This is a genomic window from Streptomyces varsoviensis, assembly GCF_000718635.1.
Classification (GTDB): Bacteria; Actinomycetota; Actinomycetes; order Streptomycetales; family Streptomycetaceae; genus Streptomyces; species Streptomyces varsoviensis.
The window spans coordinates 1-194,628 of sequence record NZ_JOBF01000010.1; the positions used below are offsets into that span (position 1 = coordinate 1).

The window sequence follows — 194,628 nt, forward strand, 5'->3', positions numbered from 1 at the left end:
ACGACAAACGCGACTACATCTACAACGGCACCCTCACCTGCACCGCAATCGTCATCTGGCTCCGCGACACCATCCAAGAGCCATCAGAAGCGCCCTAGCCGCCCTTGACGGCCTGCACGAACGCCGACCATGCGGCGGCGGAGAACACGAGGGCGGGCCCATGGGGACGCTTGGAGTCGCGTATGGGAACGTCGGCGTAGCCGTCCGCGATCTCAAGGCACTCGCCCTGGTTCGAGTCGCTGTAGCTCGACTTGCGCCACACGTCGGCGGGGAACTGCTGAGCAGGCGTCATACGTGCACGTCCTTCATGATCTTGTCGATCAGGGCTGCCGATTCATCCGGGGGCAGAGCCCCTGCTTTGAGCAGATCATAGGCATTCTGTGCCTCTGCCACAGGAACTGTGTCAGCAACGACGTACCCGGTAGGGAACGCGTCGACGTGCACCACGTCGGCACCATCGGGGAAGGAAAGGATGCCGAACGGGTTGCTTCGACCGTGGACGTTCTCCGGGAGGACCTGCACGACGTTACGAGGGGTCTCGGCAATGGCCCTGAGCCGCTGGAGTTGGCCGCGCATGACAGCAGCGTCGCCCACAGCCTTGCGGCGTAGCACATACTCACTCAGCACGAGCCACAACCGGGGCGGGTCCTCCTTGGCGAGCACGCGTTGCCGCTCCATGCGGATCGTGACGGCGTCATCGAGACTGTCCGGCCGTCCTCCTCTCAGGACCGCCCTCGCGTATTCCTCCGTCTGTACCAGCCCCGGCACGAGCAGCGGGTGGAACAGCCGGATGTACGTCGCCTTCTCCTCCAGCTCGACGTACTTACGGAACCAGGTCGGGTACGCGAACTTCAGCGCGAGCGGCCACAGGCGGAGGAAGCGCCCGTTGGCGTGCGGGAACACGCGGTCGCAGGTCTCCGCGAACTCCCTCGGGGGCACCCGCTGCCCCTTCTCCACCTTGGCCACGAGGTCGTACCCGCAACTCGCCTCCTTCCCGAAGGCCGCACGCGGCATACCGAGCGCTTCGCGCTCCAGCTTGACCTCGTGTCCGAAGTGCGCGAGCGCCGACGAGGCGGGGTCGGTGAGGTCGGCACCGTCAGTTTCAGCGGTCATACGTGCGAACTCCCGTGTTTCTCCGGACAGTTGGTGGTGTCCAGCCGTCACTACTGGTGAGGCTACTCACGCACACGGAACGCTGCTCTCAGGTTCGGCGAAAGCGCCGCGAAAGGGGTACGGCGGCCGAGCCGTCGGCGGAACAGCAACCGAAGGAGAGTGCGTTGACCACCCTGGATGAGCGTGGCGCCATCGGCGTGACATCGCTCGCGCTGGAGATCACCGGCCAGTGCCAGAACACCTGCCCCATGCACTGCTACGCCCGCTCCGGGCCGGCCAAGGGCCACGGAACCATGACCGACGAGGACTGGTTCACGCTCCTGGACCAAGCCGCCGGCCTCGGCGTCACCATGGTGCAGTACATCGGTGGGGAACCAACCCGTCACCCCCGCCTCCCCCAGCTCATCGGTCATGCCGTGTCGCTGGGCATCCGAGTAGAGGTGTTCTCCAACTTGGTCCACATCCGCCCGTCGATGTGGCGCGCGTTCACGCGGCACGGCGTCACCCTTGCCACCTCGTACTACAGCGATGACGCGGCCGTACACGAGAAGGTCACCGGCGGGCGCGGCTCCTACGGCCGTACCAAAGCGAACATCGCCGAAGCTGTCCAGCGAGGCATCCCGCTGCGCGTCGGCATCATCCACGTGCTCGACGGGCCCGACGGACAGAACACCGACGGCGCCCGTGCCGAACTGCGGCGGCTCGGCGTCACCGGAGAGATCGGGGTGGATCGGGTACGCGCCATCGGCAACGGCGGTACCACCCGCCTGGACGCCGGCGCCCCGGCGGAACTGTGCGGGCGCTGCGGCACGGACCGTGCCGCCGTCGGTCCCGACGGCATCGTCACCCCGTGCGTCATGGCCCGCTGGATGGCTGCCGGCGACGTCCGGCGGCAGCCCCTCGCCGAGATCTTGAGCGGGCCGGAGTGGGCGGGCCGCATGGCCGCGATTCCGCGCGCCGCGGGGAGTTGCGCGCCGGGCGCCTGTACCCCCAGGGAGGATTCCTGCCAGCCTTCACCGGGGGTGGACCCGTGTGTGCCCAAGGACTCGCCCTGCGATCCCGGCAAGCCCGCGTGCCTGCCCAAGTTCCCGCACCACCCGGAGGCATGAGACATGACGTCGCCCGACTGGCGGCCCCACGCCGAAAGCCTGGCCGCCGAGGTCGCCCACCCGCAGTCCCGTTGGCGTCCAGCGATCGCGTCGACGCCGCGCCATGTGTTCGTGCCCCGCTGGTGGGGGGACGGCGCGGACGGCAGAACGCTGGGGGTAGGGGCCGGCGATCCCGAGCGGTGGATGCGCGTCGCCTACAGCAACACCTCGCTCGTCACGCGGATCGGCTCCCGGCACGCCGACCACGCCGAACCGGGCGAGAAGGCGGACGGCGTGCCCACGTCCTCGTCCACGCTCCCCTGGCTGGTGATGCGGATGTACCAGCACGCGAAGCTCGCCGACGACTCCCGCACCCTCGTGACCACCGGCTCCGGCTATGGCACCGCGCTGGCCTGCCACCGGCTCACGGACGCGCTGGTCACCAGCATCGACGTGGACCCGTACCTGGTCGCCGCGGCGACCGAACGGCTCGACAGCATCGGGCTGCGCCCTACGGTCCGGGTCTGCGACATCACCGGCCCGCTCCCGGGCACGTACGACCGCGTCGTCTCGACCGTCTCCCTGCCCTCGGTCCCCGCGCCGTTGCTGGCCGCGCTGAACCCCGGCGGCCGCCTGGTCACCACCCTCGCCGACACCGGCCTGATCCTCACCGCCGACAAGCGGGCGGACGGTGGCGCGGTCGGGCAGGTCGAGTGCGAGGGCGCGGGGTTCATGACCGCCCATCATGGCGATGGCTACCCGCCGGGCCCCTTCGAAGAGATGGGCGCCTTCAAGGAGAAATTCGAGGAGAAGAGCGACAGCGAGGAATCCGTCAGCCCTTACCCCGTCGTCGACGTCCGGCAAGCGTGGGAACTCTGGTCGACCTTCTCGCTGGAAGTACCCGGCGTAGAACACCGCTTCCAGCGGGGCGACAGCCGCAGAACGGCGTGGATGGCCCACCCGGACGGCTCCTGGGCGAAGGCCACGGCTCTGCGAGATGAGCCCGCGCACGTCGTCCAGGGCGGTCCTCGCCGCCTATGGGATGAACTCGACCGCATCCGCCGCCAGTGGCTCGTGGACGGGAGGCTCCACGCATACGGGGCGCGGGCGAGCATCACCCCCGACGGTGTGCTCACCCTCTCCCGCGGCGGATGGTCCGTGACCGTCGGCTGACCTGAGCGGGGCGTCGTCGCCCTGGCGGCCCAAACCAGTCCCGGCCGTTCGGAGCGGGCGTGGTGTCGCCGATCCATTGACGGATGCGCATCCATGGACATGCCAAGCATGTGCGTTCACGATATGAGCCCCGGCCTGGAGGTGGTTCCGTGGACAGACGGCGGCTGCTCGGTTCCGGTGCGGCGTTGGGGGCTGCGCTGGCGTTCGGTGGGGCGGGGGTGGCGGGGCGGGCTGTGGCGGCGGGTGGGGCGTACGAGGACGTGTGCGGGGTGCTGCGGCGGGTCGCCGATCACTGGGTGGGAGCGCACGGGGAGCCCGGGGACAACGGGTGGGCGCGGGCCACGTTCTTCAGCGGGCTGATGGCGCTGTACCGGCTGACCGGGGAGGAGCGCTCTCTCCGCTACGCGCGCGGGTGGGCCGAGCAGCACGCGTACGGGCTCAAGGGCGGCGTCGCCACGCGGCACGCCGACAACCAGTGCGCGGGGCAGGCGTACCTCGACCTGTACGCGGTGGACCGGGACCCGGATCAGATCGAGGCCATCGGGGAGTCGGTGCGCCGTATGGCCGCCGGCGGGGAGCGGCCGGGCGGGGACGGTGACTGGTGGTGGGATGACGCGTTGCACATGGCCATGCCGCCCTTCGCGCGCCTCGGGCTGCTGCGCGACGACGCCCCGTACTGGGACAAACTCCACCGGCTCTACACGCACACCGCGCGCGCCGAGGGCGGCCCCGGGCTGCTGGATCCGGTGACCGGGCTGTGGTTCCGCGACAAGCGGTTCCTGCCCGGCGGGATCGTCTCGCCCGCGGGCCGGCCCGTCCTGTGGTCGCGCGGCAACGGGTGGGTGGCGGGCGGGCTCGTCAAGACGCTCAAGGCGCTGCCGCGCACGGCCGCGCACGTACCCGAGTACCGGGCGGCCCTGGTGCGGCTGCTGCGCGCCGCCCGCGCGGTGCAGCGCGGCGACGGGTTCTGGAACGTCAGCCTCGCCGACCCCGCCCACTTCCCCGGCCCGGAGACCAGCGGTACGGCGTTCCTCGCCTACGGCACGGCGTACGCGCTGCGGGCCGGGCTCGTGCCCGCCCGCGACTTCGGGCCGGTCGCCGCCCGCGCCTGGCGCGGCCTCGTCACCACCGCCGTCCACCAGGACGGGTTCCTCGGTTACGTACAGGGCACCGGCGACCGTCCCGAGTCCGGGCAGCCCGTCGGCCCCGGCAGCACCGCGGACTTCGGCGTCGGGGCGTTCCTGCTGGCCGGTACGGAACTGGCGCTGCTCGCCCGCGGCGCGGAAGCCCGCGTCACACCCTGATGACCGTCTTGCCCCGCGCCCGGCCGCTTCTGCTCGCGGCCAGCGCGGCCGGGGCCTCCTCCAGCGTCGTCTCGTGCCCTATGAGCACGGTGAGGCGGCCCTCGTCGAGTTCGGTGGCGAGGGTGGAGAGAAGGGCGGAGGACGGGGAGTTCTGGGCGTTGAGGGCCCGTACGCCGTGGAGTTCCAGGGCCGCGGCGTCGGCCGCGCCGATGGTGGAGGCGACGGTGCCGCCGGACCGTACGATCCGGGCCAGATCGGTGAGCGCGGACGCGTCGTGCACCAGGTCGATGACGATGTCGACACCCTCGGGGTGCGCGGAGAGCACCTGCTCGGCGATGCGGCCGTGGCTGTGGTCGATGGTCTCGGCGGCCCCGAGGTCGCACATCAGGACGGCGGCGCCCGGCCGGGCCGTGACGATCACCTCGGCGCCGCGCCCGGCCGCGAACTGCGTCGCGAACGTTCCCACGCCGCCCGTCGCGCCGACGATCAGCACCCGGTCCCCCTCCCGTACGCCCGCCTCCTCGACCAGGTTCCAGGCCGTCATCCCGGCGGTCGGCAGCGCGGCGGCCGTCATCAGGGTGGCGCGCGAGGGCGCGGGGGCCACGGCCTCCTCCGCGGTCGCCGCGAAGTCCGCGTACGAGCCGCCGCCCGCACCGAGCCGCATGAACTGGCCGAACACCCGGTCGCCCAGCGCGTACCGGTCGGCCCCGGGGCCGACGGCCACCACCTCGCCCGCCCCGTCCACGCCGAGCACCAGCGGGAAGGCGTGCGGCATGGCGTCCCGCAGCATGCCGTCCGCGATCTTCCAGTCGAGGGGGTTCAGGGCCGCCACGGCGACCCGCACCAGCACCTCGCCGGGGCCGGGCTCGGGCTGCGGCAGATCCATGACCTGCGGCTCCGCGCCGAATTCCGTGACCGCGACTGCCCGCATGGTGATCTCCGATTCGTCTCCGCCCAGCCATCTGGTCCCGTTGCGTCCAACCCTCTCCCCGCCGCGCCGCCACCGCCACCGCTGGGCCGGAACGGGTGGCTTTGCTCACTCTTGATCGATCGCGCAGTCGCGCAATACGCCAAGCAGGTGATAATGGGGCAGGCCCACGCATCCCCTGCTGAGAGCGAGACCCCGCTGTGTTGCGCAACGGACTGGAGCCCTGGCACCTGATCGTTTTGGTCGTGGTGGCCCTCCTGGTGTTCGGATCGAAGAAGCTGCCCGATATCGCCCGCGGCCTCGGAAAGTCCGCGCGCATCCTGAAGTCCGAGGCGCGCGCCATGCGCTCCGAGGACTCCCAGAAGCCGTCCGAGCCGGCCGCCGCCGCGACCGTCACCCCCGGCCCGCCCGCCGCGGAGACCGCGCAGGGGCACCCCAACACCGACCATGTGCGGACCGCCGCGGAACAGCAGCAGCAGCACCGCCAGTCCGCCTGAACTGGCAGTTCGGCTGAACTGGCAGTCCGGCTGAGCCGGCAGTCCGGCTGAACTGGCAGTTCGCCTGAGCCGGCAGTCCGGCTGAACTGGGGCGGCGGTCGTCGCAGCGCCGTCGCTCTCCGGTCTCGCTTCACCGGTCTTTGGTCTTCGCGTGAGCGCCTGATCGCGCATCGCGTCTCGCGCATCGCGCATCGCGCATCGCGGCATCGAATCGCCGGGTGGGCCCACCAGCCCGCCCGGCGATTCGTCGTCCCGGGCGGGCTCAGGCGGTCCGGACCGGACCGGCCCGTACGTTCGTCGCTCAGCGCGCCGCCGGGTCGGCGGCTCCCGAATGAGCCCCTGACCGCGCCGCCCCTGACTGCGCGCCTGACCCCGCCCCCGCGTGATCCTGCGACTGGGCCTGTGAACGGTTCGCCGGAGTCCCCAGCGCCGGGGGACTCGTCGCCCCCTTCGCTCCGCTCTCCCCGCTCTCCCCGCTCTCCCCTGACGCCGGGAAGCGCGTCGCGGGGCCGTCCGCCCCGCCCCGGTGGTCGGCCGCGTCCTTCGACCTCTCCGGGTCCGGCACGGCCGGATCGTACGAGGGCGGTACGGGCGGCGGTACGGGGACCGTCGGCCCCGTGGTGCCGGCGGGGGCGATCGGCGCCGGAACCCGGTCGGAGTTGGACGGCCGGACCACGCCCACCGCCACGGTGACCGTGACGGCCACGACCGCGAGCGCCCCCGCCACCGAGAGCGCCGCCCGGCGGCGCCGGATGCGGCGGCCGCCCGCTACGGCCGCGTCCGTGACGCTGGGCAGCGGCGGCTCCGGCCGCGCCCCGAGGACATCGCGGAAGGCCGCGTGCAGGGCGTCGTCCTCGTGCTCCTCCATGTGCGGATGCGGGGGCGTGTGCCCGCCCCGGCCCTCCTCCACGTACGCGTCCCGGCGGCCGTCCATGCGGGTGTTCCTGCGCTCGTCCCTGCGCTCGTCCCTGGGCCCGTCCATTCCCCGCGTCACCTCCCCACCGATTCGCTGGTCAGGCCCTCGACGATCGTGCGCAGCCGGGCCAGCCCGCGCGCGCTCTGGCTCTTGACCGTTCCCGGCGTCACCCGCAGCGCCTGCGCCGTCTGCTCCACGGTCCAGTCCTCCCAGAACCGCAGGACCAGCACGGCATGGTAGCGGGGCGGCAGTTCCATCAGGGCCTCTTGCATCATCAGTCGCAACTCCGGTGCGGCCGGCGCGGCCGACGGCTGGTCGGGCGGCTCGCTCACCGGCTCCTCGCGCCAGCCGCCTTTGCGCTGCTGGTCGATGAAGGTGCGGGTGAGGATGGTACGGGCGTACGCGTCCACATTGCCGTCCTTGCGGACGCGGCCCCACGCCGCGTAGAGCTTCATCAGCGCGGCCTGGGTCAGGTCCTGGGCCTGGTGCCAGTCGCCGCACAGCAGGTAGGCGCTGCGCCGGAGCCGCGCCTGCCGCGCCTCGGCGAACTCCCGGAACTCCCGCTCCCGGACCGCTTCCCTCACGCTTTCCTCACGCTCGCCGACCCTCCGCCGCTCCGCTCGCGCGGTGCTCTCTCCCCTCTTACGTACGGGAGGCGGGGAGGGGAGGTTGCACGGGGCGGCGGGGGATTTTCTTCCGCCGCACCGTGCAACCTCCCCGTGCTCGGGTCCGTACTCCTCTCACGCGAGGCCCCAGGTCCGCGCCATCCGTCATTTGTCGTTTGGCATTTGTCGTTTGTCATTTGTGATTTGTCATTCGAGACAGAGGAAATCCCTTGTCGAAGCACCGCAAGTTCACGCCGAAGCAGCGCCGGCTCTTCGGCCTCGCCGCCGGTACCGTCCTCGTCGCCGCGGGCACCGCCGGCGTCGCCAGCGCCGCGACCCCCGCCCACCACGCCGAGGCCGTCGCGCCGGCGCATGAGGCGAGCGCCGCCACCGCCCTCGGCAACCGGGCCGAGGCCGCCACGCCCACGCAGCACGCGGACGCCGCGACCGCCCTCGACCGCCAGGCGGACGCCGCCGAGCCGATCCACTTGGCGGTCCCCGCGGACTCCGGCAACCCGGCCGAGGCGGCCACCGCCCTCGGTAGCCAGGCCCACTCGGCCACGCCGGAGCGGTACGCGGAGGCCGCGACCGCGCTCGGCGGCGGGGGCGGCTCCGCCGCGCACGGCAGCGTCGAGCACTTCGCCCACAGCACGCCCTGGGCCCGCTAGGTCTGGCCGAGGCGGGCTGTTTTCGCCCCCTCCCACCGCCCCGGGGACCGGTACTCGTCCGGCCCCGGGGGCAGGTTTGTCATCGGGGCGGCCGGGAAACCCGTAGCCACCGTGAGCACGAAACGGAATGTCGAGATCCAGCGGCCGGAGAAGGTGCTCTTCCCCGACGACGGCATCACCAAGGCCGACCTCGCCGACCACTACCGGGCGGTCGCCCCGCTGATGGTGCCGCAGCTCCGCGGGCGGCCGATCATGATGGAACGGCACCCCGACGGCATCGGCGGCAAACCCCTGATGCAGAAGAACGCGCCGGACTACTTCCCCGACTGGGTACGGCGCGCGACGCTGCCCAAGGAGGGCGGCAAGGTCACCCACGTCGTATGCGACAACCAGGCCACCCTCCTCTACCTCGCCGACCAGGCGTGCATCACCCCGCACCGGTGGCTCTCCCACGCGGACCGGCCCGACCACCCCGACGTACTCGTCTTCGACCTCGACCCGCCCGGCGAAGGCGACTTCGAGACGGTGCGCTGGGCGGCGCGGCGCGTATGCGAACTCCTCGACGCCGTACGGCTGCCGACGCGGCTGATGACGACGGGGTCGCGCGGGCTCCATGTGCTCACCCCGCTCGATGGGCAGTCGGACTTCGACGCCGTGCGGGCGTTCGCCCGCGATGTGGCCGAGGAACTGGAGCGGCGGCACCCGGAGCGGCTGACGACGGCGGCCCGCAAGGCGGACCGGGGCGGCCGGCTGTACCTGGACACGCAGCGCAACGCGTACGCGCAGACCGCCGTGTCCCCGTATGCAGTACGGGCCCGGCCCGGCGCGCCCGTCGCCGTGCCCATCGCCCACGCCGAACTCGACGACCCCGAACTGCGCCCCGACGGCTGGACGTTGCGGACCGTCGGCGAACGCCTGGAGTCCGATCCATGGTCCGGCAAGCCCTTCAGAGGCCGCTCTCTCCGCGCGGCGGCGGCGCGGCTCGGGAGGGTCTGAAGGCGCAACACGCCGGGTGACGGCTAGCCTTACGTATCCGTCCTCCTCGGGGACTTTTCCCCGCACTACGGACATAAATCGCACCCGAGACACGTGAAGGACTGCTCCATATGGGCATTCGGAGTCTGCTGCGGAATGCGTTCGGTCGGTCCAAGGCCGCCCGGAACAGCGGGTCGCCCACCAATTCGGCTGACGCCACTTCGGCTGACGCCGGGTCGGCTGGCGCCAAGTCGGCTGACACCGGGTCGGCTGGCGCCGGGGGGACGGCTACCGCCGGGGTGGGTGCCACCGGCTCGGCTGGCGCCGGGGCGGGTGCCGCTGGGACGGCTGCCACCGGGGCGGATGCCGCTGGCGCGGCTGGCTCGGCTGGCACCGCTGGCGCGGGCACCTTGGCTGACGCCGACTCGGCTGGCGCCGGGGTGAGTGCCGCTGGCGCGGGTGGCCCGGCTGACGCCATCTCGACTGGCGCGGGTGCGGCTGGCTCGGCTGGCGCCGGGGCGAGTGCCGCTGGCGCGGCTGGCGCCGCTGGTGCTGGTGCCTTGGCTGACGCCGACTCGGCTGGCGCCAACTCGGCTGACGCCGGAGGGTCGGTTGGCACCCGGGTGGGTGCCGCTGGCGCGGGTGCCTCGGCTGGCGCCAACTCGGCTGGTGCCGGGGTGGGTGCCGCCGGTTCGGCTGACGCCGGGACGGTTGCCGCTGGCGCGGGCGGTTCGGCTGACGCCAACTCGGCTGGCGCCGGGGCGGGTGCCGCTGGCACGGCTGGCTCGGCTGGCGCCGCTGGCGCGGGCACCTTGGCTGACGCCGACTCGGCTGACGCCGGGGCGAGTGCCGCTAGCCCGGCTGGCGCCGGGGTGGGCACCACTGGCGCCGCCGGTGCCGGGGTGGGTGCCGCTGGCGCGGGCGCCTTTACTGACGGGGGGTCAGTTAGTGGCGGTGAGCCGTTGGCTGGCCTCGTGGGGTCGGCGGCCGCTGGGGACAGTTCGCGTCTGTCCACGGTGGCGGACTATCTGACCGAAGGCGACGCCGGGCGTTCCACTCCGGCGGGCGACGGGCCCCGCTCGTCCGACGCCGGGGGTGCCGTGGAGGCCCCTGATGCGGGCGGCCCGGGCTCGGCCCTCGCCGGAGCGACGCTGAACACCGTCGCAGACGCTGCCGGAGCCAGCGCGGCTGTCGCCGGGGGCTCGCTCACCGCCGTCGCGGAGACGGCCGACACCGAGAGGAAGCCGGCCGCCGTCACCGACGTGGCCGACGCCGAAAGGGCGCCAGCCGTCGTCGCGGACGCGACTACCGCTCCGGCGGAGGCGGCTGATGGCGGACTGGTCAGCGCCTCGGGGGCGTTGACCGCCGTCACGGACGCGGGCGGAGCCGACTCGGCTGCCGTCGATGGCCCGCTCACCCCTTCCTCGGAGGCCGTTACCGACGCGGGGACGCTCGCCGCCGTCGCGGCGACAGCCGACACCGAGGAGGCCCTGGACGCGACAGCGGGTTCGGCTGTTGTTGAAAGCACCGTTTCGGCGGTGGACGAGACCTGCGCCGCCGAAGGCGGGCTGGCCGTGGAGGCCGACGCGGCCATCGCCGCGGGTGAGGCGAGCGCCGAAGGCGGGCTGGCCGTGGAGGCCGATGCGGCCGTCGCCGCGGGTGAGGCGAGCTCCGGGCGGGGGCCCGCCGTGGCGGGGGACGTGGCCGCGGAGGCTGGTGCTGGGGGCGGGCGGGGGCCCGCTGTGGTGGAGGACGGGGTGGATGTGGGGGAGGGGGCGCTGAGTGCGGGGGCGGACGCGGCGACGGGGGTGGTGTTGACGGACGCCGGCGGGCCCACCGTGCCGGGGCCTTCGCATGAGCCGAACCCCGGCGGTGGCAAGAGGGCGGCGTTTCCGACGCAGACGACCGGGGAGCGGGTGCCCGATCCCGGGCCGCTGACGCCGATTCCGGACCCGGCTCCGGGGCCGGACGTGCCCAAGCCCGACCCGGAGCCGCAGCCCGTACCCGGGCCGACGCCGATGCCCAAGCCGGAACCGCAGCCCGCGCCCTCGCCCGTACCGGACCCGGAGCCGCGGCCGCTGCCCGACCCGGCCCCCGCGCCGAAGCCCCAGCCGTCGCCCGCCGCGGACCACCCCCTCGCCCCCCTCCGCGAGGCCGCCGGCGCCGTGCTGGAGAAGCACGGGCTCACCGGGCAGCGGGCCACCGTCTATCTGGTGCTCGACCGGTCCGGGTCGATGCGCAACTACTACAAGGACGGCACCGTTCAGCACCTCGCCGAGCAGGCCCTGGGGCTGTCGGCCAACCTCGACGACGCCGCCGTCGTACCCGTCGTCTTCTTCTCCACCGACGTGGACGGCACCGCCGAGATCGGGTTCGACGACTACGCCGGCCGCGTCGCGGAACTCCACTCCGGCCTCGGCCACATGGGCCGTACGAACTACCACTGGGCGATCAACGCCGTCGTGGAGCACTACGAGAAGTCCGCCTCGGCCGGCCCCGCTCTCGTGATCTTCCAGACGGACGGGGCCCCCACCAGCAAGGCCGCCGCCGAGAAGGCCCTGTGCGACGCCGCCCGGCTGCCGATCTTCTGGCAGTTCGTCGGGTTCGGGAACCCCGAGGCCAAGGGGTTCGACTTCCTCCGGAAGCTCGACGACCTGTCCGTACCGGAGAAGCGCGCGGTCGACAACGCCGGGTTCTTCCACGCCGGAGCCGACCCCCGCGCCCTCTCCGACACGGACCTCTACCGCGAACTCCTCATCGAGTTCCCGGAGTGGCTGGCCGAAGCCCGCGCCGCCGGGATTCTCGACCGGTAGCGGAAGACGTGTGCCTCACGGTCTCGGGGGCGCCGGGCGGAACCTTCCCCTCGGGGCATTGGTCTCGCCCAGCCGGACCGTCACCGTGAGGCCGCCCCCGGGGTTGGCCGTGGCCTCCGCCACGCCCCCATGAGCGCGCGCGATGGACCGTACGATCGACAGCCCCAGCCCGGTACCGTCCGCCGAGCCGAGCCGGTCCCGGCCGTCGCCCCGCCGGAATGGCTCGAAAAGCTCCTCGACCTCCCCGGGCTCGATGAACGGCCCGGTGTTCCGCACGGTCAGCAGCCGCGGCCCGACCCGCACGTCCACCGTGCCCCCCTCATGGTTGTGGATCACCGCGTTGCGCAGCAGATTCCCGGTGAGCTGGCCCAGCAGCAGCCTGTTCCCCCACACCTGCGCGTCCGTGGCGCGCACCGTCACCTTCACCTTCGACCGTTCCGCGCGGCCGCGCACCGCGGCGGTCTCCTCCGCCACCACGTCCGCGAGGTTGAGCCGTTCCCGGCTCTCCAGCCCGCGCTCGCTGCGCGCGAGCACCAGCAGCCCGTCGATGAGGCGTTCGCTGCGCCGGTTGGTCGCCAGCAGCGTCTCCTTCGTCTCGGCCAGCTCCTCGGCCGACGGACGGCCGCCCTCCAGCCCCACCTGGATCGCCGCGCGCTGAGTGGCGAGCGGGGTGCGCAGTTCGTGCGAGGCGTTGGCGATGAACCGGCGCTGGCTGTCGAACGCCTCCTGCAACCGCCCGAGCAGCGCGTCGATCGTGTCGGCCAGCTCCTTCAGCTCGTCGTCCGGGCCGCCCTGCCCGATGCGCTCGTGCAGGTTCCGGCCGGAGATCCGCCGGGCCTTGGCCGTCATGACGTGTACGGGCCGCAGCACCCGGCCCGCCGTCCACCAGCCGACGCCGACCGCGAGCAGCGCGGTGACCAGCAGCGCCACCACCGACCAGAAGACGAGCTGCTGGGACGCGGCCTGACTGACGCCGTCCGAGACCTGGGCGATCTCCCGCATCCAGTACACCTTGGCGTACGGCCCCTCGGTCGGCGCCGTCCCCGACGTCCCGGGGGTGAACGTGGGCGCGGGGAGGGGTATACGGCGCACGGGTACGTACACCTCGACCGGGTGGCCGGAACGCGCCTGTGCCGCGGAGCGGATATGGCCCGCCCGCTCCTGGGTGCCGGCGCTGGAGAGCACGTTGACGAAGACCAGCAGCGCGGTGCCCAGTACGAGGAAGACCCCGCCGAAGACGATGGCGACGCGGGTACGGACCGTACGGCCGTGCGCCCGGCGGCGCCTCAGCCGCCCCCTCCGCGGCCCATGGCCCCGCCGGCCCGCGCGCCTCTCCCGGCCGGAGCCGGCGGCATCGGCAGGGGCGGCGGAGTCAGTCTCGCCCTCGCCCGCGCCAACCTCGCCGGCGCCAACCCCACCAGAGCCGCCCTCGTCGGAGCGCTCCCCCCTCACAGCGCGTACCCGACGCCCTGCTCCGTACGGATCAGCGCCGGTTCGCCGAGTTTGCCGCGCAGTTTGCTCATCGCCACCCGGACCGCGCCCGTGAACGGGTCGGCGTTCGCGTCCCAGGCGCGTTCCAGCAGTTCCTCGGCGCTGACCATCGCGCCGTCGGCCTCCAGCAGGATCTGGAGGACCGCGAACTCCTTCGGGGAGAGGTCGAGGGCCACCCCGTCCCGGGTGGCCGTGCGCCGCACGGTGTCCAGGACCAGGCCGGAACGTTCCAGCACCGGCGGCGTGGGCCGGGCGCTGCGCCGCCGCAGCGCCCGTACCCGGGAGATCAGCTCGGGGAACTCGAACGGCTTGGGGAGGTAGTCGTCGGCGCCCAGGTCGAGGCCGGAGACCCGGTCCTCCATGGAGCCGGCGGCGGTCAGCATCAGGATGCGGGTGCGGGAGCCGGCGGCGACGAGCCGGCGGGTGACCTCGTCGCCGTGCACGCGCGGCAGGTCGCGGTCGAGGACGACCACGTCGTAGTCGTGCAGGCCGAGGTAGGCCAGCGCGGCGTCCCCGCTGTAGACGGTGTCCACGGCGAAGCCGGCCCGGCGCAGGCCGGTGGCGACCAGCTCGGCCAGTACTTCCTCGTCCTCGGCGACCAGTACCCGCATGATGGCGTTCATCTCCCTCTGCACCCTTCGCCCCCTTCCAGGATGCGGGTGTACAGCAGGAGATGTTTCGCGAACGTCTCCCTCGGGCCGTCCGGCGGAAAAATCCGGGGCGGGTGGCCCATCGCCCTCCGATACGATATTGACAACCCGCGGTGGACCCGCGGGCCAAATTGTCACACCCGGTACCGACTTGGGAGCAGCCTGCAATGGCTCGACACCTCATCACCAGCGCCCTTCCGTATATCAACGGGATCAAGCACCTGGGCAACATGGTGGGGTCCATGCTCCCGGCGGACGTGTACTCCCGGTACCTCCGCCAGCGCGGCCACGACGTCCTCTACATCTGCGCCACCGACGAGCACGGCACCCCCGCCGAGCTGGCCGCCAAGGACGCCGGGCTGCCGGTGGCGGACTACTGCGCGCAGCAGCACGACGCGCAGCGGGCGATCTACGACGGGTTCGGGCTCGCCTTCGACTACTTCGGCCGCAGCTCCTCGCCGCAGAACATCGAGATCACCCAGCGTTTCGCGCGCCGGCTGCACGAGAACGGCTTCATCGAGCAGCGGGCGATCCGCCAGGTCTTCTCGCTGGCCGACGACCGCTTCCTGCCGGACCGCTACATCGTCGGCACGTGTCCGCACTGCGGTTACGACAAGGCCCGCGGCGACCAGTGCGAGAACTGCACGCGGGTGCTGGACCCCACGGACCTCATCGAGCCGCGCTCCGCGATCAGCGGCAGCGCCGAGCTGGAGGTCCGCGAGACCAAGCACCTCTTCCTCCTCCAGTCGAAGTTGGCGGCGGAGGTCGAGGCGTGGATCGACCTGGTCGCCGAGGAGTGGCCGACGCTCTCCTCCTCGATCGCCCGCAAGTGGCTGACCGAGGGGCTGCACGACCGCGCGATCACCCGGGACCTGGACTGGGGCGTGCCGGTGCCGGCCGACGTCTGGCCGGAGCTGGCGGCCGAGGGCAAGGTCTTCTACGTCTGGTTCGACGCGCCCATCGAGTACATCGGGGCGACGAAGGAGTGGGCGGAGGCGGCCCCCGACGAGGCTCGCGACTGGAAGTCGTGGTGGTACGAGGCCGACGACGTCCGCTACACGCAGTTCATGGGCAAGGACAACGTCCCGTTCCACACGGTGATGTTCCCGGCCACCCAGATCGGCACCCGCGAGCCGTGGAAGCGCGTCGACTACGTCAAGGGCTTCAACTGGTTGAACTACTACGGCGGCAAGTTCTCCACCTCGCAGCGGCGCGGCATCTTCACCGGCGACGCCCTGGAGATCCTGCCCGCCGACTACTGGCGCTACTTCATGATGGCGAACGCCCCCGAGTCGGACGACACGTCCTTCTCCTGGGAGCTGTTCTCCTCCGTGGTCAACAAGGACCTCGCCGACACCCTCGGCAACTTCGTCAACCGCGTGCTGTCCTTCTCCCGCAAGCGCTTCGGCGACGCGGTGCCGGCGGGCAGCGCGCCGGGCGAGGCCGAGGAGAAGCTGGGCGAGCAGATCGCCGAGCTGCTCGCCGAGTACGAGGGCCATCTGGAGGCGCTCCAGTTCCGCAAGGCGGCCGCCGCGCTGCGGGCGCTGTGGAGCGCGGGCAACTCCTACCTGGAGGAGAAGGCCCCCTGGCTGGAGATCAAGACCGACCAGGACGGCGCCGCGCTGACGCTGCGTACGGCGATGAACCTCATCCACCTGTACGCGGTGGTCTCCGAGCCCTTCATCCCGTCCTCGGCGAAGGCGATGCGCGCCGCGTTCGCGCTGCCGGACGACACGGCGACCTGGGTCACGGCCGAGGAGGCGCGGGCGCTGGCATGGGTGCCCGCGGGCACGGGCTTCACGGTGCCGCCGGTGCTCTTCGCCAAGATCACGGACGAGGACCTGGACGCGTACCGCACCCGGTTCGGGGGCGAGGAGGCCGCCGAGGCGGCGCCCGCCGCCGAATAGCGCCGCACACCTGCCGAAGACCACCCGCGCGGGGCCGACAACGGCCCGGCGCGGGTGGTCTTTTTCTCGCCGTTCGCCGCCGCCGGGGGTGTTCCGCGCGTCACCGGCGGGACTAGGGTCGCCCCGAGCTCGGTCTTGTGACACGACGAGACGCCCCGAGTGCCCTGCCTTACCGCCCTCATGTGAACGTCCGGGCACCGGATCGACACCTGTTGGACACGCCATCAGTGATCCGTTGATCGTTCGGCAATCTTTTGTTGAGCACTACCGAGCACTCTGGGACTGTCGCTACACGGGGGAAGACAAGGAACAGAACACCAGTGCTCGATAAACGCGTCACGGTGGTCGTCCACGCCGCGGACCCGCTCAGCCGGGCCGGGGTCATCAGCCACCTGCAACACCAGCCCACCGTCGAACTCCTGGAGCGCCCCGGCCCGACCGCCGGGGAGGAGCCACGCGGCACCGTCGCCGTCGCGCTCGTCGACCGTGTGGACGAGGCGGCCGGCGCCGAGCTGAGACGCCTCGTCAGAGGCGGCGAGCAGCGAGTGGTGCTGATCGCCAGTGAACTGCGCGAGCCGGAGTTGATGACCGTCGTGGAGTACGGCGTGCGCGCCATCCTCTGGCGCCACCAGGCCACGCCGCAGAAGCTGCTGCGCGCCGTGCACAGCGCGGCGCGCGGCGAGGGGGAGCTGCCGCCCGACCTGATCAACAGGCTGTTGACCCAGGTCGGACGGTTGCGGCGGTCCGCCATGGACTCCACGTCGTCCTCGTTCGTACCGACGCTGGGCATGGCGCCCCGCGAGGTCGACGTGTTGCGGCTGGTCGCGGAGGGGATGGACACCCGGCAGATATCGGACAAGCTCGCCTACTCCGAACGGACCGTGAAGAACGTCCTCCACGCCCTGATGACACGGCTGCAACTGCACAACCGCGCGCACGCCGTCGCGTACGCGCTGCGGGAGGGATACATCTGATGGGACCGAGGCGTCATTCGGGGGACAGCACGTGATTCACGAGGTCGACGAGGCGCTGCGGCGCGTACTGCGCGGCGGCGCGCTGCCGGACTCCACCGGCGAGGTCGTGTTCGAGGCGCCCACCCGCGACTGGGCGGCGCGGCGCAACGCGCCCACCCTCAACGCGTATCTGTACGACATCCGCGAGGAGGTCGCCCGGCGCGAGCGCGGCGCGATCAACGTCCGGGACGCGTCCGGCATGGTGGTGCGCAGACGCCAGCCGCCCCGCTGGTTCCGGCTGTCGTACCTGCTCACCGCGTGGACGACCCGGCCGCAGGACGAGCACCGGCTGCTGTCGGCGGCGCTCGGCTGCCTGCTCCCGCACGAGATCCTGCCGGCCGCCGCGCTGCCCGAGGCGCTCACCGCCCTGGAACTCTCCCTGCCGATGACGGTGGGCGTGCCGCCCGCCGAGTCCCGCTCCATCGCCGACATCTGGTCGGCCCTGGGCGGCGAGCTGAAGCCCTCCCTCGACGTGGTGGTCACGGTGCCGTTCCCCGTCTCGCCCTCGTACGAGGTGGCGCCGCCGGTCACGGAGGCGGTCACCAAGGTCAAGGGCGTCGACGGCGTGCCCGGGGACGCGCAGCCGCGCGTGCTGCGCTCCGTGCCGGGCGCCGGCCCCGGGGCCGGCGGCGCGCCGCGCGGCGGACCCCGCGGGCACCGGCTGCTGCGGTCGGTGGCCCGATGAGCGCCGGCATGGACCGTACGGACGGCCCCCAGGGACAGGGCACGGCCGGGGAGGCGGTGCTGCGGCGGCTCGGGCTGCTGCGCGAGCGCGTCGCCGCCCTCGTGGAGCACCGCAGCGCCGACGACCCCACCGCCGACGATCCGCTGCGCGGGCTGTACGTGTCGCAGGAAGCGGCCCAGCGGCTCGCGGCGGCCCCCGGGCCGCGGCCGGGCGGGCCCGGCGACCTGACGGAGGAGGCCGCGGGCGGCTGGGACGCGCACCCCAGTCAAGGGCCGGCAGGGCCGGACGGGCCGAGCGCATCGGACGGGCCGGATCGGCTGGTCCGGCTGGCCCGGCGGTTCGAGCTCTCGCCGCTCGACGCGCACATCCTGCTGGCCGCGCTCGCCCCCGACGCCGACCGCGGTTTCGAGCCGCTGTACGGCTACCTCAACGACGATGTCGGCCGGCGCCGCGCCACGGTCGCGCTCGCCCTGGATCTCGCGGGCACCGGCCCGTACGACGCCGCGGCCCGCGCCCGCTTCCACTCGGCCGCGCCGCTCGTCGCGGGCGGGCTGCTCACCATCGAGGACGAGGACCGGCCGCTGCCGGGCCGGGCGCTGCGGGTGCCGGAGCGGGTGGTGGCGCATCTGCTGGGCGACGACGCGCTCGACGGGGAGCTGAGCGCGGCGGGCGTCCGGCTCGCGGAGGCGGCCGGTGCCGGGCTCAGCGGGCCCGGAACCGACGGGCCGGAGTCCGGCTCGTTCACGGCGCGGCTCGCCGCGCTCGCCTCGGCCGGGCCGCTCGCCGTGCACTTGCGGGAGCGGCGGCCCGGTACCGCGGCGGAGCCCGCCGCCGAGGCGCTCGCCGCCGCCGGGCTGCCCGTACTGCGCTACGACCCGGAGCGCGCGGGGCAGGACGCCGCGCGGGTCGCGCCGCTGCTGGTGCGGGAGGCGCGGCTGCGCGGGGCGGCCCTCGTGGTGGGGCCGGTGCCGGAGCGGCCGGGCCCGCTGATCGAGGCGCTGGCCGTGCCGGACGCGACGGTGGTCTGCTTCGGCTCGGAGCCGTACGACCCGGGGTGGGCCCCGGACGCGGCGCTGGTCGGGATGGACGCGCCGCAGGACGTCGTGGATCTGGCGGGCGTGTGGTCGGCGGAGCTGGGCGCCATCGGCGACCCGGGGTTCGCGCTGGCCGAGACGGTGGCCGCGTACCGGCTGAGCGCCGCGCAGATCCGCCGGGCCGCCCGTACCGCCGCCGCGCTCGCCGCCTTCGACGGCGGACCGCTCACCGCCGCCCATGTGCAGCACAGCGCGCGCCAGCAGTCCGCGCCGCTGCTGGACCGGCACGCGCGGCGGGTGCGGCCGGCGGTCGGGTTCGAGGACCTGGTGCTGCCCGAGGAGCCGCTGGGGATGCTGCGCGAGCTGACGCAGCGCGCCCGCCACCGCGACCAGGTGCTGGGCCAGTGGCGGCTGCGTACGGGCGGCGGGCGGGGGCGCGGCGTGATCGCGCTGTTCGCGGGCGAGTCGGGCACCGGCAAGACGCTGTCGGCGGAGGTCGTGGCCGGGGAGCTGGGCCTGGACCTGTATGTCGTCGACCTGTCGGCGATCGTCGACAAGTACGTGGGCGAGACGGAGAAGAACCTGGAGCGGATCTTCGTGGAGGCGGACCGTACGGACGCGGTGCTGCTCTTCGACGAGGCCGACGCGGTGTTCGGCAAGCGCTCGGAGGTCAAGAGCTCCCACGACCGGTACGCCAACCTGGAGAGCGCCTATCTCCTCCAGCGGCTGGAGTCCTTCGACGGGGTGGCGGTGCTGACCACCAACCTGCGGGCCAACATCGACGACGCGTTCACCCGCCGGCTGGACCTGGTGGTGGACTTCCCGTTCCCGGACGAGACGCAGCGCGTCGCGCTGTGGGAGGGCTGCCTGGCCTCGACGCCGTGCGAGCCGGAACTGGGGCTGGAGCTGTGCGCCAAGGAGTTCGAGCTGTCCGGCGGCGCGATCCGCAGCGCGGCCGTGACGGCCGGGTACCGGGCGGCGGGCCGGGGCGAACGGGTCTCGGCGGCGGACGTGTGGGCGGGGGCCGAGCGGGAGTACCGCAAGATGGGCCGCCTGGTGCCGGGCCCGGCGCTGGTGTGGTCGTGACCTGAGCGGCCGTCCTGGGAGGAAGCGCCCGGCGGGGGGAGAACCGACCTCCCCGCCGGGCGCTCCCGTACGCGGCCGGGGACCGCCGCTCATGTACGCGGCCGTGGACCGCCGCTCATCCGGGCCGCTACTTCTCGGCGATCATCCAGTCCATGTTCTCGGGTGCGTGGTCGGCGCACCCCTGGGTGGTCGCGCCCTTGTCGTTCGCCATGTCGAAGACGCACGTGCCGTCGTCGAGGCTGATGATGCGCTTGCGGCCCTCGCCGCCGGGCGCGTCCACGATCCGCCACTTCTGGTTGACGCGCAGGTTGCCGGACTTCAGGTCCTCCGGCTTGGCGTGCCAGATCTGGAGCAGGTTGGTGTGGAAGCCGTCCGGGTTGACCAGCTTGTCCAGGATGGCGCCCGGGGCGCTGGCGGACTCCAGGGCGTAGGTGTTGTCGTCCTTGTAGTGGTGCAGGATCCACAACTGGTTCTTGCCGAACCGGTCGCCCGTCCACTTCGGGTTCTGGCCGACGGGGTTGCCGTCCTCCTGCTTGCCCTCGTTGTTCTGGAGGTACCAGCCGGTGCCGCCGGCCTTGGACTTGATGGTGTAGAGCTTCGGGCCGCTGGGCTTCTTCTTCTCGCCGCCGCCTCCGCCGCTGCCGCCGCCGTCCTTCTTCTTGTCGCCGTCGTCGTCGTGCTTCTCCGGCGTGGGCGTCGAGGTCGGCTGCTGCGTCGGCGGCGGGCTCGGGGCCTTCGACATCTCGCCCTGGGGCAGCTTGGTCAGCTCCCCCGACTTCTCACGGGCCTGCGTGGAGACGCCGGGTTTGTGCTGGAACCAGAGCACCAGGAACATCATGAGCAGCGCGAGCAGCAGGCCCAGGATCGCCATCAGCCAGCGCGGCAGGATGGACGGCTGGACGTACGTACCGCGCAGCTCGGTGGGTTGTGCGACGCCGGCCCGCAGCACGGACAGCGTGAATGGGTGCTTGCGGGTGCCGCCGATCCAACTGATCGATCCGGCCTTGATGCGCAGCAGCGCGAACCCGGCGCGTCCGGGGGCGACTTGCACGGCGCCCGGGTCGGGGTCGACGGAGAGCGTGTCGCCGTTGTCGCGGGTGGAGAAGGACGTGGTCAGCGGCTGGTTGCCGAGGTTGTCGACGGCGACCTGCGCGGTGGCGCGCCACCGGCCGCGTACCACGAGGGGGATCAGCTCGGTGTTCATCTCGGCGAAGGCGCCGACCGTGATCTGCCCCTCGGCGACGTCGGCGGCCTGCGGATTCTCGCGCGGCAGCACGCGCACGCCGAAGGGGACGGGCCCGGCCTTGGAGTCGGAGGTGCGCGGCGGGGCGAAGTCCACCTGAGCGGTGCCCTCCGCGCCCGGATACAGCCGCAGCACATCCGGTTCGATCCGCCCCCAGCCGGCCGCGTCGCCCACCAGCGACAGCCGGTACTCCTCGACGGTGTCCCCCGTATTGCGCACACGCAGGCGCACACCGGCGCTGGCCCCGGGGTCGACGGAGGTCGCGGCCGGTTCCAGTGAAGTCCACATGCTCACCGTCGACAGTCAACGCGACGGGTCCCTCGCGCGACGCGTACGCACGGGCAGTACCGGGGGCAGCGTTCTATGCCCGATCAGTCCCCGGCGGCCCCGGGGGCCGCAGGGGCGGCCGGCTGGACCCGTCACGGCCCGGCCCGCGCGCCCGCTGGGCGGCGATGTCATCTGGGCACGCTAGACGGCGCCGCCGATTTCGGCTGGTACGCGAGGGCAGAGATGGGGGCAGCGGCGCTGCCTTCATGATCGATAACCGGCGGCCTGACTCATCCTGTTACGCCGCCGAGTTCTCGCCCTCCGTGGCCGCGAGGAGGGCGGCGACGTGGGCGGCTTCGTGGGCGCTGTGGTCCTGGAGGTCGGCGAGGGCGCACCGGAGGGTGGCGAGGGCCTGGCGGCGGTGGCCGGTGCGCAGGAGGGCGCGGCCGTGGGCGGCGCGGGCGAGGCCGCTGCAGAAGGCGTCGCCCAGGCCGGATTCCATGGCGAGGGCCTTCTCGGCGCGGCCGAGGGCGGCTTCGGGGCGGCCGGCGGCGAGTTCGGCGTGGGCGAGGCGGGCCCAGCAGATGGCCTCCCAGCGGAGGTCGCGGGCGGCGTGGTGGCGGCGGCGGGACTCGTGCAGGTACTGGAAGGCGTCGGCGGGGCGGCCGTCGGCCAGGGCGGCGGAGCCCACGTGGTAGAGGACGTGGGCGAGGGTGTCGGGGTGGCCCAGTTCGCGGGCCCGGGTGACCGCTTCGCGGATGGCGGCGGCCGCTTCCGCGGAGCGGCCCATGGCGCTGTAGGCGCGGGCCTGGAGGGCGCGGACGAGGGCGGCGTCGCTGGGGGCGCCCATGGCCTCGAAGAGTTCGCGGGCCTGTTCGAAGGGCGGGATGCTCTCGGCCGGGCGGCCGCGCGAGGTGAGGATGGCGCCCAGGTCCTGCGCGGCCTCGGCGCGGGTCAGCGGGTCCCCGGCGGCCTCCGCGAGCCGCCGGCTCTCGCGCAGCGCGCTCTGCGCGCGGTCGTAGGTCTGGAGGCCGTAGTGCGGCGCGCCGAGCAGCCGCAGGACGCGGGCGGTGCTGCGGTCGTCGCCGTGCCGGCGGGCGGCCTCCAGCGCCTCGCGTACGAGCGGTTCGAGGCCGTGCCGGCGGGCGGTGCCCTGCACCAGGTCGGCCCAGGCGACCAGCAGGTCCACGGCCGGGCGCAGCGCGGCGCGGCGGCCCGCGACGGCCTGTCGTACGGCGCCGTGGAGCTGCGGATGCGCGTTCCACAGCCATTCGCGGGCCGCCTCGGCGTCGGGCAGGTCGCGGCCCTTCGCCGTCGTGCGGTGCAGGTGGTCGGGGACGATGCTGTGCGGGCGGATGCGCCGCATCGCGGTGACGACCGTCGCCAGTACGTGGTCCAACTGGCGCAGCAGCGCCGCCGACCGCTCCTCGGGGTCGTCGGTGCTCTCGCTCTGCCGCCGCGCGAACAGCCTCAGCAGGTCGTGGTAGCCGTACCGGTTGCCGTAACGCACCTCGGCCAGGCCCGCGTCGACCAGCCCCTCCAGCATCCGCTCCGCCTCGCCGGCGTCGACGCCCAGCAGCTCCGCCACCGACGCCGCGCTGAAGGCGGGCACGTCGGCGAGGGAGGCGAGGCGGAAGGCGCGGGCCAAGTCGTCGGGGAGCGCCGCGTACCCGAGCCGGAAGGCGCACTCCACGCCGAGGTCGTCGACGCGCAGTTCGTCCAGGCGGTGCCGTTCGTCGCGGAGCCGGGCCGCGAGGTCCGCCACGGCCCAGCTCGGCCGGGCCGCCAGCCGCGCGGCGGCGATCCGTACGGCCAGCGGCAACCGGCCGCAGGCGGCGACGAGTTCCCGGGAGGCCACGGGTTCGACGGCGACGCGGTCGGGCCCGGCGATGGCGGCGAGCAGGGCGAGCGCGTCCCGCTCGGGCAGCAGTTCCACGTCCACCAGCCGCGCGCCGGACAGCGTGATCGTCCGCGAGCGGCTGGTGACGAGCACCGCGCAGCCCAGGGCGCCGGGCAGCAGCGGGCGCACCTGCCTGGTGTCGCGGGCGTTGTCGAGGAGTACGAGCATCCGCCGGCCCGCGAGCAGCGAGCGGTACAGCGCGGCCTGCTGGTCCAGCCCCCGCGGCAGCTCGGCGTCGGCGACGCCCAGCGCGCGCAGGAAGTGCGCCAGCGCCGCCGAACTGCTCATGGCGTCCGGGTCGCCGCCGCGCAGGTCCACGTACAACTGGCCGTCGGGGAAGGCCGCGCGCACCGCGTGCGCGGCGTGCACGGCGAGCGCCGTCTTGCCGACGCCGGCCAGCCCGGTGAGCGTGGCGACCGGCACGGCCCGCCCGTCGGTGGCCAGCAGCGTGTCGCACAGCGCCTCGACGACGCTCTCCCGTCCGACGAAGTCCGCTATGTCGTATGGGAGTTGGGCCGGGAGGGGGAGGTGGGCGGCGGGCGGCGGCTCCGCGCCGGGGGCCGGGGCCGGCGCGGGTTCGGGCGGTGCCGGTGGTGTGGCCGCCGGCTGCGATGGTGTGGCCGTCGGCTGCGGCGAAGTCGTCGGCTGCGGTGGTGCGGCCATCGGCTGCGGTGGTGTGCCCGCCGGCTGCTGCGGTGATGTGGCCGTCGGCTGCGGTGCTGTAGCCGCCGGCTGCGGTGAGGACGCCGGCTGCGGCGAAGTCGTCGGCTGCGCCGGAATCCTCGCCTCCGGCAGGGCCTCCGGCCGTATCCCCGGGTGCGACGGCACGGGCGACGGCAATGGCGACCGCAGGGGCGACGGCAGCGCGCCCGGCCCCGTCCCCGGCGGCACGCCCGGCACGGTCCCCGACAGCGCCCCCGGCGGCTCCGGCAGCGGTTCCGGCGACAGCGGCTCGGGCGACAGCGGCTCGGGCGACAGCGGCTGGGGCGACAGCGGCTCCGGCGTCGGCGGCAGCGACGGCTCCCCCGCCAGCACGGTGGTGTGCAGGGCCGCCAGCTCCGGGCCCGGCTCGACCCCGAGCCCCCCGGCGAGGATGCGGCGCGTCTCCGCGTACACCGCCAGCGCCTCCGCCTGCCGCCCGCCGCGGTGCAGCGCCTGCATCAAGAGCCCCTGGGCGCGCTCGCGCAGCGGGTGCTCCGCCGCGAACGCCCGCAGCTCCGCGACCGTGTCCGCGTGCCGCCCCAGCCGCAGGGCGAAGTCGAAGAGGTCCTCACGCGCGGTGACGCGCAGTTCGCCCAGGCGGTCGCGCTCCCGCTCCGCGTACGGGCCGGGCAGCCCGGCCAGCGCCGTGCCGTCCCACAGGGCGAGGGCCTGCCTCAGCTCCCGGTGGCCGGCGGCCGGGTCGCCGGCGGCGCGGGCGCGCGCGGCGGCGGCGAGCCGCCGCTCGAACTCGGCGGCGTCCAGCAGCCCGTCCGGTATCCGCAGCGCGTAGCCGTCCGGCGTCGACACCAGCAGCCGGCTGGGCTGGTGGGCCCGGCGGGCCGGCTCCAGCAGGGACCGCAGCCGCGAGATGTACGTCCGCAGGGTGCCGACCGCGCGCGGCGGCGGCTCCTCGCCCCACAGCGCCGCCATCAGGTCGACGAGCGAGGCGGAGCGTCCGTCGCGCAGCAGCAGGACGGCGAGGGCCGCGCGCTGCTGCGGCGGGCCGAGCTTCAGCGGGCGTCCGGCGAGCTCCGCCCGGACCGGTCCGAGCAGCTTGAACCGGGGCGCCGTACCCGGCCCGCCCTCGTCGCTGTGCACAGCCCGCCCGTACTCCTCGTCCTCGTCTCGGCGACGCGTATCCCGTTGCCCTTTTGTACTTACGTTCGCCCTCAGACGCTACTCCAGCCCTCTTCCAGCACGCCCGTCGGCCGTCCGAAGCGGCGTCGGCCGAGCGACATGTACGCCTTTGACCCGATGCCGCCGCGGGCTCCGGGCGGGGGTCCGGTACAGCGGGTGTCCGTTCGGGCACCCACCCCTGCCCCCGACGACGTCCGTTCGCTCCTTCGGGCCGTGGGGGCGTTACGCCATGGTCGATACCGGACGATCGTCACCACTGGTCAGTACGGGGCGAGTCAGGCCAGGTCATGGGGAGCGCGCGCGAGAGATATCACCGTCAACGGGTGAGATATCACCGTTCTACGCCGCCCCACCGCTGCCCCGTGCCACCAACTTCACCGTCGCAAGGAGTTCAGCCCCCATGCCCTCTTACCTGTCCCCCGGCGTGTACGTCGAGGAAGTCGCCAGCGGATCGCGCCCCATCGAGGGCGTCGGCACCTCCGTCGCGGCTTTCGTCGGTCTGGCGCCGGTCGGTCCGGTCAATGAGCCGACGCTGGTGACGAACTGGTCGCAGTACGTGGCCTCCTTCGGCGAGTTCGCCGACGGGTACTACCTCGCGCACGCCGTCTACGGGTTCTTCAACAACGGCGGCACCGCCGCGTACGTCATCCGGGTCGGCGGCACGGACCAGGCCGCGGGGGCGGACGGCGGCGCCCGGGGCGGGACGGCGACGGCGACGGTGTCCAACGGTCTCGTCAAGGAGCTGGTCGCCGGGGAGCCCGCGGCGCTCGGCTCGTTCAAGGTCTCCGCGATCGCCGGCGGCTCGCTCAGCGTCGAGGTGCAGGACGTCGAGGGCGAGGGCGCCGCCGACCGGTTCAAGCTGGTCGTCAAGGACGGCGACAAGGCCGTCGAGAGCTTCGAGGTCAGCGCGAAGAAGAGCGCGCGGAACTACGTCGTCACGCAGGTCAAGCAGCGCTCCAAGCTGATCGTCATGGAGGAGGCGGCCCCGGCCGCCCAGCTCGCGAAGCCCGACGCGCAGACCGTCGCCCTCGCCCCGGCCGTACCGGCCCCCGCGCCCGCCGCGCCGGACACCGGCGCCGAGCTGGAGCAGCTCGCCCCCAGCCGGTTCATCGGCGACTCCGCCGACCGCACGGGCTTCGGCGGCCTGGAGGCGCTCGACGAGATCAACATGGTCGCCGTGCCCGACCTGATGGCCGCCTACCAGCAGGGCCTCATCGACCTGGAGCACGTCAAGGCCGTACAGCTCGGGCTGGTCGCGCACTGCGAGCTGATGGGCGACCGGATGGCGATCCTCGACCCGCCGCCGTCGCTCGGCGCCCGGCAGATCCGCCAGTGGCGCCAGGAGGTCGCGGGCTACGACTCCCGGTACGCCGCCCTCTACTACCCCTGGATCAAGGTCTTCGACCCGGCCACCGGCCAGACCAAGACCGTGCCGCCGTCCGGCCACATGTCCGGCGTGTGGGCCCGCAACGACTCCGAGCGCGGCGTGCACAAGGCCCCGGCCAACGAGATCGTGCGCGGCGCCGTCGACCTGGAGCTCCAGATCACCCGCGGCGAGCAGGACCTGCTCAACCCCATCGGCGTCAACTGCATCCGGGCCTTCCCCGGCCGCGGCATCCGGGTCTGGGGCGCGCGCACCCTGGCCTCCGACCCGGCCTGGCGCTACCTGAACGTCCGCCGGTACTTCAACTACCTCGAAGAGTCGATCCTCATCGGCACCCAGTGGGTCGTCTTCGAGCCCAACGACCAGGCGCTGTGGGCGCGCATCCGCCGCAACATCTCGGCCTTCCTGGTCAACGAGTGGCGGGCGGGCGCGCTGTTCGGGACACGGCCCGAGGACGCGTTCTACGTCAAGTGCGACGAGGAGACCAACCCGCCGGAGTCGGTGGACGTCGGCCGGGTCGTCTGCGAGATCGGCATCGCGCCGGTGAAGCCCGCCGAGTTCGTGGTGTTCCGGCTGGCGCAGTTCTCCGGCGGCGGTGGCGAGCTGGAGGAGTAGCAGCCCCGAACCACCAGGGCCACGGCGCGGCCTCCGCCGCCGGAGGCCGCGCCCGTCGCCCGTACCGCCGCGGAGCTGCCAGTACCGCTTCGCACCAGCTCGCGTCGTCGTCCCGTACCGCTCAGGACCAGCAGAACAGAAGGAAGAGTGAACTCCCTTGTCGCTTCAGCCCGGTGACGCCCTCACCACACATAATTTCGGCCTCCAGATCGACGGCGTGATGGTCGAGTACCTCCAGGAGGTCAGCGGCCTGACGATGGAGCAGGACGTCATCGAGTACCAGCAGGTCTCGTCGGACGGCAAGCCCGTCGTCAAGAAGATGCCCGGCACCAAGAAGGCCGGCGAGGCCACGGTGACCCGCGGCATGACCCAGTCGTCGTCGTTCAGCGAGTGGATCAACCAGTCCATCGCCGGTGACATGGGCTCCGCCCGCAAGAACGCCACCATCATGATGATGGACTTCCAGAACAACCCGGTGAAGCGCTACAACATGCGCAACGCCTGGTGCAGCAAGGTGGAGACCAACAGCGTCAAGGCCGGCGACGCCGCCGCGCTGACCGAGCAGGTCACCATCGTCTTCGAAGAGCTGGTCATCGAGTAATGCGGCGCGAAGGCCCGGCGGCACCGGCGGGCGTGGCGGGGCCGTCCCCCGCCGCGCCCGGCGCGGCCGCGCAACAGGTCCGGGAACCCCTGCGCACGGAGTTCGAGTTCGAGCTGCCGCGCGGCTTCGTCGACGAGTCCGGCACCGTGCACCGCAACGGCGCGATGCGGCTCGCGACCGCCCGCGACGAACTGATCCCCCTGCGCGACGTGCGCGTCCGGGAGAACCCGGCCTACCTGTCGGTGGTCCTGCTCGGCCGGGTCATCACCCGGCTGGGCACCCTGCCGATCGTGCACGACGGGACGGTGGAGAACATGTTCGCCTCCGACCTCGCCTTCCTCCAGGACTTCTACCGGCAGATCAACGCGGAGGGCCACACCCGCGCCGCGGTCGCCTGCCCGCACTGCTCGGAGTCCTTCGAGGTCGAGCTGGCCGGGAGCCGCCTGGGGGAATCGTGACGTACGCGACCGACCTGATCCACGAGGAAGTCGCGTACCTCGCCTACCACTTCCACTGGGGCCTTGAGGACATCCTCGACCTCGAACACGCCGACCGGCGCGCCTACGCGACGCGGATCGCGGAACTGGTGGAACGCGCCGAAGGGAGGCAGTGACGGGGCATGGGGTTGTTCAGGAGGAAGTCCCGCGGGGCGGGGGCCGATTCTTCGGCGGCGGCTGGTTCGTTGCCGGGGGTGGCGGCTGGTTCGTCGGGGGCGGCGGCTGATTCGTCGGGGACGACGGCTGGTTCGCTGTCGGCCGCCGCTGGATCGTCATCGGCCGCCGCTGGATCGTCATCGGCCGCCGCTGGATCGTCATCGGCCGCCGCTGGGTCGTCGGCTGCTGACGCGCCATCGGGCGGCGCGCCGGCTGTCCGGCCCGCGCCCGCCGAGGCTCTGGACGGCGGTTGGGCCGCCGTGCCGCCCGTACAGCGGGTGCTCGGCGCGGTACGCCCGGTCGTCGAAACGGCGTTCACCGGCTCGCTCGCCGCGCACCGCGACCCGTCCTTCGGCGGGGAGCTGGGGCACGACGTACGGGCCTCCGCGCCCAGCGGCATAGTCGGCGGGGTGCTCTCGCCGACGCGGGCCGCCGCGCCGGCCGGGCCGGCCGCCGCGTCGACGGCTTCGGCCGCGTCGGCCTCGTCCTCCGCGTCGGCGTCGTCCTCCGCTCCGAGCGGGAGCGCGCCGAGCGGGAACGTGCTGCCGGCTCTGCCGGTGCTGCCGGTGGCCTCGCGCGGCCGTACGGACGTCTCGGCCGCGCCCGAACCGCCGGAGCCGCGCTCCCTGCGCACGGCCCCCGTCCAGCGGGCGGCCACCCGTAGCCTCACCAAGGCGGCGCCCACCGCCACGCCGCGCCGCCTCCCGGCGGCCCGGCCCACGAACGTCCCCGCCTCGGGCCACACCCCCGGGGCGGGGACCACGGCCGCCGACGCGCAACGCACCGCGCCGGCGGCCGAAGCCCCTGTCGCTGTACGGCCGTCCACCCCCGTATCGGCCGTGCAGCGACAGGCGGCGAACGCGGACGCGCCCGCCGCCCGGCCCGCCGGCTCCGGCGCCGACGCGGCAGCACCCGGCGGCCCGGCCGTACAACGGCGGGCAACGACTGGCGGCGGTGGCCAGGCCGGAGACGCGGCAGGTCAGGGGCGCGCCACTGCGAGCGGCCAAGGCCGGCGGGGCTCGGGCGCCGACGCGGCGGGGCCTGGCGGCCCGGCCGTACAACGCAGCGCGGCTACGAGCGGTGGGCAGGCCGGAGACGCCGCGAGTCAGGGGCGCGCCGCTGCGGGCGCCCGGGGCCAGTTGGGCTCGGGCACCGACGCGGTGAGGCCCGGCGGCCCGGCCGTACAACGCAGGGCGGCTGCGAACGGTGGACAGACCGGAGTCGCCCCAGGTCAGGGTGGCGCTGCTGGGCAGCGACGCTCCACTACGGGCGGTGGCCAGGGCCAGTTGGGCTCTGGCACCGACGCGGCGGGACCCGGCGGCCCGGCCGTACAACGCAGGGCGACCACGGGTCGGAGCCACGATCAGTCGGCTTCGGCTGACGCCTCGAAGGGACCGGACCGTCCGGCCGCGCAGCGGCGAGCGGCTACGAGTGGTGGCCTGGGGCCATCGAGCCCGGCCGCCAACACGGCGGGCCCCGCCGTACAACGACAGGCGAACCCCGGCGGCGGCCCGGCCGCAGACGCGGCAGAGCAGCGACGTACCGCTACGGGCGGTGCCCAGGGCCAGTCCGCCTCGGCCGCCAATACGGCGGGGCCCGGCGGCCCGGCCGTACAACGCCGCGCAACGACAGGGGGCGACGCCGCCCCCGCACGCCCCACCGGGACCCCCGAGGGGCCCGCCGTGCAGCGCCGCCCGACAGCGGGTGGCGCAGCCCCCATCCACACCAGCGAGACTCCGCCGACCGCCACGGGCCAGGGCCAGTTGGGCCCGGCCGCCGACTCGGCGAGGCCCGGCGGCCCGGCCGTACAACGCCGCGCGACGACCGGCGGCGACGCCGCGCCCGCACGCCCCACGGGTACCCCCGAGGGGCCCGCCGTGCAGCGGCGACCGACGGCGGGCGGCGCAGCACCCATCCACACCAGCGAGACTCCCCCGACCGCCACGGACCGGGGCCAAGGCCAGTTGGGCCCGGCCACCGACTCGGCCAGGTCCGGCGGCCCGGCCGTACAGGGGCGCGCAACGACAGGGGGCGACGCCGCCCCCGCACGCCCCGCAGGAGCACCCGAGCCACCCGCCGTGCAGCGGCGACCGACGGCGGGCGGCAGCGCGCCCCTTCACACCAGCGACGCTCCGCCAACCGCCACGGGCCAGGGCCAGTCCGCCTCGGCCGCCAACACGGCGGGGCCCGGCGGCCCGGCCGTACAACGCCGCGCGAGGACCAGCGGGGACGCCGCGTCCGTACGCCCCGCGGGAGCCCCCGAGGGGCCCTCCATACAGTGGCGGCCCACGGTCGGCGGCTCAGCGCCCAGGCCGGGTGCCGCAGCCGTACAGCGCCGCGCGACGACCAGCGAGGACGCCGCGCACGTACGCCCCACCGGGGCCCCCGAGGGGCCCGCCGTCCAGCAACGGCCCACGGTCGCCGGGCAGGCCACCTCGGCCCCCGGCGCCGCAGGCCAGGGCGGCCCGGCCGTACAACGCCGCGCGACGACAGGGGGCGACGCCGCCCCCGCACACCCCACCGGCGCCCCCGTGGGGCCCGCCATACAGCGGCGGACCACAGCCGGCGACGCGAGCAGCAACGCCACCAGCGACGCCCCGTCAACCGCCACGGGCGGAAGCCAGGGCCAGTTGGGCGCTGCCGCCAACACAGCAGGCCCGGCCGTACAACGCCGCGCGGCGACAGAGGGCGACGCCGCCCCCGCACGCCCCGCCGGGGCCCCGGTGGGGCCCGCTATTCAGCGGCGACCGACCATCGGCGGCGCAGCGCCCATTCACACCACCAGCCAGAGCGCGAGCACCAACGCCACGAGCGACGCCCCGTCAGCCGCTGCGGGCGGGGGGCCGGGCCAGTTGGGCTCGGCTCCCAACACGGCGGCGCCGGGCGGCCCGGCCGTGCAACGACGGGCCGCTACGGGTGACGAGGCGTCAACGAACCGCCCCGGGTCTGCGGGCGCCGACAGCGCCCCCGTCGGTGCGCCCGTCGGCGCGGAGCGCGACACCGTCCAGCGGAGGCCGACGGCGGGCGGTGCCGCGCCGATCCGCACCGCTCAGGACGCTGCGGACACCGCCATCGGCGACGTTCCGTCGCCAGAGGCTGCGGCCCCGGCCGTCCAGCGCCGGACGGCGACCGGCGGCGACGCCGCGCCCGTACGAGCCGCCGGGCGCCAGCCCGGCATCGCCTCGGCGGACGCCGCCGTACTGCGACGGGCCACCACCAGCGGCCACGGCCCCAGCGGCGGCAACGTCGAGGGCTCCGCCCCAACCGTCGCCGTTCCCGCCCGGCCCGCCGTCCAGCGGCGGGCCACCACCGGGGGGCCCGGCAACCGGCTGGAGTCGGCGCATGCCGGGGGCCCGGCGGGGGACGCGGGGGGCGCCCCCGCTCCCTCCTCCGGTGGCGGGCCCGGGCTGGCAGAGGCGGCCGCGCCGCTCGTGCAGCGCCGGGCCGACCCCACCGCCACCGGCCGCGCCAAGGACCTCGGACTGGCGCAGGCCGTCGCGCCGCTCGTGCGGCGGCGCAGTGCGCCCACCGTGAGCGAGGCGGGCGGCGGAGCCGAGCGGGCGGCGCCGGTGGTGCCGTTGCGGCGGCCGGCCGCGCCTGTCGCTGTGCCCGCGCCCGTACAGCGGCGCACGGTCGAGGTGCCGGTGGCCGCGCCGGACCCGGCTCCGGCGCCCGCGCCGCCGCCGCAGCGGCAGCAAGCGCCCGTTCAGCCACCGCCCCCGCCCGCCCGGGCGTCCGCCCCGCCGCCACCGCCTCCGCCCGAGAAGCCGCGGCGACCCACCTCGGAATCGGCGTCAGCGGCAACGGCAACGGCAACGTCAGCGGCCGCCCCCTCCGACGCCGAGCCCATCGCCGCCACCCCGGCCCAGCTCGACGACCTGGCGCGGCGGCTCGTCGCGCCGATCTCGCGGCTGCTCCGCGCCGAGCTGCGGGCAGACCGCGAGCGCGTCGGGCGGCTGCGCGACCGCGGGCGCTGAGCATGCCCCCAGCCACCCCCAACCCCGCCCCGCCCCCGTACCACTAGCGAGAGATCCAGCCCATGCCGAACACCGAGGACCCCGGTTCCACCGTCTTCTTCAAGCTGACCATCGACGGCCAGGACCTCGGGCTGTTCAACGGCTGCGAGGGGCTCGCCTCCGAAGTGGAGGTGGAGCAGCGGCAGGAGGGCGGAAACAACGGCTTCGTGTGGCAGTTGCCGTCGCGCGTGACGTTCTCCACGATCCGGCTCACGCGGCCGCTGACCGCCGAGACGGCGCGGGTCGCCGCCTGGATCTCGTCGATCGCCACCGGCATCAGCCGGCCGACGGCGCAGATCGCGGCGCTCCGCGCGAACGGTTCGATCGTCGCGCAGTGGGGGCTGGTGGAGGTGCTGCCGGTGCGCTGGCAGGGGCCGAGCCTCAACCCGGAGAGCCCGAGCGTGGCGACGGAGACGCTGGAGATCGCCCATCACGGTTTCACCGACGCGGGAGGTGCCTGATGGCCGCGCCGACCGGCGGCAAGGCGGGAGCGAGCCTGGTACGGGCGTCGCTCGCGATCCATCAGCCGCCCACCGACCTGGGCGGGTCGATGGGCGGGAAGATCGGGGAAGTGGAGTTCCAGTTCAACCCGACGCAGCTCCAGATGGGGCGCGAGGCGGAGTGGCAGACGCGGCAGGCGGTGGCGTACATGCGCGGCGCGCCGCCGAAGTTCACCGGCACCCGGCCGGCGACGCTCCAGCTCGAAGTGTTCCTGGACGCGTCCGGCACCCCGAAGTCCGGCAAGGTGCAGAAGCAGGTCGAACTGCTGCTGTCCTGCTGCGAGGTGACGTCGCAGAGCGCGCAGTCGAAGCGGCCGTCGCCGCCGTGGGTGCGGTTCTCGTGGGGCTCGTTCAACACGGTGCAGTTCATCGCCTACGTGACGTCCGTGAACGCGAACTACACGCTGTTCAACCCGACCGGCGAGCCGATCCGCGCGACGTGCACGGTGTCGCTCACCGAGGTGGCGATGTCCACCAAGGGGCAGAACCCGACGTCCGGCGCGCTCTCCGCGCGCCGCATCACCCGCACCGTGGCGGGCGACTCGCTGGCCTCGCTGGCCTGGCGGGAGTACGGGGACGCGACGCGCTGGCGGGTGATCGCGGAGGCGAACGACATCGACGACCCGATGCGGCTGCGGCCCGGCACCGAACTGCTGCTGCCGGCCGCCGACGAGGTACGGGCGCCGGACCTGGCCGAGGAGGACCGATGACCGAGAAGACCTTCACCACCGTCCTCCACGCGGAGATCGGCGGGGCGGTGCTGACCGACAAGCTGGCCGCCCATCTCATCGAGGGCTGGGTGGACGCGAGCGTGAACGTGCCGTCCGCGTTCCAGTTGACGTTCGACGACTCGGGCAGCGACATCCTGAAGAAGTTCCCGCAGATCAAGGTGGGGGCCAAGGCGAAGCTGTGCCCGTTCACGGACGGCAAGCGGGGCGACCCGATGCTGACCGGCGAGGTCACCGCGCTGGAGGCGGACGTCGACGCGGGCGGCAAGACGCTGGTGGTGCGCGGCTACGACCTCGGCCACCGGCTGCTGCGCAACCGGCGCGTCGAGGGGTACCCGAACATGACGGCCGGGGACATCGTCAAGCGCCTCGCCACCAAGAGCGGCCTGGACACCGGCAAGATCGACTCGACGCCGACGGTGTACGAGCTGGCGACCCAGCCCAACATCACCGACTGGGACTTCCTCTCCCGGCTCGCCGCGGAGAACGATGTCCACCTCTACTTCGACCAGCACGGCAAGCTCCAGTTCAGCGACCTGCCGTCGGCCGCCGGCGCGCCGTCCGACACCACGCCGGCCGCGCAGTCCCCGTACGTGCTGGAGTTCGGCCACAACACCACCCAGGCCCGGGTGTCGGTGACCGCCGCCGGGCAGGTCAAGCGCGCCGCCGCGCGCGGCTGGGACATGCGCACCAAACGTTCGCTGTACGCCGACTCCCCGGCCACGAAGAGCGAGGACATCCTCGCGGACATCACGCCGGGCAAGGTGTCGTCGCCGTTCGGGTCGTCCGAACTGACCGAGACGCAGACCCCGTACACCACCTCGGGGCAGGTCAAGCATGCCGCGAAGGCGCTCGCCGACGACGTGGCGAACTCCTTCGCGGAGCTGGAGGTGGCGATCACCGGCAACCCCGAGATGCGGCCGGGTCACCCGGTGGCGCTCAAGGGCGCGGGCTTCCCCTTCGAGGGGAAGTACACGGCGACCGGCGTCCGTCATGTCTTCGAGTCGGGGCGGCCGTTCACCACCTGGCTGCATGTCTCGGCGCGGCAGTTCCGCTCCCTGTACGGGCTGGCCTCCGGCGGCGCGGACGACGCGCCGAGCATGCCGGGCGTGGTCGTGGCGCAGGTCAGCAACGCCAAGGACCCGCTGAAGCTGAACCGGGTGAAGCTGACGTTCCCGTGGCTGTCGGACACGTACGAGAGCGACTGGTGCCGGGTGGCGCAGTTCGGCGGCGTCAAGGGCGGCGGGCTGCTGATGCCGGAGGTCGAGGACGAGGTGCTGGTCGCCTTCGACCGGGGCTCGCTGGAGCACCCGTACGTCATCGCGGGCCTCTACAACGGGAAGGACAAGCCGACCCCCGACCCCGACAACATCGACCCGGTCGACGGGCTCAGCGGCAAAGTCAACTGGCGCAGTCTGACCTCCCGCAGCGGGCACACGCTGGAACTGGTGGACGCCAAGTCCAAGATGAAGAGCGGCATCCGGCTCCAGACCGGCAACGGCAGGTTCACCGTGCACCTCGACGAGGTGAGGACGAGCGTGACCATCAAGTCCGACGGCAGCGTGCACATCAGGGGCACCCGCGACGTCGACATCACGGCCGGCGGCAATCTGTCGCTGAAGGCCGGCGGGGCGATCACCATGGCCGCGGGGGCGGCGATCGACATCAAGGCGGGCATGAAGTTCGGGGTCACCGCGGGCGCCGAGGCGGACATCAACGCGGCCGCCGCCGTGAACGTCGAGGCGGGCGCCGCGGTGGAGATCCAGGCGGGGGCCACGGCCGGCATGAAGGCCGCCGGGCCGGTGACGCTCACCTCCCCGTCGATCGTGGGCATGCAGACGCCGGTGGTGCTCGTCAACGACATCCCGCTGCCGATCTGACCGTGCGACCCACGCGATCCGGAGGAAGAAGAACCGAGTCCATGTCCGAGTCCGAGCACCGATCCGAGACCGGGCGCCGGTCCGAGTCCGAGCACCGATCCGAGACCGGGCGCCGGTCCGGGACCGAGTGCCGGCCCGGGGCCCAGCGCCGGTCCGGGACCGAGTGCCTTTGCGAGCCTGAGGGGGCCACGGCAGATGAGTGAGCAGTTCGTCGGCGCGGGCTGGGCGTTCCCGATGCGCACGGATGTCTCCGGCGGTATCGCGCTCGTCCGCCGCGAGCGCGAGATCGAGGAGTCCATGCGGCTCGTACTGGCCACCGCGCCGGGCGAGCGGCCGATGCGGCCGGAGTTCGGGTGCGCGGTGCACGACCTGGTCTTCGCGCCGGTCAACGAGGCGACGGCCGGGCGCATCCGGTACGAGGTACGGCTGTCCCTGGACCGCTGGGAGCCGCGCATCGAGGTGCTGGACGTGACGGTGAGCCCGGCGCCGGACGACCCGTCCGTGCTGTACATCGACGTGCAGTACGCGGTGCGCGGCACCAACAACCCGCGCTCCCTCGTCTTCCCCTTCTATGTGATCCCGTCCACCGAAAGCGACGTCTGATGGCCCTGCCCGCCCCCCACCTCGACGACCGGCGCTTCCAGCAGTTCGTCGACGACGCCAAGCGCTACATCCAGCAGCGCTGCCCCGAGTGGACCGACCACAACGTCTCGGACCCCGGCGTCACCCTCATCGAGGCCGTCGCGCACATGGCGGACCAGCTCGTCTACCGCCTCAACCGGGTGCCGGAGAAGAACCATCTCGCCTTCCTCGACCTGCTGGGCGTCAGCCTCTTCCCGCCCGCCGCGGCCCGCGCCGACGTCACGTTCTGGCTCTCCGCGCCGCAGGAGGAGCCCGTCGTGCTGCCCGCCGGCACGGAGGTCGCGACCAGCCGCACCGAGTCCGAGGAGGCGGTCGCCTTCGCGACGGAGAACGATCTGACGATCGTGCCGTGCGAGCTGGAGTCCGTGCTGCGGCAGGTCGCCGGGTCCTCGCCGGAGGACCGTGGCCAGGACATCTTCGGCGGCGACGACGTGCCGGTCTTCGCCGAGTCGCCGCAACCCGGCGACATGCTGCTGTTCGGGCTGTCGGCGGCCGTGCCGCGGTGCGTCGCGGTGCTCAGCCTCGACAGCCGGGTGGACGGCGTCGGCGTCGACCCCCGGCAGCCGCCGCTGGTCTGGGAGGCGTGGACGGCCGACGGCTGGATCGAGTGCGAGGTCGACGAGGACACCACCGGCGGCCTCAACCGGCCCGGCGAGGTCGTGCTGCACATCCCCTCCGGCCATCTGCTCTCGCGCGTCGGCCGCCGGGAGGCCGGCTGGCTGCGCTGCCGGGTCACCGAGGCCGCGCCGGGCCAGCCGTTCTACAGCGCCTCGCCGACCGTACGGGCCGCGTCCGCGTTCACCATCGGCGGCACGACGGTGGCCGCCCACGCCGAGGTCGTACGGGACGAGCCGCTGGGCGAGTCCTCGGGCGTGCCGGGCCAGCGCATCCGGCTCGCCAACGCGCCCGTCGTCGGGGACCACCCGCCGCTGCTGCTGGAGGTCTCGGACGGCGAGGGCTGGCAGAGCTGGGAGGTCGTCGGCGACTTCGCCCGCTCCGGCCCCGAGGACCGCCATCTGACCCTGGACGCGGCCACCGGGGAGATCGCCTTCGGCCCGTCCGTACGCCAGGCGGACGGCGAGGTGCACCAGTTCGGCGCCGTGCCCGCCAAGGGCGCGATGATCCGCGCCACCCGCTACCGCACCGGCGGCGGGCGCGGCGGCAACGTGGCGCGCGGCGCGATACAGGTGCTGCGCAGCTCCATCCCGTACATCGCGCGCGTCGTGAACCGGGAGGCCGCGCGCGGCGGCGTGGACGGCGAGACGGTCGAGGAGGCGAAGGTACGGGCCCCCATCGCGCTGCGCGCCCAGGAACGGGCCGTCACCGCGCGGGACTACGAGGAGCTGGCGCGCCGCGCCGCGCCCGAGACCGCCCGTATCGCCTGCCTCGCGGCGGACCAGCACGAACACGGCGACAACGCGGTACGGGTCCTCGTCGTCCCGCAGGCCGTCTCCGACCGCGGCGGCCGGCTCCGCTTCGAGCAGTTGGTGCCCGGCGACGAACTCCTCGGCCGCGTCACCGAGTTCCTCGACGAGCGCCGCCCGCTGGGCACCCGGCTCTCCGTCGGCCCGCCCTTCTACCAGGGCGTCACGGTCGTCGCCACGCTGCACTCCTTCCGGGCCGCGCAGGCCGAGCGGGTACGGGCCGAGGCGCTGGACGCGCTCTACGCCTACCTCGACCCGCTGACCGGCGGCGCGCACGGCGAGGGCTGGCCGTTCGGCCGGCCGCTGCGCTCCGGCGAGATCTTCGCGGCGCTCCAGCGGGTGCCGGGCGTGGAGCTGGTGGACGAGGTGCTGCTGCACCCCGCCGACCCGCTGACCGGGCGGCGCGGCGACGCCACGGACCGCATCGAGCTGGCGCCGTCGGCGCTGCTCTTCCCCTTCGACCACCGCGTCCGCGTGATCGAGGCCAGGTGACCGGCGTGACGACACCGACCGAGACGGCGGTACCGCCCGCCTACCGGGGCACCGTCGACGGGCTCGGCACCCCCCACCCGCTCGGCGGCCAGCTCCCCGGCATCTACGCCGAGGACGACTTCGCGCTGCGCTTCGTCGAGGGCCTGGACGTGGTGCTGGCGCCGATCTTCAACGTGCTGGACTGCCTGGAGGCGTACTTCATGCCGGCCCTCGCGCCGGACGACTTCATCGACTGGCTGACCACCTGGGTGGGCGCGGAGCTGGACGGCACGGAGCCGGTGGAGCTGCGCCGGCACGCCGTGGCGACGGCCGTCTCCCTGCACCGGGTGCGCGGCACCCACCAGGGGCTCTCCGACGCCGTGCGGCTGGCCTTCGGCGTACGGCCCGAGATCACCGAGAGCGGCGGCGCCACCTGGTCGGCGCGGCCGCTCGGCGCCTTCCCCGGCGACCCGCGGCCGTATCTGCGGGTCACGCTGTACGTCCCGGACCCGGCGGCGGTCGACGCCCACCGGCTGCGCGCCATCGTCTCCGCGGCCCGCCCCGCGCATCTGCCGTTCACGGCCGAGGTAGCCTCCGCCGCCGACGCTCCCCCGAAGGGACCCGCCCATGTCTGACGCCCCCGCCGCCATCTGCCCGGACTGCGGTACCCCGGCGCGCCAGGAGGGCCAGTCCTTCTGCGACTCCTGCGGCGGCTTCCTGCGCTGGGACTCCTCCCCGGCCACGTCGCCCGCCGACGGCCCGGCAGCGAAGAGCACCACACCCGAGGTCGACACCACCCCGCCCCCGAGGACGGCCCCGGTGCCGAAGGACGGCGGCACCATCCAGGGCGGCCACCTCGCCCCGCCGGACGCCCCGGCCAGGGGTACGGGCCCGGGCCCGGCCACCGCGCGACCGTCGGGGGGGTCGGATGCTACGGGCGCGGGGGCGGGCGCCGGCTCCGGCGCGGGCTCCAGCTCCGGTTCCGGCACGGGGCCGGGGGCCGGCTCGGGCTCGGGCTCGGGCCATGGTCCGCACGGCTCGTACGGTTCCGGCTCGGGCGCGGGTCCGGGGGTCGGCTCGGGCTCGGGCCATGATCCGCACGGCTCGTACGGCTCCGGCTCCGGTGCCGGCGCGGGCTCGGGGGCCGGCTCGGGCGCGGGCTCGGGCCATGACTCGTACGGCTCGTACGGTTCCGGCTCCGGTGCCGGCGCGGGCTCGGGCCAGGGCCCGCACGGCCCGCACGGCTCCGGCCCGGACCAGAGCCCGCACGGCCCGTACAGCTCGGGCTCGGGCCACGGTCCGCACGGCTCGTACGGCTCGCGCGACTCCGGCCCCGCTCCGGCGGCCGAGCCGCGCCCTGGGGCTGCCTCCGGGGCCGCCCCCGGAGCCGCCTCCGGTCCGTATTCGGAGCAGGCGTCCGGACCGGCCGGACGGCCCGACGCCCCGGGCGCAGCGGCCCCAGGCGGAGCCGATGGCGCGGCGGCGCGGCCCGGCTTCGAGGACCCTGACACCGAGTCCACGGTGCCGCTGCCCCCGGCGGCCGGCGACCGGCGCCCGCGGCGGGGCCCGGACGACGACTGGCCGGGCGCGCAGCAGGCGGCGGAGCCCGCACAACCGCACCAGGCGGACCAGCCGACCCAGCCGACCCAGCCGAACCGACCGGACCAGCACTCCCAGCCCACGCAGTCCACGCAGCCCGCCGAGCCCGCCCAGCAGACCCCCACCGCGCCGCCCGCGCAGCCCGGTGCCGACTGGGAGCCGCACCGGCCCGCCGAGCCCCCGAACCGGTCCGACACGGCGATCCGCGCGCTGCTCGTGCCCGTACCGGACGCCACCCCGCCCGCGGCCCCGCCGGAGGCGCCCGGCACGGTGCTGCCCGGCCGCCCCGAGACGCAGCGGCCCCGGGTGCGTACGCCGGGGGTGCCCGCGGCCGACTTCGGGGACCCCTGCCGGTACTGCGGCACGGTGAACCCGCCGCGGCGGCACTTCTGCCGGCAGTGCGCCAGCCCGCTCTCCGACGACCGGGACGCGATCGCCGAGGGCCCGTACGCCGGTCAGCGCCCGCGGCTGCACCGTGAGCACGGCCGCTGGGTGACCCGCGTCCTCCTCGCGCTGCTGCTGGTCGGCGTCGTCCTCGGCGGCGTGTTCGGCGGGCCGCCGGCCGCCCGAGCCGTGCAGGACCACTTCGCCAAGCGGGTGCCCGTGCACCCGGCGTCGTGGTCGGACAAGCACCACGCGCCCAAGCACGAGCCGGACCTGGTCGGCGACGGCTACTCCAACACCTGGTGGGGCACGGGGTACGCGGGCGACTCGGCGGGCCAGTGGATCGAGGCGAAGTTCCAGCAGCCCACGGACCTGCTGGCGATGCTGGTCACGCCGGGCACCTCGGCCCGTACGGCGCAGTCCGCCGACGAGGCCCGCCCGATGGACTTCGATCTGATCGTCACGGACTCGGCGGGCAAGGCGCACACCTCGCACCACACGCTCAACGACGGCGGGGTGCAGAAGATCGACGTGCGGGTGCGCGACGCGGTGACCGCGCGGTTCGTGATCCGCTCGGCGTACGGCACGGCGAAGGACAAGCAGGTGGCCATCGCCGAGCTGGAGTTCTTCCGCCGCTCGTCCAGCTCGAACTGAGCACGGCGGAGGGCCCCCGAACCGCGCGGTTCGGGGGCCCTCTGTGCGTACGAGGTACGGGGGTGCGGACTACTTCAGCGGCGGCTTGCGCAGCGACAGGTGCAGCTCCTTCAGCCGCGCCTCGTCGACCTCGCTGGGCGCGCCCATCAGCAGGTCCTGCGCGTTGCCGTTGAGCGGGAACGCGATGGTCTCGCGGATGTTGGGCTCGTCGGCCAGCAGCATGACGATGCGGTCGACGCCCGGCGCGATGCCGCCGTGCGGCGGGGCGCCGAACTTGAAGGCGCGGAGCATGCCGCCGAACTCGGCCTCGACGGTCTCCTTGTCGTACCCGGCGATGGCGAACGCCTTGTACATGACCTCGGGCTCGTGGTTGCGGATCGCGCCGGAGGACAGCTCGACGCCGTTGCAGACGATGTCGTACTGCCAGGCGAGGATGTCGAGCGGGTCCTTGGTCTCCAGCGCCTCCAGGCCGCCCTGGGGCATGGAGAACGGGTTGTGCGAGAACTCGATCTTCCCGGTGTCCTCGTCCTTCTCGAACATCGGGAAGTCGACGATCCAGCAGAACCGGAACTCGTCCTCGACGAAGTGGCCGGTGCGCTTGGCCGCCTCGACGCGGACCGCGCCCATGATCTTGGAGACCTCGTCGAACTCGCCGGCGCCGAAGAAGACCGCGTGGCCGGGCTTCAGGTCCAGCGCCTCGACCAGCGACTTCACGTCGTCCTCGGTGAGGAACTTGGCGATCGGGCCGGTCAGCGTGTTCTCGTCGCCGACGCGGACCCAGGCGAGGCCCTTCGCGCCCTGCTGGACGGCGAAGTCACCCATCTGGTCGAAGAACTTCCGCGGCTGCTCCGCGGTGTCCGGCACGGCCAGCGCCCGTACGTGCTTGTCGGCGAAGGCCTTGAAGCCGGAGCCCGCGAAGACGGCCGAGACATCGACCAGCTCCAGCTCGGCGCGGAGGTCGGGCTTGTCGGAGCCGTACTTCAGCATCGACTCGCGGAACGGGATGCGCGGGAACGGCGAGGTGACCGTGCGACCGCCGCCGAACTCGGTGAACAGCTCGGTCATGAGCTGCTCGATCGGCCCGAAGACGTCCTCCTGCTCGACGAAGCTCATCTCGACGTCGAGCTGGTAGAACTCGCCCGGCGAGCGGTCCGCGCGGGCGTCCTCGTCGCGGAAGCAGGGCGCGATCTGGAAGTAGCGGTCGAAGCCCGCGATCATCAGGAGCTGCTTGAACTGCTGCGGGGCCTGCGGCAGCGCGTAGAACTTGCCCGCGTGCAGCCGGGAGGGGACCAGGAAGTCGCGGGCGCCCTCGGGGGACGTCGCCGACAGGATCGGGGTCGCCATCTCGTTGAAGCCCAGCGCGGTCATCTTGTGCCGGATGGCGGAGATCACGGCGGTGCGCAGCATGAGGTTGCGGTGCATGCGCTCGCGGCGCAGGTCGAGGAAGCGGTATTCGAGCCGCTTCTCCTCGTTGACCCCGTCCTCGGCGTTGATGGTGAAGGGGATCTGCTCGGCGGCGCCCAGCACCTCGACGGCGGTGACCTCGACCTCGACCTCGCCGGTCGGCAGATCGGGGTTGACGTTGTCCGCGCCGCGGGCGCTGACCCTGCCGTCGATCCGGACGACGGACTCCTTGGTCAGCGAGGCGAGCGCCTCGTTGGCGGGGGTGCCGGGGCGGGCGACGAGCTGCACGAGCCCGTAGTGGTCGCGCAGATCGATGAAGAGGATGCCGCCCAGATCACGACGATTGTGCAGCCAGCCGCTCAGCCGGACGTCGGTGTCGACGTCAGCCGCACGGAGCTCGCCGCAGGTGTGGGACCGGTACCGATGCATCGTTCATCCAAGTCGTCTGATCGGGGGCGGATGGCCGGCCGGCGGCCGGGGCGGGGCCTGCGCTCGTCCACCACAGGCCAGTGTGCAAGCCTACCGTTACGCCCCTCGCTGGTATCCCTGGCTCAAGTCCACATAAAGTGGGGCAATGCGCACCGAGGATGTTCTGGCCGCCGTCGCGACCGGCCTGTGGCGCTGGAACAACGTCACCGGCCTCGTGACCTTCGACGCCGAGGCGGCCCGGCTGATGGGGCTGCCCGCCGCGCCGGTGGAGGTGGCCGAATCCACCGCGCGCGCCCGCTTCCACCCCGTCGACTGGGTCGAGATCCAGGGCATCGTCAGCCTCGCCGTCGCCGAGGGCACCCTCGCCGAGGCCCGGCTGCGCGTCGTCGACCCCGAGGGCCGGGTGCTGCGCACCGTACGCAGCCGCACCAAGCCGATTCCGCTCGACGGCCAGGACGGCTCCACCGAGGCGTACGAACTGGTCGGCATCCTGGAGGAGGTCCCCGAGCCGCAGCCCGGCACCTCCGCCGCCCGCACCCCCGTCACCGGCGACTGGCGGCGCAACCGCGAGGCGTTCCTGCTCGACGCGGGCCGGGCGCTCGCCGAGGCCCGGTCCACGTCCGAGGTGCTGCGGGTGGCGGCCGGGCTGTCCATGCCGGGGTTCGAGCCGGCGGGGCTCGCCGTCTTCGGGATCGACGGCGACCGGATATCGGTCATCGGCCACCACGGCCAGCGGCAGGGCGAGGAAGAGCCCTTCATGGACATGCCGCTGTCCACGGACTACCCGGCCGCCGAGGTCATCCGCACCGGCCGGGCCATCTACCTGCCCGACCCCGAGGAGTACCGCCGCCGCTTCCCCACCACCTGGCCGCTGGCCGAGGGGTTCGGCCGCCGCTCCTGGGCCTTCCTGCCGCTGATCAACGCGGGCCGCACCATCGGCGCCTGGATGGCCGGCTTCTCCATACCGGTCACCTTCAGCCCCGACGAACGCTCCGTGCTGACCACGGTCGCCCGGATGCTCGCCCAGGCCCTCTCGCGCGCCAGCGTCCACGAGTCGGAGCGGGAGCTGACCGACGGGCTCCAGCGCTCGATGATGCCGACCGTGCAGCCGGACATCCCCGGCATGGCGGTGGCCGCCCGCTATGTGCCGACCGGCGGCGGGCTGGAGGTCGGCGGCGACTGGTACGACATGATCACGCTGCCGTCCGGGAAGATCGCCCTGGTCATCGGGGATGTGCAGGGCCACGACGTACGGGCCGCCGGGCTGATGGGCCAGTTGCGGATCGCCCTGCGCGCCTACGCCTCCGAGGGCCACCACCCCGACGCGGTCCTCTCCCGCGCCTCCCGCTTCCTGGCCGGCATCAACGACCTGAGCGGCCCGGACGCGGCCACCGACCCGCGCTTCGCCACCTGCCTCTACATCGAGGTCGACCCCGGCACCGGCATCCTCGACATCGCCCGCGCCGGCCACCCCGACCCCGCGATCCGGCTGGTCGACGGCACCATGCTGGTACGGGCCACCGCCGGCGGCCTGCCGCTGGGCATCGACCCGGACACCGACTACCCCACCACCCGCATCGTCCTCGAACCCGGCGAGACGATGATGGTCTGCACCGACGGCCTCATCGAGACCGGCGGCCACGACCTGGAGACCGGCTGGAACCGGCTCCGCTCCATCATCGAGGGCCACGACCTGTGGGAGAACGAGGGCGTCGGCGGCCTGGAGACGCTCGCCGACGCGCTCGTACAGGCCGTGCACGGACCCCCCTCGCACCACACCACCGGGCCGCTCGTGGACCGGCGCGAGGACGACATCGCCGTGCTGCTGCTGTGCCGCGACGGCGGGGAGTGCGGCCCCGGCCCGTACGACCAGGCGCCCCCGCCCGCCCGCCGCGCCGTCCTGACCGTCGCCCAGGCCGAGCCCGAGCGCATCGCGGCGGCCCGCAAGCAGCTCCGCGACCTCATGCACGACTGGGCCGACGAGGACCAGGTCGACTCCGCGGTCCTGATGGTCTCCGAGATGGTCACCAACGTCCTGGTGCACACCGACGGCGACGCGCTCCTCGTCGCCGAGATCACCGGGGAGCAGCACCGGCGCCGCATCCACGTCGAGGTCTCGGACGCCAGCGACGACATGCCGCACCTGCGCCAGCCGGGCGAGATGGCGTCCTCGGGGCGCGGCCTGGTCCTCATGGAGCTGCTGGCCGAGACGTGGGGCGTGGACCCGCGCGGCGAGGGCAAGTCGATCTGGTTCGAGCTCTACGAGGACGCGCCGGCCCCCGGCCCGTCCGAGCTGCCGCCGGCGCCCCCGGTCGAGCCCGCCGCGTAACGCTCCCGCAGCTCGGCGACGACCCCGAAGGCGGCGGCCGTCAGCGGCACGGCCAGCAGCATCCCGACGATCCCGGCGACGCTCGCGCCCGCCGTGATCGCCACCATCACCACGGCGGGGTGCATCTGCACCGTGCGGCTCTGGATCACCGGCTGGAGCACATGCCCCTCCAGCACCTGCACCACGAGCACCACGCCGAGCGCCCACAGGGCGATGACGAACCCCCGGTCCGCCAGGGCCACCAGGACGGCCACCGCGCCGGAGATGAACGCGCCCAGATACGGGATGTACGCGCCGACGAACACCAGCGCCCCCAGCCCCACCGCGCCCGGCACCCGCAGGACGAGCAGCCCCACGGTGATGCAGACCGCGTCGATCAGGGCGATGACGGTCGTCCCCCGCATGAACCCCTCGATCGCCCGGAAGGCGCGCCGCGCTACGGCCTCCAGATGCGGGCCGCCCGCCCCCGGCGCCAGGGACCGCAGAGCGGCCGCGGCCCGGTCCGAGTCACGCAGGAAGAAGAAGGTCAGCAGCAGCGCGAGCACCGCCGCGGCGGCGGCCTGGCCCACCACGCTGATCCCCTCCAGCAGCCCGGAGGCCGCGGTGCCGCCGAACTTGCCCAGCCAGTTCCTGGCATTGGACGCCATGTCGTCGAGGGAGGTCCCGGCGGCCCCGAAGTGGTCGGACAGGGACCGCGCCGCGTCCTTCAGCGAGGCCACGATCTCGTCGCCGGTGTCGATGAGCGCGCTGACCACGATGTACCCGGCGCCGCCCACGACGGCGACGAGCGCGGCGCAGGTCAGCCCCGCGGCCAGCGACCGCCGCACCCTCATGGCCACGAGCCGCCGGTAGAGCGGCCCGAGCAGCCCGGCCCCGAGCAGCGCCAGCAGCACCGGCGTCACGGCGGCCTTCAACCGCACGCACAACCACACCCCGACCGCCCCCACGGCGGCGAGCAGCAACACCACCACACACCAGGCGGCCACCCGCCGCACCACGTCGGGCACCAGGGCCCGCCCGGCTTCCATGTCGCTCTCCACCAGGTCACAGGACCATGGGGGCGGGGACAGGGCACGCCGAGCGGCGCAGGAGGGTGACGGGAAGTCAACTCTTATCCCTAATCCACCCGTACAGGTGATCGCACACCGAAAGCCGGAATCAGACGGCCATACGGTCGTACGTTCCGCTCATGGTCAACTCCCCTCACGAGGCGTCGCACCGGATCTTCCAGGACCGGCCCGAACTCGTGACCCCGATCTTCCGCGTCCTCGGCGTGCCGCTGGCCGCGAAAGTCTCCGTCGACGTCCTCACCGGCGACGTCACCGAGATCCGCCCGCTGGAGCGGCGCGTCGACAGCGTGCTGCGCGTCGAACCGTCCGACGGCGGTGCGTTCCTGCTCGCCATCGAGGCCCAGGGCCGCCGCGACCCGGACAAGGCCGCGAGCTGGACGTACTACCTGGCGTACCTCGCCGCGAAGTACGGCATCCCGGCCCTGCTCCTGGTCATCTGCCAGGACCGCGCCACCGCCCGCTGGGCGACCGGCCCCTTCCGAACGGGGGTGGAGGGCTGGACCGCCCTCACCACCCACCCCCTGGTCATCGGCCCCGACAGCCTCCCCGTCATCACCAGCCCCACCGAAGCCGCCCGCAACCTCGACCTGGCCACCTTCTCCGCCCTCACCCACGCCAAAGACCCGGACCCCACAGCCATACTGGAAGCCCTGGCAAGCGCCCTGGGAACGGCCGACTCGGCGGCTGTCGCGTACTACTCGGAAATGCTCGAAATCGGCCTGGGAGACACCCCGGCGAGAGACACATGGAGGACCCTCATGCCCCTTCCCGCCAATTTCCCCGGCACCTACTTCCCCGGCCGCGGCACCCTCATCGAGGAGACCTACCTGAGGGGCGAGGCCGCCGGAACAACGAAGACCAAGGCCCAGTCGATTCTTGAACTACTGGCGGGCCGTGGCGTCCCCGTACCCGAATCCGTCCGCGAACGAATCACCGGCTGCACCGACCTCGACACCCTCAACCGCTGGTTCAACCGCGCGATCACCGCCACCAGCACCGACGAACTGTTCACCGAAGCAGAAGCCGAAGCCGCCGCCGAATAGCCGTCCGAGGACGTAGCAACGGACCGCGCCTCCGGGGAGGCGCGGTCCGTTGTTGCGTGGTGCGAGCCCGCGGCAGGCGGAGGGTCAGTGCTCGTCTGCCGGCACGGTCCCCAGGCGGCCCGCCTGGAAGTCGTCAAAAGCCTGCGCCAGTTCGGCGTGGGTGTTCATGACGAAGGGGCCGTAGTGCATCATCGGCTCGCGGATGGGGCGGCCGCCCAGGAGGACGACTTCGAAGTTGGGGCTGCGGGATTCCTGCGACTCGTCGGCCTTGATGGTGAGCGCGTCGCCGTTGCCGAAGACCACCGCCTGGCCCATGCGGAACGGCCGGCCCTCGGCGCCCGCGGTGCCGCGGCCGGCGAGGCCGTACGCGAGGGCGTTGAAGTCGGAGCGCCAGGGGAGCGTCAGCTCGGCGCCGGGGTTGATGGACACGTGCATCATCGTGATCGGCGTGTGGGTGATGCCCGGCCCGGCGTGTCCGTCGATATCGCCCGCGATCAGGCGCAGCAGCGCCCCGCCGTCCGCCGACGTGAGCAGCTTGACCTGGCCGCCGCCGATGTCCTGGTAGCGCGGTGCCATCATCTTGTCGCTCTTGGGCAGGTTGACCCACAGTTGGAGGCCGTGGAAGAGCCCGCCGCTCATGACGAGCGACTCCGGCGGCGTCTCGATGTGCAGCAGCCCGGACCCGGCGGTCATCCACTGCGTGTCGCCGTCGTTGATCGTGCCGCCGCCACCGTGCGAGTCGCGGTGGATGAAGGTGCCGTCCATGATGTACGTGACGGTCTCGAAGCCCCGGTGCGGGTGCCACGGCGTGCCCTTGGGCTCCCCGGGCGCGTACTCCACCTCGCCCATCTGGTCCATCATGATGAACGGGTCGAGGTACTTGTAGTTGATCCCCGCGAAGGCCCGGCGCACCGGGAAGCCTTCGCCTTCGAAGCCGCTGGGCGCGGTGGCCACGTGCAGCACCGGGCGCTGCTCGGCGGCCGCCGGCGCGGCCACGCGCGGCAGGGTCAACGGGTTCTCCACGGTCACTGCTGGCATGTCGGGCCTCCTCGGCGCTTGCCCCCAATTTAGTTGAACAGTGAACATCCCGCAAGGAGGCCGATATTCCCCCACCCGGGACCAGGCCGCCGGAGTACGCGAAAGGGCCCGCCGCTCCCCGCGGCGGGCCCTTGCAAAGAGGAGTAAGGGAAGGACTTATCCGTACATGCGGCGCATCGCGAAGTCGACCATCTGCTCCACCGACTTCGCGTCGAACACCATCCGGTGATCACCCTCCATGTCGAGCACGAAGCCGTACCCCGTCGGCAGCAGGTCGATCACCTCGGCGCCGGTGATCACGAAGTACTTGGACTCCTTCCCGGCGTACCGCCGCAGCTCCTTGAGCGAGGTGAACATCGGGATCACCGGCTGCTGCGTGTTGTGCAGCGCGAGGAAGCCCGGATTGTCACCGCGCGGACAGTAGACCTTGGACGTCGAGAAGATGCCCTGGAAGTCCTCGGCCGACATCGAACCCGTCGTGAAGGCGCGCACCGCGTCCGCGAGGGACGGCGGCGACGGCTCGGGGTAGAGCGGCTGCCCGCCGTAGCCGCCGGGCTGCGCGTGCTGCTGCGGCGGCGGGGGCGGCGCGGCGTACCCCTGTCCCGCGCCCGCGTTCTGGTCGTAGCCGTACATGCCTACGAGCGTACCGAGCGTGCTGGGTCACAGTTGGCCCTTTGGGGGTTGCCTGTTATTACCCACGGGTAGCATCATGGGTGGTTACCGATTGGTACGTACAAGAGATCCAGAGAGATCGATCCACAGAGATCGCCGTCTCCCGAGCCTTACGGAGCCGTCGCCATGGGGCATTACAAGTCGAATCTCCGCGACATCGAGTTCAACCTCTTCGAGGTCCTCGGCCGCGACAAGCTGTACGGCACCGGCCCGTTCGCGGAGACGGACGTCGACACCGCCAAGAGCATCCTCTCCGAGATCGCCCGTCTCGCCGAGAACGAGCTGGCCGAGTCCTTCACCGACGCCGACCGCAACCCGCCCGTCTTCGACCCGGAGACCAGCACGGCGCCGGTCCCCGAGAGCTTCAAGAAGAGCTACCAGGCGTACATGGACGCCGAGTGGTGGCGGCTCGGCATCCCGGAGGAGCTCGGCGGCACCACCTCGCCCCGCTCCCTGCTGTGGGCCTTCGCCGAGACCGTCCTCGGCGCCAACCCCGCCATCTGGATGTACGCGTGCGGCCCCGCCTTCGCCGGCGTCCTCCACGAGGAGGGCACCGAGGAGCAGCACGCCATCGCCCAGCACATGGTCGACCGCCAGTGGGGCGCCACCATGGTGCTCACCGAGCCCGACGCGGGCTCCGACGTCGGCGCGGGCCGTACGAAGGCCGTCCAGCAGGACGACGGCTCCTGGCACATCGAGGGCGTCAAGCGCTTCATCACCTCGGGCGAGCACGACATGTCCGAGAACATCGTCCACTTCGTCCTCGCCCGCCCCGAGGGCCACGGCCCCGGCACCAAGGGCCTCTCCCTCTTCATCGTGCCCAAGTACGACTTCGACTGGGAGAGCGGCGAACTCGGCGAGCGCAACGGCGTCTACGCGACCAACGTCGAGCACAAGATGGGCCTGAAGGCCTCCAACACCTGCGAGATGACGTTCGGCGCCGTCGACGGGAAGCCCGCCAAGGGCTGGCTGCTCGGCGAGAAGCATGACGGCATCCGCCAGATGTTCAAGATCATCGAGTTCGCGCGGATGATGGTCGGCACGAAGGCCATCGCCACCCTCTCCACCGGCTACCTCAACGCCCTGGAGTACGCCAAGGAGCGCGTCCAGGGCCCCGACCTCGCCGCCTTCACCGACAAGACCGCGCCGCGCGTCACCATCACCCACCACCCCGACGTACGCCGCTCGCTCATGACGCAGAAGGCGTACGCGGAGGGCATGCGCGCCCTGGTGCTCTACACCGCGTCCGTGCAGGACGACATCATCCTCCGGGAGGCCGCCGGCGAGGAGGCCGAGGCCAAGGCCGCGCACCGCCTCAACGACCTGCTGCTGCCCATCGTCAAGGGCTACGGCTCCGAGAAGTCGTACGAACAGCTCGCGCAGTCCCTCCAGACCTTCGGCGGCTCCGGGTACCTCCAGGAGTACCCGATCGAGCAGTACATCCGGGACGCCAAGATCGACACGCTCTACGAGGGCACCACCGCCATCCAGGGCCAGGACTTCTTCTTCCGGAAGATCGTCCGCGACCAGGGCCAGGCGCTGACCGCCCTCTCCGAGGAGATCAAGAAGTTCCTCGCCGAGGCCGCCGGCGGCGAGGACCTGGCGCCCGCCCGCGACCAGCTCGCCAAGGCCGCCGTCGACCTGGAGGCGATCGTCGGCGCGATGCTGACCGACCTCGCCGCCACCGAGCAGGACGTCAAGTCCATCTACAAGGTCGGCCTCAACACCACCCGGCTGCTGCTCGCCTCCGGCGACGTCGTCATCGGCTACCTGCTGCTCAAGGGCGCGGCCGTGGCCGCCGACAAGCTCGCGGCCGCCAACGCCAAGTCCTCCAAGGACGCAGCCTTCTACGCGGGCAAGATCGCGGCGGCGAAGTTCTTCGCGCACAACGTCCTGCCGCACGTCGCCGTCGCCCGCGCCGAGGCCGAGTCCGTGGACCAGTCGCTGATGGAGCTGGACGAGAACGCCTTCTGAGCTGCCCCCGCGGCCTCCGGAGAGGCGTGACGCGAGCCGAGGCGGCTCACGCTGGTCACGTTCTGAACACGTTCCGAGCGCCCCGTGAGCCACCTCGGCCGCCAGGGTGGAGGCCGCGGACAGCACAGCCCTCACGGGCCGCGCCGAGGCCTCGCGCCAAGGCTCTGTGGCACGGCTCCCACGGGCCGCGCGGCGGGCCGGTGGACGGCGCTCCGGTCCGAAAACCGACGGCAGAGCCCGCGGACGGGGCCCGATTCCCGCACAGTGGGGACCGGACCCCGTCCGTTCTCCAGTTCTGATCCTTATCCTGAGGCCATGAGCTCTGCGCACCGCTTCGACCGCGGCCACACCGACGACATGATGTCCTTCCTCGCCGCGAGCCCGTCGCCGTACCACGCGGTGGCGAACGCGGCCGCGCGACTGGAGAAGGCCGGATTCCGCCAGGTCTCGGAGACCGAGTCGTGGACCGCGCCCGCGGGCGCCGACGGCACGGACGAGACGGCCGGCGGCAGGTACGTGCTCCGCGGCGGCGCGATCATCGCCTGGTACGTACCGCGCGGCGCGACCCCGGCCACCCCGTACCGCATCATCGGCGCCCACACCGACTCCCCCAACCTGCGCGTCAAACCCCTCCCCGACACCGGCGCGCACGGCTGGCGCCAGGTCGCCGTGGAGGTCTACGGCGGCGCGCTGCTCAACACCTGGCTCGACCGCGACCTCGGCCTCTCCGGCCGGATCACGCTGCGCGACGGCACCTCCCGGCTCGTCGCCGTGGACCGCCCGCTGCTGCGCGTACCGCAGCTCGCCGTCCACCTCGACCGGTCCGTGCACACCGAGGGCCTCAAGCTCGACAAGCAGCGCCACATGACGCCCATCTGGGGCCTCGGCGACGTCCACGAGGGCGACCTGATCTCCTTCGTCGCCGACGAGGCGGGCGTGCCGGCCGCCGACATCACCGGCTGGGACCTGATGACCCACAGCGTCGAGCCCCCCGCCTACCTCGGCCGCGACCGCGAGTTCGTCGCCGGGCCCCGGATGGACAACCTGCTGTCCGTGCACGCCGGAACGGCCGCCCTCGCGGCGGTGGCCGGCGCCGCCGAGGCCGGCGGCGACCTCCCGTACATCCCGGTGCTCGCCGCCTTCGACCACGAGGAGAACGGCAGCCAGGCCGACACCGGCGCCGACGGCCCGCTCCTCGGCAACGTCCTGGAACGCTCCGTGTTCGCCCGCGGCGGCGGCTACGAGGACAAGGCCCGCTCCTTCGCCGGCACCGTCTGCCTCTCCTCCGACACCGGCCACGCCGTGCACCCCAACTACGCCGAGCGCCACGAGCCGGGCCACCACCCGCTGCCCAACGCCGGCCCCATCCTCAAGGTCAACGTCAACCAGCGCTACGCCACGGACGGCGGCGGCCGGGCCCTCTTCGCCGCCGCCTGCGAGCGCGCCGGCGTCCCCTGGCAGAGCTTCGTCTCCAACAACTCCATGCCCTGCGGCACCACCATCGGCCCGATCACCGCCGCCCGGCACGGCATCACCACCGTCGACATCGGCGCCGCGATCCTCTCCATGCACTCCGCCCGCGAGCTGTGCGGCGCGGACGACCCACACCTGCTCGCCGCCGCGCTGAGCGCCTTCCTGGAGGGCTGATTTGGAGTTCTCACTACTGGGCCCGGTCGCCGTCTCCACCCAGTCCGGAGAGCTGCCGCTGGGCCCGGCCAAACGCCGCAGCGTGCTCGCCATGCTGCTGCTGCGCCCCAACACCACCGTCTCCGTCGAGCAGTTGACCAGTTCCGTATGGGAGGACGAACCGCCCGAGCACGCCCGTACGGTCATCCAGGGCCACGTCTCCAAGCTCCGCGCCGCCCTCGCCGACGGCGGCGCGGACGCCTACGGCGTCGAGCTGACCACCCGCGGCTCCGCGTATCTGCTGCGGCTGCCCGAGGAACTGATCGACACCTACCGGTTCAGCGAACTGGTCAACCTGGCGCGCCCCGAGGAGGCGCCGCACGACGCCGTGCCGCTGCTGCGCGAGGCGCTGGCCCTGTGGCGGGGGCCCGCGCTCTCCGGCACCGTCTCCAGCCCGCCGCTGGCCGCCGCCGCGCACGCCCTGGAGGAGCGCCGGCTGACCGGCGTGGAGGCCCTGGCCGCCGCCCACGGCGCGCTGGGCGACCACAGCCGCGCCGCCGCCACGCTGCACTCGGCAGCCGTCACCCACCCGCTGCGCGAGGGACTGATCGCCGCCCTCATGCAGGCCCTCTACCGGGCGGGCCGCCAGTCCGACGCCATCGACTGGTACCACCGCACCCGGCGGCTCCTCTCCGACGACCTCGGCGTCGACCCCGGGGAGCAGCTCCGCACGTCGTACGAGCAGATCCTCCGGGCGGGCGGCCCGTCGGCCCCGGCTCCGGCCCCCGCCCATGCCGGCACCGGCGCGGGTGCGAGGGTGCAGCAGCAGCGGTCGCGGGCCGCCGACCCGCGGCTCGCGGGCGGTACGGGACGTATGGGCGGCGTGGGAGCTGCGGGGCGTACGGGCGCTGCGGACCGTACGGGCGCTGCGGGGCGTACGCCGCAGGCCGCACCGCCCGGCGCGGCGGCCCGCGATCCCAGGCAGGCGGGCGGTACGGGCGCGGGCTGGGGACGGTCCGGGCCCGCGGCGGCCTCTGGTGGGGCCTCTGGCGGAGCCGCTGATACAGCTTCCGGTACCGCCTCCGGCGCGGCTGAGCAGCAGGGTTACGGGCCGGAGCAGGGTTACGGGCCGGAGCAGGGCTATCCGCCGGCCTCCGCCCCCGGCCCCGGCCCCGCCCCCGAACAGGGGCAGGGGCAGGGACAGGGTTACGCCTCCGGCTACGGTGCCGCGACGGCGGCCGGCGGGGGCTCCGGCGGGCCCGCGGCGCCGAGGCTGCTGCCGCGCCCGCCGGCCGGCTTCCTCGGCCGCGGGGACGAGCTGGCGGAGATCACGCGGCTGGCGCTGCCCGGCGCGGCCACGGGGACCCCGCTGCCGCCGGACGCGGACAGCACCGTGGTGCTTATCACCGGCCCCGCCGGAGTCGGCAAGACGGCCTGCGCGGTGCGCTGGGGCCACACCCATGACGCGCACTTCCCGGACGGGCTGCTGTTCGCGGATCTGCGGGGGTTCGGGGAGAGCGACGAGGCGGCGCCGATAGAGGTGCTGAGCGAGTTCCTGCTCGCGCTGGGCACGCCGCCGGAGCGCATCCCCAGCTCGCCGCAGGCGGCGGCCGCGCTCTACCGGTCGCTGGCCGCGAACCGCAGGCTGCTCGTGATCCTCGACAACGCCAGCGGCTCCGCGCAGGTGCGCCCGCTGCTCCCGGCGGGCCCCGGCTGCACCACCCTGGTCACCAGCCGCAGCAGGCTGGACGGGCTGGTCGCCACCGACTCCGCCCGGCCCGTACGGCTGCATCCGCTCGCCCCCGAGGACGGCGTGGCGCTGCTCGGCGCGCTGCTCGGCCCGGAGCGGGTCGCCGAGGACCCGGACGCGGCGCATGAGCTGGCGGCCCTGTGCGACGGGCTGCCGCTGGCGCTGCGCGCGGCGGCGGCGCAGCTCACGGCCCGCCCCCGATGGCGTCTGGCGCGCCTCGCCACGGCGCTGCGCGACGAACGCCGGCGGCTGGCGCTGCTGTCCGCCGAGGACACGGGCGTGGCGGCGGCGCTGCGTACGTCCGTGGCCCGGCTCTCGGCGGACGACGCCCGGCTGCTGCGGTCGCTCGGTACGAGCTTCACGCGGGTCGTGGACGCGTCGGCGGTGGCAGCGCTCGACGGGGCCGACCCGGAGGTCACGCGGGACGGGCTGGACCGCCTCGCGGAGATGCATCTGATCGACGAGGAGGCCACCAACCGCTATGTGATGAGCGATCTGGTGAAGCTCTTCGCGCAGCGCAAGGAGAAGAAGGAAGAGGATCGGGACGCAGCGGAACGGGACGCCAATAAAGACCTCTGACCTGCGGTTTCAAGAGATCTAAAGGCCCCGTTAGCGGAGCATTAGCGCAGCGGCAGCGGTACGGAAGCGCCCCCGGCCAGGATTGGTGTCACACCGAGAGAACGACACCGACCGCCCCGGGGGGAACCCGCCATGAACGCCACCGCTCGCCGCACCCGCAGCCTCCGCGTCGCCGCCGCCGTACTGACCGCCGCGGCCGCACTGACCCTCTCCGCCTGCTCCGGTTCGGACGCCTCGGGCGCGAAGACGACGGGGAAGGCGGACACGTCGGCGAGCGCCGCGGACACCCCCGTGGAAGGCTCCCTCCCCGGCTCCGGCTCGAACGAGCAGGGCGGCGCGGACGCGAAGGGCGGCTCCGGCGCCGAGGCCAAGGGCGGTTCGGGGTCGGGTTCCGCGGGCTCCGGCGCCAAGGCCGGGGGCGGCTCCGGGGAGCAGACGAGCGACAAGTCGGCGCCGCTGAGCGGCAACAAGTCGGGCGGCAGCGGCGGCGGCTCGGCCACCAAGCGCTGCCACACCTCCGAGCTGCGGGGCGCGTTCGCGACGGGCGAGGACGCGGCCCCGGACGAGAACGCCACCGGCTCGACGACCACCAGCATCGTGCTGACCAACAAGGGCAGCCGCACCTGCACGATCGGCGGCTTCCCGGGCGTGGACCTCACCTCCGAGAACGGCGGCGAGCGCTGGTCGCTGGCGCGCTCCTCGGCCAAGTTCAGCTCGATCACCCTCAACCCCGGTGACAGCACCGACTTCAAGCTCAACCTCCTCATGACCAAGGAGGACGAGGGCTTCTACCAGCCGGCCCACGTCGAGGTCACCCCGCCCAACGAGACCACCTCCCTGAACCTCAACTGGCCCTGGGGCACCCTCGTCAAGCAGGACGGCGCCACCCACCCGGGCACCTTCGTCAACCCGATCGGCTGACCCCCCGCCGCCGCACCGCCGACTGATTAGCCGTTCCGAGCCCGGGTACCCGAAGGCGTACCAGAGCCCGGAACGGCCAATTCAGTTCAGCTCAGTTCGGAGGCGTTTATCCATGGGCATGGGATGGTGCATCGGCCTGGTCGCGATCGGCGCGATCCTCACATTCGCCGTCGACTGGCACATGCAAGGCGTGAACGTGCACCTCGTCGGCCTGATCCTGATGGCTGTCGGCATCATCGGCATCTGCGCGTACGTCAGTATCTTCAAGCGCCGCCGCATGCAGCCACCGCCCCCCGCGGCCCCCGTAGTAGAAGAAGACCACCGCTTCATCCGCTGACCCGCCCCTCCCCACGGGGCCGGGCTACCGCCAACTCCATGTGGGCGGGTGGAACTTCTGAAGCGCAAGGTCAGATCCCGGGCCGTGGCGCCACCTCGTAAAGGTTCCTCCCTCCCGCCATGTGAGCGTCCCAGAGGCCCCGGATCACTGGGGTCAGGGCAGGGTCGGGCGGGATCTCCCGGAAGGGGCCCAGCAGCGTCCGCGCCCCGGCGAGCTGGAAGTACTCGTACATCTCTTGATCTCTCGCCCTGCCCCGTGTCGTCGAGGCGCGGCCCCTCCAGTACGGCCCCTTCGGCCCGTTGGACGACGGACGAGGGGGTTTCCGGTGGTTCAGGTGTCCAGGCCCGCCAGTACCAGGGCGAGTCTGGACGTGCCGTCGGCGGTGATGCGGAGGGGGACACCCCAGTCCTGCTGGTGGACGTGGCAGGCGGGGTACTCGTTGGCGGGGTCGTCGTCGCAGGAGGCGGCCATCGCGGAGACGTGCAGGACGCCTTCGGTCGCGTCCTCGGCGAGCAGCACCTCGCGGCGCAGGTCCGTGCCCGCCCCCGAGCCCTCCGCGAGGAGTTCCGGCGGGGTGGAGCTGATGAGGAGGCGGGACGAGGGGCCGTAGCGCGTGTCGAGCTTCTGGCCCGCCGGGGCCTGGAAGACGACGTCCACGGTGAGCTTGCCCGCGCTCACGTCGGTCGCCGCGCGCTGCGTGCGGTGGGCGACGGACTCCACCCGTACCGCCTCCTCCGGCAGCCGCAGCCGCGTCAGCCGGTGCCGCGCGGACTCGACCACGACGATGTCACCGGAGCCGTCCTCCGCGAGGACCGCGTCCGAGGGCTCCCGCAGGTCGGTGGCGAGCGTGCTGACCTCGCCCGTCGCCGGGTCGTAGCGGCGCAGCGCGTGGTTGTACGTGTCCGACACGGCGACCGAGCCGTCGGGCAGGGCGGTCACGCCGAGCGGGTGCTGGAGCAGGGCCTGGGCGGCGGGACCGTCGCGGTGGCCGAAGTCGAAGAGGCCGGTGCCCACGGCCGTACGGACGACGAAGTCGGCGGGGTGTTCGTCGGGGCCGCCCCTGCCAACCTGGTCGGCGCCGCCTCCGGGGCCGGAGCTCTCCCCCGCAGAGCCCGCCCCTTCGCCCCCCGTCCGCTCGATCCACCGCACCGCGCTCGTCTCGGAGTCCGCGACCCACAGCCGCTCCCCGTCGGCGGATGCCGCGAGCCCGGACGGCTGCGCGAACCACGCCTCGGCGGCGGGCCCGTCCACCAGCCCCTCGTTGGTGGTGCCGGCCTCGGCGCGTACGGTCGCGGTGGCCGGGTCGTACGACCAGAGCTGGTGCACGCCCGCCATGGCGATCCACACGCGGTCCGCGAACCAGGCCACGTCCCACGGCGACGAGAGGTCCACCTCGCGGGCGGCGCCGCTCGTCGGGGAGCCCTGCCACCACTGCCGCCCGGTGCCGGCGACCGTCGTGACCTGGCCGGTTTCCGGGTCGTACGCGCGCAGGGCGTGGTTGACGGTGTCGGCGACGATCACCCGGCCGTCCGGGAGCAGCGCCAGTCCCTGGGGCTCGCTGAACCGGGCCGTCCCGGGGCCGCCGTCGACGAGGCCGCGCTCGCCCGTGCCGACGCGCCGTACGACGGTCTCGCCGTCCGGGGCCAGCTCCACGAGCGCGTGCCGCGTGGAGTCGGAGACCAGGAGGTTCCCGCCGGGCAGGGCGAGCGCCTTGCCGGGGAAGCGGAGGTCGGTGGCGACGGGCTCGGGCGGTACGTACGGGCCGTCGCCGCGCCGCAGCGTCCCGCGCTCCTCGTGCGTGGCCTCCAGCTCCTCGACCAGCTTCTCGATGGCGTGGGCGTGGCCCTCGCCGGCGTGCTGGGCGACGACGTAGCCCTCGGGGTCGATGACGACGAGCGTGGGCCAGGCCCGTACGGCGTACTGCTTCCAGGTCGCCAGCTCCGGGTCGTCGAGCACCGGGTGGTGCACCCCGTACCGCTCCACGGCGTCGACGACGGCCTGGTGCTCCGCCTCGTGCACGAACTTCGGGGAGTGCACGCCGACGATCACGACGGTGTCGCGGTGCTTCTCCTCCAGCTCCCGCAGCTCGTCGAGGACGTGCAGGCAATTCACGCAGCAAAATGTCCAAAAATCCAATAGGACAATGCGTCCCCGCAGGTCAGCGAGGGTGAGCGGGGTGCCGCCGGTGTTGAGCCAGCCGCCCTTGCCGGTGAGTTCGGGGGCGCGGACGCGTGCGTGTGAAGCCATGTTCCCATCCAACATCACCGGCCCCCGCGCGCATTCCTGCGGCCGCCGGGGGAACGTGTCCGCCATGAAATACCAGGTGCGTGAACGCATGCTCGCCATCGGCGACGACTACTGGATCACCGACGAGCACGGCGAGAAGGCCTTCCTCGTGGACGGCAAGGCGCTGCGGCTGCGCGAGACCTTCGAGCTGAAGGCGGCGCACGGCCCGGTGCTGGCCGTGATCCACAAGAAGATGTTCGCCTTCCGCGACACCATGGAGATCGACCGCGACGGCCGGACGCTCGCCACCGTCAAGAAGAAGCGTTTCTCGCCCCTGCGCGACCACTACCGCGTCGAGCTCTCCGACGGCACCGAGCTGGATGTCTCGGGCGACGTCCTCGACAAGGAGTACGGCATCGAGTACGACGGCGAACTCCTCGCCCACATCTCCCGGAAGTGGTTCCGCCTCCGCGAGACCTACGCCGTGAACGTCGTACGCGAAGACGCCGACCCCGCCCTCCTCATCGCCGTAGCCGTCTGCGTGGACCGCCTGGCCGAACACGAACACGAGCACGACGAGCATGGGGCCCATGGGGCGCACGAGGAGCACGGGCACAGGCACTGACGCGGGCGCGGGGGCTCCCGGCGGCCGGCGCTGACGCACACCCGGAGGGGGCGGCGGCCGCCCGGTGCCGGAGGGCGCCCGGTGCCCCTGACCCTTCGCCTTCGGCCTCTGGGGCAACGCTTTCTGCCCCGGACTCTGCCCCAGTACACCTGCCCGCCGCACCGCGACCGCGATGGAGTGGCTGTTTCATTCCGACGCGGCTGTTGTCGGCGAGGAGGGCCAACTCATGTGGCGGCGGCAGGTTGATTCGAGCGTACACGGCGGGCACAGCGGGCCCGGCCGCAGGACCGACCAGAGCGCCCGGCCCGGCAGAACTCCGTCTCCCACCGGGGGGCTGAACGCGGCCTACGTGCAGGCTCTGCAGGGTTCGGCCGGCAATACGGCCGTCGGCCACATGCTCGCCGCGGGTTCCGCCCAGGGCTCGTTCCCCGTGCAGCGCATGTATCACGGGGGCCATGGCGGCCAAGGCTCCGGCGGATACGCGCCGGCACCGGCCCCGCAGCAGATGACCCCCGCGCAGGTCACGGGGCAGATCTCCGCCCTGGTCAACGCCCCTCCGATGCTGAATTACGGCGCCCTGCGCCAGGGCAGGGCCCACGAACAGTTCTGGATGCGCTTCCCGCGCGACATGGCGGGGCAGGAGGCTGAGCAGACCCTGTCGGAGACCAGCACCCTGCTGTTCGACAGCATGAAAGGGGCCCAGGAACGGGCCCGCGCAGCCGAGCCGGACCAGGCCGCGGAGGACAGCGACAACCGCGAGGTCCAGGGCATGCTGATCAACGACCGGCTGGTGTTCGCCACCAACTTCAACTCGTCGATCGACACTCTCGTGGATGAGGGCGAACAGGAATTCGGTGAAGGCCCCACCCTGCAGGAACTGCTGACGATCCAGCAGAGCGACGCGGGGCGCACGCAGAACCTGCGCCCCCATGAGGCGGAGAACCTGCGGGACAAGCTGGAGAGTTACCGCAGGAAGAACAGAGCGATCGCCATGAAACAGCGCGGCGCCGGCGAGCAGGGCCGGGGGTACGACGCCACCGCGATGGCCCTGCGCAGGAAGCTCAAGGCACCGGTCATCGTCGCGAACGTCGAGGACGGCGACCTGCGCGAGATGCTCACGTCGAAGGATTTCGCGGGGCGGGTCATCCTGCTGCGCTTCGGGGCGCTGGATCCCAGAAAGAACAAGCAGACCGGAAGGAAGACGCGCGAGAAGTCGGTGCACGCGGAGCAGAAGCTTCTGCTCGCTCTCGGCTACGCCGGCATCAGCCCGCACCAGGATGTCTCCGGCCCCCTGGCCATCATGGGCAAATACCGTCCGTGCATGGGGTGCGCCGCCGCGCTGAAGTACTACCAGGAGCGCATGGGATTCCGCGGGCTCAGTTTCGACGAGAACTATGGGCATTATTTCCAGACCTCGGTGAACAACCTGGCCGAGCACCACCGGCACATCATGGACGCGCATTATCTGGAATACATCCGGCAGATGGTCCGGGAAGACGTCACGAGCACCCCGGCGCTGCGGCACGAAGCGGCGCCCGCAGGGTCCGAGTTCCGGCGTGGCGGCCCCACCATCAGGGTCCCCGGGCGGTATGCGTCACGGCAGGCCGATGTGACGCCGCCCGCCAGCGACGCCGAGTTCGAGGGAGACGAGTACGTCCGGAATCCGCGCCGGAAGATGGGGCAGGCGTACGAGCTGGAGACGGCCCATCTGGGAATCGGCCGAGGGTCGCAGTCCCACCCCGTAGGGCGCCGCCTGGATGAGCTGACCGAAAACCAGGCAGCGGAACTGCACGAGCTCTGGAACGGGTCGGCGGCGCATCCCCCCACCAACGAGAGCCGTCAGCGCGCCCTGGAACTCGCCTACCACTACAGCAGGAAGCGACGGATCACCCTGTCGATTCTGGGCGCTGCCATCGGCCTGCACGAGAAGCGGCTCGGCACATACCTCACCAAGTACGCCAATGAGGGGCACTGGGAGCACATGCCGTCACGCTCCAACAAACTGCCGAGCCAGCCGAGGGAGAGGGACAGGCACAGGGGCGACCCCTCGAAACAGTTCACCAAGGGAGGCCAACTGGACGACAGGGGCAGGCGAGCCATCGACGAGACCCTTGCCGGCCTCCGCGGCGACCCGTGGGTCGCGGAGTGGGAACGGTTCCGCGGGTATGAGGAGAGCGGCAGGCTCGACCGTGCTTCCCACACGCTCAACCCCACGAAGGCACCGTCCGAGCTCCTCCTGACACTCGCCCGTCTCCGTCGCGACGGTTACGACGTGCCGCAGATGTCCCGCTACCTCTACACGGGTGATAACGGGGACAATCTGCGGAAGGCCATCTCGCGGAAGGGCAAGTCGCTGCTCGAACAGAGCGAGTCGGCCGGTGACACCGCCATGGGGGGCATGGCTCCGGCGGCTTCCTCTGCCGGATCGTCCCGGCGGCGCGCTGCACCGCCGTCCGGTCGGCAGTCCACCACCCACAGCAGGCGGCGCCAGTCGGTCTCCTCCCGCCCGGAGCGTGGCGAGAGCAGCGCGATGGGGGCGGGGCGGCAGCCCAGGCACCCCGAGTTCGAAGGGTTCGAGCTCCGGATCGATCCGAACGGGCAGCCTTACTACATCGAGGAGGAGACCGGCGGGATCTACGTCTACCTCGACGGACGCATGGTCCGGGTCCGCCAGGCCAGCCCGGTCGACACCGAGATGAGCGGCGGCTACCGCTGACGGCCGGCCCTGGCGGCACCGGCCGACGGGCCCGCCGCCGTGACCGCCCTCGTGTCGTCCGGTGTGTCCTGCCGCGCGCTGGACGACATGCCGGCCGCGGGCGGCCGGGGCGACCGGGGCCGGAAGTCGGCCCCGGCCGCTCAGCGGCCCAGGACTCGGTCCTTGAGGGCCGGGAACTCCTCGCGGGTCTTCGCGACGCGGGCCATGTCCAGGTCGACGGTCAGGACCTCTTCGGCCGCGCCCGCCTCGGCGAGCACCTCGCCCCAGGGGTCGACGACGACGCTGTAACCGGCCTGTTCGACGCCGGCGTGGGTGCCGGCGGTGCCGCAGGCGAGGACGTAGGTCTGGTTCTCGACGGCGCGGGCGCGGGCGAGGAGGGACCAGTGGGCGCGGCGGCGGGCGGGCCAGCCGGCGGGGATGACGAGGGTCTGGGCGCCGGCGTCGACCAGGGCCCGGAAGAGTTCCGGGAAGCGCAGGTCGTAGCAGGTGGCGACGCCGACCTTGGTCTCGGGGAGGGTGAGGGTGACGAGTTCGTCGCCCGCGCTCATCAGCACGGCCTCGCCCTTGTCGAAGCCGAAGCGGTGGATCTTGCGGTACGTACGGGCGAGTTCGCCGTCCGGGGAGAAGATCAGGGAGGTGTTGTAGAGCGGCCCGTCGGGGTCCCGCTCGACGATGGACCCGGCGTGCAGCCAGACCCCGGCGTCCAGCGCCGCCGCCGACATGGCCTCGAACGTCGGCCCCTCCAGCGGCTCGGCCTCCGTACCGAACGACTCGAAGGCGAAGGCGCCCACCGGCCACAGTTCGGGGAGCACCACCAGGTCGCTGCCGCGCTGCTCCCGTACGAGCGAACCGGCGCGCACCCGGCGGGATTCAACCGATTCATCCGGGTCTACCTCGATCTGGATGAGAGAGGCGCGCACACTACCACCGCCTAATAATTCGAGCCGTCGATCCGGGCCTACGATCAGAGACGAAAGCACTGCCGGGGTGCTCCCGCGCAGCGTAACTTAACTGCACAACAGCACCCAGACCGCGTACGAACCGCCCGAGGGGTTCCGTGACCGTCCACCCAAGCCTTCAGACCTCCATCGACGCCTGGACCCATTCCATCGAAGCGATATCGGAGTTGGTGACGCCGCTCGTCGAGAGCGACTGGAACCGGGCCACCGAGTGCCCCGGCTGGTCCGTGCGCGACATCGTGTCGCACATCATCGGCATCGAGTGCGAGATGCTCGGCGACCCGCGCCCCATCCACACCCTGCCGCGCGATCTCTACCACGTCACCGACGAGTTCTCCCGCTATATCGAGGTCCAGGTCGACGTGCGGCGCTGCCACACCTCACCGGAGATGACCGCCGAGCTGGAGTACACCCTCATCCGGCGTGCGCGGCAGTTGCGCAACGAGACCCGCGACCCGCAGACCCCCATCCGGTGGCCGCTCGGCAGCTCCACCGAGCAGACCCTCGAACGGGCCCTGAAGGTCCGCGCCTTCGACGTCTGGGTGCACGAACAGGACCTCCGCCGCGCCCTCGGCGCACCGGGCAACCTCGACTCCGCGGGCGCCCAGCTCACCCGCGATTTCCTGCTCCGCGCCCTCCCCAAGGTCGTCGCGAACGACGCGGGCGCCCCGCCCGGCTCCGCCGTCGTCTTCGATGTGCACGGCCCGCTGGAGTTCATGCGGACCGTCCGGGTCGACGCCGAGGGCAAGGGCACCATCGACGGCAGCGTCTCCCTCGGGCCCACCGTCACGCTGGTCCTCGACTGGGAGACCTATCTGCGGCTGGCCTGCGGCCGGGTCCGGCCCGACGCGGTCCGCGACCAGCTCAAGATCGAGGGCGACCGGCCGCTCGCGGAGGCCATCCTGCGGGAGTTCGCCGTCACGCCATAGCCGTCACCCCCGTAGGCGAGTCCTGCCTCTGTTCGGTGCGCCGGTACGCGCGCGGGCGCGCCGGTACGGACACCAGTACGCCGGTACGCGCGCGGGTGCACCTGGGCGCGACAGTACGGGCGCGAGTACGGCCGTACGCCCCTACGCCCGTATGCCCTACGCCCCCACCCCCCTACGCCGGTACGTGCACCGTCTCCACCCTCGACGCCAGTACCCGCTCCCGCTCGCGGCGGTGTGCCCGGGCCCGTAGCCGGAGGATCTGGGAGAGGCCGAGGGCTTCCAGGACGAAGACGGACGCGAACGCCGTCCGGTAGCTGTTGCCGGTGGCGTCCAGCAGCACGCCCACCGCGAGCAGCGTCGTCATCGTCGCGATGAAGCCGCCCATGTTCACGATGCCGGAGGCCGTCCCCTGCCGCTCCGGCGGATTGGCGGGGCGGGCGAAGTCGAAGCCGATCATCGAGGCAGGGCCGCACGCGCCGAGCACGACGCACAACACGACGAGCAGCCACATCGGGGCGCGGTCGGCGCCGGGCCAGAAGATCGTCAGGGCCCAGAGGGTGGCGGTGGCCGCGATCGTGCCGAAGGCGATCGGCAGCCGGGCGCCGTGGTGGCGGCCGATGACCTGCCCGTAGACGAGGCCGATGGCCATGTTGGAGAGCACGACCAGCGTCAGCAGCTCGCCCGCCGTGCCGCGCGCGAGCCCCTGCGACTCGACCAGGAACGGCATCCCCCACAGCAGCAGGAAGACCATCGCCGGGAACTGCGTCGTGAAGTGCACCCACATCCCGATCCGGGTGCCCGGCTCCCGCCAGGCCAGCGCGATCTGGCGGCGTACGAAGCCCTTGCCGACGTGGGGGTGGGGCGCGGGCTCGTACCCCTCGGGGTGGTCCTTGAGGAAGATCAGCAGCAGAGCGAGGACGGCTACGCCCGCCAGCGCGCTGCCCGCGAACGTACGCTCCCAGCCGGCGCTGTGCAGCAGCCGGGCCAGCAGCATCGTGGAGACGAGGTTGCCGGCCATCCCGAAGAGCGCGGCGACCTGCGCGATCATCGGGCCGCGGCGGGCCGGGAACCAGCGGGAGCCGAGCCGCAGCACGCTGATGAAGGTCATCGCGTCGCCGGAGCCGAGCAGGGCGCGGGAGGCCAGCGCCATCGCGTACGAGTGCGAGAACGCGAACCCGAACTGCCCGACCGTGAAGAGCACCACGCCCATGGCGAGGACCTTCTTGGTGCCGAGCCGGTCGACCATCAGCCCCACGGGTATCTGCATGCCCGCGTAGACCAGGAGTTGCAGGATCGAGAAGGTGGAGAGGGCGGACGCGTTGATGTGGAACCGCTCGGCGGCGTCGATGCCCGCGACGCCCAGGCTCGTACGGAAGATGATCGCCACGAAGTAGACGCCGACGCCCAGCCCCCAGACGCCCAGTGCCCGCCGGCCTCCCGGCGGGTCACCGGGCAGCCCTATGGAACCGCCGCCGGCGCCGGTACTCGCGCTCGCGCCGCTCATCGCACGTCCCCCTGCGCCAGGTTCCGCACCCAGCTCACGTGCCGGTGCACGGCCTCGGTGGCCGCCGCCTCGTCCCCGGCGCGCAGCGCGTCGAGGATCTCCGTGTGCTCGGTGATGTTCTTCGCGACCCGGTCCGGGTGGGCGTGCATCAGGGCGACGCCCATCCGCAACTGCCGGTCCCGCAACTGGTCGTAGAGGCGCGAGAGGATCTGGTTGCCCGCGCTGCGCACGATCTCGGCGTGGAAGGCCCGGTCGCTGACGGAGAGCGCCGCCAGGTCCCCGGCCTCGGTCTGCTCCCGCATGTCGGCCAGCAGCTCCGCGAGCCGTTCGATGAGTCCGGCGGGCGCGGGCACGGCCTTGGCCACCGCGAACTTCTCGACGAGCAGCCGCGTCTCCACCACGTCCGAGATCTCCTGCGCCGATACGGCCAGGACCAGCGCGCCCTTCTTCGGGTAGAGCTTGAGCAGCCCCTCGACCTCCAGACGCAGCAGCGCTTCGCGTACGGGCGTCCGCGACACCCCGACGGCCTCGGCGAGGTCGCCCTCGGTGAGCAGCGTGCCGCCCTCGTAACGGCGGTCGAGTACGGCCTCCTTCACATGCGCGTAGACGCGCTCGGCGGCGGGGGGCGGCTTGGGGGCCGAGGAGGAAGGCGTGGGAGGCGCGGTGGCTGTGGGGGGCGTGAGGGCTGTGGGGGACGCGGGGGTGTGAGCTGGCGCGGGGGCCGGGGCGGGTGACATGCGCACAGCATAGATACATCAGGTATGCGTAAAGGAGACCCTGTCCACTATCCGGACGGAGGGTCGGCGCGCCCCCGCCCGCCCCCGCCCGCCCTCTTCGCGCCCTCCGCACCCCCGGGCGTCTCGCTCCTCCCGCGCCGCCTCCGAAACGATTCATCACGGAAAATGCGAGGCGCCCATATCACTATCCCGCCTCGAATTGAGCCGGTCGGCATTCACTCAATGGGCGACGTTTACCTTCCGAATTACCCGGAAAACCTGGCCACGGCGGCCGACCGGAAGGCCGGAAGGCCGGAAGGTCGCCTTCACCCGCCCGCGCAGGCAGGTGAATCATCCTTCGATGAGCGAATCGAATCGAAATCGAATCAGAGAGCATTATGTCAGATACTCATTACGGCCCACCAAAAGCACTTCTTTCCGCGGACTCGGGTTCGTACGGCATGGCGGGCGAAGCGTGGCTGCGGGTTCCCGTGTACGTCGGCGGGCTCCGCAGGTTCCCCCAGGACGACGCGGCCTTCAAGGACGCCTACGGGAAGATCACGGACGCCGCGGAGCACAAGAAGATCATGGCGGCGGTCAAGGACGCGAGGAAATTCCTCGAAGGCTACGGCGACCCCGCCGCGCTGACGAAGAAAATCGCTCAGGACGGCGAATACCTCCAGAAGAAGAGCCCGCCCGGCGAGTTCTACGCCCAGGCGCTGTGGGCGGCCTACCGGGCGCAGTCCACCGCGGGCATGTTCGTCGCCGGGGCCAAGACCCTGCGGGAGACGCTCGCCAAGCAGCCCGAGGAGATCAAGAAGAACGCCGCCCTCGTCCGGGACGTGTTCACGGGTTCCGGCGGTCTCGCGTCGATGAGCGCCGAGCGGAAGGACGACTTCACCAAGCTGGCGCTCACGGCCGAGCAGATGGTCATGACCTTCGAAGTGGCCCAGAAGCCGCTCGCGGACTCCATGGGGACGGACTCCAAGACGTACGCGAGCGCGAAGGCGGCGCGCAAGGAGTGCGAGAACCAGGCCGCGGCCTTCGACGGCGCGGCGGAGGCCGCGTGGACGGAATGGCTCGGCTACCGCGGCGCCCAGCCCGCCCAGCCCCTCGACGTATGCGTCGTGAACTGCGGAGTCCCCGTGGGGGCCGCCAAGCTCGACGGGCAGGCCCCCACGGACAAGGCGGTGGTCGCGCGCACGACGTACACGTCGTTGCAGGACGCCCTGGGCAAGGCGGACGACGAAGTGGGCTACAAGGCGTGCCTGGCGGCGGACCTGGCCGGCTTCGAGCGGCAGGCGAAGTCCCTGCCCGGGTCGCTGGCCGGGCTGCGCCAGCGCGCCGCCGACATGTCCGACGCCTGGAACAAGGTGTCGACCGCCCTCCACAGCGCCGCCGCGCTCGCGGACGACGTCCTGGGCGACCCCGCGCGGCTGGACGACGCGCTCGACCTCGCGGCGGGCGCCAAGGAGTGGGACAAATTCGCGGCCGCCGCCAAGGAATTCACCGAATACGCCCTCGTCGCCCCTACCTTCGCGCCGTGGGGGCTTCCCCTCAGCAGCAAGTAGGCCAACCGCCTCTCTCTACCCCTTCCCCGGTCCCACCCACCCCTCGAACGGAGACATCACATGGCCACCCCGACGCTGCTGCCCCCGAGCAAAGAACTCCTCCTCAAGGCCACCGACAAGCAGGACTCCAAGCAACCGGATTTCACCTATGCCATGTTCGGGGAGGAGTGGCTGCACATCCAGATGTTCGTCACCTCGATCCTGAAGATGAAGATCGCGACGACGGGCGACTTCACCAAGAACTACGGCAAGATCGAGGCTGCCGACGAGAAGGCCATCAAGGACTTCATCGGGTCCGTGACCGCGATTCAGAAGCTGTCGACGCGGTTCGGCGACCCGGTGACCATCCTGGACAAGATCAAAACGGACGGTAATTACCTCACGAGCGCCACCGCGCCCAGCGAGGTGTACGGGCAGAACATCTGGATGGCCTACCAGGTCCACAACACGGCCAGGAAGTTCGAGTTCTTCTGCGGCAACCTCCAGAAGGACATGGACGACGGCCAGAGCGCGATCAAGAAGAACGCGGAGAACGTACGCGACCTGCTGGTCGGCCCGCAGAACGGCCTCAAGAACCTCATCGACAAGCTGGTGGCGGACCTCAAGGCCATCATGCAGAACCTCGCGTCGTTCTCCGGGGACTTCCGTGCCGAGAACGACAAGCTCAAGCTCTTCGTCGCCAAGGAGGGGAAGATCTACAGCCACGCGGTCACCGCCCGGGACGAGTGCAAGAAGGAGGCCCAGGAGTTCCAGGACGAGGCCGACGCCACCTACGCCAAGTGGAAGAAGTTCACCATCGCGGCGTGCAGCTCCATCGCGGGCGGGCTCATCGGCGTGCTCACCGCGATCGGGCTGGGCATCTACGCCGCAATCCTCCGGAAGAAATACAACGCGCTTCTCAACAAGGTCAAGCAGATGAAGGACGAGCAGTTCAAGAAGGTCGCGCTCGTCACCGACCTCGACGGACTGCGCACCCAGGTGACACCGCTCACCAAGTACACCGAAAACTTCCAGACGCACCTCGACCTCATCCTCGGGAAGTGGCAGAACACGAGCAATTCGATCGCCCAGATCGCCAACCTGGACGACAACGCACTCGGCAACAAGAACGAGATCGCTCAGAAGCTCGGCCTTCAGCAGGCGCTGGATGAGTGGAAAGAGGTGGCCAAGGCCACGGAGTGGTTCACGGGCAACTCCCTGGTCTCGCCCTCCCGTACGGAATTCGGCGAGCCCCTTCCGGCCTAGGGGGAAGGCCGCGCGTCCCCGCCCCACCGAGGCCGACCCGATCGGCCTCGGTGGCCCCCGCCCCGCCCCTCCGCTTCACTCCGCCTCGCCTCGCCCCCTAAGGACACGAGATGCCACCGGAGACCACCACCCCGTACGCCTGGAACCTCGACACGGCGAAAAAAGCGATTACGGACGTCGGCGCGTACAGGTTCCAGTACAAGGAGATCAAAGACACTCTGCTGGGAATCCACGCCCATTCCGACGTCAAACGCATCATCCATTGCAAGAACGCGAATGGTTCGGACTTCGATCACCACCCCAGTTTCGGCTTCCAAGGCCAGTTGTCGGCGTTGAACAACCTGCTCAGCCAGGTGATCGACCTGGACTCGTCCAACGTCGAAAGCATCCAGACGGTCATCAAGACCGCGGTGGACGCCGTACCCCCTGTCACCGCCCGCTACCAAACCGCCGCGGAAGCGCTCGCGGCCACGGTCGAGAAGGTCAAGAAGGGGACGCTCGACCAACAGACCCGCGATCAGCTCACCAGTCAGTTCCACGCCCTTCACTACCTCCTCATGCCGCCGGAGGAGTGGACCCAGGCGAAACAGGATTTCGCCGGAAGGATCGGCAAGAACCAGGAGTTCGCGGACCGCATCGCCAAACTCAATCAGGACTTCAAGAGCGAGGGGGAGAGGGTCGCGAGGGAACACGAACTGCTCGCCCAGAAGCCGGAGGCCGCCTGCGGACGCAATGAGCTGCTCAGCTACGCCTCCGAAGTCCGCATGGCGATCAAACAGGTCCTCCAGCAGCAGTCGCTCAGTACCTCCAACATCGTCGGCCACGCGACGGACGGCGCCAATGCCCTGGCCAAGCTCATCGGCTCGCTGAACAGCTTCGCGAACGACTACAAGACGGCGGCCGAGGAACTGGACAAAGCGAGCTTGGCGGAGGTGGGGAGCCTCGTTCAGCGGATTGATTTCGACTCGTCCCGGGATATCTGGAACGAGTACGCGGAGACGGTCAAGAAGCTCCCCAGTCAGTAGTCACCTGGCAACGGTCCGGCCCGCCGCCTCCTCCTCGCGGGGACGGCCGGCAGCCGCCTCTTCGCGCCCCGCCGGGGGCCGGCCCTCCGTCCAGACGAGGACCATTTCGAGCCTCCCGATGCGCCAGCCCTGATCCGTCCGTACGGCCTCCCCCTCGACGTAAGTGCCAATGGTGAACCGCGGGTTCGCGTCGGGCCCGCGGGCGGCGAGGACTTCGGGGAGGTGGATGTGGTCGGCGACGAGGTTGGCCCGGAAGGCGGCCCGGTCCCCGCCGGGTTCGATCACCTCGACCACGTGATCGCTGGTCCGGTGCAGGGTCCGTACGAACGGGGCGACGCCTTCCGCGCTCGCCTCGGCCAGCCCGGCCGCGCCGGTGTGGGAGCCGATCGGGAATTCCAGCCGTACGTCATCGGTGAAGATCGACCGCACCCACGCGTCGGTGAACCGCCGCTCGTCGATGTCGGCGAAGTAGCGGGTGATGAGGGCGCTGACCTCGGAGCGGTCGAGGAGGTCGAGGAGGTCGCGCAACGCGCCGGTCGCGTCCGGGTTCAGGGTGTTTCTGTCCGTGTCCGTGTCCGTGTCCGTGTCCGTGTCCGAGTTCGTGTCCGTGTCCGAGTTCGTGTCCGAGTTCGTGTCCGAGTTCGTGTCCATGAGGAAAGGGTCGAACTTAAACAATGGTTCATGTCAAGTGAGTACGTTCGTGAGAGGGGCACTCGGCGCGAACGGCAAGGCCCTGGCCCCCTACCTCTTTCGGGGCGGCCCGGGAAACGCTGGTGGTGACGCACCTTGGAGGAAGCCGCTTCATGACCACTGACCGGATGACCGAACCGACTACCGCCGACCCGATGACCGCCCCGACGACCGACCCGACGACGGCCCCGTCCGCCGACCCGACAGCCGTCTCGTCCGCCGAGCCGGCCGCCGGCTCGGCCGATGCCCCCGCCGCGGCCGGCTCGACCGATGCCCCCGCCGCCGACGGCTGGTACGTGGACGACCGCTGCACGAACTGCGATGTCGTACGGCAGGTCGCCCCCGGCCTGTTCGTCGAGGCCGACGGCCGCTCCCAGCTCCACCACCAGCCCCGCGACGAGAGAGAGTTGGCGCAACTGCACGCCGCCGCCTACGCGTGCCACACCCGCTCCGTCCGCCACCCGTCGCTGCGGCTGGACCCGGCGCTGGACCCGTACCCGATGGAACTGGACGACGACCTCTACTTCTGCGGCCACAACTCCACGCAGACGGCCGCCGCCAACGCCTACCTGCTGCGCCGCCCCTCCGGCTCGGTGCTGATGATCGACACGCCGCGCTGGAACGCGTCGCTGGCCGACCGTTACGCGCGGCTGGGCCCCGTGACCGACGTGCTCCTCACCCACCGCGACCACGTCGCCCACGGCCGCCGCTACGCCGACCACTACGGCGCGCGGCTGTGGATCCACGAGGACGACCTCGACGCCGCCCCGGACGCCGACCACATCCTCCGCGGCCTGGACCCGACCGAGGTCGCCGAGGGCGTCATCGCCCACCCGCTCCCCGGTCACACCGAGGGCAGCGTCCTCTACATCGCCGACGAGCGGTACTGCTTCAGCGGCGACAGCCTGTACTGGTCCCGCACCACGGGCGACATCGAGGTCGCCGAGAACATCACCTGGTACTCCATCGAGGTCCTGGCCGCCTCCCTCGCCCGTACGGTCGACCGCCTCCGCTTCGAATGGGTCCTCCCCGGCCACGGCGACCGCCGCCGCCTCCCCGCCGACGAGATGTCCCGCCGCATGCACGCCTTGGCGGCCCGCGCCCAGTCCCTCCGCCCCCGCCCCGTCGACTTCACGGCCCACCGCTGGTGACGCACGCCTGACGGCGGGGGGCAGCCCACGGCGGGCCGGGGTCGTATACGGGCGGTCGTTCGTGTGCGGGGCGTTGGACCGCGTACGGGCGGTTGTTCGTGTACGGGCCTTGGGCCGCGTACGGGGGGTTGTTCGTGTACGGGCGTTGGGCCGCGTACGGGCAACAGGTCGCGTACGGGGGACGGGCCGCGTATGGACGACGGCCGCGTACGAGCGGGGGTTCAGTCCGCGGGCGCGTCGATGAGCAGGCGGATGCCGTCGACCAGCGCCTGCGCCTGCCCGTCGGGCCAGTCCGCGATCCGGCCCGCGAGGTGCCGGGCCAGCGCGTCGCGGAGCCCGGTGACCGCGGCGTGTCCCTCGGGCGTCAGGACGAGCAGGGTGGCCCGGCGGTCGCGGGGGTCGGGGCTGCGTTCGAGCAGGCCCGCGGCTTCGAGCCGGTCGGCGTAGCGGCTCGCGCCGGAGCGGTCGATGCCGACCTCGTCGGCGAGCCGGGCCGCCGATTGCGGCCCGAGCCGGGCCAGCCCGCTGAGCACCGGGTAGGTCTGGCGGTCGAGGCCCGGCGGCGCCGATTCGAGGGCCGCGTTGTAGAGCGCGCTCCGGTTGCGCCGTAGCAGCAGTTCCCCCAGCACTTGCGCGAGGTCCCGCGACAGATCCGTATTCGCCATCCACCAATAATACGTGCGGATCGCACGGAGTGAGCGTAGGGTTGATGCGTGCGAATCACACGCATCAACCCTGGGGGGCCCATGGGACTCATGCTCGACGGAGAGCGAACGATCGGCACATGGAGGTGGCGCCGTGGGGCGCTGGTCGGGCCGGTGCTCGTGCTGGCCACGCTCGTCTCCAGCATCATCAGTTCCTTCGGCGCTCCGCTGATCCCCACCGTGGCCCGCGACTTGCATACGTCGCTGAGCACGGCGCAGTGGTCGCTGACCGTGGCGCTGCTGGTCGGCGCGGCCAGCTCCCCCGTCCTGGGCCGGCTCGGCGACGGCCCGCGACGGCGAACGACCTTGCTCGGCGGCCTGGCCGTGGTCACGGCGGGCGGTGTCATAGCCGCACTGGCAGGCGATTTGGGGCTGCTGCTCCTCGGCCGCGCGCTCCAAGGCGTCGGGCTCGGACTGGCACCGCTGGCGATGGCCACCGCCCGGGACGTACTGCCTCAGGCCAAGGTCGCGCCGATGATCGCCCTGTTGTCGGTGTCGGCGGGGGCCGGCCTCGGCGCCGGCTATCCGATCAGCGGGCTGCTCGCCGACGCGTGGGGGCTGGCGGGTGCGTACTGGTTCGGCGCGTTCGTCTCCGGCCTCGCGCTGGTCTGCGTCGCCGCCGTCGTACCGTCGAGCGGCGCGGCGCGCGGCGACGGCACGGCGCGCGGCGACAGCACGGCGCGCGGCGACAGCACGGCGCGCGGCGACAGCACGGCGCGCGGCGACAGCACGGCGCGCGGCGACAGCACGGCGCGCGGCGACGGCGCGGCGCGTGGTGCCCCCGCCCAACTCGACGGCCCCACGCCGTCCGACGGCCCCACGCCGTCCGACCGCCCCGCCCGGCTCGATCGCCTCGGTGCCGTACTGCTCGCATTGGCGCTGGTCACCACCCTGGTGGCCGTGGCGGAGGGGACGCAGTGGGGCTGGGGTTCGCTGACGATCATCGGCCTGCTGGCCGCCGGAGCGGCGCTCTTCACGGTCTGGGCCGTACAGCAACTGCGCGCCGATCACCCGCTGGTTCAACTGCGTCTGCTGCGCCACCCCTCCGTACTGTCCGCCGACGCCTGCGCCTTGGTGCTCGGCATCGCGATGTACATCGTGCTGTCCGGGGTGACGGAGTTCGTGCAGTCCCCGCGCGCGGGCGGGTTCGGGTTCTCCGCGTCGGCCGTCGTGGCCGGGCTCGTCCTCATACCCCTGTCCTTCTTCATGCTGAGCGCTTCCCGCGCCCTGCCGGCCTTGGTGACCCGCCTGGGAATCCGGGCGGTACTGACGCTGGGCTGCCTCGTATCCGCGCTGGGCTGCGCGTTCTTCGCCGTCTTCCATGACGCCCTGTGGCAGGCCTTCGTCATGACGGGCGTCCTGGGCGTGGGCCTGGGCACCACCTTCGCCGCGATTCCGGGTCTGATCGTGCAGGCGATCCCCGCCCGGGAGACAGGCAGCGCCCTGGGCTTCTACCAGGTGGTCCGCTTCACCGGCTTCTCCCTGGGCAGCGCGCTCGCCGCCACCGTCCTGGCCGCTCATGACGACGGCAACGGGCGGCCGACGGCGGGCGGTTACACCATGGTGCTGTGGATCTCCGTCGGCTTCTGCCTGTTCGCCGCCGCCCTCGCATGGGTCCTGCCCGCAAGGGCGGCAAGGGCCGCGAGGTCCGCAAGGCTCACGAGGTCCGCAAGGCCCGCGAGGCTCACGAGGTCCGCCAGGGCCGCAAGGTCCGCCAGGGCCGCAAGGTCCGCCAGGGCCGGGCGGGACGAACGACCCACGCCCGCGGAACAGACGCCCGCCGAGGAGACCCGGCCGCCGCGGGAACGGGCCGACAGCGACGACCTCTCGTCGTAGGCGGGGGGGAAGGGCAGGGGGCGGCGCCCGTCGGCACAGGGCTCAACGGGTGGTATAGGCACCTCCGTTGACATGGAGGGTCTGGCCGGTGATGTGGCGGGCGTTCGCGCCGGCGAGGAAGTACGCGGTCTCGGCGATGTCGGCCACCGTGCCGGGGCGCTTGTTGTGGGTCTCCTCGATGAGCGCGGTACGGCGTTCGGCGGCGAGCCCGCCGTGGAAGAAGTTGGTGTCTTCGATGTATCCGGGTGAGATGACATTGCAGGTGACGCCGTGGGGGCCCAGCTCGGCGGAGAGGGCGGCGTTCCAGGCCGCGAGCGCGGCCTTCGCCGCTCCGTAGGAACCGCCGCGGCGTTCGGCGCCGATCGAGCCGATGCTGATGACGGCGCTGCCGGGGGCGAGCCGGTCGCGGAGCGCGGTGGTGGTCAGTACGGCGCCGAGCAGGTTCTGGTTCAGGTTGGTCTGCCACTCGGCGTGGACGGCTTCGAGCGGTGACACCCCCTCCGGCTGCGCGCCGGGCAGCCCGCCGGCGGCGTTCACCAGCACGTCCAGGCTGCCGGGCTTGCCGTGGCTACCGGAGTTGCCGTCGCTGCCGAGGCCGTCGAGGCGGGCGGCGAGGGCGGCGACCGCGCCGGGGTCGGTGGCGTCGCAGACGATGCCGTGGACGCCGAGTTCCTTGGCGGTGCTCTCGACGGTGTCGGCGTGGCGTCCGGTGATGAAGACCTGGGCTTGTTCGGCCGCGAAGCGGGCCGCGGTGGCGCGGCCGATGCCGCTGGTGGCGCCGGTTACGAGGACGGTGCAGGTCACGGGTTTCTCCAGCTCGACGGGTATGTTTAGCTCTAATCGTTTGGTATGTTCAGAGCTAAACATGAGGCTGAGCGGTAGGGCAAGGTGAGCTGGACCATGCCGGATGAAACGCCGGACGGAACGCCGGAGGAAACGAAAGACTCCGGCGGCGGAACGAAAGACCCCAGTGTCGGAGCGACGGACTCCGACAGCGGAGCGACAGACCCCGGTCGCGCATGGCCGCCCTACCCGGCCGCGGAGATCGCGGCGGCCTGGCGCCGGGAGCAGCCGGGGGCGCCGACGCAGTCGATCGAGATCGTGACCCCGATCTGGTGGCTGGGCAAACTCTTCACGGACGACCGCGCCCGGGCGCTGCGGGCCGCCGGCATCGACGCGGCCACCTTGGACCTGCTGTCCGTCCTGCGCCGCGGCGGCCCCCCGTACACGCTGACCACGCGCGAGATCGCCAACCGGACACTCGTCACCGCGGGGGCCGTCTCGCAACGCGTCGCCCGCGCCGAGAGCCAGGGGTTCGTCGAGCGGACCGCGGAGCGGCGGTCGCCCGGGCAGACGGGGCGTACCGCGGTGCGGGTGACGCTGACGGCCGCCGGCTACGAGCTCATCGAGCAGTCCGTCGCCGAGGTCCTGAACCGGGAGGCGCGGCTCGTCGACGGCCTGTCGGCCGCCGAGCGGGAAACCCTGGCCGGGCTGCTGGACAAGCTGCTGCGGCAGGTCGGCGAGCGGACGGCCAACGGCGCGGACGACCCGAGGGACTGACCTGCCCAACCGCCCGTCACGGCCCGAGGGACTGACCTGCCCAACCGCCCCTCACGGCCCGCTGGTTCACCGTCGGCCCAACCGCCCGTCACGTCACGGCCCGCCAGTTCAGCGCCGGGGCACCCGCCCGCCACGGCTCGCCGATTCAGCGCCGAAGCCGGGGAAGCCGGGGCCCCACGGCAGCGGGGCCCCCACCGCAGCGGCGTCTCCACGCCGACGTCCCCACGTCGGCGGCGTCTCCACGGCAGCGGAGTCCCCACGCCGGCGGCTGCACGGCAGTGGCTACACGGCAGCGGCTACTGGAGGGTTCCGACACCTGCGCTGCGTACGAGCGCGCGGCCCTGCGGAGTGGCTACGTGGAGGGTGCGGCCGGCGTCGCGGACCGTGATGAGCAGGCCCGCGCCGCGGAGCACCGCGACGTGCTGGCTCACGGCCGGGTTCGACACGCCCAGCCGCCTGGCCGTCTCGCCGGTGCCGCACCCCGTGCAGGCGGCTACGAGCACGGCCGCGCGTACGGGGCCCAGCAGCGCGCTCAGGGCGGCGTCGCGGGCGGTACGGGCGTCGTCGGCGCCGGAGGGGCGGGCCGCGTCGTGCCGTACGGGGTAGACGAGGACCGGCGGCAGGCCGGCGTCGGCGAGGCTCACCGGGGCCGGCCAGCAGAAGAACGACGGTTGCAGCACCAGCCCTCGGCCCTCCAGCCGGAGCGTCTGCCGCACCGGGTAGGCGACCTCCAACACCGGTGGCCGCCAGCGCATCTGCGGCCCCAGCCCGGCGAGCAGCCCGTCCACGCCGCCGTCGAGCAGGGCGCGCAGCCGGTCCACCCGGTCCGCCTCCACGTGCGCGCGGACCCGCGGCCAGTACGGGGCGACCGCCTCCGCCTGGTACGCGCGTATGGCCGCGCCGAGGGCCCGTAACGCCTCCGCGTCGCCGCGCGCCAGCGCCCCCATCCAGCCGGGCGTTTCCCGCTCGGCCGCGAGTCGCCGCAATTCCGCCGCCAGCCGGGTGCGGGGCGTACTCAATACGGCGTCCACCGCGGCATCGAACCCCTTGCCGCTGTCCTCGCCCGTCGCCTCTACGGCAGCAGCAGCCGCCGGAGAAGTCGCCGAAGTGACCGTCGGAGTCAGGAAATCCGGGGAATAGCCCCGGGGCGGCAGCAATGAGGCCAGCCGCCTGCTCTCGCGCGAAAGGCGGGCCCGTACCGCGCCGCGCCAGTCGCCGAAAGCCCTTGCCCCGTCCCGCCGTTGCAGCGTCTGCACGCTATTGGCGATCTCCCACATACGGTCCGGGCCCGCCGCCACCCGAACCCGCGCCAGATCATCCGGACCGAACACGACTCGCAACACAACGCCCCCCGCGCGATGCCGACGAATTACCGTCCTGTGTCTGTCTGCCTGCCTGCCTGGCTGCCTGCCTGCCTGGCTGGCTGGCTGGCTGGCTGCTACCGCATCGCTGCATCGCCGCCCGCCCGCAAGCTGGCGGTTTAAGCCGTGCCTTACCTCCGTTGTCCCACCGGCACCACGACGCTCACCCTTACACGGTCACAACAGACGACTCTCAGATAGAGAGACCTTCAGGAGGCACGTTTTGTTGCTCCGCAAGCGCACGAAATTCGCACTCGCCGTCTCCTCCGCCCTTCTGCTCGGCGGAGCGATGGCCTCGCCGGCCATGGCCGTCTCCGCGCCGCCCAAGGCCGACGACGTGGTGCAGACATTCGGCAACATGTTCACGGGTTCCTGCCTCGACGACAGCGAATACGGACTGCGCGGCTACCAATGCAACGGGGGCGTCTACCAGGACTGGAGCGTCCACGTGTGGAACGACGGCACCCGCCAGCTCAGGAACGTCGCCACCAACCGCTGCCTCTACGACGACGGGTACACCCTCGCGACCCGCGGTTGCGACTCGTCGCCGCAGCAGAGCTGGTGGATCACCCATCACCGCGCCGATTCGATTTCCTTCCAGAGCCAGGCCACCGGTGAGTGCCTGGACGACAGCGAATACGGGCTCCGCACGATCGGCTGCGTCGGCGGCAGCAACGACCACCAACTCTGGCGCTGACGGTCGCCTGCGGCGAGCGGCGAGCTGGAAACGGCGAGCGGCGAGCTGGGAACTGCAACCGAGCCGGGCGCTCGCATGAGCACCGCGGGTCGATGAGCCTCGCGAGTCGGTGAGCACCGCGGGTCGATGAGCCCCGCGAGTCGGTGGACGGCGCATAGGCTGGCCGGATGATCGCCGACTTCTGGTTCGATCCGTCCTGTCCCTACACCTGGGTCACCTCGCGCTGGGCGCTGGAGGTGGAGCGCGTACGACCGGTGGAGTTCCGGTGGCGCGTACTGAGCCTCTGGGCGCTGAACGAGGAGCGCGAGGACGACCCCGAGAACGACCCCGAGGGCTATCTCCGCTACCCGGTCCGCGTCTGCGCCGCCGTCGCCGACCGGCACGGCCCCGCGGCCCTCGGCCGCTTCTACACCGAGTACGGCACCCGGGCCCATGAGCGAGCGGAGAGGGGCGCCTTCGCCGACGCGCTCACCGCCGCCGGGCTCCCGCCGGAGCTGGCGGGGGCCGCGGAGTCCGATGCGTACGACGACGCCGTCCGCGCCTCGACCGCCGAGGGCGTCGCGCGGGTCGGCCCGCACATCGGCACCCCGGTCCTCGCCGCCGGCGACGTGGCGTTCTTCGGCCCCGTCCTTTCCCGCACCCCGCGAGGAGAGGCCGCCGGCCGCCTCTGGGACGGCACCCTCCTCGTCGCCGGCACCCCGGGCTTCCACGAACTGAAGGGCCCACCCCCCGCCGAACCGAACCCCGGCCGGCACGGCGATCGCTGAGAAGATTGCTGAGAACAACGCCCCCCGGGGCGCCCTAGCCTTCTCCGCCCGGCTTCCAGTCGGTCGTCGTACGGACACAGTCGGAGCCGGCGGAAATGCGCAGGGGGCTACGGGCGCCGGACCACAGGGCCATGAAGGAGTCGCCCGTGTCCGGGTGGGCGAGGCGGAGTTCCAGTAGGTCGGGGTCCGTCCGGTCGGAGGTGACCGACCAGCCGTCCGCCGTCAGGTGTTCACGCAGCCGGGCCACAGCGGCCTCGGCGTCGGCCCGCATGACGGGCTTCGCCGTGGCCCATCCGGTGTGGAAGCTGTTGACGCCTTCCTGCGGCTCGTCGAAGTGGGAGTAATACTCCAGTCCGCTGTAGTAGCAGGAGCCCTCGTGGACGTCGCTCCAGCCGAGTCCGTCCAGCTCCGGCCGTGCCAGCAGGTCGTACGAGCTCCGGACGGAGTCCTGAAGCCGCGCGACCACCGCGTGCGGGTCCGCCTCGCGGTAGGGCTCGCCCTTCCACAGGCGGTGCAGCCCGAGGACAGCGGCGGCGACCAGCGCGAGCCCGACGGCCGAGAGGAGGACGCGACGGATGAACCGTCGGCGGCTCTCAGGTGTCCAGGGAGTCGGCGTCGGTGAGGTCCCCGGCGGCGAGGCGGTGTCGGTCATGGGCCCGACCCTAGGAAGGCGGCCGGGCCGGCGCATGAGCCCGGATACTCATGTGCGCAGCTCAGAGCGGTGTTCGGGGCTGTGTACGGAGCTGGGTACGGGCGTGGGTGCACCCCGGCCCGTACGGGGCTGTGTACGGGCGCGGGTGCACCCCGACCCATTGCGTGCAGATCGCACGCATACGTGTTACGGTGCACGACATGCGTGCGACATGCACGCAAACGCACAGGGGGCCACGCAAAGGAATCCGTCATGCAGCGCACCGACATCGCCACCGCACTCGCCGACCTGATCTTCAACCCGGAACTCGATCTCCACGAGGCCGCCGACCGGCACTTCGCCCCCGACTACCGGCAGCGCACCGACGGGAAGTGGGACGACCGCGACGGTTTCCTCGCGCATATCGCCCACCTGCGCGGCGTGGTGGCCGAAGGCACCGTCGACGTCCACGACGAGCTGTACGACGGCGACCGCTACGCGGACCGGCACACCGTCCATATCACCAAGACGGACGGCGCTACCGTGCGCACGGAGGTCTACCTCTTCGGCGAATTCGCGCCCGACGGCCGCTTCCGCCGCATCGAAGAGGTCACGCTCATGCTCGAAGGCGCCGAGGCCGACCGGAATCTGGGCAGCGCCCGCTGAACGGGACTGCCGGTATCGATCCCGCCTGCGACCGGTAACCACTACGACGCAGGCGGGATTCTTACGACGGCCCGGGGCAGGGGCATGGGCGGGGGCAGCGGCTACAGGACGCGGACCTGCGGCGGAGTGCCGCCGGAGGATACGGAGATCGTGCCGCCCTGTACTTGGAGGCCGGCGCCGCTGACCAGCATGTCGCCGGATTCCTTGGTCATCGAGACGGAGTACTTGCCGTTGAGGACCAGCACGCCGTTCTCGAATCGCACGCCCTGCTTGAACTCGTTCGCCCCGGTGAATTCAATGGCGTCCGGCCGGTGCTGAACAGCGTTCCGCGCTCGCGGTTCATTTTCCCCCGGTGGCTGAGGTTCATTCCGCCCAGGACGGTGAGCAGGCCCTTTACCCGGGCGTCGCCCGTACGCAGATCATTCACGCTGGCCAGGCCCGCGGCGATGGTGCCCCAATTGTCGTCGGCGGCCTTACGGACGTCGACACCGTCCTGCGGGAATTCGATCCAGCCCTTTCCGCCGTCGCGGTCCCCCACCCATTTCGTATTGAGGCCGTTGACGTCCGCCTTGTCGGCGGTGAGGGTGCCGAGGTCCTGGCCGCCGTCCTTGTGGACCGTCGCCCCCGGCTGCGAGAACTCGATCCAGCCCTGACTGGCGTCGCGCCGCCCCGCCCAGGTGGTGTTCACGCCCTCCACGTCGGCCCGGGCCGCCGTGATGACGGCCGGTGTGTTGGTCGGGCCGTGGTACACGTTCAGGCCCCGGTCCGGGAAAGTGATCCAGCCGGCGTCGTCCGTACGGCCCTGAACCAGCCTCGTGATGACCGAATCCACGTCGGCCTTCTGCGCCCGCATCCTGCCCAGCGCGGGGTGGTTCTTCTCCTGGATGTCCACGCCCTCCGGAGTGAAGAAGACACGGCCTTTGTTGTCCCCCAGCCCCTCGGCCCACGGAGTGCGCGTACCGCTCTCGAACTCGGGAATGGTCGCGTGCACGGTGGTCGTGAGGAAATACCCCGCTGATCCGCGACCCCGGGGGCCTTGGCCACCAGCGTGTACGTCGTCCCGCGCTTGGGCGCGAAGGGAGGACGCCAGGCGAATTCCTTGTGGAACGACGGGAGGCCCTGATTCGGCGACTCGCTGTAGACCTCGGCCCCCCGCTGGTCGAGAATCGCGTAGTCGAGACCGGTGGGCCCGTCCCACAGCAGCGCCAGCGTCTCGTTCGCCTCCCCGTTCACCAAGGACTTTTCCGCCCGGAAGTTCCGCGGGACTCGCGGCGTCTGCGTCGTCAGCCCGAGGGCGGTCGTGAACGCCTGTGTCCTCAGCGGTGTCGGCCCGTCGCCCCCGCCCGCCACCTCGTGGATTTCCAGAACGACCAGCCCCGCGTCCTCGGACACCGCGATGTCCCCCAGCGTCAGGATCAGACCTTGCTGCGGATACAGCGTCGTCGTCGCCCCGTTCGGATTCTGGCCCCTGTCGATCTGCGCCCGGAAGACCTGCTTATCACTGTCCCACTTGAATTCCAGGTCATCGTCACGCGGACTCAACCGCGTCCTGTTGATGCTCGGGTTGACCGCCCCGGGATTGCTGGTCAGCTCAGTCGCACCGGGGACTATCGGCAGTTCCACATCTATGTGGTCCCATGTCACCGGAGCTTGGTGGTTGTTGGAAACCAAGATGTAGACCGTCCCCACCGACGGTTCACCGGGGAGCGATGCCTGAAGCGTCGTCGGATCAGTGATGATCTCGTAGTGCAGCAAGGACGGCATAGCACGGACGCCCCACCTCGGTGTCTCACAGGGACGCGAGCGATACGGAACACCAATCGCCAGGCCAGCCAGCCAGCCAGCCAGCCAGCCAGCCAGCCAGCCAGCCGACTGTACGCGCCACCCCCGCGCCCAAGAGTTCCGTTGGCCTGAACCGGCTCTCCCTCTGGCCGGAACCCTCGCGCGCCGACGCCGGCAGCGGCCCCGTACACCCACAGGGCGCACATAGGCCCGCGCGTATGTATCCGGGCGGCTGTACCCTGCATGCGGATTTTTCCAAGAAGTAAGTGCGCGGCGGCCGTTGGCCGCCGCTCCGAGTGGAGACGGGCAACATGCAGCTGTTATTCGACGCCTCGTGGTTCGCGCCGAGGGATCGCGCGGCGGCCATCTCGGACTTCATGACGAGCTCGATGGGGACGCCTCATCGGGTCCATGTACTCGCCGAGCAGCCCGCGTCCGTACGGGCCAGGTTGTCCGGTATGGAGCTGGACCAGGGGGTTCTCCTCACGAGCACGACCGGTGGCGGCCTCGCGCACAGGCGCGCGAGTGAGTACCGGAGAGGAAACGGTACGGAGCGAATTCTCTTCCTGCTGTTCGATGGTGAGCAGCCTGGCCATTACGAGCACGACGGCGTGAGCCGGCCGTTGCGTCGGGGCGATCTCTACGTCACGGACCCGAACGCCGTATTCACCATTCGCCCGTCGCTCACCTGCAACGCCAGTATCGTCCAGGTCGACCGCTCCGTTCTGGAGACGAATACGGAGACCATCCGCCTCGCCGACCACCGGCTGGCGAGCAGTCCCCTGTACGGCCTGGTCCGCGACCATCTGGTGTCCCTGGCCCGCAACGCGCCGCTGCTGACCAGCCCCGGTGACCGTGCGTCGGCCGCCGAGGCCACCGTCGCGCTGCTGAAGGGGCTGGTGGCCAGCGCGGCGCGGGACGACGGTGCCGCCTCCCGTACGGCCGTTCAGGACCACCTGCTGGACCGGATCAGGCGCTTTCTCCGTATGCACGCCGTCGATCAGGATCTGGGCCCGGGCGATATCGCCGCGGCGCACGCGATCTCGGTGCGCAAGCTGTTCCAGCTCTGGCAGTCCGAGCCGCTCTCCCTCAGCGAGACGATCATGCAACTGCGTCTGGAAGCCGCTCAGCGGCTGCTGATCGCGCAGCCGCACCTCACCATCGCCGCCGTCGCCCGGGCCAGCGGGTTCGTCGACGCTTCGCACTTCTCCCGCCGCTTCCGCCGTGCTCTCGGCTGCTCTCCGACCGACTGGCGCGTTCAGCATCACGGTCGCTCCCGGAGTTGAGTCCGGACGCCATAGCCGTACGGGTGGCGTAGCCGCCCCCGCTCCATCGTGCGCTCCGGGGCCAGGGGCCTGCGCCCTCAGCACACCCGGCCCGCCGCGCCCTTTGCCAAGCTGATCACTGAGCGGTCATTTCGCCGCGGCCTCCGCCTCGCGTGGTTCCCGGACGGCTTTGTCGTCCTTCTCGCAGGTATCGGCTGCATCGGCGTGCCGGCTGCGAGCAAGCGTGTCCGCGTTCTGACGTTTTGGCGTTTTGTCGTTTTGGCAACTTTGGCATGCCTACATCAAGGAGAGTGATCGGAATGGCGAGGATCGCCGCCAAGCTCGGAGCCGTCTTCTACGTGATCTGGGGCATCGTCCACATCAACGCGGCCTACGGCCTGCTGAAACTCGGGCAGTCGCTCGATCCGGGCATGGTCCAGGCCCGCGTGTTCCAGGACGCCTGGAACATCCTGATGAGCGCCCTCGCCGTGATCGTCATCGGCGCCCTGATGAACTGGCGGAACTCCACGACCGGTTACTGGATCAACCTCATCCTGGTGACCCTGCTGGACATCGCCTTCGTACTCTTCGTCATCGTGCCCGGCTACGCGCCGCTGTGGCCGGGCCTGGCGGGACCGATCGCGTGGGTGATCGCCGCGTTCTTCAGCACGCTGGCCTTCACCGCCCGCCACCGGACCGCCCTGCCGGCGGCCCCCGAGAACGTCGCGAAGAAGGAGAAAGAGGAGAAGGAGAGGGAGAAGGAGATGCAGCGATAGGCGACGAGAGCGACACCGCCGTGCCCCGGCACCTGCCCGGTGCCGGGGCCGCTCCGCAGTGCGGGGGGAGGCGACTACTTGGCGAGGAAGGCGAGGAGGGCCGCGTTGACTTCGTCGGCGTGGGTCCACAGCAGCCCGTGCGGGGCGCCCTCGATCTCGACGTAGTCGGCGTGCGCCAGGGCCTGGTGGAAGGGGCGGCCGGTGGCGTCGATGGGCAGAATCCGGTCGCCCGTACCGTGCAGGATGAGCGCCGGCACCTCGACCTTGGCCACGTCGTCGCGGAAATCGGTCGTCCAGGTCGGGACACACGCGCTGGAGGCGTGCGGCGAGGCCCCCGCCGCGGTGTTCCAGCTCGCGCGGACGGCCTCTTCGCTGATGCGGGTGCCGAGGTTCTCGTCGAGGTTGTAGAAGTCCCGGAAGAAGTCCGTGAAGTAGGCGTACCGGTCCTTGGCGACGGCTTCCAGAATGCCTTCGAAGACGCTCCCGTCGACTCCGGTGGGGTTGTCCCCGGTCTTGAGGAGGAAGGGCTCCAACGAGGCCAGGAAGACCGCCTTGGCCACCCGTCCCGCGCCGTACGCGGCGAGATAGCGGCCGACTTCGCCGGTTCCCATGGAGAAGCCGACCAGCACGGCGTCGGTCAGGTCCAGGGTCTCCATCAGGGTGTTGAGGTCGGCGGCGAAGGTGTCGTAGTCGTAACCGGCCGTGGGTCGGCCGGACTTGCCGAACCCGCGGCGGTCATAGGTCACGACGCGGTAGCCCGCCAGGAGGAGTGCCTTCGTCTGCTTCTCCCAGGAATCGCCGTCGAGCGGGTATCCGTGGATCAGCACCACGGGCTGCCCCGCTCCGTGGTCCTCGTAGTAGATGTCGATGTCCGTGGTGTTCTCACGGCCGACGGTGACGTACGGCATGCCAGTCTCCTCGGGGATGCGGTGATCACTCACCGACAGCCTGGCAAACCCCGCCGCGACCCGGATGTGCTCACCGTGCACACCCCTCGTCCCACAGCGCACGGCAGCCGAACGGCGGCGGAACGGCGGCGCCGAGGAGGTCAGGGCCGCGCTCGGACCGGACGGGACGCATCGAGGCGTGCGCGGCGCCGTCGCCGAAGGGCGCACGGGCGACGTTCCGTTCCGCGACGGGCAGGACGGCGGGGCCGCCGCCGTATGCCGTCTACCGACTGCCGCCGCGTCCACACCTGCGGCCGGCCCGCCCCGGCAGGCGGTCGCCTCGCGACCGATGGCCCTGCGGGCAGAGGTCGGCACGGCGCGTGGAGCCGGATCGTGGGACAGGTCGAGCACGGGGTTCGACCACACGTGTTCACGGCGGTGGCGCCGTTCCGCACCGAGCTGTACGTCCCCCTCGTCCACGGAGCGGTACGGAATCGCGACCGCTCAGGCGTGGGGCCGGCTGTCGTCCGCGCCGTGTTCCACTGGACTCATGAGCCTGTCCGTGGATGTTTTCGTCGTCGGTGAGGACGGCCAGGTGCACGTACTGGACGTTCCGGAAGGTAGTTCGGACCTCGCTGGCTTCGAGCGCTGGCGCACTGTGGTGTGGGGGTCCGACGCCGTTCGCTCACTGGGGGCGCGCTTCTTCCCGGCCCTGGCCGGCGATGACTTGAAGGTGTTTCCGCACCAGGTGACGGAATTTCTGGCCGAGTGTGCCTTGCTCCGCAGCCACATCGAAGTCGTGGCCCCGCGTACCGATCCGGCGAAGTCACACGCCGAGTACGTCCGGCAGATCTCGGAACGCTTGAGGACCATCGAGGACGCGGCCGACCGTGCGCGAGGCTCCGCCGGCGGAGTACTGATCTGGTAGCGCGTGCCGATGTCAGCCGGGCTCATTCGGACGGTGCTCATGAGCCCCCTCGGGACGTGGCCGGTGAGCGGAGTGCGGTCGACGCGCACCCTCAAGGCCATCCGGAGCATGCGTTCGGGCCTTCGCCCGTACCGGGCCCGCGGCGTACGGGCAGCGGCCGAGCTCGACGAGCGCGCTCGCCTCTTCCTGGTCGCCCAGCCGAACTGAGGACCGCACAACTGCGGGCCCGGCCGACCGCGCGCCACGCCGAGGCGGGCGGTGCCGCCCTTCGTACGTCCGGGGGCGAGCCGCCACGGCCCCGCCGCGTAGGCCCGCTGCCCGAGGCCGGGGGCGGCCGGCTCCTTCCGAAGGGCCTCGTTTCCGCCGCTCCGGCGGCGTCGGCAGGCGGTTGCCTCTCGGCCGACCTCCTGTGGTTTTTTAGGCCGCGTCCTCTTGGACTATGGCCTCCCGAAAGGCCGCCCAGGCGGCAGGAGTTACGTGGAGGGTGGGGCCGGAGGGGGTTTTGGAGTCGCGGATGGCTACCGTTCCGGGGACGTTGATGGCTATCTCCACGCACTCGTCGCTAGCGGTGCTGTAGCTGGACTTCACGAAGTCGAATACGGGCACCTGTCGCGCCTCCAGGTGCGGTCAATCCGAGCAGAATCCGCCTTCGGCGACGGCTTGGCGGAAGGATGCCCACGCGGCAGGCGCGAAGCGCAGGACCGGGCCGGCCGCGTCCTTGGAGTCGCGAACCGCCACGGTGTGGGGCAGGTTGGTGGCCACCTCGACGCACTCGCCGTTCACCGTGCTGTAACTGGACTTCACGAACTCGAAGAGTGGCATGGTCACATTTCCTTGCAGATGCTGCCGATAAGGGTAAGGGAGTCGTGCGGCGACAGGCTGAGCCGCGTCGCGCTGTCGAAATACGTTCTGCAGGCGGCGCTTTCGTCCGCGTTTTCAACCCACACGGTAGCCGTCATGGTGTCCACGTGGACCACGTCCACCGCCTCGTCCTCGGCAAACGAAACGATGTTGAAAGCTCCAGCCATGCAGGGGTGGCCGCCGGCCCGGAACGGCAGCACCTGGAGTCGTACGTTCGGAAGCTGAGCTACCTCCAGCACTCGCTCCAGTTGCTCGCGCATCACTTCGCGCCCACCGACAACTTGACGCAACGCGGCTTCCCAAATCACCACGTACACCTCTAGTGGCTTTTCGCCAACGAGTCGTGCCTGCCGCTTCATGCGGACTTCAACAATGCGCTCGATTTCGTCCGGGTCCTCCGACGGGCCGGACGCCACAGCCAACGCGCGGATATATGAAGCTGTTTGGAACAGCCCAGGCACCAACGCCTGTTGCCACGAGCGCACCCGCGTCGCGACGTCTTCGATGGCGATGTACTCAGCCATTGCGCCCACCCGTGGCCAATGCTGCCACCAGCCCTTGGCTTTGCGACGTTCACGGTCGAGTTTGGCCAACCGCAGGAGGCCGTCAACAGCCTTCGGGTCTTCCAGCCCGTACAGCGTCGCGAGGGCCCGAACGTCGGGGTCCCGGAACGGCACCCAACCCCGTTCCATCTTTGCGATCTTCGCGGCAGTGGCGCTCAGCGCCTCCGCCGCTTGCGGCTGAGTGAGCCCGGCTGAGTCTCGCAGCCGTAGCAGTTCGGCCCCCAACCTTCGTGCCAGCACCGTCGATACACGGTTGCCGAGCGCCGCCTGGCCCCTCGTCATCTCGCCCCACCTCCCTGATCCCGCTCAGTTTGCAGCCGATCACAGAGCGGCACAAGCAAAATTCGGAGACAGATATCTCCAAGACCGCTTGCACGGATCGCTATTGCGTCGCTACCGTCAGTGCCCAACCGCTCGCACAGCGGCGCAGCCACCGGCGGAAGTGCACCGGCCTGCCCTGCGCAGGCGCGGCATTGACACTGCCGAGGCCAAGCGCCAGACGTGCGAGCCCCTGCGACCGCACTGGAGGTGCGTGTCCATGGCTGGGAAGGCCACAGCGGCGGACGGTCACTACGACGTCGTCGACTACACCCCGTACCCGTACAACATCCCCGTAGCCCGACGGCGCGTAGCGCGCCTGGCCTGCGATTGGGGGCATCAGGAGGTGGCCGGGGACGCGGCGTTGCTGGCGAGTGAGCTGATCACGAACGCGCTGCTGCACGGGTGTCTGCGGGATCGGCTGTTCCGGGTGGAGGTGTTCCTGGCCGGGGCGGTGCTCCGGGTGGCGGTGACCGACCCCAAGGGGGAGCGCCGGCCGCGGCCGCGCGTGGCCGATCCGTACTACGACCAGTTCGGGCGAGGGCTGCTCATCGTGCGCGCGCTCGCGCATCGGTGGGGCGTGGAGGGCCGTACGGTCGGCAAGACCGTCTGGGCCGAGCTGAGCACCGGCGGGGACGCCGGCCTGGCACCGTAGCAGCCCGCGGCAGGCGAAGTGGCGCGGCGGCCGCCCCGCCGCTACCTGGCGGAATGCGGCCGTCCGCGCCCGCGCCACCGGCCCAGGGTGATTGATTTGTCCGATTTGTCGGGTACTACTACTAGTCGACAGCCTCGTCGCGTCGCCGAACAGACGCACGAGGACGCCCTGGCAACGGTCGGCAAGGAGAGCGGTATCCGTGATTCAGGTATCCGTCGAGCACGTGGACATCGCTCCGGGCAACGCCGTCGAGTGGACGCTGCTCTCCGCGGAGGCGTCCGGGCCAGCCCCCGAGACCGCGCCGTACCAGGACGGGCACACCAGCTACAACCAGGCGAAACACTTCACCGTGGCGCAGAGCGCCCGCGAGGCCGACGATCCGATCCGCGCCTACGTCGCCGGTTCGTTCGAACTGCGCGGGCCAGTCGACCGGGGCGCGCTGGGGGCCGCGTTCCTGCACCTCGTACGCCGCCATGAAGTGCTGCGCTGCACGTTCCAGCAGCTCGTCGGCGACGTGCGCTGCGAGCCCGGCGCGCCGGAGAGCATGGAGCTCAAGGAAGAGGACCTGGGGTTCATCGATTCCCCGGACGGGGTCCGGGAGTACCTGCACCGGACGTTCCAGCGGATCGACCCGCTGGTCTGGCCGCTGATCGTCATGGGCGCCATCCTCCGAGACGATGGCGCGACGGTCTGGTTCGCCTGCGATCACCTGGTGACCGACGGGCTGTCCACGCCCATCGCCGTACGCGACCTCGCCACCGCCTACGAGGCGTACGCGGCCGGGCACACCCCCGACCTCCCCGAGACCGGCAGCTATCTGGCGTTCAGCCGCGCGCAGCGCGAACGCAACGAAAGCCTGACGACGGCCGACGACCCCCGGCTGGCCCGGTGGCGGCGGTTCATGGCGGAGGGCGGCGCCTTCTTCCCGCCGTTCCCCCTGGACATCGGCGTGGAGCAGGGCCGACTGCACCCCTCGGCCAACGAGACCGAGCGGCTGCTGGACTCCGACGAGACCCGGGACCTGGAGGCCGTCTGCCACGACGCGGGCGGGAAGCTGTTCATGGGGCTCCTGGGCGCCGTCGGAGTGGCACTCAGGAAGGAGGGCGGGCCGGACGTCTACCGCTGCATCATGCCGGTCAGCGAACGTCAGCGAGGGCCGTACGAACACACCATGGGCTGGCTCATCAACACCATGCCCCTGGCCTTCTCCGTCGCCGACGGACAGGACCTCCGCGCCGTCCTCGCCAACGTGACCGAAGCCTTCGCCGAGCTCCAGCTCCACCTCGACGTGCCATTCGTCAAGGCCTGGCAACTGCTGGCCCCGACGGAATTCGCGGCGATCCGCTCCTGGCCGTATGCCGTCAATTTCTTCTCCTACCTCGACTTCCGCCGCGCGCCCGGCGCGGAGCACCACGTGCGGCGCAACGCCCGCAAGCACGTATGGGCGTCGCGCCACAACGGGCTGTGCTTCTGGCTGCACCGCTGCGACACCGGTCTGTACATCAACACCCTCTACGCCGACACGCCCCCGGCCCGCGCCGTCAAGACCGCGCTCACGGCGACGCTCGGGCGCACGGTGAAGAACCTGGCCCGGACCGGCGCGTTCTGACGGCTGAGGAGCCCCGCACCATGCTGCAACTCCCCATCACGGAACTGGACGTACGCCCCGGCCGCGTCCTGACCTGGCGCCTCGGCGACGCGCCGGAGCGCCGTACGCCCGGCGTCGTGTCCTACAACCAGGAGGACCAGCTCGCCACGGTCCGGGCGCTGCGCGAGGCGGCGGACCCGGCGGTCGCCCCCGAATCGCTCGCCTGCCAGCCCGTGATCACCTTCGAGATCCGGCGGCCGCCCGACCCGCGGGCGCTGGAGGCGGCGCTGCTGCACTTCGTCCGGCGGCACGACGCGCTGCGCAGTTCCTTCCGGCCCGGCACGGCGGGGGCGGCGGGCGGGGCGACCTGCGAAGTGACGGACGCGCGGGACGCCGTGCTGGACTACCGCGACCTCGGCCGCCCCGACTCCCCCGCGGCGCTGCGCACGGTACTGGACGCCCTGTTCAAGGAGATCGACGTCCTCGCCGGGCGGCTCTTCGTCCTGGCCGCCGTCGTCCGGGAGGGGTCCGCCACCGTCTATCTGGCCTTCGACCACAGCGTGTACGACGGCCTGTCCGCCGCGGTCGCCGTGCACGACGTGGCCACCGCCTACGCGGCCTACGCGCGCGGCGCGGAGCCCGACCTCCCTCCCGCGGAGAGCCACGTCTCCTTCAGCCGCGACCAGCGGCGGCGCATGGCCACGCTGCACGCCGGGGACGGCCGCCTGGAGTACTGGAAGCAGTGCATGACGCCCGACGGCGGCCTCTGCCCGCCGTTCCCGCTCGACCTCGGCCTGGCGCCGGGCGAGGTCCGCCCCGCGGTCATCCGCACCGACCGGCTGCTGACGGAGACCGGCACGCGGGCGCTGTACGAACGCAGCCGCGCGGTCGGCGGCGGCATCTTCGCGGCGTTCCTCGCGGCGCTCGGCATCTGGGTGCGCGACGCGGGCGGCCCGGACACGTTCTCCGGCTTCATGCCGGTCGGCGCGCGCGGCCGGGGGCCCTACGAGCACGCCATGGGCTGGTTCGCCAACCCCGTGCCCGTACGATTCTCCGTCGCCGCCGACCGCGACCGGGCGGCGATCATCGCCGGCATCCGGGCCGCGTACACCACCGCGGCCCAGCACGCGCACGTGCCCTTCATGCTGGCCCGGCGACTCCTGACCGCCGCCCACGCGCCGCATGAGGGCACGGCTTCGCCGCACGGGAGCGCGACCGTGCCGCGTGAGGGCGCGACCGTGCCGCATGGAGGCGCGACCGTGCCGTCCATTCCCTGCGCCTTCTCCTACATCGACTACACCCGCTCGCCCGGCGCCGCGCAGCACGCGGCCTGGCGGGCGAGGCACCACCTCCGGCTCTCGCACTGCAACGGCCTCTGCTTCTGGCTGCATCGCACAGCGACCGGCCTCTACGTGTACCTCGCCTACCCCGACACCCCGGAGGCCGCGAGCGTCATGTCCGGCCTGCGGCCCGCGCTCGTACGCACGCTGCGCGACATGGCGGCATCGCCCGCCGGGCTGTGACGGAGCGCGACCTACGGGCTGTGACGGAGCGCGCCGCCGGTCTGTGACAGGCCGTCAGGTCCGCGGGAGCGGGCGGGCGTAGACCTTGCCGACCTCCTCGAAGAGCGCGGTCGTCCCGAAGCTGTCCACGCGCAGCGAGATGGGCGTCCAGGCGACGCCCGTCATGTCGATCCGCTCGGTGCGGCCGGTCCGCAGGTCGCGCCGGAAGATGTCCGTGGCCTGGTTGGTGTCGCCGGGCGTCAGGTTGTCGGCGGTCGAGGCGAAGTACACCGAGCGGCCGTCGGCCGTCATGGCCCCGTTGTGGGAGTCGCCGGTGGTCACGGTGTTCGGCAGGGGGCGCGCGGCCTTCTCGGTCCTGCCCCGCCACAGGTCGCGGACGTACAGCTCGGTGTGCGAGTCGGTGGTGTCCGGACCGTTGGGCTCGGGGGCGCTGAAGAGCGCGTACCGGCCGCCGGGGCTCAGCCTCGCGTCGAGGGACGCTGGGCGCGGCGCGCCGGCGGGGTCGATGCTCGCGCCCTGGATACGGCCGGTGTGCCGGTTCCACACGTAGAAGCGCTGCGGTGTGGATGGCCGGGAAGGAGCTGCGGCGGCGGCCGGGTCGCGGGGGAGCAGGTTGGTGGCCCGCGAGAGGAAGCCGACGGTGGAGCCGTCCGCGCTGATCACGGGGTTGTCGGAGCGCCGGTCGGCCGGGGAGCCGTCCGGGGCCTTCGTGATGAGCCGCGTGGTCTTCTTCCGCAGGTCGAGGACGTGGATGCCGGTGCCCTGGCGCGTGGCGTAGGCGATGTAGCGGCCGTTCCCGCTGATGGCCGGGGCATCGGGTTCGTCGGTGCCATGGGTGAGCTGTTCGGCGTGGCCGGTGCGGCGGTCCCGGAGGAAGAGCTGCCAGGTGGCGCTGTCCGAACCGCCCGGCCAGCCGGGCGGCACGACGGCGGTGAACGCCACGTACCGGCCGTCGGCGCTGATGGACGCCTCGCTCGCGCCTCCCGGCAGTACGTCGTCGCCCGCGCTGACCCGCTCGATGCCCCCGGTGCGCAGGTCCCGTACGAACGCGTCGTAGTCCCCGTCCGTGTCACCGGGCACCAGGTTGGACGCCTGCGAGACGAACAGGACGTACCTGCCGTCCGCGCTCATCCCGGACGCCTGCGACCAGCCGTTGGGCTGCGCGCCGCCCATGCCGAGGTCCACCTGTACGAGGCCGGGGCCGGCCGATCGCGCGGCCTGGGCCGATCCCGGCGCCTGGGCCGATCGCGCCGCCTGGGCCGGTAACGCCGCCTGGGCCGGTAACGCCGCGCCCGAGACCAGTGCGGCGGCCGCGAGCCCGCAGGTGCCGCGCACCGCCCACCGGCCGATCCCCCCACCCCTCGTACGTCTCTCCCATCTCTCTCGCCTCGCCCCTCTCACCCATCTCATTCGTCGCGTCTCTCTCATGTGTTCCGCCCCCTCCTGTCGGCCCCGCCAGCCCCTGCCGACGCGGCAGGGAGAGCAAACCGGCAGGCGGTCCAGCGGTCAACGAGCCCGACGGGGCACGGGCGGAAACCTGCCAAGGTCCACAACGGGTCCACAACGGGTCCACAACGAGATCCACGACAAGGTGCACGAGCAAGGTCCGCGGCAAGGCCCCCGAAGGGAGGTGGCGGCGGCGTCCGCTCAGATCTGCATCTCGCCGCCGTCGACGTACAGATTGGCGCCCAGGAAGAAGCTGCTCCGCTCGGAGGCGAGGAACGCCACGGCGTCGGCGACCTCCTCCGCACTGCCGAGGCGGCCCAGCGGGACGCCCGCGGCGAACTGCGCCTTGACCGCTGCCGCGTCCTCCCCGTCCACCAGGCTGTCGACCCCCGGGGTGTCGATGGAGCCCGGGGAGACGGCGTTGACCCGGATGTTCCGAGCCTTCAGCTCGTTGGCCCAGGTCCGGGCGTACGACCGGATCGCCGCCTTCGAGGCCGCGTACGTGCCGAACGCCGCGACGCCGTCGCCGGCGCGCACCGAGGAGGTCAGGATCACCGACGCGCCGTCGTTGAGCAGCGGCAGCGCCTTCTGGACGGTGAACAGCGTGCCCCGCACGTTGGCGCCGAAGATCGCGTCGAAATGCTCCTCGGTGGTCTGCTCCAGCGTCGCGAACGACCCCGTGCCCGCGTTGGCGAACAGGACGTCCAGGCCGCGCCCTCGGGCGGCGACCGTCTCGTACAGGCGGTCCAGGTCGGCCGGGTTCGCGATGTCGCCGACCACCGCGGTGGCCCGCGCCGGGCCGATGGCCTCGACGGCCGCGTCCAGCACCGCCGCGCGCCGGCCGGTGATGAACACGTGCGCCCCCTCGTCCGCCAGCCGGTGGGCGGCGGCCAGGCCGATGCCCGTGCTGCCGCCGGTGACGACGGCGGTCTTGCCTTCGAGCGAACCCGCGAGCGTGCCTGCGCGTGTGTCGGCGCGTGTGTCCGCGAGCTGTCCCATGTCGAAATGACCTCCACGACTTTTTACGTACCGATCGGTACCGAATTTGAACGTAACACATCTGAACCGATCGGTACGGAAGAGGTAGAGTCGAGGGCATGGACAGGACGGCGGAGACGCGGGCAGCCGCTGAGACGCGAAGAGCGGAAACGCGGGCGGCCGAGACGCGGCGGAAGGGGCCGGTCGGCCGGCCCAGGGGCTTCGACGCCGACGAGGCGCTCGAACGCGCCATGCGGGTCTTCTGGGAACAGGGCTACGAGGGCGCCAGCCTCACCGACCTGACCAGCGCCATGAACATCACGCGCACCAGCATGTACGCGGCCTTCGGCAACAAGGAGGAGCTGTTCCGCAAGGCCCTGGAGCGCTACACCGAGGGCCCCGCCTCGTACGGGGTCCGGGCCTTGCGGGAGCCGACCGCCCGGCAGGTGGCCACGGCGTTCCTGCACGGCGCCGTACGGGCCACCACCCGCCCCGACTGCCCCGCCGGCTGCCTCGGCGTGCAGGGCTCCCTCGCCGCGGGTGCCACGGGCGGCCACGCCCGCGACACGCTCGCCGCGTGGCGCGACGAGCACACCGCCCACTTCCGCGACCGCCTCCAGCAGGCCGTCGACGAGGGCGACCTGCCCGCCGACGCCGATCCCGGCGCGCTCGCCCGCTACCTCATGACCGTCGCCAACGGCATCGCCGTCCAGGCCGCGGGCGGCGTGCCGCGCGAAGAGCTCCAGCGGGTGGCCGACCTGGCCCTGCGCGCCTGGCCGCCGGTCGGCTGACGGGCAGCGGACCGGCCGGCCCGCCGGCCCCCGTTACGGCTCCAGGGGCCCGCTACGCCTCCCGGGCTCCCGTTACGACTCCCGGACTCCCGCTACGCCGCCGCCTCGTCGCCGTCCAGCAGCGGCGTGATGAACACGAACCGCAGGTCCGTGCGTTGTATCGGCAGCAGCACGTGGCTGATCACCCGGATCTCCCGGCCGCCGTGGTACGGCAGGCGCAGCCGGAAGACATGCCCGTCCCGGTGCTCCACCACCTCGCTGTCCCGCGCCCAGATGCGGCGGCACTCCGCGTCGGCGTCCAGCACCTCCCGGACCAGGGCGCGCAGCTCGGCGTTGTCCGGGTTGCTGTTGGCGGCGACGCGCAGCATGGCCAGGTACGTACGGGCGCAGCTCTCCTCCCAGTCCAGCATCTGCTCCCGCGCCTCCGGGGAGAGCAGGGCCCAGCGGATGAGGTTGGCGCCGGGCCGTACGGACCAGGGGAACCACTCGGCCATCAGGCCGTTGACCGCGACCACGTTCCAGGCGATGTCCGAGAGGTACGCGGGGTAGGTGACCTGCTGGTCCAGGAGCGCCTTGACGCCCTCGGGCAGGTGGCGCGGGTCCCGGGGCGACTCCTCCGGCGGGCGACGGCCGCAGACGCCGAGGAAGAGGGTGAGGGTCTCCGCCTCGCTCAGGCGGAGCGCGCGGGCGACCCGCAGCAGGAAGGCCTCCGAGAAGTCCTGGCGGCGGCCGGCCTCCAGCGCGCGGTACCAGCCCTCGCTGACGCCGGTCAGCCGGGCGACGTGGGCCTGCGAGAGGCGGCGGCCGGGCCGGGGCTGCACGCCGCGCAGCTCGCGAACCTGCCGGGCGTCCACCCGGGCGCGCCAGGCGCGGAGGAGGCGGCTGATGGATTCGCCGTCCGCTGCCTCGGTCAAAGGTCCTCCAGATCCGACACTGCAAGTGTCGGTCAATCGTAGGTAAATTCCCCAGCACGGGCGATACCACCACCCCTCCCCCGGTGGGTCCCCCAGGCCGCTCACGCCTGACAAGGGTCCCGGACGCGGTGCTCTCTCCTCGCTGGAGGGGGGTGAGGAGTGGGCCGTCCGGGCCCTCTCTTCCCGGCCCCGGGCTCGGGGTCCGCGGGGAGGTTCGACTTCGGACAGTCGCGGGGGTCTGTCCGAACACCCGCGGGGGCCGGTCGCGCACGACGCGCGACCGGCCCCCGCGGCATGTATCCGGGGCGTCACCGGCCCGCCGGGACGTCCCGGTCGGGCCACGCGGCACTACACCTCGCCCTAGCCCCAGGTGATCAGCCGCTTCGGGTGCTCCAGGACCGCCGCCACGTCGGCGAGGACCTTCGAGCCCAGCTCGCCGTCGACCAGCCGGTGGTCGAAGGAGAGCGCCAGGGTGGTGACCTGGCGGGGCTTGACCTTGCCCTTGTGCACCCAGGGCTGGAGCTTGACCGTGCCGAACGCCAGGATCGCGGACTCGCCCGGGTTGAGGATGGGCGTGCCGGTGTCGACGCCGAAGACGCCGACGTTGGTGATCGTGACCGTGCCGCCGGCCATGTCCGCCGGGCTGGTCTTCCCCTCGCGGGCCGTGGCGACCAGGTCGCCGAGGGCGGCGGACAGCTCCGGGAGGGTCTTGGCCCCCGCGTCCTTGATGTTCGGGACGATCAGGCCGCGCGGCGTGGCGGCGGCGATGCCCAGGTTCACGTACTCCTTGCGCACGATCTCCTGGTTCGCCTCGTCCCAGGCCGCGTTGACCTCCGGGTGGCGCCGGATCGCGACGAGGAACGCCTTGGCGACGAGGAGCAGGGGGTTCACGCGGAGCCCGGCCATGTCCGGGTCCGACTTGAGCTCCTGTACGAGCTTCATCGTGCGGGTCACGTCCACGGTGACGAACTCCGTGACGTGCGGCGCGGTGAAGGCGCTCGCGACCATCGCCTGGGCGGTGGCCTTCCGTACGCCCTTGATGGGGACGCGGACCTCGCGCGCGGCGGTGTCCACCGGGCGGGGGCCTGTCTCCGGGGCGATCTCAGGGGCGGCCTGGGGCTCCACCGGCGCGGGCGCGGCGGCGGCGTGCACGTCCTCGCGGGTGACGGTGCCGTCCGGGCCGGTCGCGGTGACCGAGGCCAGGTCGATGCCGAGGTCCTTGGCGAGCTTGCGGACCGGCGGCTTGGCCAGCGCCTTCGCCGTGCCCGCGGCAGGAGCGGCGGGGGCCTCCGGGGCGGGCGCCGCGCCGTGCCCGTTCAGCTCCGGCTGGGCCGGGGCCGAAGGGGCCGAATGAGCCGAGGAAGCAGAAGCCCCCGGCTGGGGCTTGCGGGCCCGGCGCTTGGTGGAGGACGGCGCGGCGCCGTAGCCGACGAGCATGGCCTGCCGCCCCTCGCCCGCGGCCTCGCCCTCCGCCGCGGCGGGCCGGTCCTTCGGCGGGTAGTACGTCTGCTGGTCCGGCACCGTCGGCGCCGGCTCCGCCGGGCCCGCCCCCGGCCGGGTGTCCACCACGATGATGGGGGTGCCCACGTCCACCGTGGCGCCCTCGTCGAAGCGCAGCTCGTGCACGGCTCCGTCAAAGGGGATGGGCAGTTCGACGGCGGCCTTGGCGGTCTCCACCTCGCAGACCACCTGCCCGTCGGAGACGGTGTCCCCGGCGGCCACGTACCACTTGAGGATCTCGGCCTCGGTGAGCCCTTCGCCCACGTCCGGCATCTTGAACTCGCGAAAACGCTGGTCGTTCGCTGTGCTCGCAGTCATCGTTCCGTGCTCCCCTCAAGCCCTTCAGTACGCCAACGCGCGGTCGACGGCGTCCAGTACCCGGTCCAGTCCCGGAAGGTACTCGTCCTCCAGCCGCGACGGCGGGTACGGCGCGTGGTACCCGCCGACGCGCAGGACGGGGGCCTCCAGGTGGTAGAAGCACCGCTCGGTGATCCGCGCGGCGATCTCGGAGCCGGTGCCCAGGAAGACGGGCGCCTCGTGGACGACGACCAGCCGGCCGGTCTTCTCGACCGACGCCTGGATGGCGTCGAAGTCGATGGGCGACATGGACCGCAGGTCGAGGACCTCGATCGACTTGCCCTCCTCCTCGGCGGCCGCGGCGGCCTCCAGGCAGGTCTTGACCATCGGGCCGTAGGCGGCCAGCGTCAGATCGGTGCCGGCGCGGGCCGTACGGGCGGCGTGCAGCGCGGCCGGTACGGCGGAGCGGTCCAGCTCCGACTTGTCGTGGTAGCGCCGCTTGGGCTCGAAGAAGATGACCGGGTCATCGCTCTGTATGGCCTGCTGGAGCATCCAGTAGGCGTCGGAGGCGTTCGACGGCGATACGCACTTGAGGCCCGCGACGTGCGCGAAGAGCGCCTCGGGGGACTCGCTGTGGTGCTCGACGGCGCCGATCGCGCCGCCGTAGGGGATGCGGACGACGACCGGCAGCTTGATCTTGCCGAGCGCGCGGGCGTGCATCTTGGCGAGCTGGGTGACGATCTGGTCGTACGCGGGGAAGACGAACCCGTCGAACTGGATCTCCACGACGGGGCGGTAGCCGCGCAGCGCGAGGCCGATCGCGGTGCCGACGATGCCGGACTCGGCGAGCGGGGTGTCGATGACCCGATCCTCGCCGAAGTCCTTGTAGAGGCCGTCGGTGACGCGGAAGACGCCGCCGAGCTTGCCGACGTCCTCTCCCATGATCAGGACCTTGGGGTCGTTCTCCAGCGCGGTGCGCAGCGAGGCGTTGATCGCCTTGGAGATCGAGAGCTTCTCGGCGGCCATGTCAGTTGCCCTCCTCGGCGAACGACGCCTGGTAGGCGGCGAACTGGGCGCGCTCCTCGTCGACGAGGCCGTGCCCGTCGGCGTAGATGTGCTCGAAGATCGCCATGTTGTCGGGGTTGGGCATGTTCCGTACGGCGTCGCGCACCCGCTTGGCGAGGGCGTCGCTCTCGGTCTCCAGCGCGGTGAAGAACGCGTCGTCCGCGGCGCCGGTCTTCTCCAGGTAGGTGCGCAGCCGCTGGATCGGGTCCTTGGCCTCCCACAGCTCGCGCTCCTCGTCCCGCCGGTACTTGGTCGGGTCGTCGGAGGTGGTGTGGGCGCCCATGCGGTACGTGAACGCCTCGACGAGCATCGGGCCCTGCCCCGTACGGGCGCGCTCCAGGGCGGCCTTGGTGACGGCGAGACAGGCGAGGACGTCGTTGCCGTCGACGCGCACGCCGGGGAAGCCGAAGCCCTGCGCGCGCTGGTAGAGCGGCACGCGGGTCTGCTTCTCGGTGGGCTCGGAGATCGCCCACTGGTTGTTCTGGCAGAAGAACACGACGGGGGCGTTGTAGACGGCGGCGAAGGTGAAGGACTCCGCCACGTCGCCCTGGCTGGACGCGCCGTCGCCGAAGTAGGCGATGACGGCCGAGTCGGCGCCGTCCTTGGCCACGCCCATCGCGTAGCCGGTGGCGTGCAGGGTCTGCGAGCCGATGACGATGGTGTAGAGGTGGAAGTTGTTCTCGTTCGGGTCCCAGCCGCCGTGGTTGACCCCGCGGAACATGCCGAGCAGGTTGGTCGGGTCGACCCCGCGGCACCAGGCGACGCCGTGCTCCCGGTAGGTCGGGAAGACGTAGTCGTCGGGGTTGGTCGCCCGGCCGGAGCCGATCTGGGCGGCCTCCTGGCCGAGCAGCGAGGCCCACAGGCCCAGTTCGCCCTGGCGCTGGAGCGTGGTGGCCTCCGCGTCGAAGCGCCGGGTGAGCACCATGTCGCGGTACAGACCCCGCAGCTCTTCGGGGGTGAGGTCGATGGAGTAGTCCGGGTGCTCGACCCGTTCGCCTTCCGGCGTGAGCAGTTGCACCAGTTCGGGCCCGTCGGCCCGCGCCGCCGCCGTCTTCGCGGTCTTCGCGGCCGTGGCGCTCTTCGCGGCCGTCGCGGTCTTCGTGCTGTCGGCGGACTTCTTCGCGCTGGTGCGCTTGCTGCTGCGGCGCGGTGTGCGCGCCGTGCTTTCCGCGGTCACGTGTGCTCCTCCGTCTGTCCGGCCCCCGGGGTCGCCGGCGGCCAGAGGGGGTCCCTCCCACCGTGAGGCGGGAGAGGCTCGCTCGGTGTCCGACGGCACACAGGGTGGGTGTGCCGAGGCCGGAACCGGGCGTGACAGGCGCCCCGGCGAATGGCCTGCAACAGGCACGTTACCCAGTGCGTCACAACTCTGCGAAACCCCATCTGACCTGCGATTTTGCTTGGATTTCCAAGTAAATCGGGAAAGCGGGGAAACGCCACTGGTCACAGCCTTGCAGGCGGCCGGAACGACGGCACGTTATCCCGAGTAACAAGAGCAGGGGAAGACTTCGTGTGTGAGACTGACTTCGTGCGCGAACCTAGAAAAATCACTGTATTTCTACTCGATGACCATGAAGTCGTCCGGCGCGGAGTCCACGAGATGCTCTCCGTCGAGGAGGACATCGAGGTGGTCGGCGAGGCCGGCACGGCGGCCGACGCGCTGGTGCGCATTCCGGCCACCCGGCCCGATGTCGCGGTGCTCGACGTGCGGCTGCCGGACGGCAGCGGCGTCGAGGTGTGCCGCGAGATCCGCTCGCAGAACGAGGACATCAAATGCCTGATGCTGACCTCCTTCGCCGACGACGAGGCCCTTTTCGACGCGATCATGGCAGGCGCCTCCGGCTATGTTCTCAAGGCGATCCGCGGCAATGAACTGCTGTCCGCCGTGCGAGACGTCGCGGCCGGGAAATCCCTGCTCGACCCCGTCGCCACCGCCCGCGTCCTGGAGCGGCTGCGGGACGGCAACGCCCCCAAGGGCGACGACCGCCTCGCGGGCCTGACCGAGCAGGAGCGCAAGATCCTCGACCTGATCGGCGAGGGCATGACCAACCGGGCCATCGGCGAGCGGCTGCACCTCGCCGAGAAGACCATCAAGAACTACGTCTCCAGCCTGCTCTCGAAGCTCGGCATGGAGCGGCGCTCGCAGGCCGCCGCGTACGTGGCCCGGCTCCAGGCCGAGAAGCGCTGAGGAGCGGTGAGCAGCGGTGAGCAACGCCGCGAAGGTTGAGCGGACCGAGAAGGCCGAGAAGGCTGGGAGACGTTGAACAACGCTGAACGACGCTCGGAATTACTGATCTGCGGCGCGCCCCGCGGCACGCGCCCCAAACCGCCCCACTACGCCGCAATCGGGACCAACGTCCCTGACCAAAAGGGCGGGTGTCCCTACTTGGCCCGTACCAAGGCGGGCAGAGTAGTGCCTATGCCCACCCACGAATATCGAGCGATCGACCTCCTCGGCCGCACCCCCTACGGCCGGGTCTCGGTGAGCATGCGCGCCCTGCCGTTCGTCACCGTCGCCCGCCACATCGTGGTGGGCGGACACGTCATGCTGCGGCTGCACGGCGGCTTCGGGTACGCGCAGGCGTGCGACGGCAGCGTCGTCGCGTACGGCGCGGACAACATCGGCGACGGCGACGCCCAGGTCTGGACCGTGCAATTCGTGGGCACCGCCAAGAGGTTCACCCCCGGCACCCGCGAGCTGGAGCTCTTCGGAGCGGCCCCGCGCACCGCCGACGGGGCGCCCTTCGACCCCACATACCTGTGCGTCGAACCGCAGTTCATCACCGTTCACCACCTCGGAGACGTCCCAGCGCGACGACCCGTGCACTCAGCGTGATCTAACATCTGGCAGGTGCCACGCTCACTTGTCGCCCCCGCCGGGGCCCTTCCCCATGCCCCCGCCCGGCCCTCCGGCCACGCTCCCGCCTCCGGCCACGTTCCCGCCCCGAGCCGCGGAAGCGATTCCGCACCGGGAAAGAGCAGTTCCGCTCGCGGAACGAGCGGAAAGAACGGTTCAGCTCCCCGCAGAAGCGATTCCGCTGGCGGAAGAGGCGAATCCGCGCGGGGCCGGGGCGCCCCCGACGGGCCCGACAGCACCACCCTGCGCGCCCTGCTGCGCCGCTACGAGCGCGTGGGCGAGGCCCTGACCTGCGAGCCCCTGACGCAGGGCCTGCTGAACCGCGGCTACCACCTGGCCACCACGCACGGCCGGTACTTCCTCAAGCACCACCTCGGGGCCGACAGCGCCGACCGCTCGGACGGCACCGAGCGCGCCGATGGCACCGACGGTGCCGACGGCTCCGTTGACCGCGCCGCCATCGCGCGCCAGCACCACGCCACGCTACGGCTGCGCGCGCTCGGCCTGCCGGTCGCCCCGCCCGTCGCCGACCGCGACGGCCGCACCGTCGCCGTCGTCGGCGGCCGCTGCTACGCGCTGCACCCCTGGGTCGAGGGCCGGCACCGCGACGGGTCCGACCTCTCGGAGCCGCAGTCGGGCCGCCTGGGCGCGCTGCTCGGCCGGGTGCACACCTGCCTCGAAGAGGTCATGCCGGGGCCGCAGAGGGGCGCTGAGGGGCCGTCACGCCCCGATTCCGCCGGTAGCGCCCCACCGGCCCCGTGGGACCCGCCCGCGAAGGCCCCCCAAGCCGTCCAAGCCGCCCAGGCCGCCCAGGAGACCGCCGCCCGGGCCGAGGACACCTTCGCCCTCATCGAGGAGCTGCTGGCGCTCGTACGCAGCCATCCGCGCGATGTCTTCGGGGAGCTGGCCGAACACCGGCTCGTCGAGCGGCGCCGCCTCCTGGCGCGCCACGCCCACCGGCGCCCCGCGCCGTCCGCCACGCCCGCCCGGGGCTGGGTGCACGGCGACTTCCACCCCCTCAACCTCCTTTACCGGGGCGGCGAACCGGCCGCGATCGTCGACTGGGACCGGCTCGGCGTCCAGCCCCGCGCCGAGGAGGCGGTGCGCGCCGCGGCCATCTTCTTCGTACGCCCCGGGGGCACCCTGGATCTCGTGAAGGTACGCGCGTACGCGCGCGCGTACCGGGCCGCGACCGGCGCGGACAGCGCCGAACTCGCCGCCGCGGCACACCGGGTGTGGTGGGAGCGGCTCAACGACTTCTGGATGCTGCGCTGGCACTACCAGCTCGACGACCGCCGCGCCGACCCGGGCTTCCCCGCGTCGTCGGCCCTGTCGGTGTGGTGGACCCGCGAATACGCGGCCGTACGCGGGGCGTTCTGCGACTGAGCGGCGGCGCGGGGCGGCTACCGCGAGGCCGCGCGATGAGGCGGGCGCGAAAGAGCCGGGGGCCGCGCCGCTCAGCGCTGCCCCCGGCTCCTCGTACGGACCGGCATGAAATAGACCGGAATGGAACGGAATGGAACGGGATGGACCGGCATGGACGGCCCGGAACGGACCGGCCCGTGGCGTCAGTCGTCGTCGCTTCCTGAGCCGTCCCCGCCGCTGCCGCCGGTCTTGCCGGGGTCCGGGTTGCCGCCGCCCGGGGGCGGTGACTGGTGGCCGCCGGTCGGGCCGCCCGTCGGCTTGTCGCCGCCGCCGGAGGTGGGCGGGGGCGTCGTGGGGTTGCCCGTGGAGTGCGTCGGGGTGTTCTTCGGCGGCGGCGTGGTCGCCTGGTGCGTGGGCCGGTTCGTGGAGTGGTACGTCGGGTACCCGCCGCTGCCCTCGCTCCGGCCGTCCGACTCGCCGCCGGTGGGGTCGGTGTCCCCGTACGTCTGCGACTCCTCGTCCGAGGGCGTCTCGGAGGGCTTGTCGCTCGGCGACTGCGTGACGGTCGGGGACGGGGTCTGCTTCGGCTTCTTGCCCTCGCCGCCGTCGACGCTTTGGATCGCGATGACCACGCCGACCGTGATGGCGATCACCGCGAGGGCCGCCACCAGCCAGATCTTGCTCCGGTTGCCCTTGGGCGGCGGCCCGGAGCGCCCGTCGAAGCCGCCGTCGTCACCGCCGCCGCCCCCCATGCCGGGCGGCAGGATGCGCTGCTGGGAGGTGTCGCCGTGCCGGGGGTGCGCCATGGCCGTGGTGGCCGCGATGCCCATGGCGGGCGTACCGGAGGCCATGTGGGCGACCGGGCCGGTGTCCCAGGTGCCGGTGTGGCCGCCGGTCTCGTTCAGCATCTGGAGCGCGTACTGGACCAGCCCGCGCATCTCCTCGGCGCTCTGGAACCGGTCGTCCGGGTCCTTGGCGAGGGAGCGCATGACGAGCCCGTCGAGCTCCGGCGGCACGTCCCCGGAGACCTGCGACGGCGGCACCGGGGTGTCCTGCACATGCTGGTAGACCACCGACAGCGGCGTCTCGCCGGTGAAGGGCGGGCGCAGCGCGAGGAGTTCGTAGAGCAGGCAGCCGGTGGCGTAGAGGTCGGAGCGGGCGTCGACGGTCTTGCCGAGCGCCTGCTCCGGGGAGAGGTACTGCGGCGTGCCCATGACCATGCCGGTCTGGGTCATGGTGGACGCCGCGCCGTGCAGGGCGCGGGCGATGCCGAAGTCCATGACCTTGACCGCGCCGCTGTTGGTGATGATCACGTTGGCGGGCTTGATGTCGCGGTGCACGATGCCGTGCTGGTGGCTGTAGGCCAGGGCCTCCAGCACGCCGGAGACGATGATCAGCGCCTGCTCGGGCGGCGGGGCCTCCGCGTTGAGCAGCAGTTCGCGGATGGTGCGGCCCTCGACCAGCTCCATCACGATGTACGGCACCACGTTGGGGCCGCCGGCGCCGTAGCCGCCGGGGGTGGTGACCGTGTCCTCGCCGGAGTCGTAGACGGCGACGACGGCGTGGTGGTTCAGTCCCGCGACGGACTGGGCCTCGCGGGTGAAGCGGGCCTTGGAGACGGGGTCCTCGGCGAGGTCGGCGCGGAGCAGCTTGACCGCGACCGTACGGCCGAGGCGCACGTCCTCCGCGGCGAACACCTCCGCCATGCCGCCGCGGCCGAGGCGGCCGGTCAGCCGGTAGCGGCCGTCGCCTACGAGCCCGCCGTTGCCCCACATCTCCGGCGAATCAGGCATGCCCGCCCCGGTGGCGTCCGGGTCGGACGGCTCCTGGGCGTTCTGCGTCTGTGCCATCAGTCCTCGCCGTCAGTATCTGCCCGCTCGCGTGGGGGGCGGTACGGTCTTTCGTTAAGGCACGCTACAGGCTTCGCGCCACCCGCCGATCCCTGATGGACGGGTCATCCAACCTGTCGCGGCCCCGGCGAGGCAAATCCCGTGGCGGCTTCCCGCACATCCGGTCACGGAACGGGCACGTGGCTTGACGTGTCGGTGGCCTGGGGCAGACTTGGCCGCGATACAGAGGTCCAGTAGATCAGGCACGTGCGCCGAGGGGGAAGTCGACAATGAGCCAGGACGGCGCACGGGGCCGCTATACCGGCCGGGCGATCGCCGGCGGCCGCTACGAGCTGCGCGATCTGCTCGGCGAGGGCGGCATGGCCTCCGTGCACCTGGCGCACGACACGGTGCTGGACCGGGACGTGGCGATCAAGACCCTCCACACCGAGCTGGGGCGCGAGGCGTCCTTCCGCGAACGGTTCCGCCGCGAGGCCCAGTCGGTGGCCAAGCTCACGCACACCAACATCGTCTCGGTCTTCGACACGGGCGAGGACGAGTTGGACGGATCGACCATGCCGTACATCGTCATGGAGTACGTCGAGGGCCGGCCGCTACGCTCCGTGCTCGACGCCGACGTCCGGCAGTACGGCGCGATGCCCACCGAAAAGGCGCTCAAGATCACAGCGGATGTGCTCGCCGCGCTGGAGGTCAGCCACGAAGTCGGCCTCGTGCACCGGGACATCAAGCCCGGCAATGTGATGATCAGCAAGCGCGGCGTCGTCAAGGTCATGGACTTCGGCATCGCGCGGGCCATGCAGTCCGGCGTCACCTCCATGACCCAGACCGGCATGGTCGTCGGCACCCCGCAGTACCTCTCCCCCGAGCAGGCGCTGGGGCGCGGCGTCGACGCCCGCTCCGACCTCTACTCGGTCGGCATCATGCTCTTCGAGCTGCTGACCGGCCGGCTCCCCTTCGACGCGGAATCGCCGCTGGCCATCGCGTACGCGCACGTACAGGAGGAGGCGTCGGCGCCGTCCGCCGTCAACCGGTCCGTCCCCCCGGCGGTGGACGCACTGGTCGCGCGCGCCCTGCGGAAGAACCCGAACGAACGTTTCCCCAGCGCGGAGGCGATGCGCGACGAATGCGACCGGGTGGCCGGCGCGGCGCGGACCGGCGGCGCCCCGCTGATCGTCTCGGGCGGCCCGCCGGGGCGCAGCGGGGCGGGCGTGGGCTCGGCGGTGTTCCCGCCGGTCGACGGCGCGCCCCCGCCGCCCCAGGACGTGCGCACGCCGTACCAGTCCCCGCAGCCGCAGTCTCCTCACCCGCACTCTCAGTTCCCTCAGCCCCAGCCCCACCCGCATCCGCAGTTCGGGGGCGGGTACGGGCCCACGCCGCCGCATCTGCAGCAGCCGCTCGCGCCGCAGCACCAGCCGCATCCCCAGCAGGGGTACGGCTACCCCGGGCCGTCCACCCCGCCCCCGTACCCGATCGACCCGCGGCCGCCCGTGCCCGCGCCGGCCCCGGCGAGCGGCGGGCGGCGCGGCGGCGGCAAGGGGCTCATCGTCGCGGTGGCCGTGGTCGCGGCGCTGGCCGTGGGCGGCGTGTTCATCGCGATGGCGGTGAACAAGAACGACGGCGGCAAGAGCGACCAGGCCGAGAGCAGCGACACCAACAGCGGCGGAGGCGGGGGCGGCAACGGCGGCCGGCAGCAGAGCGGCGGCGGCACCGGTACGGACAACTCCGGAGCGTCCGCGAACGGGCAGGGCCAGGGTCAGGGGCAAGGCCAGGGACAAGGTCAGGGGCAGGGGGCGGACGGCGGGGGAGGGCCCGGCGCGGCCTCCGACGCGGGGCCGGACGGGGCCGACACGGTCAAGCAGGGCGACCAGACCAAGACCATCAGCAAAGAGAAGTGCACGAACGCGTACGACTACTTCAACGACAAGACGAAGAAGGCCGCGCCCGACCTGAAGTTCGTCTACATCAACTCGGCGAAGGACTGCCTCACCGCCGCGGGCTGGCGCTACCGCGTCGAGTACACGGACGAGAGCACCTGGGGCAAGGGCACGGTGATGAGCCAGACCCCCGCCAACGGCGACCCGTTCGACCCGAAGTCGCCCAGCGACCTGTTCGTCCTCACGGTCTCCACGGGCAAGCGCCCCAGCGGCAACTGAGCCCGGTGCCGGGACCGGGGCCGGGACCGGGACCGGGACCGGGGCCTCGCGAGGGCGAAGGCGGCCCGCAGCGGGGCGGGCGACGGCGCGCGAGCGGTGGAAGCGGCGCGAACGCGGCTGCGCCCGCGTGTGGCGTCCGGTGGGCCGGACAGCACAGGCGGGCGCAGGATCGATGATTCGCCGCTGTCGAGCTTGTTCTGGGCTGAGCTGAGCTGAGCTGGGCTGATTAAAGGTACGGGCCGGAGCGGGCGCCGCCGCCGTGCTGGATGCCCGTCTCCTCCTCCTCGCCGAGGCTCACGCCGGGCGGCAGCGCGCGGCGCATCTGCTCCAACTGGGCGCGCGCCGCCATCTGCTGGGCGAACAGCGCGGTCTGGATGCCGTGGAAAAGGCCCTCCAGCCAGCCGACGAGCTGGGCCTGGGCGATGCGCAGCTCGGCCTCGGTGGGGATCGAGTCATCGGTGAAGGGCAGCGAGAGCCGCTCCAGCTCCTCCACCAGCTCGGGCGCGAGCCCGTCCTCCAGCTCCTTGACCGAGCTGGCGTGAATGTCCTTGAGCCGGGCCCGGCTGGCCTCGTCCAGAGGCGCCGCCCGTACCTCCTCCAAAAGCTGCTTGATCATGCTGCCGATGCGCATGACCTTCGCGGGCTGTTCCACCATTTCCGTCACCGGGACCTCGCGCGACTCGTCGTCACCCTCCCCGCCGCCGGGGTTGGCGCTGCCGAGAGCCATCCCGTCCGGGCCTACCACCAGGACCTGCGGGCTCTCCTGCGACCGTTCACTCCTCGGCATATCCATGCCGCCATTCTCTCGCACCCGAACCTCCCCACATTGGTGCCCCCGAAAGCGCCTGATCCACCCCCGTGCGCCCCTCTATGTCGATTTTCGTCTCTGCCGCAACAGGCCGCACGGCGTGGCGGTGACAGACCGCACGGCGTGGCGGGCGGACCACCCGCCGCGGCGGTCCCGACCACCCGCCGCGCCGGTCAGGCCGCTCACCACGACAGTCAGGCCACCCGCCGCGCCGGTCAGACCGCCCACCGCGCCGGTCAGACCGCCCGCCACGACAGTCAGGCCGCCCGCCGCGCCGGTCAGGTCGCCCGCCGCGGTGCGAGGAGGCGGGAGCGCGTGCACAGGGCCGCGAGCAGCCCCGCCAGCACCGGGACGCCCACGGCGAGGGCGGCCAGCGTCGGCCAGGGCAGCTCGACGGGGGTGTACGCGGAGGACATCGGGCTCTCGCGCATATGGGCGAGGGCGTGCCGGCCCTCGGCGAGCCGCAGCGCGACGGCCGGCAGCACCCCGGTGACCGTGCCGAGCAGTACGCCCATTCCGGCGACCACCGCGCACTGGAACCCCGTATACAGCCGCCGTACCCGGGGCGCCGCCCCGACCGCGCCGAGCGTGGTCAGATCGGCCTCGGCGTCGGCCTTGGCGAGCCCGGTGGCGATGGCGGCGGCGCCGATGGTGACGATGCCCGCGAAGACGGCGAGGAGCAGCAGCCCCGCGTTGCTCGTCTCGGGGTAGCCGCGCTCGACGTAGAGGTCGGTGGCCGCGTCGCCGTGCGCCAGCTCGGCCTCGGCCCGCCGCTGCTCGTCCCGGGTGGGGGTGCGGCTGACCGGGAAGAACGAGCCGGAGGGCGCGGTGTGCAGGCCCAGCCGGTGGGCGAGGGAGGCGGGCAGCACGAGCCGGATGCCGGGGGTGTCCGCGTAGGAGTCGGGCGCGGTGTACGTGTCCAGGGAGACGCGCGTCGGCTTCTGGTCCGGGCGTGGCCCGGTGGGCCCGCTGTGCAGCCCGGTGATCTTCAGCGTGAGCCGGCCGCCGCGCGCGTACGCGGGGTTGAGCAGCACCGGCCTGCCCTCGGCCAGCGCCCGCTCGGCCGCCGGGTCCCGCAGCCCGATGTAGTTGCGCAGCAGGCGGGCGTCTCCGACGACCGTGCTGTCCTCGATGTCGCCGATGATCGAGGAGCCGATGCCGTAGTCCACGCAGCGCGGGGTCCGCATCAGGTCCCGGTGTTCCGCGGCGCTCAGCCCGGCGGCGATCCGCGCGCCGTCCGGGCCGCGCAACGGGCACTCGTTGCCCCGGGGCCGTACCAGCTCGATGGAGCCGCACTCGACCGCCTCCTGGGCGTAGCAGTCGCCGCCCGCCCACACGCGCTCGACGTCGGCGCGCTCCCCGGAGACCGGCAGCATGCGTTCCACGGTCCGCCGCAGCGCCGGCAGCGCCTTCTCCGGGTGGCCGCCCTGGTCGGCGTAGGCGTCGACCATCAGCGCGACCGTGCGGGGCTGAAGGCTCGGCACATAGCCGAAACGCTGCTCCGCCTGCAAGCTCACCGAATACGTCGCCACCGCGACCGTCCCCGCCACCGCCGCCAGCACGGCGCTCACCGCGGGCGCGGTACGCCCCCGGTTCCGGGCCGCGTCGCGCAGCGCCAGCCGGGGCGTCAGCGGCAGTCGGCGGCCGAGCCGCCCGCAGGCCCCCACCAGCGCCGGTACGAGCGCCAGCACCCCCAGCTCGGCGACGACCGAGCCCGCCGCCACGACCAGGGAGTCCAGCCCGGTCAGCGCGGCGGTGACGGCCAGCCCCGCACCCAGCAGCAGCGCCGCGAGCCCCAGCACCGGCAGCGTACGAGAGGACCGGCGCACCCCGCGCCGGTCCGTCAGCGAGACCAGCACGGACTGCCGGGCCGCGACGACCGCGGGCGCCAGCGCCGCCAGTACGCCCGTGAGCAGCCCGGTCGCGCCGATCGCGAGGAGTTCCAGCGGCCGGACGTCGAGCGCGCCGAAGCGCCGCCCCGCCCACTGCTCGATCAGCGGCCGGCCCAGCGCCGTCACCCCGAGCCCGCCGGCCACCCCGAGCACGGCCCCCACCGCGCCCAGCACCACGCCGCCGGCCAGCACCACCGCCCGTACCTGCGCCCGGTCCCCGCCGCACACCCCGACGAGCCCGAGCTGGCGGCGGGAACGGCGGGCGCCGACCGCGAAGGCCGGCCCCGCGAGCAGCACGATCTCCAGCAGACCGAGCGCCCCGACCACGGCGAACGACGCGTTGCGCCATGTGACGAGATCGGACCCGCCGGCCCCGCCGCCCGGCCCGCCGTACGCACCGCTGTAACCGGACCCCGACACGCCGGCCATCACCCGCGCCGCCGGGACCTCAGCCACCGGCGGCGGGTGCAGCGCCACCTGGCGCGAGTAGACGACCGCGCCGCGCCGGTTGGCGGCGAGCACATCGCCCCACGCCACGCTGTGGCTCCTCGTCGTGACGTAGTACTCCTTGTCCAACGGGTGCGGCGGCGCCGCGACCGCGTCCCGCTTCGCCTGCGCCCGCCAGGGCGCGATGACTGCGCCCGGATCGGCGAAGAGCACCTCCGCCGCCAGCTCGCCCGGCAGCTCCAGCTCCCCGGTGATCCGGAACACCTGGTTCAGCCCTTTGACCCTGGTGTGCGAGCCCACGTGCAGCCCCGACGCTTCGAGGTACGCGCCGGTGGCGGCCATCTCGTCGGGCCCGGACGGGAAGGCGCCCCGGTTGAGCCGGACCTTGCCGCGCATCATCGGATCGGCGACACGCAGCTCGCGGATGGTCGAGTGCAGGAGGCTGTGGGCGCTGTGGACCAGGCCGTCGACGTCCTGGGAGGTGAGCACGTGGGCGCCGGGCGGCAGGACGGCGGGGACGTCGACGGGGCGGGGGTCCACGGGCACGACGCCGCTGTCGTCCTGCTCCTCGCCTTCTGGGTCCTCGCCTTGGCCCTCGCGCTGCGGGTCCTCGTCGGCCTGGTCCTCGCCGGCTTGTTCCTCGCTTTCATGGTGGTAGTCCGAGGGTCTGCCGTACCGCTGCGCGTTCGGCGTCTGGACGAGGAGGACCGGCCCGAAGCCGCCGTCCGTGAACCGCGCGTCCGCCGCGCCCAGCGCCCGGTCCACCGTCTCCTTCCGCGTCGGTTCGCCGCTGCGGTAGATGACATCCGCCGCGGTCACGGCGAGCACGGGCAGCGCGATCATCGCCACGACGAGCACGCTGCGCGCCTTCGCCCGCAGCGCGTCCCGGCGCGCGATCCGCAGGGCGGCGCGCCAGGCGGGGAGGTTGGGCAGCCGAGGGCGGAGATGGGAGAGACGACGGGGGAGCCGACGGGGGTGGCGGGACCGGAGGAGATGGAGGAGGCGGTGGGGGCGGTGGGGGCGGAAGCGCGGGGCGGCGGGGCGGGTCACGGGGCGGTCCGGCGGGGGGAGGGCCAGTCGGCCGCGTGGGGGGAGGGCCGGTCGGCCGCATGGGGGCCGACGGGGCGATCGGCTCGTACGGCCGGGTCATCGGCTCGTACGGCCGGGTCATCGGCCCGTACGGCCGGGCCATCGGCTCGTACCGCCGGGCCATCGGCTCGTACCGCCGGGTCATCGGCTCGTACGGCGGCTGCGGCGGCGTCGGCCCGTATGGACGTCGCGGACCGGTCGGTGGCGCTGCCGCTGCCGCGGGCGGTGAGGGTCTGGTCGACCATCGTGCCGTCGCGCAGGTACACGACGCGGTCCGCCCAGGCCGCGTAGCGCGGCTCGTGCGTCACCATCACGCCCGCCGCGCCCGCGTCGCAGCGGGCGCGCAGCAGCGCGAGGACGGCCTCCCCGGTCTGGGAGTCCAGAGCGCCGGTCGGCTCGTCGGCGAGGACCAGCCGGCGGTCGCCGACGAGGGCGCGCGCGATGGCCACCCGCTGCTGCTGGCCGCCGGACATCTCGTCCGGGAAGCGGTTGGCGACCGCGGTGAGGCCCAGCTCCTCCAGGGACTCCATGGCCTCCCGCCGCGCCTTGCGCAGGGGGTGTCCGTCCAGCTCTCTGGGGAGGGCGATGTTCTCGGCGGCGGTGAGCGCCGGGATGAGGTTGTAGTCCTGGAAGACATAGCCGATGGAACGGCGCCGGGTGGCGGCCAGCTCGCCGCGGCTGAGCCGCGCCAGGTCGCGCCCCTCGACGAAGACCTGCCCGCTGGTCGGCGCGTCCAGCCCGCCGGCGAGGGTCAGCAGCGTCGACTTGCCGGAGCCGGAGGGGCCCATGACGGCGACGAGTTCGCCCGGCATGACAGTGAGGTCCACGCCGCGCAGGGCGTGGACCTCGGTCATACCGGTGCCATGGGTTCGGGTTATCTCCTTGAGCTCCAGAACGGCCTCGCGCGAGGAGCGCCCGTACCGCCTGCCGGCCTCCCGCGTCCGCCCCCGCTCTCGCCCCCGGTCCCGGTCCCGGCCCCGTTCCCGCCCCCGTTCGCGTTCTCTGGGTTCGCCCCCTCCGCTCCGTTCCCTCCCCTTCGGCGTCGCCTTCGATATCGCCCTCGATATCGCGTTCGGCTGTGGTGGCTGAGCGGACATGGTGCGGTGTTCCCCTTGGGTGGGTCGGACCCGCCGCGTCGGCCACCTGGTCAGAGCGGCCACGGCGGGTCGGTATACCGCGTATGTATACCCGCTTTGCGCTGTTCGAGGTAGATCGGATTCGTCACCCCTCGACTGTCCGGGCACCACCCTTGTCGCCCCGGTGACCGCTGACCGTTCGGTCGGTGTCGCGGTCGGTGTCGGGGTCAGCGCCGCCGGAGCCGCAGACCGATGAAGGCCAGCCCGAGCCCGGTCAGCGCCATGCCCGTACCGAGCGGCAGCACGCGCATCACGCGGCCGGTCGGCGCGGGCGCTGCCACCGCCTCCCGCGCGGAGCCGGCGACGTTCCCGGCGGCGTTGCCGGCGACGTTCCCGGCCGCGGGCGCGTACGGCGGACGGACGGGCCGCGACGGAACGGGCGCGGGCGGCCGCACCATCGCGTACTGCTCCCGCGGCGGCCCGGGCTCCCGACGCGCCGCACCGGCGCGGTCGTCGTCGCCGGCGGGCGGGGGTGCGGCGGCCCGGGCGGACGACGGCTCGTCGGAGGCGGGGGTGGGGGCGGGTGTTGGGGTGCGGGTGGTGGAAGGGGCCGTGGAGGACGGAGTGTCGGTCGAGGGGTCGGAGGGGGTGGGGGACATCGAGGACGGCGAGGGGGAGGAGGGCTCGGCGGCCGGGGAGGTGGCGGTGGCGGGCGGGCTCGCGGGGCTCGGGCTGGTGGGAGGGGTGGGGTCGCTGGGGTCGCTGGGGCCGCCGGGGGCGAGGAGGCCGCCGCGGAGGTCGTCCGGCGAGGGGGCTCGCCCCGGCTGCGTACGGCCCTGCCAGGGCCCCGCTCCGACTCCGAGCCCGAGGCCACCGGCCGCGCCTTCCAGCCCGAGTCGGGCTCCCGCGCCCAGTCCGGTTCCAGCTCCCGGCTCGGGCCCGTAAGGACGTATCGCCGCGCCGGGAGACGCCCCCGCGCCCGGCCGTGCGGCAGCCACGCCGAACCGGCCCGCCGGCCCCGTACGTACCGCTGAGCCCGCACGTACCGCTGAGCCGGTACGGTCCCCCGCGCCCGTACGTACCGCCTGACCCGCGCGTACCGCGGTCGAGGGCGCGGACCGTTCGGCGGCGGGGGCGAGGGGCGCGGCGGGCGCGGCTGAGGCGGCGTGCGCGGCCGGGCCGAGGAACAGTGCGGGGCAGAGTCCGCCGACGGTCAGCAAGCCGACCGCGGGGAACGAGCGAAGTGCTGGAGCCACGGCTGTGCGCCTCCCGTGCCGAGCCGTCATGTCCGGTCCCAGAGTCACATGTCATGACAGAACCGGCATCTCGGACGGTTCTCCCGCTCGTCCCCGCTGCCCGCCCCGCACTACCGGCGATAGGCGATCGGCGATCTGCGATCTGCGATCTGCGACGCCTCGCGCCGTCAGGGCGACGGCACTTCGGCCCGGCGTGCCCGCGATGGCGTGAACCCATGAGCCCGAATGAGCCCACGGTTTCACGTGGAACATCCGAACGATTGGCTCGGGCTCAGGGCGTCAGCAGCACCTTGCCCACGTGGGAACTCCCCTCCAACACCTCGTGCGCCCGGGCCGCCTCGCGCATCGGCAGCGTGCTGTCCACCACCGGCTTCACGCGGCCGCTGACAATCAGCGGCCATACGTGTTCACGCACCGCCGCGACGATCTCCGCCTTCTCCTCGTGCGGCCGGCCGCGCAGCGACGTCGCCGTGACCGAGGCCCGCTTGGCGAGGAGCGCGCCGAGGTTCAGCTCGCCCTTGCGCCCGCCCTGGAGGCCGATGATCACGAGCCGGCCGTTGACGGCGAGAGCCTGTACGTTCCGGTCGAGGTACTTCGCGCCGATGATGTCGAGGATGACGTCCGCGCCCGCGCCGCCGGTCGCCTTCGTCAGTTCCTCGACGAAGTCCTGTTCCCGGTAGTCGATGAGGATGTCCGCGCCCAGTTCGCGGCAGCGCTCCAGCTTCGCCGCGCCGCCTGCCGTGACGGCGACCCGCGCGCCGACCGCCTTCGCCAACTGGATGGCCATGGTGCCGATGCCGCTGGAGCCGCCGTGCACGAGGAGCGTCTCGCCGGGCCGCAGGCGGGCGGTCTGGAAGACGTTCGACCACACGGTGGACGCGACCTCCGGCAGCCCGGCGGCCGTGACGGTGTCGACGCCGTCCGGTACGGGCAGGAGCTGCCCGGCGGGCACGCACACCTTCTCGGCGTACCCGCCGCCCGCCAGCAGCGCGCACACCTCGTCGCCGACCGCCCAGTCGCGCACGCCGGGCCCGAGCTCCGCGATCCGGCCGGAGCACTCCAGGCCCGGGTAGGGGGAGGCGCCGGGCGGTGGGTCGTAGAAGCCCTGACGTTGCATCACATCGGCGCGGTTGACCGCGCTGGCCACGACTTCGACCAGCACCTCGCCCTCGCCGGGCACGGGGTCCGGAACCTCGGCCCAGACCAGGGCCTCGGGTCCGCCGGGTTCAGGAATGGTGATCGCATACATGCTCGCGAGGCTACTCCGGGGCGGCAAGGCCGTCCCGGGCCCGCTCCGCACGCCCCCGGGGTCCGTACCGGGCTCGCTCCACACACCCCGTGATCCGTACCGGTGCGCGGCCCCCGGAGCCCGTCGCCCCTCGCCCGTCGTCGCCCGTCGCCCGTCGCCCCTCGCCCGTCGTCGCCCGTCGCCCGTCGCCCCTCGCCCGTCGTCGTCCGTCGTCGCCCGTCGCCCCTCGTCCGTCGTCCGTCGTCCGCCGTCCGCCGTCCGTCGCCCGTCGTCCGTCGTCCGGCAAGGAGCTACCGGACTGCCGCTGGTAGCCGGCGGGCGCGTGCCTGACGGAATGCCGCCGGTCGCCGGCGAGCACCTGCGTAACGGAGCACCGCCGGACGTCGGCGGGCGCGTGCCTGACGGGGCGCCATCGGCAGCCGGCGGGTGTCCGCCTGACGGAATGCCGCCGATCACCGGCAGGCGACTACGTAACGGAGCGCCATCGGCAGCCGACGGCCGATAGTCGGCCGGTGCCTAACGGACTGCCGCCGGTCGCGCCCGTACGATCGTGATGAGACGGTCCGTCGCCTTGAGGGGGCTCGCCTCGGGGTCGTCGTAGCCGAGCAGGCGGTGGCCGCGCAGTACCGAGACGACGAGGTCGTCGGTGTCCCGTACGGACTTGCCGACCTCCGCCTTCACCACTGGCCGTTCCACTATGTCGAGGCCGCTGCCCTGCTGGATCAGGTCCTCCATGACCGTGCCCGCGCTCGGGCTCAGCACGGACAGCCCCAGCAGCCGCCCGGCCGCGCTCGCGCTCGTGATCACGGAGTCCGCGCCGGACTGGCGCAGCAGCGGCGCGTTCTCCTCCTCGCGGACGGCCGCGACGATGTTGGCGGCGCGGTTGAGCTGCCGCGCGGTGAGCGTGACGAGTACGGCCGTATCGTCGCGCTGCGTCGCGATGATGATCTGCCGCGCCTTCTCGATCTCGGCGCGCAGCAGCACGTCGCTGCGGGTCGCGTCGCCGACGACGCCCGCGAAGCCGTGCCCGATCGCCGACTCGATCGCCTTCGGACTCGGGTCGACCACCACGACCCGCTCCTTGGACAGCCCGGTCGCGCATATGGTCTGCACGGCCGACCGGCCCTTGGTGCCGAAACCGACGACGACGGTGTGATCGCGCAAGGCGGACCTCCAACGGGTAAGACGCCACTGCTCACGGGTGCGCTCGGTGAGGACCTCAAGGGTGGTGCCGACGAGGATGATCAGGAAGAGGACCCGGAGCGGCGTCACCAGCAGCACGTTGGACAGCCGCGCGCCGTCGCTGTACGGGACGATGTCGCCGTATCCGGTGGTGGACAGGGTGACGGTGGAGTAGTAGACGGCGTCGAGGAAGTCGACCTCGCCGTCGGCGTTGTCGTGGTAACCGCCGCGGTCCGCGTAGACGATGAGGACCGTCGCGACCATCACCAGCAGCGCCAACAGCAGTCGGCGTATGACCTGCCGCAACGGCCCGAGGGTCTGCCGGGGGAGCTGGACGCGGTAACCGGTGTTCTCGGGGTCGTGGTGCGCGGCCGGAGGCTGAGCGGGGTCCTGACGGGCGGCCGCGTCGTGGGCGGGCAACTTCACGAGAGGGCTCCGGAGTCGAGGCCGAACGGCATCGGGGCGTCCAGTCGGCGCGGGGCGTTCAGCGTGTCATGCCCTGCGGAACGCCCGGTCAGCGGCCCCGCGGAAGGCGACGACTGCGCTGAAGGCAGCGACTCCGCGGAAGGTAGCGACTCCGCGGAAGGCGAGGGCTCCGCGGACCGAACCTCCCCTTCGGGCTCGTACGCCCAGCGCAGGTCGTCCATTGCCGGGGCGTCGGGTCCGCCAGACCTGTTCGTACGGTCAGGCGCTCCCTGCCGGTCGGGCTCGTCGAGTACGCCCTGCCAGTCCTGCGCGCCGAGCCCATCCGACTTGTCGAGGTCGAGGTCGAGGTCGAGGTCGGGGCTGGGGCTGTGGCCGGGGCCGCTTCCTGGAGCGGTACCGGGGGCGGGGTCGGGGGTGGTGCGGGCGGCGTCCGCGGAACCGCCACCGGGGTCGGCGCCCGTCCCGCTGACAGCGACATCGGCGCTGGGGTCGTCGCCCGCCACCCAGGGCAGGTCCAGCGTCTCGACGACGGCCCCCTGTTCCATACCGCCGGGCGGGATGACGGCGAGGGCGTCGGCGGCGGCGATGCCGCGCAGCATGGCGGGGCCGTGGAACCGCAGCGGCCGCACCTCGTCCCCCTGATAGGCGACGGGGACGAGGCGGGTGTCCTCGGGGTGGCCGTGGACGGCTTCGGTGAGCGGTGCGCGGTACGGGGCCGGGGCCACGCGGCCCGCGAGCGTACGCAGCAGGGGCCCGGCGAGGGTGAGCAGGCCGGAGACGGCGGCGAGCGGGTTGCCGGGGAGGCCGATGAGGTGACGGTTCGGCACGAGGTGGGAGAGGAGCATGGGGTGGCCGGGGCGTACCGCGACGCCGTCGATGAGGGATTCGGCGAAGACGCGGCGCAGCATCGGCCGAACGTGGTCGACCGGCCCGGAGGCGGTGCCGCCGGTGGTGACGATCACGTCGGCGCCGGAGGCCAGGACGGCCTCGTACAACGCCTCGTAGTCGTCCTTGAGGGTGCGGGTGGCGATGACCTCCGCGCCGAGGGAGCGCAGCCAGGGGGCGAGCATCGGGCCGAGGGCGTCGCGGATGCGGCCGTCGCGGGGCAGCCCCGAGTCCAGCAACTCGTCGCCCAGCACGAGCACTTCGACGCGCGGCCGCGGTACGACGCGCAGCGCGTCGTAACCGGCCGCGGCCGCCAGCCCCAGCACGGCCGGCGTCACGTACGTACGGGCCGGCAGGAGCTGGTCGCCGCTGCGGCACTCCTGGCCGCGCGGGCGGATGTCCTGACCGGTGGTCACGGCCCGGTCCGCGTGCAGCCAGGCCGCCGCGCCCGGCGCGCCCGGGTCCGAGACGGTGCCGTGTTCGCTGCGCAGGACGGCGGTCGCGCCGGGCGGTACGCGGGCGCCGGTGGCGATCCGGACCGCGCGGCCGTCGGGGAGCGCTGCGGAACGGGCGTGACCGGCGAGGATGCCGGGGCCGTCGGGGGCGATCCGCCACGGCCCGGGGCCCGCGACGGTCCAGCCGTCCATGGCGGAGGTGTCGAAGGGAGGCAGATCGGTGAGGGCTGCGAGGGGCTCGGCGAGCACGTGGCCGAGCGCGTCGGGGAGCTTCTTCACCACGGGTTCGAGGACGCGTACGGCCCGCTCGGCGCGGGTACGGGCGTCGTCCCAGGCGATGTTGGCGTGCGGACCGCCAGCGTCCGTATGCTCGCCGGAACCGCTGCGGCTGTCGGTGCCGCCGGCTCCCCCGGCCTCGCGAGCCGCGCCGCCGGTACCGGCGTGGACGTCACGGTCTTCGCGCGCTGCGCGGCCTCCATGAGCAGGCGCCGGAGTATCCGGATCGCCCCGCTCGCCCCGCTCGCTCCGTTCGTCCCGCCCGCTCTGCTCGCTCCGTTCGCCCCGGACGCTCTGTTCACTCCGTTCGCTCGGAACGTCGGAGAGCAACGCCAGTGCCTCGGCCGCGGCACGGTCCAGTGCGGCGTCCGCCTCCCGGCCGTTCATTCCGGCTCTTCGGCCCAGCGCGTGGCGAGCGCGGCCGCCTTGCGCGTCGCCTCGGCGACCGCTTCGGCGCCCCCGCCCTGCTGAGCGGCGGCGTAACCGACGAGGAAGGTGGTCAGCGGCGCGGCGGGGCGGGCCACACCGTGCGCGGCGTCCCGCGCGAGATCGAGGAGGGCGGCGGTGTCGACATCGAGTTCGATACCCAGTTCGGCCTTGACTGCGGCAATCCATTCATCCAACACGTTCCCATCGTCCCTGATCCTCGCGCGCGCCGCGGTGATGTCCTCCCAGGTGTCGCAGTCGAGGGAAGCCGTGGAATGCGGCACCCGAGTGAGCGAGAGCCCAGCCGTCAACCGCCGCAGCGACAAACCCCCCAGCGCCCCCTGCTCCCCACCGAGCCGCCCCAGCCCCTCCCGCAACGCCTCAGTGCGATACACGGCAACAAGCGGATGATCCCGCCCCCCGGAATCCACAACCATCACCCCATCGCCCTTCGGCCCCCCAGCCGCGGCACCCGTGGCTTCTTCGAGCGCGGTGAGCAGGGTGCGTACCGCCTCCTTGTCCAGGAAGGGCAGGTCGGCGGAGAGTACGAGCACGGTGTCGGCTCGTACGTGCCGCAGCCCGGCCGCGAGCGCCGCGACGGGGCCACCCCCGGACGGCTCCTCCCGGGTCCATGTCACCTTGGTGGCGGTCGGCCGCTCGGGGCCCACGACCACGATGCTCCCGGCGTCCGCGCACGCGGCGAGCACCCGGTTCAGCAGCGTCCGCCCACCCACGCGCACCGAGGGCTTGTCGGCCCCGCCCAGCCTCCTCGCCGCGCCACCGGCGAGCACCACCGCGTCATAACCACTCATACCCCGAGTATCACCACCCCCGTCTCTCCCTCACCCTGTCCCCTTTCCCCTTCGGCGTCGGGTGTCAGAGCGAGCGCAGCAGCACCGCCGGACGTTCCACGCAGTCGGCCACGTACCGCAGGAAGCCCCCGGCGGTGCCGCCGTCGCAGACGCGGTGGTCGAAGGTGAAGGAGAGCTGGACGACCTTCCGTACCGCCAACTCGCCGTCCACGGCCCATGGTTTGTCCGCTATCCGGCCCACGCCCAGCATCGCCGCCTCGGGGTGGTTGATGATCGGCGTCGAACCGTCCACCCCGAACACCCCGTAGTTGTTCAGCGTGAACGTCCCGCCGGTCAACTCCGCCGGGCTCAGCGCACCGGCCCGGGCCGCCTCCGTGAGCCGGGCCATCTCCTCGGACAGCGACACCGCGTCGCGCGCCTGCGCGTCCCGCACGACGGGGACGACCAGGCCGCGGTCCGTCTGCGCGGCGAACCCCAGGTGGACGGCCGGCAGCCGTACGATCTCCCGCGCGTCCGCGTCGACCATGGCGTTGAGCTCGGGGTACCGCGCGAGCGCGGCCGTGCAGATACGGGCCAGAACGGCGAGCAGCGAGACCTTCGGGCCCTCGGCCGCGTTCATCGCGGCCCGCGCCGCCAGCAGCTCGGTCGCGTCCGCGTCCACCCAGCACGTCGCGTCGGGGATCTCCCGGCGGCTCCGCGCCAGCTTGTCCGCGACCGCGCCCCGCACCCCCCGAAGCGGTACGCGCTCCACGTCCCGGCCGGTCGCCGTCGCCGGAGCAGCCGACCCGCCGGCCACCGGCTCCGCGCTCAGGCTCGCTCGCCGCTCTCCCAACTCCCTTATCGCGGCCTCGACATCCGCGCGCAGGATGAGCCCTTCCGGCCCGGAACCCGCCACCTCCCGCAGGTCCACCCCGCGCTCCCGCGCCATCCTCCGCACCAGCGGCGAGATCACCGCCACCGGCCCGGCCGCCGCGGCGGGACCCTGGCCCGTATCGGAACCGCCATCCGCTGCGGCAGGGCTCCCCACGCCCTCATTCACCAGGCCCTGCCGCGCGGAGGGTCGCAGCCGGCGGCGGCGTGCCGCCGGGGCGGCCGTGCCGTAGCCGACGAGCACATTGCCCGACCCCTCGACGCCGCCCATGTCGCCCGTGTCGCCCTTGCCGCCCACCGAACCCCCGCCGGCGCCCGCACCCGCGCCCGTACCGCCTGTTCCCGCACCCGCGCCCGTACCGGCGGAAGCGCCTCCCGAACCGCCGCCGTGCCCGCCCCGTTCGGCCGGCTCCCCCACCGCGACCGTCAACAGGGGCGAGCCCACCGGCCGTTCCGACCCCTCCTCGCCGAAGCGGGCCGTCACGACGCCCCCGTACGGGCACGGCACCTCGACCATCGCCTTGGCCGTCTCCACCTCGACCACCGGCTGGTCCACGGCGACCACGTCGCCGACCTCCACGAGCCAGCGGACGATCTCCGCCTCCGTCAGCCCCTCGCCGAGGTCCGGCAGGGTGAACTCGCGCACCACGGCCATCACCGAACACCGCCCTCGGTCCACTCGGACTCCCACTGCAAGCGGGCGACGGCGTCCAGCACCCGGTCCACGCCGGGCAGATGGTGCCGCTCCAGCATGGGCGGCGGGTACGGGATGTCGAACCCCGCCACTCGCAGCACCGGCGCGTCCAGATGGTGGAAGCACCGTTCGGTGATCCGCGCGGCGATCTCCCCGCCCGGCCCGCCGAACCCGGGCGACTCGTGGACGACGACGGCCCGCCCGGTGCGCCGTACGGACGCGCACACCGTCTCCTCGTCGAAGGGGACCAGCGAGCGCAGGTCGACGACCTCCAGGTCCCAGCCCTCGGCGGTGGCGGCCTCGGCGGCTTCCAGGCATACGGGCACGGACGGCCCGTAGGTGATCAGCGTCGCGGACGTGCCGGGCCTGCGCACGGCCGCCCGGCCGATCGGGTCCACCGGTTGCGGCCGGTCGGCGGGCCAGTCGGCCTTGGACCAGTACAGCCGCTTGGGCTCCAGGAAGACGACCGGGTCGTCGGACGCGATAGCGGCCCTGAGCAGCCCGTACGCGTCGGCGACCGTCGCCGGGGTGACCACATGGAGGCCCGGCGTCGCCATGTAGTACGCCTCGGAGGAGTCGCTGTGGTGCTCGACCCCGCCGATCCCCCCGCCGTACGGCACCCGCACCGTGATCGGCATCGGCAGCGCCCCGCGCGTCCGGTTGCGCATCCGGGAGACATGGCTGACCAACTGCTCGAACGCCGGGTAGGCGAAGGCGTCGAACTGCATCTCCACGACCGGCCGCAGCCCGTACATCGCCATGCCGACGGCGGCCCCGAGGATGCCCGCCTCGGCCAGCGGGGTATCCGTGCAGCGGTCCTCGCCGAACTCCTGGGCCAGCCCGTCCGTGACCCGGAAGACCCCGCCGAGCGCGCCGACATCCTCGCCCAGCACATGGATGGCCGGGTCCTCGGCCATCGCGTCCCGCAGCGCCCGGTTCAGCGCCTGCCCCATCGTCACGGGCTTGCGGGCCGTGTCGCGAGCCGTCTCCACTGCCGTAGTCGTCATCGTCGCTCCCCCTGCGAACTCTGCGATCCGTACGATCCCTGCGAACTCTGCGATCCCTGCGACCCGCGCGATCCGTGCGATGCCTGTGACCCGCGCGGCCCTTGTGCCGGCCGCCCAGCCGCCCGACCGACCGCCTGCCCCGACGCCTCCCCCGCCGACGCCTCCCGGGCCGGCTCCTCCACCGCTGACTCCGCCGCCTCCGGCTGCTGCTCCGCGGCCAGTTCGGCCCGCAGTTGGGCGGCCTGTTCCCGCAATTGAGCGGTCTGCTGCGCGTAGACGTTCGCGAAGAGGTCCATCGGGTCAAGCGCGGCGTCCTCGTTCATCCGGTCGCGTAGGTCGGCGGCCATCCGCTCGGCGGCGTCCCGCTCGGCCCGTATCCCCTCGTCGTCGATGAGGCCGCGCCTGGTCAGCTCGGCTTCCAGCAGCGCGATGGGGTCGTGGGCGCGCCACGCCTCGACCTCGGCGTCCGAGCGGTAGCGGGTGGCGTCGTCCGCGTTGGTGTGGGCCTCCACGCGGTAGGTGACGGCCTCCACCAGCGTCGGGCCGCCGTCGGCGCGGGCCCGCTCGACGGCCTCGCCGAGCACCTCGTGGACGGCGGCCGCGTCGTTGCCGTCCACGAGCCGGCCGGGCATGCCGTAGCCGACCGCCTTGTGGGCGAGGGAGGGGGCCGCGGTCTGCTTGGCGAGCGGCACGGAGATCGCGAAGCCGTTGTTCTGCACGAAGAAGACGACCGGCGCCCGCCAGACCGCGGCGAAGTTCAGCGCCTCGTGGAAGTCGCCCTCGCTGGTGCCGCCGTCGCCGACCATGGCGAGCGCGACGACCTCGTCCCCGGCCAGCCGCGCGGCGTGCGCGAGCCCCACGGCGTGCGGCAGTTGGGTGGCCAGCGGTGTGGAGAGCGGCGCGACGCGCCGCTCGCGCGGGTCGTACCCGGTGTGCCAGTCGCCGCGCAGCAGCGTCAGCGCGGCCACGGGGTCCAGGCCGCGGGCGACGACGGCGAGGGTGTCGCGGTAGCTGGGGAAGAGCCAGTCCTGCTCCTGGAGCACGAGGGCCGCCGCGACCTCGCACGCCTCCTGGCCGGTGGAGGAGGGGTAGACCGCGAGCCGGCCCTGCCGGGTGAGCGCCGTGGCCTGGGTGTTGTAGCGGCGGCCGCGCACGAGCCGGCCGTAGAGCCGGCGCAGCAGCTCCGGGTCCAGGCCGTCGGCGGCGGCGGTGCCCAGCACGCGATACGGCTCCGCGTCGGGCAGCAGCGGCGCGGCGTCGGTGCGCGGCTGCCAGGCGGGCGGCGGTGTGGGCCGGTAGGAGCCGGGCTGCTCAAGGACCGTCATGTCGAGCACCTCCTCGTATGGGCGGGCTGGGAGCACGCTGAGGCCGGGCCGCGCGGCGGCCCCGCTCTCCCTACCGATTGTTCGGTCGCCGGCACATTTTGGCTACAGGCGACCCGAGCCTGTGGACAAACGGTTCTCCACAGCCTGAGATATGAGCAGTACGTCCATCAGCGGGAGGCACGACGGCATGCGGGACGAACAGATGGCCGGATCTGGCGCCAGGCCGCCCGCCCGGCCTCTCGACGACATCGACCGCGACATCCTGCGCATACTCCAGGCGGACGGCCGCGCCTCGATACGGTCGGTGGCCGAAAGTGTGCACATCTCGCGCGCCAACGCCTACGCGCGTATCAACCGGCTGATCGACGACGGGGTCATCAGGGGTTTCAGCGCCCGCGTCGATCAGGAACGGGCCGGTCAGGGGGCGTCCGCGTACATCACCTTGAAGATCGTCCAGAACTCGTGGCGGAGCGTGCGCGAGAAACTGCAGGAGCTGCCGGGCGCCACCCACATCGCGCTGGTCAGCGGCGATTTCGATGTGCTGCTCCTCGTCCACACCGAGGACAACCGCGCCCTGCGCGAGCTGGTCCTCACCCGCCTCCAGTCGATGGAGGAGGTCCTGAGCACCCGCACCCTGCTGGTCTTCGAGGAGACCGATCTGCAGGAGAGCCAGGGGGAGCTGTAGGCGCGCGGGAGCGACGCGCGATGAGGGTGGGCGGTACGTAGAAGCCCGGCGGGAGCTGTAGGCGCGCGGGAGCGACGCCCCCGACGCTACCCCGGGGCGACGCCCCTGGCGCTACGTACGCAACCCCGCGAAGGCCATCCGCACCACCGCGTCCGCCACCTGCTCCCCTTCGGACGCCACGCCGTTGTGCGGCCGGTACCACTCGACAATCGAATTGATCATGCCGAAGAGCAGCCGGGTGGCGAGCCGGACGTCCACGTCCGCGCGCAGGTCGCCGTCGGCCGACGCCTGCTTCAGCAGCTCCGCGACCTCCTGGTCGAACTCGCGCCGCCGCTCCATCGCCCACCGCTCGGTGTCCGTGTTGCCCCGTACGCGCAGCAGCAGCGTGACGTAGGGCAGCTCGGCCATCAGCACCTCGGCGGTGCGCCGGGTCACGTGCTCCAGCCGGTCGACCGCGCGCCCCTCGGCCGCACCGGGCTCCTGGAGGATGCCGAAGAGGCCGTCCAGCGCGCGGGCTATGGCGAGGCGGAGCAGTTCCTCCTTGCCCTTGACGTGGTGGTAGATCGAGGACTTGGAGATCCCCGCCGCCTTGGAAAGGTGCTCCATGGAGGTGCCGTCGTAGCCGCGCTCGTTGAACACCTGGACGGCGACCGCGAGCAGCGATTCGGGCGTATAGGTGTCGCGCTTGGCCATGGTCATGATTAGAGCACCTTGCGTTCGGCGGCCGCACGGCGGCGCAACGCCGGGGACGCCCCGTAGCGGCCGGTCGGGTACGCGTAGTGCAGCGCGTCCAGAACGCACTCCAGCCATGTCGCGCCGAGCCGGCCGGCCCACTCCAGCGGCCCGCCGGGGTAGTTCACGCCGAGCCGCATGGCGGTGTCGACGTCCTCCGGGCCGGCCACGCCGCGCGCCACCGCGTCGAGCGCGAAGTCCACGATCATCGCGACCGTCCGTACGACGATCATGCCGGGCACGTCGTCTATGACGCTGACCTGCTTGCCGAGCGCCTGGAAGAGGCCGATCGCCTCGTCCACGTCCTCGGGCGCGGCGGAGTCCGCGGGCGCGAGGACGATCCGGGTGGCGGCCCGGTAGTCGAGCGAGAGGTCGAAGTGGATGTACGTGCCGGACTCGTCGTCCGAGGCCGCGCCGCCGTCGGAGAGCCGCAGCAGCGCCCCGCCGGGCAGCTCGATACGGCCCTTCCAGTCCGCCGGGTCGCCGTCCCGTACGACCTTGATCCCGGCCTCCTCGATCAGCTCGCGGAGCACATCGGCGGGGCCCAGGGAGCCCTCGATCGTGACCTCGCGCGGGGCCCGGCGGGGCTCGGCGGTGTGCGGGGCCGGGGGCGTGGCGCCCGCGCCGTGGTCGTACCAGCCGCGGCCCGACTTGCGGCCGTGCAGCCCGGACTCGACGAGGCGGCGCTGGGCGAGCGAGGGCGTGAACTTCGGGTCGTGGAAGAAGGACTCCCATACGGACCGGGTGACGGCCTCGTTGACGTCCTGGCCGATGAGGTCGGTCAGTTCGAAGGGCCCCATCTTGAAGCCGCCGCTCTCGCGCAGCGCCGCGTCGATGGTGGCGGGGTCGGCGGCGCGCTCCTCGTACACGCGGAACGCCTCGGCGTAGAAGGGCCGGGCCACGCGGTTGACGATGAAGCCGGGGGTGTCCGCGCACCGCACCGGGGTCTTGCCCCAGGCGGCGACCGTCGCGTACGCCCGGTCGGCGGCGGCTGCGTCGGTGGCGGAGCCGCGGACCACCTCGACGAGCGGCAGCAGCGGCGCCGGGTTGAAGAAGTGCAGGCCGGCGAAGCGGCCGGGCGTCCGCAGCGCTCCGGCGACGGCGGTCACGGAGAGGGAGGAGGTGTTCGTGGCGAGCAGACAGGCGTCCCCGACGAACTCTTCGAGTTCGGTGAACAGCTTCTGTTTGACCGCCGGGTCCTCCACGACCGCCTCGATGACGAGCTCGGCGTCGGCGAGTTCGGCGAGCGCCCGCGCCGGGTGGAGGCGGGCGCGGGCCGCGTCGCGGTCGGCGGCCGTGAGCCGGCCCTTCTCCACGAGCCGGTCCAGGCGCGCCGCGATGGACGCCGCCGCCTCCGCGGCGCGGCCGGGCGCGGCGTCGTACAGCCGGACCGGGTGGCCGGCGACCAGCGCGACCTGGGCGATTCCCTGGCCCATGGTGCCGGTCCCGACCACGGCGACGGTGCCGGTGACGGTGCTGCTGCGGTCGATTGCGCTCATGCCGCTGATCCTCCCCGATGAGTTGTCCACAGGTTCGCCAGGCCCCCTTGCCCCGACCGATCGTTCGGTTAATCTAGCGGTGTTGTCTCCGTTCCGCGTCCCCGCGGCAGCCGCGGGGCCGGCCCACCGCCCGCCCGTCTCCACTACCGCCCGCCCAGGGAGCGCGCCCGCGCCCCTTGCCACCGGCTCGACGAGGAGTTGGTCAGTCGTGACCGCCGAGCTCACCCCCGCGCAGTTGATCGAGAAGCACCGACCCACCCTCGACCAGGCTCTGGACGCGATCCGCAGCCGCGCCTACTGGTCGCCCCACCCCGAGCACCCGAAGGCCTACGGCGAGGGCGGCAGCCTGAGCGCGGCCGACGGGCAGGCGGCCTTCGACGCCCTGCGCGGCGCGCGGTTCGAGCTGGACCAGCCGGGCAGCGACGGCTGGACGGCCACGGAGCTGTCGCCGTACGGGCTGGAGCTGGGCATCGAGTATCCGCACGCGGACGTGGACGCGCTGCTGCCCGCCATGCGGACCGGGATGGCCGCCTGGCGCGAGGCGGGGCCCGAGGCGCGGGCCGCGGTCTGCCTGGAGATCCTCGCGCGCATCAGCGCCCGTACGCACGAGTTCGCGCACGCGGTCATGCACACCAGCGGCCAGGCGTTCATGATGGCGTTCCAGGCGGGCGGCCCGCACGCCCAGGACCGCGGCATGGAAGCCGTGGCCTACGCGTACGAGGAGCAGACCCGCACGCCCCGCACGGCCGACTGGTCCAAGCCGCAGGGCAAGCGCGACCCGCTCGAACTGCGCAAGGAGTTCACGGCCGTGCCGCGCGGCATCTCGCTGCTGGTCGGCTGCAACACCTTCCCCACCTGGAACGGCTACCCGGGCCTGTTCGCCTCCCTCGCCACGGGCAACGCGGTGCTCGTCAAGCCGCACCCGCGCGCGGTGCTGCCGCTCGCGCTCACGGTCCGCATCGCGCGCGAGGTGCTCGCCGAGGCGGGCTTCGACGCGAACCTGGTCGCCCTGGCCGCCGAGCGGGAGGGCGAGGGCATCGCCAAGGTCCTGGCCCAGCGGCCCGAGGTCCGCATCATCGACTACACCGGCTCCACCGCCTTCGGGGACTGGCTGGAGAGCCACGCCCCCCAGGCGCAGGTCTTCACCGAGAAGGCCGGCGTCAACACCGTCGTCATCGACTCCACCGACGACTACAAGGGCATGCTCTCCAACCTGGCCTTCTCCCTGTCGCTCTACAGCGGCCAGATGTGCACCACCCCGCAGAACCTCCTCATCCCCCGCGACGGCATCACCACGGACGCGGGGCGCAAGACGTACGACGAGGTGGTCACCGACCTCGCGGCCGCCGTCGACGGGCTGCTGGGCGACGACGCGCGGGCGAACGCCCTGCTGGGCGCGATCGTCAACCCGCAGGTCAAGGAGCGCGTGGAGGCGGCGGCCGGGCTGGGCGAGGTGGCGCTGGCCTCCCGGACGATCACCAACCCCGACTTCCCGGGCGCCACGGTCCGTACGCCGGTCATCGTCAAGCTCGACGGCGCGAAGCCCGACGCCGAAGCCGCCTATCTCACCGAGCACTTCGGCCCGGTGTCCTTCGCCGTCGCCGTCGACTCGGCCGCCGACGGGGTGGATCTGCTGCGCCGCACGGTGCGCGACCGCGGCGCGATGACGGTCGGCGCGTACACCACGTCGCCGGAGGTCGAGAGCCTGGTGGAGGAGGCGTGCCTGGAGGAATGCGCCCAGTTGTCGCTGAACCTGACCGGCGGGGTGTACGTCAACCAGACCGCGGCGTTCTCCGACTTCCACGGCTCGGGCGGCAACCCGTCGGCCAACGCGGCGCTGTGCGACGGGGCGTTCGTGGCGTCCCGGTTCCGCACGGTCGAGGTGCGCAAGCCCGTGTGAGCATCACGGCCCACGGCCCGGGGCGGGGCGCGGGGGCGGGTGCCGGAGGGCGGGCGGGGCGTGCCGGCTCCGGACCCGCTCCCGTCCCCGGGCCCGCCCCTGGAGCCATTTCGACCCCGCCCCGGGCCCGGGGACGGCCGTTACGCGGCGGCGTTCTCCTGGGCCCCGGGCGAGGTGCCGCCCCAGTGGAAGAGGGCCATGGCCACGCTGGTGGCGAGGTTGTAGCTGGAGACCTGCGGCCGCATGGGCAGCGACACGAGCCGCTCGGCGCGCTCGCGCAGCTCGGGTGAGATGCCATGGCGTTCGGAGCCGAAGGCGATGAGCGCGTCATCGGGGATGGCGAGGGACCGGATGTCCTCGCCCTCCGGGTCCAGCGCGTACAGCGGTCCGGGCGGCAGATCGTCGAGCGGCAGCCGTTCGACGGCGGTGGCGTAGTGCAGGCCGGCCCCGGCCCGTACGGCGTTGCCGTGCCAGGGATCGAGGTCCCCGGTGGTCACGACGCCCGTGGCGCCGAAGCCGGCGGCGAGCCGGATCACCGCGCCGACGTTGCCGAGGTTGCGGGGGTTGTCCAGGACGACGACCGGCGCGGGGCGGGGCAGTTCGGCGAGCCGGTCCAGATTGGCGTGGCGCCCGGGGCGGACCGCGAGCGCCGCCACGCCGGTGGGGTGGAGCCTGGGCACCAGCTCGCGCAGGGTGGCGGCGGGCACCTCGATGACGGACCGGCGGATCTCCTCGGTGAGGTCGTCGGCCAGTTCGTCCGCCAGTGTCAGGACGGCGTCCTTGTCCGCGGCGAGCGCCAGCGGCACGTCCGCGCCGAACCGCAGGGCGTGTTTGAGCGCGTGGAATCCGTCGAGCAGTACGGCGCCGGGCGCGCTCGCCCGCCATCGCTCCGCGGCGGCCGGCGCCTCGTCTTCGATCATTGCCTCAGCCTACGGAGGCGGCCTCATGAGGCGTCGGGCGACACCGGCGCCCCAGGCGGCTCACGGGCGAGGGGCGCGGTCCCGGACGTCAGCCCACGAGCGTACGGGGCGCCGCCTCACCGTCGCCCGTGCGCTGTTCGGGCAGCGACGGGCGGCGGCCGGCGGGCAGGCGGTCGCGGAGGCCGCCGAGCCGGCGGCCCGCCGCGCGCAGGAAGTTCGTCGGCAGGAAGACCGCGTCCGCCGTGATCATCGCGAGGGAGAAGAAGGGCAGCCCCAGGAAGAACGCGATGGAAAGGTGCTCCACGATCATCAGGGCCAGCAGCACGTTCTTGATCCGCCGGTTGAAGAGCGTGAAGGGGAAGGCGACCTGCACGATGACCGTCCCGTAGGTCACCGCCATCGTGATGAGGCCGCTGCTGGTGAGGGCGTCGGCCAGCGCGGGCCACGGCGAGAAGTAGTCGAGGTGCATCGGGTAGAAGAGCGCGGTGCCGTCCTGCCAGCGGGAGCCCTGGACCTTGTACCAGCCCGCCGTCGCGTAGATCAGACAGACCTGCACCATGATCACCAACAGCGCGCTGTTGTGCGCGAGGTGGGCGAACGCGTCGAGCACGGTGCGCGGCTCCCCCGGCGCGTACCGCCGCGCCAGCCACCACGCCGCATATACGAGCCACAGCCCCCACAGCACCGTCGCCCAGCCGAGCCCTGGGAGCGGGCCGTTCGCCGTCCAGGACAGGTGAGAGACGCCCAGGAACTGGGCCGTGCCCAGGGCGAGGCCCGCGACGGCCCACAGCACGACGCCCGTCGTGTCCCGGTCCGGCCCCCGGCCGCCGCCGCGCCGGGCCCGCCGGGCGTCCAGCGACCACACCTGGCCGCAGCGGGTGAGGACCAGGTACATCGACATCAGGTGGATGACGTTGTCGCCGCCGTCGCCGACGAAGACGCTGCGGTTCTGGAGCGACAGCACGCCCAGCATGAACAGCACGGACATCGTGCGAGTGCGCCAGCCGAGCAGCAGCAGCGCGCTGGAAACGATGGCCAGGCAGTAGACGGCCTCGAACCAGAAGGCGCCGTCCGACCACATCAGGGCCGTGAAGGAGTGGTTGTCGTCGACCAGCCGCCGGGCCATGTCCCAGTCCCACGTGCCGTCCGGCCCGTACAGCTCGTGGCGGTGCGGCCACTCGCGCACCAGGAAGAACAGCCAGGTGAAGGCGTATCCGATGCGGATGACAGCGGTCTGGTACGGGCCTAGGGACGTCCCGGTGACGCGGGCGAGGCCGCCGGTGAGCGCCCGGTCGAGGCGGACGGCGAGCGGCGCGGAGGAGGAGGGCCGAGCGGCGGGGGGCGGGGTGACGGAGAGCCCGGCGTCGGACGGTTCGGAGGGCTGGGCCGCGGACGGCGCGAAGGCCGGTGGTTCGGAGGCCGGCATTTCCGCGCCGTTCGGCTCGGCGTCGGCCGGCTCCTCGGCCCGCGGCGGCGTAGGGGAGTCGGTCACCGGTTCTTCGCCTCCGGGAGGTCGGCGGTGGTCACCGGCCACCAGGCCAGTTCGTGGTACGCGGGCTTGAGGTCGGTCTTCTCGTCGCTCCAGGGCGGCGGGGCGACGTTGGTGGTCGCCGAGCGCACCTGAACGCGCTGCACCGCCCCGCCGTCGCGCTCCGCGCCGAGGCGGAACAGCACCACGCGCCGGAGGTACCGCTCGGTCAGGTCGCCCCGCAACCCGTTCGGCCGATCCTCGGCGTCATGGTTGGCGAGGTAGGCGTCCCAGGCCCGCCGGAGCTCGTTCTGCTGGGTGTGGCTGGGCAGCACGTTGTGCCGGATGGCGGCGGCGTCCCGCGCCGAGAGGTCGATCCAGTCGCCGGTCGTGAGGCGCCCGTCCGCGCGGCGCACCTCGGTCCGCGCCTGCACGGCGACGTTCTGTTGCAGGGGGTTGGGCGCGAACAGCTTCCAGTTCTGCTCGAACTCCGGGTACACGTAGTCGTCGACGGCCGCGCCGTGCTGCTTGGTGACCGTATTCGAGGGCGTGACCTGCAAGAACATCATGACGATATGGATGGTCGCGGCAACGGTCGCGGCCGCGACGCCGAGGGCCACGGCGATGCGCGACGGCAGGGACAGCGCGGCGATGCCGCGTGATCGCTCATGGTCGTCCGGCTCCACACCCGCCCCGCTCCCGCGCCCTGTTCGCTTCTGGTGCTCTCGTCTGCTCGTGTTCCCGCGCCTTCCGCTTCCCGTGCTGCCTTCCCGCTCCCCGTGCTGCCTTCCGCCTCACGCGGCCCCCTGCGCCCGCGGGGTTCACGGCACGGTACCCACGCCCCTGTGCCGAGCACAGCACTCCTGCGGTTATCCACAGGCTTGACACCCTACGAGCGCGCGGCACACCATTGAACCGAACGATCGGTCGGTTGGCTCGGGTGCGGGAGCGCCCGGATACCGCCTGCCGTCCAGTGACCCGACGACACATCCAGTGGAGAGCCAGGGGGCACCGCATGACGACGATGGCGCCGGACACCGAAGCGGCGTACGAGCCGGCCCTGGAAGCGGCATTCGACGCCACCGTGGCCGCGGACGAGCGCGTCGAACCACGGGACTGGATGCCGGACGCCTACCGCGCCTCGCTGGTGCGGCAGATCGCGCAGCACGCCCACTCCGAGATCATCGGCATGCAGCCGGAGGCCAACTGGATCACCCGCGCGCCCTCGCTGCGGCGCAAGGCGATCCTCATGGCCAAGGTCCAGGACGAGGCCGGGCACGGCCTGTACCTCTACAGCGCGGCGGAAACCCTCGGCACCAGCCGCGACGAGCTGCTCGACAAGCTCCACGCCGGCCGCCAGCGCTACTCCTCCATCTTCAACTACCCCACCCTGACCTGGGCCGACGTCGGAGCCATCGGCTGGCTCGTGGACGGCGCCGCCATCACCAACCAGGTCCCCCTCTGCCGCTGCTCCTACGGTCCGTACGCCCGGGCGATGGTGCGGATCTGCAAGGAGGAGTCCTTCCACCAGCGCCAGGGGTACGAGCTGCTCCTCGCCCTGAGCCGGGGCACCCCCGCCCAGCACGCCATGGCCCAGGACGCCGTGGACCGCTGGTGGTGGCCGTCCCTGATGATGTTCGGCCCCCCGGACGACGAGTCCGCGCACTCCGCCCAGTCCATGGCCTGGAGGATCAAGCGCCACTCCAACGACGAGCTGCGCCAGCGCTTCGTGGACATCTGCGTCCCCCAGGCCGAAGCGCTCGGACTCACCCTCCCCGACCCGGACCTCACCTGGAACGAGGAGCGGGGGGCGTACGACTTCGGCCCCATCGACTGGTCCGAGTTCCACGAGGTGCTGCGCGGCAACGGGCCGTGCAACGAACAGCGCATCGCCCAGCGCCGGCGCGCCCACGACGAGGGCGCGTGGGTCCGCGAGGCAGCGAGCGCGTACGCCGCCAAGCACGGGGAGGCACGGGCATGACGACATCCCGATCGGACTGGCCGCTCTGGGAGGTGTTCGTGCGCAGCCGCCGCGGGCTGTCCCACACCCACGCCGGCAGCCTGCACGCACCGGACGCCGAGATGGCCCTGCGCAACGCGCGCGATCTGTACACCCGCCGCTCCGAGGGCGTCTCGATCTGGGTGGTGCCGTCCGCCGAGATCACCGCCTCCTCGCCGGACGAGAAGGACCCGTTCTTCGCCCCGGCCGCCGACAAGCCCTACCGCCACCCGACGTTCTACGAGATCCCCGAGGGGGTGCGGCACCTATGAGCAGCCCATCCACGGCGGCCGCGCTCGCCCTCGGCGACGACGCGCTCGTCCTCTCCCACCGGCTGGGCGAGTGGGCCGGGCACGCGCCCGTGCTGGAGGAGGACGTGGCGCTGGCCAACATCGCCCTGGACCTGCTGGGCCAGGCGCGGCTGCTGCTCTCCCTCGTCGGCGACGAGGACGAGCTGGCCTACCTCCGCGAGGAGCGCGCCTTCCGCAACACCCAGTTGGTCGAGCAGGAGCGCGGCGACTTCGCGCACACCATCGCCCGGCAGCTCTACTTCTCCACCTACCAGGCGCTGCTGTACGGGCAGTTGGCCGACGGCATGGGCCCGCTCGCCCCGATCGCCGCGAAGGCCGCCAAGGAGGTCGCCTACCACCGCGACCACGCCGAGCACTGGACGCTGCGGCTCGGCGACGGCACCCCCGAGAGCCATGACCGCATGCAGCGCGGCCTGGACGCCCTGTGGCGGTACACGGGCGAGCTCTTCGAGCCCGTCGATGGGCTGGAGGTGGATACCGCCGCCCTGCGCGAGGGCTGGCAGGCCGGCATCACCGATGTCATCGAGCGAGCCACGCTGACGGTGCCGACCGGCCCGCGGCGAGGAGGCTGGAGCGCGGGCGGCGGGCGGCGGGGCATCCACACCGAGGTGTTCGGCCGGATGCTCGCCGAGATGCAGCATCTGCACCGCAGCCACCCGGGGGCGACATGGTGACCGACACGCCCCTAGAAGCGGAGCTGCGCGCGCTGGCCGGCTCGGTGCCGGACCCCGAGCTGCCCGTCGTCACCCTCTCCGAGCTGGGCGTACTGCGCGACCTGCATGTGCTCGGGCCCGGCCGGGTCGAGGTCGAGCTGACCCCCACCTACAGCGGCTGCCCGGCCATAGAGGCGATGTCGTCGGACATCGAGCGCGTGCTGCACGACCACGGCATACCGGAGGTCGAGGTCCGGACGGTCCTCTCGCCGCCCTGGACCACGGACGCCATCAGCGCCGAAGGCCGCCGCAAGCTCGCGGAGTTCGGCGTCGCGCCGCCGCGGCCGACGCCCAGCGGGCCCGTCGCGCTCCGGCTGGCCATCCGCTGCCCGCACTGCGGCTCGACCGACACCACCTTGCTGAGCCGCTTCTCGTCCACGGCCTGCAAGGCGCTGCGCCGCTGCGAGTCGTGCCGTGAACCCTTCGACCACTTCAAGGAGTTGTAGATGGCCGGGGCCCGCCACGGCGCCTTCCACCCGCTGCGGGTGGCGGCGGTCGACCGCCTCACCGACGACGCGGTCGCCCTCACCCTCACCGTGCCCGGCGAACTGCGCACGACGTTCCGTTACGCGCCGGGCCAGCATGTCGCGGTGCGGCTCTTCGTCGACGACACGGAGGTCCGGCGCACGTACTCGATCTGCGCGCCGGTGACCGACCCGGACGGGCCGCGGTCGCTGCGTGTCGGGGTGCGGCGGGTCGAGGGCGGCGAGTTCTCGACGTACGCGCTCAAGGAGCTGTCCGTCGGCGACACGGTGGACGTGATGGCGCCGGCCGGGCGCTTCGTCCTGGAGCCGAGAGCGGGCCGCTTCGCGGCGGTGGTCGGCGGCAGCGGCATCACGCCGGTGCTGTCCATCGCGGCGACGCTGCTCGCGCGCCGGACCGACGCGAGTTTCTGCCTGATCCGCAGCGACCGCACGGCCGCGTCGACGATGTTCCTGGAGGAGGTGGCCGACCTCAAGGACCGCTACCCCGACCGGTTCCACCTGGTGCACGCGCTCTCCCGTGAGGAGCAGCAGGCGGGCCTGGCGTCCGGGCGGCTGGACGAGGAGCGGCTGTCGTCGCTGCTCCCCGCGCTGCTGCCGGTGGCGGAGGTGGACGGCTGGTTCCTGTGCGGGCCGTACGGGCTGGTGCGGAGCGCCGAACGGGCGCTGCGCGGGCTCGGGGTCGACCGGCGGCGGGTGCATCAGGAGATCTTCCACGTGGACGACGGGACGGCCGCGACACCGCTGGAGGCCACAGCGACGACCGCAGGCCCAACCGCAGGCACGGGCACCGGCACGGCTACGGCCGTGGGCATAGGCGCGACGGCCACAGGGACGGGCAGAGGCGCGACGGCGGCCGGGGCTACGGCCGCGGGACCGGCGGCCGCGGCTCAGGCATCCGCGGGTCCGGCGGCCGCGCGCAGCTCGGTCACCGCCAAGCTGGACGGCCGCAGCGGTGACTGGCCGGTGCTGGAGGGGGAGTCGCTGCTGGACGCGGTGTTGCGCAACCGCGCCGACGCTCCGTACGCGTGCAAGGGCGGGGTGTGCGGCACCTGCCGGGCGTTCCTGGTCTCGGGCGAGGTGCGGATGGACCGGAATTTCGCGCTGGAGCCGGAGGAGGTCGAGTCGGGGTATGTGCTGGCCTGCCAGTCGCATCCGGTGACGGAGAGGGTGGAGTTGGACTTCGACCGCTGAACCCCATTCCCAATTCCTGCAACCTGTTCTACCTTGACGACCCGTCAGCTCAATCGGGTTCGTCGGGTCAGTCGGGGTGTGCGGGAGGACAGGCAGTGGACTTCACCTTCACCGAGGAGCAGCAGGCGGCCGCCGAAGCGGCGAAAGCGGTCTTCTCCGGCGTCGCCCCCGACGGCGTGCCCAGCCCGGCGCTGACCGCGGGCGCCGTCGCCGACGACTTCGACCGGCCGCTGTGGCGCCGGCTCGCCGAGGCCGACCTGCTGAGCCTGCTCCTCGCGCCGGAGCACGGCGGGGCGGGGCTCGACGCCATCGCGCTCGCCCTCGTGCTGCGCGAGTCCGCCAAGGTGCTCGCCCGGGTGCCGCTGCTGGAGACGAGCGCCGCTGCGCTGGCGCTGGAGACCTACGGGAGCGAGGCGGCGCGCTCCGCACTCCTGCCGGGGGTCGGGCGCGGGGAGGTCGTCATCACCGTCGCGTCCAACGGCCGTACGGGCCACGATCCGGCGGAGCTCTCCGTGGCGGCGCGCCAGGACGGGGACGAGTGGGTGCTCGACGGCGTCCACACCGCGGTCCCCTGGGCCCAGGCGGCGGACCTGATCCTGCTGCCCGCCCACACCGGCGAGGGGCGCGCCGTCCTCGCCCTCGTCCCCCGCGACCACGACCGGCTCACGCTGGCCGACCAGTTCTCGACCAGCGGCGAGCGGTACGCGCGACTGGAGCTCGACGCCGTACGCGTCCCGGCGCGGGACATGATCACCGTGGACGGCTGCTGGGAGTGGCTGCGCTGCCTCCTCGCCACCGGCACCTGCGCGCTGGCGCTCGGGCTCGGCGAGGCCGTGCTGTCCATGACCAGCGACTACGCGGGCAAGCGCGAGCAGTTCGGCCACCCCATCGCCACGTTCCAGGCCGTCGCCGTCCAGACCGCCGACCGCTACATCGACCTGCGCGCCATGGAGGCCACCCTCTGGCAGGCGGCCTGGCGCCTCGGCGACCCGGCGGCCGGCGGGCCGCTGCCGACCGCCGCGGACGTCGCCGTCGCCAAGATCTGGGCGGCGGACGGGGTGCGCCGCGTCGTGCAGAGCGCGCAGCACCTGCACGGCGGGTTCGGCGCGGACACCGACTACGCGCTGCACCGCTACCACGCCTGGGCCAAGCAGGTGGAGCTCTCCCTCGGCCCGGCCGCCGCCCACGAGGAGGCCCTGGGGGACCTCATCGCGGCCCACCCCCTCGGCTGAACAGCCCGGGCCGCCTCGCTGAGCTGCGGCTAGATGACCGCGCCGGGGCCGTTCGCGCCGTCCGTCACGGGGCGGCCGGAGGCGGCCCAGTGCTGCATGCCGCCGGCGACGTTCACGGCGTCCAGCCCCTGCTGCAGCAGGTACTGGGTGACCTGGGCGGACCGGCCGCCGGAGCGGCAGATCACATACACCTTGCCGCCCTCCGGGGCGCGCTCGGTCAGCTCGCCGTAGCGGCCGACGAAGTCGCTCATGGGGATGTGCAGCGCGCCCTCGGCGTGGCCGGCCGCCCACTCGTCGTCCTCCCGGACATCCAGCAGGAAGCCGTCGGACGGCACGGACGCCGCGTCCACCTCGGGGACCTGGGCGAAATTCATGGGAAGCCTCTCTCGGTTCGGCGTTTCGGCGTTTCGGGGTTCGGATCGCATGTGGTGCGGGTGGGGGGCCTGTTGCGGATGGTTCCTGGGTGCGGAGGTCGGGCCGACCTGAGCTGAGCCGGCCCGGGCCGGGCCGGAAGAAGCTACCCGACCAGGGAGGCCAGATAAGCCTCCCGCTCGGCGACCTGTGCCAGCAGCCGCTCCGCGATCTCCTCCAGCAGCCGGTCCGGGTCGTCCGGCGCCATCTTGATCATCGCGCCGATCGCGCTGCTCTCCAGGTCGGCCGCCACCGCCGCCAGCAGCTCCTTGCGCTGGGCGAGCCATTCCAGCCGCGCGTACAGCTCCTCGCTCCGGCTCGGCCGCCGCTCCTCGGCCGCCGGGCCGGCCGCCCACTCGTCGGCGAGCGTGCGCAGCGCCTCCTCGTCGCCGTCCCCGTACGCGGCGTTGACGCGCACGATGAACGCCTCGCGCCGCTCCCGGTCCGCCTCGTCCCGCGCCAGGTCCGGGTGCGCCTTGCGGACCAGCTCCCGGAAGACGCGCCGCGCCTCCTCGCTCGGCCGCACCCGCTTGGGCGGCTGCACCGGCCGCTCCGTGAGCATCGAGGACGCCTCGGGGGACAGCCCCTCGGAGTCCATCCAGCCCCCGAACAACTCGTCCACCTGGGGCATCGGCTGCACCATCGCCCGCGCCTCTTGTGCGCGCCGGATGTCCTCCGCGTCACCCGTACGGGCCGCGACGGTCTCCGCGACCAGCGCGTCCAGCTCGTCGAGGCGCGAGTACATCGGGCCGAGCCGCTGGTGGTGCAGGCGGGAGAAGTTCTCCACCTCCACCCGGAACGTCTCGACCGCGATCTCGAACTCGATCAGCGCCTGCTCGGCCGTCCGCACCGCCTGCTCCAGCCGGTCCGTAGCCCGCTCCCCATCCTCGGCCCCCGGGCCGCCGGACGGGACGCCTTCCGCGTCTCCCGTCATGCCGCCCGCCCGGCCCGCGGCCGCGTCTGCGGAGTGGTCTTCGGCCTCTGGCTGCGCCTGCTCGGCTTCCGGGTTCGTCACCCGTACAGCGTCTCAAACGAGCCGGGGTTTCCCCGGCCCGGCCCAGGTTTCCGGACACGGATTCCCTCATACCGAACCCCGGCCCGTACGCGATACCGACCCTCGGCCCGTACGCGATACCGAACCCCGGCCCGTACGCGACCGCCGACGCCTCCGACACGCCCAAAGGCCGCTCCCGCGGGTCAGGCGAAGCCCGCGGCGTGCCCCGCCCCCCCTTCGCCCCCACCTCGGGCCCCGTGCCCCCTCACACCCCCGTCTCGGCCCCGATCCGGCCGTCCCGTATCGCCTCCACCAGTTCCGCGTGGTCCGCCTCCACTCGGTCCGCGTACGCCACCGCGAAGGAGGCGACGGCCTCGTCCAGTTCGTCGTTCTTGCCGCAGTACCCGCCGATCAGCCGTGGGTCGACGCTGTGCGCGTGCGCCCGCGCCAGCAGCGCGCCGGTCATGCGACCGTAGTCGTCGATCTGGCCGGGTTCGAGGGCGGCCGGGTCGACGCTCGCCTGGCGGTTGCGGAACTGCCGGACCTGGTACGGCCGCCCCTCGACCGTCGTCCAGCCGAGCAGCATGTCGCTGACGGTCTGCATCCGCCGCTGCCCCAGCACGACGCGCCGCCCCTCGTGCGCGGCCCCGGGTATCGCGAAACCGGCCTTGCCGACATGCGGCAGCAGCGCCGACTGCCGGGCCTCCTTCACCTGAAGCACCACCGCCTCGCCCCGGTGGTCCAGGAGCAGCACCACGTACGAGCGCAGCCCGACGCTCCCCGTGCCGACCAGCCGGAACGCCACATCGTGCACCGCGTACCGGCCCAGCAGCGGCAGCCGGTCCTCCGGCAGCGACCGCAGATACCCGCCGAGCCCCCCGGCCACGGCCGCCGCCTCGTCGTCCGGTATCCGCCGCAGCACCGGCGGCGCGTCGACGAACCGGCGCGTGCCGTCCGGCAGCGGCCGCGTCGACCTCTCGGCGAAGCGCGCCCCGGTGTTGCGCCGCGCCTTGTCGGCGACGCGCTCCAGCACGCCCGCCAGGTCCCGCGCGTCGGCGTGCGAGACGAACTCCTCATCGGCGACGGCGCTCCACGCCTCGGCGGCGGGCAGCTTGGCCAACAGCCGCATCGTGCGCCGGTACGCGCCGACGGCGTCCCGCGCCGCGTCCCGGCAGGCGTCCTCGGCCGCGCCGGTCTCCCGGCCGGCCACCACCAGCGAGACCGCGAGCCGCTTGAGGTCCCACTCCCAGGGGCCGTGCACCGTGTCGTCGAAGTCGTTGAGATCGATGACGAGCCGGCCCTGCGCGTCCCCGTACAGCCCGAAGTTGGCGGCGTGCGCGTCCCCGCATAGCTGCGCGCCCGCGCCCGTGACGGGCGTGGTCGACAGGTCGTACGCCATCAGCCCGGACGTGCCGCGCAGGAAGGCGAACGGGGAGGCGGCCATCCGGCCGACCCGTATCGGCACCAGCTCCGGCAGCCGTCCGGCGTTGGACTCCTGGACCGCCTCGACCGCACCCGGCCGCCCGGCCCCGATCTCCAGCTCGGCGTGGTCGCGGCGCGCCACACGCCCCCGCAGCGCCTTGCCGGCGGCCTTCGGCGACTCGGCACCGCCACCTGAGCCCCTGTCCCGCGGTGTTTCTCCCGGTGTGTCTCCCGGTGTGTCTCCCAGCCGGGCGAACCCCGGTACGTACGGCAGACGCGCCATCGCGGCCACCTCCCCCTTCACCCCATGGCACAACGTCACGCAACGTCACCTGTCCATGACCGTACCGCCCCCCACGGACAACGGTCAGACGCCGACCGCCTCTTCCATCTCCTCTTCCCGCTCCTCCTGCTCCCGCTGCTCCCGCGTCTCCTCGACGCCGCCCCGTACCCGCTCCGAGCCCTCCTCGGCCGCCTCCGCCGAGTCACCCGACACAGCCCCCGCGGCCCCCACGGAAGCGCCCCCGGCCCCCGCAGAAGCGGTACCGGCCGCCCGCCGCGACTCCACGACCCCGCCGGCGCCGAGCACCGCCAGCGCCGCGACGAGCCACAGGGCCAGCGTCCAGACGTGCCCGCCCAGCCCGGCGCCGTCGAAGTAGACGAGACCGCGCGTGCCCTCCAGGAAGCCGGCGCCGTTCCAGAAGGCGTGCAGCGCGGCGAAGAACCCGTTCTGCAACTCGGGCCGGAACACCCCGCCGGCGCTGGTGAAGTTGAGCATCACGAAGAGCACCATCACGCCGAGCGTGGTCCACCGCTTGAGGAAGACGTGCAGGCCGACGCCGATCAGCACGATGCCCGCCGAGTAGAGCCAGGCCAGGCCCCACACCCCCCACAGCCCGTGGTCGACGAGGTGGAAGACCGGCCCGGCGAAGAGCGTGCCGATGACGCTGACCACGAGCGACACGCCGGCCGCGAGGAGCGCCCGCAGCCGCATCGGCAGCGCGGCGCCCGCCCCGCCGAGCACGGCGACGGACGCGTACGAGCCGATGCTGACCGCGACCAGCAGGAAGAAGAGGCCCTGCCCGGTCGGGTCGCCCGGCGCGGTTGGCACGACATCCGTGACCTTGAGCGGCGCGCCCCGTTCCGCCGCGACGGGCGTGAAGACCTTCTGCACGACGGAGGCGGTGGTGTCCGAACCGGCCGTGGCGACCAGCAGCTCCGGCGCCCCGCCGGCGGATCCCGCAACGCCCCCGGCACCCGCGACGCCGGAGCCCGCGGCGCCCCCGGTACGCGCCCCGCCCCCGCCGCCCGGGACGTACGCACCGAAGATGTCCCGCTCCTTGAGCTGCCGCACCGCCTCGCCCCGGTCGGCGACCGTACGGACCGTCAGGTCGCCGCCCGACTTGTCGTTGATCGTCTGCGCGAGCACTTGGGCGCTCGGCCCGGAGCCGACGACCGCGACGGGCAGGTGGTGCGGCGACGGGTGCGCGAAGGCGCCCAGATAGGCGAATCCCATCCCCACGCACATCAGGAGCGGGGTGATCAGGTGGGTGAGGACGTGGCGCAGGGCGGCGGCGTCGCCGGAACGGCGTGCCGGGCCGGCCGGACCGGCACGGTGGGCGGAACTCATGGGGCGGCCTTCTCGAACATCAACTAATGGTTGGCTTCTACAACTCTTACTTCGGGTTGTACTGTACAACCAGTTGAACGGAAAGGCAGCACCGTGTCCCATCGAGACGACTCCGTCGAGACGATCCAGCGCGAGCTGACCGCGTTCGCCCGCCGGGCCCGCGCGACGGCCGCCCGGATGCACCCCGAACTCTCGCTGGTCTCCTTCACCCTCCTGGCCCACCTGGAGGACCAGCGGGGATGCCGCGCCACCGACCTCGCCGCGCACTACCTGCTCGACAAGTCCACCGTCAGCCGGCAGGTCTCCGCGCTGGAGCGGCTCGGCTTCGTCGAGCGCCGCGTGGACCCGGACGACCACCGCGTCCAGGTGCTGCATCTCACCGACGAGGGCGCCGAAATGCTCGCCAACGTCACCGCCAGCCGCCGCGTCGCCTTCCACGAGCGCCTGGCCGACTGGGACGAGGCCGACCTCGACCGCTTCGCGTCCTACCTGCTGCGTTACAACGCCGCGCAGGAAGCCGTCGAGTGACCGAAGGAGTGAACAACACCAGAAGGCACCCCACCCACGCCGCCCGCGTCACGCACGCCGCAGCGCACCCCGCACCCTCCCCACCCCGCCCCTCCGGCCCCGGCGCCGCTACCGCAGCGCCTCCGGACACCCGCCCCCGTCGGCCAGATGCTTCTCCGCCCACCGCCCCAGCTCCTTGAGCGCGGGCTCCAGCGCCTCGCCCGCGGCGGTCAGCCGGTAGGCGACGCGCAGCGGCGGCCCCTCCTCGACCTCCCGCACCACCAGCCCCACCCCGGTCAACTCCGCGAGCCGGTCCGACAGCATGCGTTCACTGATCCCCGGAATCGCCCGCCGCAGCTCGGCGAAGCGCACCTCCCCCGGCATCAGCGTGGCCACAATCAGCCCCGTCCAGCGCTTCCCGAACAGCTCGAAGACGCGTGTCATCCCCGTGCCGACGCTCTTGCACACCTGCGCATCGTGGTCCGCCATATGAACAGCGTACTGCTTTCTCGTTCGGGGCTGCACAAAAGTAAGCTACTGTGTTACCAATAGTTCCGTACGCGGGCATGGCGCGCACGGCTGCGCACGCACCGCCCCCATCGACGCACTCCCCCCTGGAGCCATCATGGCAACGCTGCTGCACATCGACTCGTCCCTCTTCCCCGACGGCACCTCGGTCTCCCGCTCCGTCACCGCCGCCTTCCGCGACGCCTGGCTGGCCGAGCACCCCGAGGGCACCGTCGTCCACCGCGACCTGAGCGCCAACCCGCTGCCGCACTTCGACGCCGCCGCCTCGTCGGCCGGCTCCGTCGACCCGGCCGAGCACACCCCGGAGCAGAAGGCCGCCGCCGCCCTGCGCACCGAGCTGGTCGAGGAGCTGGAAGCCGCCGACGCGGTGGTCATCGGCGCACCCATGTACAACTTCACGATCCCCTCCACGCTCAAGGCGTGGCTGGACCAGGTGTTCATCATCGGCCGCACGGCCGGCTCGGAGCAGTCCATCGCGGGCGTCCCGGTCACCGTCGTCGCCAGCCGCGGCGGCTCGTACGCCCCCGGGACCCCGCGCGAGGAGTTCGAGTTCGTCCAGAACTACCTGGAGAAGATATTCACCTCGCTCGGCGTCGAGCTGGACTTCATCGTCCCGGAACTGACCCTGGCCAAGGCCAACCCGGCGATGGCCGACCTCATCCCGCTCGCCGAGAAGTCCCGCGCCGAGGCCTTCGAGGCCGCCGCCGCGAAGGGCAAGGCGATCGCCGCCGCCCACGCCGAGTCCACTGCGGCAACGCGGAGTTGAGAATGACCGAAAACCGTCGGCCACCCCGTAGCCGCTGGTCAGCGCGGGGTGGCAGGCGGTATTGGGTGGCGTTGGCGCAATCTTTAGCTGAAACTAAGCTTTTAGCCCTGCCTAAAGGTGGCATGCTTCTCTAGGTAAGCGCGCCAGAGACCACCGAAGCCATTGGGGGTACGCCATGGCCTGGCGAAACAGTGCCGAGCAGGGCCGTGCCGCTGAGTTGGCGGGTGCCCGGCTGGCGAGACAGGCGACGGCGTCCCTCGCGGGGCTGCTCGCCGAGCGCGGCATGACCCGCAAGGACCTGGCCGACTGTCTGGGAGTATCCCCCGGACGAGTCAGTCAGATCCTGTCCGGCGACGAGAACCTCACGCTGAGGTCGCTGGCCGCCGTCGCGGAGTCACTCGACGCCCGCGTGGAAATATCGTTCTACGACCCGTCCCCGGCGGAGCGCCAGGAGCCCCCGGAGACCACCGAGGCCGACGCGACACGCAGCTTCGTGGCGACCTACCGCTGACCCCGGCCCCTGGCCCCGGCCCGTAGCAGGGCGGCCAGTCTCCGTCTGCGGGGCCGCGGGACGCCGGGCAGGACCACCGTGTGCCGCAGCGGCAGGTGCCGCCCTCTGAGTTCGGAGATCTTGCGGTCGCCGCTGCGCTTCCCGTAGGTGTGTGCCAGCTCCAGCAGATGCCGGCAGTACTGCTCGGCCTCCCCGAACGCCCGCTTCGCGCGCCGCTCCTCCTCGCGGGTGCGCGGCCGGCCCTGCTGGAGACAGGTCTTGCCGATGTCCGCCTCGGCCTTGGCCCACCGCTGCGCCGCCGACTGCACGTCCTTGTAGCGGTCGAGGATCTCGCGCCGGAGAGTGCTGCGGCTGCGGCTCGTACGCCCGCGCACATCGACCCGCATCAGCAGGTACCGCTTGACCTCGTCGGAGAAGAGGTCAAGGTCCCAGCAGTCATGGAAGCCGTGGACCAGCCGGTCGCACCAGTCGGCGCGGTCCTCCTGGAGCCGGCGCGCGAGGCTGGCGAGGAGCAGCGAGTCGCCCAGCGTCAGCACGGCCATGAGGGCGCGCCCGCTCGTCTGCTCGCCCCGGCCGCGGGGGACCACACCGGAACCGGCCACCGCGCCCACCGCGATCGGCGGCACGCTCGACGCGTTCGGCAGCAGCAGGCCGCTGGCCAGCGCCGCCACCCCGGAGGTCCACAGCACGACACAGCCCGCGAGCGCCGCGGAGCGGGCCGTACCGAGCAGGCGCCCGTCCTCACGGAAGCGGTAGACCAGGCCCACCCACGCCACGCCCGCGCACACCCCGGCGGGCAGCAGCCACTCCGTCAGCCAAGACGCCTGGCCCAACGCCACATCGTCCCCCACTCCGGTACTCCGGTCACAGACGACGAGGCTCTCCACGCACCCGAATCGGCGAAGTCCGAACCAGCGGCGCCCCAACCGCACACTCAACGCGACTTGACGCCACACGCAGCGCCCCAGTGCGACTACAGGTCGATGCTCCCACCACGGCCCCGCCGACATGCGGCGATCCGGCCACGTCCCCCCAGGAGAGAAAGATTCCCGCCAACAATGGAGCCAACAATGCAGCCGCCAATGGGGCCGGCAACGAAAGAGACCAGGCCGCGAACGCGCCTGACGGAATCGCGAGCGCGTCTCACGGCGCCGCGAGCGCGCCCCGCCGTGGCACACCGGCCGCCGGACCACGGGAAGCCGCCGGACAACGAGAAACGGGCCCCACCGGCGACTTCCGTCACTGGTGAGACCCGTATCACTGATACGTGCGCGAGGGGGGAGTTGAACCCCCACGCCCTTTCGGGCACTGGAACCTGAATCCAGCGCGTCTGCCTATTCCGCCACCCGCGCATGGGTGCTGTCTTCTCAACTCTCTCACAGCTTCCGAACTGGCCTGTCCGGGTCTGGTGCGAGCGCCTTCCGACATCCAGAAGATTAGCACGCCGGTGGGGGTGGATTCACATCCCTTGTCGAGCGCCCGCTCCCTCGGCGACCACCCCGGTTGCGGGACACTGAGTTGAGGCCGCCTCTACGATCCCTAGTGGAACCTCGCGGAGACGTCCTGGAACGCGACACTCGTCACTCCTGACTCCAAAGGGGAACCAGCCGTTTCCACGGCGCGTGGATACGATCAGTAAGCAGTATCAGGACGACACTCGGCCCGACACCGAGGAAGGAGGTGCCCGGTGGGAGTTATGAAGCGCTTCGAGCAGCGTCTCGAAGGTCTCGTGAACGGCACCTTCGCCAAAGTATTCAAGTCCGAGGTGCAGCCCGTCGAGATCGCGGGCGCGCTTCAGCGTGAGTGCGACAACAACGCCACCATCTGGAACCGCGACCGCACCGTCGTGCCCAACGACTTCATCGTCGAGCTCAGCGCCCCGGACTTCGACCGGCTGAGCCCGTACTCCGGCCAGCTCGGCGACGAGCTGTCCGGAATGGTGCGCGACTACGCCAAACAGCAGCGCTACACCTTCATGGGCACCATCAGGGTGCACCTGGAGAAGGCCGACGACCTCGACACCGGCCTCTACCGCGTCCGCAGCCGCACTCTCGCCTCCAGCGAGAGCCAGCAGCCGCCGACCGACAACAACCCGTACGCGGAGCGGGCCACCGCGCCGCGCTCCGGGCCCGGCGGCCATGTCGGTGGAGGCGGCGGCGGATACCCCGCGCAGCCCGCCGGCGCGCCCCCCATGCCCTCGGCACCGCCCCCCGGAGCCGCCCGCCCCGCGCCCCGTACGGGCGCGCCCGGCGCCGGCCCCCTGCCGAGCGGGCAGACCCGCCGCTGGATCGAGATCAACGGCACCCGCCACCAGATCTCCCGGCCCACGCTCGTACTGGGCCGCAGCACCGAGGCGGACGTACGCATCGACGACCCGGGCGTCTCCCGCAGGCACTGCGAGATCCGGGTCGGCACCCCCGCGACAATTCAGGACCTGGGGTCCACAAACGGCATCGTGGTGGACGGGCAGCACACCACCCGCGCTACGCTCCGCGACGGCTCGCGGATCGTCGTGGGCAGTACCACCATCGTTTACCGGCAAGCCGAAGGGTGAAGCGGGGGCAATGTCAGAGCTGACCCTCACGGTCATGCGGTTGGGTTTCCTCGCCGTACTGTGGCTGTTCGTCATCGTGGCCGTACAGGTCATCCGCAGCGATCTGTTCGGCACCCGGGTGACCCAGCGCGGTTCGCGCCGCGGCGGCCAGGACCGGCAGCCGCAGCGGGGGGCCGCGGCGCAGACCGCCGCCACGCCGCCGCAGCAGCGCCAGCAGTCCGGCGGCCGACGGGCCAAGGGGGGCGGCCGCGGCGCCCCCAGCAAGCTCGTCGTCTCCGAGGGGACGCTGGCCGGCACCACCGTCGCCCTCCAGGGCCAGACCATCTCGCTGGGCCGCGCCCACGACTCGACGATCGTCCTCGATGACGACTACGCCTCCAGCAGGCATGCCAGGATCTACCCGGACCGGGACGGCAAGTGGATCGTCGAGGACCTCGGCTCCACCAACGGCACGTACCTGGACCGGACCCGGCTGACCACCCCGACCCCGATCCCGCTCGGCGCGCCGATCCGCATCGGCAAGACCGTCATCGAGCTGCGGAAGTAGTAGGACCATGACGACCGGAGGGTGGGCAGCGTGGCAGCGAAGGGGCTGTTCCCGGAGCCGACGGGCGAGGTGCGCATGAGTCTGTCACTGCGTTTCGCCGCCGGATCGCACAAGGGCATGATCCGGGAGGGCAACGAGGACTCCGGTTACGCCGGCCCCCGCCTGCTCGCCATCGCCGACGGCATGGGCGGCCAGGCCGCCGGCGAGGTCGCCAGCTCCGAGGTGATCTCCACCCTCGTCCCGCTCGACGACGACGTGCCGGGCTCCGACATCCTCACCTCGCTCGGCAGCGCCGTGCAGCGCGCCAACGAACAACTGCGCGTCATGGTGGAGGAGGACCCGCAGCTCGAAGGCATGGGCACCACGCTCACCGCCCTGCTGTGGACCGGTCAGCGGCTCGGCCTCGTACATGTCGGGGACTCCCGCGCGTACCTGCTGCGGGACGGCGTCCTCACCCAGATCACACAGGACCACACCTGGGTACAGCGCCTCGTCGACGAGGGCCGGATCACCGAGGAAGAGGCCACCACCCACCCGCAGCGCTCCCTGCTGATGCGCGCGCTGGGCAGCGGCGACCATGTCGAGCCGGACCTGTCCATCCGGGAGGTGCGGGCCGGGGACCGCTATCTGATCTGCTCCGACGGTCTCTGCGGGGTCGTCAGCCACCAGACGATAGAGGACACCCTCGCCAGCTACCAGGGCCCGCACGAGACCGTGCAGATGCTCATCGAGCTGGCCCTGCGCGGCGGTGGCCCCGACAACATCACCTGCATCGTCGCCGATGTCTTCGACGTCGACGGCGGCGACGCGCACGCGAGCCAGCTCAACGACACCCCGGTCATCGTGGGCGCGGTCGCCGAGAACCAGCTCCAGATGGGCGACGGCGGCGCCGCGATGCAGACGCCCGCCGGCCGGGCGGCCGAGCTCGGCCGCGCCAGCCGGCCCGTACCGCAGCAGCCCGGCGGCTTCGGCCCGCCCGGCAGCGGGGACGGTTCGGACGGGCAGCCGTCCGAGGGCGCGTACGACGACTACGCCGACGACGACTACGGCAGACCCTCCGCCGGCCGCAAGTGGCTCAAGCGGTCGCTGATCACCCTGGTGGTGCTCGGCATCGTGGGCGGCGGGCTCTACGGCGGCTACCGCTGGACCCAGTCGCAGTACTACGTGGGCGCCAAGGACCAGCATCTCGCCGTCTACCAGGGCATCAGCCAGGATCTCGCCTGGTTCAAGATGAACAAGGTCTACGAGGACCACCCCGAGATCGAACTCAAGTACCTCCCGGTCGACCAGCGCAGCCGCGTGCAGGACACCATCACGGTGGGCGACCGCGAGCAGGCCGTGCAGAAGGCCAAGGACCTCGGCATGCTCGCCGGAACCTGCAAGAAGCTCGACGAGCGCAAGAAGGCCGAGGCCGAGGCGAAGAAGAAGCAGCAGGAGAAGGAAAAGAAGGACCAGGCGGACAAGGAGAAGGACAAGCTCGGGCAGAACCCCGGCTCAAAGCCGCTGCACGGTACCCCCCAGAGCGGTACGAACCAGAGCGGCACGCGCCTCAACTCCACCCCGACCCCCGGCCCCACCCTGAGCGAGGAAGAGCAGAAGTGGGCCCCACAGTGCAGCAGCAGCCAGTAGCAACGGCATAGGGGGCCACCTACCGATGAGCAGCGCCACCACCACCGCGACCACCACCATCAGCACGGTCGGGCCGCCCAGCAGGCGCAACACCGAACTGGCCCTGCTGGTCTTCGCCGTCGTCATCCCGTGCTTCGCCTACGCCAACGTCGGCCTCGCGCTGAGCGACGAGATGCCCTCCGGCATGCTCGGGTACGGGGTCGGGCTCGGCCTGCTCGCGGGCGTCGGCCACCTCGTGGTCCGCAAGTTCGCGCCGTACGCCGACCCGCTGCTGCTGCCGCTGGCGACGCTGCTCAACGGCCTCGGCCTCGTACTGATCTGGCGGCTGGACCAGTCCGAGCGGCTCGCGCGCACCGCCAAGTTCCAGGGCTTCACCTTCCAGGCGTCGGCCCCCAACCAACTGCTCTTCTCGGCCATCGCGATCGCCCTGTTCGTGGCCGTCCTGGTGTTCCTCAAGGACCACCGCATCCTCCAGCGTTACACCTACATCTCCATGGTGGTCGCGCTGATCCTGCTGGTCGCCCCGATCTTCTTCCCCGGCAAGAACGGCGCCAAGATCTGGATCGTGATCCCGGGCCTCGGCTCGATCCAGCCCGGCGAGTTCGCCAAGATCATCCTCGCGGTGTTCTTCGCGGGCTACCTCATGGTCAAGCGGGACGCCCTGGCGCTGGCCAGCCGCCGCTTCATGGGTCTGTACCTGCCGCGCGGCCGCGACCTCGGGCCGATCATCGTGGTCTGGGTGCTGTCACTGCTCATCCTGGTCTTCGAGACCGACCTGGGCACCTCGCTGCTGTTCTTCGGCATGTTCGTCGTCATGCTGTACGTCGCCACCGAGCGCACGAGCTGGATCGTCTTCGGTCTGCTGATGTCCGCCGGCGGCGCCGCGGTCGTCGGCACCTTCGAGCCGCACGTGCACGTGCGCGTGATGGCGTGGCTGCACCCCTTCGACGTCTTCACGACCGGCCAGGGCACCGAGCAGATCGCCCAGTCCCTGTTCGCCTTCGGCTCCGGCGGAGTCTTCGGCACCGGCTGGGGCCAGGGCCACTCCGACCTCATCAGCTTCGCCGCCAACTCCGACTTCATCTTCGCCACCGTCGGCGAGGAGCTCGGGCTGGCCGGCACGATGGCGATGCTGCTGGTCTACGGCCTGATCGTGGAGCGCGGCGTACGGACCGCCCTCGCCGCCCGCGACCCCTTCGGGAAGCTGCTGGCCGTGGGTCTGTCCGCCGCCTTCGCCATCCAGGTCTTCGTCGTCGCGGGCGGCGTCATGGGGCTCATCCCGATGACCGGTATGACCATGCCGTTCCTCGCCCAGGGCGGCTCGTCCGTGATCGCCAACTGGGCCCTGATCGCCATCCTGATGAAGATCAGCGACACCGCCCGCAGACCGGCTCCGGCCCCCGCCCCGTCCCCCGACGCCGAGATGACCCAGGTGGTCCGACCGTGAACAAACCCCTGCGCCGTATCGCGATCTTCTGCGGGCTGCTGGTCCTCGCGCTGCTGGTGCGCGACAACTGGGTGCAGTTCGTCCAGGCCGACGAGCTGAAGAACCACAAGAAGAACCGCCGCGTCCAGATCGCCACGTACAGCAAGCCGCGCGGCGACATCATCGTCGACGGGCAGCGCATCACCGGCTCCACGAAGACCGACAGCATCGACTTCAAGTACAAGCGGACGTACAAGAACGGGCCGATGTGGGCGCCCGTCACGAGCTACGCCTCGCAGGTCTTCGGCTCCCGGGGGATCGAGGCGCTGGAGGACAAGATCCTCACCGGTGAGGACGACCGGCTCTTCTTCAACCGCACCATCGACATGGTCACCGGCAAGGGCAAGAAGGGCGGCGACGTCGTCACCACCCTCAACGCCAAGGCGCAGGAGGCCGCGTTCAAGGGGCTAGGCGACAAGAAGGGCGCGGTCGCGGCCCTCGACCCGCGCACCGGCAAGATCCTCGCGCTGGCCTCCACCCCCTCGTACGACCCGTCCAAGATCGCGGGCAGCAGCAAAGAGGACGAGAAGGAGTGGAAGCGGCTGCTGGCCGACAAGGACAAGGCGATGCTCAACCGGGCGCTCCAGGAGTCCTATCCGCCCGGCTCGACCTTCAAGCTGGTCACCGCCTCCGCGGCGCTGGAGAACGGCCTCTACAGCGGCATCGACGAGCCCACGAAGTCGCCGCTGCCGTACTACCTGCCGGACACGAACAAGCAGCCGCTGAACAACGAGGGCGACATCCCCTGCAAGAACGCCACGCTGCGGGAGGCGCTCCGGGTCTCCTGCAACACCGTCTTCGGCAAGATCAGCGCGGACCTGGGCAACAAGAAGATGAAGGAGGAGGCCGAGAAGTTCGGCTTCAACGACCCCAAGGTCGACACGCCGACGCGCGCGGCCGAGTCCAAGTACCCCAAGGACAACCGGCCGCAGAACGCCATGGCCGGCATCGGCCAGGCGTCCAACACGGCCACCCCCCTCCAGATGGCCATGGTCACCTCGGCGATCGCCAACAACGGCAAGCTCATGCAGCCGTACATGGTCGACAAGCTGCGGGCGCCGAATCTCAACGTCATCGAGCAGACGGAGCCCAAGGAGTACAGCCGGCCGCTCTCCAGCTCCAACGCCCAGAAGCTCCAGGACATGATGGAGACGGTGGTCGAGAAGGGCACCGGCACCATGGCCCAGATCGACGGCGTCAAGGTCGGCGGCAAGACCGGTACCGCCCAGCACGGCGAGAACAACAAGGCCAACCCGTACGCCTGGTTCGTCTCCTACGCGAAGACGGACAAGGGCTCCCCGGTCGCCGTCGCCTGCGTCATCGAGAGCTCCGACACCCTGCGCGACGACATCGCGGGCGGCAAGCTCGCCGCGCCGGTCGCCAAGGCGGTCATGGAGGCGGTACTCAAGACAGCGAAGTGACCCCGCTCACCCCCGCAACCGAGCGCCGCACGTGGCGGTACCGGTCTGATATCGGGTGACGGTCGCGCCCGGATCACGAAAGGCGCGCCGGGTACGGTATGCCCGGACAGCACACCGCCGGACCCCACACCGGTGCGGTCAGGATTGACGGAGAGGGCTGGATCTATGGAAGAGCCGCGTCGCCTCGGCGGCCGGTACGAGCTGGGCTCGGTGCTCGGCCGCGGTGGCATGGCGGAGGTCTACCTCGCCCATGACACCCGGCTCGGCCGCACCGTGGCTGTGAAGACCCTGCGGGTGGATCTGGCCCGCGACCCGTCCTTCCAGGCCCGGTTCCGCCGAGAGGCACAGTCCGCCGCCTCGCTCAACCACCCGTCGATCGTCGCCGTCTACGACACCGGCGAGGACTATGTCGACAACGTCTCCATCCCGTACATCGTCATGGAGTACGTCGACGGCTCGACCCTGCGCGAGCTCCTGCACTCCGGCCGCAAGCTGCTGCCCGAGCGCTCCCTGGAGATGACCATCGGGGTCCTCCAGGCCCTGGAGTACTCGCACCGCGCCGGCATCGTCCACCGCGACATCAAGCCCGCCAACGTCATGCTGACGCGCACCGGGCAGGTCAAGGTCATGGACTTCGGCATCGCCCGCGCCATGGGCGACTCCGGCATGACCATGACGCAGACCGCCGCCGTCATCGGCACCGCCCAGTACCTCTCCCCCGAGCAGGCCAAGGGCGAGCAGGTCGACGCGCGCAGCGACCTCTACTCCACCGGCTGCCTGCTGTACGAGCTGCTGACGGTCCGACCGCCGTTCGTCGGCGACTCCCCCGTGGCCGTCGCCTACCAGCACGTACGGGAGGAGCCCCAGCCGCCGAGCAACTTCGACCCCGAGATCACGCCCGAGATGGACGCGATCGTGCTGAAGGCGCTCACCAAGGACCCGGACTACCGCTACCAGTCGGCCGACGAGATGCGCGCCGACATCGAGGCGGCCCTCGACGGCCAGCCCGTCGCCGCCACCGCGGCCATGGGCGCCGTCGGCTACGGCGACGACCAGCCCACCGCCATGCTCCGCCCCCAGGACCCGGGGATGGGCCAGACCTCCATGATGCCGCCGGTGCGCGACGACGCGGGCGGCTACGGCGGCTACGACGACCGCCCGGACCGGCGGCGCGGCAGCGGCGGCGGCAAGAAGAGCCGGGTCTCGACGATCCTGCTGATCGTCGCGGGCCTGCTGGTGCTCATCGGCGCCATCTTCATCGGCAAGGCCCTCATGAGCAAGGACCACAAGGCCGGCCAGGTGCCGGTGCCGCCGCTCGCCGGCGAGACGCTGGCCAAGGCCAAACAGATGGGCGAGAACGGCAACTTCAAGGTCGTCGAGGGCGGCTCCAAGTTCTGCGAGGACCAGAAGAAGGACACGGTCTGCACCCAGAGCCCGGAGGCCGGCTCCAAGGTCGACCGGGACGGCACGGTCACGGTCGTCATGTCCAAGGGTGTCGAGAAGGTCTCCGTACCGCCGGTCACCGGGCTCTCCCTGGACGACGCGACGTCCACCCTCAAGGACAAGGGCTTCAAGGTCGAGCAGAAGCAGGAGGAGTCCGAGAAGACCCCCAACTCGGTCATCGGGCAGGACCCGGCCTCCGGTGCCAAGGCGGAGAAGGGCGCGACGGTCACCCTCACCATCGCCCAGGCCCCGCAGACCAAGACGGTCCCGCCGGTCGTCGGCAAGAGCTGGGAGGACGCGAGCAAGCAGCTCACCGACATCGGCTTCACCCCGCAGAAGCAGGAGCAGGAGTCGACCCAGCCGGCGGGCACCGTCATCAAGCAGACCCCGGACGGCAACGCCCAGGCGCAGCCGAACTCGACGGTCACCCTGACCGTCGCCAAGGCGGCCGAGAAGTTCTCGATGCCTCCGCTGTCCGGCAAGAAGCTGCGGGACGCCAAGAAGGCGATCACCGACGCGCAGTTGACCCTCGGCGGCGTCTCCGGCCCGCAGGACGACAACGCGACCGTGGTCCTCTCCGACCCGCTCCCCGGCACCCAGGTCAGCAAGGGCCAGACGGTCTCCCTGACCACCGTGGCCGGCCCGGGCGGCGGCGGGGACAGCGACGGTGACGGCGACGGGCACGGGAACGACACCCAGTTCTGGGGCGACCTCATAGGGAAGGGCAAGGGCCGCCACCATCACTAGCGCCCCTCCCGGCACGCCTCGCCCGGCACGGCGCTAGGCGGTAGCCGCCAGCGGTCCGCGAGACGAAGCCCGGCGCCCTCCCCGAGATCCTGGGGAGGGCGCCGGGCTTTCGCCTGCGCGGGCGGGTGGTAGGAAGAGGGCCGCTACCGCAGCTCCGCCGGGGGCGTGCGCTTGGCGTCGACCTTCTGCGTGCGTTCGAGCTGCGCCCAGACGACATAGCGGTAGTCGGAGGTGTAGACGGGGGTGCAGGTCGTCAGGGTGAGGTAGCGGCCGGGCTGCTTCTTGCCGGATTCCTTCGGGACCTGGTCGATGACCTCGACGTTGTACTTCGAGGTCTCGCGCAGCTCGGCGTAGACCTTGTAGACGTACCAGACGTCGCGCGTCTCGAAGACGACCGCGTCGCCGTCCTTGAGCTTGTCGATGTTGTGGAACTTCGCGCCGTGCCCGTCGCGGTGCGCGGCCAGCGTGACGTTTCCCTTCTTGTCCCACGGCATCGCCGACTTCACCGGGGAGGTGTAGAAACCGGCGACGCCCTCGTTGAGGGTGCCGGTGTCGGTCCCCTTCTTCACGAGGACCTCGCCGTTCTTCATGGCCGGTACGTGCAGGAAGCCGATGCCGTCCTTGGTGTTCAGCGCCCCCGGGCCGCCGTTCGCCCAGTTGTCGCGGACGTGGTGGCCCTGGCGTGACGCCTCGCGGTCGGCGAGGACGTTCGTCCACCACAGCGAGTAGACGACGAACAGAGCCAGCAGCAGGCCGACCGTGATCAGCAGTTCGCCGATGAAGCTGACGGTGGCGGCGATCCGCCCCCGGCCGCGGCGCGCTGGCCGTCGCGGCTCGTCGTGCTCGGTCCGTGCCACGGCGCTCGTACCCCTTGTTCACTGAATTCGCTGGTCTGTCGGCCCCGTTGGCCCGCCGGCCCGCCGGACGGCTCCTCGGCCGCCGCCGGGCTCAGAGCCTGTGTCATATACCTGGCCGGGCGCCCGACGCCTGGCCAGGGATATGACACAGGCTCTCACTCGACGAGCGCGTCCGGCTTGCCCTTGCTGCGCGGCCGTTCGTCGACCATCTTGCCCCAAACGATCATTCGATACGTACTGGTGAATTCCGGCGTGCAGGTGGTGAGCGTGATGTACCGGCCGGGCTTGGCGAACCCGGACCCGGTCGGCACCGGGCGGATGACGCCGGTGTTGGACGGCGCGGTCTGCGGGAGCGCGCTCGTCATCTCGTACGTGTAGTACGCGCTCTTCGTCTCCACGACGATCTTGTCGCCCGGCTTGAGCTGGTTGATGTAGCGGAACGGTTCGCCATGGGTGTTGCGGTGCCCGGCGAGCGCGAAGTTGCCCTTCTTGTCCCAGGGCATCGCGGTCTTCAGCGCGCCGTCCGCGTAGTGGCCGACCATGCCGTGGTCGAGGACCTTCGGCTTGCTGATGCCCTCCGCGATCGGCGCCTTCACGTCCAGCTTCGGGATGTAGATGATCGCGAACCCCTGGCCGGGCGAGAACGCCCCGGCGCTCCGGTCCTCGCCGCCGCCCTCGTCCCACTTGTGCTGGAGGCTGTTCGCGGCGCCGCCCGCCTGCTGGTGGGCGATCACGTTCGTCCACCAGAGCTGGTACGTGACGAAGAGCAGCATCAGCACGCCGATCGTGATGAAGCCCTCGCCGAGCAGCCGGCTCACGATCACGCCGGGGCTCTCCTTGCGGGCCCGCGCCGCGCGGCGCGCCTCCAGCCTGGTGCGCGGCGCCGCGGGCGCCCCCGCGGGGGCGGCGGCCGGGGGAGCCGTCCGGCGGCCCCGGCCGGAGCGCTTGGCGGCTTCCTGAGCGGCCTTCCGGCGCGCGGCCCGGCCTTCGGGCCGGGGTCCATCCCCCGCCTCCGCACCGGTCGCCGTTGCGGGCGCGGCAGCCGCGGCGAAGTCCGGCCCGAGATCAAGGGTCAGGGTCCCGCCGTCGGGGGGCGGGGGCGGAGGGGCCTGCGGGGCGGGCTGCGGGACGGGCCTCGGCGCGGCCGTTGTCGGCTGCTCGTGAGGCCCATGCGGTCCATGAGAACCGTGAGAACCATGAGTCCCGTGCGGCTCGTTGGGGGCGTGCGGTCGGAACCAGGGCGAGCCCTGGCGCCCCGCGGGCTGCTCGGTCGGCTGCGGCTGCGGTTGTGACTGCGGCTGCGGCTGCGCGGTCGGCTGCCGGGTCGGCGGCTCCTGCGGCCGTACGGTCCTGGAGGCGGCCTCATAGGCTCGTACGGGCGCGTGTGGCCGTACGGGGCCCGGCGCGCGTACGGGATCAGGCGCGCGTACGGGCTCGTGGGGGCGTACGGCCTCCGGAGCGCGCTGGTGGTGCGGGCCGGGCTCCGGCCCCCGCGCGGTTTCCCGCCCGCCCGGCTCCTGCCGGGCGGGCGGCGGCGCCGGGCGGCCCGGCAGGGGGTCGGTCAGCGGGTCGTCGAGCAGTTCGACGGCCGCCGCGAACGCACCGGTGTCCTCATAAGGGTCGTACGGGTCATGCCGGTCGTACGGGCTGTACGCCCCGTACGGCGGCGCCGGCTCCTGGGCGTCCTGCGCCGCGCCCTCGCGCTCGGGGCGGAGTGCGGTCACGCGCCGGCCTTGCCGACCACCGGCGCGAGGCCCGCCGCGCGGTCGACGGCGGCCGGGTCGCCGCACGTCTCCAGCCAGTTGGCGAGCATCAGGTGGCCCCACTCCGTGAGCACCGACTCGGGGTGGAACTGCACGCCCTCCACGGGCAGGTCGCGGTGTTTGAGCCCCATCACGATCCCCGTGTCCGTACGGGCCGTGACCCGCAACTCGTCCGGCACCGTGCCGTGTTCGAGGGCCAGCGAGTGGTAGCGGGTGGCGGTGAACGGCGAGGGCAGGCCGCGGAAGACCCCGACGCCCTCGTGAGCGACGGGCGAGGTCTTGCCGTGCAGCAGCTCGGGGGCGCGCCCGACGACGCCGCCGTAGGCGACCGCCATGGACTGCATGCCCAGGCACACGCCGAAGACGGGGACGCCGTTGTCCGCGCAGTGCCGGACCATGTCGACGCAGACGCCCGCCTGCTCGGGCGTGCCCGGGCCGGGGGAGAGCAGCACGCCGTCGAATCCGTCCCGCGCGTGCGCGAGTTCGACCTCGTCGTTGCGGACCACCTCGCACTCGGCGCCGAGCTGGTAGAGGTACTGGACGAGGTTGAAGACGAAGCTGTCGTAGTTGTCCACGACCAGGACGCGAGCGCTCACCGGGCCGTACCCGCCATTCCGTTGTCGACCGTCACGTCGTTGAACGGGAGCAGCGGCTCCGCCCACGGGAAGACGTACTGGAAGAGCACGTAGACGATCGCCAGCACCAGTACGAGCGAGATCAGCGCCCGCACCCACGCGTTGCCCGGCAGATGCCGCCAGATCCAGCCGTACATGCTGTCCCTACTTGCCGATGACGAAGACGGAAATCCCGCCGCCGCGACGGGTCGCGGCGGCGCGGTGCAGCACCAGGGTAAGGCTCCGGGCCTGTGACGGGTGGGTCACCTCGGCAAAGCCTCGGGCTTCCCCTTCTCCACCGGCTGGGTCGCGTCCAGGTGCGCCCAGGCGATCAGCCGGTGGCTGTGGCCCCACTCGGGTTCGCAGGTGGTGAGCGTGAGATAGCGGCCGGGCCCGTTGAACCCCGACTTCCGCGGCACGGGGTCGATGACGCCGATGTCGGAGGGGAGCGTCTTGTACGGCCTGCGGTCGATCCGGTACGTGAACCAGGTCGCCCCGTCCCGCACCACCACCGCGTCCCCGGGGCGCAGCTCGGGGAAGTCCTTGAACGGGTCGCCGTACGTGCGGCGGTGCCCGGCCACCGCGAAGTTGCCCGTCTCGCCGAGGCGCGCGGTGTTCGCGTAGTGGCCGAGCCCCTTCTTCAGCACGGAGGTGCCGGTGCCCTCCAGGACGGGCTTGGACCAGCCGGACCCGAACCGCGGGATGTACATGACCGCGAACGACTCGCCTTCCTCGTAAGGCGTCTGCGGGGGCGGCGTCGGCGTCCCGGTCGACTGGCCCGGCTGCCCGGACCGTCCCGGCTCCCCTGACGCTCCCGGCTCCCCCGGTTTCGCGCTGCCGGCCGCCACGGAGCCGGTGGACCACTTGTCCTGGAGGCGGTCGAGTTCGCCGTTCATGGCGCTGTCGGCCCGTACCCCGGTCCAGTACAGGACGTAGACGACGAACAGGACGATCAGGGTGCCGACGGTGACGCACAGCTCGCTGAACGTCCGGACGACCACCCGCGCGTTCACCTTCACGGCCGCTCCCGTCGTCGGCTGGGCCTGACCGACGCCCGCCGCCGCGTACGGCTACGACGCGGGCTTCGCGTAGTGGAGATCCACTGTGCCCGAGTAGCCGGGAAGAGTCACCGCGTCGTGCTGGTCGACTTTCCAGCCGAGCCCGTACGCGTTCACGTACTGCTTGTAGTTCTGGATCGCGGTCGTGGAGTCCAGCGCCTTGCGCAGCGCGGTCCGGTCGCCGACGGCGGTCACCTTGTACGGCGGGGAGTAGACGCGGCCCTGCAGGATGAGGGTGTTGCCCACACAGCGCACGGCGCTGGTGGAGATCAGCCGCTGGTCCATGATCCGGATGCCCTTGGCCCCGCCCCGCCACAGCGCGTTGACGACGGCCTGGAGGTCCTGCTGGTGGATGACCAGGTCGTTGGGCTGCGGCTCCGGGACGCCGGGGATACGGGCGGTGGCGCCCTGCGGGGCGTCGGTGAGGGTGACGCTCAGCCCGCTGCCGGTGAGCGGCTTGGTGCCGGCGCTCTTCTCCAGGCCGGCGATGTGCCGGTCCTCCTCCTTCGTGTTGCCGTTGTCGCGCCGGGCCAGCGCGTCCACCTCGGCGCGTACGCCCGCGGCGCTCTCGTCGAGGGCCGCGTTCTTGTGGCTGCGCTCCTGGATGAGGTCGGAGAGGCGGAGCATGGAGTCGTCGGTGCGCAGGTCGGTGCCCTGCGCGGTGTTGAAGCTCATCCAGAAAATCAGGCCCGCCAGCGCGAACACACCCGCGGTGAGCAGCCGGACCGGACGGAAACGCCGGGAGCCGGTGCTGGTGGAGTCGGCAGAATTGCTCAACGTACCCTTATCCTCTCCGACGCCGCGGAAGCACTACGCTAACGGACGGCCGGGGCACGGCAGCGACCCCCGCCACCACCCGTCCCGACTGACAGTTTTGTATCCCCGCGCGGTCACGCAGCGCATCGACAGGAGAGTTCCTCGTGCCGAAGTCACGTATCCGCAAGAAGGACGACTTCACCCCGCCGCCGGCGGCGAAGCAGCAGAACGTCAGGCTCAGCAGCGGACGCCGCTGGGTGGCACCGCTGATGCTGGCGATGTTCGCCCTCGGCCTGGCGTGGATCGTCGTCTTCTACGTGACGCGCGGAGACCTGCCGATCTCCGCCCTGCACAACTGGAACATCGTGATCGGCTTCGGCTTCATCGCCGCGGGGTTCGTGGTCTCCACGCAGTGGAAGTAGCCTTCTCCGGCCCTGTGCGGCAGCTCTCCGCGGGCTCTGCCCTGAGCCTGTCGCCGAGTTATCCACACCCTCATCCACACTGGGGAAAAACTCAGACGATCTGTGGATAACTTCCCCGGCGTTGACGCCGGTGTGACCGGTCGGCCGCCCCGCGCGCCCACGATCACGCCCCCGTCTTCCTGGGCAAACACGGATCAGGGGCGGCACGAACAGCAGTTCCCCACAGCATGCACAAGATCCGTCATTCTCTGTGGACAACTCGGGGAGGACGCGGGCGAGAACGTGGGGGGGAAGGCCGGGTGAGGCCGTGAGCGGCTGTAGGAAACCGGTCAGCCGTTGCCTGGTCAGGCGTTGAGGCGCCAAGCCGTCGCCTGGCCCGTTGGCTGGTCAGCCGTTGAGCTGCACGGTCCGTACGGCCACCACGGCGGCGATCGCGAGCAGCATCAGCGCGGCAGTGCCCCACTGTGTGAGGGCGCGCTTGTCGCGGGGCGCGTGCACCATGCCGTACGCCACCGCCGTGCCGACCACCAGGCCGCCGACGTGCGCCTGCCAGGAGATGTTCGACCAGGTGAAGCTGATCAGCAGGTTCAGCGCGAGCAGCACGACGACCGGCCGCATGTCGTACTTGAGGCGGCGCATCAGCACCGCCGTGCCGCCCAGCATCCCGAAGATCGCCCCGGAGGCGCCGAGCGTCCCCATGTTCTGCGCCGTGAGCAGATAGGCCAGCGCGTTGCCGCCGAGCCCCGCCAGCAGGAACAGCGCCAGGAACCGGACGCGGCCCAGAGCCGCCTCCAGCGGCGGGCCCAGCCACCACAGCGAGAGCATGTTGAAGCCGATGTGCCAGAACTCCTTGTGCGCGAACATCGAGGTCAGCAGCCGGTACCACTCGCCGTTGGCGACGCCGACCTCGCCGGGGAGCCGCGGGTCGTACGCCTTCCCGACCAGGGAGAGGGCGTCGACGAGGGAGTCCCCCACGAAGTACACCGCGATGAACACCGCGAGGTTGATCCCCAGCAGGACCTTGGTGACCAGCCGCGGATCGGCGGTCACGGGGCCGCCCGCGACGGTGCGCGGCGCGTTCGCCCGGGGCGACTGCCCGGTGCCCGAGCCGCTGCCCACGCACTCGGGGCACTGGAAGCCGACCGAGGCGCTGACCATGCAGTCGGGACAGATCGGCCGGTCGCAGCGCACACAGCGCACGCCGGTCTCCCGGTCCGGATGCCGGTAGCAGCAGACCGCCTGGTCCTCCATCGTCTCCCCTTGCCCTCGCCCCTCGTCCTTGCCCCTCGCCGATGCCCCCTGCCGGCGGCCACGCGCCGACCGCGCCCGACGGCTCCCGGCCTTCGCGTGCGTGCGCGGGGCCTCGTACGCACGCGGGCCCCGCCCCTCTCTACGGACGGGCGGGGCGCTGGGTTCCCGTACGGAGCCGAGCCGGCGGTACGGGTCCGGCCGCGTGTACACGGCTACGGGCCCGTCGTGCGTACGCGGCTACGGGGCCGGTCGGGCGTACTCGCCTACGGGCCCGTCCCCGCGCTCCTGCGTGCCTGGCTACGGGCCCGGCCGCGCGGCGCTCCGCGTGCGGCGGGGTCAGCCCTCGCGGCGCTCGACCACGACGGACTCGATCACCACGTCGTTGACCGGGCGGTCCGTGCGCGGGTTGGTCTCGGTGGCCGCGATGTTGTCGATGACCTTCTGGCTCGCCGGGTCGACGACCTCGCCGAAGATGGTGTGCTTGCCGGTCAGCCACGTGGTCGGGGAGACCGTGAGGAAGAACTGCGAGCCGTTGGTGCCCGGGCCCGCGTTGGCCATGGCCAGCAGGTACGGCTTGTTGAACGCGAGGTCGGGGTGGAACTCGTCCGCGAACTTGTACCCGGGGCCGCCGGTGCCGTTGCCCAGCGGGTCACCGCCCTGGATCATGAACCCACTGATGACACGGTGGAAGATCGTGCCGTCGTACAGCTTGTCCGTGGACTTCTGGCCGGTCTCCGGGTTGGTCCACTCGCGAGTTCCCTCGGCGAGCTCGACGAAGTTCTTGACCGTCTTCGGCGCGTGGTCCGGCAGCAGCCGGATCACGATGTCGCCGTTGTTGGTCTTCAGGGTGGCGAAGAGCTGCTCAGCCACGATCTACCTTCCATAGACTTCACTGACGTTCCCCGATCCTCGCACGGACGCGCGCGCACGTCGCCCGGCCGCCGCTGACGGGCACCTTCGGTCACTTTCGAACGCCTTTGGGCGCACTTGAAGACTTATTGGTAGGTTTTCACCGTTTCTAGCCGCTTCACGCACGGCACTCGCCGCTATTCGTCGCCAGTAGCCGCCGAACGGGCGCGCCCGGCCGTCAACCGTGGCATTGTCGGCCGAAGCTCCTTATGCCCCGGATGCCCGCCCGCACATGCCGTCAGGCCGCCGGACAGGCATGATCTTCATTCGCGGGGACAGGCGAGAGATACCGCATACATTGGGGACAAACGCCAAGCCCCCGGACACGCCACCGAGGAGGAGGAACCGTGACCCGCAAGGACAGCGTGCGAGCCGCGACCGGCACGGCCAAGGACAGCGTGCGGCACGCCGCGGAGGTGGTGGCGCCCTACGCCGGAACGGCCAAGGACACCGCCACACACTTTGCGCACGAGGCGCGCGCACGGCTCGCGCCGAAGGTAACGACCGCCGCACACCAGGCCCGCTCCACCGCCGGTGAGCAGTACCGCGCCCACCTCGCCCCCCGGATCGAGCACGCCCGCGAGGCGCTGCCGCCCAAGGTCGACCAGGCGGCGGCGCGGGCCCGCGCCGCCGCCGAGCCCGTACGCGACGAGGCCGTGGCCCGCGGCAGCGCGGCCCTCGCGGCGCTGCGCGGCCAGGTCTCGGCCGCCGAGATCGAGAAGCTCGCCAAGAAGCGCACCCGCCGGGCCCGCACCGGGCGGTTCGCCAAGCGCGTGCTGGTCCTCGGCGTACTGGCCGGCGGCGCCATGGCCGTCTGGAAGTGGTGGGACAAGCAGGCCAACCCGGACTGGCTCGTGGAGCCCCCGGCCCCCACCGAGGTCTCCGACCGCGCCTCGCTCACCGCGGTCGACGGCAGCGCGGGCGCTTCCCTCGACCCCGAGGTCCAGGCCAAGCAGGCGGAGGCGGAGGCCGACGCCAAGGACCGCGACGACAAGCGCTGAGGGCGGTACGTACGTACGCGATCAGAGGTCAGGCCGCCGGCCTCGGTACGGAGGCGGTCTCAGGTACGGAGGCGGCCTCGGGTACGGGTGCGGCCTCAGGTACGGAGACGGCCTCGTATTCACCGCCGAGCGCTGTGGGGCGGGCCCGACGTCCGGGCCCGCCCCACAGGCGCGTCTGATCAGTTACGGGCGCGTCTGATCAGTTGGGGCCGGACCAGTAGGAGTCCTCCCACTGCTTGAGGTCGGGGGAGAACTCGACCTCGACCCTGTCGGCCGCGTCGGGCGGCAGGGAGAAGGCGTACTTGCCGACGGCTTCCTTGCCGGGCAGTACGTACCCTTCGAGGACCCGCTGGCGGTCGCTTCCGTCGATCACCAGCTCGGTGGAGGCGCCATTGGCGTCGTTGACACTGGGCAGCCCGCTGTCGATCCTGACCCGCTCCTTGCCGGTGTTGACGACCGTGATGGTGATCTGGATCGCCTTGTTCCCCTTCGCGTGGCCGAGTACGAAATCGTCCGGTACGAACGGCTGGGGCTTCGCCACCGTGACCTTCAGACCGTTCTCGAAGGTGTAGGCCTGGCCGAACGACAGGTGCCTGGCCTTCTCCTCCTCCTTCTCCCGTTCCCGCTCCGCGGTCTCCGCCCGCTTCACCGCGTCGGCCTTCTCACGGATCTCGTCGGCGCCCGCCTTCACCGCCAGCACGGTGAACACCCCGGCACCCGCGGAGATCAGCAGCCCGAGACCGCCCAGGATCACGCCGGCCAGCGCCATCCCCCCGTTGGTCGCCAGCCCCTTGCGCGCCCGGCTCATCCCGACGGCACCGAAGATCACGGCCAGCAGGGCCGGCAGCCAGGACATCCAGAACAGGATGATGAACGCGCCGAGACACACGCCGACGATGCCGAGCACCAGGCCGGTGATGCCCATCCCGTTGAGGGGCGCGGGCACGGGCGCGGGGAACGGCATCGGGCCCGGGCCCGGCCCTGGTGCCGGCACCGGCCCCGGGTACTGCGGCCACTGCGGGGCGGCCGCTCCCGGCTGCGGGGGCGCCCAGGGGCCGGGGGCGGGGGCGGATGCGGGGGCGGATGCGGCTGCGGGGACGGGTGCAGGGGCGGGGGCCTGCTCAACCGCCGGAGTCTGTCCGGCGGCGGGGACGGATGCAGCGGCGGGGGCCTGCTCAGCAGCCGGAGCCTGTTCGGCAGCAGGGGGCTGATCGGCAGCCGGGGGCTGGTCGGCGGCGGGGCGGTGGTCGACGGGTTCGCCGTCGCCGGGTCTGTCGCCGGGCTTGTCCTCGCCGGGAGGTAAGAGGGTGGTCACGAAAAGTCCTTTGTGCAGGGCTAATTGGCGGATCGATGACAATACCAGTCGCTTTTGCCGTTTCCTGATCACCCAATTACCCGACTACATGACTGCCTGACTGCCCGCTTAGCCGCCTTCCTGGCTGGGCGAGCGACTGACGCAGGCCGACGGCCCGTACCAGCGGGATCTACCGCTGGTTCAGGCCGCTGATCATCAGATCGAGGGTGAAGTCGAAGCGCTCGTGCCCCTCACCGGCGGTGAGTTCGGCGGCGTGGCGGGTGGTGAGGGGAAAGGTGTCCGGCGGCAAGGCCGTGAAGCGGCGGGTCAGTTCGGCGCGGTCGCGGACCCAGGCGATGTCGTCGTCCTCCGCCCGGCGGCGCGCGATCGAGATCTCCAGGCAGTAGGCGGCCACGTACAGGAACAGGGCGTCGATGGCCCAGGCCGCGTCCTGCGGGGCGACGCCGCCGGCGAGCAGGATCGCGAGCATGCCCTCGTTGACGCGCACGATCTCCAGGTCGGTGGGGGCCATGGCGAGCGCGGCACGGGAGATCCCGGGGTACTCCAGGTACTGGTCGCGCATCTGGACGCACACCCCGCGGATCTGCGCCCGCCAGGCCGCGGGGTCGGGCTCGGGCAGTACGAGACCGGCGCACAGTCGCCCGATGAGCAGCTCGTCGAGGTCGGCCTTGTTGACCACGTGGGCGTAGAGCGAGGCGGGACCGGTGTCGAGCGCGCCGGCCAGGCGGCGCATGGTCAGGGCCTCGTAGCCCTCGGTGGCGACGACGTTCAGCGCGGTGTCGACCACCTGCTCCACCGTGATCGGGACCTTGCGGCGGCGCGGCTTGGACGCGGCTTCGGCCTCGGGGTTCGGCGGCTGGTGGCGGGCCGCGCGGCGCTCTCTCGGGTTCACCGCTTCATCATAACTTGACGCGAACACTGTTCGTAAGTAGAACGGTGTTTATGACGACGAACGCGAATCAGGACATGGCGGCCACGGACGTGACCGTGGTCGGAGCCGGGCCGGTGGGCCTCATGCTCGCCGCGGAACTGGCGCTCTCCGGGGCCTCGGTGCAGGTACTGGAGCGGCTGACCGAGCCGGCCGCCGGAATGAAGGCGGGCGGCATCAACGTGCCGACGGCCGAAGCGCTCGACCGCCGGGGCCTGCTGCCCGCCGCCGAGAAGGTGCAGCGGGAACTGTTGGAGCGGGTCGGCCCGTACGTCCGTACGGCCGGCGAGCGGGCCCCGGACGGGACCCGGCAACCGACGAACAAGCAGGACCAGGGACAGAGGGGGGGCCAGACACAGAAGACGGGCGGCCAGCGGTTCACCGGCCACTTCGCGGGAATCGTCCTGGACGCCGACCTCGTGGACTGGACCGACCCCGACCTCGCCGGGCACGCCTCGGTCGACGGCGCCCGCATGGTCCCGCAGCGCGAGCTGGAGTCGCTGCTGGCCGACCACCTCGCGCGGTTCGGCGTGCCGGTGCACCGCGGGGTGGAGGTCACCGCGCTCGAAGACACCGGCGACGGCGTGCTCGTCGGCACCAGCACCCTCGGCACGGTACGTACCGGGTGGCTGGTCGGCTGCGACGGCGGCCGCAGCACCGTACGGCGCCTCGCCGGCATCGACTTCCCCGGCACCGACCCCGAACTCACCGGGTACATGGCGCTCGCCGAGATCGAGGACCCCTCGGTGCTCGCGGAGGGATGGGGGTGGACGCCCCAGGGCGCGTACCGCTACGGCCCCCAGCCCGGCCGCGTGGTCGCGGTGGAGTTCGTGGCCCCGCCCGCCGACCGCTCGACGCCCGTCACGCTGGAGGAGTTGCAGGGGAGCCTGCGCCGGGTCTCGGGCACGGACATCACCCTGACCGCGCTGCGCGGCGAGGCGTCCCGCTGGAGCGACAACGCCCGCCAGGCCGCGGCCTACCGGTCGGGCCGGGTGCTGCTGGCCGGCGACTCCGCGCACGTGCACTCCCCGTTCGGCGGCCAGGGACTCAACCTCGGCTTCGGCGACGCGATGAACCTCGGCTGGAAGCTCGGCGCCGTCGTGGCCGGCTGGGCGCCGGAAGGGCTGCTCGACACGTACGACGCCGAGCGCCGCCCCCTCGGCGCCTGGGTGCTGGACTGGACGCGCGCCCAGATCGGGGTGTTGCGCGGCGACCCCAAGTCGGCCGCGCTCCGGGAGGTCCTGATCGACCTGCTGAACACCCCGGACGGCGCGACCCACGCGGTCAAGAAGATCTCCGGCGTCACCCAGCGCGTCGACCTCCCCGGCACCCACCCGCTGACCGGCCGGTACGTCCCCGACCTGTGGCTCAGCGACGGCACCCGCCTGGTCGACCACGGCCACCACGGCGGCTTCCTCCTCCTCGACCGCACCCCGAACAGCACCTTCACCCACCTCGCCGCGCCCTGGGGCACCCGTGTACACGCCATCCCCGACGACAGTCCCTCGACACCGCTCGCAGTCCTGGTCCGCCCGGACGGAGTAGTCGCCTGGGCCACCGACACCACCGACCCTTCCGGCCTGGAAGCGGCCTTGCACCAATGGGCCGGCTCCCCTTCCTGACGGCCTCCTGTCGACAGCGCCCCTCGCCGTGGCCATGCCCCCGCCCCTGGCGATCGGCGCTCTCGCCTCGGGTGCGAGAGGCCCCCACCGCGTACGCCACGCCCAGGCCGTCAGAGCCCGCAACGCCTCGCTCGGCATCGCACTCGCCGCACTGTGCGCTCGCGACCTTCGTAGCCCTGCCCTACTGGGCGCTGTCGAATTGGGCAGAGAACCACAGCCGAACATCAGCCGGGGCTGCCGACCTCACACCAGCCCTCCACCCCGCCATCCCCATTCCCCCTGTCCGCCGCGTCCCGTGATCGCCCCATCCCGTGCTCGCCGCGTCGCCCTGCCCGCCACACTGTGCGGCGATGCGGTCGTTGCGGGCCACACCCGCCACGAGGCGGAGCCACCCCGACCGCGACCCACCCCGCTCAAGGGCCCGAGCCCGGGGCAAGTCTCGAGCCCACGGCGGGGGCCGAGCCCGGGGCGGCTACCGAGCCCACGGCCGGGGCAGGGGCGGTGTCCGCGGACCCGGTCCCCGCCCCACCTCCGGGCGCCGCCCCACCTCCGGGCGCCGCCCCACCTCCGGGCGCCGCCCCACCTCCGGGCGCCGCCTCGCGGTAGCGCTGCTCGCGGATGGCGAGCGCCACCAGACCGGCAGCCAGCGAGACGACGCCCGCCACTATGAACACGACATTGGTGGCGTCGATGAAGACGCCGACCGCCGCGCGGTACTGGTCCCCAGGCAGTTTCGACAGCGCTCCGGTATCCAGGTTGCCGTTCACGTCGGCCGCGCCCGCGGCGCTGCTGAGGTGACCGTTGAGGTAGCGCGCCACGATCGTGCTGTAGAGAGCGAACCCGGCGGTGGCGCCGAGCTGTTGGCAGAAGCGCAGCGAACTGGTGGCGACGCCGAGGTCCTCCTTGGCCACCGAACTCTGCATGTACTGGAGGCCCAGGCCGAGCGACTGCCCCATGCCGATGCCCAGGACGAAGCAGCCCAGGCCTATCAGCCAGTAACTGGTGTCGGGGCCTAGCCATCCGAAGAGGAGGAGCACCACGGCCTGGAAGATCCCGGCGGCGACGAGCAAGTACTTGAACTTGCCGAACAGCGTGACGATGCCCTTGGCCACCGGGATGGAGGCGAGGATGCCGACCGCCATGCACAGCACCAGCAGCCCGGAGCGGCCGGTGCTCAGCCCGCGCCCGATCTGGAGGTAGCCGCTGACGTACAGCAGGCCGCCGGCCACGCCGACACCGGCGATCAGGGACATCGGCATCATCGCCCGGAAGACCGAGTTGCGCATCAGCGCCAGCGACACCAGCGGTTCGGGCGCGGTGAGGCTGCGCCATACGAAGGCCACGGCCAGCAGCGCCGCGCCGGCCGCGAGCGAGAGGACGGTCGGGGAGCCCCACGCGTACCGTGCGCCACCCCACTCCGCCACCAGCAGGGCGCAGGCGCCGAAGCCGCCGAGCAGCGCGGCCCCGAGGAAGTCCACCTTCCGCCGCACCGGGTTGGTCGGCATCTTCAGCTCGAAGACGATGATGAGGAAGGCGGCGACGAGCAGCGGCAGATTGAGAAGGAACACCCAGCGCCAGTTCATGGCGTCGGCGATGAGGCCGCCCAGCGTCGGGCCCAGGGCCAGGCCGAGGCCGAACATCACCGAGGCCCCGATGCCGACCGCGTTGGACGGCTTAATGGGCCCTTCCGACGCCTCGTCCTCCTGATCGCCGAAGAGGATGCCGGTGACCACCAGCGTGATCGCGGTGAGCCCGCCGGCGCCCAGCCCCTGGACCGTACGGAAGACGATCAGCTCGGTCAGGTTCTGCGCGAGACCGCAGAGCAACGAGCCGACGGTGAAGACGCCGAGCCCGAAGATCATCAGCGGTTTGGCCCCGTACTCGTCGGCGAGCTTGCCGTAGAGCGGCACGACGATGCAGTCGGCCAGCGCGTAACAGGAGGTCAGCCAGGGGAGCTTGCCGATCCCGTGGACGGGGTCGAGGTCATCGACCATCTTCCACGACACCGCGGACACGATGTTGATGTCGAGGATGGACAAGAGCAGGACGGTGATGCACGCGGCGGCCACCAACTTGACCTTGGGCGTGCTCATGAGCAGGACCGGGCCGTCGTACACAGGTGCGTACATGCCCTTGGCTGGGGTCATGAACCTTACGCTAGGGCTAATTTTACACCGAGTCAAGCTTTATGACAGGAGTAACAGTACGCTGGGGGAACGACTTGCTACGATTCAGGCATGACGGAGCAATTGGGCCTTCGGGAGCGCAAGAAGCTGAGGACCACGGAGCACATCGCGAAGACCGCGCTGGAGCTGTTCCTGGAGCGGGGCTTCGACCAGGTGTCGGTCTCTGACGTCGCGGCCGCCGCCGAGGTGTCCAAGAAGACGGTCTTCAACTACTTCCCCGCCAAGGAAGACCTCGTCCTGTTCCCGATCCGCGACCACAAAGGCGAGCCCGCCAGGGTCGTTCGTACGCGCGAACCGGGCGAGTCGCCCGTGGCCGCCCTGCGCCGGCACTTCCTGACCGGGCTTCAGCAGCGCGATCCGATCACCGGGCTCGCGGACTACGAGGAGTTCCTGTCCTTCCAGGGCATGGTCATGTCGACCCCCAGCCTGAAGCTGCGCCTCCTGGAGCAGTGGACCGACAGCGAGGCCGTCCTCGCCGAAGCACTGGCCGAGGCCCTCGGCCAGCCCCCGACCGCCATCGTGCCGAACGCACTGGCCAGCCAGGCCATCTCGGTACAGCGCACCCTGATCGTCCGCAACGTCGAACGGATGCTGTCCGGCGACGACCCCGCGGCCATATACGAGCAGTGCGCCGCCGAGGCCGAGGCGGCCTTCGAACTCCTGGAGAAAACCCTGAAGTGACAACACATCAGTAACCGGCCCCGACTCAGAGGCGGGCCCGGAGCGGAGTAGAAAGACCCGTATGGAATTCACCCAGATACGTTTGCTGGTGACCGACTTCGGCGCCGTCTACCGCTTCTACCGTGACGTGCTCGGGCTCAAGCCGCAGTTCGAGGCCGAGGGCGGCCCGTACGCCAAGTTCACCGCCGGGCCGGGGCAGGCCGGGATCGCGCTGCAGGATCGCGCGCAGATGGCTGGAGTGCTGGAGCGGCTGGGGGCGGAGCCGACGGGGCATCGCGCGCTCGTCGTACTGCGGGTCGACGACCTGAACGCCGCACACTCCGAACTCGCCTCGCGCGGCGCGGAGTTCCTTCAAGGGCCGGCCCCCATGGGCGAGCGCATCCGGGCCGCGCACCTGGCGGACCCGGAGGGGAACGTGATCGAGCTACAGGAGTGGCTGGCCCTCCGCGACCAGCCCGACAGCGCGTCGGCGACCGCGTCGGCCTCGGCGTCTTCATCAGCACCGGAGTAGAAGGACGCGAGGAATACCGGGCGGGGCGGAGCCTTCCGGCTCGCGCCCGGTGCGGCCCAGCAGCAGCGGCTAGAACTCTTGCGACTGCGCCGCCGCGGAATGTTCGGGCAGGTCCGTGAAGAGGGTGCCCTGCCCCGTCGCCAGGCCGACCTGCTCCCAGACGCGCCCGTACCGGGTCAGGTGACGCACCGCGGCGGCGCTGCTGGACGTGGTGTGCAGCAGGCAGCCGGACCCGGTGCGCTCGATGAGCTTGCGCACGGCCGGGGTGGGCCCGGCCAGGAGCAGTTCCCCGCCGACCGAGCGCAGCCGCATGGCCTTGCGCACCAGGATCGCCAGCGCGTCGATGTTCAGCCGCTCCACCGCCGATATGTCGACGATGACGGTGGGGGCGGTGGCGTGGTGGCGAATCATGGCGGCCAGGCATTCCACCGTCTCCCACGCCCCGTCGGGCAGCAGGAGCAGGTGGTACCGCGCAGGTCGGTGCATGGCTTCGGGGCCTCCCGTCAACGGCCGTGAACGGCTGCGGACGCCGCACGACCGGAGCCGTCGGCTCCACCCTCGCGACGTGCTGACCGTGACAGAGACATACCCCCAGCCGATGCCACTACCCGGCCACCCGTGAGGAGTTCGACTGCGCCATCTGACGGAACGCGCACCGTTCGGCCGAACTACACCGCCCGGCACAGATTTTGCCGGCACCACCGCCTACGCCCGCCGGGCCGAGGTGGCGCCGGCGGACCGTTCGTATTCTGCGGCTCGGCGGGGCGAACCAGGGGCTCGCCCCGCCGAGTGGCTTCCCCGGAGGGCCTGGCGGCCGGCCCGGTCAGCGTGCCGCCAGTTGCCAGATGGGCAGGGCGAGCCCCACCACCGCGGTCAGCGTGGCGATGCTGGCCAAGGGCCAGCGGGCACGTTCCAGGGCGTCGAGGCGTGCCTCGTGGTCCGACAGTTGCCGGTCGCTCTGGTCGCTGCGCTGGACCAGCAGCGCCAGCGAGCCGTCGACCCGGGTGAAGCCCGCCTCCATCGCGCCGCGCAGCCGCTCCAGTTCAAGGGCGACCGCGGCCGTGTCATAGGGAGCGGGGTCGTTCACGCGCGCCCCCGGTCGTCGTTTCCGGCGGCCGTGCCCAGCACGGCGGGCCCGGCGGGTCCGGCGAGCCCGGCGAACCCGACGGGCCCGGCAGCTTCGGCGGATTCGACCGGCGCGACGGTTTCCGTGAATGCGACCGGCTCGACGGTCTCGGCCCGGAGAGGCGGCACGGCGGACGCCGCGGGCGCGCGCTCCGGGGAGGTGCGCAGCCAGCCCGGAAGCAGGTCCTGGACGGCGGGCAGCGCCATCACGCGGGCTAGCCCGCCGGCCACGGCCAGCGCTCCGGCGACCCAGGGCAGGCTGGCCGGGAGCCCGGCCGCGTCGACGATGGCGGGCAGTGCGAGGGCGAGACCGACGGCGGTCTGCAGGACGGTGCGCAGGGTGCGCTTGGCGGCTTCGGACATAGGTAGGTCCTTGCTGTCGGCAGTTCGGTGGATCAGTGGTTCAGCGGCGTCAGCGGCGTCAGCGGGCCAAGTCAGCGGGCCAAAGCCAGTAGGCCAGAGCCAGTGGTCCGGACGTCGGTGGCGCCGGCGGGCCGCTCAGGCCGTGTACGGGACCTGCAGTGCGTCCCACTGCCTGCGGCCCGGCCACCCGTCGCAGTACTCGGGAGCGTCGCCGAGCTTCCGCTGCCACTTGCGGAAGGACTCGCGGTCGGCGTCGGACCACTGCGGGCCGGGTCCCTCCTCGTACGCGGAGCAGCCCTCGGCGACCAGGCGACGGCCCATGGCGGTGACGAGGGGCGAACGGGGGGCGTTCCGGAAGAAGTCCTCGCCCGGGAAGGGGGCGTAGCGCGGGGTGTCGGCGCCGGGGATCTTCAGGGTCTGGCCGGCCTGGATGCGGTCCGGATCGGTGATGCCGTTGAGGGCCATCAGCGCCTCGACGGTGGTGTGGAACGCGTCGGCGATGGAGGAAAGGGTGTCGCCGGGCCGTACGGTGTAGGTTCCCGCCCCCGCGGAGCCGTCGTGCTCCCCGGAACCGTCGCCGCCGGAGGGCTCGCCCTTGAGGCGGCCGGCGACGCGCGAGCGCATGTCGGCCATGCTGAAGCCACGCGGGTCGATCTTGTTGTTGGTCCACTCCTTGTGGCCGATGACGCTGGCCGCGCTCCAGCCGTGGGCGCGGCAGACGGCGGCGGACACCCGCTCGATGGCCGCGAGCTGGGCGGCCGGCCACGGGTCGGCGCCGTCGCCGAGGTTGACGCACTCGAAGCCGTAGAAGCGGGTGTTGCCGTCGGTGTCGTTGGCGGTCGGGCGGGGCAGGGCGCTCTCGCGGACGACGGCGTTCAGGACGGAGCCGTCGCCCTTGCCCGCGTGGTTGGCACGGCCGTTGCCGACGAGGTGGACAGTGCCGTCCTTGGCGATGACGCCGTGGCACAGCGGGCCGGGCAGCTCGTCGTAGCCGTTGAAGCACATCTCCACGGAGGACGCGGTGCCGCTGGTGACGGTGTGGTGAATGATCACACCGTTGACCGGGCCCCAGGGGCCCTTGTGGTTGCGGTTGTGGGTGCGCCAGCCGGGGTGCTCGACGACGCGTACGCCTTCGGCCTTCAGGGCGGCGACAAGGGCGTCTGCGGTGAGGGGGGTTGCCATGTGGGTGCCTCCAGGGCGGGAAGAGGCCCCGCCCGGAGATCCCGGGCGGGGCCGTTGAAGGGGGAGGTGACGGCCGTCAGGCGAGCGCCATCCAGTAGCGCGTGCCGAGGACGGTGACGCCGGTGGACCAGTTGATCGAGGCCGGCAACGAGGTGTTCGACTTCGTCGGCGACAGCGCGGTGCGCGGGACGGCGTTGGAGGGGCCGAAGCGGCCCGGTACGTCGTAGCCTCCGTTGCCGGTCATGATCCGCGGGGAGTTGGCGGAGTTGGAGTACGTCAGCAGGAACGCGATGACGTAGATGCCGGGCTGGAGGGTGACGGCGGAGGACAGCGGGATGAAGGAGGTCGCGCCGCCCACCTCGTGGGTCTCCGGGTAGACCTTGCTCAGGTCGGCGGTCTGGGCCCGGCGCTTGCCGGAGGCGTCGTAGATCCCCGCGAACGACCCGGCCGTGATGCCGCCGGACGCTCCCGAGTAGCCCAGGGTCTGCACGCAGACGTTCTTGACGGCAGTGGCCTTCCGCAGCACGACGGCGCCGTAGTAGATGCGGCCACTGGCAGGGATGTCGCCGGGGTACGACGCGTTGAGCGCGCTCTTCCCGTCGCCCAGCCCCGGGTCGAAGGTCCAGGCGACGAACCCCAGGTCCTCCGGGGCCCAGTCGTTGGAGGAGGAGCCGTCCGCGCCGGCCGGGCCCCGCGGGCCCTCGGGGCCTCTCGGGCCGGTCTGGCCCTCGCCGACCTCGACCACGCTGCCGTCGGCGCGCTGCACGAAGAGCTTGCCGCCCGCCGAGTACAGGGACACCCCGTCCTCGGCCGCCTTGGCCGGGGCCGACCCGTTGGCCAGTTGGATCGCCCCCGCCGCGCCGGCGAGCCCTCCTGCTCCGCTGCCGACGCGCAGGTTGCTGGACACGTAGGCGTTGTTCGTCGTTTCGAGGTCGCCGGAGGTGTTGACGCGCACGTAGGACGAACCCGCCTGCACGACCAGCGGGTGCGAGCTGCCGTTGCCCTCGATGACGACGTTGCCGGCGACGCTGCCGCCGGAGGCGGACAGGGCGCCGACGTCCTCGGCGGTCAGCTTGACGTCCGGACCCGGCTTGCCGTTGACCGTGTCGACATTGCCGGTGCCGGGCGCGCCCTGGGGGCCCATGAAGTTGCCGACGGGCTTGCCCCAGTCGGTTTCGCCGCGCTGCCACAGGTCACCGGTGTCGGTGCGCAGCATCAGGTCGCCGCTGCTGCCCAGGGTCTCGGCCGGCGGGGTGTCCCCGGTGTGGATCCGGCTGCCGGGCGCGCCCTTGTCGCCGGGCGGCCCGGCGGGGCCCGGGACGGGCACGTAGTCGGGGGTGCCCGGGTCGGCGGGGGCGATCTCGGCCAGGTCGATCCGGGGGTGGTCGGCAGGCAGCAGGATCTTGTACGGGCGCCGGCCGGGCACCCCGGAGAGCCGTTCGGTGACGGTGTAGGCCCAGCTCTCCGGGTTCATGCCGGGGGTGTCGGTGGCGGGCAGGGTGACCTGCGTCCGCCCGTCGCTGTCGAGCCGGGCCTCGATGGGACCGCCGAGCATGACGTCGGTTTCGCTGTGGGTCAGCATCGAGGGCGGTTCGAAGGTGACGGAGCCGGAGAGCGGGCGGCCGTCCGGGGTCAGGTAGTGAGCGGTGACGGTGACGGTGGGGATGGATTCGGGAAGCACGAGGTGAGGTCTCCTCCTCTGCTGGTGGGTGACGGCCGACGGTGCGGCGGTGCGTACCGGGGCCGGCACGCGCGACGCGCGGCACCCGCGGCCCGGCCGGGACCGGGCCGCGGGGGGCGGCGTCGGAACGGGAAGTCAGGGAATCCGGAGGTCGGTACGGAACGTCAGGACTGGACTCCGTACAGGGCGCGCGGCGAACACCGCACGCTGCTGGTGTCGTTGGCCGCGCGGGCCTGGATCTGGAATTCGACGGGGCTGTCGTAGTCCACCCCGATGGGCTCGGTGAACAGCAGGGTGGTCTGCGCGGTGGGGCCGACCTGTCGTTCGTTCACCAGCAGCCGCAGCTCGCCGCCGTCGCCCGTGGCCTCCATGGCCACCAGGCAGTACAGCCGCGGGTGCTGCACGATGGCGTCACCGCTGTAGAGAGTGGTCCACTCGGTGGCCGAGGTGGACTCCCAGCGGGCGGTGTCCTGCGGGGTCGGCTGCGGGTACGGGATGTAGGGCCGGGCCAGCCCGGAGCCCTGCGCGTCGTCGGCCAGTACGGCGTTGCCGCTGTGGTCGAAGACCTGCACCGGCTGGCGGCCCGCGGCGTCGGGGGCCTGGCTCCGTACGGTCAGCGCGGCCTTGCCGTCGTCGCGCCGGACGACCATGCCCCGCTGCCGCGTGCCGTCGGGCCAGTCGGGGCGCAGTTGGCCGATGTGGACGAGGTCACCGCCGTGGCCCTTGACCTGGAACTGCCCGTCGTCGCCGATCAGGAGGTTGCCGTCGAGGACGTCGTTCATCGCGGGGCGGGTGTTGGCGCTGCCCATCAGGGCCCGCACCTGCCGTTCCAGATCGCGGATGCGGTCCAGCAGGTCGGTGGGGATCGCGGCCATCTACATCCCTTCGAGATAGAGCTTGGCGGTCTCGGCCTTGGCCCGCTCCGGCGGGGTCACGGCGAGGCCGACGACCCGGTAGCGGGAGTCGGAGCCCTCGGGGTTCCACAGGTCGTGGATGCGGAGCCGGACCGTGGCCCCGAGCAGGGCCGGGGTGATGCGGCCGTCCACGCGGACGGTCGCCTCGGGGATGACCTCGGGCATGTGGGCACGGGCCAGTTCGGCGGCGGCGAGGCCGTCGAGGGTCTTCTTGTCGCTGACCGAGCTGTTGTCGGAGGTGCCCTCCAGGCGGGGCCAGCCGGCCTCCAGGTCCGCGTCGAATGCCTTGACGTCGGACATGGTGGGGACCGACTCCTGGGCCTGGTTGGTGTTGTCGCTCGCTCCCCGCGCGACCCACACATTGGCCTGTACGGTCGCGTCGGTCGGGATGCTGTACGACAGCAGCGGCCCGGGGCGGTCCAGCACGATCTCCGAGGCGCCGGTACGGACCTTCGGGTGGCCGAGCTGGAGCCGCTTGACGCGCCGGGCGGTGCTCGGGTCGCGGTAGCAGTGCACCCGCCACTCGAAGCCGTCCTCCAGGGCGGCGAGCTTGTCCACCAGTTCCCGGACCCGGGCCACGTCGGTGCGCGCGTAGGACTGGCCGCGCCGCACACCGGAAAGCTCGCGTCCGTACTCGATGCCGATGTCGCCGCCCGGCTGGGCCTGGACGTGGTCGATCAGCGCCCGCACGATGTCGAACTGGTCGACACCGGTGGCCACCAGGTCGGTGGAGAGGATGCGGTGGTCGAGATACGAGTCGAAGGTGCCGGCTTGGATCTCCGCCGTCATCCGGCCCTGCTCGTCGCCGGCGGGGGTGCAGGTCCACAGGATGCCGCCCCACCAGATGTCGGAGCCGCGCTCCAGCCAGACCGCGGTGCGGCCGGGCTGGAGCGCGGTGCGCGCCCGCTGGGCCAGGTGCCGGTCGGGCAGCGGGACCGTGGCCCGCAGCGAGCCGGGCTTGCCGATGTAGTCGTCGAACTGGACGCCCGTCAGCGGCAGGCTGTCGACGACCTGGTCGGTGCGCAGGTCGCAGAAGAGCGCGCGGTAGGTGTGATCGGGCGTCGCGAGGTGATCGCTCATGGCCGTGCCTAGTCGGTGTAGTACGAGACGGCGTCGAGCGAGATCCACACGGGGTTGTCGAACCCCTCGTACGTGCGCAGCTCGCCCCCCGACGTGATCTCGACGCGGGTCACCGACGGACCCGTCCTGTTCTGCGTGCGCGGCGAGGCCCAGGCGAACTCCCGGCCGCCGCCCGGCCGCAGGTCGGGCGGGAGGACGGCGATGACGTCGCCGCTGGCGATGGGCTTCTCGTCGTTCCGGCCGATCCGGCCGCGCAGCGTCACCAGGCTGCCGGAGCGGCGCCAGGCGGCGTTCGTACCGTGCCCGGGGTTGCCGTATCCGGCGGCGAGCTTGAGCGGCTGCCAGCCCGTCACGTCCGGGTAGGGGCGCCATTCCTTGCCGTTCCAGCGTTCCAGGCCGACGGAGTCGGTGTCGCGGTACTGGCCGGGGTAGCTGCCCGGCGTGCTGTCGCCCGAGGTGCGCGGGACGATGCCGCCGACCGCGACGGTCGGGCGGCGGAGGTCCAGCACGGCGCCGCTCTGCCAGCCGATGCCGCCGGTGCCCGCCGAGGCGCCCGCGGGCACCGTGACAGCGGCCAGAGCCAGCGCCGCGGTCGGCGTCTGCGGGGCGACCGGCTTCCCGGCCGGTTCGCCCTGGATGACCTCCAGTACGGCGGCGGTGCGGTCGGAGGTGTCGTGCTGGGCGTCGTAGATTCGCAGGACGACCAGGTCGATCCGGGGGTTGTTCGGGTCGCCGTCGGCGAAGTCGACGGTGATGTGGTCGGTGACGGCGACCGGGTAGGCCCCGGCGGGCTCGCTGCTCTGGATGACGGCGCGGCCGGGGGCCACCTTCGCGGACATCCCAGCGGCGTCACTGAAGACGTACAGGCCTTCCAACTGGCTCCGGCCGTCCCGGGAACCGGGAATGATCCCGTCCCGCGAGGTCAGCGGGCCCGTGGGGGTGAGCGTGCCGATCGGCGCGAGCCGGGTGTCGACGCGGGTCTGGCCTCCATCCGCGTCGGTGCGGTTGACCAGCCAGGCGCTGCGTATGTTCATGTCCGTGCTCCATTTCTCCGGGTGCGTGGTGGGGTGGGGTGGGCGAGGGGGCGACCGTCACCAGTGCGCGTCGCGCCAGGTCACCGTCACCGAGGCGCGCGGATCGACCCGGCCGGGGGCCGACCGGAAGGCCAGCGACGAGGTGCCCGGCCGCAGTTGGAAGCGCTGCTCGGGGATCGAGGACGCGGTGGCGGTGTGGATGCGCGAGGTGGTGCCGTTGAGGGTGACCGTGCCCGCGGTGGTGTCGACGGTCAGGACGTCGGATTCGGCGAGGGCGATGTCGTACTGGAGCTGCGTGCCGTCGGAGAGGCGGGTCAGCGAGGGCCGCCGCACCGGGCCGCGGAACTCGACGACCGGGTTGACCGGCGCATCGCCCCCGTTGGTCGCGGTGACGGTGCCGTCGGCGATGAAGTCGGCGGTTCCCCACTCCAGCGGCCAGCGCAGACCCTCCGCGCCGCCGGCCCGGTCCGCGCCGTCCCACACCAGGCCCGGCTCGGGCACCGGCAGGGTGGTGCGCACGCTCTGCTCGGACGAGGAGAAGCGGCGCGGGTCGGTGCTCAGCCACTGGAGGGTGGCCTTGGCGACGCCCTGGGTCTGGTACGTACGGTCCAGCGGGATGACGCGGCGGTCCACCCGGGCCCGGCAGGCCAGGGTCTCGCCGTGCAGCCGCACGGCCAGCCACTGCTCGCTGTCGTGCACGCCGGTGGCCGCGCGGAACTCCCGCGCGACGTCCGCGGCCTGCTCCGGGCGGCCGGGCAGCAGCCAGACGGCCGCGGAGACGGTCCGCGGCTTGGCCCACTGCGCGCCGGGCCAGGAGCCGTGCTGGTCGGGCCGGGCCACGTCGGCGGAGTCGAGGCCGGGCAGGTCGTCCCAGCCGGTCAGCCCCGTGCTGTCGATCTGGTACGGCGTGCCGGGGCCGAAAAGGAGACCGGCCCACTGGATCTGCCCATCGCGGGTGATCAGTGAGCCGGGGGTGTCGGTGTTGTGCTGTGCGGTGGCCATGAGTGGCCTCACCTCCGTGTGTGTGCGCCGGTCCGGGCGAGGAAGAGGAGGTCCTCGGCGATGGCGTGGGCGCCGCGGCCGGTGGGCTCTTCGTAGTGGTCGAGATGGGGCCCGGCCGGTCCCGCGGGGCCGCCCGCGGCGAACGCGGCGGTCCGGGCGAGCAGCCGGCCGAGTTTGGTCAGCGGCAGGACGACCTCGGTCTCGCCGGCCTCGGCGAGGATGACGGGGACGCCTCCGGTACGGGGCGTGACGACGCCGCCCTCGGCGAGCATCGGGATCTTCGAGAGGTTCACCCCGAACTTCTTGCCGAGGATGTTGACGCTCAGGCTGTTGAGGCCGTCGATGACGCGGTTCGCGAAGCCGATCACGGCGTTGACCGGGCCCTTGATAATGCCGATCACGGTCTGCAACGCGCTCTTGACGATGCCGGCCATGCCGGAGAGCGTGCGCGACATCGCCGACTTGACCGTACGGAACGCCTTGGCGGGCCCTTGGGTCAGCCAGTTGAGCACCGGCTGGAGGACGCGCTTGAAGCCGCCCCAGACGGTGGAGATCACGGACCTGATGGCATTGGTCGCCGAACTGACGCCCGAGCGCACCCCGTTGAAGGCGCGGGAGAGCGGCCCTCCGATCGCCCTGATGACGCCCGAGATGACCGACTTGATGCCGTTCCACACCTTCGCCACGGCCGTACCGATCCCCTTCATCAGGGGCGTGACGACCTTCGCGATCGACTTGAAGGTCCTGCCCGCGAGGTCGAAGACCTGCTTCATGATCTTCTGCGCGGTCTTCGACTGGAGCGCCGTCTCGACGAGCTCCATGACGAAGGGCGCGACCAGCGAGATCAGCAGCCCCCAGGGGTTGGCCTTCATGGCGAGGTTGACGGCCTTGATGGCCTTGGAAGCGCTGGTCAGGCCCTTGCGGAACGGGCCGGTGAGCTTGGTGCCCGTCTTGGCGCCCTTGTTGGCGACCGAGGCGGAACGGCCCGCCAGCTCCGCCGACCCCTTGATCTTCTTGAGCTCCCGAGCGCACTGCTTGAAGCCCGTACGCCCGCGGTTCAGCCCCGGAGCGGCGGTACCCGCCGTCTTCGCGAACGCGGTGACCGAACGGCCCGCCACCCCGGCCCCGCGCACGAACTGCTTGGACTCCCGGGCGCTCTGGTCGGCGGAGCGCTTGACCGCGTCGGCGGACCGGGCGGCGGCGGCGATACCGGCGAGGTTGGCCCGTATGCCACGCTGCGCCTGGCCGAGGGCGGAGCCGAACCCCGCGAACGCGCCGGACGCGCCGGCCAGGGCTGCTGCCGCTGCCATGTCCTCACCCCCGGGCCTTGGCGAGGAACATCAGCGCCGCCGCGGTCTCGTTGGGGTCGCTGGTCTGCGTCGCGTAGTAGTTCTCGATGCGGAAGCCGCCGGAACCGTTCGCGGAGGCGGCCAGGGCCACGCCACCGGAGCGGCGGCCCAGCGCTGCGCCGGACAGCAGCCGGTCCAGCTTGGACAGCGGCATCACGGCCTCCGCCTCGCCGGCCTCGGCGACGAGCGCCGGCACGCCCCCGCTGTGCGGGCCGACAACGCCGCCCTCGGCGAGCCGCGGAATCCTCGGGATGCTGACCCCGAACGTCTTCCCACCGACGAAGGGCACCCAGCCCGGGATCGACACCTTGATCCCGTTGAGCTTGTCGATGGCGCTGTTGATGAGCCCGATGACGGCGTTGACCGGGCTCCGCACCGCGCTCTTGATGCCGTTGAAGGCGCGACTGGCGATGCCCGACAGCCCGTTCCAAGCGCTCGACAACGCCCCCTTGACCTTGTTGAAGACCTTGGGGACGGCCGAGCCGATCCAGTTGACGACCGGGCTGATGACGCGCTTGATGGCGTTCCAGGCGCCGGAGATCACGCTCTTCACCGCGTTCATCACCGTGGTGATGACTTTCTTCCACGCGTTGAAGTACGTCTTGATGACCGTGGCGACGGCCTTCACGACGACGGTGATGGCCTTCTTGATGCCGTTCCAGACCGTCTTGATCAGCTTGCCGATCGACTTCATGATCGGGCTGATGACCTTCATGGCGGCCTTGACGACCTGGCCGATGACAGCGAAGGCCTTCTTCATGACCTTCTGCAACGTCTTCGACTTGGTCGCCATCTGCACGACCTTCTCGATGAGCGGCGCCAGAAGCCCGAGCAACATCCCGATGATGTTGCCCTTCATCTCCTTGTTGAGCGTCTTGAACCCGCCGGCCGCCTTCTTCAGCCCGCCCTGGAACTTCCCCATGGCAGGCCCGCCCTTACCGGCCTCCTTCCCGACCTTGGACACCGCCCGCGCCGCCTGATCGGCGGCCGTCTTCATGCCCTTGAGCTCGCGGTTCGTCTGCTTGACACCGTTCTTGACCTTGTTGACCCCGGTCCCGGCGGTAGTGGCCTGCCGGCCGAGCGCGGTGGCGGACTTCCCGGCGGTGTCGAGGCCGGTTTTGAAATTTCTCAGTGAGCCGGAGGCTCTACCGAGGGCTTGCACTAGAGACATGTGTTATCCAATTCGCGGTGTGCGGTGCCGCGCGCGGCTCACCCCAGCGCGGTACATCAAACTATTGACGCGCGCCTCAATACCACGGATATCGAGAAGATACATAGATCAGACCGCTCAGATTCTCTAATTCCGTAAACCCGACCCAGGCGCCCTTGGCCGATGAATACCTGCGAAACGAGCACTGAAAGCGGGGCGGCACTATAGTGTCGGCCGACCACATACAGTTTCCCCACTCGACGCTCCGTCGAGACCTGTTACACCACAGGGGTATCCCTATTCATGATCCGGCCAACCTTCTTTCCAGCTTCGCTATCGCTCGCTCCATCCTCTCGACGTCGCGAATACTGCCGGTGGCAAGCTGCTGGTACAACTCACGCTGCCTACCTTCGCTCCTATTGGCCATACCTTGAGCTTCCAGGAAATTTCGAGACGACCTCTCGGCCCGAGCCTCATGCCGACCTATACGGCGCCCCACACGCTCACGCGACCTCCTTTCCCGCCTATTTTTGAGCATGTCCTCCGCCCAATTAATATGCGGGAATTGCCAGACCTTGACACCACCAATCGAAAGGCCGGTTTCATCGAACTTGATCGCGTCATACGCGAAGGTCGCGGCGGCGACATCGACCTTCGCCGTCGACGTGCTCCAGTACAGGCTCTGACTGGAGGCCGCCACGCCGTCGTGCCCCTTCCCCAGGGAATCGGCGATGGCGTCGAATTTATCGCCCAGTCGCGAGGAACCTAGGCTGTCCGAGGAAGCACCGAGTTTTTCGATCGTCTCCTTTACTATGTCCCGGATGAAATCCTCGGTGAACTGTCCAACACTTTCAGTTTCGCTCACACTTGCCTACCTTAATTTATGGCAGTGATAGACTCCCCGAAAAAATGTTCCACAGGGGAGGTAGTGGTTTCGATGCGCGGGACAATTGCAGAACTCGCCCTTTATCTCGTCATACTCGCGGTGGCGGCCACGTGTGCTTTTGGCGTGATCCGGATGAACGTAGGCTGGATCCGCCTGAGACGGGAGGGCCTGCGTGCCAACGGCGTGCTGGTCGGGGTTCTCGGAAGTCAGCAAGGGCTCAGGCCCGTCGTGAGATTCGAGGATTGTCACGGCAGATCGCATGAGGTGACAGGCGGCTCGACCAAGAGCCGTGTCCTGAATCCCGGGGACCCGATGGGCGTCCTGTACCTTCCCCGGAACCCATCAAAGGCAGAGGTACTTCCACTGCGCGGCCGCGTCGGCGACACCATCTTCTCTCTTATAGCTTTTCCCGTGCTGTGCCTGACCGCAATCTGGACGCTCAAGGAAGCGATTCTCGTCGCCAAGAGCGTTCTGCTCCCCTGATCGGAATGTCAATTACGCCCTATTTGCTGTTCCGCTCGGTCAGCGCAAACTCTGCACGCTTACGGCCCTAGCCATGCTCGCGCTCAGGACGATCTGCGTTTCGCCTACTGAGCGGCGGAGCGCTCACTGAGCGCTCCGTCCACCCCCGGCTCCTCAGCCGAAGAAGCGCAGGAGTTCGCCCTTCGTGGGGAGCCGCTCGGCGGGGGCCGGGGCCTCAGCGGGGCCGGGCTCGGCGCCGGCGCCGGGGGTGGGTTCGGTGGTGGCCGGGTCCCCCGGCCGCGGCACCGGTTCCGGATAGTCCGGCGGGTCGGACCCCTCTTCGCCGTTCATGGCGATGGTCATCCAGTTCGCCGCGGCGAGGTGGTCGGTGATGGCGGCCAGCAGGTGCTCGGCCGTGCCCCATTCCGTGACCTCGCCGTGCAGTTCGCGGTTGACGGCGCTGTCGCGTGGTAGCTGTCTGACGAGCACCGACAGCCGGCGGGAGGAGAGCCGGCCACGGTGCCAGTCGAGCAGGTCCACGCCGTAGTGCCGCAGCAGATCGGCTTCGAGAGCCTCGGCGTGTTCTTCTACGAACGCGTCGAGGCTCAGTCTTCCCCCAGGCCGAGCCCGGTCTCCTCGCCGTACGCCGCCAGGATCGCCGCGATGTCCTGCATCGTCAGGTCGTGCGCGTCGAAGCGCTTGAACTGCTCCTTGCCCAGGAGGAGTTCGAACAGGCCGTCGATGTCGTTGTCATCCAGTTCACGCAGCTCGCGGGCGGTGCGCCGGCCGATCTCGCTCGGCAGCTCGAAGGTGTCTCCGTCGAGCGTGAAGGACCAGGCCCGGCCGTGGGCCTCGTGCCGCTGGGCTCGGGCGGCGTTGACGTCGAACGCCGAAGACGAGATCGAGGACGAGGTCGAGGACGAGGACATGGATGTGCTCCTTTGTGGTGCGTACGAGATGAGGAAGGGGCGGGCGCCGCCGCGGGCCGGAGGGAGGGAGAGCGCCGCGGCGGCGCCCGCGATTCAGGTGGTCTGGTGGTCGAGCGGGGCCGGCGCCCGGTGGGACGTACGCCCGGAGTGGGACGAGCGCCCGTTCCGGCCGGTCAGTGCTTGTCCTCCACCGGGGCCTTCTTGTCCCCGAACGCCGGGTCCTTCATGATCCACGTCGCCAGCGGCGCGGTGCCGTCCTGCGGCAGCGCGGTGAAGGTGACGCCGAGCTTGATGGCGCCCTTGCGGTTGAGGTCCATGTCATCGGTGTCGGTGACCTGGCCGCGCGGGACGATGAAGCGGTAGCGGATCTCGTTGCCGTCGGTGAACTCCAGGCCGAGCGCCCGCTCCTCGATCAGCGCGTCGTCGGTGACGCCGAAGCTGTACGTGCCCGAACCGGAAGAGGTCTCCGCGACGTCCCCGTTGCCGTAGAAGAACGGCAGCGTGTTCTCGTTGAGCTGGAGCATGCCGAACTTGAGCGTCAGGTCGCGCTCGTCGTAGACATAGCGCGCGGCGCCGACGGTCTGCCAGGTGTTGACCTTGACGGTCTTGCCCTTGCGGCCGAACTTGACGCCCTCGGGCGCGGTGTAGCCCAGGTCCACCCAGCCGGCGCCCCACTCGGCGGTGGCGTCGGCGGGGGCGGTGGTGCCGACCTTGGCGACGAGGACACGGCCGGTGCCTGCGACGCGGATCTCGTTCGGGTTCATTCCGGACATGAAAGTCTCCTTGAATCAATGGTCGCTGAAATCAGCGAATGGCAAGCGAAATGGCAAAGGCCCCGCCCGAAGGCGAGGCCGGAAAAAACTCGGATGGCGGGTGCGGCGGAAAGGCTCAGACGGGACGGAGGAACAGCCGGGCCCGGGTGAGGTAACGATTGCCGGCCGGCCGGTTGTAGTCCGGAAGCCAGCGCGCGGCCTCCTCCTCGACGACGTCGGTGACGACAGCGCCGCCGTACGCGCTGCCGCGCAGTTGGAACAGCGCGGTGCGCGCCGACAGGGAGAGGGTGTGAGCGGCGGTCTTGTCGGGACCGTAGCTCTCCAACTCCACGATCGGCTGGTCGAGATGGAGGTCGTCCACCCAGGCTCCGCCGGTCCGCGAGACCAGCACCGCCTTCTGTGTGCCGTCGAAACCGGACGGCGGTCGGTTGTCGACCACGGCTCCGGCCAGTTCCGGCCGGTCCTTGAGGACGTCGACGATGAGGCGTTCCACGTCGGGGAACGCGAGCGGGCTCTCGGTCACATGAGCGCTCCTTTCACAACGAAGCGGCGGATGCCGTCGCCCTGACCGTGGGCACAGCTCCGCCGCTGCATCTATCGTGATCGAGATCGCGCGGGAGCGCAAGTCGTGCGCGCGAGTGCGCAATTAATAGGCTCTCGCTACCCGACGGGGTGTCAGACGGACCGGATAGATTATTGGATGAACAAGGACACTCCCGGGCATCCGTTGAGGACTGCACGCGGCCGGTTACGACCGGACCGTACGCGGCCGGAAACCACCGGTCCGGCGGCCGGCCGGACACGACGCATCGGGCAGGGGACGAGTCAATGCAAGGCGTTTGGGGGCAGCATGAGTGAACAGTGCGATTCGACCGAAGGCGGCCCGTGGTGAGTGAGCGCGGCGCACCGATCGTGGACGTGGTGACCGCCATCGTGGAAGTGGCGGCCGACTCCGGCCGCTCCGGAACCTTTACCGGCGACGTAGCCCACGCCCTCGCCTCGGTCGCCGACAAGGTGACGGAACGCGTCGTACGTGAAGCGGAGTTCAACGGTTTCGTCAGCGGCTGGCAGGAAGCGGTCTCGACCTCCTGCGGCCCGCACACCGGCGCGCAGGTGTACCGCATGCCCCGGCAGAGCGCGCCCCGTCAGAACAGCAAGGACTGGTCGGCACGCTCGGATCCCTGAAGACCGGCAGCACTTGTCACCACGACCGGCGGCCCCTCCCCCCCCACCCGCCGGTCGTGGGCCGCGCCCCACGACCCGAAACACCGAGTGAGTGAACAACCAAGCGCCCCGCGGCCTGAACGGCAGCGGGGCGCTTTTCGGTACGTACGGGACGAGACCGAATCCGCGGGCGGCGGACGCCGTACGACGCGGAGGGGAGTGGCCAGGGTGAGACAGGAGGAGGCGCGACAGGACGGAACAGAGCGGAACGGGATGAAGCGAACGGGGCGGGGCGAGAGGAGACGAGAGAGTGTGTCAGGAACGCACCGGGAACTCAGCGGCGTTCCCGTCCGGACCGATCTCGTGCGCTCGTCGCGTGGCGCGTTCGGCGGCGAAGACGTCCTCCAGGCGGAAGAGGTGCGCCCGCCCGCTGCGGCCGGCCGGGGAGAGGTGCTGGAGCTGCACCCACTTGCGGATGGTGTTCGGCACCACCCCCGTCTCCCGCGCCGCCATCGCGGTGGTGACGAGCGGGGCGTCGGCGTACATCGAGCTCATCGCCCCTCACCCGGTCCCTTGCCGGCGGCAGGGCGCGCGCCATCAGCGCCATCATCCGTCTCTCCGGTCGCGAAGCCGTCCGTGCCGCCGATGGTGCCGGCGCCGCTCGCGAAGCCGTCCACACCACCGCACGCGACGCTGTCGGCGCCCCCGCCCGGGCCGCCCCCGTCCGCTTCGCTGTCCGCGATATGCCCTGCCCAGCGTTCCCGGCCCCAGGAGTGCCGGTGCCGGCGGTCCGTACAGCAGGCGCACTCCGGGTCGTCGCACCGGCAGCCGGGGTTGATGCACAGCACGTCGTCGCGCTCGGGCAGGACGCGAAGCGACACCGACGCGCAGTACGGGCAGCGGCCGCGGACGCGTACCGGCGTCTCGGCCCCATCGCCAAGCGCTCGCGAGCAGCGCCTGGCCATCCGGCGGGCCTCACTGCGCACGTGCTCGGCGAGGACCGGCTGCCGTGCGACGCGGTCCAGCAGTCCGATGAGCCGTGTCAGCCGCTGTTCCACCGAGCCCTGCCGGGGGCGCGGGAGGCGCAGCTTCTCGCAGACCGCCTCCTCCAGTTCCACCACTCCATCGGTGATGTCCCGGATGGTGTCGGAGACGAAGAGCCGGAGAGGGACGTCGGGAGCCGAGCCCTTGCGCCCGCCCCGCACGGGGGACGGGAGGGAGGGAGACCTGCGGCTCGGAGCGAGTTCCTGGCTCAACTCGGGGAACTGGCGCCGCAGGGCGCCGAGCCAGAAGGCGGCGTGTTCGGTGGGCTGGGTCATCACATTCCCGTGGGTGTCGGAAGGCGAAAAAGGCAGAAAAGGCAGGAAAGGCAGGAAAGGGGCAGGAAAGGTGCAGGAAGGGCTGCGGCGGGCGCCGGCGGAAAGGGGCGGGGGAGGGTCAGGGCGCGAGGGCGTCGGAGGCCGCCACTTCCTTGCCGTTGCGCCACAGCCGACCGCCGCTGACGCCGTCGAACCAGTTGTCGTACGGTGCCACCGCCTCCAGGCAGCGCTGCCGCACCCGGCACACCGCGCAGGCGCGCAGCGCGGGCAGCGCCGCCTCCCGGCGTCGGGCGAAGACCGCGCGGTCCGGCAGGCCGGAGCAGGCGGCGTCCCCGCGCCAGTCCTCCGGCCCGCCGGGTCTGGGCCGGGACGAGGTGGCGGGACGGGCGGAGGAGCCGGGGCGGCAGGAGGGTACGGGCTGGCATACGGGCATGGCTGAAGTCCCCTTCAAGGCTTGGAGGCAGGCAGCGAAGTCGGAGGTGGGTCCGGGCTGACCGGGCAGCGGGAGCCCGGACAGCCCGGCGGCAGGAGGGAGGAGGGCAGGCAGCGAGCGCACAGGAGGGTGGGGAGGCACCCTTCGTTGCGGGTTCGCAATTAGACCCTAGGTCGCCCCGCGCGCACACGCAACAAAAGCGCCGCTCTTCTGGATCCCGCCTCCTGAGCAGCCGGTCAACGTCCGCGCCGACGGCCCGTAATGTCCAGGCCGGTGTGGCGATTTGCGCACGCGCAAGTCATCCTGGTCATTGCGTGCGCGAGCGGGCGGTAGGGTCGCTCGCGCGGAGGGAGAGCAGGCAATGGTCAAAAAGGGGTCGGACATGGAGCACTTCGCGCACTGGGTCGAAGGCTTGCTACGGGAGCGCGGGTACGACATCGACAGCCCCCGAGGCGGCGGCAGATCGCAGCTCGCGGAGGACGCGGGAGTGCACCGTGCCGCGGTGACGCGCCTGCTCCAACGGCAGAGCCTGCCCGATCTGGAGACGATGCGGGCGCTGGCCCCGGTCCTCGGCGTGGGGCTGCGCGACATGCTCATCGAGTCCGGCAAGGTCGTCCCCGAGGACCTGCCGTTGCCGCCCCAGAGCACCGGGGCCGCGGCTCCGCGGGCAGGCTCCGCCGACGGCCCCCGGGCCACTCCCCAGGAAGCCGCCGACCTGCTGGGCATCCCCGAGAGCCATCAGCGGCAATTCGTGGAGATGACGGAGATGATCCTCACAGTCAGCGGCGCCCGCTCGGCTCCCGCCCGCGACACCGCGTTGGACCGCCTCGGCTGACAGCACCGCGCCGCGCGACGGTGCGACACCGCGCGACGGCCGTGCCTCGCGAACGATGGCTCACCCCGTGAGCGCCCACCCGAGGGTGCTCACGGGACTCACACAGTCGTACTCCTGGCGGCCCACAAAAGCCGTACCACCGAGCCCCACGCCCTCACCCGCGCACGCCCGTACCCCGGCCGGGGGCTATTTGCCCGCCATGCGGTGGTCCCGGCGGCGGCGCCTGATGGAGAAGGCGTAGGTGACCACCGATACGGCGATGATCACGAGGGTGGCCCACAGCATCAGCGTGTCGGTGTCCTCTACCCGCGTCAACGCATAGGCGATACCGGCGAGTATCGCGAAGACCCCCAGGCCCTTGAGGGAGTTCATTGCTCTCTCCTTGGTTCCTCTCCGCGGTTGCTGCCGCGGTCATTTCCAGCCGCGGTCATTTCCACGCGGATACGCGGGTCACGTACGACTTCACGATGGACGAGACGAGCCAGTGCGTACGCACCACGGTGTAGACCAGCTCGGGCAGCAGCAGGGCTTCGACGAGCATCGCCTTCCAGCCGAGGTTCCGTACCCGAAGGGCCGGATAGACGACCCAGAAGCCGAGCAGCAGCACGGAGAAGAGCGGGTAGTGGGAGAAGCCGCGCAGCGCGGTCCGTGCGAGCTGGGTGGAGCCCCAGCCCAGGATGTAGGCGGAGCCGACGAGCCCCAGGATCATGGTGCTGATGGAGTGCCAGGTGAACTTGGTCCAGCCGCGGCGGCGCAGCGTGTCCACCGTGCCGCGGCTCCACCGCTCACGCTGCTGGATCAGCTCGCGGAGGGTGGGCATGAGGTCGGTGTAGGCGATGCACAGTTGGTTGGCCGTGATCTTCCAGCCGGACTCCTTGAGCGCCAGCGTGGTCTCGTAGTCCTCGACCAGGTTGCGGTGGTCCTCCCAGAAGACCTGCCCCCGCCAGTCGAGGAGCCCTTGGAGCGCCTCGCTCCGGTAGAAGGAGCCGGCGCCCGACATGGTGTGCACGTCCTGGCGGTAGCGGACGTTGGCGGCCCGGCCGTACTCGATGATCTGCATGCCGAGCAGGAACCGCTGCCACGGGTTGCGCCACAGACCGGTGCGGCCGAGGCAGGCCGCGCTGACGCCTCCCAGCTCCGGGTCGGAGGCGAGGACGTTGCGGGCGCGCTCGATGAACTTCGGGTGCAGTTCGGTGTCGGCGTCCATGACCAGGACGTGCCGCACCTTGTTCGGGAGCCGCCCCCCGACGGACTCCCTGAGCCATTGCAGACCGTGGTTGAGGGCGCCGGCCTTTTTATGGGGATTGTTTTCCAGATTCAGTACGACGGTGTTCGGCGTGGACTCGTCGTCCGCGAACTGCCGCGCGAACTCCTCGGTACGGTCGGTCGAGTTGTTGACCACCACGACGATGAGGTCGGGGCGTCGGCTCTGAGTGGCCAGTGACTTCAGAGAGGTGAAGACACCGACCTCCTCGTTACGTGCGGGAACAAGGATGACGGTGTCGTAGATGACCGTATCGACTTGCTCGTCTAATGAGACGCGCCCCCGGCGATGCCGACTTCCCGCGGCTTCGACCCGCTGAACGGGGGCACGGCCTTTGCGGCGTCTGCCGCCGGCCGGTTCGGCACGCTGGGCCGGGGCACGGCCCGTGCGGCGCTGACCGCGCGACGAACGCGCGGCTTCGGCCCGTGCGCCGCTCGCAGTAGTGCCCGACAAGGTTCTCCCCCACTCAACTCAAAGTCACATGACCCACATCTTGTGCTGATCCTGTGAAAGCACAGCGAGAAGATAACCCAGGTATTTGAACGCCCGACTTCCCTTGAGGGCGGGTCAGCGTCCCCCAACGGGGGCACACTCCGCGAATCGCGACATCACCACCTAGAAAAAAGGTACAAGTCGCTCATATCGTCACAGTAAGAAGATATAAAGAAGTGATCAAAAGCACGCCACATCGAGGGGTCCCGACCGGGTTGACGCCGAGATGTACCTCCAAGCTCAAATAAACAGTACGTATCACCCTAAAAATGGATGAATCGGACAGAAACATATGCAACCTTGTTGTCCATATGTTCCGGTGGATCGTGGTTACGATGACGCGGAATGTGAGTCAGTCGTGAATGCGATGTGAAGGGCCCGCAGGTGGCGCCGCTCCTCGCAGCACATCAAGGAGCTTCCATGGGCCGCCCTCGTCGTAGACCCCGCCGCCGCGGAGGGGTCGTGATCAAAATAGTCGTTGTCATGGCCATAGTCATAGCCGCCGGTGCCGCGGCCTACGTCAAGTGGGGCCCTGGCAGATCTGGCGGCAGCGGCGATTCAGCGACCGGTGAACTCACCGTCCGATATCGCACCGACGGACCCACCGAGACGACGACGGCCAAACCCTGGCTGGAAGTCATCAACAAATCCAAGAAGACCATCCCGCTCAGCGATGTGACCCTGCGCTACTACTTCACCCCCGACGACGCCGCGAATAGCGCCGCCTTCGGCGTCAATTGCGTCCAGACGAGCAGGGGATGCGGCAATGTCACCCACAAAATGGGCACGCTGAGCGGCGGCGGCGCCACCACCCACTACGTCCAGATCGGATTCGGCGCGGGCGCGGGGGAGTTGAAGCCCGGGGGGACCAGCGAGGGGATCGGCCTCCAGCTCTACCGCCTGGACCACAAGAAGATGAACCAGGCGACCGATCCCTCCTTCGACGCCAAGATCACCCACTACGCACCGTCGAAGCGGATCACCGCGTACGTGCGGGGAGCCCTGGCCTGGGGCGACGAACCGAGCGGCACCGCCGATACGGACAAGAACCCGGCCTCGTCCCCCGCCGCGCCGGCGAAGGGGGTCATCTTCGACAACTTCCACTACACCGGCCCCGACGACCCCGCGCTCACCGCCAACGGCTGGCAGATCCGCACCGAGAAGGGCGGCCCCGGCATCCACGACACCTGGACGGCCGACGGCGTCACCTTCCCCGCCGAGTCGTCCGCCAAGGGCGGCCAGGTGCTCCAGCTCCGTGCCACCACCGACGGCACGAAGAAGGGCACCAAGCAGTCCGAAATCCAGAGCGCCAAGCCCGACTACTTCACCGGCACCATCGCCGCCCGCGTCTATTTCAGCGACAAGCCCACAAACGGCCGCAACGGCGACCACCTCAACGAGTCCTTCTTCACGATCTCCCCCGCGGACAAGTCGAACAAATACAGCGAGCTGGACTACGAGTACATGCCGAACGGCGGCTGGGGAGCGCCCGGCCCCCGCATCGACACCACGAGCTGGCTCGACGGCAACGGCAAACCGGGAAGCCGCACCACCCGGACCCAGAACCAGAGCCTCACGGGCTGGCACACCTTGATGGTCACCGCCATGAACGGCACGGTCACCTACTCCATCGACGGCAACAAGTTCTTCAGCCACAAGGGCAAGTTCTTCCCGCGGGAACGCATGGCCGCCCACTTCAGCACCTGGTTCATCGACCTCCCCTTCAAGGGCCGCCGCACCTGGGACACCCGCGTCAACTGGCTCTACTACCAGTCCGACCGCACCCTCTCCCTCACCGAGGTCAACAAGGCCGTCGACGACTTCTACGCCGCCGGCACGAACCACGTGAACACCGTGCCGAAGTCGTAAGCGGGGTCGGGTTGGGGAGCTGGGGGCGCCGTTTGCGAGAGACGGGGCCGCCGGTTGCGGGCGGGCCACGGACGTACGCGGTTCGGCACGGGCTACGGGCGCACGCGACGTAGCAAGACGACGCGAATCGCGTCCGCGTCCGCGGACGTAGACAGGTCGCCACGGACTACGGGCGGACGCGGACGTAGCAGGCTGACGCTGGCCGAGGCCCTGCCCAGGATGCCGATGGCAACCTGGGCAGGGCGCCCCGGCATCGGCACAGGGCGGGCCGGGACGGGGCAGCAAAGGCTGCCCCCGCGCGGACTGTCTCAGGACTCATCCGGCCAGCACGAGGTGACGACCAGGGTCGTCCCCTCCAGCGGGCTCCCCACAGCCGTCCCAGCCCACTCCGTGAGTACTCCCGGCTCCGCAGAGACCCTGGACAACAACTGGGCGACGTCTTCGGCACTCGGAGTCGCGGGCAGCACGCACCGGACGAGGGGTTCACCGGTGGCGCTGCTGTACTCCTCCTCCCCCTTCTCCTCGGGATCATCGGGCACCCACCGGCACACATCGACGTGCCAGGCGTCCGTGCCCGCACCACCTGGATCCGGGGCGGAGACCGTCAGGAAGTGGTGATCCGAGTCGTACGGCTCGGCAAAGATCTCGGGGTACTCAAGCGAGAACATCCCGTCGTCCGCCTGCGCGGCCGACCACTGGTCGAAGGCGGCGACCAGCAGCCGCAAATCCGAAACCGCCGCCTTACGCTGCTCGCGGGTGATGCCTTCCTCAAGACGGTCCAATTCCTTCCGCGCTTCACGCGTCAGAAGGCGCATGCCGCCCCTGTACGGAACAAACGGGAACCCGGAATCCCAGGAACGCTGATTCCCCTCAGGCACAGGGACTGCCTCCGAGTACTCGGCGAGCGCATCGCGCAGCTCACGTTCCTCTGTCTCCAGCTCCGTCTCGATCGCGATCCGGACCGGAGAGGGGGCAGCCGCGACCGCCTCGTCCAGGTCGACCAGCGCCTGATGAAGATCCCAGCAGACCCACTCGTACCAAAGGCTGTGCGCTCCGCCAAGGAGCCCAGCACGCGCCGCCCGGTCGGAGAGTGCCGTGAGGTGCTCAGTGGGATAGCGAGCCACCCGCCCGCCCCGCTCGTCAAAGAGGCCCAGGGGGACTGTCGCAAGGGCGGAGATCCGATTGAGTGCGTCGACGATCGGTGCGGCGAGCCCTGCAGACGCGAGGCTCGTCACCGTGGACGACACGGCATCGTCCGCACGCCGGTAGACCGCCAGAATCTGCGTCTTCCCACGGTTCGCGTGTTGACAGTAGATAGTCATGCAGACGCCTTTCGGCCGCCGGAGCAGTGACATCCTGGCGGCAACGGAAGAGAACACGGAAAGAGGCGGTGGCGAAGGCGCGTTCCGACGCTCCATGCCTCGAAGAGATCAGCGGTGGTTCAGGCCCTATCCCGAACTCCTTGCTCTCCGGCAGACTGCCCACGCCGCACCGCCCCGACACCCCTGAGGCAGCAGAGACTCACGACCTGAAGGGCGCTGCGGAGTCCAGAAGATCCGCGAGAGAGCCAGACGACCAGCTATCCCCCACGGTCCCTGACAAGCCGGCCCGCGCCCGGGCAGCAACCAGCCGGAGCCAGACGCCAGCACAGTCGTGCTGACATGCCAGCACAGGAAAACGGGAAAAAGGACCACCCTTTCTACCTTCATGCAGGTCAGGGTGGTCTAACCAGGTATCGCCCCGGGGGGGGCGGATGGCCGATGTTGAGGCTGCGGCTGATGTTAAAAAGCCTTGAGGGGGAGGCGGTTCACGTGTTTCGTCGATCGATTCGAGTCCTGGGTGCCACAGGTCTGTCGCTGGTGGCTGTACTTGGTTTGACGTGCGGGATCGCAGGGGCAGATGCCCCTGCGCCCGGCGTCCCGGCGACCGCGAGTCCGTCTGCGGTGCCGCGCCTGGAGCTCGACGACAGCAAGGTCAAGGTAGGGGGGTGGGCCGCGGTCAGCATCACGGGCATGTCTTCGGGTTGGCAGGCTGTGACGGTGACCTCCCCGGCCCTGAAAAGGCCGATACGCCTGACTCCCCGGCGGCCGGGAGCCTCAGAGTCCAAGCGGTACCCGTACGGAACCGGAGGGGGTCTTCGCGAGGAGATCCCGCCCTGGACGTACCCCATGACCGCTACCAGCGACGGGCGTGTGGTGGCCAGCGCGAACCTGACTGTCACCGCCCCGGCTCCGGCGGAGATCACCCGGTTTGTCGCCGGTCGCACGGGCACCCCGCTGGGAGTCGACGATGCCACACCCAAGGTGGTCGTCCGCCCGGGCGTCACCATCGTCGTCCTTCTCGCGGACGTCCACGCCGCCCGCAACGAGGACGCTCTCACCGTCAAGTCCCCGGCTTTCCGTATGCCGTTGACTATCAAGACGGACAGCCCGGACGATCCCGGCTGCAAGTGCACCGACGGAACCACGGTGTATGCCGGGCACACCGCCCTGCGCCCAGATCTGCCAGCCGGCACGTACCGGATCACAGTCACCAGCCACCACGGGCAGAACACCAGCACCGCCGAGTTGAAGGTGGCCGGGCCCCCCGAAGGACGCTCCCGGCCCTGGCTGATCACAGGCGCCGTCGTCCTGGTCCTGGCAGGCGCGGGCTTCACCATCCGCCGCTCGCGGAGGTCGAAGAACGTGACGCCGGCCCCCTGACCTGGTTTCCCCAGGTTTCCCTGAACCTTTCTTCTTGCCTCGGGCCGACCCGGCCTGACGCATTATCTCCCTGACCAGAGAGCATTCCTTGCGTACGCCACCCATGCGAATACGTCGTCGTGCCATGTCCGCGCTCTGCGGTGCGCTGCTCGCGATGCTCGTCGGTGCCGCTGCCGGCGTCAGGAGCCGTAGCGCGGCAGAACGCCAGTGTCGAGCGGGGGACGGCAGCGGGGCAAGCAGGTAGATCGCCTCCTCGCACACGCCGTGCAGCCGACCGTCGTACTCCCCGCCCTTGGGCCGGGTGTGCAAGCTCCAGTGACCGGTACGGGGGTCGAGGACAAACAGAACAGCGACCCCGGCGCGGGCGTACCAGCCGTTCTTGTCCGTGATGTCCCTGGCCTTCTCCGACTGCGAGATCACCTCAACAGCCAGGACCACGTCACCAGGGTCGGCGAGCCAGGGACCCGTCTTCCTCCCACACAACGATCAGTATCGCCAGACCCGGGGTGGCGTAGCCGTCCGGGTCCTCCGGCATCGCGACCGACGACATCTCGTACGGGGCCAGGGTCTCCGGGAGCCGAAATTCGATCTGGACCCGCAGACGCCGGATGGTGCCGGCATGCTTGCCGCGAGGGGTGGGGGGCATCCCGAGGCTGCCTCCGATGATCTCGGCCCCCAGCCCTGTCGACACCTCAATCCGCTCAGCGACCTCACGCAGGTCCCCAGGGCGCGGATGCAGCACAGGAGAGGTACCCCCTGAACACGGGGCCCAGGAGATCCACGGGGAAGCACACACCCGAGCAAGCCCCCGAGATCATGGGGCCTCCCGCCTCGATGGGCACCGATGTGCCCACCGACGGGCACGAAAAATGCCCCCCGAATCCGCGTTTACGCAGTTCAGGGGGCATTTCACAGGTGGAGCCTAGGGGAGTCGAACCCCTGACATCTGCCATGCAAAGACAGCGCTCTACCAACTGAGCTAAGGCCCCGTTCCCGACCAGGGTACCGGGTACCGGACGTCATGCCCGACCGGGTATCGCTCGCACGTACCGCGCTCCGTAGGATGCACCGCAAGATTCGCGGCAGCGAAGCGAAGGGGAGAGCGAGATGGACGCAGCACAGCAGGAAGCCACCGCCCGCGCACGAGAGCTACAGCGAAACTGGTACGGGGAGCCGCTCGGGGCCCTCTTCCGCCGTCTCATCGACGATCTCGGCCTCAACCAGGCCCGCCTCGCGTCCGTGCTCGGCCTCTCCGCCCCGATGCTGTCCCAGCTCATGAGCGGCCAGCGCGCGAAGATCGGCAACCCCGCTGTGGTCCAACGCGTCCAGGCGCTCCAGGAATTGTCGAGTCAGGTGGCGGACGGCAGCGTCAGCGCCGCCGAGGCCGCGGACCGTATGGAGGAGGTCAAGAAGACCTCGGGCGGCTCGGTGCTGAACACCACCCAGACCACCGCGAGCAGCGGCGCCCCGACCGTACGGCGCGTGGTGCGGGAGATCCAGTCGCTGCTGCGCTCCGTGGCCGCCGCCGGCGACATCATCGAGGCCGCCGACACCCTCAGCGCCTCCCACCCCGAACTCGCCGAGTTCCTGCGGGTGTACGGCGCCGGCCGGACCGCGGAGGCGGTCGCGCACTACGAGGCGCACCAGAGCTGACGACCGGCAGCCGACCAGGAACGGCCCGGGGCGGCCCGGAACTGCGTCCCGGAGGCCGACCGGGGAGACCGACCGGGAAGACGGACCCGGGAGACCGACCGGGCACTCCCGAAGAATGACCGGGAACTGATCGGGACGAAGTGGGGGTGGGCACAGCGCGATGGGTGAGGTCTTCGCCGGCCGGTACGAGCTGGTCGACCCGATCGGGCGCGGCGGCGTCGGCGCCGTCTGGCGCGCGTGGGACCAGCGACGACGGCGTTACGTGGCAGCGAAGGTGCTACAGCAGAGCGACGCGCACACCCTGCTGAGATTCGTCCGGGAACAAGCGCTGCGCATCGACCACCCGCACGTGCTCGCGCCCATGAGCTGGGCGGCCGACGATGACAAGGTGCTGTTCACCATGGACGTGGTGCGCGGCGGCTCGCTGGCCCATCTCATCGGGGACTACGGTCCGTTGCCGCCCGCCTTCGTGTGCACGCTGCTCGACCAGTTACTGTCGGGGCTGACGGCCGTCCACGACGAGGGCGTCGTGCACCGCGACATCAAGCCCGCCAACATCCTGCTGGAGGCGACCGGCACCGGCCGCCCGCACCTGCGCCTCTCCGACTTCGGCATCGCGATGCGCAAGGGCGAACCGCGGCTGACGGACACCAACTTCGTCATGGGCACGCCCGGTTACTTCGCGCCGGAGCAGATGCTGGGCGAGGAACCCGACTTCCCCGCCGACCTCTTCGCCGTCGGCCTGGTCTCCCTCTACCTGCTCACCGGCACCAAACCGGACGCGGAGGCCCTGGTACAGCGCTTTCTCGACCACGGCACCCCCAACGCCCCCGAAGAGGTGCCGGAACCGCTGTGGCAGGTCATAGCCAATCTGCTGCAGCCCGACCCGTACGTCCGGTTCCGTACGGCCGCGGGGGCGCGGAAGGCGCTCGGCGCGGCGGTGGAGCTGCTTCCGGAACCGGGCTTCGACGAGGAAGTGATCGAGGTCTTCGACCAGCTCGGGCCGCTGCCTGCGGGGTTCGGGCCGGACGGCCCGGAGCGGCCGGCGCAGCCAAAGCAGGCGAAGCAAGTTGAACAGGCAGAACAGGCGGAACAGGCCGATCCGAGACAGGGATCTGGTCCGGGCTCACCCCCATCCAACCCGTCGCCGTCCGATACGGCCGGCCCCCCACTCCCGGCTCCCAGCGCCTCTACGGACCCACACCCCTCGCCTCCCCGCCCCGTCGACACGTACTACGCGCCGCCCCCCGAGCCACAACACCCGCACCTGCCCCAGCACATACGCCCGGAACAGCACCCCACTCCCCAGCCCCCGCTGCACGCCCCCAACC

General features: G+C 71.8%; 170 protein-coding genes, 2 tRNA genes and 5 pseudogenes. 82 read left to right on the forward strand and 95 right to left on the reverse strand.

What is annotated here, in order from left to right; genetic code table 11:
* Window positions 1-94: 94 nt before the first annotated feature.
* Both IF55_RS15490 and IF55_RS15495 read right to left on the reverse strand, forming a co-directional pair.
* Entirely contained in the window at window positions 95-292 is a 198-nt protein-coding gene (locus IF55_RS15490; RefSeq protein ID WP_030886942.1) for a DUF397 domain-containing protein, read from the reverse strand.
* Window positions 289-1,113: a helix-turn-helix domain-containing protein gene (locus IF55_RS15495; RefSeq protein WP_030886944.1), complete on the reverse strand. Its 825-nt coding sequence runs from the start codon at window positions 1,111-1,113 to the stop codon at window positions 289-291. The genes IF55_RS15490 and IF55_RS15495 overlap by 4 nt, the downstream gene beginning before the upstream one ends.
* Window positions 1,114-1,277: 164 nt before the next feature.
* Here IF55_RS15495 and IF55_RS15500 point away from each other — a divergent pair, with 164 nt between their 5' ends.
* The 3 genes from IF55_RS15500 (at window position 1,278) to IF55_RS15510 (ending at window position 4,678) form a co-directional block, all read left to right on the forward strand.
* Complete coding sequence (locus IF55_RS15500) at window positions 1,278-2,222, forward strand: radical SAM/SPASM domain-containing protein (RefSeq protein ID WP_048832016.1); 945 nt, start codon at window positions 1,278-1,280, stop codon at window positions 2,220-2,222.
* 3 nt (window positions 2,223-2,225) lie between these two features.
* Window positions 2,226-3,374 (forward strand): methyltransferase domain-containing protein, encoded by a 1,149-nt coding sequence (locus IF55_RS15505; protein WP_030886949.1) that lies wholly within the window; start codon window positions 2,226-2,228, stop codon window positions 3,372-3,374.
* A gap of 149 nt (window positions 3,375-3,523) precedes the next feature.
* Window positions 3,524-4,678, forward strand: coding sequence for a glycoside hydrolase family 88 protein (locus IF55_RS15510; protein ID WP_030886953.1), 1,155 nt, complete (start codon window positions 3,524-3,526; stop codon window positions 4,676-4,678).
* Here IF55_RS15510 and IF55_RS15515 read toward each other — a convergent pair.
* A complete protein-coding gene (locus IF55_RS15515) occupies window positions 4,668-5,609 on the reverse strand; it encodes an NADP-dependent oxidoreductase (RefSeq protein WP_030886955.1) in 942 nt (313 codons plus the stop codon). The genes IF55_RS15510 and IF55_RS15515 overlap by 11 nt on opposite strands.
* Window positions 5,610-5,806: 197 nt before the next feature.
* Between IF55_RS15515 and tatA the strand changes: the two genes are divergently transcribed.
* Window positions 5,807-6,103 carry a Sec-independent protein translocase subunit TatA gene (gene tatA / locus IF55_RS15520; RefSeq protein WP_037966185.1) on the forward strand — a complete coding sequence of 99 codons (297 nt, stop codon included), beginning with the start codon at window positions 5,807-5,809 and terminating at the stop codon, window positions 6,101-6,103.
* A gap of 301 nt (window positions 6,104-6,404) precedes the next feature.
* On the opposite strand, the gene IF55_RS40600 is transcribed toward tatA, so the two are convergent.
* Window positions 6,405-7,085 (reverse strand): hypothetical protein, encoded by a 681-nt coding sequence (locus IF55_RS40600; RefSeq protein WP_037966188.1) that lies wholly within the window; start codon window positions 7,083-7,085, stop codon window positions 6,405-6,407.
* An 8-nt stretch (window positions 7,086-7,093) separates the two neighbouring features.
* On the reverse strand, window positions 7,094-7,603 hold the full coding sequence (locus IF55_RS15530; protein ID WP_030886963.1) for a SigE family RNA polymerase sigma factor: 510 nt from the start codon (window positions 7,601-7,603) through the stop codon (window positions 7,094-7,096).
* A 251-nt stretch (window positions 7,604-7,854) separates the two neighbouring features.
* On the opposite strand from IF55_RS15530, the gene IF55_RS15535 reads away from it, so the two are divergent.
* From IF55_RS15535 to IF55_RS40605, 3 genes are all read left to right on the forward strand, one after another.
* Entirely contained in the window at window positions 7,855-8,292 is a 438-nt protein-coding gene (locus IF55_RS15535; RefSeq protein WP_048832017.1) for a hypothetical protein, read from the forward strand.
* A 111-nt stretch (window positions 8,293-8,403) separates the two neighbouring features.
* Window positions 8,404-9,288: a non-homologous end-joining DNA ligase gene (ligD, locus tag IF55_RS15540; protein WP_030886969.1), complete on the forward strand. Its 885-nt coding sequence runs from the start codon at window positions 8,404-8,406 to the stop codon at window positions 9,286-9,288.
* Window positions 9,289-10,229: 941 nt separating this feature from the next.
* On the forward strand, window positions 10,230-12,080 hold the full coding sequence (locus IF55_RS40605; protein ID WP_245661215.1) for a VWA domain-containing protein: 1,851 nt from the start codon (window positions 10,230-10,232) through the stop codon (window positions 12,078-12,080).
* A 15-nt stretch (window positions 12,081-12,095) separates the two neighbouring features.
* On the opposite strand, the gene IF55_RS15550 is transcribed toward IF55_RS40605, so the two are convergent.
* The gene (locus IF55_RS15550; RefSeq protein WP_048832040.1) at window positions 12,096-13,370 is read right to left on the reverse strand and encodes a sensor histidine kinase; all 1,275 of its coding nucleotides are present in this window, start codon (window positions 13,368-13,370) and stop codon (window positions 12,096-12,098) included.
* A 158-nt stretch (window positions 13,371-13,528) separates the two neighbouring features.
* Window positions 13,529-14,182: a response regulator transcription factor gene (locus IF55_RS15555; RefSeq protein ID WP_030886976.1), complete on the reverse strand. Its 654-nt coding sequence runs from the start codon at window positions 14,180-14,182 to the stop codon at window positions 13,529-13,531.
* Window positions 14,183-14,388: 206 nt separating this feature from the next.
* On the opposite strand from IF55_RS15555, the gene metG reads away from it, so the two are divergent.
* The 4 genes from metG (at window position 14,389) to IF55_RS15575 (ending at window position 19,946) form a co-directional block, all read left to right on the forward strand.
* Window positions 14,389-16,128, forward strand: coding sequence for a methionine--tRNA ligase (gene metG / locus IF55_RS15560; protein ID WP_030886979.1), 1,740 nt, complete (start codon window positions 14,389-14,391; stop codon window positions 16,126-16,128).
* Window positions 16,129-16,448: 320 nt separating this feature from the next.
* Window positions 16,449-17,102: a response regulator transcription factor gene (locus tag IF55_RS15565; protein WP_030886981.1), complete on the forward strand. Its 654-nt coding sequence runs from the start codon at window positions 16,449-16,451 to the stop codon at window positions 17,100-17,102.
* Between the two features lie 31 nt (window positions 17,103-17,133).
* The gene (locus tag IF55_RS15570) at window positions 17,134-17,826 is read left to right on the forward strand and encodes a Pvc16 family protein (protein ID WP_048832019.1); all 693 of its coding nucleotides are present in this window, start codon (window positions 17,134-17,136) and stop codon (window positions 17,824-17,826) included.
* Window positions 17,823-19,946: an ATP-binding protein gene (locus IF55_RS15575; protein ID WP_211269998.1), complete on the forward strand. Its 2,124-nt coding sequence runs from the start codon at window positions 17,823-17,825 to the stop codon at window positions 19,944-19,946. Before IF55_RS15570 ends, IF55_RS15575 begins: the two co-directional genes overlap by 4 nt.
* Window positions 19,947-20,073: 127 nt before the next feature.
* On the opposite strand, the gene IF55_RS15580 is transcribed toward IF55_RS15575, so the two are convergent.
* On the reverse strand, window positions 20,074-21,477 hold the full coding sequence (locus IF55_RS15580) for a DUF4232 domain-containing protein (protein ID WP_051776199.1): 1,404 nt from the start codon (window positions 21,475-21,477) through the stop codon (window positions 20,074-20,076).
* Window positions 21,478-21,754: 277 nt separating this feature from the next.
* Complete coding sequence (locus IF55_RS15585) at window positions 21,755-25,156, reverse strand: AfsR/SARP family transcriptional regulator (protein WP_048832020.1); 3,402 nt, start codon at window positions 25,154-25,156, stop codon at window positions 21,755-21,757.
* Between the two features lie 439 nt (window positions 25,157-25,595).
* Between IF55_RS15585 and IF55_RS15590 the strand changes: the two genes are divergently transcribed.
* From IF55_RS15590 to IF55_RS39750, 4 genes are all read left to right on the forward strand, one after another.
* Complete coding sequence (locus tag IF55_RS15590) at window positions 25,596-27,194, forward strand: phage tail sheath subtilisin-like domain-containing protein (protein ID WP_030886994.1); 1,599 nt, start codon at window positions 25,596-25,598, stop codon at window positions 27,192-27,194.
* A 157-nt stretch (window positions 27,195-27,351) separates the two neighbouring features.
* Window positions 27,352-27,795 (forward strand): phage tail protein, encoded by a 444-nt coding sequence (locus IF55_RS15595; protein ID WP_030886997.1) that lies wholly within the window; start codon window positions 27,352-27,354, stop codon window positions 27,793-27,795.
* The gene (locus tag IF55_RS15600) at window positions 27,795-28,253 is read left to right on the forward strand and encodes a hypothetical protein (RefSeq protein WP_030886999.1); all 459 of its coding nucleotides are present in this window, start codon (window positions 27,795-27,797) and stop codon (window positions 28,251-28,253) included. Before IF55_RS15595 ends, IF55_RS15600 begins: the two co-directional genes overlap by 1 nt.
* Window positions 28,250-28,408, forward strand: a complete 159-nt coding sequence (locus IF55_RS39750; RefSeq protein ID WP_169767216.1) for a DUF6760 family protein — start codon at window positions 28,250-28,252, stop codon at window positions 28,406-28,408. Before IF55_RS15600 ends, IF55_RS39750 begins: the two co-directional genes overlap by 4 nt.
* Here IF55_RS39750 and IF55_RS38555 read toward each other — a convergent pair.
* Window positions 28,357-29,274 carry a hypothetical protein gene (locus tag IF55_RS38555; RefSeq protein WP_157854464.1) on the reverse strand — a complete coding sequence of 306 codons (918 nt, stop codon included), beginning with the start codon at window positions 29,272-29,274 and terminating at the stop codon, window positions 28,357-28,359. The two genes, IF55_RS39750 and IF55_RS38555, sit on opposite strands and share 52 nt — an antisense overlap.
* A gap of 1,252 nt (window positions 29,275-30,526) precedes the next feature.
* On the opposite strand from IF55_RS38555, the gene IF55_RS39380 reads away from it, so the two are divergent.
* From IF55_RS39380 to IF55_RS39385, 8 genes are all read left to right on the forward strand, one after another.
* Entirely contained in the window at window positions 30,527-32,425 is a 1,899-nt protein-coding gene (locus IF55_RS39380; RefSeq protein WP_157854466.1) for a hypothetical protein, read from the forward strand.
* 62 nt (window positions 32,426-32,487) lie between these two features.
* Window positions 32,488-32,925: a phage tail protein gene (locus IF55_RS15615; RefSeq protein WP_030887006.1), complete on the forward strand. Its 438-nt coding sequence runs from the start codon at window positions 32,488-32,490 to the stop codon at window positions 32,923-32,925.
* Window positions 32,925-33,674 (forward strand): CIS tube protein, encoded by a 750-nt coding sequence (locus IF55_RS15620; protein ID WP_030887008.1) that lies wholly within the window; start codon window positions 32,925-32,927, stop codon window positions 33,672-33,674. The genes IF55_RS15615 and IF55_RS15620 overlap by 1 nt, the downstream gene beginning before the upstream one ends.
* On the forward strand, window positions 33,671-35,572 hold the full coding sequence (locus IF55_RS15625; RefSeq protein ID WP_030887011.1) for a VgrG-related protein: 1,902 nt from the start codon (window positions 33,671-33,673) through the stop codon (window positions 35,570-35,572). The genes IF55_RS15620 and IF55_RS15625 overlap by 4 nt, the downstream gene beginning before the upstream one ends.
* A gap of 195 nt (window positions 35,573-35,767) precedes the next feature.
* Window positions 35,768-36,175, forward strand: coding sequence for a GPW/gp25 family protein (locus IF55_RS15630; protein WP_030887014.1), 408 nt, complete (start codon window positions 35,768-35,770; stop codon window positions 36,173-36,175).
* Window positions 36,175-38,130 carry a putative baseplate assembly protein gene (locus tag IF55_RS15635; protein WP_030887018.1) on the forward strand — a complete coding sequence of 652 codons (1,956 nt, stop codon included), beginning with the start codon at window positions 36,175-36,177 and terminating at the stop codon, window positions 38,128-38,130. The genes IF55_RS15630 and IF55_RS15635 overlap by 1 nt, the downstream gene beginning before the upstream one ends.
* 5 nt (window positions 38,131-38,135) lie before the next feature.
* Entirely contained in the window at window positions 38,136-38,744 is a 609-nt protein-coding gene (locus IF55_RS15640) for a phage tail protein (protein WP_048832042.1), read from the forward strand.
* A complete protein-coding gene (locus tag IF55_RS39385) occupies window positions 38,737-40,746 on the forward strand; it encodes an NADase-type glycan-binding domain-containing protein (protein WP_030887025.1) in 2,010 nt (669 codons plus the stop codon). Before IF55_RS15640 ends, IF55_RS39385 begins: the two co-directional genes overlap by 8 nt.
* 69 nt (window positions 40,747-40,815) lie before the next feature.
* Here the strand turns inward: IF55_RS39385 and aspS are convergent, their stop codons facing one another.
* A complete protein-coding gene (gene aspS / locus IF55_RS15650; protein ID WP_030887029.1) occupies window positions 40,816-42,579 on the reverse strand; it encodes an aspartate--tRNA ligase in 1,764 nt (587 codons plus the stop codon).
* 145 nt (window positions 42,580-42,724) lie between these two features.
* Between aspS and IF55_RS15655 the strand changes: the two genes are divergently transcribed.
* The gene (locus IF55_RS15655) at window positions 42,725-44,908 is read left to right on the forward strand and encodes an ATP-binding SpoIIE family protein phosphatase (protein WP_030887032.1); all 2,184 of its coding nucleotides are present in this window, start codon (window positions 42,725-42,727) and stop codon (window positions 44,906-44,908) included.
* Here IF55_RS15655 and IF55_RS15660 read toward each other — a convergent pair.
* Complete coding sequence (locus tag IF55_RS15660) at window positions 44,839-45,936, reverse strand: AI-2E family transporter (protein WP_030887036.1); 1,098 nt, start codon at window positions 45,934-45,936, stop codon at window positions 44,839-44,841. The two genes, IF55_RS15655 and IF55_RS15660, sit on opposite strands and share 70 nt — an antisense overlap.
* A 161-nt stretch (window positions 45,937-46,097) precedes the next feature.
* Between IF55_RS15660 and IF55_RS15665 the strand changes: the two genes are divergently transcribed.
* Complete coding sequence (locus IF55_RS15665; protein ID WP_030887039.1) at window positions 46,098-47,021, forward strand: hypothetical protein; 924 nt, start codon at window positions 46,098-46,100, stop codon at window positions 47,019-47,021.
* A gap of 84 nt (window positions 47,022-47,105) precedes the next feature.
* Here IF55_RS15665 and IF55_RS15670 read toward each other — a convergent pair whose 3' ends face one another.
* Together IF55_RS15670 and IF55_RS15675 are read right to left on the reverse strand one after the other, a co-directional pair.
* Window positions 47,106-48,059: a pirin family protein gene (locus IF55_RS15670; protein WP_030887042.1), complete on the reverse strand. Its 954-nt coding sequence runs from the start codon at window positions 48,057-48,059 to the stop codon at window positions 47,106-47,108.
* A 156-nt stretch (window positions 48,060-48,215) separates the two neighbouring features.
* Window positions 48,216-48,692, reverse strand: coding sequence for an SseB family protein (locus tag IF55_RS15675; protein WP_030887044.1), 477 nt, complete (start codon window positions 48,690-48,692; stop codon window positions 48,216-48,218).
* Between the two features lie 165 nt (window positions 48,693-48,857).
* On the opposite strand from IF55_RS15675, the gene IF55_RS15680 reads away from it, so the two are divergent.
* The 5 genes from IF55_RS15680 to IF55_RS15700 all read left to right on the forward strand — a co-directional run bounded on the left by IF55_RS15680 (window position 48,858) and on the right by IF55_RS15700 (window position 55,918).
* Window positions 48,858-50,705 carry an acyl-CoA dehydrogenase gene (locus tag IF55_RS15680; protein WP_030887048.1) on the forward strand — a complete coding sequence of 616 codons (1,848 nt, stop codon included), beginning with the start codon at window positions 48,858-48,860 and terminating at the stop codon, window positions 50,703-50,705.
* Between the two features lie 315 nt (window positions 50,706-51,020).
* Window positions 51,021-52,352, forward strand: coding sequence for a M18 family aminopeptidase (locus IF55_RS15685; protein WP_030887062.1), 1,332 nt, complete (start codon window positions 51,021-51,023; stop codon window positions 52,350-52,352).
* A 1-nt stretch (window position 52,353) separates the two neighbouring features.
* Window positions 52,354-54,660: an AfsR/SARP family transcriptional regulator gene (locus tag IF55_RS37235; RefSeq protein ID WP_030887064.1), complete on the forward strand. Its 2,307-nt coding sequence runs from the start codon at window positions 52,354-52,356 to the stop codon at window positions 54,658-54,660.
* A 132-nt stretch (window positions 54,661-54,792) separates the two neighbouring features.
* Window positions 54,793-55,581, forward strand: a complete 789-nt coding sequence (locus IF55_RS36010) for a DUF4232 domain-containing protein (protein ID WP_030887067.1) — start codon at window positions 54,793-54,795, stop codon at window positions 55,579-55,581.
* A 112-nt stretch (window positions 55,582-55,693) separates the two neighbouring features.
* Window positions 55,694-55,918, forward strand: coding sequence for a DUF6458 family protein (locus IF55_RS15700; RefSeq protein WP_030887070.1), 225 nt, complete (start codon window positions 55,694-55,696; stop codon window positions 55,916-55,918).
* 330 nt (window positions 55,919-56,248) lie between these two features.
* Here IF55_RS15700 and IF55_RS15705 read toward each other — a convergent pair whose 3' ends face one another.
* A complete protein-coding gene (locus IF55_RS15705) occupies window positions 56,249-58,165 on the reverse strand; it encodes an NHL domain-containing thioredoxin family protein (protein ID WP_030887073.1) in 1,917 nt (638 codons plus the stop codon).
* 64 nt (window positions 58,166-58,229) lie between these two features.
* Here IF55_RS15705 and IF55_RS15710 point away from each other — a divergent pair, with 64 nt between their 5' ends.
* Together IF55_RS15710 and IF55_RS15715 are read left to right on the forward strand one after the other, a co-directional pair.
* Complete coding sequence (locus IF55_RS15710) at window positions 58,230-58,769, forward strand: LURP-one-related/scramblase family protein (protein WP_048832021.1); 540 nt, start codon at window positions 58,230-58,232, stop codon at window positions 58,767-58,769.
* A gap of 172 nt (window positions 58,770-58,941) precedes the next feature.
* Complete coding sequence (locus IF55_RS15715) at window positions 58,942-61,485, forward strand: hypothetical protein (protein ID WP_030887080.1); 2,544 nt, start codon at window positions 58,942-58,944, stop codon at window positions 61,483-61,485.
* A 140-nt stretch (window positions 61,486-61,625) separates the two neighbouring features.
* Here IF55_RS15715 and IF55_RS15720 read toward each other — a convergent pair whose 3' ends face one another.
* The gene (locus IF55_RS15720) at window positions 61,626-62,405 is read right to left on the reverse strand and encodes a carbon-nitrogen family hydrolase (RefSeq protein ID WP_030887083.1); all 780 of its coding nucleotides are present in this window, start codon (window positions 62,403-62,405) and stop codon (window positions 61,626-61,628) included.
* 137 nt (window positions 62,406-62,542) lie between these two features.
* Here IF55_RS15720 and IF55_RS15725 point away from each other — a divergent pair, with 137 nt between their 5' ends.
* Window positions 62,543-63,373, forward strand: a complete 831-nt coding sequence (locus IF55_RS15725; protein WP_030887088.1) for a maleylpyruvate isomerase family mycothiol-dependent enzyme — start codon at window positions 62,543-62,545, stop codon at window positions 63,371-63,373.
* A 172-nt stretch (window positions 63,374-63,545) separates the two neighbouring features.
* Here IF55_RS15725 and IF55_RS15730 read toward each other — a convergent pair whose 3' ends face one another.
* Window positions 63,546-64,877, reverse strand: coding sequence for an MFS transporter (locus IF55_RS15730; protein ID WP_048832022.1), 1,332 nt, complete (start codon window positions 64,875-64,877; stop codon window positions 63,546-63,548).
* Window positions 64,874-65,614 (reverse strand): GntR family transcriptional regulator, encoded by a 741-nt coding sequence (locus IF55_RS15735; protein ID WP_078644469.1) that lies wholly within the window; start codon window positions 65,612-65,614, stop codon window positions 64,874-64,876. Before IF55_RS15735 ends, IF55_RS15730 begins: the two co-directional genes overlap by 4 nt.
* 440 nt (window positions 65,615-66,054) lie before the next feature.
* On the opposite strand from IF55_RS15735, the gene IF55_RS15740 reads away from it, so the two are divergent.
* From IF55_RS15740 to IF55_RS15750, 3 genes are all read left to right on the forward strand, one after another.
* Window positions 66,055-67,164, forward strand: coding sequence for a hypothetical protein (locus IF55_RS15740; protein ID WP_030887096.1), 1,110 nt, complete (start codon window positions 66,055-66,057; stop codon window positions 67,162-67,164).
* Window positions 67,165-67,224: 60 nt separating this feature from the next.
* Window positions 67,225-68,409: a hypothetical protein gene (locus tag IF55_RS15745; protein WP_030887099.1), complete on the forward strand. Its 1,185-nt coding sequence runs from the start codon at window positions 67,225-67,227 to the stop codon at window positions 68,407-68,409.
* 110 nt (window positions 68,410-68,519) lie between these two features.
* A complete protein-coding gene (locus IF55_RS15750) occupies window positions 68,520-69,434 on the forward strand; it encodes a hypothetical protein (RefSeq protein WP_037966198.1) in 915 nt (304 codons plus the stop codon).
* Here IF55_RS15750 and IF55_RS15755 read toward each other — a convergent pair whose 3' ends face one another.
* The gene (locus IF55_RS15755; RefSeq protein WP_048832023.1) at window positions 69,435-70,085 is read right to left on the reverse strand and encodes a nuclear transport factor 2 family protein; all 651 of its coding nucleotides are present in this window, start codon (window positions 70,083-70,085) and stop codon (window positions 69,435-69,437) included.
* Between the two features lie 152 nt (window positions 70,086-70,237).
* On the opposite strand from IF55_RS15755, the gene IF55_RS15760 reads away from it, so the two are divergent.
* Window positions 70,238-71,275 (forward strand): MBL fold metallo-hydrolase, encoded by a 1,038-nt coding sequence (locus IF55_RS15760; RefSeq protein WP_245661216.1) that lies wholly within the window; start codon window positions 70,238-70,240, stop codon window positions 71,273-71,275.
* A gap of 221 nt (window positions 71,276-71,496) precedes the next feature.
* On the opposite strand, the gene IF55_RS15765 is transcribed toward IF55_RS15760, so the two are convergent.
* Entirely contained in the window at window positions 71,497-71,940 is a 444-nt protein-coding gene (locus IF55_RS15765) for a MarR family winged helix-turn-helix transcriptional regulator (RefSeq protein WP_030887112.1), read from the reverse strand.
* 48 nt (window positions 71,941-71,988) lie between these two features.
* Between IF55_RS15765 and IF55_RS40610 the strand changes: the two genes are divergently transcribed.
* On the forward strand, window positions 71,989-73,815 hold the full coding sequence (locus IF55_RS40610) for an MFS transporter (protein ID WP_245661217.1): 1,827 nt from the start codon (window positions 71,989-71,991) through the stop codon (window positions 73,813-73,815).
* 42 nt (window positions 73,816-73,857) lie between these two features.
* Here the strand turns inward: IF55_RS40610 and IF55_RS15775 are convergent, their stop codons facing one another.
* Window positions 73,858-74,619 (reverse strand): SDR family NAD(P)-dependent oxidoreductase, encoded by a 762-nt coding sequence (locus IF55_RS15775; protein ID WP_030887118.1) that lies wholly within the window; start codon window positions 74,617-74,619, stop codon window positions 73,858-73,860.
* A gap of 96 nt (window positions 74,620-74,715) precedes the next feature.
* Here IF55_RS15775 and IF55_RS15780 point away from each other — a divergent pair, with 96 nt between their 5' ends.
* Window positions 74,716-75,375, forward strand: coding sequence for a MarR family winged helix-turn-helix transcriptional regulator (locus IF55_RS15780; RefSeq protein WP_078644472.1), 660 nt, complete (start codon window positions 74,716-74,718; stop codon window positions 75,373-75,375).
* A gap of 296 nt (window positions 75,376-75,671) precedes the next feature.
* Here the strand turns inward: IF55_RS15780 and IF55_RS15785 are convergent, their stop codons facing one another.
* The gene (locus IF55_RS15785; RefSeq protein ID WP_030887124.1) at window positions 75,672-76,718 is read right to left on the reverse strand and encodes an ArsR/SmtB family transcription factor; all 1,047 of its coding nucleotides are present in this window, start codon (window positions 76,716-76,718) and stop codon (window positions 75,672-75,674) included.
* A 244-nt stretch (window positions 76,719-76,962) separates the two neighbouring features.
* Here IF55_RS15785 and IF55_RS36015 point away from each other — a divergent pair, with 244 nt between their 5' ends.
* Window positions 76,963-77,433, forward strand: coding sequence for an RICIN domain-containing protein (locus IF55_RS36015; protein WP_157854468.1), 471 nt, complete (start codon window positions 76,963-76,965; stop codon window positions 77,431-77,433).
* A gap of 167 nt (window positions 77,434-77,600) precedes the next feature.
* Window positions 77,601-78,200 (forward strand): mycothiol-dependent nitroreductase Rv2466c family protein, encoded by a 600-nt coding sequence (locus tag IF55_RS15795; RefSeq protein WP_030887127.1) that lies wholly within the window; start codon window positions 77,601-77,603, stop codon window positions 78,198-78,200.
* 34 nt (window positions 78,201-78,234) lie between these two features.
* Here IF55_RS15795 and IF55_RS15800 read toward each other — a convergent pair whose 3' ends face one another.
* On the reverse strand, window positions 78,235-78,852 hold the full coding sequence (locus tag IF55_RS15800) for a hypothetical protein (RefSeq protein WP_030887129.1): 618 nt from the start codon (window positions 78,850-78,852) through the stop codon (window positions 78,235-78,237).
* Between the two features lie 252 nt (window positions 78,853-79,104).
* On the opposite strand from IF55_RS15800, the gene IF55_RS15805 reads away from it, so the two are divergent.
* Window positions 79,105-79,497: a nuclear transport factor 2 family protein gene (locus IF55_RS15805; protein ID WP_030887130.1), complete on the forward strand. Its 393-nt coding sequence runs from the start codon at window positions 79,105-79,107 to the stop codon at window positions 79,495-79,497.
* A 208-nt stretch (window positions 79,498-79,705) separates the two neighbouring features.
* Here IF55_RS15805 and IF55_RS39405 read toward each other — a convergent pair whose 3' ends face one another.
* Window positions 79,706-80,185, reverse strand: a complete 480-nt coding sequence (locus IF55_RS39405) for a hypothetical protein (protein ID WP_157854472.1) — start codon at window positions 80,183-80,185, stop codon at window positions 79,706-79,708.
* Between the two features lie 65 nt (window positions 80,186-80,250).
* Window positions 80,251-81,252 (reverse strand): hypothetical protein, encoded by a 1,002-nt coding sequence (locus tag IF55_RS39410; RefSeq protein ID WP_157854474.1) that lies wholly within the window; start codon window positions 81,250-81,252, stop codon window positions 80,251-80,253.
* A gap of 485 nt (window positions 81,253-81,737) precedes the next feature.
* Here IF55_RS39410 and IF55_RS15815 point away from each other — a divergent pair, with 485 nt between their 5' ends.
* Together IF55_RS15815 and IF55_RS15820 are read left to right on the forward strand one after the other, a co-directional pair.
* Complete coding sequence (locus tag IF55_RS15815) at window positions 81,738-82,565, forward strand: helix-turn-helix domain-containing protein (protein WP_245661218.1); 828 nt, start codon at window positions 81,738-81,740, stop codon at window positions 82,563-82,565.
* A gap of 299 nt (window positions 82,566-82,864) precedes the next feature.
* Window positions 82,865-83,320 carry a hypothetical protein gene (locus IF55_RS15820; RefSeq protein WP_048832025.1) on the forward strand — a complete coding sequence of 152 codons (456 nt, stop codon included), beginning with the start codon at window positions 82,865-82,867 and terminating at the stop codon, window positions 83,318-83,320.
* A 74-nt stretch (window positions 83,321-83,394) separates the two neighbouring features.
* Here IF55_RS15820 and IF55_RS15825 read toward each other — a convergent pair whose 3' ends face one another.
* Complete coding sequence (locus IF55_RS15825) at window positions 83,395-84,228, reverse strand: alpha/beta fold hydrolase (protein WP_030887137.1); 834 nt, start codon at window positions 84,226-84,228, stop codon at window positions 83,395-83,397.
* Between the two features lie 529 nt (window positions 84,229-84,757).
* On the opposite strand from IF55_RS15825, the gene IF55_RS15830 reads away from it, so the two are divergent.
* Window positions 84,758-85,135: a hypothetical protein gene (locus IF55_RS15830; RefSeq protein ID WP_030887139.1), complete on the forward strand. Its 378-nt coding sequence runs from the start codon at window positions 84,758-84,760 to the stop codon at window positions 85,133-85,135.
* Between the two features lie 417 nt (window positions 85,136-85,552).
* Here IF55_RS15830 and IF55_RS15840 read toward each other — a convergent pair whose 3' ends face one another.
* The 3 genes from IF55_RS15840 to IF55_RS15850 are packed head-to-tail and all read right to left on the reverse strand — an operon-like array spanning window position 85,553 to window position 86,841.
* The gene (locus tag IF55_RS15840) at window positions 85,553-85,741 is read right to left on the reverse strand and encodes a DUF397 domain-containing protein (RefSeq protein ID WP_030887144.1); all 189 of its coding nucleotides are present in this window, start codon (window positions 85,739-85,741) and stop codon (window positions 85,553-85,555) included.
* Window positions 85,742-85,762: 21 nt separating this feature from the next.
* A complete protein-coding gene (locus tag IF55_RS15845; protein WP_030887146.1) occupies window positions 85,763-85,957 on the reverse strand; it encodes a DUF397 domain-containing protein in 195 nt (64 codons plus the stop codon).
* Window positions 85,958-85,959: 2 nt separating this feature from the next.
* Window positions 85,960-86,841 (reverse strand): helix-turn-helix domain-containing protein, encoded by an 882-nt coding sequence (locus IF55_RS15850; RefSeq protein ID WP_030887149.1) that lies wholly within the window; start codon window positions 86,839-86,841, stop codon window positions 85,960-85,962.
* Between the two features lie 256 nt (window positions 86,842-87,097).
* Here IF55_RS15850 and IF55_RS15855 point away from each other — a divergent pair, with 256 nt between their 5' ends.
* The 3 genes from IF55_RS15855 to IF55_RS15865 all read left to right on the forward strand — a co-directional run bounded on the left by IF55_RS15855 (window position 87,098) and on the right by IF55_RS15865 (window position 90,643).
* Entirely contained in the window at window positions 87,098-87,532 is a 435-nt protein-coding gene (locus IF55_RS15855; RefSeq protein WP_037966200.1) for an ATP-binding protein, read from the forward strand.
* A gap of 199 nt (window positions 87,533-87,731) precedes the next feature.
* A complete protein-coding gene (locus IF55_RS15860) occupies window positions 87,732-89,141 on the forward strand; it encodes a condensation domain-containing protein (protein WP_030887157.1) in 1,410 nt (469 codons plus the stop codon).
* 20 nt (window positions 89,142-89,161) lie between these two features.
* Window positions 89,162-90,643 carry a condensation domain-containing protein gene (locus tag IF55_RS15865; protein ID WP_048832026.1) on the forward strand — a complete coding sequence of 494 codons (1,482 nt, stop codon included), beginning with the start codon at window positions 89,162-89,164 and terminating at the stop codon, window positions 90,641-90,643.
* Between the two features lie 54 nt (window positions 90,644-90,697).
* Here the strand turns inward: IF55_RS15865 and IF55_RS15870 are convergent, their stop codons facing one another.
* Complete coding sequence (locus tag IF55_RS15870) at window positions 90,698-91,978, reverse strand: TolB family protein (RefSeq protein ID WP_030887163.1); 1,281 nt, start codon at window positions 91,976-91,978, stop codon at window positions 90,698-90,700.
* Window positions 91,979-92,290: 312 nt separating this feature from the next.
* Window positions 92,291-93,088: an SDR family NAD(P)-dependent oxidoreductase gene (locus IF55_RS15875; RefSeq protein WP_048832027.1), complete on the reverse strand. Its 798-nt coding sequence runs from the start codon at window positions 93,086-93,088 to the stop codon at window positions 92,291-92,293.
* Between the two features lie 98 nt (window positions 93,089-93,186).
* Between IF55_RS15875 and IF55_RS15880 the strand changes: the two genes are divergently transcribed.
* Complete coding sequence (locus tag IF55_RS15880; protein WP_048832028.1) at window positions 93,187-93,858, forward strand: TetR/AcrR family transcriptional regulator; 672 nt, start codon at window positions 93,187-93,189, stop codon at window positions 93,856-93,858.
* Window positions 93,859-93,950: 92 nt separating this feature from the next.
* On the opposite strand, the gene IF55_RS15885 is transcribed toward IF55_RS15880, so the two are convergent.
* The 4 genes from IF55_RS15885 to pdhA (IF55_RS15900) form a co-directional block, all read right to left on the reverse strand.
* Window positions 93,951-94,772 carry a helix-turn-helix transcriptional regulator gene (locus IF55_RS15885; protein ID WP_169767218.1) on the reverse strand — a complete coding sequence of 274 codons (822 nt, stop codon included), beginning with the start codon at window positions 94,770-94,772 and terminating at the stop codon, window positions 93,951-93,953.
* A gap of 360 nt (window positions 94,773-95,132) precedes the next feature.
* Window positions 95,133-96,590: a dihydrolipoamide acetyltransferase family protein gene (locus IF55_RS15890; protein ID WP_030887175.1), complete on the reverse strand. Its 1,458-nt coding sequence runs from the start codon at window positions 96,588-96,590 to the stop codon at window positions 95,133-95,135.
* 24 nt (window positions 96,591-96,614) lie between these two features.
* Entirely contained in the window at window positions 96,615-97,595 is a 981-nt protein-coding gene (locus IF55_RS15895) for an alpha-ketoacid dehydrogenase subunit beta (protein ID WP_030887177.1), read from the reverse strand.
* A 1-nt stretch (window position 97,596) separates the two neighbouring features.
* Window positions 97,597-98,811: a pyruvate dehydrogenase (acetyl-transferring) E1 component subunit alpha gene (gene pdhA, locus IF55_RS15900; protein ID WP_030887181.1), complete on the reverse strand. Its 1,215-nt coding sequence runs from the start codon at window positions 98,809-98,811 to the stop codon at window positions 97,597-97,599.
* 348 nt (window positions 98,812-99,159) lie between these two features.
* On the opposite strand from pdhA (IF55_RS15900), the gene IF55_RS15905 reads away from it, so the two are divergent.
* The 3 genes from IF55_RS15905 to IF55_RS15915 all read left to right on the forward strand — a co-directional run bounded on the left by IF55_RS15905 (window position 99,160) and on the right by IF55_RS15915 (window position 101,874).
* Window positions 99,160-99,819: a response regulator gene (locus IF55_RS15905; protein WP_030887184.1), complete on the forward strand. Its 660-nt coding sequence runs from the start codon at window positions 99,160-99,162 to the stop codon at window positions 99,817-99,819.
* 231 nt (window positions 99,820-100,050) lie between these two features.
* A complete protein-coding gene (locus IF55_RS15910) occupies window positions 100,051-100,467 on the forward strand; it encodes a pyridoxamine 5'-phosphate oxidase family protein (protein WP_030887187.1) in 417 nt (138 codons plus the stop codon).
* A gap of 264 nt (window positions 100,468-100,731) precedes the next feature.
* On the forward strand, window positions 100,732-101,874 hold the full coding sequence (locus tag IF55_RS15915; protein ID WP_048832047.1) for a phosphotransferase: 1,143 nt from the start codon (window positions 100,732-100,734) through the stop codon (window positions 101,872-101,874).
* Between the two features lie 182 nt (window positions 101,875-102,056).
* Here IF55_RS15915 and IF55_RS15920 read toward each other — a convergent pair whose 3' ends face one another.
* Window positions 102,057-103,703, reverse strand: coding sequence for a protein kinase domain-containing protein (locus IF55_RS15920; protein ID WP_037966203.1), 1,647 nt, complete (start codon window positions 103,701-103,703; stop codon window positions 102,057-102,059).
* A gap of 269 nt (window positions 103,704-103,972) precedes the next feature.
* On the opposite strand from IF55_RS15920, the gene IF55_RS15925 reads away from it, so the two are divergent.
* Window positions 103,973-105,856, forward strand: coding sequence for a protein kinase domain-containing protein (locus IF55_RS15925; RefSeq protein WP_030887194.1), 1,884 nt, complete (start codon window positions 103,973-103,975; stop codon window positions 105,854-105,856).
* 226 nt (window positions 105,857-106,082) lie between these two features.
* Here IF55_RS15925 and IF55_RS15930 read toward each other — a convergent pair whose 3' ends face one another.
* The 11 genes and pseudogenes from IF55_RS15930 to pdhA (IF55_RS15980) all read right to left on the reverse strand — a co-directional run.
* Complete coding sequence (locus IF55_RS15930; RefSeq protein ID WP_030887197.1) at window positions 106,083-106,649, reverse strand: bacterial proteasome activator family protein; 567 nt, start codon at window positions 106,647-106,649, stop codon at window positions 106,083-106,085.
* A gap of 293 nt (window positions 106,650-106,942) precedes the next feature.
* Window positions 106,943-109,936, reverse strand: a complete 2,994-nt coding sequence (locus tag IF55_RS15935; RefSeq protein WP_030887200.1) for an ABC transporter permease family protein — start codon at window positions 109,934-109,936, stop codon at window positions 106,943-106,945.
* 344 nt (window positions 109,937-110,280) lie between these two features.
* Window positions 110,281-110,985, reverse strand: a pseudogene (locus IF55_RS15940) (ABC transporter ATP-binding protein); the annotation flags it as partial.
* A gap of 410 nt (window positions 110,986-111,395) precedes the next feature.
* Window positions 111,396-112,424 carry a hypothetical protein gene (locus IF55_RS39415; protein ID WP_157854512.1) on the reverse strand — a complete coding sequence of 343 codons (1,029 nt, stop codon included), beginning with the start codon at window positions 112,422-112,424 and terminating at the stop codon, window positions 111,396-111,398.
* 271 nt (window positions 112,425-112,695) lie between these two features.
* Complete coding sequence (locus IF55_RS15950) at window positions 112,696-113,673, reverse strand: NAD(P)H-quinone oxidoreductase (protein WP_030888587.1); 978 nt, start codon at window positions 113,671-113,673, stop codon at window positions 112,696-112,698.
* Between the two features lie 516 nt (window positions 113,674-114,189).
* A complete protein-coding gene (locus tag IF55_RS15955) occupies window positions 114,190-115,281 on the reverse strand; it encodes a potassium channel family protein (RefSeq protein ID WP_030888589.1) in 1,092 nt (363 codons plus the stop codon).
* 497 nt (window positions 115,282-115,778) lie between these two features.
* Window positions 115,779-117,284: pseudogene (locus IF55_RS15960) on the reverse strand (molybdopterin molybdotransferase MoeA); the annotation flags it as partial.
* Window positions 117,281-118,135: an NTP transferase domain-containing protein gene (locus IF55_RS15965; RefSeq protein ID WP_030888597.1), complete on the reverse strand. Its 855-nt coding sequence runs from the start codon at window positions 118,133-118,135 to the stop codon at window positions 117,281-117,283. The pseudogene IF55_RS15960 and the gene IF55_RS15965, both read right to left, overlap by 4 nt.
* 64 nt (window positions 118,136-118,199) lie before the next feature.
* The gene (locus IF55_RS15970) at window positions 118,200-119,660 is read right to left on the reverse strand and encodes a dihydrolipoamide acetyltransferase family protein (RefSeq protein ID WP_030888600.1); all 1,461 of its coding nucleotides are present in this window, start codon (window positions 119,658-119,660) and stop codon (window positions 118,200-118,202) included.
* Window positions 119,660-120,706, reverse strand: a complete 1,047-nt coding sequence (locus IF55_RS15975) for an alpha-ketoacid dehydrogenase subunit beta (protein ID WP_030888605.1) — start codon at window positions 120,704-120,706, stop codon at window positions 119,660-119,662. Before IF55_RS15975 ends, IF55_RS15970 begins: the two co-directional genes overlap by 1 nt.
* A 197-nt stretch (window positions 120,707-120,903) precedes the next feature.
* Window positions 120,904-122,031, reverse strand: a pseudogene (gene pdhA / locus IF55_RS15980) (pyruvate dehydrogenase (acetyl-transferring) E1 component subunit alpha); the annotation flags it as partial.
* A 187-nt stretch (window positions 122,032-122,218) separates the two neighbouring features.
* Here pdhA (IF55_RS15980) and IF55_RS15985 point away from each other — a divergent pair.
* Window positions 122,219-122,716 (forward strand): Lrp/AsnC family transcriptional regulator, encoded by a 498-nt coding sequence (locus IF55_RS15985; protein ID WP_030888610.1) that lies wholly within the window; start codon window positions 122,219-122,221, stop codon window positions 122,714-122,716.
* A gap of 111 nt (window positions 122,717-122,827) precedes the next feature.
* Here the strand turns inward: IF55_RS15985 and IF55_RS15990 are convergent, their stop codons facing one another.
* Window positions 122,828-123,415: a TetR/AcrR family transcriptional regulator gene (locus IF55_RS15990; RefSeq protein ID WP_030888613.1), complete on the reverse strand. Its 588-nt coding sequence runs from the start codon at window positions 123,413-123,415 to the stop codon at window positions 122,828-122,830.
* A 2-nt stretch (window positions 123,416-123,417) separates the two neighbouring features.
* Complete coding sequence (locus tag IF55_RS15995; RefSeq protein ID WP_030888616.1) at window positions 123,418-124,947, reverse strand: 3-hydroxyacyl-CoA dehydrogenase; 1,530 nt, start codon at window positions 124,945-124,947, stop codon at window positions 123,418-123,420.
* A 208-nt stretch (window positions 124,948-125,155) separates the two neighbouring features.
* On the opposite strand from IF55_RS15995, the gene paaN reads away from it, so the two are divergent.
* Complete coding sequence (paaN, locus tag IF55_RS16000) at window positions 125,156-126,847, forward strand: phenylacetic acid degradation protein PaaN (protein ID WP_030888619.1); 1,692 nt, start codon at window positions 125,156-125,158, stop codon at window positions 126,845-126,847.
* Between the two features lie 140 nt (window positions 126,848-126,987).
* Here paaN and IF55_RS16005 read toward each other — a convergent pair whose 3' ends face one another.
* From IF55_RS16005 to IF55_RS16015, 3 genes are all read right to left on the reverse strand, one after another.
* Window positions 126,988-127,767: a TrmH family RNA methyltransferase gene (locus tag IF55_RS16005; protein ID WP_030888623.1), complete on the reverse strand. Its 780-nt coding sequence runs from the start codon at window positions 127,765-127,767 to the stop codon at window positions 126,988-126,990.
* An 88-nt stretch (window positions 127,768-127,855) separates the two neighbouring features.
* On the reverse strand, window positions 127,856-129,193 hold the full coding sequence (locus tag IF55_RS16010; RefSeq protein ID WP_048832048.1) for an HTTM domain-containing protein: 1,338 nt from the start codon (window positions 129,191-129,193) through the stop codon (window positions 127,856-127,858).
* Window positions 129,194-129,255: 62 nt separating this feature from the next.
* The gene (locus IF55_RS16015; RefSeq protein ID WP_037966550.1) at window positions 129,256-129,921 is read right to left on the reverse strand and encodes a DUF5819 family protein; all 666 of its coding nucleotides are present in this window, start codon (window positions 129,919-129,921) and stop codon (window positions 129,256-129,258) included.
* A gap of 329 nt (window positions 129,922-130,250) precedes the next feature.
* On the opposite strand from IF55_RS16015, the gene paaA reads away from it, so the two are divergent.
* The 6 genes from paaA to IF55_RS16045 all read left to right on the forward strand — a co-directional run bounded on the left by paaA (window position 130,251) and on the right by IF55_RS16045 (window position 135,166).
* Window positions 130,251-131,216 carry a 1,2-phenylacetyl-CoA epoxidase subunit PaaA gene (gene paaA, locus IF55_RS16020; RefSeq protein WP_030888631.1) on the forward strand — a complete coding sequence of 322 codons (966 nt, stop codon included), beginning with the start codon at window positions 130,251-130,253 and terminating at the stop codon, window positions 131,214-131,216.
* Window positions 131,213-131,506, forward strand: a complete 294-nt coding sequence (paaB, locus tag IF55_RS16025; protein ID WP_030888634.1) for a 1,2-phenylacetyl-CoA epoxidase subunit PaaB — start codon at window positions 131,213-131,215, stop codon at window positions 131,504-131,506. Before paaA ends, paaB begins: the two co-directional genes overlap by 4 nt.
* Entirely contained in the window at window positions 131,503-132,219 is a 717-nt protein-coding gene (gene paaC / locus IF55_RS16030) for a 1,2-phenylacetyl-CoA epoxidase subunit PaaC (protein WP_030888637.1), read from the forward strand. Before paaB ends, paaC begins: the two co-directional genes overlap by 4 nt.
* Window positions 132,213-132,704 carry a 1,2-phenylacetyl-CoA epoxidase subunit PaaD gene (gene paaD, locus IF55_RS16035; protein ID WP_030888642.1) on the forward strand — a complete coding sequence of 164 codons (492 nt, stop codon included), beginning with the start codon at window positions 132,213-132,215 and terminating at the stop codon, window positions 132,702-132,704. The genes paaC and paaD overlap by 7 nt, the downstream gene beginning before the upstream one ends.
* Complete coding sequence (locus IF55_RS40615; protein ID WP_037966553.1) at window positions 132,705-133,934, forward strand: 2Fe-2S iron-sulfur cluster-binding protein; 1,230 nt, start codon at window positions 132,705-132,707, stop codon at window positions 133,932-133,934.
* Window positions 133,935-134,029: 95 nt separating this feature from the next.
* Entirely contained in the window at window positions 134,030-135,166 is a 1,137-nt protein-coding gene (locus IF55_RS16045; protein WP_030888649.1) for an acyl-CoA dehydrogenase family protein, read from the forward strand.
* A gap of 29 nt (window positions 135,167-135,195) precedes the next feature.
* On the opposite strand, the gene IF55_RS16050 is transcribed toward IF55_RS16045, so the two are convergent.
* The 4 genes from IF55_RS16050 to IF55_RS16065 all read right to left on the reverse strand — a co-directional run bounded on the left by IF55_RS16050 (window position 135,196) and on the right by IF55_RS16065 (window position 139,623).
* Complete coding sequence (locus tag IF55_RS16050) at window positions 135,196-135,540, reverse strand: rhodanese-like domain-containing protein (RefSeq protein WP_030888651.1); 345 nt, start codon at window positions 135,538-135,540, stop codon at window positions 135,196-135,198.
* A gap of 143 nt (window positions 135,541-135,683) precedes the next feature.
* Entirely contained in the window at window positions 135,684-136,592 is a 909-nt protein-coding gene (locus IF55_RS16055) for a hypothetical protein (protein ID WP_106980404.1), read from the reverse strand.
* A gap of 244 nt (window positions 136,593-136,836) precedes the next feature.
* Window positions 136,837-138,276, reverse strand: a complete 1,440-nt coding sequence (locus tag IF55_RS16060; RefSeq protein WP_078644492.1) for a DUF2252 domain-containing protein — start codon at window positions 138,274-138,276, stop codon at window positions 136,837-136,839.
* Between the two features lie 84 nt (window positions 138,277-138,360).
* A complete protein-coding gene (locus IF55_RS16065; protein WP_030888660.1) occupies window positions 138,361-139,623 on the reverse strand; it encodes a hypothetical protein in 1,263 nt (420 codons plus the stop codon).
* 93 nt (window positions 139,624-139,716) lie between these two features.
* On the opposite strand from IF55_RS16065, the gene IF55_RS16070 reads away from it, so the two are divergent.
* Window positions 139,717-140,151, forward strand: a complete 435-nt coding sequence (locus IF55_RS16070; protein ID WP_030888663.1) for a MarR family winged helix-turn-helix transcriptional regulator — start codon at window positions 139,717-139,719, stop codon at window positions 140,149-140,151.
* A 108-nt stretch (window positions 140,152-140,259) separates the two neighbouring features.
* Here IF55_RS16070 and IF55_RS16075 read toward each other — a convergent pair whose 3' ends face one another.
* The gene (locus IF55_RS16075; RefSeq protein WP_030888665.1) at window positions 140,260-140,619 is read right to left on the reverse strand and encodes a winged helix-turn-helix transcriptional regulator; all 360 of its coding nucleotides are present in this window, start codon (window positions 140,617-140,619) and stop codon (window positions 140,260-140,262) included.
* Window positions 140,620-140,755: 136 nt separating this feature from the next.
* Between IF55_RS16075 and IF55_RS16080 the strand changes: the two genes are divergently transcribed.
* Window positions 140,756-141,424 carry an FMN-dependent NADH-azoreductase gene (locus tag IF55_RS16080; RefSeq protein ID WP_030888666.1) on the forward strand — a complete coding sequence of 223 codons (669 nt, stop codon included), beginning with the start codon at window positions 140,756-140,758 and terminating at the stop codon, window positions 141,422-141,424.
* Between the two features lie 175 nt (window positions 141,425-141,599).
* Entirely contained in the window at window positions 141,600-141,935 is a 336-nt protein-coding gene (locus IF55_RS16085) for a helix-turn-helix domain-containing protein (RefSeq protein WP_048832031.1), read from the forward strand.
* Here the strand turns inward: IF55_RS16085 and IF55_RS16090 are convergent.
* Together IF55_RS16090 and IF55_RS16095 are read right to left on the reverse strand one after the other, a co-directional pair.
* The gene (locus IF55_RS16090; RefSeq protein ID WP_157854514.1) at window positions 141,926-142,768 is read right to left on the reverse strand and encodes a hypothetical protein; all 843 of its coding nucleotides are present in this window, start codon (window positions 142,766-142,768) and stop codon (window positions 141,926-141,928) included. The two genes, IF55_RS16085 and IF55_RS16090, sit on opposite strands and share 10 nt — an antisense overlap.
* 435 nt (window positions 142,769-143,203) lie before the next feature.
* Window positions 143,204-143,287, reverse strand: a tRNA-Leu gene (locus tag IF55_RS16095).
* Between the two features lie 335 nt (window positions 143,288-143,622).
* Here IF55_RS16095 and IF55_RS16100 point away from each other — a divergent pair.
* The 6 genes from IF55_RS16100 (at window position 143,623) to pknB (ending at window position 151,762) form a co-directional block, all read left to right on the forward strand.
* Complete coding sequence (locus IF55_RS16100; RefSeq protein WP_030888670.1) at window positions 143,623-144,489, forward strand: FHA domain-containing protein; 867 nt, start codon at window positions 143,623-143,625, stop codon at window positions 144,487-144,489.
* 10 nt (window positions 144,490-144,499) lie between these two features.
* A complete protein-coding gene (locus tag IF55_RS16105) occupies window positions 144,500-145,036 on the forward strand; it encodes an FHA domain-containing protein FhaB/FipA (RefSeq protein WP_030888672.1) in 537 nt (178 codons plus the stop codon).
* A 75-nt stretch (window positions 145,037-145,111) separates the two neighbouring features.
* Window positions 145,112-146,665, forward strand: a complete 1,554-nt coding sequence (locus tag IF55_RS16110; RefSeq protein WP_037966585.1) for a PP2C family protein-serine/threonine phosphatase — start codon at window positions 145,112-145,114, stop codon at window positions 146,663-146,665.
* Between the two features lie 25 nt (window positions 146,666-146,690).
* Complete coding sequence (locus IF55_RS16115; RefSeq protein WP_030888676.1) at window positions 146,691-148,112, forward strand: FtsW/RodA/SpoVE family cell cycle protein; 1,422 nt, start codon at window positions 146,691-146,693, stop codon at window positions 148,110-148,112.
* Entirely contained in the window at window positions 148,109-149,572 is a 1,464-nt protein-coding gene (locus IF55_RS16120) for a peptidoglycan D,D-transpeptidase FtsI family protein (RefSeq protein WP_030888678.1), read from the forward strand. Before IF55_RS16115 ends, IF55_RS16120 begins: the two co-directional genes overlap by 4 nt.
* Before the next feature lie 165 nt (window positions 149,573-149,737).
* The gene (pknB, locus tag IF55_RS16125) at window positions 149,738-151,762 is read left to right on the forward strand and encodes a Stk1 family PASTA domain-containing Ser/Thr kinase (protein ID WP_030888680.1); all 2,025 of its coding nucleotides are present in this window, start codon (window positions 149,738-149,740) and stop codon (window positions 151,760-151,762) included.
* 143 nt (window positions 151,763-151,905) lie between these two features.
* On the opposite strand, the gene IF55_RS16130 is transcribed toward pknB, so the two are convergent.
* From IF55_RS16130 to IF55_RS16155, 6 genes are all read right to left on the reverse strand, one after another.
* Window positions 151,906-152,619 carry a class E sortase gene (locus tag IF55_RS16130; RefSeq protein WP_030888683.1) on the reverse strand — a complete coding sequence of 238 codons (714 nt, stop codon included), beginning with the start codon at window positions 152,617-152,619 and terminating at the stop codon, window positions 151,906-151,908.
* Window positions 152,620-152,774: 155 nt separating this feature from the next.
* The gene (locus tag IF55_RS16135; protein ID WP_037966558.1) at window positions 152,775-154,343 is read right to left on the reverse strand and encodes a class E sortase; all 1,569 of its coding nucleotides are present in this window, start codon (window positions 154,341-154,343) and stop codon (window positions 152,775-152,777) included.
* Entirely contained in the window at window positions 154,340-154,978 is a 639-nt protein-coding gene (locus IF55_RS16140; RefSeq protein ID WP_030888688.1) for an aminodeoxychorismate/anthranilate synthase component II, read from the reverse strand. Before IF55_RS16140 ends, IF55_RS16135 begins: the two co-directional genes overlap by 4 nt.
* A complete protein-coding gene (locus IF55_RS16145; protein ID WP_030888691.1) occupies window positions 154,975-155,154 on the reverse strand; it encodes a hypothetical protein in 180 nt (59 codons plus the stop codon). Before IF55_RS16145 ends, IF55_RS16140 begins: the two co-directional genes overlap by 4 nt.
* Before the next feature lie 105 nt (window positions 155,155-155,259).
* Window positions 155,260-156,009, reverse strand: coding sequence for a class E sortase (locus IF55_RS16150; protein WP_030888694.1), 750 nt, complete (start codon window positions 156,007-156,009; stop codon window positions 155,260-155,262).
* Window positions 156,010-156,066: 57 nt separating this feature from the next.
* Window positions 156,067-156,831 (reverse strand): DUF881 domain-containing protein, encoded by a 765-nt coding sequence (locus IF55_RS16155; protein WP_030888702.1) that lies wholly within the window; start codon window positions 156,829-156,831, stop codon window positions 156,067-156,069.
* A 143-nt stretch (window positions 156,832-156,974) separates the two neighbouring features.
* Here IF55_RS16155 and crgA point away from each other — a divergent pair, with 143 nt between their 5' ends.
* Window positions 156,975-157,232: a cell division protein CrgA gene (crgA, locus tag IF55_RS16160; RefSeq protein WP_030888705.1), complete on the forward strand. Its 258-nt coding sequence runs from the start codon at window positions 156,975-156,977 to the stop codon at window positions 157,230-157,232.
* 387 nt (window positions 157,233-157,619) lie between these two features.
* On the opposite strand, the gene IF55_RS16165 is transcribed toward crgA, so the two are convergent.
* Window positions 157,620-158,483: a rhomboid family intramembrane serine protease gene (locus tag IF55_RS16165; protein WP_030888707.1), complete on the reverse strand. Its 864-nt coding sequence runs from the start codon at window positions 158,481-158,483 to the stop codon at window positions 157,620-157,622.
* 336 nt (window positions 158,484-158,819) lie between these two features.
* Window positions 158,820-159,353: a peptidylprolyl isomerase gene (locus IF55_RS16170; protein WP_030888710.1), complete on the reverse strand. Its 534-nt coding sequence runs from the start codon at window positions 159,351-159,353 to the stop codon at window positions 158,820-158,822.
* Between the two features lie 386 nt (window positions 159,354-159,739).
* Here IF55_RS16170 and IF55_RS16175 point away from each other — a divergent pair, with 386 nt between their 5' ends.
* A complete protein-coding gene (locus IF55_RS16175) occupies window positions 159,740-160,393 on the forward strand; it encodes a DUF5324 family protein (protein WP_030888713.1) in 654 nt (217 codons plus the stop codon).
* A 199-nt stretch (window positions 160,394-160,592) separates the two neighbouring features.
* On the opposite strand, the gene IF55_RS16180 is transcribed toward IF55_RS16175, so the two are convergent.
* Complete coding sequence (locus IF55_RS16180) at window positions 160,593-161,339, reverse strand: DUF4190 domain-containing protein (RefSeq protein ID WP_245661220.1); 747 nt, start codon at window positions 161,337-161,339, stop codon at window positions 160,593-160,595.
* 538 nt (window positions 161,340-161,877) lie between these two features.
* Window positions 161,878-162,600 (reverse strand): TetR/AcrR family transcriptional regulator C-terminal domain-containing protein, encoded by a 723-nt coding sequence (locus tag IF55_RS16185; protein ID WP_030888716.1) that lies wholly within the window; start codon window positions 162,598-162,600, stop codon window positions 161,878-161,880.
* Between the two features lie 50 nt (window positions 162,601-162,650).
* On the opposite strand from IF55_RS16185, the gene IF55_RS16190 reads away from it, so the two are divergent.
* Window positions 162,651-164,258: an FAD-dependent oxidoreductase gene (locus IF55_RS16190; RefSeq protein ID WP_048832032.1), complete on the forward strand. Its 1,608-nt coding sequence runs from the start codon at window positions 162,651-162,653 to the stop codon at window positions 164,256-164,258.
* A gap of 413 nt (window positions 164,259-164,671) precedes the next feature.
* Here IF55_RS16190 and IF55_RS16195 read toward each other — a convergent pair whose 3' ends face one another.
* Window positions 164,672-166,405: an MFS transporter gene (locus IF55_RS16195; protein WP_245661221.1), complete on the reverse strand. Its 1,734-nt coding sequence runs from the start codon at window positions 166,403-166,405 to the stop codon at window positions 164,672-164,674.
* Window positions 166,406-166,495: 90 nt separating this feature from the next.
* Here IF55_RS16195 and IF55_RS16200 point away from each other — a divergent pair, with 90 nt between their 5' ends.
* Together IF55_RS16200 and IF55_RS16205 are read left to right on the forward strand one after the other, a co-directional pair.
* Entirely contained in the window at window positions 166,496-167,125 is a 630-nt protein-coding gene (locus IF55_RS16200; protein ID WP_030888726.1) for a TetR/AcrR family transcriptional regulator, read from the forward strand.
* 61 nt (window positions 167,126-167,186) lie between these two features.
* On the forward strand, window positions 167,187-167,636 hold the full coding sequence (locus IF55_RS16205; protein WP_048832033.1) for a VOC family protein: 450 nt from the start codon (window positions 167,187-167,189) through the stop codon (window positions 167,634-167,636).
* A 69-nt stretch (window positions 167,637-167,705) separates the two neighbouring features.
* Here IF55_RS16205 and IF55_RS16210 read toward each other — a convergent pair whose 3' ends face one another.
* The 12 genes and pseudogenes from IF55_RS16210 to IF55_RS16265 all read right to left on the reverse strand — a co-directional run bounded on the left by IF55_RS16210 (window position 167,706) and on the right by IF55_RS16265 (window position 179,381).
* Window positions 167,706-168,122, reverse strand: a complete 417-nt coding sequence (locus tag IF55_RS16210; RefSeq protein WP_030888731.1) for an STAS domain-containing protein — start codon at window positions 168,120-168,122, stop codon at window positions 167,706-167,708.
* Window positions 168,123-168,459: 337 nt separating this feature from the next.
* The gene (locus tag IF55_RS16215) at window positions 168,460-168,723 is read right to left on the reverse strand and encodes a hypothetical protein (RefSeq protein WP_030888733.1); all 264 of its coding nucleotides are present in this window, start codon (window positions 168,721-168,723) and stop codon (window positions 168,460-168,462) included.
* A gap of 191 nt (window positions 168,724-168,914) precedes the next feature.
* Window positions 168,915-169,124 (reverse strand): annotated as a pseudogene (locus IF55_RS16220) (hypothetical protein); the annotation flags it as partial.
* 135 nt (window positions 169,125-169,259) lie between these two features.
* The gene (locus tag IF55_RS40620) at window positions 169,260-170,306 is read right to left on the reverse strand and encodes a peptidoglycan-binding protein (RefSeq protein ID WP_037966565.1); all 1,047 of its coding nucleotides are present in this window, start codon (window positions 170,304-170,306) and stop codon (window positions 169,260-169,262) included.
* A 76-nt stretch (window positions 170,307-170,382) separates the two neighbouring features.
* Window positions 170,383-171,987: a hypothetical protein gene (locus IF55_RS16230; protein WP_030888742.1), complete on the reverse strand. Its 1,605-nt coding sequence runs from the start codon at window positions 171,985-171,987 to the stop codon at window positions 170,383-170,385.
* 164 nt (window positions 171,988-172,151) lie between these two features.
* The gene (locus tag IF55_RS16235; RefSeq protein ID WP_030888745.1) at window positions 172,152-172,862 is read right to left on the reverse strand and encodes a hypothetical protein; all 711 of its coding nucleotides are present in this window, start codon (window positions 172,860-172,862) and stop codon (window positions 172,152-172,154) included.
* Entirely contained in the window at window positions 172,863-173,981 is a 1,119-nt protein-coding gene (locus IF55_RS16240; protein ID WP_030888748.1) for a hypothetical protein, read from the reverse strand.
* Between the two features lie 8 nt (window positions 173,982-173,989).
* Window positions 173,990-175,015, reverse strand: coding sequence for a hypothetical protein (locus IF55_RS16245; RefSeq protein ID WP_051776220.1), 1,026 nt, complete (start codon window positions 175,013-175,015; stop codon window positions 173,990-173,992).
* Window positions 175,016-175,072: 57 nt separating this feature from the next.
* Window positions 175,073-176,017 (reverse strand): phage distal tail protein, encoded by a 945-nt coding sequence (locus tag IF55_RS16250; RefSeq protein WP_030888753.1) that lies wholly within the window; start codon window positions 176,015-176,017, stop codon window positions 175,073-175,075.
* Window positions 176,018-176,025: 8 nt separating this feature from the next.
* The gene (locus IF55_RS16255) at window positions 176,026-177,327 is read right to left on the reverse strand and encodes a phage tail protein (protein WP_030888756.1); all 1,302 of its coding nucleotides are present in this window, start codon (window positions 177,325-177,327) and stop codon (window positions 176,026-176,028) included.
* A 4-nt stretch (window positions 177,328-177,331) separates the two neighbouring features.
* A complete protein-coding gene (locus tag IF55_RS16260) occupies window positions 177,332-178,537 on the reverse strand; it encodes a phage tail tape measure protein (RefSeq protein WP_030888760.1) in 1,206 nt (401 codons plus the stop codon).
* A 280-nt stretch (window positions 178,538-178,817) separates the two neighbouring features.
* Complete coding sequence (locus IF55_RS16265; protein ID WP_030888761.1) at window positions 178,818-179,381, reverse strand: hypothetical protein; 564 nt, start codon at window positions 179,379-179,381, stop codon at window positions 178,818-178,820.
* Between the two features lie 18 nt (window positions 179,382-179,399).
* On the opposite strand from IF55_RS16265, the gene IF55_RS39420 reads away from it, so the two are divergent.
* Window positions 179,400-179,885: a DUF3592 domain-containing protein gene (locus IF55_RS39420; RefSeq protein ID WP_157854516.1), complete on the forward strand. Its 486-nt coding sequence runs from the start codon at window positions 179,400-179,402 to the stop codon at window positions 179,883-179,885.
* Between the two features lie 153 nt (window positions 179,886-180,038).
* On the opposite strand, the gene IF55_RS16270 is transcribed toward IF55_RS39420, so the two are convergent.
* From IF55_RS16270 to IF55_RS16285, 4 genes are all read right to left on the reverse strand, one after another.
* Complete coding sequence (locus IF55_RS16270) at window positions 180,039-180,404, reverse strand: hypothetical protein (RefSeq protein WP_030888765.1); 366 nt, start codon at window positions 180,402-180,404, stop codon at window positions 180,039-180,041.
* A 65-nt stretch (window positions 180,405-180,469) separates the two neighbouring features.
* Window positions 180,470-180,793, reverse strand: a complete 324-nt coding sequence (locus tag IF55_RS16275) for a hypothetical protein (protein ID WP_048832034.1) — start codon at window positions 180,791-180,793, stop codon at window positions 180,470-180,472.
* A gap of 173 nt (window positions 180,794-180,966) precedes the next feature.
* Window positions 180,967-181,566, reverse strand: a complete 600-nt coding sequence (locus IF55_RS16280) for a phage tail tube protein (protein WP_030888772.1) — start codon at window positions 181,564-181,566, stop codon at window positions 180,967-180,969.
* A gap of 115 nt (window positions 181,567-181,681) precedes the next feature.
* The gene (locus IF55_RS16285) at window positions 181,682-182,089 is read right to left on the reverse strand and encodes a hypothetical protein (RefSeq protein ID WP_030888775.1); all 408 of its coding nucleotides are present in this window, start codon (window positions 182,087-182,089) and stop codon (window positions 181,682-181,684) included.
* A gap of 398 nt (window positions 182,090-182,487) precedes the next feature.
* Between IF55_RS16285 and IF55_RS16290 the strand changes: the two genes are divergently transcribed.
* The gene (locus IF55_RS16290; RefSeq protein ID WP_245661222.1) at window positions 182,488-182,751 is read left to right on the forward strand and encodes a hypothetical protein; all 264 of its coding nucleotides are present in this window, start codon (window positions 182,488-182,490) and stop codon (window positions 182,749-182,751) included.
* A gap of 294 nt (window positions 182,752-183,045) precedes the next feature.
* Here IF55_RS16290 and IF55_RS16295 read toward each other — a convergent pair whose 3' ends face one another.
* From IF55_RS16295 to IF55_RS38600, 3 genes are all read right to left on the reverse strand, one after another.
* Window positions 183,046-183,285 carry a MerR family transcriptional regulator gene (locus IF55_RS16295; protein WP_048832035.1) on the reverse strand — a complete coding sequence of 80 codons (240 nt, stop codon included), beginning with the start codon at window positions 183,283-183,285 and terminating at the stop codon, window positions 183,046-183,048.
* A complete protein-coding gene (locus tag IF55_RS16300) occupies window positions 183,282-184,049 on the reverse strand; it encodes a hypothetical protein (RefSeq protein ID WP_063763973.1) in 768 nt (255 codons plus the stop codon). The genes IF55_RS16295 and IF55_RS16300 overlap by 4 nt, the downstream gene beginning before the upstream one ends.
* Window positions 184,050-184,167: 118 nt before the next feature.
* Window positions 184,168-184,482 carry a WhiB family transcriptional regulator gene (locus IF55_RS38600; RefSeq protein WP_106980405.1) on the reverse strand — a complete coding sequence of 105 codons (315 nt, stop codon included), beginning with the start codon at window positions 184,480-184,482 and terminating at the stop codon, window positions 184,168-184,170.
* Between the two features lie 382 nt (window positions 184,483-184,864).
* On the opposite strand from IF55_RS38600, the gene IF55_RS16310 reads away from it, so the two are divergent.
* The gene (locus IF55_RS16310; RefSeq protein WP_245661223.1) at window positions 184,865-185,317 is read left to right on the forward strand and encodes a helix-turn-helix domain-containing protein; all 453 of its coding nucleotides are present in this window, start codon (window positions 184,865-184,867) and stop codon (window positions 185,315-185,317) included.
* Window positions 185,318-185,503: 186 nt separating this feature from the next.
* On the opposite strand, the gene IF55_RS16315 is transcribed toward IF55_RS16310, so the two are convergent.
* Both IF55_RS16315 and IF55_RS16320 read right to left on the reverse strand, forming a co-directional pair.
* Window positions 185,504-185,689 carry a hypothetical protein gene (locus IF55_RS16315; protein ID WP_030888789.1) on the reverse strand — a complete coding sequence of 62 codons (186 nt, stop codon included), beginning with the start codon at window positions 185,687-185,689 and terminating at the stop codon, window positions 185,504-185,506.
* 55 nt (window positions 185,690-185,744) lie between these two features.
* Window positions 185,745-187,034, reverse strand: a complete 1,290-nt coding sequence (locus IF55_RS16320) for a glycosyltransferase family 2 protein (protein ID WP_078644483.1) — start codon at window positions 187,032-187,034, stop codon at window positions 185,745-185,747.
* 522 nt (window positions 187,035-187,556) lie between these two features.
* On the opposite strand from IF55_RS16320, the gene IF55_RS16325 reads away from it, so the two are divergent.
* Window positions 187,557-188,942 carry a cellulose binding domain-containing protein gene (locus IF55_RS16325; RefSeq protein WP_245661224.1) on the forward strand — a complete coding sequence of 462 codons (1,386 nt, stop codon included), beginning with the start codon at window positions 187,557-187,559 and terminating at the stop codon, window positions 188,940-188,942.
* A gap of 308 nt (window positions 188,943-189,250) precedes the next feature.
* Here IF55_RS16325 and IF55_RS16330 read toward each other — a convergent pair whose 3' ends face one another.
* The gene (locus IF55_RS16330; protein ID WP_030888792.1) at window positions 189,251-190,264 is read right to left on the reverse strand and encodes a hypothetical protein; all 1,014 of its coding nucleotides are present in this window, start codon (window positions 190,262-190,264) and stop codon (window positions 189,251-189,253) included.
* A gap of 870 nt (window positions 190,265-191,134) precedes the next feature.
* Here IF55_RS16330 and IF55_RS37260 point away from each other — a divergent pair.
* The gene (locus IF55_RS37260; protein ID WP_157854518.1) at window positions 191,135-191,644 is read left to right on the forward strand and encodes a hypothetical protein; all 510 of its coding nucleotides are present in this window, start codon (window positions 191,135-191,137) and stop codon (window positions 191,642-191,644) included.
* 336 nt (window positions 191,645-191,980) lie between these two features.
* On the opposite strand, the pseudogene IF55_RS40625 reads toward IF55_RS37260, so the two are convergent.
* From IF55_RS40625 to IF55_RS16345, 3 genes and pseudogenes are all read right to left on the reverse strand, one after another.
* Window positions 191,981-192,082 (reverse strand): annotated as a pseudogene (locus tag IF55_RS40625) (Uma2 family endonuclease); the annotation flags it as partial.
* A 1-nt stretch (window position 192,083) separates the two neighbouring features.
* Window positions 192,084-192,386, reverse strand: a complete 303-nt coding sequence (locus IF55_RS40630; protein ID WP_245661225.1) for a hypothetical protein — start codon at window positions 192,384-192,386, stop codon at window positions 192,084-192,086.
* Between the two features lie 174 nt (window positions 192,387-192,560).
* Window positions 192,561-192,633, reverse strand: a tRNA-Ala gene (locus IF55_RS16345).
* Window positions 192,634-192,751: 118 nt separating this feature from the next.
* Here IF55_RS16345 and IF55_RS16350 point away from each other — a divergent pair.
* Window positions 192,752-193,297 carry a helix-turn-helix domain-containing protein gene (locus tag IF55_RS16350; RefSeq protein ID WP_030888796.1) on the forward strand — a complete coding sequence of 182 codons (546 nt, stop codon included), beginning with the start codon at window positions 192,752-192,754 and terminating at the stop codon, window positions 193,295-193,297.
* A 160-nt stretch (window positions 193,298-193,457) separates the two neighbouring features.
* The coding region (locus tag IF55_RS16355; protein WP_048832037.1) for a serine/threonine-protein kinase at window positions 193,458-194,628 on the forward strand (1,171 nt) is incomplete at its 3' end.

Bases quoted from the DNA above. Each gene is read 5' to 3' on its own strand.
- IF55_RS15490 (WP_030886942.1), bottom strand. From the start codon at position 292: ATGACGCCTGCTCAGCAGTTCCCCGCCGACGTGTGGCGCAAGTCGAGC.
- IF55_RS15495 (WP_030886944.1), bottom strand. From the start codon at position 1,113: ATGACCGCTGAAACTGACGGTGCCGACCTCACCGACCCCGCCTCGTCG.
- IF55_RS15505 (WP_030886949.1), top strand. From the start codon at position 2,226: ATGACGTCGCCCGACTGGCGGCCCCACGCCGAAAGCCTGGCCGCCGAG.
- IF55_RS15515 (WP_030886955.1), bottom strand. From the start codon at position 5,609: ATGCGGGCAGTCGCGGTCACGGAATTCGGCGCGGAGCCGCAGGTCATG.
- IF55_RS40600 (WP_037966188.1), bottom strand. From the start codon at position 7,085: ATGGACGGGCCCAGGGACGAGCGCAGGGACGAGCGCAGGAACACCCGC.
- IF55_RS15555 (WP_030886976.1), bottom strand. From the start codon at position 14,182: ATGCGGGTACTGGTCGCCGAGGACGAGGAAGTACTGGCCGAGCTGGTC.
- metG (WP_030886979.1), top strand. From the start codon at position 14,389: ATGGCTCGACACCTCATCACCAGCGCCCTTCCGTATATCAACGGGATC.
- IF55_RS15575 (WP_211269998.1), top strand. From the start codon at position 17,823: ATGAGCGCCGGCATGGACCGTACGGACGGCCCCCAGGGACAGGGCACG.
- IF55_RS15580 (WP_051776199.1), bottom strand. From the start codon at position 21,477: ATGTGGACTTCACTGGAACCGGCCGCGACCTCCGTCGACCCCGGGGCC.
- IF55_RS15590 (WP_030886994.1), top strand. From the start codon at position 25,596: ATGCCCTCTTACCTGTCCCCCGGCGTGTACGTCGAGGAAGTCGCCAGC.
- IF55_RS15600 (WP_030886999.1), top strand. From the start codon at position 27,795: ATGCGGCGCGAAGGCCCGGCGGCACCGGCGGGCGTGGCGGGGCCGTCC.
- IF55_RS15615 (WP_030887006.1), top strand. From the start codon at position 32,488: ATGCCGAACACCGAGGACCCCGGTTCCACCGTCTTCTTCAAGCTGACC.
- IF55_RS15620 (WP_030887008.1), top strand. From the start codon at position 32,925: ATGGCCGCGCCGACCGGCGGCAAGGCGGGAGCGAGCCTGGTACGGGCG.
- IF55_RS15625 (WP_030887011.1), top strand. From the start codon at position 33,671: ATGACCGAGAAGACCTTCACCACCGTCCTCCACGCGGAGATCGGCGGG.
- IF55_RS15630 (WP_030887014.1), top strand. From the start codon at position 35,768: ATGAGTGAGCAGTTCGTCGGCGCGGGCTGGGCGTTCCCGATGCGCACG.
- IF55_RS15635 (WP_030887018.1), top strand. From the start codon at position 36,175: ATGGCCCTGCCCGCCCCCCACCTCGACGACCGGCGCTTCCAGCAGTTC.
- IF55_RS39385 (WP_030887025.1), top strand. From the start codon at position 38,737: ATGTCTGACGCCCCCGCCGCCATCTGCCCGGACTGCGGTACCCCGGCG.
- aspS (WP_030887029.1), bottom strand. From the start codon at position 42,579: ATGCATCGGTACCGGTCCCACACCTGCGGCGAGCTCCGTGCGGCTGAC.
- IF55_RS15655 (WP_030887032.1), top strand. From the start codon at position 42,725: ATGCGCACCGAGGATGTTCTGGCCGCCGTCGCGACCGGCCTGTGGCGC.
- IF55_RS15660 (WP_030887036.1), bottom strand. From the start codon at position 45,936: ATGGAAGCCGGGCGGGCCCTGGTGCCCGACGTGGTGCGGCGGGTGGCC.
- IF55_RS15665 (WP_030887039.1), top strand. From the start codon at position 46,098: ATGGTCAACTCCCCTCACGAGGCGTCGCACCGGATCTTCCAGGACCGG.
- IF55_RS15670 (WP_030887042.1), bottom strand. From the start codon at position 48,059: ATGCCAGCAGTGACCGTGGAGAACCCGTTGACCCTGCCGCGCGTGGCC.
- IF55_RS15675 (WP_030887044.1), bottom strand. From the start codon at position 48,692: ATGTACGGCTACGACCAGAACGCGGGCGCGGGACAGGGGTACGCCGCG.
- IF55_RS15680 (WP_030887048.1), top strand. From the start codon at position 48,858: ATGGGGCATTACAAGTCGAATCTCCGCGACATCGAGTTCAACCTCTTC.
- IF55_RS15685 (WP_030887062.1), top strand. From the start codon at position 51,021: ATGAGCTCTGCGCACCGCTTCGACCGCGGCCACACCGACGACATGATG.
- IF55_RS36010 (WP_030887067.1), top strand. From the start codon at position 54,793: ATGAACGCCACCGCTCGCCGCACCCGCAGCCTCCGCGTCGCCGCCGCC.
- IF55_RS15700 (WP_030887070.1), top strand. From the start codon at position 55,694: ATGGGCATGGGATGGTGCATCGGCCTGGTCGCGATCGGCGCGATCCTC.
- IF55_RS15705 (WP_030887073.1), bottom strand. From the start codon at position 58,165: ATGGCTTCACACGCACGCGTCCGCGCCCCCGAACTCACCGGCAAGGGC.
- IF55_RS15710 (WP_048832021.1), top strand. From the start codon at position 58,230: ATGAAATACCAGGTGCGTGAACGCATGCTCGCCATCGGCGACGACTAC.
- IF55_RS15715 (WP_030887080.1), top strand. From the start codon at position 58,942: ATGGAGTGGCTGTTTCATTCCGACGCGGCTGTTGTCGGCGAGGAGGGC.
- IF55_RS15730 (WP_048832022.1), bottom strand. From the start codon at position 64,877: ATGAGCGGCGCGAGCGCGAGTACCGGCGCCGGCGGCGGTTCCATAGGG.
- IF55_RS15735 (WP_078644469.1), bottom strand. From the start codon at position 65,614: ATGTCACCCGCCCCGGCCCCCGCGCCAGCTCACACCCCCGCGTCCCCC.
- IF55_RS15740 (WP_030887096.1), top strand. From the start codon at position 66,055: ATGGCGGGCGAAGCGTGGCTGCGGGTTCCCGTGTACGTCGGCGGGCTC.
- IF55_RS15745 (WP_030887099.1), top strand. From the start codon at position 67,225: ATGGCCACCCCGACGCTGCTGCCCCCGAGCAAAGAACTCCTCCTCAAG.
- IF55_RS15750 (WP_037966198.1), top strand. From the start codon at position 68,520: ATGCCACCGGAGACCACCACCCCGTACGCCTGGAACCTCGACACGGCG.
- IF55_RS15755 (WP_048832023.1), bottom strand. From the start codon at position 70,085: ATGGACACGAACTCGGACACGAACTCGGACACGAACTCGGACACGGAC.
- IF55_RS15760 (WP_245661216.1), top strand. From the start codon at position 70,238: ATGACCACTGACCGGATGACCGAACCGACTACCGCCGACCCGATGACC.
- IF55_RS15765 (WP_030887112.1), bottom strand. From the start codon at position 71,940: ATGGCGAATACGGATCTGTCGCGGGACCTCGCGCAAGTGCTGGGGGAA.
- IF55_RS15780 (WP_078644472.1), top strand. From the start codon at position 74,716: ATGCCGGATGAAACGCCGGACGGAACGCCGGAGGAAACGAAAGACTCC.
- IF55_RS15795 (WP_030887127.1), top strand. From the start codon at position 77,601: ATGATCGCCGACTTCTGGTTCGATCCGTCCTGTCCCTACACCTGGGTC.
- IF55_RS15800 (WP_030887129.1), bottom strand. From the start codon at position 78,852: ATGACCGACACCGCCTCGCCGCCGGGGACCTCACCGACGCCGACTCCC.
- IF55_RS15805 (WP_030887130.1), top strand. From the start codon at position 79,105: ATGCAGCGCACCGACATCGCCACCGCACTCGCCGACCTGATCTTCAAC.
- IF55_RS15815 (WP_245661218.1), top strand. From the start codon at position 81,738: ATGGAGCTGGACCAGGGGGTTCTCCTCACGAGCACGACCGGTGGCGGC.
- IF55_RS15820 (WP_048832025.1), top strand. From the start codon at position 82,865: ATGGCGAGGATCGCCGCCAAGCTCGGAGCCGTCTTCTACGTGATCTGG.
- IF55_RS15825 (WP_030887137.1), bottom strand. From the start codon at position 84,228: ATGCCGTACGTCACCGTCGGCCGTGAGAACACCACGGACATCGACATC.
- IF55_RS15830 (WP_030887139.1), top strand. From the start codon at position 84,758: ATGAGCCTGTCCGTGGATGTTTTCGTCGTCGGTGAGGACGGCCAGGTG.
- IF55_RS15845 (WP_030887146.1), bottom strand. From the start codon at position 85,957: ATGCCACTCTTCGAGTTCGTGAAGTCCAGTTACAGCACGGTGAACGGC.
- IF55_RS15850 (WP_030887149.1), bottom strand. From the start codon at position 86,841: ATGACGAGGGGCCAGGCGGCGCTCGGCAACCGTGTATCGACGGTGCTG.
- IF55_RS15855 (WP_037966200.1), top strand. From the start codon at position 87,098: ATGGCTGGGAAGGCCACAGCGGCGGACGGTCACTACGACGTCGTCGAC.
- IF55_RS15865 (WP_048832026.1), top strand. From the start codon at position 89,162: ATGCTGCAACTCCCCATCACGGAACTGGACGTACGCCCCGGCCGCGTC.
- IF55_RS15875 (WP_048832027.1), bottom strand. From the start codon at position 93,088: ATGGGACAGCTCGCGGACACACGCGCCGACACACGCGCAGGCACGCTC.
- IF55_RS15880 (WP_048832028.1), top strand. From the start codon at position 93,187: ATGGACAGGACGGCGGAGACGCGGGCAGCCGCTGAGACGCGAAGAGCG.
- IF55_RS15890 (WP_030887175.1), bottom strand. From the start codon at position 96,590: ATGACTGCGAGCACAGCGAACGACCAGCGTTTTCGCGAGTTCAAGATG.
- IF55_RS15895 (WP_030887177.1), bottom strand. From the start codon at position 97,595: ATGGCCGCCGAGAAGCTCTCGATCTCCAAGGCGATCAACGCCTCGCTG.
- IF55_RS15910 (WP_030887187.1), top strand. From the start codon at position 100,051: ATGCCCACCCACGAATATCGAGCGATCGACCTCCTCGGCCGCACCCCC.
- IF55_RS15920 (WP_037966203.1), bottom strand. From the start codon at position 103,703: ATGGCACAGACGCAGAACGCCCAGGAGCCGTCCGACCCGGACGCCACC.
- IF55_RS15925 (WP_030887194.1), top strand. From the start codon at position 103,973: ATGAGCCAGGACGGCGCACGGGGCCGCTATACCGGCCGGGCGATCGCC.
- IF55_RS15930 (WP_030887197.1), bottom strand. From the start codon at position 106,649: ATGGATATGCCGAGGAGTGAACGGTCGCAGGAGAGCCCGCAGGTCCTG.
- IF55_RS15950 (WP_030888587.1), bottom strand. From the start codon at position 113,673: ATGTATGCGATCACCATTCCTGAACCCGGCGGACCCGAGGCCCTGGTC.
- IF55_RS15965 (WP_030888597.1), bottom strand. From the start codon at position 118,135: ATGAGTGGTTATGACGCGGTGGTGCTCGCCGGTGGCGCGGCGAGGAGG.
- IF55_RS15970 (WP_030888600.1), bottom strand. From the start codon at position 119,660: ATGGCCGTGGTGCGCGAGTTCACCCTGCCGGACCTCGGCGAGGGGCTG.
- IF55_RS15975 (WP_030888605.1), bottom strand. From the start codon at position 120,706: ATGACGACTACGGCAGTGGAGACGGCTCGCGACACGGCCCGCAAGCCC.
- IF55_RS15985 (WP_030888610.1), top strand. From the start codon at position 122,219: ATGCGGGACGAACAGATGGCCGGATCTGGCGCCAGGCCGCCCGCCCGG.
- IF55_RS15990 (WP_030888613.1), bottom strand. From the start codon at position 123,415: ATGACCATGGCCAAGCGCGACACCTATACGCCCGAATCGCTGCTCGCG.
- IF55_RS15995 (WP_030888616.1), bottom strand. From the start codon at position 124,947: ATGAGCGCAATCGACCGCAGCAGCACCGTCACCGGCACCGTCGCCGTG.
- IF55_RS16005 (WP_030888623.1), bottom strand. From the start codon at position 127,767: ATGATCGAAGACGAGGCGCCGGCCGCCGCGGAGCGATGGCGGGCGAGC.
- IF55_RS16010 (WP_048832048.1), bottom strand. From the start codon at position 129,193: ATGCCGGCCTCCGAACCACCGGCCTTCGCGCCGTCCGCGGCCCAGCCC.
- paaA (WP_030888631.1), top strand. From the start codon at position 130,251: ATGACGACGATGGCGCCGGACACCGAAGCGGCGTACGAGCCGGCCCTG.
- paaB (WP_030888634.1), top strand. From the start codon at position 131,213: ATGACGACATCCCGATCGGACTGGCCGCTCTGGGAGGTGTTCGTGCGC.
- paaC (WP_030888637.1), top strand. From the start codon at position 131,503: ATGAGCAGCCCATCCACGGCGGCCGCGCTCGCCCTCGGCGACGACGCG.
- paaD (WP_030888642.1), top strand. From the start codon at position 132,213: ATGGTGACCGACACGCCCCTAGAAGCGGAGCTGCGCGCGCTGGCCGGC.
- IF55_RS40615 (WP_037966553.1), top strand. From the start codon at position 132,705: ATGGCCGGGGCCCGCCACGGCGCCTTCCACCCGCTGCGGGTGGCGGCG.
- IF55_RS16050 (WP_030888651.1), bottom strand. From the start codon at position 135,540: ATGAATTTCGCCCAGGTCCCCGAGGTGGACGCGGCGTCCGTGCCGTCC.
- IF55_RS16060 (WP_078644492.1), bottom strand. From the start codon at position 138,276: ATGGCGCGTCTGCCGTACGTACCGGGGTTCGCCCGGCTGGGAGACACA.
- IF55_RS16065 (WP_030888660.1), bottom strand. From the start codon at position 139,623: ATGAGTTCCGCCCACCGTGCCGGTCCGGCCGGCCCGGCACGCCGTTCC.
- IF55_RS16075 (WP_030888665.1), bottom strand. From the start codon at position 140,619: ATGGCGGACCACGATGCGCAGGTGTGCAAGAGCGTCGGCACGGGGATG.
- IF55_RS16080 (WP_030888666.1), top strand. From the start codon at position 140,756: ATGGCAACGCTGCTGCACATCGACTCGTCCCTCTTCCCCGACGGCACC.
- IF55_RS16085 (WP_048832031.1), top strand. From the start codon at position 141,600: ATGGCCTGGCGAAACAGTGCCGAGCAGGGCCGTGCCGCTGAGTTGGCG.
- IF55_RS16105 (WP_030888672.1), top strand. From the start codon at position 144,500: ATGTCAGAGCTGACCCTCACGGTCATGCGGTTGGGTTTCCTCGCCGTA.
- IF55_RS16110 (WP_037966585.1), top strand. From the start codon at position 145,112: ATGAGTCTGTCACTGCGTTTCGCCGCCGGATCGCACAAGGGCATGATC.
- IF55_RS16115 (WP_030888676.1), top strand. From the start codon at position 146,691: ATGAGCAGCGCCACCACCACCGCGACCACCACCATCAGCACGGTCGGG.
- pknB (WP_030888680.1), top strand. From the start codon at position 149,738: ATGGAAGAGCCGCGTCGCCTCGGCGGCCGGTACGAGCTGGGCTCGGTG.
- IF55_RS16145 (WP_030888691.1), bottom strand. From the start codon at position 155,154: ATGTACGGCTGGATCTGGCGGCATCTGCCGGGCAACGCGTGGGTGCGG.
- IF55_RS16165 (WP_030888707.1), bottom strand. From the start codon at position 158,483: ATGGAGGACCAGGCGGTCTGCTGCTACCGGCATCCGGACCGGGAGACC.
- IF55_RS16190 (WP_048832032.1), top strand. From the start codon at position 162,651: ATGACGACGAACGCGAATCAGGACATGGCGGCCACGGACGTGACCGTG.
- IF55_RS16195 (WP_245661221.1), bottom strand. From the start codon at position 166,405: ATGACCCCAGCCAAGGGCATGTACGCACCTGTGTACGACGGCCCGGTC.
- IF55_RS16200 (WP_030888726.1), top strand. From the start codon at position 166,496: ATGACGGAGCAATTGGGCCTTCGGGAGCGCAAGAAGCTGAGGACCACG.
- IF55_RS16205 (WP_048832033.1), top strand. From the start codon at position 167,187: ATGGAATTCACCCAGATACGTTTGCTGGTGACCGACTTCGGCGCCGTC.
- IF55_RS16210 (WP_030888731.1), bottom strand. From the start codon at position 168,122: ATGCACCGACCTGCGCGGTACCACCTGCTCCTGCTGCCCGACGGGGCG.
- IF55_RS40620 (WP_037966565.1), bottom strand. From the start codon at position 170,306: ATGGCAACCCCCCTCACCGCAGACGCCCTTGTCGCCGCCCTGAAGGCC.
- IF55_RS16235 (WP_030888745.1), bottom strand. From the start codon at position 172,862: ATGGCCGCGATCCCCACCGACCTGCTGGACCGCATCCGCGATCTGGAA.
- IF55_RS16240 (WP_030888748.1), bottom strand. From the start codon at position 173,981: ATGAGCGATCACCTCGCGACGCCCGATCACACCTACCGCGCGCTCTTC.
- IF55_RS16245 (WP_051776220.1), bottom strand. From the start codon at position 175,015: ATGAACATACGCAGCGCCTGGCTGGTCAACCGCACCGACGCGGATGGA.
- IF55_RS16250 (WP_030888753.1), bottom strand. From the start codon at position 176,017: ATGGCCACCGCACAGCACAACACCGACACCCCCGGCTCACTGATCACC.
- IF55_RS16255 (WP_030888756.1), bottom strand. From the start codon at position 177,327: ATGGCAGCGGCAGCAGCCCTGGCCGGCGCGTCCGGCGCGTTCGCGGGG.
- IF55_RS16260 (WP_030888760.1), bottom strand. From the start codon at position 178,537: ATGTCTCTAGTGCAAGCCCTCGGTAGAGCCTCCGGCTCACTGAGAAAT.
- IF55_RS39420 (WP_157854516.1), top strand. From the start codon at position 179,400: ATGGCAGTGATAGACTCCCCGAAAAAATGTTCCACAGGGGAGGTAGTG.
- IF55_RS16275 (WP_048832034.1), bottom strand. From the start codon at position 180,793: ATGTCCTCGTCCTCGACCTCGTCCTCGATCTCGTCTTCGGCGTTCGAC.
- IF55_RS16280 (WP_030888772.1), bottom strand. From the start codon at position 181,566: ATGTCCGGAATGAACCCGAACGAGATCCGCGTCGCAGGCACCGGCCGT.
- IF55_RS16295 (WP_048832035.1), bottom strand. From the start codon at position 183,285: ATGAGCTCGATGTACGCCGACGCCCCGCTCGTCACCACCGCGATGGCG.
- IF55_RS16300 (WP_063763973.1), bottom strand. From the start codon at position 184,049: ATGACCCAGCCCACCGAACACGCCGCCTTCTGGCTCGGCGCCCTGCGG.
- IF55_RS38600 (WP_106980405.1), bottom strand. From the start codon at position 184,482: ATGCCCGTATGCCAGCCCGTACCCTCCTGCCGCCCCGGCTCCTCCGCC.
- IF55_RS16310 (WP_245661223.1), top strand. From the start codon at position 184,865: ATGGAGCACTTCGCGCACTGGGTCGAAGGCTTGCTACGGGAGCGCGGG.
- IF55_RS16315 (WP_030888789.1), bottom strand. From the start codon at position 185,689: ATGAACTCCCTCAAGGGCCTGGGGGTCTTCGCGATACTCGCCGGTATC.
- IF55_RS16325 (WP_245661224.1), top strand. From the start codon at position 187,557: ATGGCCATAGTCATAGCCGCCGGTGCCGCGGCCTACGTCAAGTGGGGC.
- IF55_RS16330 (WP_030888792.1), bottom strand. From the start codon at position 190,264: ATGACTATCTACTGTCAACACGCGAACCGTGGGAAGACGCAGATTCTG.
- IF55_RS16350 (WP_030888796.1), top strand. From the start codon at position 192,752: ATGGACGCAGCACAGCAGGAAGCCACCGCCCGCGCACGAGAGCTACAG.